This is a genomic window from Delftia deserti, assembly GCF_042653485.1.
GTDB lineage: Bacteria > Pseudomonadota > Gammaproteobacteria > Burkholderiales > Burkholderiaceae_C > Comamonas > Comamonas acidovorans.
Genome location: NZ_JBHSIH010000001.1, coordinates 5732574 through 5960649, shown reverse-complemented (window position 1 = coordinate 5960649; position 228076 = coordinate 5732574). Strand labels below are relative to the sequence as shown.

Here is a 228076-nt window from a genome sequence, read left to right as displayed (position 1 = left end):
GCCAATCCCCGCCGGCCAGTCATGTCCCACGCTTTTCGAGGCCCTTGCTTCGCGTATTCTTGCGCCCTCCGTTGCAGAAAGTCCTGTGAGTGAACCAGCCCACCCCTGCCATCGTTGCTCAAAGCGCCGTGCGCCGCCTGCCCCGCTGGTCGCTGTTGCTGCTGTGCCTGGCCTATGTCGTGCCCGGATATGTGGGGCGCAGCCCCTGGCGCATGGCCGACATGGAGGCCTTCGGCTACATGCGGGAGCTGGCCCTGGGCCATACCTCGTGGCTGGCACCGCGCATGGCGGGCCTGCTGCCCGAATCCGAGGGCCTGCTGTCGTACTGGCTCGGTGCGCTGGCCATGCAGGGAGCGCCTTCCTGGCTGCATCCGGAGATGGCGGCACGCCTGCCCTTCATCGCCATGCTGGTGCTCACGCTGACGGCCACCTGGTGGGGCGTGTACTACCTGGCGCGCACGCCGGGCGCGCGCCCCGTGGCCTTTGCCTTTGGCGGCGAGGCACAGCCCACCGACTACGCACGCGCCATGGCCGATGGCGGCCTGCTGGCCCTGGTGGCCTGCCTGGGCCTGGCCCAGCTTTCCCATGAGACCACCAGCTACATGACCCAGCTCGGCTGCGCGGCCCTGCTGTTCTTTGCCGCCGCAGCCATGCCCTACCACGGCCGCACCGCGATGCTGGCGCTGCTGCTGGGCCTGCCCGGCCTGGCGCTGAGCGGCGCGCCGACCGTGGCCACGCTGTTCGGCCTGGGCGGTGCGGCCATGGCGTTTTTCTCGCGTACCTGGGGTGACGAGCCCTCGCCCGCGCCGCGCGAGGCACGCATCTGGACCGCGCTGTGGCTGGGCGTCACGCTGCTGGCGGCTGCACTGTCCTTGTGGCTGGACCAATGGGCCTGGCGCCTTGTGGACAGCGGCACCGCCAAGGAGTGGCAAAGCCTGGTTCGGCTGCTGCTGTGGTTCAGCTGGCCGGCCTGGCCGCTGGCCATGTGGACCCTGTGGGTCTGGCGCCGCCAGATCGCCACGCCTCGCCGCTATCCCCATCTGGCGCTGCCGCTATGGTTTGCCATCATTCCGGTGATCGCCTCGCTGAGCACGCTGCCTGCGGACCGCGCCCTGCTGCTGGGCCTGCCCGCCATCGCCACGCTGGCAGCCTTTGCCCTGCCGACGCTGCGCCGCAGCATCAGCGCCTTGATCGACTGGTTCACCCTGCTGTTCTTCAGTGCTGCCGCCATTGCCATCTGGGTGATCTGGCTCTCGCTGCAGACCGGCATTCCCGCAAAGCCGGCCGCCAATGTGGCCAGGCTGGCCCCGCAGTTCACGCCCGAATTCTCGGTGTTCTCCTTCGCCGTGGCGGTTGCCGCCACCTTGGCCTGGTGCGTACTCGTCGCCTGGCGCACATCGCGCAACCGCGCCGCCATCTGGAAGAGCCTGGTGCTGCCGGCCAGCGGCGCCACGCTGGGCTGGCTGCTGCTGATGACGCTGTGGCTGCCGCTGCTGGACCATGCGCGCAGCTTCGAGCCGCAGATACGCCAGGTGCTGACCGAACTGCCCAGGGATGGCAGCTGCGTGCAAACCTATGGCCTGCCCCGCGCGCACATTGCGGCGCTGCGCTTTTACGGCGACATCGACACCCAACGCCTGAGCATGGCCGGCGCCGCCCGCTGCGACTGGATGGTGGCCGAGGAAGAAACCTGGCTGGATCCGCACAGTGCACGCCTGCAGGGCACCTGGGAAACCGTGGCCCGCGTGGTGCGCCCCACCGATCGCAAGGACTTCCTGCTGGTCTTGAAGCGCAGGCCCGAGGCAAGCCCCGCCCAGGCCAGGCCATGAGCCAGCCCGCGCGCGCACCACTGGGCACCGAACGGCGCACCATCGCCCAGCACGCGCTGACCGTGCTGGCGGGCCAGCTGGCGGTGATGGCCTTCGGCGTGACCGACACCATCGTGGCGGGCCGCTACGCCGAAGAGGCGCTGGCAGCGCTGTCCGTGGGCTCGGCCATCTTCGTGAGCGTCTATGTCTCGCTGATGGGCATCTTCCAGGCCCTGCTGCCGCTGTGGGCCGAACATCGCGGCGCCGGACAGCCGCAGGCCATAGGCCGCACGCTGCGCCAGGCCATGTACATGCTGCTGGCCGCCTGCGCCCTGGGCATGGGCGTGCTGCTGTTTCCCGATGCGCTGCTGCGCTGGGCCGATGTGCCGCCACCGCTGCAGGTGGAGGTGCGGGCCTATCTATCGGTGCTGGCCTGGAGCCTTCCGGCCGCCTTGCTGTTTCGCATCTACAGCACGCTGAACCAGGCGCTGGGCCACCCCCTGCTGGTGACCTGGCTGCAGCTGCTGTCGCTGCTGCTGAAAATCCCCCTGTCGATCTGGCTGGCCTTTGGCGGCGCCGGCCTGCCTGCGCTGGGCGCCGAGGGCTGTGCCTGGGCCACGCTGGTGGTGAACTACGCCATGGTTGCCCTCGCATTCGTGCTGATGCGCAGCCAGGGCCTGTATGCGCCCTTGGCGCTGTGGCGGCGCATGGAGCCCCCGGACTGGCCGCAACTGGTGCAGTTCGCTCGACTGGGCGTTCCAGCAGGGCTGGCAATTTTGGTGGAGGTGACCTCGTTCACGCTGATGGCCTTGTTCGTGGCGCGCCAGGGCACGCTGGCCTCGGCCAGCCACCAGATTGCTGCCAATCTTGCGGCGCTGTGCTACATGGTGCCCCTGTCGCTGGCGATTGCCACCAGCGCGCGGATCAGCTACTGGCGCGGCGCGGGGGACGAGGCCATGGCGCGCCGCCTTGTCACCATGGGCTGGCGGCTTGCGGCAACGGGTGGACTGGTGCTGGCCTCGGCACTGTTCCTGTCCCGCGAGGGCCTGGCCCGCATCTACAGCAGCAACCCCGAGGTGGTGGCCACTACCGCCAGCCTGCTGGCCTGGGTGGCTGCCTACCATGTGGCCGACGCCGTGCAGACCTTCTGCCTCTTCGTGCTGCGCTGCTACCGCATCACCGTGGCGCCGCTGGTCATCTACTGCCTGCTGCTGTGGGGCGGCGGACTGGCCGGCGGATACTGGCTGGCCTACGGCACGGACAGCGCCCTGCCCGCCTGGCTGCACCATGGCACGCCCGCCCCGTTCTGGGCCAGCAGTGCCTGTGCGCTGCTGGTGACGGCCCTGGTGTTCAGCACCATCGTGCGCAAAGCCACAAGCCGCTGAACGGCCTTGGCCGTTCACACGGGGCCACCCCTATGCTGCGCGGCTTTCGCGGGCCTCGCCGACTTCGCGCGTGCCTGGGGCCGCAACGCGGACACGGCTGGCCGGAAAGGTCACGGAAAATTCCGACCCCTGGCCCGGCGCGCTGGTGATGCCCAGCTTGGCGCCATGGCGCTGCAGCACGTGCTTGACGATGGCCAGGCCCAGGCCCGTGCCGCCGGTGTCGCGCGAACGGCTGCGGTCCACACGGTAAAAGCGTTCTGTCAGGCGTGCCAGGTGCTTGGGTTCGATGCCAGGCCCGGAGTCGTGCACGGCAAAGCGTGCCGATCCATCAGGCAAGGTCTCCCAGGCCACCTCGATGCGCCCGCCTGCCGGCGTGTAGCGCATGGCGTTGGCCAGCAGGTTGGAGAAAGCGCTTTGCAGCTCGGCGCTGGCGCCGGCCACCTCACCGGCCTGCGCCAGCACCTCGGCCGACGGAAAGCTCAGCGCATGCGGCAGGGATTGCTTGCGCGTGAGCATGGAAGACAGGCCGCGCGCCTCGTTCTCGCAGCGCTGCATCAGCTGGGCCACGGGCACCCATTCGTTGCTGCTGGGCAAGGGGCTGCCCTCCAGGCGCGACAGCGCCAGCAGGTCTTCCACCAGATGCTGCATGCGCTCGGCCTGCTGGGCCATCAGTCCCAGGTAGCGGTTGCGCTCCTCGGGCTCCAGCGGCAGGTTCTGCAGCGTCTCCACAAAGCCCACGAGCACGGTCAGCGGCGTGCGGATTTCATGCGAGACATTGGCCACGAAGTCGCGGCGCATGGCCTCGGCCTGCTCCACAGCGGTGACATCGCGCGCCAGCAGCAGCTTGCGCCCTTCGCCATAGCCATACAGCTGTACCGACAGCTTGACGGGCCGCGAGGCCGTGCTTTCGCGGCCCTGCATGACCAGGTCGCGTGAGAAGTCCTGGGTGGCGAAATAGGCGCTGAACTCGGGGTCGCGCACCAGGTTGCCAATGCTTTGCAGCAGGTCGCGTTCGGCATCGAAGCCGAACTGCCGCGCCGCGATCTGGTTGCACCATTCGATGCGCCCATCGGCGTCCAGCAGGACCACGCCATTGGGGCTGGCCTGCAGGGCCGAAAGAATGTCGTTGAGGCGCTGATCGCCCTGCTGCACCTGCTGCACGCTCTGGCGCAGCCACCGGCGCATGCGCACGCTGGCCTCGCCCCAGATGCCGCTGAGTTCGGGCGCCTCCCGCAGCTCGGACTGGCGCAGCCAGGACAGCAGGCGCATGGCATTCCAGCTGTCCACCAGCCACCAGATCCAGCCCGCGCACAGCGCCCCCGTCAGGGCCGCCACGGCCTGGGCGGCCATGCCGGGGCTGGAGGCGGACATGACGCCCCAGAGCCACCAGCCCAGCAATGCGCCCGCGATCTGGGACGCCAACAAGCGAAAACCTCGCCAACCCATACTTGCGCCTTCTTTGCGTTGTATTCGCTGCCCTGGGCAGCGGCGCCCTGGCATGGCCCGCGAAGGCCATGCGTGGATTCATGCGGAAAAAACGACCTCAGGCCAGCGCCTGCGCGCTGAGCCGGTAGCCGGCGCCGCGTACCGTCTCGATCAATGCACCGGCCATGCCCAGCGCCTCGCGCAGCCGCTTGACGTGCACGTCCACCGTGCGCTCCTCGATGAAGACGTGATCGCCCCAGACCTTGTCCAGCAACTGGGCACGGCTGTGCACGCGCTCGGGGTGCTTCATCAGGTAGTGCAGCAGCTTGAACTCGGTGGGCCCCACCTTGATCATGTCGCCCTGCCAGCTCACGCGGTGCGCGGCGGCATCGAGCACCAGCTCGCCGATATTGACCTTGTCCTGAATCTGCTCGGGCGCACGGCGCCGCAGCACGGCACGGATGCGCGCGAGCAGCTCCTGGGTCGAGAAGGGCTTGGTGATGTAGTCATCGGCGCCCGCATCGAGCCCCGCCACCTTGTCGGGTTCATCGCCGCGCGCCGTGAGCATCAGAATGGGCACGGCCTTGGTGCGGCTGTCCGCGCGCCATTTGCGCGCCAGGGACAGGCCGCTGGCGCCGGGCAGCATCCAGTCAAGCAGGATCACGTCGGGCAGCACGGCATCGAGCTCGCGCTGCGCCGTCACGCCGTCCTCGGCCCAGACCGGCTGGAAGCCGTTGTGCCGCAGGTTGACAGCGATCAGCTCCGCGATGGCGGGCTCGTCCTCGACGATGAGGACCATGGGCATCTTCTTCATCCGTTGTTCGCCTCCGGCACTTACAGCACTGCCGACTCGATGGCATCCATGGTCTGGTGACGGACATCCTTGCCCTCCACCAGATAGATGATCAGCTCGGCCACATTCTTGGAATGGTCGCCGATGCGCTCGATCGCCTTGGCCAGGAACAGCAGGTCCAGGCTGGCCGAGATGGTGCGCGGGTCTTCCATCATGTAGGTGATGAGCTTGCGCACGAAGCCGTCGAACTCCTGGTCGATCAGATCATCTTCCTTGAGGATGGCCACGGCAGCCTTGGTATCCAGGCGAGCAAAGGCGTCCAGCGTCTTGCGCAGCAGGCCCGAGGCCATCTCGGCCGCCGTGCGCAGGTCGCCCGTGGGCAGGGAGCGCGCAGCACCGCTTTCGATGATGGACTTGACCATGCGCGCCATCTTGTGCGCTTCGTCACCCATGCGCTCCAGATTGGCCGTGGCCTTGGAGAAGGCGATCAGCAGGCGCAGGTCGCGCGCCGTGGGCTGGCGCCGGGCGATGATGGACGAGAGTTCGTGGTCGATCTCCACTTCCATGGCGTTGACGCGCTTTTCCGCGGCATCGACCTGCTCCACGGCCTCGATGCTGAAGCGCGACAGCGCATAGACCGCCTGGCGGATCTGGGACTCGACCAGACCGCCGAGCTCCATGACGCGCGCAGAGACGCGGTTGAGTTCGCTGTCGAACTGGCTGGAAAGGTGTTTTTCGTTCATCGATTGCTCCTGCTCAGCCGAAGCGGCCTGTGATGTAGTCTTCCGTTTCCTTGCGCTGGGGCTTGAAGAACATCTGTTCGGTGTCTCCGAATTCCACCAGGTCGCCCAGGTACATGTAGGCCGTGTAGTCGCTGCAGCGCGCTGCCTGCTGCATGTTGTGCGTCACGATGACGACGGTGTAGTCGTTCTTCAGCTCGGCAATCAGCTCCTCGATCTTGGCCGTGGAGATCGGGTCCAGGGCCGAGCAGGGCTCGTCGAGCAACAGTACTTCAGGCTTGATGGCAATGCCGCGTGCAATGCACAGGCGCTGCTGCTGGCCGCCGGACAGGCCCGAGCCGCTTTGCTGCAGCTTGTCCTTGACCTCGCCCCACAGCGCGGCCTTGCGCAGCGCCCATTCGACACGGTCGTCCATGTCGGACGAGCTCAGGTTCTCGAACAGCTTCACGCCGAAGGCAATGTTGTCGTAGATGGACATGGGAAACGGCGTGGGCTTCTGGAAGACCATGCCCACCTTGGCGCGGATCAGCGCCACGTCCTGCTTGCTGGTCAGCAGGTTCTCGCCGTCCAGCATGATCTGGCCTTCGGCGCGCTGCTCCGGGTACAGCTCGAACATGCGGTTGAAGGTACGCAGCAGCGTGGACTTGCCGCAGCCCGAAGGACCGATGAAGGCCGTGACCTTCTTTTCGGGGATGTCCAGGTTGATGCCCTTCAAGGCGTGGAACTTGCCGTAGTAGAAGTTCAGGTCGCGAACCGTCAGCTTGGAGGAGTTCAGCGCGGTGGAAGAGGTCGCAGTCATTGCGTGATCCTTGTCCTTGTTGATTGCTTGTTGCTGCATTACTTCTGGCGGGTCAGGAACCGCGCCAGGATATTGAGGCCGAGCACCGCCACGGTGATCAGGAACACGCCGGCCCAGGCCAGCTGCTGCCAATTCTCGTAGGGGCTCATCGCGAACTTGAAGATCGTCACCGGCAGGCTGGCCATGGGCTTGGACAGGTCGGCATTCCAGAACTGGTTGTTCAGCGCCGTGAACAGCAGCGGAGCGGTTTCCCCGGCAATGCGGGCCACGGCCAGCAGCACGCCGGTGATCACGCCGGCACGCGCTGCACGCAGCGTCACCATGATGATGACCTTCCACTTGGGCGTGCCCAGCGCGTAGGCGGCTTCGCGCAGGCTGGCGGGCACCAGCACCAGCATGTTCTCGGTGGTGCGGATGACCACCGGAATCACGATCAGCGCCAGCGCCACCACGCCGGCATAGCCGGAAAAGCTCTTGAAGCGCGCCACGACCACGGTGTAGACGAACAGGCCGATCACGATGGAAGGCGCCGACAGCAGGATGTCGTTGACGAAGCGCGTGGTATTGGCAAGCCAGCCGCGCGCATCGTATTCGGCCAGGTAGACACCGGCCATCACGCCGATGGGCGTGCCGACGAAGGTGGCCAGCGCCACCATGATCAGCGAGCCGAAGATGGCATTGGCAATGCCGCCCGCCTCGTTGGGCGGAGGCGTCATTTCGCTGAACAGCGCCAGGCTCAGGCCGCCTATGCCCAGCGTGATGGTTTCCCACAGGATCCAGATCAGCCAGAACACGCCGAAGGCCATGGCCGCCAGCGACAGGGTCAGCGCGACCTGGTTCACGCGCTTGCGCTTGGCGTATTTGGCCTGGCGCACGCGCGTCAGCTCGGCGGCATTGATCATCTTGGTGGAGGTGCTGCTCACGAGCGGGCTCCTTCATTCTTCTGCAGACGGTTGAGCAGCACCTTGGAGCAGGCCAGCACCACGAAGGTGATGAAGAACAGCACCAGGCCCAGATAGATCAGCGAAGCCTGGTGCAGGCCTTCGCCCGCTTCGGCAAACTCGTTGGCCAGCGCCGAGGTGATGCTGTTGGCAGCCTCGAAGACCGACAGCGAGTTGAGCTGGTTCATGTTGCCGATCACGAAGGTGACGGCCATGGTCTCGCCCAGCGCACGGCCCAGACCCAGCATCACGCCACCGAGCACGCCGGTCTTGGTGTAGGGCAGCACGACCTTCCAGACCACTTCCCAGGTCGTGGAGCCCAGGCCGTAGGCCGACTCCTTGAGCAGGGCCGGCGTGACCTCGAACACGTCGCGCATCACCGAGGCGATGAAGGGGATGATCATGATGGCCAGGATGATGCCGGCCGACAGGATGCCGATGCCCACGGGAGGGCCGGACACGAAGGCTTCCAGATAAGGGACGCCCTGAAACAGCTTTTGCAGCGGCTGCTGCACATAGGTGGAGAGCACGGGACCGAAGACCATCAGCCCCCACATGCCGTAGACGATGGAAGGCACGGCGGCCAGCAGCTCGACGGCGGTGCCCAGCGGGCGCTTGAGCCAGGCCGGCGACAGCTCGGTGAGGAACAGGGCGATGCCAAAGCTCACGGGCACCGCAATCAGCAACGCGATGGCCGAAGTGGCCAGCGTGCCGTAAATCATGACCAGGCCGCCGAATTCGTTGCGAACGGGGTCCCAGACACTGCGGCCCAGGAAACTCAGGCCGTATTCATAGATGGCGGGCCAGGCACCGACCAGCAGCGAGGCCAGGATGGCCAGCAGCAGGCCCAGCGTCAGCAGCGCGGCCAGACGCGCGAGAGCGCCAAACAAGCGATCCGCCACGCGCCCCGAGAGCATCGGGGGGCGTAGCGGAGAAGGGGTGCGTCGCTGGGAAGCCTGTGCAGAGGCGGCCAGCGAGTTCGAGGGCGACGTTGTGGACACGTGAGGCGCCTTTATTCGCGGTTTGTGGGGAGATCAGGGGGGCCATGATGCACCTGCCGGCGGTGCGCCAAGGCCCCTTTTCAGGGTTTACTTCAGGGAGATCGCGGTGCCCGAGGTGTCCTTGACTTGACCCCAGGATTGGAAGATCACGTTCTTGACGGCGTCAGGCATGGGCACGTAGTCCAGGTCGGCGGCGGTCTTGTCGCCGGACTTGTAGGCCCACTCGAAGAACTTCAGCGAGGCAGCGGCCTGTGCGGGCTTGTCCTGGGCCTTGTGCATGATGATGAACGTGGCCGAGGTGATGGGCCATGCATCCTTGCCGGGCTGGTTGGTCAGGATCTGGTAGAAGCTCTTGGCCCAGTCGGCACCGGCGGCAGCGGCCTTGAAGGTGGCGTCGTCGGGCGACACGAAGGCGCCGCCAGCGGTCTGCAGCTGCGTGTAAGTCAGCTTGTTTTGCTTGACATAGGCGTACTCGACGTAGCCGATGGAGTTGGGCAGGCGGCCCACGAAGGCGGCCACGCCTTCATTGCCCTTGCCACCGGCACCCGTGGGCCAGTTCACGGCCTTGCCTTCGCCAACCTTTTCCTTCCACTCGGCATTGACCTTGGACAGGTAGTTCGTGAAGCCGAAGGTGGTGCCCGAGCCGTCAGCACGGCGCACGGGAGCGATGGTGGCGTCAGGCAGGGCCACGCCGGGGTTCAGGGCCTTGATGGCCTCGTCGCTCCACTTGGTGATCTTGCCCAGGTAGATGTCGCCCAGCACCTGGCCGGTCAGCTTGAGCTGGCCGGGCTGGATGCCCTTGATGTTGACCACGGGCACGATGCCGCCGATCACGGTGGGGAATTGCACCAGGCCCTTCTTGGCCAGTTCGTCGTCCTTGAGCGGCTCGTCCGAGGCACCGAAGTCCACGGTCTTGGCTTCGATCTGCTTGATGCCTGCGCTGGAGCCCACGGACTGGTAGTTGATCTTCACGCCGGTGGCCTTGTGGTAATCGGCGGCCCACTTCGAGTACAGCGGCGCAGGGAAGCTGGCGCCGGCGCCGGTGGCTTCCTGCTGGGCCAGGGCCTGCCCCATGCCGCCCGCAGACAGAGCACCAGCCACCAGAATGTGAATCACAGACAACTTCATGTACAGACCTCTTAGGGGTTGAAAGATGCGATGGCTGGACTGTAAGAAGGCTTTGTGACATTGATATGACATGAAGAAAAGGCGTCACAAATACCGGGCCATGCCCTGTAAGACCGAGGTCATCGCGGTGTCACAATTCCGTCTTAGTCTTGTGCCTCGCACGAGCTGGCACCAGACAAGCGCAGCCCTGCCACCCGGCACCGCTGCGCATTCCTGCTCGACGAATCTTGATTGGCGTTTCTCCCATGGCACCAGAATCCCTGCTCGCCGCCGTTGACCTCGGATCCAACAGCTTTCGCCTAGAAATAGGCCGCGTCGGCAGCCACCAGCGCATAGAGCGCGTGGAATATCTCAAGGAGACCGTACGCCAGGGCAATGGGCTCAACGAGCACCATGAGCTGACCGACGAGGCCATGCAACGCGGCTGGGACTGCCTGGCGCGCTTTGGCGAGCGCCTGGCCGGCTTTCCTGCCGACCAGGTCCGTGCCGTGGCCACGCAAACCCTGCGGGAGGCCCGCAACCGCGATGTCTTCATCGCACGCGGCAGCGCCCTGCTGGGCTTTCCCATCGAGGTCATCTCGGGCGAGGAAGAAGCCAGGCTGATCTATCGCGGCGTCTCCAGCCTGTTGCCGCCCTCGCAGCAGCGGCGCCTGGTGGTGGACATCGGCGGCCGCTCGACCGAAGTCATCATCGGCCAGCACGGCGAGGCGCGCCAGGTGGCCTCCTACCCCATAGGCAGCGTCGCCTGGAGCACGCAGTTCTTTGGCGAAGGCACGCTGTCGCGCGCACATTTCTCGGCCGCCATCAAGGCCGCACAGGCGGCCCTCACCCAGACCGTCTCGGCCTACCCGGCCACTGCATGGGACTGCGCCTATGCCTCGTCGGGCACGGCCAACGCCGTAGGCGACATCCTGGCTGCCAACGGGTACTCCGGCGGGCTGATCACGCCCGACAGCCTGCGCTGGCTGCATGAGCAGTTGATGGAAGCCGGCCATGTGGACCGCATCCGGCTGGCCGGACTCAAGGAAGACCGCCGCGCCGTCATCGCCGGAGGCCTGAGCATCCTGATTGCGGCCCTGGGCCTGCTGGGCATCACCGAACTGGAAGTCGCCCAGGGCGCGCTGCGCCAGGGCGTTTTGCACGACCTGCTGGAGCACGAGCCCCCCGCCGACCGCGAGGCAGCCGAAATTGCCGCGCTGCAGCAGGACTTCGGCATTGACGCCCCGCATGCGCTGCGCGTGCGCAAGGTGGCACGCTGGGCCTGGCAATCGCTGCAGGCACAACAGCCGTCCGATGTCCTGTCCACGCATGCACTGGACACGGCCGCCAGCCTGCACGAGATCGGCATGCGCATCTCCCTGAGCGCCTACCACCGGCACGGCGCCTACATCACCGAGCACTGCGGTGCCGCGACATGGCCTGTGGAGCTGCGCGCGCGCATCACCCAGCTCGTGCTCGGCCACCAGGGCAAGCTGCGCAAGCTCGACGCAGCCATCGAGGACCAGGCCGTGGCCTGGCCCTTGCTGGCACTGCGGCTGGCCGTGCAGCTGTGCCATGCCCGGCGTGACCCCGATCTGCAGGGCATGCGCCTGCACCGCTCGGACAGCGTCTTTCACCTGACCGCGCCGGAAGGCTGGGCCAGAAGCTACCCCCAGTCCGCACAGTTGCTGCGCACCGAGGCCGTGGCCTGGCAAAAGACGCCCTGGACCTTGCAACTGCATCTGCACTGAGCACGCCCCCTCTTCGGCGGCAAGGCAAAAGGCCCCGCCAGCGAATCTGCTGGCAGGGCCTTTTGCTTGCGCCTGGCTGGCGCAGGGGCAGCAGTGACGCAGTTCAGACCTGGGGCCCGTAGCGCTCCATCAGGGCGCGCTGCGCACCCAGGCCCGTGGTCGGATAGGGTGCACGCTGGTAGGCACCATTGGCCTCCAGGGTCCAGGCATCGCGGTTGTCGTACAGGCTGGCGACCAGACATTCATCTATCACCTGCTGGCGCAGCACGGGGTCGCGCACGGGCCAGGCCAGCTCCACCCGGCGCATCATGTTGCGGTTCATCCAGTCGGCGCTGGACAGCAGCAGTTCCTGCTGCTTGCCCCAGGCAAAGTAGAAGACGCGCGAGTGCTCCAGGAAACGGCCGATGATGGAGCGCACGCGGATGTTGTCCGTCCAGCCCTTGCGCTGCGGCGGCAGCATGCAGGCGCTGCGCACGATGAGATCGATGCGCGCGCCCTGCTGGCCGGCACGCACCAGGGCCTGCATGAGCAGCTCGTCCGTCAGCGCATTCATCTTGAGCACGATGCGCGCCTCTTCGCCGCGCTGCGCCGCCTCGCCCACCTGGGCGATCAACGCCAGCATGCGATCGTGCAGCTGGAACGGTGCAATCACCAGCTGGCGCAGCTTGGGCAAACGGTTGTGGCTGGACAGGTGGCTGAACACGGCATCCATGTCCGCCGTGATCTGCGCATCACAGGTCAACTGGCTGATGTCCGTGTACAGGCGCGCCGTGCGCACGTTGTAGTTGCCGGTGGACAGGTGGCCGTAGCGCTTGAGCTGTCCGCTGCGCTTTTCGCGCCGCGTGATCAGCAGCATCTTGGCGTGCGTCTTCAGGCCCAGCACGCCGTACACCACCTGGGCGCCCAGCGCCTCCAGCTTCTCGGCGGAGTTGATGTTGGCCTCTTCGTCAAAGCGGGCCTTGAGCTCCAGCACAGCCAGCACCTCCTTGCCGCGGCGCACCGCCTCGGCCAGCAACTGCATGATTTCGGAGTCGGACCCGGTGCGGTAGATGGTCTGCTTGATGGCCAGCACCTCGGGGTCGTTGACGGCCTCGCGCAGCAGCTCCAGCACGCCGTCGAAGCTCTCGAAAGGCTGGTGGATCAGCACGTCACGCTTGCGGATCTGGGCCATCACCGAGCGGCCCGGCTGCAGCTGGCGCGGCCATGCCGGCCGCCACGGCGGGAACAGCAGCGCGGGGTCATCGACCAGATCGACCAGCTGCGACTGGCGCACCAGGTTCACGGGCCCCTTGACGCGGAAAAGTGCCTCGGTCGGCAGGCCGAACTGGCCCAGCAGCAGGTCGGACAACATGGGCGAGCAGGCAAAGGACACCTCCAGCCGCACGGCCTGGCCGTAGTGGCGGTGGTGCAGCCCCTGGCGCAACGCCATGCGCAGGTCGCTGACGTCGTCCTCGTCCACCGCCAGGTCCGAATGGCGGGTGACACGGAATTGCGCGAACTCCGCCACCTCACGCCCCGGGAACAGCTCGACCAGATGGGCACGCACGATGCTGGAGATGCTCACGAACAGGCGCTGCTTGCCCGCGATCTTCTCCGGCAGGCGCACCAGGCGCGGCAAGGCGCGCGGGACCTTGACGATCGCCACCTCGTTGGCGCGACCAAAGGCATCGACACCCTTGAGGCGCACGATGAAATTCAGCGCCTTGTTGGCCACCTGGGGAAATGGATGGGATGGGTCCAGGCCCACGGGCATGAGCAGGGGCTGGACTTCACGCAGAAAATACTCGCGCACCCATTTGCGCTGGGCGCTGCTGCGCTCGCCATGGGAGACCACGCGTATGCCCTGCCCCGCAAAAGCAGGAATCAGCGACTGGTTGTACAGCGTGTACTGGCGCAATACCAGCTCATGCGCCTTGTCCATCAGCGAGCGAAAGCTCTGCAGCGTATACAGGCCCTTGGTGTCGCCGGCCTTGGCCGCCGTCACATGGGGGGCGCAGCGCACCTCGAACCACTCGTCGAGATTGGACGAGACGATGCACAGGTAGCGCAGCCGCTCCAGCAGCGGCACATCCTCGCGCACAGCCCAGTCCAGCACGCGCTCGTTGAACGCCAGGATGCAATGGTCGCGGTCCAGAAACTGTTGTTGCTGTTGCTGTTGCTGCACTTCACCGCTTTCGGCTGTGGCGTACGGGCCAGTGTATGCCGCGGCGGCCAGCCCCGCAGCAGAGACCGGGGCAGACGCTGGCGTCGCCTGGCCCCGCAATTGCAGCAGGGCGGTGGAAAGGCTTTCGGCCAGGGGCATCATCGGGACATTCAAGGGTGCAGAGACGGGTATGGGCGCTGTCTCGCGGGCCATGCCCAGCGAGGCGGGCCCGGCCGGCATGGTGCGCAGCCCCTGTTCATGTTCTGGTTCGGCAGGCGCGGCAGAGGCGCTGGCGGGAATCGGCGTGAATGTCTGGGGCATGGAGGCGGGGGCCCGGCCTTTGCCGGACCCGTTAATCACCCCGTGGACCGGGGATTCGGGCAGTCTGCCCCGGGTTTGTGACACGTTCATGACACAAATCCCGTCCATGCATGACACCTGTCATACAAGCGACTTGCAGCATGGGATGGCTGCGCTGGCGCTGTCATGCAAAGGTCATGACCAGGTCACGCAGCCACGAGGGCCGCGCTGTATCGCCAGGGTGCTAAGCTCGCTGCCATCCCCTGGATGGCGTTGGCTGCTGCACACCTGCCGCAGCCGTGTCGCGTCGTCCACCTTTCGCGCATGCCCTCTTCCAATCCCCCCGAAAGCCGCCTGGCTGCCATCGACATTGGCTCCAACAGCTGCCTGCTGGCCATGGCCCGCAGCGACGGCGCAAAGGTACAGCTGTTCAGCCACCGCAAGGAAGCCATACGACTGGGCAGCGCCCTGGACGCACAGGGCGCCCTGAGCCTGGAGGCCATGCAGCGTGGCTGGGCCTGCCTGGAGCGCTATGCGCAGGTGCTGGGCGACCTGCCCCGCCATCGCGTTCGTGCCGTGGCCACGCAGACGCTGAGAGAGGCATCGAATCGCCAGGTCTTCCTGGACGAGGGCCAGCGCATCCTGGGCTGCGCCATCGAAGTCATCGACGGCGAGGAAGAAGCACGCCTGATCTATCGCGGCGTCGCCCAGTTGCTGCCGCCCGGTCCCCAGCGGCGGCTGGTGGTGGATATCGGCGGCCGATCGACCGAGCTGTGCCTTGGTCAGCAGCGGCAGGTGCTGCAGGCACGCTCCTTCGCCTTCGGCAGCGTGACCTGGGCATTGCGCCACTTTCCCGATGGAGAGTTGTCGGCCCAGGCACTGTCCCAGGCCGAAGCAGCGGTGGCCGACGTCATTGCGCCCGAAGCCGCGCGGTTTGCCGCCGGGCAGTGGAGCCATGCCTATGGGTCCTCGGGCACGGCCGGTGCCATCGTCAAGGTGCTGGCCCATGCGCCCGATGGCACGGCCGGCTGGATCACGCGGCAGGGACTGGACTGGCTGCAGGCGCAGTTGCTGCGTGCAGGGCATGTCAGCCGCGTGAACATGGACGGGCTCAAGGAAGAGCTGCGCCCCATGATCGGCGGCGGCATGAGCGTGATGCGGGCGATCTTCTCCAGCCTGGGCATCGAGCGCATGCGCGTGACGCATGGCGCCCTGCGACATGGCGTGCTGTATGAGCTGGCCGATAGGCTGGATGCCGAAGCCTCCGGAAAACACAGGCGCAGGCCGGATTCACCCGGCCCATGACTGCCCAGGCCCTGCTTGCGTCAGGTAAGGCCGATAGAGTGTTTTTCGCACAAGTGCTACACTTTGTAAGCCTCCCAACCTCCCTCCATCACCGCCCCACCGCTTCGCCATGTCCGCGCCGACGATTGCGTACGACCCTGTACTCGAACGTCCGTCTTCGATGATGGCGGCGTCCCTTCAACGCAGCCTGCGCGAACAGCAGGCCCTGCTCGACAATGCCGGCGTCGGCATCGTCTTCATTCGCCAACGCGTCATCGTCCGCTGCAACCAGTGCTACGCAGACATCTTCGGCTACGCGGGCGAGCATGCGCTGGTGGGCATCAACAGCGAACACCTGCATCCCAGCCGCGATGAGCTGCGCAGCCTGGGACGCGAGGCCTACCGCACGCTGAGTGCCGGCCTGTCCTTTCGCACGCAGCGCCGCCTGCGCCGCAAGGACGGCAGCCTGTTCTGGGGAGAGCTCACGGGGCGGCTCATCAATCCGGGCGATGCGCGCGAGGGATCGATCTGGATCGTGAGCGATATCGACGACCGCCTGCGTGCCCAGCAGGCCCTGAGCCAGGCCCACGAGCTGCTGGAGCAGCAGGTACGCGACCGCACACGCGAACTCAGCGCCACGGTGGAGAACCTGCACCGGGAGATCGCCGACCGCAAGCTGGACCAGGAACGCATCTACTGGATGGCGCACTACGACGCGCTCACCGGCCTGCCCAACCGCACGCTGCTGGCCGAACGCAGTGCCCGCGCCATCGAGCTGGCCAAGGCCAACGACACGCCGCTGGCCGTGATGTTCCTGGACCTGGACCACTTCAAGCATGTCAATGATTCGCTGGGCCACCGCGTGGGCGATGCCCTGCTGGTGGAGATTGCCCGCCGCCTGCGTGCCGTCGTGCGCGACCGCGATACGGTGGCGCGCATCGGCGGCGACGAATTCGTGCTGCTGCTGCCAGGCGCCAATGCCCAGGGCGCGGCCCGCGTGGCCGGCAAGCTGCAGGAGGCGTCGCGCCAGGCCTACCAGATCGACCGCCATGAACTGACCATCGCACCGTCCATGGGCATTGCGCTGTACCCGCGCGACGGCCACGACATCGACTCGCTCACCCAGGCAGCCGATGCGGCCATGTACCACGCCAAGCAGGCCGGCCGCAACACCTACCGCTTCTTCACGCCGCAGATGCAGGCCCAGTCCCTGCGCGCCCTGCAGCTGGAGAACGCGCTGCGCCGGGCGCTGGAGCGCAATCAGCTGTATCTGCACTATCAGCCGCAGATCACGCTGAGCACGGGCCGCGTGCGCAGCGTGGAGGCGCTGCTGCGCTGGGAGCACCCGGAACTGGGCTCGGTCTCACCGGCCGAGTTCATTCCCGTGGCCGAGGACAGCGGCCAGATCCTGCAGATAGGCGAATGGGTGCTGCGCAGCGCCATGCAGCAATTGCAGGCCTGGCGCAATGCGGGCCTGTGCGACCTGAAGGTGGCAGTGAATCTTTCGGCCATCCAGTTCCATCAGCAGCAACTGCCCGAGATCATCAACCGCATCCTGCTCGACAGCGACCTGCCGGCCGATTCTCTGGAGCTGGAGCTGACCGAGGGCGTGGCCATCCATGATCCGCGCCAGGCGACAGCCACCATGGACCGGCTGCGCGAGCACGGCGTACGCCTGGCCATGGACGACTTCGGCACCGGCTATTCATCCCTGAGCCAGCTCAAGCGCTTTCAGATCTACAAGCTCAAGATCGACCAGTCCTTCATCCAGGATCTGGACCACGACAGCAACGACCGCGCCATTGTCAGCGCCATCATCCGCATGGCCCAGGCCCTGGGCATGCAGACCACGGCCGAGGGCGTGGAGACAGAGGCACAGCTGGAGTTCCTGCGCGAGCAGGGCTGCGATGAGGCCCAGGGCTACCATTTCAGCCGCCCACTGGCACCAGAGGCGCTGGAGTCCTTCTTGCGCAGCCAGGGCTGACCGGGTCGCATCACCGCGCGCATCGCATCACCTCGCGCACCGCAATCCAGACGAAAAAAAGCCGGGGCATGAAGCCTCGGCCTTCCATGCGCAGGAGCGCGCAACCGCTCAGGCAACCGGCGAATTCTTGGCCACGCTGGCCAGGCGCTCGGCACAGCGGCTGGCCTGATCGCCATCGCGCGCCTCCACCATCACGCGCAGCAAAGGCTCGGTACCGCTGGCGCGGATGAGCACGCGCCCCGTATCTCCCAGTTCGGCCTTGACAGCCTCGGTGGCCTCTTCCAATTGGGTGTTGCGCTTCCAGTCCTGGCCCGGCTGCAGCCGCACGTTGAGCAGCACCTGGGGAAACAGTTGCACGGACGACAGCCACTGCGACAGGCTCTTGCCCGAGCGCACGCAGGCCTGCAGCACCTGCAATGCGCTGACCAGGCCGTCGCCCGTGGTGTGCTTGTCCAGCGCCAGCAAATGGCCCGAGCCCTCACCACCCAGGGTCCAGCCCTGGCGGTGCAGCTCTTCCAGCACATAGCGGTCGCCCACCTTGGCACGCACAAAGCCCACGCCCTGGGACTTCAGCGCCACCTCCACGGCCATATTGGTCATCAGCGTGCCCACGGCGCCCGGCACGGCCTCGCCGCGCGCCAGCCGGTCGGCTGCCAGCAGATACAGCAGTTCGTCGCCGTTGTAGAGCCGCCCGGCCGCATCGACCAGCAGCAGGCGGTCGGCGTCGCCGTCCAGCGCCACACCGAAGTCGGCCTTGTTGGCACGCACGGCCAGAACCAGCGCCTCGGGATGGGTGGCACCCACGCCTTCGTTGATGTTCAGTCCGTCGGGTGCGACGCCTATGGCAACCACATCGGCACCCAGCTCATGGAAGACCTTGGGCGCAATCTGATAGGCCGCACCATGAGCCGCATCGACGACGATCTTCACGCCCTTGAGCGTGAGCGCATGGTCGAAAGTGCTCTTGCAGAACTCGATGTAGCGGCCCGCCGCGTCCTCCAGGCGCCGTGCCTTGCCCAGCGCAGCGGAGTCGGCCCAGACAGGCTCCTCGGCCAGGGCCTGCTCGACCTCTTCCTCCCAGGCATCGGGCAGCTTGGTGCCCTGGGCGCTGAAGAACTTGATGCCGTTGTCGTAATAAGGGTTGTGGCTGGCACTGATGACCACGCCCAGGCTGGCGCGCTGGGCGCGCGTCAGATAGGCCACGCCCGGCGTGGGCAGGGGCCCCAGCAGCATCACGTCCACGCCGGCAGAGTTGAACCCGGACTCCAGCGCGCTCTCCAGCATGTAGCCCGAGATCCGCGTGTCCTTGCCGATCAGCACCATCGGACGGGCTTCCTTGCGCCGCAGCACACGGCCCACGGCATGCGCCAGACGCAGCGCGAAGTCGGGGGTGATGGGCGAGCGGCCGACCAGGCCGCGAATTCCGTCGGTACCAAAATATGTGCGTGCCATAGTGCTCCTTTGTTGTTCAGTTGTTGTCGTGCATGGTCTGCCAGACCGTCAATGCCGCCACCGTATCGGCCACGTCGTGCACGCGCACCACGCGCGCGCCACGCTCCACCGCCAGCAGTGCCGCAGCCACGCTGGGCACCATGCGCCGGCCTTGCGCAAGGCCACTGACCTGCCCGAGCGAGCCCTTGCGTGACCAGCCGGCCAGCAGCGGGAAGTCTAGGCCCAGCAATTCGTGCTGGCGTGCAAGCAGGGAAAAATTCTGTGCCACGCTTTTGCCGAAGCCGATGCCATAGTCCCAGACGATGCGCTCCCGTGCCACGCCCCGGGCCAGCAGGGCATCGGTGTGCGCCTGCAGGAACGCGCGCACGGCAGGTACGGCATCTCCTTGCATGGGAGTGGTCTGCATGTCCTGCGGCGTGCCATGCATGTGCATGAGGCAGATGCCGCAGCTCGGGTGGGCGGCCACCACCTGCTGCGCGCCCGGCTGGCGCAGCGCCCAGATGTCGTTGACGATGTCGGCCCCCTGATCGAGCACAGCCTGCATGACCTCGGGCTTGTAGGTATCGACGGAGACAGGCACGCCCAGTTGCACCGCGCCCTGCACCACGGGCAGCACGCGCCGCAACTCCTCATCCAGCGGCACGGCCGGTGAGCCGGGCCTGGTGGACTCGCCGCCGATATCGAGGATGTGCGCACCTTCGCTGACCAACTGCTCTGCATGCCGCAAGGCCTGCTCCACCGTGTTGTGCCGCCCGCCGTCGGAAAACGAGTCGGGCGTCACATTGACGATGCCCATGACCAGTGGACGCTGAAGGTCTAGAACGAAGCGCGAAGTCTGCCATTGATGCGGCATGGGATTTCCTGAAGGTAGGCGCTCGCTCGAGCGTGGGTTCATCACTGGCCGGTGCAGGTGCTTGAACACATCCGGCAAGCAAAGCAAAAGGGCCCCTCAGGGCCCTTTGCATGGGATTGGCCGATTCTGCGGCAAGCAGCTCAGGCCGTGGTGGGCGACGGGTCGGCATCCACTGCGGGCGTGCCGCCGGACGAGTTGCCACCGTCGGACGAGGGCGGGTTGCGAGGCACCCAGTCCTTGGGAGGACGCGGCTCACGACCTGCCATGATGTCATCGAGTTGCTCGGCATCGATGGTTTCCCAGTCGAGCATGGCCTTGGCCATGGCGTGCATCTTGTCGGAGTTGTCCTCGATCAGCTTGCGCGCCAGTCCGTACTGCTCGTCGATGATGCGGCGCACCTCCTGGTCCACCTTCTGCATCGTCTGCTCGCTGACGTTGTTGGTCTTGCTCATCGAGCGGCCCAGGAAAGGCTCGCCTTCCTGTTCCGCATAGACCATGGGGCCCAGCGCATCGGTCATGCCATAGCGGGTGACCATGTCGCGTGCGATCTGCGTGGCCCGCTCGAAGTCGTTGCTTGCGCCCGTGGTCATCTGGTTCATGAACACTTCTTCGGCAATGCGCCCACCGAACAGCATGGCGATCTGGTTGAGCATGTACTCCTTGTCGAAGGAGTAGCGATCCTTCTCGGGCAGGCTCATGGTCACGCCCAGCGCACGGCCGCGCGGAATGATGGTGACCTTGTGCACGGGATCGCACTTGGGCAGCAGCTTGCCGATCAGCGCGTGGCCTGCCTCGTGGTAGGCAGTGTTGCGGCGCTCTTCCTCGGGCATGACCATGCTCTTGCGCTCGGGGCCCATGATGATCTTGTCCTTGGCCTTCTCGAAGTCCTGCATCTCGACGGTGCGCGCATTGCGGCGCGCGGCCATCAGGGCTGCTTCGTTGCAGAGGTTGGCCAGATCGGCACCCGACATGCCCGGCGTGCCGCGCGCGATCACGCCCGGGTTCACGTCCTGACCGACAGGGATCTTGCGCATGTGGACATTGAGGATCTGCTCACGGCCGCGGATATCGGGCAGCGTCACGTACACCTGGCGGTCGAAACGGCCGGGGCGCAGCAGCGCCGCATCCAGGATGTCGGGACGGTTGGTCGCAGCCACCACGATCACGCCGAGGTTGGTCTCGAAGCCATCCATCTCGACCAGCATCTGGTTCAGTGTCTGCTCACGCTCGTCATTGCCGCCGCCCAGGCCTGCGCCACGCTGGCGACCCACGGCATCGATTTCATCGATGAAGATGATGCAAGGGGCATTCTTCTTGGCGTTCTCGAACATGTCGCGCACGCGGGCCGCACCCACGCCGACAAACATTTCCACGAAGTCGGAACCAGAGATGCTGAAGAACGGAACCTTGGCCTCACCAGCGATGGACTTGGCCAGCAAGGTCTTGCCGGTACCCGGAGGCCCGACCAGCAGCAGGCCGCGCGGAATGCGGCCGCCGAGCTTCTGGAACTTGTTGGGGTCCTTGAGGAAGTCCACGACTTCCTTGACCTCTTCCTTGGCTTCGTCGCAGCCTGCGACGTCGGCAAAGGTCACGGTGTTGTTGTTCTCGTCCAGCATGCGGGCCTTGCTCTTGCCGAAGCTGAAGGCACCGCCCTTGCCGCCGCCCTGCATCTGGCGCATGAAGTACACCCACACGCCGATCAACAGCAGCATGGGGCCCCAGCTGACGAGCAAGGTCATCAGGACCGAGCCTTCCTCGCGGGGCTTGACGTCGAACTTGACGTTGTTGTTGATCAGATCACCCACGAGCCCGCGATCCAGGTAGGTGGCTGTCGTGCGCACCTTGCGATCATCGTTGGTCGTGGCCACGATCTCGGTGCCACCGGGGCTTTCCTGGATGGTGGCGCTCTTGATGCGGTTGCTTCGCACCTCTTCCAGGAACTCGGAGTAACCGACATGGGACGCGCCAGCGCCGCCACGGGTGTCAAATTGTTTGAACACCGTAAACAGCACCATGGCGATGACCAGCCAGACGGCAATTTTTGAAAACCACTGATTGTTCAAGCGGGGCTCCAATGGGGATACAGATAAAACGACTTCCAGCGTGCTCGAAGCGTATTTGCGGTCCATTTTAGGTGTTTCAAGCTGGCTGGTCGCCTATATCCCTCTATAGCAGCCATAGCTTGAATGCGGTCTTGACCCGCGTCAGGGCAGCGCCGGGCGCTGGACAGGGCTACTTGAGCCCCATGCCCACCAGAAACGTCTCCGAAGACTTGTCGCGCGAGGACTTGGGCTTGATCGGCTTGACCACCTTGAAGGTCTGCCGGAACAGCGCTACCAGGTCATCGTAGGCCCCGCCGTGGAAGAGCTTCACGACCAAAGCCCCTTCAGGTTTCATATGGTGGATGGAAAAATCAACCGCCAGTTCGACCAGCAGCGCAATGCGCGCCGCATCCGTCGTGCCGTTGCCCGACAGGTTGGGAGCCATGTCGGAGACCACCACATCGGCCTTGCCCCCGCCCAGAGCCTCCTGCAGCTGCGCCAGCACCGGCTCCTCGCGGAAGTCGCCCAGAATGAACTGCACGCCCTCGATGGGCTCCATGGGCAGCAGATCCAGCGAGATGATGCGGCCATTGAGCGCGCCCACCGCCGCGCCTTCTGGCGACAGGCAGCGGCGCACGTACTGGCTCCACGCCCCTGGCGTAGAGCCCAGGTCCACCACCGTGGCCCCCGGCCGGATGAGCTTGAGCTGCTCGTCGATCTCCTTGAGTTTGTAGGCCGCGCGAGCGCGGTAGCCGTCCTTCTGGGCGGCCTTGACGTAAGGATCGTTGACGTGGCTGTTGAGCCAAGCCTTGTTGACCTTCTTGCTTTTTGTTTGGACTTTCATGCTGGATTCTTTCAGCCTCGATAATACGGCCATGCCCCAAATTCAATTGACTCCCGCCGAGCGCCGGGAACACCGCGCCAACGCACACCACCTGGACCCCGTGGTCCTCATCGGAGGTGACGGCCTGACGGCTGCCGTGCAAAAGGAGGTCAACGCCGGCCTTAACGCACATGGCCTGATCAAGGTCCGTGTCTTCAACGACGACCGCGCCGCACGCGAGCAGATGTATCTGCAACTGTGCGACGAACTTGGCGCTGCACCCATTCAACACATCGGCAAGCTGCTGGTGCTCTGGCGCCCCATGCCGGAAAAGGAAAAAGCCATCGACGAGAACCGCATGCCCGGTCCTCGCGATGTCAAGCTGCTCAAGTTCAGCAAGCGCTCCGGCCAGAAGCCCGAGGTCAAGCAGATCCGCGTGCTGGGCAACCAGCGCCTGACGGCAGGTGGCCAGGTCAAGCGCGCCAAGCCCAAGCAAAAGTCGGTCAAGAAGCGTCAGGCAGACTGAGTCCGCCGTATCCATGACCGTAGCATCCCATGCCGCCAGCGTGGCCCAGGCCGCGCAACCGCCCTCCGCCTCCCCCTCTGCGCAGCAGCGCTTCGTGATCTGCATGAAGTGGGGCAAGAAGTACGGTCCGGAGTATGTCAACAGGCTCTACGCCATGGTGCGTCGGCATCTGCAGGGCGATTTTCGCCTTGTCTGCCTGACCGATGACGGCGTGGGGATTCGTGACGAGGTCGAATGCCTGCCGATTCCTCCGCTGAACCTGCCTGCAGGCATTCCGGAGCGCGGCTGGAACAAGTTGGCCACGTTCAGTGCCGACCTGCATGGCCTGCGTGGCACGGCGCTGTTTCTTGACGTGGACGTGGTCATCACCGGGCCGCTGGACGATTTTTTCACCGAACCCGGTGAATTCCTCATCATCCACGACTACAAGCGTCCGTGGCGCATCACCGGCAATTCCTCGGTGTACCGCTTCGAGCTCGGTGCTCACCCCGAGGTGCTGGACTATTTCCGCACGCATTTCGAAGAGATACGCCGCAACTTTCGCAACGAGCAAGCCTATCTGTCCGACATGCTGCACAAGCAGGGCAAGCTGAAATACTGGCCCCAGGCCTGGTGCCCCAGCTTCAAGTACCACTGCATCCCCGCATGGCCGACAAACTACTGGAAGCCGCCCTTCGTGCCGGATGGTGCACGCGTCGTGATCTTCCACGGAGAATGCAATCCGCCCGACGCGTTGGCCGGCCGGCGCAATCGGCGCTTTCGCTATATCCGGCCTGCCGGCTGGGTGGCAGAGCACTGGCACGAGTGAGCAAGCTCGAGCCCCGCAAAAAACGCCCGCGCTTGCGGGCGTTTTCGTTTGCCAGGGCGCCGAACCGGCAGGACCGGGGTCAGGCCGTGGCCTCGTTGTTCGCTTGAGACGGACTGCCTATGCGCCACAGCACGACGAGCGCGCACAGCCACTGCAGCGCATACATCACGGTGCCCACGCTGTGCCACAACTTGAGGTTGTCGCGTGCAACGATGCGCGGCGACACGCCGTACTGGACGACAAATGCCAGCAGCATGCCTGCGATCACAAAGCCCAGGCAGGCTTTGGCCCAGGGCTGCAGGACCTGCTCCTTGTTGCGCCGGGACAGGACCAGCAGCAGGGCCGTGCAGGCGATCGACACCCAGGTCTGCGCGGCAAACAGCTTGGCAGCCATGAAGCCCGCGACAGCCGGCGTGGGCAAGTGGGCGAACAGCATGGGCACCGCCATGAAGCCTATGGCCGACAGGCTGCCCCACCACAGGGCAGCAGCCAGCAGGGGAATGCGCTCGTACAGGTTGCTCATGGGCTTAGGCCTTCCTCAATGATCGAGGCACAGGCACTGACGCATCAGAGGTAGCGCACCGACACCACTTCATAGCGGCGCTCGCCGCCTGGTGCCTGCACGACGGCGGTATCGCCCTCTTCCTTGCCGATCAGCGCGCGCGCGATGGGGCTGGAGACGTTGATCAGGCCCAGCTTGAGGTCGGCCTCGTCCTCGCCGACGATCTGGTACTTGACCGTGTCGCCGCTGTCTTCATCCTCGAGTTCAACCGTTGCACCGAAGACCACGCGGCCACCAGCATCCACGGCAGAGGGATCGATGATCTGGGCAGCCGACAGCTTGCTCTCGACTTCGGCAATGCGGCCTTCGATGAAGCCCTGGCGGTCCTTGGCGGCCTCGTATTCGGCGTTTTCGCTCAGGTCGCCCTGGGCACGGGCCTCGGCGATGGCCTGGATGATGGAGGGACGCTCCACGGTTTTCAGGCGGTGCAGTTCGTCCTTGAGCTTCTCGGCTCCGCGCTTGGTGATGGGAATGGTGGCCATTGAAAAGTCTCCATGTTCAGCGAACGCCGCGCGCTGCGCGGCTTCTTCGGTACAGGCGTGCCGGCGACTTTGCGGCTGGGCCTGCACCCCAAAAGCAAACCGCCGCACGTTGCCGCGCGGCGGTTTCATCGAATGATTCGTTCCATTATGCCGCGTTTACCCACCCGGAATGGTGGGAAAACCCGGCGGCACTGTCGGACAGTGCCGCTCGCTGCGCGCCATCAAAAAAACAGGCGCAGCGGCAATGGAAAGACCTCAGGCAGCCTGCAGTTGGGCGTGCAATTCCTGGACCGAGTGCACGTCCATGTTGCCCATGGACTTCATGCCTTCGACGGCAGCTTCTGCACCGAAGATGGTCGTGAAGGTGGTCACGCGGGCCAGCAGCGCGCTGGTGCGGATGGCCCGCGAGTCGGCGATGGCGTTGCGGCGCTCCTCCACCGTGTTGATGACCATGGCGATCTCGCCATTCTTGATCATGTCCACGATGTGGGGGCGGCCTTCGGTCACCTTGTTGACGAGTTGCACCTCGATGCCCGCCTCGGAGATGGCCGCTGCCGTGCCGCGCGTGGCGCACAGCACGAAGCCCATCGCAGCCAGCTCCCTGGCCACGGCCACGGCACGCGGCTTGTCGGCATTCTTCACGGTCAGGAAGACCTTGCCCTGGGTCGGCAGCGTGACGCCGGCGCCCAGCTGGCTCTTGACGAAGGCTTCGCCAAAGGTCTTGCCCACGCCCATGACTTCGCCGGTGGACTTCATCTCGGGGCCGAGGATGGTATCCACGCCAGGGAACTTCACGAACGGGAAGACGGCTTCCTTGACACTGAAGTACGGCGGCGTGACTTCCTTGGTGATGCCTTGCTGGGCCAGCGTGTCACCGGCCATGCAGCGCGCAGCCACCTTGGCCAGCTGGATGCCGGTGGCCTTGGAGACGAAGGGCACGGTGCGCGAGGCACGCGGGTTGACTTCCAGCACGTAGATCACGTCGCCTTCGGCCGTTTCCTTGATGGCGAACTGCACGTTCATCAGGCCTACCACGCTCAGCGCGTTGGCCATGGCGGCAGTCTGGCGCTTGATCTCGGCCACGGTCTCGGGCTTGAGGTAGTAAGGCGGCAGCGAGCAGGCGGAATCGCCCGAATGCACGCCAGCCTGCTCGATGTGCTCCATCACGCCGCCGATGAAGACGGCGCCTTCGCGGTCGCGCACGCAGTCCACATCGCACTCGATGGCATTGGACAGGAAGTGGTCCAGCAGCACGGGTGAGTCATTGCTGACCTTGACCGCTTCGCGCATGTAGCGCTCCAGGTCGCGCTGCTCGTGCACGATTTCCATGGCACGGCCACCCAGCACGTAGCTGGGACGCACGACCAGGGGGTAACCCAGGCCGGCCGCCTTTTCCAGCGCCTCGGGCTCGGTACGGGCCGTGGCATTGGGCGGCTGGCGCAGGCCCAGCTCATGCAGCAGCTTCTGGAAGCGCTCGCGGTCTTCGGCCGCGTCGATCATGTCGGGCGTGGTGCCGATGATGGGCACGCCTTCTTTTTCAAGACCCAGGGCGAGCTTCAGGGGCGTCTGGCCACCGTACTGCACGATGACGCCAACAGGCTTTTCGACAGCCACGACTTCGAGCACGTCTTCCAGCGTCAGCGGCTCGAAATACAGGCGGTCCGACGTGTCGTAGTCGGTGGACACGGTCTCGGGGTTGCAGTTGACCATGATGGTTTCATAGCCGTCCTCGCGCATGGCGAGCGCAGCATGCACGCAGCAGTAGTCGAACTCGATGCCCTGGCCGATGCGGTTCGGGCCACCGCCCAGCACCATGATCTTTTTCTTGTCCGTCGGCTCGGCTTCGCACTCCTCGTCATAGGTGGAGTACATGTAGGCCGTGTCGGTGGCGAACTCGGCAGCGCAGGTGTCCACGCGCTTGAACACGGGGCGCACGCCCAGTGCCTTGCGTGCCTCGCGCACGGCCTTCTCATTGCTGTGCAGCAGCTTGGCCAGGCGACGGTCGGAGAAGCCCTTTTGCTTGAGCGTGCGCAGCGTGGTGGCGTCCAGTGCGGCCAGCGCGGCATCGCCCTTTTCCTCGTAGACCTGGTCCAGCTCGAGTTCGATCTTCACGATCTCTTCGATCTGCACGAGGAACCACTTGTCGATCTTGGTGATGTTGTGCACCTCGTCCAGCGTCCAGCCGGCAGCGAAGGCATCGCCCACATACCAGATGCGGTCCGGACCGGGCTCGCCGAGTTCCTTTTCGAGGATTTCGCGGTCCTGGGTCTTTTCGTTCATGCCGTCCACGCCCACTTCCAGGCCGCGCAGCGCCTTCTGGAAGGACTCCTGGAAGGTACGGCCAATGGCCATGACCTCGCCCACGGACTTCATCTGCGTGGTCAGGCGGTTGTCGGCAGCGGGGAACTTCTCGAACGCGAAACGCGGGATCTTGGTGACCACGTAGTCGATCGAGGGCTCGAACGAAGCGGGCGTCTTGCCGCCCGTGATGTCGTTCTTGAGCTCGTCCAGCGTGTAGCCCACGGCCAGCTTGGCAGCGACCTTGGCGATGGGGAAGCCCGTGGCCTTGGAGGCCAGCGCCGAGGAACGCGACACGCGCGGGTTCATCTCGATGACGATCATGCGGCCGTCCTTCGGATTCACCGAGAACTGCACGTTGGAGCCGCCCGTGTCCACGCCGATCTCGCGCAGCACCGCCAGCGAGGCGTTGCGCATGATCTGGTATTCCTTGTCGGTCAGCGTCTGCGCGGGTGCCACGGTGATCGAGTCGCCGGTGTGCACGCCCATCGGGTCCAGGTTCTCGATGGAGCAGATGATGATGCAGTTGTCCGCCTTGTCGCGGACGACTTCCATCTCGTACTCCTTCCAGCCGAGCAGCGATTCCTCGATCAGCAGCTCATTGGTCGGGGACGCTTCCAGCCCGCGCTTGCAGATGGTCTCGAACTCTTCGGGGTTGTAGGCAATGCCGCCGCCCGTGCCGCCCAGCGTGAAGCTGGGGCGGATGACGGTGGGAAAGCCCATTTCCTTTTGCACGGCCCAGGCTTCGTCCATCGAATGGGCGATGCCCGAGCGTGCCGAACCCAGGCCGATGCGCGTCATCGCATCCTTGAACTTGAGGCGGTCCTCGGCCTTGTCGATGGCCTCGGGAGTTGCGCCGATCAGCTCGACCTTGTACTTGTGCAGCACGCCGTTGCGCCACAGGTCCAGCGCGCAGTTCAGCGCGGTCTGGCCGCCCATGGTCGGCAGGATGGCGTCGGGACGCTCCTTGGCGATGATCTTCTCGACCGTCTGCCAGGTGATGGGCTCGATGTAGGTGACGTCGGCCGTGGCCGGGTCGGTCATGATCGTGGCAGGGTTGCTGTTGATCAGGATGACCTTGTAGCCCTCTTCGCGCAACGCCTTGCAGGCCTGCACGCCGGAGTAGTCAAACTCGCAGGCCTGGCCGATGACGATGGGACCGGCGCCAATGATCAGAATGCTTTTGAGGTCGGTGCGCTTAGGCATTTTTGTGTTTCTCCATCAGCGCCGTGAAGCGGTCAAACAGGTAGGCGATATCGTGCGGGCCGGGCGAAGCCTCGGGGTGGCCCTGGAAGCAGAACGCAGGCTTGTCCTTGTGCTCAAGGCCTTGCAGCGTGCCGTCGAACAGGCTGATGTGCGTGGCGCGCAGCGTGTCGGGCAGGGACTCCATCTCCACGGCAAAACCGTGGTTCTGGCTGGTGATGCTGACCCGGCCGTTGTCCAGGTCCTTGACGGGGTGGTTGGCGCCGTGGTGGCTGTTGGCCATCTTGAAGGTCTTGGCGCCAGCGGCCAGGGCCATGATCTGGTGACCCAGGCAGATGCCGAAGACGGGCTTGCCGGACTCCACCAGCTCCTTGGTGGCGGCAATGGCGTAGTCGCAGGGCTCCGGGTCGCCAGGGCCGTTGGACAGGAAAACGCCGTCGGGGTTGAGTGCCAGCACATCCTTGGCGGGCGTCTTGGCCGGCACCACGGTCAGCTTGCAGCCGCGCTCGGCCAGCATGCGCAGGATGTTGAACTTCACGCCGAAGTCATAGGCCACCACATGGAAACGCGGGGCCTGCTGCTGGCCGTAGCCTTCGCCCAGCTTCCACTCGGTTTCCGTCCATTCGTACTGCTGGGCGGCGCTCACCACCTGGGCCAGATCCAGGCCCTTCATGCTGGGAGCCGCCTTGGCCGCAGCCAGTGCCTCGTCGATGCGCGCCTGGGTCACTTCTTCGCCAGCAGCCAAACCGACGATGGCGCCGTTTTGCGCGCCCTTGTCGCGCAGCAGCCGTGTGAGCTTGCGCGTGTCGATGTTGGCAATCGCCACCGTGCCGCTGCGCGTGAGGTAGTCGGGCAGGGTCTCGGACTTGCGGAAGTTGCTGGCCAGCAGCGGAAGGTTCTTGATGATCAGGCCCGCCGCATGGACCTTGCCAGCCTCGACATCCTCTGCGTTGACGCCGTAGTTGCCGATGTGCGGATACGTGAGCGTCACGATCTGCTGGCAGTAGCTGGGGTCGGTGAGGATTTCCTGGTAGCCGGTGATTGCCGTGTTGAAAACGACTTCACCAACCGTGGTGCCTTGCGCACCGATCGAGTTGCCAACAAAGACCGTGCCGTCTGCGAGCGCCAGGATGGCGGATGGGAATGCTCCCTTGAGAGACAAAAGCACTGGGTTCTCCGGTTCTAATTACGGTTACGCCCAGCGTGCCGCACGGACGGATCCGGGCGGGTTATAGCTTGTCTGCAGGGGGTGGCGAGGAAGCGTCGCTAGGCGTAGTGTGGAATGCTTGAAAGCCGCCCATTATAGGCTGGTCGTGCTTCAGCCTCCTGACAGGAGCCGGGATTACCCTTGACGTAAGCCGGCACTCACGCTGCTTGCGTGCAGGCATATCGCCGCTGCAGCAGCCACGTTCAGCGACTCCTCACCGCCCGGTTGGCCGATGCGCACATGCTGCGCTGCGCGCTGCATCAGCGCCTCGCCAACACCCTGCCCTTCATGGCCCATGGCCCAGGCACAAGGCCAGGGCAGCGCGGCATTGTGGATCAGTTCGCCCTGATGGGAGCTGGTCACGATCAGGGGCAAGCCAAGCGCATCCAGGTCCTCGGGCGAGGCCGACTCAAGCAATTGCAGACCGAAATGCGCCCCCATGCCAGCGCGCAGCACCTTCTGACTCCACAGCGCAGCCGTGCCCTTCAGGGCCACGACCTGGCTGAAACCGAAGGCAGCGGCACTGCGCAGGATGGAGCCCACGTTGCCTGCGTCCTGCACGCGGTCCAACACCACCGTGGCCACGCCGGCACGGATGACCGCCGATGCCTGCCAGTCCATCAGAAAACCGATGCGCGCCGGGGACTCCAGACCGCTGACTTCGGCAAACAGGGCATCTGCCAGCACCACGCACTTGCCTGCGCCCTGCACCCATTCCAGCGGCACCAGCGGCCAGAAGGATTCGGCCACCACGGCCACGGAGGGCTGCATGCCACGCGCCAGCGCGGCACGGCACAGATGGTCCCCCTCCAGCCAGACGCGCCCTTGCTTGCGGTAGGCCCCACTGTCCTGGACAAGCCTGCGCAAATCCTTGACCAGGACGTTGTCACGGGACTGGATCAATGTGGCGGCGGGTTGTCGGCTCATGGTGAGGCTTTCGGGCAAAGGGAACAGCGCGCCACGGGCGCAGAAAGAAACGGCAAAGGCGCTCAGGCAGACAGCAGCAAGGCTTGCGCACCCTGCGCCGCAGCTGCCACGCGGGCAGCGGCCAGGGGCTCGGCCATGCGGGCAATGCTCACGACATGGGCCACCGGCGCGAAGGTTCGCCGGTGCTCCTCGCAGGCACCGTGCAGGCGCAGCGCCGCAAGGTGGGCCGCCGTGCCGTAGCCCTTGTGGCCGTCGAAGCCGTATTCCGGATATTGCTCATGCAGCCGTTCGCACCAGCGGTCGCGCGTGACCTTGGCCAGTATGGAGGCGGCCGAGATGGCCTGCACCAGGGAGTCCCCCTTGACGATGGCCTCGGCCTGCACATCCAGCACGGGCAGCTGGTTGCCATCCACCAGCACGAGCACCGGCTTCAGGCGCAGGCCCAGCACCGCGCGGCGCATGGCCAGCAGCGTGGCCTGCAGGATGTTCAGGCGATCGATCTCTTCGACCGAGGCCTCGGCAATGCTGCAGCACAGCGCCTTGGCACGGATCTCGTCATAGAGTGCCTCGCGGCGCGCAGCCGTGAGTTTCTTGGAATCGTTCAGGCCCTCGATGGGATTGAGATCGTCAAGAATGACAGCAGCGGCCACGACAGGGCCAGCCAACGGGCCGCGGCCCGCTTCGTCCACGCCCGCAACCAGCCCCGGCGGATGCCAGGGCAGGCACGCCTGTTCAGGCGGCAGTGGGGGCAATGATTTTCTCGATCGCATGGGCGGCCAGTTCGGCAGTATCGCGCCGCAATTCATGGTGCAGCGCTGTGAAGCGCTGTACCAGCGCCTCGACGGTTGAAGGGGAATGTTCGCACGCCTGCAGCCATTGCAGCACAGCCGCGCTCAACGCCTGGGGCGTTGCCGCATCCTGGATCAGCTCGGGCACGACGAAATCGCCGCACAGGATGTTGGGCAGGCCCACCCAGGGCTGCAACTGCTTGCCACGCATCAGGCGCCAGCTCCAGGGGTGCATGTTGTAGCCGATCACCATGGGACGCTTGTACAACGCGGCTTCCAGCGTGGCCGTGCCGCTGGCGATCAACGTCACGTCGCAGGCTGCCAATGCATCATGGGACTGGCCGCGCACGATGTGCAGCGACGAGGCCATGCCGGACTCCTGGGCAATGCGCCGCAACTCGTCCAGTTGCGAAGGCACGGCAGGCACTACTATTTTAATAGCTGGCAGCGCCTTCCGGACCAAAGCTGCAGCCTGAAAGAAACGGGCTGCAAGATAGCGGATTTCGGAGCGTCGGCTGCCGGGCAGCACGGCCAGCACCAGACCATCTTCCGGCAGACCCAGCCGACGGCGCGCGGTGGCACGGTCGGGCTGCAGCGGAATCACGCTGGCCAGGGGATGGCCCACGTAGGTCGCGTCTATGCCGTGACGGGCCAGCAACTCGGGCTCGAAGGGAAAGATGCACAGCACATGGTCGGCCGCACGCCGGATTTTCTCGACGCGATCTGCACGCCAGGCCCAGATCGAGGGGCAGACGAAATGCACGGTCTTGATGCCCGCAGCCCGCAGATCGGTCTCCAGGCCCAAATTGAAGTCGGGCGCATCGATGCCGACAAAAACGGCTGGCGGCTGCTTGAGCAGGCGCTGGCGCAACTGCCGGCGGATGTTCAGAATCTCGGCCAGCCGGCGAAACACTTCCCAGCTGTAGCCATGCACGGCCAGCCGCTCGCAGGACCACCATGCCTCAAAACCGCGCTGCTGCATTTGGGGCCCGCCGATGCCAAAGGCCGAAGCCTCGGGCCAGCGAGCCTGCAGCCCACCCAGGAGCAAGGACGCCAGCAGGTCGCCCGAGGTTTCCCCGGCGACCATGGCAATCGATGGACTCAGGCGCGCCAATGGCGCCGCGCTCTCTGTCATGCCGTCCTTTCGCGCGCCGGATCAGCGCGCAATGCCCCGGGTCGAAGCGGCCAGAAAATCCAGCATCAGCGATACATCGGCAGCAGCCTCGGGCTGCTCGCCAGCCAGCGATCCAATGGCGTCGCGCGCGGCCTCCAGGGTCAGCCCCTGGCGATACAGCAGGCGGTGCATCTGCTTGATGGCCTGGATACGCTGCGGCCCGAATCCGCGCCGGCGCAGGCCTTCGATATTGAAGCCACGCACGGCCAGGGGATTGCCATCCACCATCATGAAGGGCGGCACATCCTGCGAGATATGGCTGGCAAAGCCTGCCATGGCATGGGCGCCCACCTTGGTGAACTGGTGCACGCCCGTCAGGCCGCCCAGGATCACATGGTCGCCCACATGCACGTGGCCGGCCAGGGTGGCGTTGTTGGCCAGGATGGTGTGGCTGCCCACGACGCAGTCGTGCGCCACATGCACATAGGCCATGATCCAGTTGTCATGGCCTATGACCGTGACGCCCTGGTCCTGCACGGTACCCGCATTGAAGGTGCAGAACTCGCGCACCGTGTTGCGGTCCCCGATGACAAGCCGCGTGGGCTCGCCTGCGTACTTCTTGTCCTGGGGCTGTGCGCCCAGGGACGCGAACTGGAAAATCCGGTTGTCGCAACCAATGCGGGTATGGCCTTCGACAACGCAATGCGCGCCAATCGTGGTGCCGGCGCCGATTTCCACATGCGGCCCGATGACGGCATAGGGGCCGACCGACACAGACGAATCCAGCTGTGCAGCGGAATCTATCAGTGCCGTGGGATGGATGCGTTCAATGCCAGCCATGCGTCCGTCAGCCCACGTTGCGCATGGTGCACATCAGCTCGGCTTCGCAGGCCACTTCGTCCTCGACGCGGGCCACGCCCTTGAACTTCCAGATGCCGCCGCGAACGCGATCGATGGTGATCTCCAGCACCAGCTGGTCGCCCGGCTCCACGGGGCGCTTGAAGCGCGCACCGTCGATGCCCACGAAGTAGTAGATGTTGTTCTCGTCGGGAACCTGGCCCATGGCATCGAAGGCCAGCAGGCCGGCAGCCTGCGCCAACGCCTCCAGGATGAGCACGCCCGGCATGACGGGACGGCCCGGGAAATGGCCCATGAAATAGGGCTCGTTGAACGTGACGTTCTTGATCGCCTTGATGCGTGTATTGCGCTCAAGCTCCGTGACCTTGTCCACCAGCAGGAAGGGGTAGCGGTGGGGCAGTTGCTTGAGAATTGCGTGAATATCCATCATTGCGTTCCGTTATGGCCTTGATCCGCCGATTGCTGCAGTTGCCGCTCCAGGGCCTTGATGCGATCGCGCATGGAGTGCAACTGCTTCAGCGTCGCAGCATTTTTTTCCCATTTGGCGTTTTCATCCACGGGAAACATGCCCGTGTAAACACCTGATTGTGTCAGCGAACGAGTCACTACCGTCGCTGCCGAAATATGCACCCCGTCGGCCAGCCGCAGATGGCCCAGCACGATGGCGCCGCCTCCCACGGTGCAATGTGCGCCAATGCGCGCGCTGCCGGCCACCCCCACACAGCCGGCCATGGCCGTATGCCGTCCAACGTGCACGTTGTGACCAATCTGGATCAGGTTATCGAGCTTGACCCCGTCCTCGATCACCGTGTCGTCCAGCGCTCCGCGGTCTATGCAGGTATTGGCGCCGATCTCCACATCGTCGCCGATCCGCACGCCACCGAGCTGCTCGATCTTCACCCATGCCCCGTTCTCGGGCGCAAACCCGAAGCCGTCCGCTCCCAGCACCACGCCGGAATGCAGCAGGCAGCGCGCGCCCACATGGCAGTTCTCACCGATGGTGACGCGCGACTTGAGCACGGTGTGGGCACCGATGGTGGCACCCTCTTCAACCACGCAGAGCGGGCCGATCGTGGCAGAGACATCAACGATGGCACTCTCGTGCACCACCGCGCTTGGATGGATACCGGCCGGCGCCACGGACCTGCAGTTTCGCTTCCACCACTGCGTGGCCCTGGCGAAGTAGGCATACGGGTCAGGGACCACGATGCAGGCTCCCCGCTGCTGCGCCAGCTCACGCATGGCGGGCGCCACAATAACGCAGGCCGCCTCGGAGGCGGCCAGTTGCTGGCGGTAGCGGGGGTTGCTCAGAAAACTGAGATCCCCTGCCCCGGCGGAATCCAGCGGCGCGATGCGGGAGATGGGCATCTCCCTTTCGCCACCGACCAGTTCGCCACCGAGTGCATCGAGGATCTGACCCAACAATACGCTCACGGCATGCAGCCCTGGACGCTGGCTTACTTGCCGCCGCCGTTCAGCGCCTTGATCACTTTGTCAGTGATGTCGTACTTGGGGTTGATGTAGACGGCTTCCTGGAGGATGACGTCGTACTTCTCGGTTTCCGCCACTTGCTTGACCACCTTGTTGGCGCGCTCCAGGACCTGGGCCAGTTCCTCGTTCTTGCGGGAGTTCAGGTCTTCCTGGAACTCACGGCGCTTGCGCTGGAACTCGCGGTCCTGGTCCACCAGCTGACGCTGGCGGGAGACACGCTGGCTTTCGGCCATGGTGGGCGCTTCACGCTCGAACTTCTCCGAAGCGCTCTTGAGCGAGTTGCCCTGGTCGACCAGTTCCTTCTCACGCTTGGAGAATTCCTGCTCCAGCTTGGACTGCGCAGCCTTGGCCGTCGACGCTTCACGGAAGATGCGGTCCGTGTTCACAAAGCCGGCCTTGAACTCTTGAGCGTGCGCAGAAACAGCCATGGCGCCAAGCAGCACAGCCAGGGAAAAATGGCTAGATAGAGATTTCATTAGAAAGAGGTTCCGATTTGGAATTGCAGTCGCTGGATTTTATCCCCGGTCTGCTTGCGGATGGGTTGAGCAAAGGCGAGACGCAGGGGGCCCAGCGGGGAAATCCAGCTGATGCCAAGGCCCGTGGAAGCCCGCAGCTCCCCGAGATCGAAGTTCTGGTTGGCGCCGTAGACATTACCCACATCGAGGAATGTAAAAAGACGCAAAGTCCTGTCATTGCCGGCACCGGGGAAGGGAATCATGAACTCGGCGTTCAAAGTCACCTTCTTGGAGCCGCCCAGGGCAATGTTCTCTGCAGAGTCGCGCGGACCCAGCGAGCCCTGCTCGAAGCCACGCACCGAGCCCAGACCACCCGAGAAGAAGTTCTTGAACAACGGGAACGGACGGCCATTGAGGCCCTTGCCATAACCGAGTTCACCGTTCAAGGCCAACGTGTACTTCTTGCTCAGCGGGATGTACTGCTGGATCTGGTAGTTGGCTCGCACATAGCGGGCCTCGCCACCCACCGACCACTCGGTGTTCAGGCGCTGGTAGAGACCCGAGTTGGGCGCCAGCGCGCTGTCACGGCTGTCACGCGACCAGCCCAAAGTCAGCGGAATGCCGGTGTTGGCATAGCCGTACTTGTCGGCATAGTCCTTGTACGCCTGGGGCAGGTAGGTGCCGGGCTTGATTTCCGAGCGCTCCACGCCACCGCCGAAATACACGGTGTCGATCTCGCTGAACGGCACGCCAAAGCGAACGCTGCCGCCCGAGGTGACGATCTTGTAGGCAGCATCGTCGTAGTAGGGACGATCGGTGCGGTAGTACAGGTCGTAGGTGCGCGAAATACCGGTGTCCGTGAAGTACGGATCCGTGGTGGACAGCACCATGGTGCGGCGGTACTTGCTGGTATTCACGTCCACGCCCAGGTAGTTGCCCGAGCCGAACACGTTTTCCTGCTTGATGCCGAACGACAGCGAAACCTTTTCGGCACTGGAGAAGCCCGCACCCAGTTGCAGCGAACCCGTGGGCTTTTCAGCCACCGAGATGACCAGATCCACCTGGTCGGGCGAGCCCGCCACTTCCTGGGTCTCGACATTGACTTCGGTGAAGAAGCCCAGGCGGTCCACGCGGTCGCGCGACAGGCGGATCTTGTCGCCGTCATACCAGGAGGCTTCGTACTGGCGGAATTCGCGGCGGATCACTTCGTCACGCGTGCGATTGTTGCCGCTGACGTTGATACGGCGCACATAGGCGCGGCGCGACGGCTCGGCATGCAGCACCAGGGCCACGCGGTTGGTCGCACGGTCGATGTCCGGCACGGCCTCGACGCGTGCAAAGGCAAAGCCGAAGTTGCCGAAGTGCTCGGTGAAGGCCTTGGTCGTCGCCGTGACCTGGTCGGCGTTGTAGGGCTCGCCGGGCTTGATCTTGACCAGGGACTTGAACTCGTCGTCGCGGTCGAGGTAGTTGCCCTCCAGCTTCACGCCGGAGACGACGAAGCGCTCGCCTTCATGGACGTTGAGCGTGAGCGAAATGGTCTGCTTGTCGGGCGAGATGGCCACCTGGGTGGAGTCCACGCGGAACTCCAGGTAGCCACGCTGCAGGTAGTACGAGCGCAGCGTTTCCAGGTCGGCGTTGAGCTTGTTGCGCGCATAGCGGTCCGACTTGGTGTACCAGCTCATCCAGTTGCCGGTGTCCTGATCGAACAGGTCCTTGAGCGTGGATTCGCTGAAGGCCTTGTTGCCGACGATGTGGATCTCGTTGATGCGGGCCGGATCGCCCTCGGTCACCGTGAAGGTCAGGTTGACGCGGTTGCGCTCGATGGGCGTGACCGTGGTGACGACTTCCGCGCCATAAAGGCTGCGGTTGATGTACTGGCGCTTGAGCTCCTGCTCGGCACGGTCGGCCAGGGCCTTGTCGAAGGGACGCCCTTCTGCCAGGCCCACATCGCGCATGGCCTTTTGCAGGGTTTCCTTGTCGAACTCCTTGGTGCCGGCGAAATTCACCTCGGCGATGGTCGGGCGTTCCTCGACGACGACAACGAGCACGTTGCCATTGGCCTCGAGACGGATGTCCTTGAACAACCCCAGCGCGAACAGCGAGCGGATCGCAGCTGCGCCCTTGTCATCGTCATACTGGTCGCCCACGCGCAGCGGGATGGAAGCGAAGACCGTGCCCGGCTCCACGCGCTGCAGGCCTTCGATGCGGATGTCCTGTACCCGGAAGGGCTCCAGCGCCCAGGCTGCATTGGCAGCCAAAACCATGGCAGCCAGGGTCGATGCAGCGCGCACGCCCAGGCGATTGATACGTTTAGTCATGAATGGATTTGCCGCCGCTGCGGCTTGCCGAAAACGGCTGAAAAGTTAGCCCCAAAGCCGGTTGATATCGTTGAAAAAGGCGACGGACATCATCATCATCAAAACCGCCACGCCTGCACGCTGCAAGCGTCCGGCCCAGACTTCCGACACGCTTCGGCCAGTCACGCCCTCCCAAAGATAATACATCAGGTGCCCGCCATCGAGCACCGGCAGGGGGAGCAAGTTGAGAACCCCCAGGCTGATGCTTATCAGCGCCAGGAACGAGAGATATTGAACCAGGCCCATGCTGGCCGAGCGCCCCGCATAGTCGGCAATGGTCAAGGGTCCGCTGATGTTCTTGAGCGATGCCTCGCCTATCACCATGCGGCCCATCATGCGCAGCGTCAGCGACGACAGCTCCCAGGTGCGCTGCACGCCTGCCCACAGGCCCTCCAGCGGACCGCGCTGCACCAGAGCCATCTCGGGGGCACTGCCGATGTAGGCGCTGATGCGGGCGATGCTCTCCTTGCCATCTTCCGAGCGGCCCAGATCGGGCAGCACGGGGATCTGCAGCTGCCTGCCATCGCGCTGCACCAGCCACAGTTGCTGCTGGACCTGGCCCGATGCGCCCATCTTGCGGATGAGATTGCGCAGCTGGGTGCCATCATCCACCGGGGTGCTGCCCACGCGCAGCACCAGGTCGCCCTCGCGCAAGCCGGCCTTTTCGGCGGCACCACCGGCGATCACCTTGTCCAGCACGGGCTGCGTCCAGGGCCCCAGCAGACCCAGGCGCTCGAAGAAAGCGGCATCCGGCTCGCCCTGCACCTGGCCGGCCAGCGCCAGCCGCAGCTCGGACGGGGCAGTGCGCCGGCCCTGAAGCACTTCCATGCGCACCGACTCATCGTCGAGCGCGGCGCGGGTCAGTGTCCAGCGCAGATCATTGATGGAGCGAACCTCTTCCCAGTCCTGGTCGCCCAAGGCGATGCGCAGCACGCGATCACCGCCCTGCACGCCCGCCATCTGCAGCACCGTGCCCGCCGGCGGCGTGGCCAATCGCGCCACGGGCTCCTGCATGCCCATCCAATTGACGATGGCCAGCAGCGCGATGGCCAGCACGAGATTGGCCACCGGGCCTGCCGCCACGATGGCCGCACGCGCGCGCAGCGGCTGGGTGTTGAATGCCAGATGGCGCTGGTCGGGCGGGACCTCGCCCTCACGCTCGTCGAGCATGCGCACATAGCCGCCAAGCGGCAGTGCACCGATGACGAATTCCGTGTCCGAACCTTTGCGCTTCCAGCGCAGGATGGGACGACCGAAGCCGACGGAAAACCGAAGCACCTTCACCCCGCAAGCCACGGCGACGCGGTAGTGGCCCCACTCGTGCACGGCAATCAGCACGCCCAGCGCGACCACGAATGCAACTACGGTCAGCAACAATTGATACTCCTTTGAATCCAATGCGCGCCTGGATGCCGCTGCGCGCCCGCCGAGGAACCCGGTCTGGCCCGCGAAGCCGTTATTGCAGCTGCCACTGCCGCGCCATGGTGTGCGCGATTTCGCGGGCCTGGGCGTCCAGGGCAAGCAGATCGTCCAGGCTGCCCAGTGTAGGCGGCAGCAAGGTTTCGAGAGTGCGCAAATTCACAGCGTGAATACGGTCAAATGCCAGCCGTCGCTCCAGGAAGGCGGCAACGGCGACTTCGTTGGAAGCATTGAGAACCGCCGTAGTTCCCTCGCTGGCGCGCAGCGCCTGCCAGGAAAGATGCAGGCCAGGAAAACGCACGGCATCCGCTTCCTCGAAGGTCAGGGCCGACAGCTTGGCGAAATCCAAGGGCGCCGCGCCGCTGGCGATGCGCCGCGGCCAGGCCAGGCCGCAGGCGATGGGCACGCGCATGTCGGGCGTGCCCAGTTGCGCCAGCACCGAGGCATCCTTGAACTGCACCATGGAGTGCACGATCTGCTGCGGATGGATGACGACCTTGATCTTGTCGGGAGCCATGTCGAACAGCCAGCGTGCCTCGATGACCTCCAGCGCCTTGTTCATCATGGTCGCAGAGTCCACGGAGATCTTGCGCCCCATGGAGAAGTTCGGATGCGCGCAGGCCTGCTCCGGCGTGATCTCGGACAAGGTGGCCGGATCGCGCAGGCGAAAGGGTCCGCCCGAAGCCGTGAGCAGCAGGCTGTCCACCCGATCGGGCCAGCTGGCTCGGTCTTCCGGCAGGCACTGGAAAATGGCCGAATGCTCGCTGTCTATGGGCAGCAGGGTCGCGCCGTGGCGCTTGACCGTGTCCATGAACAGTGCGCCGCCAACGACCAGGGCCTCCTTGTTGGCCAGCAGCAGGCGCTTGCCCGCGCGCGCGGCAGCCAGACAAGGCGCAAGGCCCGCTGCACCGACGATGGCCGCCATGACGGCATCGACTTCGGGATGCGAGGCGATCTGCTCCAGCGCGTCTGGCGACTGCAGCACCTCGGTCGCCAGCCCATTGCTGCGCAACTGTTCAGCCAGCAGCTTCGCGTGTGGCGCGCTGGCCATGACGGCATAGGCAGGCTTGAATTCAGCGCACTGGCGCAGCATCAGGTCCACTTGCGTGGCTGCGCTGAGCGCGAAGACCTCGTAGTGCTCGCGGTGGCGCGCCACCACATCCAGCGTATTGGTACCGATGGAGCCCGTGGAGCCCAGGACGGTGATTTTCTGCTTCATGAATGCGCGAAAGAGGAGAGCATCATGGCCAGTGGCAGGGTCGGCAGCAGGGCATCGACACGGTCAAGCACGCCGCCATGGCCGGGCAGCAGACCACTGCTGTCCTTGACGCCCACGCTGCGCTTGACCAGGGATTCGACCAGGTCGCCGACCACGCTCATCGCGGCCATGAACACAACCGCCAGCAGCAGGAACCAGGCCCCGCGCGCCAACAGCAACGAATAGAAACTGGGCACGGCCACCGCGTAGTGGCGATCCGCCCAGACCCAGGCCAAGGCCAGCACCAGCACGCCGGCCATGCCGCCCCACACGCCTTCCCAGCTCTTGCCAGGACTGATGGAGGGCGCGAGCTTGGACTTGGTGAATTTCAGGCCCAGGGCCCGGCCGGCGAAATATGCAAAGACATCGGCCACCCAGACCAGCACCAGCACCGACAGCAGGAAGTTGATGCCCATCATGCGCGCCTGCACCACGGCCACCCAGGCCAGCCACAGGGCCAGCACTCCGCCGACCAGACGCACAGGCCCCGCAATGCGCGGCCAGCCGGCCACGCCTGCACGCAGCAGTGCCGCGCCGCCCAGCACCCAGGCGGAGCCAGCGACCACCCAGACAGCGGCCAGGGGACGCTCAAGCCAGCCCGCAGCCCAGGTTCCCACGCACATCGCCGTGCAGATGGCACCTATGCCAATGGCACCAGCGGAGCCAAAGCCGTTGAGACGGCCCCATTCCCAGGCACCCGCCGCCATGAGCACGAGTACCACCACGGCGAACGGAACGCCCGTCGGATAGAACAGCGCAGGCAGCAAGATGGCCAGCAGGATCAGGGCGGTGATGACTCGCTGCTTGAGCATGGCTCCCCCTTGTTCAGGTCGTCTGTTGATGGGACGACTTCGATTGTGATTGGTGTACTTGCGCGGAGGTCTGGCCAAAGCGCCGCTCCCGCGAAGTGAAGGCGGCAATGGCCTCGTCCAGGCAGGCCTCGTCGAAATCAGGCCACAGGCTGGCACTGAAGAAGAGTTCTGAATACGCGGCCTGCCACAACAGGAAGTTGCTGATGCGCATCTCCCCGCCGGTGCGGATCAGCAGGTCCGGATCGGGCACATGGGCCAGCGCGAGCGCGCGGTCCAGGCTCTGCGGGGTAATGGGCTCGCCCTGCTCTGCCAGCCGGGCTGCTGCCTGGGCAATGTCCCAGCGCCCGCCGTAGTTGAAGCAGACATTGAGCACCAGGCGGTCGTTGTGCGCCGTGACCTGCTCGGCCTGGGCCAGGCCCGCGCACACTTTCTCGCTCAGGCCACTGCGGTCGCCGATGAAGTGCAGGCGCACGCCATCGCGGCTCAGTTGCTGCACTTCCTTGGCAAGGGCATTGGCCAGCAGGCCCATGAGACCGGAAACCTCCTCTTCGGGGCGGTTCCAGTTCTCGGAAGAGAAAGCGAAGACGGTCAGAACCTGCACGCCGCGCTGGACGCAGGCGCGGGCGCAGCGGCGCAGCGATTCCACGCCCTGCTTGTGGCCGGCCAGTCGCGGCAGAAAGCGGCGATTGGCCCAGCGTCCATTGCCATCCATGATGACGGCAATATGGCGCGGCACCGCGCCGGAGTCTTGGTTTGTCAAAGGTACAGGCCCTGAGGCAAGCGAGGCAGAACGCCTCAGACCGCCATGATGTCTTGTTCCTTGGCAGCCACCAGCACGTCGATCTCGGTGATGTGCTTGTCGGTCATCTTCTGGACATCGGCTTCGCAACGCTTTTGGTCGTCTTCCGAGGCCTCCTTGTCCTTGACCAGCTTCTTGACGGCTTCGTTGGCGTCGCGGCGCAGGTTGCGCACGGCGATCTTGGAGGCTTCGCCTTCGTTGCGGGCCAGCTTGGTCATTTCCTTGCGGCGTTCCTCGCTCATGGGAGGCATGGGCACGCGGATCAGATCACCCAGCGAGGCAGGGTTCAGGCCCAGATCGCTCTCGCGAATGGCCTTCTCCACCTTGGCGGACATGCTCTTTTCCCAGGGCTGCACGCTGATGGTGCGCGCATCGAGCAGGTTCACGTTGGCCACCTGGGACAGCGGCACCATGGAGCCGTAGTAATCCACATGGATGGAGTCCAGCAGCGAGGGGTTGGCACGGCCGGTACGCACGCGCGCAAGATTGTTCTTGAGCGCTTCGATGGACTGGCCCATCTTGGACTCGGTGGTCTTCTTGATGTCTGCAATCGTCATGTTCTTGTTCCTTGAAGAGCTGTGAAACGCGGGATCAAAACGCTCAAGCGTACACCAGCGTGCCCTCATCCTCGCCCATGACCACGCGCTTGAGCGCGCCGGGCTTGTTGATGGAGAACACCCGGATCGGCAGCTTCTGATCGCGGCACAGCGCAAAGGCAGTGGCGTCCATGATGCCCAGGTTGCGCGAAATGGCCTCGTCGAAAGCCAGCTTGTGATAGCGGGTCGCGTCGGGATTCTTCATCGGGTCGTCGGTGTAGACACCATCGACCTTGGTGGCCTTGAGCACCACTTCGGCGCCGATCTCCGCGCCGCGCAGTGCGGCGGCCGTATCGGTAGTGAAGAACGGGTTGCCGGTGCCGGCGGCGAACACCACCACCTTGCCCTCCTCGAGATACTGCAGGGCCTTGGGGCGCACATAGGGCTCCACGACCTGCTCGATGGCAATGGCCGACATGACGCGGGCGATGAGGCCCTGCTTGTCCATGGCATCGGCCAGGGCAAGGGCATTCATCACGGTGGCCAGCATGCCCATGTAGTCGGCAGTGGCGCGGTCCATTCCGACCGAACCACCAGCCACGCCACGGAAAATATTCCCTCCACCGATCACCACGGCCACCTGGACACCCACGCGGGTGACTTCGGCGATTTCGGAGACCATGCGCTCGATGGTGGCACGGTTGATGCCGAACGAGTCGTCGCCCATGAGCGCCTCACCGGACAGCTTGAGCAGGATGCGCTTGTGGGCCGGTGCGGCGTTGGACATGGTGTTTCTCCGAAAGGTGGATGGTGGTGGATGGTGAAGGGAACGGTTCAGGCGCTCGGACGAATCAGGCGCCGGCCTTGGCAGCGGCCACTTGGGCAGCCACTTCGGCAGCGAAGTCGTCAACCTTCTTTTCGATGCCTTCGCCGACCACGTACAGGGTGAAGCCCTTGACGTTGGTGTTGGCGGCCTTGAGCATCTGGGCCACGGTCTGCTTGCCGTCGGCAGCCTTCACGAAGACCTGGTCGGCCAGCGAGACTTCCTTCAGGTACTTCTGCACCGAGCCTTCGACCATCTTGGCGACGATCTCGGCAGGCTTGCCGGATTCGGCAGCCTTGGCGGCAGCGACGGTGCGCTCCTTTTCGATCAGCTCGGCAGGCACGTCAGCGCTGGTCACGGACACGGGCTTCATGGCGGCCACGTGCATGGCGACGTCCTTGGCAGCGGTTGCATCGCCTTCGAACTCGACGATCACGCCGATGCGCGAACCGTGCAGGTAGGAAGCCAGGCTGGAGCCTTCGAAGCGCTTGAAGCGGCGGAAGGACATGTTCTCGCCGATCTTGCCGATCAGGCCCTTGCGCACGTCTTCCAGGGTGGGGCCGAAACCGTCCTGCTCATAGGCCAGGGCGCTCAGCGCGGCCACGTCAGCGGGGTTTTGCTCGGCGACCAGCTTGGCGGCGGCATTGGCCATCGCGATGAAGCTGTCGTTCTTGGACACGAAGTCGGTTTCGCTGTTGACTTCGATCATGGCACCCTTGTTGCCATCGATGAAGGCGGTGATCACGCCTTCAGCGGTCACGCGCGAGGCAGCCTTGCCGGCCTTGGTGCCCAGCTTGACGCGCAGCAGCTCTTCGGCCTTGACCAGATCGCCCTCGGCTTCGGTCAGGGCCTTCTTGCATTCCATCATGGGCGCGTCAGTCTTTGCGCGCAGTTCAGCCACCATGCTTGCGGTAATTGCAGCCATCGTATTTCTCCAATGTCAGTTCGATTCGTTACAGGATTTCGGCTAAAAAAACGGGGCTACCCTGAGCCCCGCTTTTCATTCAGCGACGAGGTCGCTCAGCCGGACAAGCTCAATCAGGCAGCGGATTCTTCCACTTCCACGAACTCGTCACCGCTCTCGCCGGATGCAGCCTTGACCACGTCGGTCAGTGCAGCAGCGCGGCCTTCCAGGATCGCGTCGGCGATGCCTTGGGCGTACAGTTGCACAGCCTTGGCAGAGTCGTCGTTACCGGGGATGACATAGTCGATGCCTTCGGGGTTGTGGTTGGAGTCAACCACGCCAACCAGGGGGATGCCCAGCTTCTTGGCTTCGGCCACGGCGATCTTGTGGAAGCCCACGTCGATCACGAAGATGGCGTCGGGCAGGCTGTTCATGTCCTGGATGCCGCCGATGTCCTTTTCCAGCTTTTCCAGTTCGCGGACGAACATCAGCTGTTCCTTCTTGCTCATGGCTTCCAGGCCGGCTTCTTGCTGGGCCTTCATTTCCTTCAGACGCTTGATGGACGTCTTGACGGTCTTGAAGTTGGTCAGCATGCCGCCCAGCCAACGCTGGTCAACGAAGGGCACGCCTGCGCGCTGGGCTTCTGCCGCCACCATCTCGCGGGCCTGGCGCTTGGTGCCGACCATCAGGATGGTGCCGCCGTTGGACGCCAGTTGCTTGACGAACTTCTGGGCGTCCTGGAACATCGGCAGCGACTTTTCCAGGTTGATGATGTGGATCTTGTTGCGGTGACCGAAGATGAAGGGGGCCATCTTGGGGTTCCAGAAACGGGTCTGGTGACCGAAGTGGACGCCTGCTTCCAGCATCTCGCGCATAGTGACGGACATATGAATACCTCAAAGGTTAGGTCTAAAATCCAGCCCGACAATTGCCCCCTGAAACACAGGGAGCAACACCTTGAAGGGACTGGTTTGCGATTGACTTTGCGCGGGGACCGCAAGCATGGGCAGGCATTCTTGACGAACACCGCTCACCCAAAAGCTTTCGCCTGACACCCGGCAATCCCGGAGAAAATCAGGGTGAACCCCTAGCAAAGCCGCAAGATTCTAGCACACGGCATCCCTCAGCCGAGGCTTCGCGCTCAAAGCACGCTCGCCTCCTCAAGGCCACGGCAGTTGCACAAGATGCACACACTCCTGTAGTGATAGCTGCATCCGCTTGATAATCCGGGCACTTCAGCAGATTCCACCCCAAAATGAACATCGCGATTGTGGGCGCCGGCAGCATTGGCGTTGCGACAGCCCACGCACTGGCACAGGCCGGCCACGAGGTCACCGTCTACGAGCGTCACGGCACCGCAGCGCAAGAAGCCAGCTTCGGACATGCCGGCTGGCTGGGCCCCAGCCTGTTCCAGCCCTGGAGCGTCCCCGGCCTTTCGACCGCCGAACGCTCCCCCACCCTTCCCGGCCGGCAGGCCCTGCCGCGCCTGGGCCCCGGAAACCTCGCAGCCCAGCTGCGCTGGCTATGGCAATGGCGCCAGGCCGGACGACAACTGCGCAAAGGCAACGCGCCCACAGCCGCCATGGAGGCGCTGGAGGCGCTCACGCAACGCAGCCAGCAGCTCCAGCAATCGCTGTGGCGGCAGTGGGAGCTTGACCCGGAATATGTCGCCGGAAGCCTGGTGCTGCTGGGCAGCGAGGCCGAGCACGAACAACTGAAGCCTGCACTGGATGCACTGGCCGAGGCCGGCACACGCTGCGAGGCGCTGGATGCCACCCAGGCCCGGCTGCGCGAACCCGCTTTGGGCGAGGAAACCACGCTCGCAGGCGCCCTGTACTTCCCGCAGGCAGGCGCCGCCAACGGCCGCCTTGCCACGCTGATGCAACGCCAGGCGGCGCAGACGGCGGGAGCACGCTTCGAGACGCAGCGCCTGGTGCAGGGATTGCAGCCCGGCGGCGCCGGGCGCACCGCACGCCTGCAGTTGCTGGGCGAAGACACTCCCCGTTCGCACGACGCCATCGTCGTCTGCGCTGGCGCCGAGGCCGCGAACCTGCTCACGCCGCTGGGCCTGCGCCCACCCATGATCGCCTTGCACGGCTATGGCATCAGCGCCCCTTTGCGCGAACAAGGTTATGCACCCCGCCACGCCATCGTGGACTGGAGTGAGCAGATGACCCTGGTGCGCCTGGGCCAGCGCATGCGCATCGTGGCCGGCGCGGAACTGGGCCGCCGCAGCCCCATGCATGAGGCCACGCTGCAGCGCATGTACCACCGCCTCAACATGGTTTTTCCCGGCAGCGCCGTGCTGGCCTCGGGCGTTCAGATCTGGCATGGCACGCGCATGTGCACAGCGGATGGACTGCCGCTGGTGGGTGCCAGCGGACTGCCCGGCATCTGGCTCAACCTGGGCCACGGCAGTTGCGGCGCTGCCATCGCGCAGGGGTGCGCAAGCCTGCTGAGCGACCTGATGGACAACCGCGCCAGCTTCCTGGACAGCACACTGCTCGACCCGCGCCGCTTCGGCTGACCGGCGCCCCCTCCTCCGCCACCCGGCGGCGGACCGCTATGCTCGGTCCATGCTGCGCATTCCCACATCCACCGCCTTGCCGCTGTTTGATACGGCGGCCACTCGCACCCTGGAACAGCAGGCGGCAGCCAGACTGCCCGCGCACAGCCTCATGCAACGCGCGGGCGCGGGCCTGGCACGCCTGGCACGCGCCATCGCCCCCCATGCACGCTGTATCTGGATAGCCTGCGGTCCCGGCAACAACGGCGGCGATGGCTTGCAGGCAGCCGCCTGGCTGCAACAAAGCCTCAATGCGGCGCCAGAAAAGGCCCGCAGTTGCCGCATTCTGGTCAGCTGCGTGCGCGAACGCGCCCACATGCCCGCCGATGCACGCGCCGCCTGGGACGCCGCCCACGAAGCCGGCGTGCAATGGACCGAGCACATGCCCGCCGACATGGGGCCACAGGACTTGTGCATTGACGCATTGCTTGGTATCGGCCTGCGCCAGCCAGGCGCCGCAAGCCCACACACCGGCACGAATGAGCGCCTGCTCACTGTGCTGCGCGGCCTGCAGTCCAGCACCAGCCCGGTCCTTTGCGCGGACATAGCCTCCGGACTGGATGCCGACACCGGGCAGTACCTGCCTGGATTCGCGCCCCTGAACGCCCCAGCCAGCGCACGGCACACACTGGCCCTGCTGACGCTGCAGCCCGGACTGTTCACAGGAAGTGGCCGCGATGCCTGCGGCCAGATATGGTGGGATGACCTGGACACGGGACTGGCGAAAGGCAGGCCACCCCTCACGCCCCTGCCCTGCGCACAACTGTTTTCACCAGGCGCCAGCGCCCCGCGCCCGCATGCCAGCCACAAGGGAAGCTTTGGCGACGTGGCCATTCTTGGCGGAGAGGGGCTGGGACAGCGCGGCCTTTCCATGACCGGCGCCGCCTGGCTGGCTGCCCTGGCCGCGCTGCACGGCGGCGCGGGGCGCGTGATGCTCGCTCTGCTCGATGCCTCGGCCGGGTCAGGCCAGGCCACCGCGCCCTGGCCCGAAATCATGCTGCGCAGCCCTGAAGCGCAGGACTGGCGCAGCACCACCGTGGCCTGCGGATGCGGGGGCGGCATGGCGGTGCGCTCCTGGCTACCCCGGATACTGGATCAAGCCCCCAGGCTGGTGCTGGACGCAGACGCACTGAATGCCATTGCCGAAGATGAATCGCTGGCCTTGCTCCTGAAAGAGCGCCGCCGGCGCGACCTGCACACGGTGCTGACGCCCCACCCGCTGGAGGCCGCCCGCCTGCTGAAGACGAACACCGCACAGGTCCAGTCACAGCGGCTGCGCGCCGCCAGGCAACTGGCGCAGCGCTTCGACTGCACCGCGCTGCTCAAAGGCTCGGGCACCGTGATCGCAGGCCCCCAGGAAGAGAATGATGCACCGCCCTGCTGGATCAATCCCACGGGAAATGCCCGCCTGTCGACCGGAGGAACCGGCGACGTGCTCGCCGGGCTGATTGCCGCGCTGTGGGCCCAGGGCCTGCAGCCCACGCAGGCAGCAGCCCTGGCGGCCTGGCGCCATGGATTTGCGGCAGACCATTGGCCTGCGCACATCCCGTTCAGCGCCAGCGCACTGGCCCAGCGGCTCGGAGGATAAAAAGCCTCAGGGCTTGCGCCGGGGCTTGGATGTGTTGCCCGTCACCTTGGACTTGACGGCGCCCAAGGCCTTCTTGCCCAAGGCGCGCAGTGCCTGCACCGGCGACGGTGGAGGCAGCTGCGGCAGGCCGTGGGCAGCAGCATCCGTGGCCGCAGGCTTGCGTGCCTCGGACTTGCGTGCCTCGGACGCCCGGCCTCTGCGGGGTCGCGCAGCGGAGCCAGCAGATGATGGCTCCACAACCGCCTCGCCCATGTCGCTCTGCCGCGCCGAGGTAGCCGAGCGCGGCTGGGCATTCGCATATTCAGCTTCCAGCGCGGCCAGGTTCACGCCCTTGACCATGGCCTTTTTAGACGCCTTGCGCCCCTGCTTGCCGGCCGACGCCGCTGCATCAGACTCAGGCCTTGCACCGCCGGAGCCTCCCGAGTTGCGCTGCGCCCGCTTTTCCTTGGCATCGCGGCGGCCCCATTTTTCGCCCTGATGGGCTTCCGTGCGCGCCGGCGTCCTGCCGGGCCGGCCCGAGGCCGGCTGCTCTTCGCCATCGCGCACCAGGCGGAAATCGATGCGCCGGCCATCCAGGTCCACACGGCTGACCTGCACGCGCAGCCGCGTGCCGATGCCATAGCGAATGCCCGAGCGCTCGCCGCGCAGCTCCTGACGCGCCTCGTCAAAGCGGAAATAGTCGCCGCCCAGCTCGGTGATGTGGACCAGCCCCTCCACATACATGGCGTCGAGCGTGACGAAGATGCCGAAGGTGGTCACCGCGGAGACCATGCCGCCGAACTCCTCGCCCAGATGCTCACGCATGTACTTGCACTTGAGCCAGGCTTCGACATCGCGGCTGGCCTCGTCGGCCCGGCGCTCATTGGCGCTGCAGTGCAGGCCAGCGGCTTCCCAGGCCTGGACCTCGGCAGCGGGCGCGCGCTTGCGCGGCTTCTGGCCGGGCGGGCTGACGCGTGAAGCCAGACGCTTGGCCAGCTTGGCCTCGGCCTCTCCGGGCGTGGGCAGCTCGGGCAGGCGATAGTGCGTGCCTTCGAGCTCGGCCTTGATCACGCGGTGCACCAGCAGGTCGGGATAGCGGCGGATCGGACTGGTGAAGTGCGTATAGGCCTCGAAGGCCAGGCCGAAGTGGCCCGAATTCTCGGGCGTGTAGAAGGCCTGCATCATCGAGCGCAGCAGCATGGTGTGGATCTGCTGGGCGTCGGGACGATCCTTGGTGGCGTTGGCAATGGCCTGGAACTCGGACGTGGCCGGGTTCTCGCTCAGCGCCACACCGACCCCCATGGCCTTGAGATAGTTGCGCAGAATGTCCTGCTTTTCCAGCGAGGGCTTGTCGTGCACGCGGAACAGGCCGACGCGACCGCTTTGCTCGATGAAATCCGCACTGCAGACATTGGCGGCCAGCATGGCCTCCTCGATCAGCTTGTGCGCCTCGTTGCGCGTGCGCGGCACGATCTTCTCGATGCGGCCGTTCTCGTCACAGACGATCTGCGTCTCCGTGGTCTCGAAGTCCACGGCGCCGCGCGCCTCGCGCGACTTGAGCAGCGCCTGGTAGACGCCGTGGAGATTCAGCAGGTCACCCACGCGCTCCGAGCGCCGGGCAGCCTCCGGGCCGCGCGTATTGGCGAGGATGGCCGCCACCTCGGTGTAGGTGAAGCGCGCATGGCTGTGCATCACCGCCGGATAGAACTGATAGGCATGGATCTCGCCCTTGGCGGTGATCAGCATGTCGCAGACCATGCACAGGCGGTCCACATCAGGGTTGAGCGAGCACAGGCCATTGCTCAGCTTCTCGGGCAGCATGGGGATCACGCGGCGCGGGAAATAGACGCTGGTGGCGCGGTCATAGGCATCGATGTCGATGGCGCTGCCCGTGGTCACGTAGTGGCTCACATCGGCAATCGCCACCAGCAGGCGCCAGCCCTTGCTGCGCCCGACCTTGGCGGGCTCGCAATAGACGGCATCATCGAAATCGCGCGCATCCTCGCCATCGATGGTCACCAGGGGCACATCGGTCAGATCGATGCGTTTCTTGCAGTCGGCAGGTCGCACCCTGTCCGGCAGCGCCTTGGCCTGCGCCAGGCAGGCATCGGAAAACACATGCGGGACGCCGTACTTGCGCACCGCGATCTCGATCTCCATACCGGGATCATCGACTTCACCGAGCACTTCGATGATGCGTCCCACGGGCTGGCCGAACAGCGCGGGCGCCTCGGTCAGCTCCACCACGACCACCTGGCCGATCTTGGCCGAGCCCGTGGCATTGGCGGGGATCAGGATGTCCTGGCCGTAGCGCTTGTCTTCGGGCGCCACCAGCCACACGCCGCTTTCCTGCAAAAAGCGACCAATGATGTTGTGCGCAGGGCGTTCGATGATCTCGACCACACGGCCTTCGGGCCTGCCGCGGCGGTCCTGGCGCACGATGCGGACCTTCACGCGGTCCTTGTGCAACACGGCACGCATTTCATTGGGGGGAAGGAAGATGTCGCCTTCGCCGTCATCGCGGATGACGAAGCCATGTCCGTCGCGGTGCCCCTGCACACTACCCTCGATTTCGTCGTTCGCGTCGGCGCTTTTGGCGTGAGGGTTCATTTTCTTGGTATACAATCTAAATCTTTCCTGAGATGCCCAGGTGGCGGAATTGGTAGACGCACTAGTTTCAGGTACTAGCGGGTAACTCCGTGGAGGTTCGAGTCCTCTCCTGGGCACCAAGTTTAACGACAACCTGCAGAGGTTGTGGTGAACTAAGGAACTATCTTCAGCAGAAGGCAGTTCCCTGGCTTCATGACTTGGCAGATGACAGTCTCAAGAAAAAATCGAAGATCGGGATGCTTCTGCAAAAAATGCAGTAGAATTTCAGCTTCAGCAAGCCCAGGTGGCGGAATTGGTAGACGCACTAGTTTCAGGTACTAGCGGGTAACTCCGTGGAGGTTCGAGTCCTCTCCTGGGCACCAAACATGAAAAGGCCGTTGCACATGCAACGGCCTTTTTCTTTTCCGATCGCTGCAAGATGCTGGCGACGGCATGCCGCCAAGAAAATTTCAGGAAAATCTTCGCAAACCTGCCCGGCACATCGCTTTCACGCTATATAATTTGCTCACTCTGAAATGCCCAGGTGGCGGAATTGGTAGACGCACTAGTTTCAGGTACTAGCGGGTAACTCCGTGGAGGTTCGAGTCCTCTCCTGGGCACCAAACACGAAAAGGCCGTTGCACACGCAGCGGCCTTTTTCTTTGCCTCGCCGGCACCGTCGCAAGCCCCGCCCCATCCCGCAGAAATTTCTCAAAAACTTGGGAAATCGGCTTCAGACGGAGATTTCGCGCTATATAATTTGCTCACTCTGAAATGCCCAGGTGGCGGAATTGGTAGACGCACTAGTTTCAGGTACTAGCGGGTAACTCCGTGGAGGTTCGAGTCCTCTCCTGGGCACCAAACATGAAAAGGCCGTTGCACATGCAACGGCCTTTTTTCTTGGGCGCTGCAGACGCATCGACCCCAGAAGGTCACATCCATGGCGCAAAAAAGGGAGCCAGCGGCTCCCTTCCTGGATGAGAGGATCACCTCCCGTGCATCACTTGCGCAGCAGTTGCTTGAGCACGTTCTGCAGGCGGCGCGCGCTGGCGTCATCGCGCGGCGATGCCAGCACGCGGGCGGCATCGTTGCCCCAGGTTTCCTGCGGAGCAGGATCGTTGCGGCGCGTCAGCAGCTGCAGCTGCAGGGCACGGCGGGCGCTCAGATGTTCCGCGGGCGTGGGCACATCGGCGGCCATTTCAAGGCGCAGCAGGGCTTCGCCCGCGTCTCCCTTGGGTGCCTGGCCGAGGGCCTGCGACCAGGCACTGCGCACTTGTGCAGACACACGGCCGCCAAGCTGCTGGGCAGCCGGCATCTGGGCAGCGTCACGCGACTCCCACGCCGCCATCAACTGGGTCAGTGCTTCACCATGGGCCTGGGCCGCGAGCTTGCGCAGGGCATCCTGGGCATGCTCCATGGCTTCACGCTGGGCACGGAAGGCGGGGTCCGCCAGGCGCGGTCCGCGCTCTTCGCGCGGCTCGCGGCTGAAGCGGCCACTGTCACGGCTGTCACGACCATCCCGGCCGTCTCGACCACGGCCACCATCGCGGCGATCGCCAGGACGGGCAGCGCGTGCACCGCCCTCTTCCTTCTTCATGCCAGGACGATCGTCGCCGCGCACGGCAACCACGGGGCGCACCGGCACCGGCTTGGCTTCGGATTCTTCCGAACTAGCTGCAGCAGCGGCAGGCTCCTGTGCTGGCTGGGCCGCATTCACGGAAGCATCGGCACGGCCACGCAGCGCTTGCTCCAGAGCCTCCACCGCAGCGCGGATTTGCTGCACATCACCCGAGGTGTTGGCAGCTTCCACGGCCTGCGACGCTTCCAGCACGCGGCGATCATGGTCGCTGAGCGCCACGGCCGCGGCGCGGGGACCACGCTCGCTGCCCTTGCGGTTGAAGGCTTCGTCCAGTGGCTTGCGGAAGGCATCCCAGAGCTTTTGCTCGTGCTTGCGGTCCAGCGGCACGGCCTGCGCCTCGGCCTGCCAGCGCTGCTGCAGGGCCTTGACGGCGTCGATGCGCAGGTTGGGCGCAGCGCCCAGCGCCGTGGCTTCGTCGATCATGGCATGGCGACGCTGCAGGCTGGCCTTTTGCGCGGCATGCAACGGAGCCTCGGCCAGGGCCATGGCCTGCTTGAACTGGGGTTGCAGTTCGGCAAACAGCTTCTCGCCGATATGGCCGCTTTCACGCCAACGTTCAGCGAACTGGCGCAGTGCGCGCGCCGCGCCCTTGAGATCTTCGCTGGCGGACTGCTGCACTGCCCAGGCCTTGATCTCTTCGATCAGCGCCAGGCGCTGTGCCTTGGACTGGGTGGTTTCGGTGCGCAGCTTGTCGTGCCAGGACTCGACCACCTTGTGGGCCGTGTTGCAGGCTTCGTCAAACTTCTTCCACAGTGCGTGGTTGGCTGCGCTGCCCTGGTCGGCCAGCTTCCATTGCTCGCGCAGGCTGCGCAGCGATTCCTGGATCTTGCGGCCACCCAGCGCCTGGCCTTCAGGGCGGTTCAGCAGGGCTTCCGCCTTGGCAACCAGTTCCTCGCGCAGCTTGTCGGCGTTCTGGCGCGGCCAGCCCTCGGACTCGCCAGCCGCCAGAAGGGCCTCATGCACCTTGGTGACCAGTGCATCGTCCACCAGTCGGCCATGGGCCTTGATGGCGGCGCGCACGGCCTGCACGGCGGCGGAACCCGCCTTGCTTTCGCCGGCAGCCGTCTCGGCCTGGAGCTGCTCCAGCGCCTGGGTCAGTGCGCTGCTGGCGGCAGCCACTTGCTCAGGCGATGTCTTCGCCTTGGGCTGCGCTGCGCTGCGGGCAGCGGGAGCGGGCTTGGACGGCTCGGCGGCCGCCGCCTCGGGAGGCAGGCCACGCGCCACGCGCAGCTCATCGGCCCACACGGGCACGGTGGGCAGCGGAGCGGCTTCATCGGCGGCGGCAGCTTCGGTCAGCGCCAGTGCCGACTGGAAGGCATCCCAGACCAGGATCAGCTGTGCGCTGGCGGCTTCCAGCTGGGGCGGGAAACGTCCGTCCACGCTGGCCCAGTTGTCATCGCCAGTCAGTTCGCCGGCCTGCTCCTGCCAACGGGCCACGTCGGCGCGCAGGTTGTCGAGCACAGCCTGGGCATCGCGCCAGGGCTTGGTGGACAGGACCTCGATGCGCTGGGCCAGCAAAACGGCCACTTCGCGCTGGACCTGCACGCGGTGCTGCAGCTCCTCGATGGCCTTGACACGCTCGGCCAGCTGAGCCTTGTGCTGCGACAGAGGTTCACGCGACAGCGGGGCGCCCGCCTTGGCGGCGTCGCGCTGCCAGGCGATGGCGTCGGCGGCATTGAAGGGCGATGCGACCAGCAGCGCCTGGGCCTTTTCAGCCCACTCCACTGCGATCTTTTCCTGGTCCTTGGTGCGGCGGATTTCGTCCAGGCGCTCACGCACGGCACGGGCCGCACCCTTGTCGCGCGCGCTCAGTTCCTTGAGGACGTCCTGCAATTGCTCGACCGAAGGCTGGGTTGCCAGCCAGTCGCGGATGCGCGCGGCGCGATCACCCGAGGTTTCGGCGGAGAAGGCACCGCCCGTGAGCACATCCAAGGGGTGTTGTTCGGGATTCTTGGCAGAAGCAGGGCTCACTTCAGGTGCATCGGACATGGTGCTGCGGGGGGAAAGAGAAGACATGAATCAATCGTTGAATGTCTGGCTGCCGCGGGCCGCCAGACGCGGCCGGCCAGGCCGCATGCGGGCATGCTAGCCGGACCGGGAAAACCATATTCTCGCCGTTATTTGAAGCGGAGCCAAAACCGGGCTACTGCGTAGACAGGCTGAGTTGGGCGCGCGGACTCCATTGCTGGTCGTCGGAGTCCAGTTTTGGAGCCCCCAGAAACAGGCGTTCAAGCGGCAACTGCTGCTGGGCAAGGTAGTCGCGCACGACCACGGCGCGGGCCAGCGCCAGCTCGCGCATGGCATCGTCGGGCACGGTAATCTGCTCCAGCAGCAGGCTGCGCATCTGGTCGGTGGGCAGGTCCTTGGCCATGCCGATGACATTGCGCGGCTTGGCAAAGTCGGCCCGACTGTAAAGCGCCTTCGTCAAGGCCGGTACTTCGGAGGCAGGCAATTCGGTCACGGACTCTGCCGACTTGCCGTCGCGCAGCACCTGGCGGCGTTTCTGGGCGAGCAGCAGGCGATCGAGCTCCGCCTGCTTCCAGGCCTCTTTGTCCTGCGCCTCGCGCGCCTCGCCGATCACGGTGAGCTTGAGGGCCGGGCGATCCTTGAGGGAGGCGACCACCTTGTCCAGGCTTTCGCGGGCCTTGCCGTCGATCTGGGCACGCCCCGGCGCAAAGGCCACCACGCCCGATTCGCTGCTGCCGCCAAAAGCGCCCGACAGCAGCGAGAACGGCGAGGTGATGGCCTTCATGATCAGGTTGCCAATAATCTTGAAGATGACCGGCGCCAGCCTGAATTGCGGGTCGTTGAGCGAGCCGCTGACCGGCAGGTCCAGGTCGATGACTCCGTTGCGGTCAGCCAACAGCGCCACAGCCAGACGCACGGGCAGCGAGGCGGGCGCGCCTTCGACGGCTTCACCGAACGTGAGTTGATGCAGCACCAGCTTGTTGCGCGCCGTGAGCTGGCCATCGGGCTCGATCTTGTAGTTGACGTCCATGCTGAGCTTGCCGCGCTCGATCCCGTGGCCCGCGTACTTGATGGAGTACGGCGACAGAGGGGGCAGTTCCAGGTCGCGCATCTGGGCACGTATGTCCAGGGCCAGCGGCTTGGCCAGCGGATTGACCTGGCCGGTGATCTCCAGCGAAGCCGTGCCCTGGGCGCGGCCGCGCAGTTCCACATCCGCCAGTTGCGGCGCCTGCTGGCTGCCAGGCTGCTCGGACGAGAAGGCGCTCAGGCGGCCCGCCAGCTCGCTGAGGTCGGCCGAGTAGTTGGGCTGGATGAAGTAGTCGGAGAACTGGACCCTGCCGCCCGTCAGCACAATCGGCCCGATCTTGATGACGGGCGCAGGCCCTGAGGCAGCCTGCGGCGGCGCCGGTTCGGCGGAAGCCGTCGTGCCATCCGCGGCCGGCGTGGCGTTTTGCTCCAGGGACTGCTGGGACTTCGCCGATTTGACGATGTCCTGCAGGTTGATGCGCCCGTTGCGCTGCACGATGACGCGCGCAAAGAAGTCGCTGAGCGCCGTCTCGCGCACGCTCAGGCGCAGCGGCTGGGCAGGCTGCATCTGCAGATCCAGCCCGCGCACGGCCAGCGTCTTCCAGGCCACCAGTTCATCGCGCAGGCCGAGTCCCAAGGCAGCCGACTGGGCCTTGGCCCGGTCGGCCGTGGATTCGCTGAGCACGGCAGCCACGGCGCCTGCCGCCGTGCGTGGCGCGCCCTGCGCTGCGGCCTCGCCCGCCGCTTGCACGGGAGAGGCCAGCGCGGAGCGCATGCGCAGGTCCACGAGCTCGACATCCCCCTGCACCGCCAGCTCGGGACCGGCCGGTTGGCTGACAAAGCGCAGTTGTCCGAGGAAATTGCCGTCGGCACGCACCAACTCCACATTGAGCATGTCGGCAAAGTAGGGCTCCAGCGCATGCAGCGGCAGGCTGCGCGCCTGCAACTTGCCCTGAAGCGACAGCGGCGCCAGCCCCAGGTCCCCGCGCAGGCTCAGCGAGCCCGCCTGGACACGCCGGCCCGAGCCGACCTGGGCGGACAGCTCCAGCGGCGTGGGCGCGGATTTGGCGGCCAGCGGCTCGATGGCGCCCATGCGAAGGCGCAGCGAACCCAGGTCCAGCGACACGGTGCGCGCGGAATCCGCGTTGCGCACGGGCGCTTCGTCACGCAGCGCAATGGCGCCGCCATCGACCTCCAGCGCCTGCAGCTTCAGGCCCCAGGGCCGGGACTTGTCCTTGCCGGCGTCCTGCGATGCGGACGCCGAGGAGGCGGGCGGCAGCCATTGCTCGTACATCCACCGGCCCTGGGCATCGCGCAACACGGCCAGCTGCGGCTTTTGCAATGCCAGGCGGCCCACGGAGACCTGCTGGCTGGCCAGATTGACCTGCACCTGCTCCAGCTGCAGGTGCGCGATATCGACGGGCGCGGCCTTGTCCTTGAGGCTCAACTGCTCCACGCCCAGCCCGGCCACCTGAACCACCATGGCAGCACCGTTCCAGCCCAGGCCGGCGTCGGCGCTCAACAGACCCGTCAGCTCGGGTTTGAGATGGGCAGACAGGTACGGTGCCGCCAGTTGCAGCGGCAATTGCCGCGCGGAGAAGGCCAGTTGGCCCTGCTTGTCGGTCAAGGCGCCGCTCAGCTGCAACTCGGCAGGTTTCGCCCCCTCCCCCGCCGACTCCGGCTGCAGCTGCAGCTGCATGCTGGCAGCAAGCTGCAGCGGTTGCTCCAGGGGCCAGCGGATATCGCGCACCTGCAACGACAGCTCGCGGGCCTGCAGCGCAGCGCCGGACTTTCCAGCGTCGGGAGCAGCATCGCGCCAGTGCACCGTGGCATCGGCAACGGACAGCTTGTCCAGGCTGACCTTCCATGGCTGGGGGGCGTCGGAGGCAGGCTTTTCCGCTGCCGGCCTGGCATCCGGGGAGGAAGCCCCCCCCATCGCCATCCAATTGATGCGGCCTTGCGCATCGCGGGCCGCAAAAATCTCGGGGGCGCTCCACTGCACGGACTCCAGCTCCGCAACCGATTGCAGCGGCTGCACGTTCTTGAGCACGGCGGCCAGGCGCTCGAAGCGCAGCAGGGGGGCGCCGTCACGGTCATGCAGCTCGGCGCCGGACAGGCTGACCTCCCCGGTGATGCGGACCACGGCCTGCTCGGCCTGCTCAAAGGAGATATGCAGGTTGGTATCCAGCACGCCGGAGCGCGGCTTGACCGGTGCAGTGGCGGGTATATAGCCCAGATAGGGCGTCAGGTCCACGCCCTGCCAGCTCAGATCGACAGCGGTCTGGCGCTGCTCGGTGAAGGGCGTGCTCTGGGCGCTGGATTCAAACCGGCTGCCGTTGAGCGCAAAGGACAGGTGCGGGAGCACCTTGATCTCGCGCTTGGACTCCAGGTTGCTGATGAAGGGCAGGCGCAGCTGCAACTGCTCGAGCATGTGCTGGCGCTGCTGGACCTCGTCCTGCAACTCCACGCGGCCGTCGCGCAGCGCAATGTTGTACAGCGCAAAGCCCACGGGCCTGGAGGGCGGCGTGTCGCCGGGTTCGGCCAGCCTGGCCAGCACATCGTCCACATCGAAATGCCCCAGGCTCTGCTGGGTCAGGCGCAGCACCGGCGCATCGACCTCGATGGCATCCAGCACCGGCGCCAGCCGAAACAGCGACTGGATACTGGCATTGACATAGATGCGGTCGATCTGAAGCTGGGGGGAAGAAGATGAAGACGGCACGGACTCCGGCGCCGTGCCTTCCGCCTGGCGTCTGGCAATGCTCAGGTCGCGCAGGGTAAGCTCCAGCGACCAGGGCCGGAACTCCACTGCACCCACACGGACCTGACGGCCCAGTTTGGCCGATGCCTGCTTTTCCAGTTGACTCCTGGCCACAACGGGCACCAGCGCCCACAGCAGCAGCCACAGCAAAAGGAAGGCCACAAGGGCGATGGCCAGCCTGCGCAGCCAGCGGTGCTTGAAGAGAGATTGCATGGGGCTCTGGTAACTAGTACAGCCCCATCCAGGGACACAGGACAGGGCAACGGCTGCATTGCACCAGAAATTGGGGCGGCAGCAACGGCTGGGTCCGCACCACGGCACATTTCTTGACGTTGCGGCCATCCTTTAACGACAAAGCCCGGAAGCCGTGAACCGGCTTCCGGGCTTTACGGCGGGCACAAGTCCCGACCGTTTTCCGCAGTCAAGGAGAGGATGGTCCTTGCTGCTTGGAAGCAAGAGATTGCTTCCAGGAAGGCCGCGGAGGAAGACTTGAACCACGGTGTCCGCACTATCGAACACCACTTTTACCTGTCTTCCACCTTGGCGAGACGACTGCAGGAGCAGTCGCCTCCAATATAGAAGGACGCAGGGTCGGCCTGCCAGTGCTTTTGCATTTCATTGCAATTTCATGACGCACTCTGAAAACGGCGGAAGCGGCGTACATCGGTAGCACGCCACCCGCTCTTCAAGACCTCAAAACTGTGTTTGCATCCATGGTTTGTTATTATTCATTGATCTAAAAAGTTGATTTCATAGTGTTGACCGTGTATTTGGTGAACTCCTAGAATCCGCCAGCGCTCGAATAGAGCGTTTTTTGTTTCTGCTGCCTCACGACTGAGCAGATCCCGCAGGCCTACAACGCAATGGTGCACCAAGCGCCAGCCTCCCGGATCCGCAGCACCCAATCCAGGGTGTCAGCCTCACCGGCCTTCGCTTCGGCGAAGGCCGTTTCGGGTTGGTGCCCCTAGAAAGGAAAAAGCTATGCCAGCGTCAGGAAAATTTTTCGCCGCCGCGCGAACGTTCGCCATCGATGTGGCCAACGGTTTTCTTGCCATCATCCACAACAGCTTCGCCCTGCTGGGCCTTGCTGTGGCCTTCATGGCCATCACCCTGTTCGCCCGTCCTGACCTGCGCGACGCCGGAGAGAGCCAGCTGCGCTCCTGGCTGACCGCTCGCCAGATGGCCGAGCTGGGTGTTCCCGTCGAACTCGCTGCCAGCGATCGGGCGACGGCGACCAACCCCAAGAACCTGCCCAAGGAGCAGGCAGCCGTGGCCTTCTGGCTCAGCAAGAAGTACCGCGTGGCGCCCGAGCCGATCGCGGCACTGGTCAGCGAGGCCTATGACCTGGGCAAGGTCAACCGCCTGGACCCGACGCTGATCCTGGCCATCATGGCCATCGAGTCCAGCTTCAATCCGTTTGCGCAAAGCGCTGTCGGCGCGCAGGGCCTGATGCAGGTGATGACCACGGTGCATACCGACAAGTATGAGAACTTCGGTGGCCAGAACGCTGCCTTCGACCCGGTCAGCAATCTGCGCGTGGGCGTGCGCGTGCTCAAGGAATGCATCGAGCGCGCCGGCTCCATCGAAGGAGGCCTGCGCTACTACGTGGGCGCGGCCAACCTGCCCACCGATGGTGGCTACGCTGCCAAGGTGCTGGCCGAGCACCAGCGCCTGCGCATGGCCGCCGGCCTGCGTGCCGTGCCTTTGATGACCGCCAAGGTCGATCAGCCCCGGCAGGCCGTACAGATCGCCTCCACCAAGCCGGCCACCCCCGTGGCCGAGGCCTCGGGCCCGGCAGCATCGGCTGCGCCTGCAGCCGTGCCGGTCAGCTCGAGCAACACCTCTGCCCGCTCCGAGCAGGTGGCCCTTCAGTCCCAGGAGCCGGCGCTGTAGCCTGACTTCCCGGCATAGTGAGTGCACAGCTGGCCGAGGCCAGCTTTTTTCATGCCCGATCCAACTGCAGGTGGCCCACGCAAACGCCTTCTGCAACGCCCTGCCAGGTCTTCGGCGCCACCGGCTCAGCTACACTATCGGGGTACGCAACTGGCGATAGGCGCAGCCGCTTCACGCACCGCTGCCGCTGACGTGGAAACCAGCAGAAGGCCCGAGAAGGACCACCTTCTGTGAACCACCGGGGAGCGTACCGCCCAGCCTCCATGCGCACGCGGGATCTGGAGTGTTCCGCCGTTCGCCTGGGCAGCCCTTGGCCTCAAGGGAATTTCAAGTTCACAGGACTGCCATGTTTCAACGCACCAATACCGTCGAGAAGGTCGACGCCGAAGTCTTTGCCGCCATCCAGGCCGAGAACCTGCGTCAACAAGAACATATCGAGCTGATCGCCAGCGAGAACTATTGCTCGCCTGCCGTCATGGAAGCCCAGGGCTCCCAGCTCACTAACAAGTACGCCGAAGGCTATCCGGGCAAGCGCTACTACGGCGGCTGCGAGAACGTCGATGTGGTCGAGCAGCTCGCCATCGACCGCGTCAAGAAGCTGTTCGGCGCCGAGGCCGCCAACGTGCAGCCCAACTCCGGCTCGCAGGCCAACCAGGCCGTGCTGATGGCCTTTGCCAAGCCCGGCGACACCATCATGGGCATGAGCCTGGCCGAAGGCGGTCACCTGACGCACGGCATGCCGCTGAACATGTCGGGCAAGTGGTTCAACGTGGTCTCCTACGGCCTGAATGCCGAAGAAGCCATCGACTACGACAAGATGGAAGCGCTGGCGCGCGAGCACAAGCCCCGCATCATCGTGGCCGGCGCATCGGCCTACGCCCTGGCCATCGACTTCGAGCGCTTCGCCAAGATCGCCCGGGAAGTCGGCGCCATCTTCTGGGTGGACATGGCCCACTATGCCGGCCTGATCGCCGCAGGCGTGTACCCCAACCCCGTGCCCCACGCCGACGTGGTCACCACCACCACGCACAAGAGCCTGCGCGGCCCGCGCGGCGGCGTGATCCTGATGAAGGCCGAGCATGAGAAGGCCATCAACAGCGCCATCTTCCCCGGCCTGCAAGGCGGCCCGCTGATGCATGTCATCGCCGGCAAGGCCGTGGCCTTCAAGGAAGCGCTGTCGCCCGAGTTCAAGACCTACCAGGAACAGGTCGTGAAGAACGCCAAGGTTGTCGCGGAAACGCTGACGGCACGCGGTCTGCGCATCGTCTCCGGCCGCACGGAAAGCCACGTCATGCTGGTGGACCTGCGCGCCAAGGGCATCACCGGCAAGGCGGCCGAAGCCGCGCTGGGTGCCGCCCACATGACGATCAACAAGAACTCCATCCCCAACGATCCCGAAAAGCCGATGGTGACCAGCGGCATCCGCGTGGGCACGCCCGCCATGACCACGCGCGGCTTCAAGGAAGAGGAAGCCCGCCTGACAGCCAACCTGCTGGCCGACGTGCTGGAGAACCCCGCCGACGAGGCCAACTTGGCCCGCGTGCGCGCCCAGGTGGCCGAGCTGACGGCCCGCTTCCCGGTCTACGGCGCCTGAGTTGCACGCATAGAGGCCTGCCATGAAGTGCCCGTTCTGCAGCCATCCGGACACCCAGGTCGTGGAGACCCGTGAGGCCGAGGATGGGGGCTTCATCCGCCGCCGCCGCCAGTGCGGCGGCTGCGACAAGCGCTTCACCACCTACGAGCGGCCCGAGGTCAGCTTTCCCGCAATCGTCAAGAAGGACGGGCGGCGCATCGAGTACGAGCGCGCCAAGCTGCTGGGCTCGTTCAAGATCGCGCTGCGCAAGCGCCCCGTGAGCACTGAGCAGATCGATGCCGCGATCGAGCGCATCGAGGAGCGGCTGCGCAACCTGGGCGAGCGCGAAGTGCTCTCCAGCCGCCTGGGCGAGATGGTGATGCGCGAGCTCAAGCTGCTCGACAAGGTCGGCTACATCCGCTACGCCAGCGTCTACCGCAGCTTCGAGGATGTGGACGATTTCAAGAACGTCATGGATGAGGTGCGCAATCCCGGCTGATCAGGCCGGCAGGACGCAAGAAAGCCGCCCTTGGGCGGCTTTTTCTTTGGTGGCCTGGCAGTGCTTTCAGGGTGCGGCGGCAGGGATGGGAGCCAGGCCCGAATCCACGTCACCGCACTGTGCGCGGTGGCGCAGCGCATGCTCCATCACCACCAGGGCCAGCAGCGCCTCGGCGATGGGCGCTGCGCGGATGCCGACGCAGGGGTCGTGGCGACCCTTGGTGATGACCTCGGTGCTCTGGCCCTGCACGTCGATGGATTCGCGCGGCGTGATGATGGAACTGGTGGGCTTGATGCCTATGCGCACTTCCAGGTCCTGGCCCGTGCTGATGCCGCCGACGATGCCACCGGCGTTGTTGCTGCGAAAGCCTTCGGGGCTCAGAGAGTCGCCGTGCGTGGTACCGCGCTGGACCACGCTGTCGAAACCGGCACCGATCTCCACGGCCTTGACCGCGTTCAGGCCCATCATGGCGTAGGCAATGTCGGCATCCAGGCGGTCATACAGCGGCTGACCCAGGCCCACCGGCATGCCGGTGGCCTGCACGCGCAGCGCGGCGCCGCAGGAGTCGCCCGACTTGCGCAGCGCGTCCATGTACTCCTCGTAGCGGGTCACATCGGCCACCGGCGCGAAGAACGGGTTGTTGGGGACATGCTCCCAGCCCTCGAAGGGCAGGGACAACTCGCCCACCTGGGTCATGCAGGCGCGGAACTCGGTGCCGAACTTTTCCTTGAGCCACTTCCTGGCCACGGCACCGGCGGCCACCGTGGGGGCCGTCAGCCGTGCCGAGGAACGGCCGCCGCCGCGCGGATCACGGATGCCGTATTTCTGGAAGTAGGCGTAGTCGGCATGGCCGGGACGAAAGCTCTGCGCAATGTTGGAGTAGTCCTTGCTGCGCTGGTCGGTATTGCGGATCAGCAGCGCGATCGGCGTGCCCGTGGTGCGGCCTTCGTAGACGCCCGAGAGGATTTCCACCGCATCGGGCTCGTTGCGCTGCGTCACGAACTTGCTGGTGCCGGGGCGGCGGCGATCCAGGTCTTGCTGGATGTCCGCTTCGCTCAGCGCCATGCCGGGCGGACAGCCATCGATGACGCAGCCTATGGCCGGGCCATGCGATTCGCCGAAGTTGGTGACAGTGAATAGGGTGCCGAAGGTGTTGCCGCTCATAGGCCAACGATTATGCCCGGGCAGCCCGCAAACGCCGCCCCCGCTGCGGCGGTGCATTGCGCAGGCAGCCATCGCCCAGCGAGACGCAATATGGCTATCGGATTGCATGTATTCATAGTTAAAATTGCAAATCACCCTTTTTCCAACCGCCTGCGGATCATCACACAGGCACCAGCCGCAAATTGCGGGAGGTTCGTGAAATGCAGGCCTCTTCCGACTCGACCCAAAGCCAGGACCGCAAGGATTCTGGGAACAAATTACCCTTTCCATCGGCAAGCCTTCAGCAGGATGCCGAGGAGCAGGACCTCAGGCCCGTGCTGCTGAACACGCTGCTGACCTCGTCCAGCCCTGCTGAGTTCAGAACCCGCAACCGGCTTGCCCAGGCCAAGCAATACATGCGAGCCCGACTCGATGATCCTGAGCTCAAGCCCTCGCAGGCAGCTCAGGGTCTGGACATGTCGCTGCGCAGCCTAGCGCGACTGTTTGCCACTGAAGGACTGACCCCGAGCCGTTGGCTCTGGAACGAGCGACTGGCCCAGGCCCATCTGCTGCTTCAAGCAGACAACGCGAGGCGCGTGACCGATGTGGCGCTGGCCTGCGGCTTCACCAGCTTCTCGCACTTCAGCCGTGTCTTCAGGCAGGCCTATGACATGCCGCCCAGCGCCCTGCTGAAACCCCGGCGCTGAACCTCTAGCCATTTCTTGGCCACGGCGCACGCTTGGAAGCCTGGCGGCACCCTATCGCCCGCCGAAAAGACCGGGCTGTCCGATCACAAATTTCCATGGGCAAAAATCCGCCTGCCAGCCTGAGTGGGTCCTGCTGAATACTTCCGAAGGTGCCCGCTCCCTATCCGGGAGGCATTCTCCAATGCAGGTTCATTTCGATTCATCGCGCCACAGCGATCAGGGCAACTTCGCAAGCTACAGTCGCCTGACCGACCTTCTGATGTACCCGGCTCTGCGCAGCAGCCAACCGGCAGCCCTGGACACGCCTTTGCGCCTGGCCAGCCAGGATCTTGGGGGGTTGCTGATGCTGCAATTGACACGCCCGCCAGGAACCAGCGCGCGCAGCATGCGCCACGAGCCGGCGGATGCAATGTTTCTTTCCGTGCTGGAGGCCGGACCGGTGATCCTGGATACGGCCAACCAGTGCCTTGTTCAGAACACGGGCGACATCGTGCTCTGGAATGCCGACCAGCGGCATGAATGGCGCTATGAACAGGGCATGTCCAGTACCTGCGTGCGCCTTCCCCGTTCCTGGCTGAGCCGGATGGTTCCGGACCTTCCGGCCAGCCGCTTGCTGCCCGCAGGTGGCCCAGCGACCGGCCTGCTGGCTTGCATGGTCCGCCAACTCGCCGCCCTGCCCTCACCGCACGGCACCAAGGCGGGTGCGCATCTGCGCTCGTCGCTGCTGCATGTGCTGTTCGCCACGCTCAGCAGTGGGCCTTGTGCCGAGCCAAGCCGGCTAGCCGATGCCAAGCAGTACATGCGGGCGCGCCTTGACGACACGGAGCTGACGCTGCAGCAGGTGGCAAGCAGCCTGGGCATATCCCTGCGCAGCCTGGCACGCCTGTTCGCAGACGAAGGCTCCACACCCAGCCGCTGGCTCTGGAGCGAGCGGGTGGACCAGGCGCACCGCCTGCTCGAGTCAGGCGAGGCACAGCGTGTGACCGATGCGGCGTTGGCCTGCGGCTTCACGAGCTTTTCGCACTTCAGCCGCGCGTTCCGTCAGGCCCATGGCGTGCCGCCCAGCGCGGTGCTCAATCGAGCCGGAGGTTGATGGCCCTGACAATGCCGCCGTACAGCTCCCGGTCGGCACGGATGCGCTGGGCGAAGGCCTGCGGAGTGCTTGCCTTGACGGCAATGCTCAGCTCATCCAGCCGGCTCTTGACCGCAGGGGTCGCCAGAGCAGCCTCCATGGCGCCATGCAGCCTGTCGATGATGGCGGCCGGCGTTCCTGCGGGCGCAAGATAGCCGAACCACACATCTATCTTGATGCCCGGCACGCCGGCCTCGGTCCAGGTGGGCACATCGGGAAAGTGGGGCGAGCGCTCTGCGCCCGCTGTCGCAATGCACCGCATCTTGCCGCCGCGCACATGGGGCATGGCATCGGGACCGGTGAGCATCCCGAAGTCCAGTTCGCCGGACATGATGGCGACGGACATGGGGGCGGCGCCCTTGTAGGGGATATGGCTGAAGTGCGTGCCTGCATCGCGGTTGAGCAGCTCGCCCAGAATATGCGATATGCCGCCGGGCCCCGTGGAGCCGAAGTTGGCGGGCTTGCCGGACTTGCCCATGGCGATCAGGTCGGCCGGTTTCTTCAGCGGCGAGTCCTTGCCCACGCAAAACAATACCGGCACCGTGGCCGCGATCATGATGGGCGCGAAATCCCTTTCCACGTCGTAGGACAGCTTGGAGAAGGCACTGGCCGCGATGGCATTGGGCCCCGGGTTGCCTACCAGCAGCGTGTATCCGTCGGGCCTGGCACGCGCCACCTGGGCAGAACCTATGGTGCCGGCAGCGCCCGGGCGGGCTTCCACCACGATGGGCTGGCCCAGGGAACGGCTCATCTGCTCGCCCAGCAGGCGCGACAGCACGTCGGTGCTGCCGCCGGCGGGGTAGGGATCGATGATGGTGATGCTGCGACGTGGAAAATCATTGGCTTGCGCGTGGGCCAGCAAAGAGGCGAGGGCCAGAATGATGGCGCCGGCGATGTGCTTGTTCATGGGTCTCTCCCTTGCATCGATGCCAGCGGGTACGGTACGGACGATGCGGTGATCGGTGATCGGTGGTCGCATCCGCACTACAAGGCGCGCCAGTCCACGGACTGCTCATAGGCGTGGGCGATGCGGTAGATGACGGGTTCTGCAAAATGCGCAGCCACCAGCATCAAGCCCACCGGCAGTCCGTCGACACGTCCGCAGGGCAGCGACATGGCCGGGTGGCCTGTGACGTTGAATGGCAGGGTATTACCCACCATGCCGGCAGTCGCTTCCACGAAGTCCAGCGTCTCGGCCTGGCCCTCGGGCAGGCGCTGGGCCACTGACGGCGTGGTCGGCATCAGCAGCGCATCGAAGCGCTGCAGCAACGCGTCATAGGCGATGCGCAGCTTCTGGCCGAAGTTGATGGCCCGGGCGTAGTAACGGTGGCCGTTCATGCGCGTCAGGTGCGTGCCCGCGACCAGCGCGGCGCGGATGGTCAGGGGCAACCTGTCCAGCGCCTGGGCATGGCCCTCGCGGAAGCGCACCATGAGATCCTCGGGATAGTGGTCGTGGCGCCCCGTACCGAAGCCGCCGGCACCGAACACCGTGCGCAAGGAACCTTCCAGCAGGATGGGCCGACACACACCCGCAGCGCGCGCATGGACGGGCAGGGAAACAGACTCCACCACCGCGCCCAGCCGAGCCAGCTGCGCCGCCGCCCGGCGCACCTGCTGGTTGACCCCGGAATGGGCTCCCGGCATGGCCAGGCCCTCCTCCAGAACGGCGATGCGCATGCCGGCAATGGGCTGGCCCAGCGCCTCGGTGTAACGCTGCACGCGCACATTGCGCTGGCGCGGATCCACGCCATCATCGCCGGCAATCACCTCCAGCAACAGCGCGTTGTCGGCCACCGAGGCCGTCATGGGCCCCAGGTGGTCGATGGTGGGCTCCATCGGCAGTGCGCCGGTGTAGGGCACCAGGCCGAAGCTCGGCTTCATGCCGTAGATGCCGCACAGCGCGGCCGGCAGCCGGATGGAGCCGCCTTGGTCCCCGCCGATGGCCATGTCCACCAGGCCCGCCCCCACCAGGGCCCCGCAGCCCGATGAGGAGCCGCCCGCCGAATGGCCATGGCGGTGCGGGTTGTGAACGGGCCCGCTGGCGCTGGTGAAGCTGTTGGCCGACAGGCATAGGTTCTCGCAGACCGCCTTGCCCCTGATGCGCGCGCCGGCTGCCAGCAGCCGCGTGACCACCGTGGCATCGAAGGAGGGAACATAGCCATCGATGACAGCGTTACCGTTCATCATGGGCACGCCGGCCAGGAAGATGTTGTCCTTGAGCGCCACACCGCGACCGCCCAGTACACCGGCTTGCGCCAGTGCATCCGTACTGACGATGTCCGTGCAGCGATACCAGGCGTTCAGTGGATCCTCGGCTGCATCGGGCTGCCGGGCTGCACGTATCCCTGTCGACGCGACAGCGTCGACAGGGATGGCATCGAGCAGCCGGTAGCAGGCAACCAGGGGTTGTGCGAGGCGGTCATAGGCATCCAGCGAAGCGCTGTCCACAGGCAGCGCGCACTGCAGGGCCGCTTCGCGCAATTGCAACAGAGAGGGTGGTTCGAGGGACAAGGGCACTCCTGGGTGGATGGACTGTGCCTTCAATGTAGAAGTCCATCGACGGCCGCGCCTGCCCCGGCCTGCCGGCCCGATTGCCTGTGCCTGCCATGCCTGCCATGCCTGCCAAGTGCAGGAAAAGCAAAAGGCCTCCGCCGCCTGCAGCGGCCGAGGCCTTGGTGTGTGGCCTGGATGGCCTGGAGCGCCAGAGGCGCTCTGTCATTCAGTCCGCGCCCTGACGCTCGCCCTCGGGCCAGTCGCGGATATAGGCCTTGAGCATGCGGTTCTCGAAGTTCTGGCTGTCCACCACGGCCTTGGCCACGTCGTACAGACTGATCACGCCCATGAGCATGCGCTTGTCCATCACCGGCATGTAGCGCGCATGGCGGTCCAGCATCATCCGGCGCACCTCATCCATGTCGGTTTCCATGGTGCAGGTCATGGGAGCGTCGTCCATGGCCGAGCGCACCAGCGTCTCGCCAACCCCGCCGTGCTTGACGAAGCCCTGGATCACTTCGCGGAAGGTCAGCATGCCGACCACGTCGCCATGCTCCATGACCACGAGGGAGCCGATATCGCGCTCCGACATCACCTGCACCGCGCTGGCCAGGCTTTCGTCCGGCGACACCGTGTAGAGGGTGTTGCCCTTGACGCGCAGGATGTCACTTACTTTCATGCCGTATCTCCAAAATTGTCTGTGTCGCCGTGGTTGCGGCAAGCCCGTGTCTGACGGGAAATATAGCCCACAATGCCCGCTTGCCTTGACAACCATGGAGACAGGAATGCCCGGCTACTCGGACCCCGGCTTTGACACCCTGGCGCTGCACGCGGGCGCCCAGCCCGACCCCGCCACCGGAGCGCGCGCGACGCCCATCCACCTCACGACCTCGTTCGTGTTCGAGTCCAGCGACCATGCGGCCTCGCTGTTCAACCTGGAGCGCCCCGGCCACGTCTACAGCCGCATCTCCAATCCCACGAACGCTGTGCTGGAGCAGCGGGTCTCGGCCCTGGAAGGCGGCGTGGGCGCCATCGCGGTGGCCAGCGGCCAGGCGGCGCTGCACCTGTCGGTGGCCACGCTCATGGGCGCGGGCAGCCATATCGTGGCCAGCACGGCGCTGTACGGTGGGTCGCAGAACCTGCTGCACTACACGCTGGCGCGCTTCGGCATAGAGACCACCTTCGTCAAGCCCGGCGACATCGACGGCTGGCGTGCCGCGGTGCGCCCCAACACCAAGCTGTTCTTCGGCGAGACGGTGGGCAACCCGGGCCTGGATGTGCTGGACATCCCCACCATCAGCGCCATTGCCCATGAAGCCGGCGTGCCGCTGCTGGTGGACTCCACGCTCACCTCGCCCTGGCTGATGAAGCCGCTGGAGCATGGCGCGGACATCGTCTACCACTCGGCCACCAAGTTCCTGTCGGGCCACGGCACCGTGGTCGGCGGCATCGTGGTGGACGGCGGCAGCTTCGACTGGGAAAAGTCGGGGCGCTTCCCCGAATTGACCCAGCCCTACGACGGCTTCCACAACATGGTGTTCAGCGAGGAAAGCAGCACCGGCGCCTTCCTGCTGCGCGCGCGGCGCGAAGGCCTGCGCGACTTCGGCGCCTGCATGAGCCCGCACACGGCCTGGCTGATCCTGCAGGGCATAGAGACGCTGCCGCTGCGCATGGAGCGCCACATCCGCAATACCGAGAAGGTCGTGCAATTCCTGGCCAGCCATCCGCTGGTGGGCCGCGTGGGCCACCCGCTGCTGGACACCCATCCCTCGCACCAGTTGGCAAAGAAGCTGCTGCCGCGCGGCGCGGGCTCGGTGTTCAGTTTCGACATCAAGGGCAACCGCAACCAGGGGCGCAAGTTCATCGAGACGCTCAAGGTCTTCAGCCACCTGGCCAACGTGGGCGACTGCCGCAGTCTGGTGATCCATCCGGCCAGCACCACGCATTTCCGAATGAGCGACGAAGCACTGGCCCAGGCCGGCATCGGCCAGGGCACGATACGCCTGTCCATCGGACTGGAGGATGCCGACGACCTGATCGATGACCTCAAGCGCGCCCTCAAGGCCGCTGAAAAGGCAGCGTGAGCCGACAAGGGAGATACCAACAATGAAGATCGATGTTCAGGGCCACGCCATCTACGCCTATACGGGCGGCAAGGCCTTCAACCCCGCCCAGCCTACGGCCATCCTCATCCACGGCGTGCTGTGCGACCACAGCGTCTGGGCCCTGCAAAGCCGCTACCTGGCAAACCACGGCTGGAACGTGCTGGCCATAGACCTGCCCGGCCACTGCCGCAGCGCGGGTGACGCGCCCGCCAGCGTGGAGGCGGCGGCGGATTTCATCGGCCAGCTCATGGATGCGGCAGGCATCGGGAAGGCCGCGCTGGTCGGCCACAGCTGGGGCAGCCTGATCGCCATGGAAGCGGCCGCGCGACTGGGCGCGCGCGCCAGCCACCTCGTGCTGGTGGGCACGGCCTATCCGATGAAGGTCTCGCCCGCCCTGCTGGACTCCGCGCTGAGCACGCCGCAGCAGGCCATCCGCATGGTCAATGTGTTCTCGCGCGCCACGCTGGCACCGCCCAATGGCGCGGGCAGCTGGGTGTTCGGCGCCGGCATGGCGCTGGGCCGGCGCGTGCTGGCCAGCAATGCCGGCACGAACTTGCTGCATGCGGGCTTCAAGGCCTGCGACAGCTACGCAGGCGGCGAGGCGGCCATGGCCGCCCTGCAATGCCCGGTGCTGTTCGCATTGGGCGAGCAGGACCAGATGACCCCGCCCAAGGCCGCCAGGGGCCTGATCGATGCGGCCAGGGCGGCAGGCCGGCAGGTGCAGATCGCGCAACTGCCCTCTGGCCACAACCAGATGACGGAAGCGCCCGAGCAGACGCTGTTCGCCATCAGGGACTTTCTGGCGCGCTGAACCGGGCGCCGCCAGCGGCGCGCGAGCCCTCAGACGCGCGCCAGGAAGCGGGCGATGCGCTGGGCAATGCGCTCGGGCTGCTCGCGATGGGGAACGTGGCCGCCACCGGCCACGATCTCCACCTCCACCGGACCGCTGGCACGGTCACGGATGCGCTCGGGGTGGACCAGGGAGCCGAACTCGTCGTGCTCTCCATGGATGGCCAGCACCGGGCAGCGCACGCGCTCCAGCGCCTCGTCCAGCCGGTAGTCGGCAAAAGGCGGTGACAGCCAGGTATCGACCCAGGCAGACAGCACCCAGGCCGCCTTGTCGCCATGGTATTTCGCCAGGCGGTCCAGCTGGCCGGGGCGGGCGAAATCCTGTTGGGCCGCGCGAATGCCCTGCAAGGTGCGATCTTCCACAAAGGCCTGGGCGGACTCCGTGACCACTGCCTTGCACTGCGCGCCATATCGGGCCGCCACCATGGCGGCCATGCCGCCGCCCACGCTGTGGCCCAGCACAATGAAATCCCCAAGACCCAGCCCCTGGTGCACGGCCGGGAACACGGTCTCTGCTTCCTGGGCCACAAAGCCCGGTCCCAGCGTGCCCGGATAGGGGTCGGACTGGCCAAAGCCCAGCCGGTCATAGGCCAGCACATCGCGCCGCGTGGCCTCGGCCAGTTGCTGCGGGAAATCGCGCCACAGCGCCACCGAGCCCAGCGAGTCATGCAGCAGCACGATGGGCGCGGGCGCCAGGCCTTGCTCGCCGGCCACTGGCGCATGCCAGCGCCTGACGTAGATGCTGCCCTGGGGCGTGGGAATGCGGATTTCGTTCAGGGATGCAGGGATGTCGGTCATGCACGAGGAAGGCATCGAAAAACTCCATGCCGGTCGGTGCCGGCCCGGCAGACATCATGCGCCTGCATGCCGCCGGCAGGCGACGCCGGGGTGACGCGCAACGCCAGATGCGGCAGTTTTTGCCTCTCCAGGGGCAGCTTTTGCGAGTCCTGGCGCGCGGGTTCCTCCGATGGTGCAGCCCCGGGGAGCGGCGTATAAGTTGAAGCCATCCCATGCACGCGAAGGCCTGCCATGTCACACGCTTCCGCTCCCCTGCCCGGCACCGCACAGGCCGCCGTGGACCCGCGCCAGTTCAAGAGCTTTGCCGAGTTCTATCCGTTCTATCTTCAGGAGCACAGCAACCGCACCTGCCGGCGCCTGCACTTCGTCGGCTCCACGCTGGCGCTGCTGTGTCTGTTCGCGCTGTTCCTGACCGGCGATTTCTGGTTCCTGCTGGGCGGCCTGCTGTTCGGCTACGGCTTTGCCTGGATAGGACACTTCGGCTTCGAGAAAAACCGGCCCGCCAGCTTCAAGCGCCCGCTCTACAGTTTTCGCGGCGACTGGGTGATGTGGCGCGACATCCTGACGGGCCGCATCCCGCTCTAGACCGGGGCCTGCGCCCTTTGCTCCAGCAGATCGGCCAGCGTCATTGCGGCCAGCCCCGTGCGATCCCACAGCGGCTGCACGGCCGGCGACGGCGCCAGCAGCAGACGCTGCACCAGCGGCTCCAGCGGCGTGCGATGGGGCTCCACCAGCAGCATGTAGCGGGGCTCGGGGCCTTCGCTGGCAGCCACTGCGCCGGGGGCCTGCACCGTGCCCACCCAGTCCAGCACCGACAGCGCCTGCAGCACCGGGTCGATCTGCTGCCAGTCCACACGCAGGCGCCGCGCCAGATCGCTGGCGTACAAGCCCTTGGCGGGCGACTCGCGCTCCTGTGCGAGGTATTGCAGGATCTCCACGGCCATCTCGAACTGCCAGCCCTGCTGGCCCGGCATGCGCTGCACGCCCGCCATCACGATGGGCAGGTAGGCCGTGACCACGGCGCCCAGCAGCACGATCACCCAGGCCATGTAGATCCAGATCAGCAGGATGGGCAGCGTGGCGAATGTTCCATAGATCACCGAATAAGTGGGCACGGACGCCAGGTACAGGCCCAGCGCCTTCTTGGCCAGTTCCATGCAGGTGGCCACGAACAGGCCGCCCACCCAGGCATGGCGCCAGCGCACCGCCGTGTTGGGCACATAGTGATACAGGCCTGCCATGCCTGCGGCCAGCGCCAGGAACTCGATGGAATCGAAGATGAAGCGCAACCCCTCGGGCAGCGCATTGACCAGCCCGCGCGAGGCCGACATCACATAGGACGACAGCACCAGGCTCAGGCCCAGCACCAGGGGGCCCAGCGTGATCGCCGCCCAGTAGATCAGCACGCGCTGGCCCAGCGGCCGCAATTGGCGCACGCGCCAGATGTTGTTGAGCGTGCGGTCAATGGTGAGGATCAGCGCCACCGCCGTGATCACCAGAATGGAAAACCCCGCCATGCCCAGCTGGCTGGCCTTGGAGGCGAACTGCGTCAGATAGCCCAGCACCTGGCGCGCAATGGTCTCCGGAATCAGGCTGTCGATCAGCCAACGCTCCAGCACGATCTGCACGCGCGAGAAGATGGGAAAGGCGGTGAACAGCGCCAGCGCCACCGTGAAGAACGGCACCAGGGCCAGCACCGTGGTGAAGGTCAGGCTGCTGGCGGTCACGCCCAGCCGGTCCTCGCGAAAGCGTTCGCGCAGCGTGTGTGCGGTATTGCGCCATGGAAAGCAGCGCCAGCGTTCGCGCCAAGATCGCGGCACCGCAGGCTCGGGCGGCTCCGCCAGGGAAAGGCTGCGCTCCTGGGCAGGAACGGGCAGCGCCAGGGCGCCGTCCTCCAGGCCATCGACGGGCTCCTTTTCGGGGCCGCCGCTCATCGCCGCATCTCCGCCGCAAGGCGCATGTCTGCAGCGGGCGCGGCCATCCAAGCAATCACATGTTCAAAGGTCAAGACCATGGCCGATATGATGCCACCCCGATGACTGATTCCATTTCTCGCCCCGGCGCCGACGTCGCCGCCACCCGCTGGCTGGCGGTCTCCAGCCTCATGGGCCTGATCGTGCTGAGCCTGGCCTGGGAACTGTGGCTGGCGCCCATGCGGCCCGGGGGCTCCTGGCTGGTGCTCAAGGCCCTGCCGCTGGCGATTCCGCTGATCGGCCTGCTCAAGCACCGCATGTATACCTACCGCTGGGTCAGCCTGCTGGTGTGGATCTACTTCACCGAGGGCGTGGTGCGCGCCTGGAGCGACCCCGCCCCCGGCCGCTGGCTGGCGCTGCTCGAAGTTTTCCTGTGCCTGATGCTGTTCACCGCCTGCGCCCTGCATGTGCGCTGGCGCCAGCGCAGCGCGCGCCGCGCGGCCCAGGCGGCCGGCGGCTGAGTCCCCGTTTTCATGCCTTCACGTCTTTGAAAGAAGTTGCAACATGACTGCACTGCTTGAACGCCTGCGCCAGATCGTCGGCGAAGCCCATGTCCTCACCGAAGGCGACCTCGTCGCCTATGAACAGGACTGGCGCCGCCGCGTGCGCGGCAAGTCCCTGGCCGTGGTGCGCCCGGCGAGCACGGCCGAGGTGGCCGCCGTGGTGCGCGAATGCGCGGCCGCGGGCACCAGCGTCATCCCGCAGGGCGGGAACACCGGCCTGTCGGTGGGCTCCACGCCGGACGACAGCGGCACGCAGGTCGTGCTCAGCCTCACGCGCCTGAATGCCGTGCGCCATATCGATCGCGACAACCTGAGCTTCACTGTCGAGGCCGGCTGCATCCTGCAAAGCCTGCAGGAACTGGCCGAGAAAGAGGGCCTGCTGTTCCCGCTGTCGCTGGCCGCCGAAGGCAGCTGCACCATTGGAGGCAACCTGGGCACGAATGCCGGTGGCACCCAGGTGGTGCGCTACGGCAACACGCGCGAGCTGTGCCTGGGCCTGGAAGTGGTCACGCCGCAGGGCGAGGTCTGGGACGGCCTCAAGGGCCTGCGCAAGGACAACACTGGCTACGACCTGCGCGACCTGTTCATCGGCAGCGAAGGCACGCTGGGCATCATCACCGCCGCCACCATGAAGCTGTTCCCCCAGCCTGCGGCCCAGCTCACGGCCTTTGCCGCCGTGCCCTCCATGGAAGCGGCCGTGCGCCTGCTGGGCATGGCGCACAAGCACCTGGGTGCGGGGCTGACGGGCTTCGAGGTCATGGGCCAGTTCGCGCTGTCCCTGGTGATCAAGCACATGCCCCAGCTGCGCGTGCCCTTTGCGGGCCTGGACGGCGCGCCACCCTATTACGTGCTGGTCGAGAACTCGGACAGCGAGTCCGAGCAGCATGCGCGCGAGCGTTTCGAGGCGCTGCTGGAGCTGGCCTTCGAGGACGGCTGCGTGCTCGACGCCGTGGTGGCCGAAAGCCTGTCGCAGGCCCATGAGCTGTGGCATATCCGCGAAAGCATTCCGCTGGCCCAGGCCGAGGAAGGCCTGAACATCAAGCACGACATCTCCATAGCGGCATCGCGCATCCCTGCCTTCGTCGAACACACCGATGCCGTGCTGCAGCGCGAGATCCCGGGCGTGCGCCTGGTCAACTTCGGCCACCTGGGCGACGGCAACCTGCACTACAACGTGCAGGCGCCCGTGGGCGGCGACGCCAAGGCCTTCCTCAATGAACGCGAGCACCTGGTCAACCACCTGGTCTACGAGGCCGTGGCCGAATTCGGAGGCTCGTTCTCTGCCGAGCACGGCGTGGGCGCGCTCAAGGTGGACAAGCTGGAAAAGTACCAGTCGCCCGTGGCCCTGGGCATGATGCGCGCCATCAAGCAGGCATTGGATCCTCAAGGCCTGATGAATCCCGGCTGCATCCTGGCGCGCGCCTGATCGGGCAGCGCCGGCTTTTCAGGAACGGGCAGGGCTGCAGCGCGGCGCTGCCCGTTCTTGCATCCAAACGCGGTCAGGTGCGGCCAAACTCGGTCAGGTGCGGCCAGGCGCAGATCAGGAAGCCGGCTTGTTGCTCTCGACCACGGCAAAGGACTTCTGCACCTGGCTGGGCCAGGCGATGTCGGCACCGGCCGCGTCGGAGAAGTCGGTCTGCTTGCCATCGGTCAGCAGCCACACGCGCAGTGCGTTGCGCGCGGGGTCGATCACGATGGCGCCCATCTCCTCGCCGCCCTGGTGGGGGCGCAGGCCGACGATGCTCCACACATCGCCCTCCTTGGTCAGCGGGCCCACGGTGCGCATATTGCTCAGCAGGGTCGGGTAGCTGGTGCCCAGCAGCGCCTTGAGCCGCTCGGCCAGCACGCCTTGCTCCAGGTAGTTGGTGCCGTCATAGGGGTACTTGCCCAGGTACTCGGCCAGGCTGTCCAGGCCGGGCTCGCCAGCCTTGGCCGTGGACGGCAGGCGCGTGCGCTCGGGAAAGTTCAGCGTCAATGCGGGCGCGGGCGCGGCCACATCGAGTGCCACGGACTGCACGGCCTTGGGAGTGGGAACGGAGGGAGAGCGCGGATCGCAGGCTGTCAGCGCCAGCATGGCGGCACCCAGCGCGACTCCGGCCTGCCAGGGGGTGAGCATGGAAGACATGCGCAAGCTCCTTGTCAAAGCGGATGCGAAAAACCAGGGCGCCGGTGTGAAAGCCCAGGCAAGACACCGGCGCCCGTCTGCAGCCATTTTCGCACCCGGGGTTGCAAACCTTGTTTCAAGGGGCATGGATACCGTCGGACAAGGCGCCGTATTCATCAAGGGATAATCCCCGCCATGAACATGACTGCCGCGCCCCGCCCTGCCCGCTCACAGTACGAAGATTTCATGCGCCATGTCTACGAACATGGCGTGTCCAAGACCGACCGTACCGGAACGGGTACGCGCAGCGTGTTCGGGCACCAGATGCGCTTCGATCTGTCCGAAGGCTTTCCGCTGGTCACCACCAAGAAGGTGCACCTCAAATCCATCATCCTGGAACTGCTGTGGTTCCTGCGCGGCGACAGCAACGTGCGCTGGCTGCAGGAGCGCGGCTGCACCATCTGGAACGAATGGGCCCGCGAGGACGGCGACCTGGGCCCGGTCTACGGCGTGCAATGGCGCAGCTGGCCGACGCCGGACGGCGGCCACATCGACCAGATCGCCGAAGTGGTCAAGCAGCTCAGGAGCAACCCGGACAGCCGCCGCATCATCGTCAGCGCCTGGAACGTGGCCGACCTGCCGCAGATGGCGCTCATGCCCTGCCACGCCTTCTTCCAGTTCTACGTGGCCGACGGCAAGCTCAGTTGCCAGCTGTACCAGCGCAGCGCGGACATCTTCCTGTTTCCCGGCCAAACTGTTCCTGCTCAATGCATGGCGGACCAAGGCTCTCACCGGGTTCTCCACTGAGCAATTCCTAGGTAGTATCTTGTTCACTTGAACAAAGGAACTGATGCGCCTGGATGTCGATAGTTGGAGCAGCATGGCTGCTTGAAGACCTGGTAAGGAAGCCCAGGCTGGAGGTGTACCGTCAGCGTGCATCTTTCAAAGCTCCGGCAGAAATCTCTGCCTACAACCGGACCGAGCCTGCGTTTGCTGGGCATCACATAGGGTCCCGGGTTCGCCCCCCTCACAACCTGACACAAGCTTTTCCAGCCCGGGCCTGGGAGGACGTGCTTTGAATCTTCATTCTTGGATGGATGGGGATGTGGAGCAGCACACGTTCTTCGATGACCTGGAGCGCGTTGTTGAACTGCCCACCGCGTTTGCAAAGTCGAAGGCAGGTCGGCTAGCACCAGAGTCCCGGCCGCTGTACGCGCGCCGCATTCGAGAACTCTGCCAGTACCTTGAACACCACGCCGTGTATGGGCAAGTGCGGGTAGACGTGGCCATCGGGCAACTGTCGCTGTTCGTGATTGAAGACTTCTACCGCGACCTAGAGCAGCTAGGACTTGGCAGCAGCACGGTACGAGGCTACGAAATCACGGTGCGAGAGTTCTGTAAGTGGTTGGCAAGCAGTCACGCGGGGTACACGCATAAGCAGAACCTCTACGAAGGTCAAACCTTCCTCACGAAGAAACCATCCACCCGGCTACCCAGCCTCACGGACGTTAAGAAGGTCATCAAGCTTTTGAGCGCGATGAACTTTGAGGAACACCGGCTTCTCGGCCACTTCATGTACGACACCGGCCTGCGCATCTCCGAGGTGCCCCGAGTCATGAAGTCGGACATCCCTGACCCAATGCTGTACCCACGGGACACCATGTACTTCCCGTTGTTTGTTTCGGGTTCCAAAGGTCGGGGCGGCCAGTTCAAGCCTAGGGCAACCATCATCACTCGGGCCATGCTTTCCCGCATCCACAAGTACCACAACAGCAAGCAGTACTTGATGCATTACCGAAAACATGCGCGTCGCTCACCCAACAAGCACTCCGACGACTTTCCGGCATTCTTGAACACGGAGGGAAATCCCATCAACAAGGATGCGATAGAGACCTTCATACGAGATGCCGCTATCCGCGCTGATTTGAAGGTTTCGGGCCATATGTTGCGACATGGCACTGCGTACTCAGTGCTTCGCTCGGAACACGGCAAGACGATGGTCGACAACCTCATCGTCGCCCAGAAAATTCTGGGGCACGCAGACCTCAGTACCACGGAAATCTACACCCGCGTGCCGGCAGCTGCCCTCGTTCGCAGTTCTGTGGGAGCGGCAAACGACCCCGTTATCTTCCGCTTCGAAGAAGCTCAAGTCATCTTCGACGATACCTATATGCCAAGCCACGCCCACAGAAGAAAGCGTCGCGGAATCGGAGACCCGCATGTCAAAAACCCCTACCACTGACATCTCGCTTCCAGTTGATATCCGCGAGCACTACAAGCTGCCAGAGCCGACGAAAGAGTCGCCATATGCGCAGGTGGAATGGGTGTTCGACAGGGTCATCTCAACTAAGACCAAGAAGTCCACACGAGGCAACTACGTAGCCGGCAAATTGTTTTTCTTAGACCATCTACGCGCCCTTGGGCTCAAAGACCCGTACCACCTTCAGAAGGAATGGGGCCCCCTGGCTCTGCTGAGATTTCGAGAGCAGCTTTCCCAGCGCGTCGAGGCTGGGGAGGTGACGTATGCCTCGTACACCTTGGTTGGAATCTTCAGCGCGATGCGGTATGTGATGAACTACGCAGCAAAACGCGGACTGGCCGGTTGCGTTCGCATGCTGGACGCCACGTTCGGTTCAGGAACTCCGGAGAGCAATGTCACTGAGGCATATCCGGACAGCGAGTTAAGTGAGCTATTGGATGCAGTCGGCAGCGAGCTGACAATCTCGCGAAAGATACTTTCCGGATATACACCACAGCCTCCAGGGGCTGGGCGAGACCCCCGAGTCTTCTACCGAAAGAGCCCCGAAGAGGGGTTCGGGTTCGGGGTCGAAGCAAATATGCGGTGGTACTTCGAAAACGTTCTCCAGTGCATTCCGGTTATTAACGATGAGGCAGGGAAAGCCCATCACAAGCGCTTTCTTACACATGCCACCAACACTCATGGAGGTTTGAACGACCTCTATCGCAGATGGGGCGTGTCAACCTTCTTCGACTTCGACATGCTCATGCCACATGTCGTCAACTTGGCATACCTCACAGGCTTGAACCCCGGCCCACTTGCCGCGCTCGCACTCGATGCGTATGGAGAATCCCACCCAGCGACGGGGGCGCCTTACCTTCGATATGTAAAAGACAAGGTCAGTAAGGAGCTGGAGCTCTACCTAGAGCTTTTTGACAAGGAAGGCGACACTTCAAGCATTGATGACAGTGTTCTCTTAGAGACCACCGAACGCTTTCTGCCGCGCAAGCAGGCCACACAAATTGCGCGCACCATCGAACTCATCCGCAAGGCCACCGAGCCGCTGCGCAGCAGCCTACCCGAAGGCCACCCGTTGAAGAATCGTTTGCTTATCTACACTTCTCGCGGCCCGCGCACATTTGGTCAGACCCAGGGTGTGAACTCAAAGAAGACGAGCAGTTGGTGCGCTCAAGTAGTAAAGAAATATGGATTGATAGGGGAGGACGGCGAGCCCCTCAAGTTCAACTTGGTCCGGTTTCGCTCAACGAAGCTCACAGAACTTGCGCTGCAAGGTCGAGACATCCTCACGATTCAACTCTTCGCAGGCCACAAGGGGTTGAAGACCACCATTGGGTATCTCTCACGAAAAAAACTTGAGGTTGAGGCCCGCAAGGTGGTCCGAGATGCTCTCGCGACCATCCACGCCAATCGCAAGGAGTTCGACGACCCCGACGCATGCACACGAACGAAGAACTCTACGGCAAGTGAGCAGCCCATTCATTTGTATCGAGGACTGCTTTCTGATTGCAAGAATCCCTTTGACCCACCTAAACGCGTTCGGGCCTCAAAGAGCTACATCCCCGGCAGAGCCTGCAGCAGGTTCAACATGTGCATCTTCTGCAAGAACGTGGTCATCTTCCGGCGCAACTTACCGACGCTTGTCGCATACCTGGACCAGATTAATGCCGCAACAGAGACCAACGTTCAAAACCTGCCGAATGCGGGCTTTTACGAGGACTCCAGAGCAGTCATCGAAAACTTGCTGGACCCGGAGCGTAGTGAATTTTCGGCGGAAGACATACGCTGGGCGCGTGAGGAAGCGGCCAGCCTGAATCCGCTCGTGGACAACGCCGTGTATCGCGGAGTGGCTTGAGATGCAGAAAGCCAAAAGAATAGCATTGTCCGTTGATGACATCGCCAGCCCCAGCCTTCCACCTCAAGACTATCGAGTGTCCAAGCACTCGGTTTATAGCGACGGGAAATGGGACCTCGGCGACGAATCGAACGTCCGGTTGAGGGGTCACGCCGAAGCAAAGCTCTCAATTGATTGGCGCATATATCATTTTGACCGCGAAGCACCCGGCTCTTCACTGAACGACGTCATCGCCAAGAGCCACCTGGACGCTCGTGTAAGCAACGGAATTATCAATGACATACGCTTACTGAGCTTCGTGCAGCTTGAGATGCCCTTTGTGTTTGGTAAGCGTGGCAGGCAAATTGAGCGAAGCAAGCCACCGACTGTCGTCTCTATGGCTCGAGCATTAGTAGTCCTGTTCTCTGTGGTGGATACGGTACGTGCGGAGCGCATTTCTTCTGTCGCACCTGGCCTGCCTTATACCCCACTCCAGTCTGTCATCGAGATTACATTTCAGGACCTTGAGGCAGCACTAAAGAAGTACCCATTTTCGGATGGGAAGACCGTTTATAAAGGCCTGCGAGCGTTCGCATCTCCGGTGCTACGAGGTAAGTTCGCTGGAGCATCTGTTCAGTGGACCGAGGGTGACATTGACAATCTCACATTTCCAAAGCCGACTCCTCGTGATTCTGAAAGCGTAATGCCCGATGCACTGTTTCGGATGCTGAGCAACACCGCAAGCAAGGATGTCGCGTGCTTTCTCTATGCGCTGCAGCTCCATCGATACGACCAAACGGTCCCCGTGCAGTTGTCCGGTCTGCTTCCCCGCGAAATCATCTTGGCCGAGGCTTGGAAAGATTATGTTGCCATTCGCAATGACGACCGGGAATACTCGGCAAAGCTTGGGAGAAGAAGTACAAGGACCGGCGAGCGAAGAAAGGAATTCAAACGGAAACACGGGATTTCCACGGATGACTTCTTTCTTTATATCAGTGACGTGCAGCGGGCATGCATGATGCTAATCGGCCTCTACACCGGTGGCAGATTTTCAGACTTCACCTCGTTTGTTGCCGGGTGCATCGAGGAAGTTCACGGCATGCCGATGCTGGTAGGGACGGCGTCCAAGCACCGGCCTTTGAACGCCCCTGTTGGTGATGATGTTTGGCCGGCAATTCCCATTCTTCGCGATGCCGTGACGTGTCTCGAAGAAATTTCGCGGGTGACTTTCAACCCGTATCTAATCTCGAGCACGTACACCGTTGCCATTGGAGAGGAGCCGCAACCTTTATCGCTGAGCGGATTCAGGGGCGCATTAAACATCTACCTGCAGTCAGCAGATGCGGATGGCCGCTGGCGCGATTGGGTCATCAATCCTCATCAGCTCCGGCACACGCTTGCGCACAAATTGGCCCAAGCGGACGTCGGCATCGTCTACATCTCATATCAGCTCAAGCATCTCTACACAGCCCTTGCGGGTCTGCCGGCTGATGTCACCCTGGGGTACGGAAACATTGGGGAACAGAAGGTGGCCCGAGCAATGGCCGTGAAGGACCTGTCGAGGGAGGCAGCGAACGCGCTGTTTAATCCGGATTCACCAATAGCAGGTGGCGGTGCCGAGGAGTTTCGCCAGCGTCGCAAGCTCTATTTTGATGGGCGCATGGCCCAGGGCTGGACGCGAGACGAAATCATCGACCAGCTGGCAGCGTGTGGGTTGCCATTTGTCAACGTTGGACCGGGATATTGTGGTGGCGTAAGAGAGGAAGAACTGGCCGATGGTACGAAGCGGCCCCCACCGTGCATTGGCCACTTGCAGTGCAACACCGGCGACTGCGACAACGCTGTGGTCACGCAAATTCACGTCTCACAGTGGAAAGACATCGTTGTGAAGAACAAAGAGCTCGCGTCGGACCCACGCCTGGCGCATGCAGCGGACAACTTCAAAGCAGCCATCTCCACGGGAGAGCGGGTGCTCCGAGACCTCGGCATCAACCCGGCCACGTTATGACCGGCAAGTCCCGTCCAGATGCCCTCCTGGCAAAGAACGCAAGGCGCTTTGACGCCATGACGCAGGCTATTGAGGATGCGCTCAAGAAGATTGAGAGTGACCGCCGCCTCAAGACAACCGAAGAGTCGTTAGCCGAGCTTGTCGGATGTTCGCGCGGCACCCTTCGAAACCGGGGATGGCCGCTAACCCAGTTGGGCGACATCAAAACTGCAAGAGAGCAGAAACGGGACGCCGATAAGTCAGAGCAGCCGAAGCCGGCCGCAGCGAAAGCTGAATCGGAAACCGACCGGCTCAAAAACCAACTGCAGCTCAGCCGTACCGAGAACGCTAGGCTACACGCGAAGAATGAGCTGCTCCGCAAGGAACTCCAGCAAACCAAGGACCTGCTGGCAGAAGTGACCCGGCTCACCCGGAATACGCGCCTGGACGCTACGCCATCTCGCTCCAAGGGTTCACCAGCAAAGGTGGTGCCGCTCCGCGAGAGAGCTGCGGCCAAGTCCGATGAGGGCCCATCCAAGCGATAGCGCCAGCCGCGCCACAAGGTGCCAAAGAAAGCGGGCCCCGGTGGGGCCCGTCTCACGAAGGGGTCCTGTTTGGAGGCTCAGACCGCGATGGGAGCCTTAATCCCAGGCTCAGGGTCGTAGCCTTCAATCTGGAAGTCCTCGAAGCGGTAGTCGTAAATGGACTCCGGCTTGCGGATGATGTTCAGTTGAGGCAGCTTCTTTGGCGACCGAGTGAGCTGCAGCTCAATCTGCTCCATGTGGTTGGCATAGGCATGAAGGTCGCCGATGCTGACCACAATCTCGTGTGGAATCAAATCGCACTGCTGAGCCAGCATGTGCGTCAGAAGCGCCAATGAGGCGATGTTGTAGGGTAGTCCCAGGAAGCTGTCCGAGCTTCGGATGTACAGCTGGGAAGATAGCTTGCCGTTGGCCACGTAGAACTGGTACAGAAGGTGGCAAGGAGGCAGGGCCATCAAGCCATTCTCAGCATTCTGAACCGGGCTCTTCGACTCGTCGGGCAGGTACTCGGGGTTCCAACCGTGGAACAAGATTCGCCGGCTGTTGGGGTTGGTCTTGAGCGTGTTGACGACGTAGTCAATCTGGTTGATGGTGCCGCCGCCCTTGGTCGGCCATGCAGTCCATTGCTTTCCGTACACGGGACCGAGCTCCCCATCAGGTGTGGCCCATTCATCCCAGATGGAAACACCGTGCTCGTTGAGCCAGGCGATGTTGGTGTTGCCGCTGAGGAACCAAATCAGCTCGTTTGCGATGCTCTTGAAGTGAAGCTTCTTGGTCGTCAGGAGCGGGAACCCGTTCGCCAAGTTGTGGCGAATCTGTCGACCAAAGACAGAGGTAGTTCCAGTTCCAGTGCGGTCACCCTTGACCTCACCGTTTTGAAGAATGTCTTCAAGCAATTCTAGGTATTGCTTCATGCATGCACCAATCTGAACAAGTTATCGTGTGCTTCGGATGCCTCAGGCGGGGCCGTAGACATGCGAAGTTGAGGCGAGCTAGAAGTAGTCCCTCAAGACCCTCGGGGCGGTGTGATGCCCTGGAGCCAGGAGCGCATTTTGCTGCAGGAGCGCTTGCGCCACGTCCGGAAGGGCATCAGTCAGATGTGTAGGAAGCACTTTTAGTGCCCCACATGAGCCCTTCGGGCTCAATCGTCTACCGAGCAACGGCGGCCTGGGTAGCAAGCGATATCACACTAGAGGAATACAAAAACGTGCAGTTTGTACTACTCTATTGACATGCCAAAGACCGCGAAAGCCATCGAGCAACTACCTCCTTCCACCATCGCTGTTCTTCAAAAGCTTGGGGCAGACCTTGCGGTTGCCCGGCTCCGCCGCAGAGAGTCTCTGCGCACGTGGGCCCAACGACTTGGGGTTACTGTTGCCACGTTGCGGCGGTTGGAGGCTGGAGACCCAACTGTGAGTATGGGCATACTCGCTACGGGTCTGTGGCTCATATCCCGGGATGGGGCACTCGGTCAGCTTGCTGCCCCTGAACATGACCGCGGTGCTTTGGAGATGGACGTGCGCAAAGCCATAGAGCTTGGCCGTGCCCGGGCACAGGCTTCCGCCGAAGCCCAGTTGACGTTATCGGGACGACGCGCATCTCCACCAAAGCCCTGAAGCACCGCGGTGCCGGCGCTCAAGCGTTTCTCAGGCGTGCTCGGGTTGGAGGATGCTCGGCGTCTCGTGCTTCGATGGCCGCCTCTAGCTTCTTTGGATGCTGCATCAGTTTTTCCGCTTCGGCGAACAGAATCGAGGGAGCAATCTCAAGTGCGCCGCACAAGCGCAGTAGGGTCACCAGATTTGGGCTGGTAGCCCCGTACTCAATCCTTTGCATGGTGAGGCGGCCGGTGCCGGCCTTATAGGCGACCTCCTCTTGGGCTAAGTCCGCCTGCTTTCTTGTCTTGCGCAGGACTAGCCCCAGCGCCACGGACCACTTGGCCTCATGCTCGTTCAGTTCGATTCGCATGGCCGCGAGTGTTGAAGAGATGTCACTTTTAAGGAACTTCATAAAAGATACTTCTTCTTTGTGGCATCAAAAAAGATGCATCATTTATGATGCATATCATTTATACGCAAAGCGCACTGCCAGCTCATCAACCTGCCCTGGCAGCTTGCTGCGCAGAGCAAGTACCCGACAGCTATATGGACACCTTCATACACACACAACGTCGTGCTCAGGTCCTGCCGCCAATGAGCAAGAAGGAGCGTGGTCGCCAGGCATGGCGGTTTGCAGAGTTCTCGTCTCGAGTGTTCTTTCTGCTGGAGGCTTGCGTTGACCAGCGGCAGGACATTGAAGTGGTGCAGTACGTGACCACCGATGCGGCAGCGGCATACCAGCTCGAACGCGAACTCACAGGGTGTCGGTGGTCCCGCGTGCACGTGTTCATGCGGTTTCGAGACCATACGAAACAGGACTTGATGTATGAGGAGCTTGAGGCAGCGTACCGCTCCCGGTCCACGGGCACGCATTGGTACCACCTCGTGTCTGGACACCTGATTGCAGAGTCAGGTGTGACTACGAAACAGCTTCAGAACTTGGAGAACGACTTTGAGCTTGTCTATGAGCGGCGTGGTTCTTCTTCGCAGTTGCACTCGCTCCCATGCTGAGACTTCAGCTTGTTTCTGACCTGCACCTTGAACTTCATGAGCAGAACGGCCTGCAAGTGCCCTTCACGGCGCTCCCCGGTGTAGACCTAGTCGTGCTGGCCGGCAACGTTGGTGGTTGCATGCGCGGGATGGAATTTGCCCGCGAGCTCAAGGCTCCAGTGCTCTACGTGCCAGGGACCCGGGAGCATGGAGGGCTCGAAGTCGACCAGACGACGATGGTGATGAAGTTCGAGGCCATCAACTCGAGGGTCAAGGTACTTCAAAACAATTCCGTGGTCATCGGCGGAGTCCGCTTTCTGGGTACCACGCTCTGGCCGGATTTCGGTACTCCAGCACACCCCGGCAGGTTGGCTTTGGCCATGGCACCCTACGAGGGCATCCGGCACAAAGCCCATCCCATCCCGTATGCCGCTCTACTCTGGCATCACAACTGCGCAGTTGCCTGGTTGGCCAAGAGGCTGGCTCAGCCCTTCAAGGGGCCAACGGTTGTGGTGTCTCACCATGCGCCACATCCAAAATCGACGCCTTTGCAGGGACCCATAGACCCCATCGCGCAGCCCAACCAAACTCGGTTGACCGAATTGATGCAGTCCGCGGCCATCTGGCTGCATGGGGGCGTGAGCGCAGCGTGCGACTACCGCATTGGAGCCACGCGGGTTGTCGCCAATCCATTCGGTAGTCCAGCCGACAGAGACTACCCATACTCTGTCGCACAAGGCACCAATCGGTACGACCCTGAGCAAGTCATCGACGTCACTGCGTCATGAGCTCGCGTAACGCCATCGGGGAGGAATGCGAGAAACGCGCCCCCATCCGGAATCCACCCGTTCTCTTCGTTGATTTCGACGACGTCATCGCTCTGGGAACGCCATACGGTGGACGCCATCTGCTGCTGAGACCACAACCCGTGGACCTCCATCTTCATCTGTGGCATCCACCTGCTTTGACCGCCCTACTCTCCGTCGTGGCAGATGCCAAACCGGCCATCGTGCTTACGACGACATGGCTGCGGTTCCTTGACCTTGCGTCGGCCCGAGAACTGTTCCTGCGGACCAATGCAGCGCTTCTCGCGCAGCACCTTCATCCGTTCGGAGAGGCGCCTCAGACAATGGGACAGACGAGGCTACAAGCAATCGACGACTGGCTGCGCACGCATGGCTGGCCCGAGCGCTATGCAATCCTCGACGATGTCGAAAGCGGAACCGGACTAGTTGGCTCACGACATGAAGCAGCCGGCCGATTGTTTCTTTGTGAGCTCGGGAAAGGCTTCACCGCCGAACAAGCGTCTGCTGTTCTGAAGGTTCTAGCAAAGCCATAAATGCCGAGAGCGTCCCCGGCAACCACTGGCAGCCACCATCAACGCAACCGCGCCCAGTTGAGGCTTACCGCTCAGGGCCGCCTCGCATATGCCGATGCTGAGAGAAATGCCCCTGCTGCTGCGCCTCGACCGTGTCCCGATGGCCAGCTAGCGGCCCGAGCACAAAAAAGAGGCCCCGTAGGGCCCCTGCTTTTACTTCTGCGGCGGGAAGATATGACCCGTCGTGTCACCCCCGGAGTACAGCCACGGGTTTGCGGCATCGTCCCTGGAGACCACCACTCCATCGTCTGCCTTGCCTGCCGTCGGGAATTGCCACTGCGTTTCTGAGGAAAGTGCAGCGAGCGCCGCGTCGTCATCGGCAATGGCACTGGCGGCTCGGCCCTGGGTACCCCATCGCATCGACATCTCTTGGTCAGGAGGTCACACGAGAACTGGTCGACGCCCATGGGCCCGAAGCGCATCCCGACCGATGTGTTCGGTTGCGGTGCTCGGAAATCTCATATCTCGTGGAGCTGGCCAAGAGGACGGATGTCGTTTTGCTTGCTGTGCGGGCGGTGGCGCCTGAGCTGGTTTGCCTTCCTGTGTCGCCAGTACAGGGCGTTGCTCGCTTCGGTCTTATCACACTCGCGGACCTTGTGGAAGTCCCGGGCCTGCCACTGCTGCGGGAGGTCATCGCGGAACGGATGTCTGAGCCTGCATAGGGCACCGATGTGCGCCCACGCGGCACGTTCCAGAGAACTGTCCATCGCGGCGCGGACGCAGCCGTTACACTGACGGAAAGAGCCGTTCGCCGGCTCGCCCGTCCACGCCGGCTAAGTCATAAGACAGCGAATTTGTTTCTCGAGTCTTGGTTTGACCAACCGTCACCTTGGCCCGATGTGTGGGCGCGTCGGTTCCGGGTGACCAGGAAGATGAACCATGACTACTCCTCTCACCGCTTTTCAGATTGAACAGCTCAAGCGTGCTGCTAAAAAGCTGGCTCGCGCTGAATCTATCCGCTTGTATGAAGCGCAGCATCGCCTTGCCGTTGAGCATGGCTATGCGAACTGGTCACTACTTCACAAGCACAGCATGAGTGCTGTCAACGGTGCCCCATCAGCTTCACAAGCACCGCGAGCAAAGCTCGTAAACAAGGACGCCGCGGCCATCGTAGTGGGCAGCAGAAGCCGGCAGTACCTGCACGGCGACCAACACGAAGTACATCTGAATCGCTTCTACTGCCGAAGCTGCGACGACTTCGTGGCCGCCGAGCACTTCTTCGAGAAACATGACCGTCGGGAGACGCTCGAGCGGGCGCTTAGCGCGCTGACGCAGTGGTATTTACCTTCGACTGAGAGGGCCTACACACGTCCAGACAATGCTCAAAACATGCTGGAAGATGAGGCCCGTCGGGAGGCTGTAGTCTTTCAGAATTCACGAAGCCCCTTCTACCGTTGGCTCGAACGTCGCATGGCCAAGGACTCGCCGATTGGTGACTTGGCCGTCGACGTCCTGAGAGACAGAAAGTTTCCGGTCGATGTCAGCTCAGCTGATGAAGCCGTCTCCTACCTGAAATCTCGCACCGCATCCGAAGCAGCAGTTAAGACGATGAAGCAGGCTTGGCGGCAGTTTGAGGCCGGGCAGAAGCGAAGCGCCTAATCAGCCTAGGCCGACCGCAGCACAGGCGCCATATCTCGCACATGCAGGACGTGGCGCCCTTGGGTCACCTCAACGGGTCGCGGATGATGACCGGATGGAAGTGCCCCAGGATGCACGATGGCTCAAGTGGCACCCGAATGCTGAACCCATCACCACGCCACTTATCAGGTGCGTAGGTAGGTCCATCCAGCAGTTCCTGAAAAATCGACTCAAGAGCGGTACCCGCGAACTCCGCCACCGTGCCAGGATGGAGGTTCTCCAGGGGCACATCGCACACGAACAGCGTGGGGGCGAATCGTTTCTTCAAGACGCGGCGAGCCGCTGTCATGACATCGTGGAGCATCTTGCGCGAGCGCAGGTGCATACGAACGTCGCCAGATGCGACCAGAGGAATGGCGGTCAGCTCGCTCACCAGACGCATGCGGTACAGCCACATTTCATCGTCAAGTACGCGCTGCATCTCCACAGCGAGCCAGCACCTGCCAAGGAAGCTGTTGAGCAGCCATCGTGCGATGGTCTCTAACTGGGCGTCGGTCGATTCGCGGTCCGGCGAGACGAGGACCACGCAGTCGGCAAGTGCCGATGGCTCGATGGCGTCCCGGACATTCAACTCGCGACGGAAAGAGGCTATGACCTCGTATTCGCAGCGGAGCGAAGCTCCCAGCCGAACGTGAGCGCGCTAAGGGCATGGCTCTTGGAAGAGGTGGGTAAGTTTGAGAAGGGTGGGTAAGTAAAGGACGCTATAGACAGGTTCCCGACAGCACGCTGGTCCCCGCGAGTCCCCTGAGGGAAAGGCTAAGGAAGCACTTCAATGGAAGTCACGGGAAGTTGTGTAGAGTCCGCCTAACAGAGGCGTCAGGTTTTTAAGCTTAAAAGCGACGAGATTCTTCACGTCGTCATCTCGTTGCCAAGGCCCGTAAACCGCGAGCAGCTTTGAGCGGAGCACTTCAGAGCGATGCCGCTCCTTGAGGTGGGGCCCGCCACGATGAGGTTTTGTAATGATGCGATAGACGCGTTGAACGGTGACCCTCGAGAACGCCGAAACCGTCCGAAGGCCATTCATCGAACGTCGTGCAAGTCGGTAGCCGTTGCTGGGCAGGTCGGCAATCTTGTGCCGCAGTTCAGCTGAGCCCTCGCTGTGCAACCCAGTCGTGCACATACGAAGGCGGCGGGCAGTTATCGTGGATTAGTTATAAGTTTTCGAATAGCCTCTGGCCATTTCTTGTTATGCACAATGCGCGCATGATTATGCGCGCCAGTCAATATATCTCGCTTAGTCAGCTGAGAGAAGTGCTCCCACCCATCGAGAAATGCATATGTAGCATTCCCTAGCTTTGGACTCTCGAGAATGAACAAGCCAGTCTTAGTGAATCCTAGCACCACATAGTCCGCGAATCCTCCGCTGCCAACAGCCATAAAGTCTGGACGGAACTCACTTATAGCCTTCAGCCGATACTCAATAACAGGACGCTCGTTATCCTCTAGTAGATTCACAAGCCCAGTCAACTCACTCATTACTCGTTTGAATGGATATTGACCGACAGGGAGGACCTTCCAGTTAACCTTCACAACCTTGGCAGCAGGAGCAACAAGGTCGTTTCCAACAAAATCAAATTTTTGAAAGAGTTCAAGGAAGAGATTTATCAGATGAACGACGGCATCGTCGCTTTCTGCAGCAGCTGTTTCATCGTACAAGAATGACCGAGATGTAATCCAAAGACCATTCGGTCCCTTTGCAACTGTGAGGTACTCGTTGGGAGGCGGCACCAACTCCCTTTGATACACCATCCTTGACCTAGTTTGAAGATTCTGATGAATACCCCCGCCCCAGTCTCTATAAGTCCCGTACATCTGAAAGTGCCGCATCTCTTTAGGCAAGTCCGTTCGTGCAATGAGCCTACCGTTTGCGTTGAATTCGCTGTATTTTCCAATTATCGCCGGGATGGATGAAATCCCCTCAACAACTGGTGAAAAACCCAAACTCTCGGCCAACCCCTCTGGGATGTCTGAGATTGGCACAGCGATTCGAGCGGTGCCCAACGAAAGTAACGTCTTCTTGAACGGCTCACTTAACACACGAATACTCACGGCAGCTCCTCAAAAGTTGTTCATGGGTGGTATCCAACCTTTATAACATTTTTTGGCAAGATTGTAGATTCGCAAAGTGCTTAGCAGGCATCAATTTCACAATAATAGGAATTCATTTTCATTAAACAGCCCAACTGAGAAAACCCTCCCTGCTTTCTAACCTCCAAATCACCAAGTCCCGTGCCTTGACCACTTGGGTGTGGGCTGATACCAACCAGTGGCTTAAAGAAATCGTTCATTTTCCTCTCTATGTGGTTAGCTAGGGAGAGCTGCTGCTCACCCAACATAATGTCCGCACTGGTACCAGCGCTGTGTAGGTTCCTACAATGCGTAGTGTCCCGGCATAGGCCCCACGTTTCGTGCACACGACTGACGTCCAGCTGCAGGTCTTTTCTAGACCTGTTGTTTTGAGCAAGTCCCAAGCACGGACAGAGCCCAAGCCAGACACATCCAAAGTATACGAAGGGTCCATGAAGTTCCACACCTGAAACACCCTCCGAGGGCTGGGAGGCGGTGTCTCACCGCCAAGGGAGAGACGTCTACTGGTCGCCTTGCAGCCGGTAGTTGCCAACGCGGAATGTGTCACGGCGTATGAAACCAGATGTACCGAGTCTCTAAGCCAAGTCAGGGCTGTCTACGCTCCGTAAGGTCCGGCCAGGCTCTGCTGCTTCTCGGCACAAATCGGTACTCCTCGTCGCCTCCCACCAAGGACTGCAAAAAGGAAAGTCGCAACTTAATAGGCAAAAGTGGTTGAAAGCTGTGAACGATGTCACCCAGCGATTCACCACTAACACTGTCAAACCCTGGAGCCTCATTAACAGATGCTCCATGAGCTTTCATTACTTCTCGCTCTTGTTCCCAAAGATTTTTCACATATGACGCAAACTCAAAGTCATGAAAGTACGTACATGATGAGGAGCTATGGATTTGGAGTTTATTGAGCGCCCTAATGTCATTCAGGTCTCGAATATGTACTCGTCCCTTAGGAGCTCCTTTGATACGATAGCAAGCTTGGTCCACCAGCAAGAGGCTCAATTTTGGGCTCAGCGGATAGCTAAGAAGCAGGCCCGGCGATTCGAAGCCCAGCACCCCCCGCCATTTAACACTCTCATAGCAAGCATTGTGAAGCACCACGGGAGAGTCACTAAAGATGAACGGTCGATTGGTCCTATTTTCAAGGAGTAGCGGCTCAAGGTCCGATAGCCGCCCAGATGCGCCGATTGCCAAGTCCATTTCCATTATCTGCGACTGGACCGCATCACTGGAGACTTCTTCGAGCTGGTTAAACCTCTCTGCCTTCTGCTCCTGAGTTAAATATTCGTCATTACCTATTTCAGCCTCAAGGAATAGACGAAGAATCATGTCATTCATCGGCTTGCTGGTTTGACGTGCCGTTTCAGTTCGTGTTCGCTGCAGTGCAAGCCATGGGAGCAATACACCTAGGTGCTCATCTGGCAGGTCAGTAGGGTCCTGTAAACCGGATAGCACACGTAGGGCCAAGCTGCTTTCACCTTCAACTTTTCCCAAAAATTTTTCAACTTCATCAGAACCGTAGAAGCGGTCTCTACTGGCTTGGGCCTTGATAGATGCACAACGAATTGTCTGGCCCGTTTCTCGGGTTAGCACGCAGATGCTACGTTCGTCTAACGAAAATCTACGAAAGTAGAATTGAGGAACAAAGTGATGATTCTTTCGCTGAGCCATGAATTTTCACCTACCACGTTCATGAAAGCTGCACTGTACTGACGTAGCTCGTCTGGTCCCAGTCGTACAGTTGGATGCGACCGACACCGTTCAGCCTGTGACCGAGCGCCGTAGCAAACATCGAAGGGGCTTTAATAAACAGATGCACGCAGGTCAGCTGTCGACGACTACGGAAATCCGCAAGAGCAGCCTTTGCTTCGGCCACTGCAATGTTCAGACTTGCGATATCAGCTACGACTGAGGTCGACTCCAGCACAAGCTTTGGGAAACCGTTCAGACCAAGGCTGGCAAGCTTGGCTTGCACATCGTTGTCGGCATTGCTTGGGAAGCCAACAACAGCCACGCCCTCTAGGCTGGGGCTAGCTGTGTTCTCTTCTCTATTCGTGAAGAATCCGGCAATGCCTTTGTCATGAATGGCGGTATCGAAAACTTGCCCGCGATGGTCCAGTTGCAGCGTGAAACCCTTGGTGGCTGAAAGATAAAATCCCAACATGCACGCAGTCGACATCCGATTTGTGGCCATCAGCCGAATGCCACGACGCCTACGTGTCGCGTGCACGAAAGAGCCAACCTCGTCCAGGTCCCTAGCTGCCTGCGCCCATTGTGATGGTCCCAACGTCACTCTAGAAGGTGCGTTGAACGCAGTGATATCGATGCCAAGTGGCCCTAGTTCGTAGGTTGGTGGGCCCAGCTCAACAACAGTTGGCGTCTTGAGCCAATCTTCGGCTATTGAAGGTGCGCAAGTCACCAATGCCTGCTCAATCGCCAAGCGTGTAACGGGGCCTTTGAAGGATTCAGCAACCAGTGCCCTGCAGCGGTCTCGGAAAGCCGATGTGTCTCTCCTGCTCAGGTCCAACAAAGGAAGGTTGCGTTCCAACTGAGTGCCAAATCCCGCATCAACATTGGTATCGTCATATGCGGTGAAGGTGACACGCTCCAGAACGAAGCGTCCAACTCCCTTGGTCTGTCCCAACTTGACGACCGTGTCGACGATTTCGTTCTCCGCAGCTGAGCGGATAACGGAGTCAGCGTTAAGAGAGCCACCAGGCCCACGCAGACGTTCCAGCCTGTTCAGCAGGGGTTGGAATTCGTTTGCGAAGTCCTTACAGACCAGCACAAACTGCAAATACTCATCAGGAGCCTGTTGGTACACCTGCATGAACCGTTCGACCTCTGCCCAAAACTTCGCCTTAGTGAGTTGCTCCCCTTTGGCTTCATAAAAGACACAGCTTGTGCCTCCTCCCGGCCGGAAGTATCGAACCTCGATGTCGCCGAGCACCTCGCTAACAACCAGTGAGAACGCACCCTGCGACAGAAATAACGGGATGTGCTCAAGGACAAAGGAATCTTGGTACTCAAATCCCTTTCGCGCAATCCCACCACCGGTGGCTTGCCGCTCAAACAAAGGAGTGTTCATTGCTCGCTCTCAAGAATCAGGTGAGAAGCACCGAAAGTGCCATCAGGTAAGTAGGTATGTGCACTGCCCTCAAGCCTTCCCTTATTGGTTAGCTTGAAAATCAACAGCACGACGAAGTTGGCGCCGACCTTGGGGTCCATGACGATGTCCAGCATCGAACAGTGGTCAGTTGAGCTGGGTTGTACCGAAAAGCTGGGATGCGAGTGCCACTCGCCCAAGTAGTTGAACCGGCGATAGTCGTTTGCAGACTGGCGAAAGAACGCGTTAAGTGCCTGAACCGCCGATGTCGCCTCGCGGATAAATGAAGCGAATCGCCCGCCGCCCTGCACCGTCAGTCGTCGCACGGCGAAGGTGTCTGGGCCTAGATGCTCCGCCATCAAGACGCCGCCGCATTCATTGGAGTCGGCGGCCTGGAGTGCCTTACGTAGCGCCTTTTCGATGTCGATGGGAATCAGAACCGTCAACATGAGGAGTCAACCAGAACATTCACCAGCTCCGTCAACTGTTTGACATTTACCGGTCCTGGCTTGGCATCACCTATATCGGCAGCGCGAGGGCAAAGCACCGGGTGAGTATCAAACGGAGCATCAAAGAACCAGGCCTTCTGATACCCAAAAAGGTAGGCAGCAGCAGGAAATCGAGGTCCCGCGGAGCGGGTCAAAGCGTCGATTGCGAACTGCGTCAGCGAGGCAGACAAGGCCCCGACTTCCGCGTCACCACCAGTCACTACCTCATTTTCCTCTTCGACGTCATAGCCCATCGCTCGCTTGAACGGAGCATCAGGTTTGTCGGCAAGGAACAGGTGAATTGCTCTTCGAATTTCCAGAGGGTCTGCATCCCACCCTGGAAGGCTACGAGCCATCATGGCCCCGATACCCCCTGCAAAAACCTCGCCCCAAACCATAGCAACCTGCCGGCGCGCGCATATTGCTGCAAGCGAGGAAAAAACCTTGGCACTAGCCGTCGCGTCGATTACGAGGTCACACGTTGCCACCTGTTCCAAAACTGCAGTATTGAAGGAGGCACTCTCCTGCCCCGCAAAGCGGAACATGCGCGTTGCCACATCTGCATTCGGCTGCACGAGCTCGATGGCATTTCTGACCGCATCAACCTTGTCGTACCCAGCAGACGACCAGTCGAGCTGGTTTCGCACCAAGTTTGATGGAAGAAAAACGTCGTCGTCGATGAGTAAGAAGCGCGAGACGCCAGAACGAGCAAGGGCCACAGCAACCTTACTTCCCACCGAGCCCAAGCCAACGATTGCGACCCGTTTGTCTTGCAACGCGGCATGGCGTTTGGGTTGCCGAAGCTGCGAGGTGTCTACGCAATCGATTAGAAAGTACTCGTAAGCGCCACCACTCGGCGCCAGTGCAATCGGCCGGACCGACATGCACGAGTCCACCAGCAGTAGAAAGCCAGACTGGTCTTCTTCATCAGGCCAAGGCCAACAGCCTTTTTCTTTCAAAAAATCGCGGATGGCTGCCTGGTCACCAGCAGGTTTAGGCAGCGTGCGCCATTCATCGCACCAGACCACCCAGCCCTCTCGAATCCATGAGCCATAACTCTCAGGGTCCGCAAGCTCCTTGGGAGCGCCGAGAAACCCTGTGTGCTCGTCACCACCAAGTTTGGTAGCAAAGGCCACCATCTCCTTGCGGCGGTGCAGAGTGCCTATTGAAATTCGAACTGGAGCGTCGCGAGACAGCCCCTCTAGCCCGGCTCGTAACTGGGCGGTCAAAAGGAACCGCTGCGAGTGGCTTCGCACCCGCTGCCCGACTGTCAGCTCATGCCGAGATGGCGCTTTTGCACTAAACGCCGGCCCCATCGTCTCGAAAGCCAGCAGTTTGAATGTGCTGCGAATGAGGTCTGCCCCAGTGACCCCGGAGTGCCAATTATCCGGTCCCCACTCCAGACAAAGGGTCCCCTCCTTTATGTACTGATGGGTGGACCAGACTTCTTCTGCATCTCGGGGACGAACATAGGCAGGAGCATGAGGAAAAAGCCGCGGATAGAGAAGCCTTGCTCCGTACACGCGGTCGTTAAGCGAGATATCAACGTCTACGCAGATATCCTTGTCGTCGGTGAGACTCCAGCTGACCTTAGTCAACCATGAGACCTCGCCTGCCAGCGCCTGAAGCCCCTGAACTTCAGCAAGCATGCGCTCTGTTTGTTCGAGAAGCAGCTGCATCAAGCAAAGCCAGCAGGCTTGTTTTGAGGAATGACCGCAGTCGCGGGGAAACTGAGACCGAGACCCGCGCCTGCAGTTGCCGTGCGGAGGAGGCTGGCACTCTTTGCGGTTCCAGAAAAACCAGTTCCGAAGATGCGACGCCACAGCGCCAGAGACTTTTCATCGTCTGTCTCGTCTTGAGCGCGCTGAACCAGCTTTGCGTGCATCGTTACCATTTCATAGAAGCGTTTGAATTCTTCAGGCTTCACGCGGGAGAAAACGTTGTTGTCCGGGACGCTAGGGTCCTTAAGGGTTGGCACCATGCCGTAGTCGACGAGCCAGCCGTACTCATCCCGAACTGACTTCAAGAACTTTGCAAACAACTCTTCGTAGCTGTACTCCTCAAAGTCCATATGCTCTGCAACCAACGTCTCAAGAATGAACCCTTTGGGGCGTCGCAGGTTGGGCAAGTTTTCGCGTCGCCACCATTTGACCAACTTCACAAGCGGAACGAAATTCTGGTGAGCCTTCTTGTTGACCCCGGTTGCCCACTCGTTGTGTCCCCTAGGGTTCGTCACAAGCCAGCTCTCTTCACTTTTATCCGCGATAAGCCACCCATCTTCTTGCCATGGGTCCCGGATGACCGGCACAACGTCCATCTCAACCGAACCCAGCGAAACACAGATGGAACGACGATTTGCCGCCACCTCCTTGTAGCCTAGAGACTTGACAGCGGACCGCAGCGTCTTGATGACATCGCTCGGCAGGTCACTCGTGGTGTGATTGGTGACCACGATGATGTCTACATCGGGACGACGTATTACGCCGTCCTTGCGCTGTGGCCGCAGCGCGGTCTTACGAGCATAGGAACCTGAAAGGTACGTATTCAGATGGATGTTCTTGTAGGTATCGTGGTTTCCGAGCTTCTCTCGCAGAGTGGAGTGCGCGCTGCTGCACACCGACTTGGTGGTCTGGCTGGGCTCAATCTCGGACAGGAGGTCAAGGAACTGCTGCTGGGTTGCCACGGTAAGTAGTCCTATAAGTGGGCACTCACGGCATGAGAGTGCAAAACACTATATGTAGGGTTGATAGCATAATCAACACGCTACCTATAGCGTTCAGGTTAGCTATGGCATTTATACCGCACCACCCTTAAACCGCGGACGATGCCGTCGACTTAGCAGTCAAAACCTGTTTGGATGTACAGCATCATGAACCATGCAAGCCGGTTCTCCAACCACCTTCACATGTATCAGCTCAGCTCACGTTTAAGGCCGCCATGGCACTTCCTGCGGTGCACCCAAGGTTCCTCGAGTGGGGGTACCAAAGCAGGTATAGGGCTCGGGTCGGGGCCAATTGAGAGTGCTAAGGCCTTCCTTCAAGGCGTTGCAGCTGGAGCAAAGCCAGGTCTTCGCAGTTCGCAGCAAGGCCGGCCCTCCTTCGTCGAGCGATGTTTGTTCATGCGCGACAATCTCAGCTGTCGCTTTCACGTTGGAGGCTGACAACAATCTTCAGTTTTTCCGGACTAAGGCTAAAGTTAGACAAATGCTCAACGCACAGATGGCTATTACGCCTGTAAATTCGATGGATTGCACAGATTTTGGCCGGCGAACAGGTTTGGGCGTTCCCTTCAACATCGCCAGCTACGCATTGCTGACCCACATGCTGGCCCAGCAATGCGACCTGCAGGTGGGTGACTTCGTCTGGACCGGCGGCGACTGCCATATCTACAACAACCACTTCACCCAGGTCGAGACCCAGCTGGCGCGCCAGCCCTTCGCCTACCCGACGCTGCAGATCAAGCGCCGGCCCGACTCCATCTTCGACTACGAGTACGAGGACTTCGAGGTCGTCGGCTACCAGCACCACGAGCCCATCAAGGCCCCCGTGGCCGTCTGAGGCTGCAGAAAGACCCGCCCGATGGCCATCCATCTCATCTACGCACGCGCCGCCAACGGCGTCATCGGCAAGGACAATGCCATGCCCTGGCACCTGCCCGAAGACCTGGCGCACTTCAAGCAATTGACCCAGGGCTCGGCCGTGGTCATGGGCCGCAAGACCTGGGACTCGCTGCCGGCCCGCTTCAGACCGCTGCCCGGGCGCACCAACATCGTCGTCACGCGACAGGCGGACTGGGCGCCCGAGCCGGCCGCCCCCGACGTGCTGCACGCCACCAGCCTGGAGCAGGCCATGGAACTGGGCTGCCAGGCATCGGCCGACGTGTGGGTCATGGGCGGCGCCCAGATCTACGCCCAGGCCCTGCCGCTGGCCGACGGCATCGAGGTGACCGAGATAGAGCGCGACTACGAAGGCGATGCCTTCGCCCCCACGCTCGGCCCCGAGTGGCAGGAAGCGTCACGCAGCCGCCATGTGGCCGCCAACGGGCTGCCCTACAGCTTTGTGCGCCTGCAACGACGCTGACATACCCCTGTCGCACACGGGGCTGGCGGGCGCGGCGGGTCTGTGCAAATAATGTCGTTTTTCCACGCCTTCGCCGTCTTTCGTGCCTCTTCGCCATGAGCCTCGTCCAGCCCTTGCCCCCCGGTCCGCTCGACATCGTCGGCGACATCCATGGAGAGTCCGAGGCGCTGGACCAGCTGCTGGGGCACCTGGGCTACGACGCGCTGGGCCGCCATCCCCAGGGCAGGCGCCTGGTCTTCGTGGGCGACTTCTGCGACCGGGGGCCCGACAGCCCGGGCGTGCTGGCCCGCGTCGTGCCCATGCTGGAATCGGGCCATGCGCTGGCCGTGCTCGGCAACCATGAAATCAACCTGCTGCGCGAGGATGCCAAGGACGGCTCCGGCTGGTTCTTCGACAGCCGCGTGGCCTCCGATACGCCCAAGTACGCGCCGTTCGCGCGCATGCCGCTGTGCGATATCCCTGGCACCCTGGCCCTGCTGGAACGCCTGCCCATTGCCATGGAGCGCGAGGACCTGCGTGTGGTCCATGCGGCCTGGCGCCCGCAGCAGATCGCCATGGCGCGCGAGCTGCCGCTGGGCAGCGCACGCAGCGCCTACGACCACTACGAGGCCCTGGCCGCCCAGCAGGCCCAGGTCAACAAGGTGGCCGAGCGCATGCGTGCCGAACGCCAGCAATGGCCGCATGACCTGGAAGACCGCAACTGGCTGCCGCCCTTCCTGCCCGCGCACAGCGAGAGCGAATTGGCCAAGGCCATGGTCAATCCGCTGAAGGTGCTGACCTCGGGTGTGGAGCGTGAATGCCGCAATCCCTTCTACGCGGGCGGCAAGTGGCGCTTCGTCGAGCGCGTGGCCTGGTGGAACGAATATGAGGATGCGCAGGCCGTGGTCGTGGGCCACTACTGGCGGCGCCTGAACCGGGGCGGCCCGTCCTTCCATGGCGCGCAGGCCGAGAACCTGTTCGGCCAGACCGGTCCGCTGTCCTGGCATGGCCGGCGCGGCAATGTGTTCTGCGTGGACTATTCGGTCGGCGGCCGCTGGAACGCCCGCCTGGCCGGCGAGGACCCGCAGCAGCGCTTCAAGCTTGCCGCCATGCGCTGGCCCGAGCGCCGCCTGGTGTTCGACGACGGTGCCCAGGCGGACAGCGAGGAGTTCGGCGTTGCGGCGGCCGCTGCCGCATAACACGCGCTAGATCCGCGGCGCGTAGCGCAGCGTCAGCAACAGCGACCTGGGCGCACCGTAGTAGTTGTTGCCCGACACCGTGTTGTAAGAAGGCACGTAGTAGCGCTTGTCCAGCAGGTTGCCGACGTTGAGCGCTACGCTCAGCTCGGGCGAGACCTGGTAGGCCACGCGTGCATTCCACAGCGCAAAGCCTGCCAGGCGGAAGGCTCGGTCGGAGCTGAGGGTGTCGGTCTGCGCATTCACGCCCGTGCCCACAGTCCAGCGGCCCAGCTCGCCCGGCAGGCGGTAGCTGCCCCACAGGCGCAGCATATGCCGGGGCGTCCAGGTGTTGAAGATCTGGCCCTGGTAGTCGGGGTCGGACAGGTAGCGCGTGGTGTTGTAGGTGTAGCCGGCCGCCAGTTCCAGGCCTGTGGCGACCTTGCCGGAGACCTCGGCCTCCAGGCCCTGGCTGCGCACCTTGCCCGAGGAGCGCGAGCAGTACCAGTCATCACATGCAAAGCCGCTGTCGTAGTCGTTGACGGCGCGGTTTTTGTGCTCGTAGCGGAACACGGCCAATGCCATGTTCAGGCGGCCGTCGGCCATCTCGCCCTTGATGCCGGCCTCGTAGTTGCGGCCCTGCACCGGCTTGATGAGGTCGCCCTGCACGGTGCGCGCGGTCTGCGGCTCGAAGACGGTGGAGTAGCTGCTGTACAGCGACCAGTTGTCGTTGAGCGCATAGACGGCACCCGCGTAGGGGATGAAACGCCCCGTGGTCTTGCTGGTGGAAGAATCGCCCGATTGCGCACGGTAGGCGAAGTCATACCAGCCCAGGCGCCCTCCGGCGATCAGCGTGAGCGCCTGCGTGGGCCTGACACGCCAGGTGCCGTACAGGCCCTTTTGCGTGATGTCGTAATTGCTGCGCACATCCGCGCCACGCGCGGCGATGCTTTCCATGTCCTGCCAGGGGCGGTTGTGGTCTATATCGAAGATGTTGCCGCCCGCGGTCCAGGCGCGCACGAAGCGGTCGCTGGTGGTGTAGCCAGCGTAGTTGGCACCCAGCAGCACTTCCTGCTCCATGCCCAGCGCCTTGAAACGGCCCGACAGCGACATGTCCATGCCACGCTGCTGGTTGTTGAAGTCCACGCCGAAATCGCCGTAGCTCATGCCACTGCCATCGGGCTTGATGGGACCCACGGCGCGCTGGTGCACGTTGGTGTTCTTCTCGTTCATGGCCATGCCCACCATCTTGAAGCGCCAGTCCGCATTGAAGCGGTGTTCCAGGTCGGCGAACAGCATGTTCTGGTCATTGCCTGCGCGGTTCCACATGGCGCCTGTGTAGGTGGAGCGCGGCAGGCCGATGTCGCTGCCGTCGGCAAAGCGCGGCAGGCCCACGATCATGGGGCGCGAGCGGCTGTGGCGCTGTCCCACGGCCAGGCCCACCGTGGTGCTGGCGCTGATGTCGTAGTCCAGCGCCGCGTAGATGTTGCGCACGCGGTCGCGCGTGTATTCGGTGAACCCGTGGCTGTAGTCCCCGTCCAGCACCACGCGGCCGCGCAGCGTGCCTTCGGCATTGAGCGGCGTGCTGGCATCCATCTGCAGGCCGTAGTGGTCATGGGAGCCGAGCTTGCCCGTGAAGACCACGGAGCGCTCGCGGCCCGGGCGCTTGCGCACCAGGTTGATCGCGCCGCCGGGGCTGCCCGCACCCTGCAGCAGGCCGGCCGCGCCGCGCAGGATCTCCACGCGGTCATAGAACACCAGCGACTCCTGCTCCCAGTTGCCCAGGCTGTAGGTATTGCGCGTGAACGGCAGGCCGTCGTACTGCAGCGAGTCCACGGCGAAGCCGCGCGCATTGATGGCCAGGCCCGCGCCCACGCCCTGCACGGCCACCATGCCGGTGGCGTTGTGGATGGCGTCGGGCAGGTTGGTCATGCCCTGGTCATCCATGCGCTGGCGCGTGAGCACGCTGACCGATTGCGGAATGTCCTTGAGCGCCTGCGCGGTCTTGCCCAGCGTGACCGTGCCGCTGGTGTAGGAGTCCGAGCCTTCGGTGACGCCGTCACGGATGCGCGTGTCGGTCACCATGACGGCCGGCAGGCCCGCCTCTGCCCCAGCGGCGGCCTGGCCGCGCGATGTGCGCACCTCGGGCAAGGGGCGCAGCGCATAGCCGCCATTGGGCTGCGCATGGGCGGCCAGCCCCGTGCCGGCCAGCAGCGCATCCAGGGCCGCAGGCGCTGCATGGTTTCCACTCAGGCCTGCGCTGCGCCTGCCCGCGATGTCGGCCGCCGTGTACGACAGCATGACGCGGCTTTCCTGGGCGAAGCGGGCCAGCGCGCCCTCCAGCGGGCCTGCCGGTATGGTGTAGCTGCGCACTTCGGAGGGTGACTGGGCCTGGGCCTGCGCGGTTTGCGGCGCAAGGGCTGCGCTGACGGCGCACAGCGCCAGCGTGGTGCTGGCAGCCAGTGCCAGCGAATGGCGCCGGAAGGCCGGTGCCGCAGTGTGAGCAAGTCGTTGGACCATGGAATATCTCTTCCCTGAAAAGTGGCTTCTTCAGGACTTGCCACGCGAGAAAAGAAAACACCTCATGCCAACGGGTCCAGGCATCGATCAAATTGCAACAATTCGCAACAACAACCATCCAGCCTGTCTTGACTCATGTCCGGTTCTGCCGGGCGCGCACGGTCAGCCAGTAGCGGCCAAAGCCGGTCAGCTCGACGGGCTGGGTGCGCACCAGCATGTCGAGCACGCGGTCGGTATCGTCCAGCGGATACATGCCCGAGACGCGCAGCGAGGCGAGCGCGGGATCGCAGGCCAGGCGGCCCCTGCGGTGGCGCGCCAGCTCGGCAATGAAGTCGGTGAGCGGCATGTCCCGCGCGGCCAGCAGGCCTGTGCTCCAGGCGGCGGCCAGTTCGTCGGCGGGCTGGGGTGCGTACACGGCACGGAGGTCAAAGCCGGCCTGCTCGCCCGCGGCCAGAATGCGCACGGCCTGCGGGGCGTCGGCCGGCCGTACCTCGACCGCGCCCTCATAGACGGCCACATGGCTGGCGCCATCGCGCTGGCGCACCGCAAAGCGCGTGCCCAACGCACGCAGCCGCCCTTGCGCGGTTTCAACCAGAAAGGGGCGGGCCTGCGGGTCGCTGGCCGTGGTGACCAGCACCTCGCCGCCCAGCAGCCGCAGCAGGCGCTGGCCGGCGTCAAAGCGCACGTCGATGGCGCTGGCCGTGTTCAGGTGGATGCGCGTGCCATCGGCCAGGGTCAGTGCCTGGCGCTCGCCGGTGGCCGTGCGGTGGTCGGCCGACCATTCGCGCCAATCGCCGCCTTGTATCCACCAGGCGCTGCTGCCCGTGAACGCGGCCAGGGCCAGCAGCTTCATGGCCTGGCGCCGGCCGCGCGCACGGCTGCGGCGCGGCTGCAGCGCCCCATGCGCCAGCGGTGCGGGCAGATCGCGCAGGTGCAGGCCGCAGGCCTCGATGTGCCGCCAGGCGCGCTCATGGTCGGGATGATCGGCACGCCAGCGCCGCCATGAGGCCTGCGTGTCCTCGCCGGCATCGCAGGCCTGCAGGGCCACCAGCCATTGCACGGCCTGCAGGCTCACGGCTTCTGAAACGGGTGGGCCTTCAAAAACGGGCAGGCCGGTGGATGCGTGGCGGAATTCGGTCATGGGCTGGCGCTCAGCCGCCGAAGAAGCAGCAGTGCGCGGCCTTGGCGATATGGCGCTGCACGGTGGCCAGCGACAGCTGCAGCTCGGCCGCGATGTCGGCCTGCTTCATGCCGTCGAGCTGCGACAGCAGGAAGGCACGGCGCACGGGCGGCGCCAGCGTGTCCAGGCGGCGGTCCAGCTCGACCAGCGTCTCCAGCAGGATGGCGCGCGTCTCGGGGCCCGGCACCTGCGGCTCGGGCAAATGCGCCAGCGTGGCCAGGTACGCCTCTTCGATCTGCCTGCGCCGCATGAAATTGGCCACCACGCCCTGCGCCACCGTGGTCAGAAAGGCACGCGGCTCGCGTGCGGCAATGGGCTCGCTGCGCGCGAGCAGGCGCATGAAAGTGTCCTGCGCCAGATCGGCCGCCTCCGTGGAGTTGCCCAATCGCCGCCGCAGCCAGCCCTGGAGCCAGCCATGGTGGACGCGGTACAGCGTATCGACCTCTTGGTGCAAAGCGGCGGGGGCGGCGGGCAAGACAGGCTCCTGGCGCGGCAGCACGTGCAACCGTGCGCCACATGAATGAGAAAGATTCTCATTCTATAAGGATTAGACCTTGATGCCCTCCCCTTCGCAAACCGGCGCGCTCCAGAACCAGAGACACCGAGGAAGAGCCGCCTCGCACCGAGGGTGTCGTCCCCCTTCAGGGGGAAGGCGCGCAGCGCCTCAGGGGGTCTTCAAAAACTACCGCGCAGCGTCAGCATCACGTTGCGTGGCTCGCCATACCAGTTGTTGCCGCCGCTGGTGCCCACTGTGCGGTAGTAGACCTTGTCGAACAGGTTGTTCAGGTTGAGCACGGCCTGCCAGTTGCGGTTGATGCGGTACTGCACGCTGGCATTCCACACGGCATAGCCGCCCTGGCTGAACTTGAAGGGCACGGCCGCGCCGTCGAACTTGCCCGTGTCAGGATTGAAGGCATTGGCCGAGCCGCTGACGAAATGCGCGCTCTGGATATTGGCGCCGCCGCCAATCGTCCATTGCGATAGCTCGCCCGGCAGGCGGTAGGTGCTCCACAGCTTGAACAGATGCTTGGGCGTGACGGAGTGGTAGATGCCTTCGATGCCCGGCGTCTTGTTGTGGTTGCGGTTGAAGGTGTAGCCGGCAAACAGCTGCCAGCCGCGCGCCAGCTCGCCCGAGATCTCGCCTTCCACGCCCTGGCTGACCACCTTGCCCTTGCTCAGCCAGCAGCAGTTCAGGCCCGCGTCGCCGATGTCGGTGTTGGGGTAGGAGGGATCGGCCACGGCCTCGCCATTGCGCTCTATGCGGTACAGGGCCATGGAGGCCAGCAGACGGCCTTCATTGAACTCGCCCTTGGCACCCAGCTCGAAATTGCGGCCCTTGATGGGGTCCAGCGGCGTGCCGGGCAAGGGCCCGCCCAGCTGATTGGCCTGGGACTTGTGGATCTCGGCGACGCTGCCATAGGCCGTCCAGCGGTCGTCGATGTCGTAGACCAGGCCGCCATAGGGCGTGAAGATGCCGCTCTCGCTATAGGACGACACGATGCGGCTGGTGAGATTGCCGGCCTGGTCGAAGCGCAGCCAGGGTGTCTGCGTTGCATAGCTGGCGCGGCGCGCGCCGACGATGGCGGTCAGGCGGTCCGTCAGGCTCAGGTTGAGCCGGCCGTACAGGCCCTTCTGCGTGGCGCCATAGCCCGCGAAGCTGCGCGTCTTCCAGACGAAGCTGGGCAAGGGAATGGCGCCCGGGTCGAAGCCGAACACGTTGATGCCCCCCGGCATATCCACCTCGGACAGAAAGGTGTCCTGCGTGTCACGGATCTTGGCCCAGTCCGCGCCCAGCAGCAGCCGGTGCCTGCGCCCCAGCAGGGAGAACGTTCCGCTGACGTTGGCATCCAGCGCCTTCTTGGTGGAATAGAAGTCGTTGGAGAAGCCGTTGAGCGTGGCTCCCAGGCCCGTCGTCGGATCGACCGCGCCGGTGACGTCGGCCAACCGGCTGTCGCTGTCCACCTTGACATAGTTGGCATGGGCGCGGACGCGCCAGTCGCCCTCCAGCTTCTGTTCCAGCTGGGCGAACAGCTCCTTGTTGGTCCTGTCGTAATGGCCCCAGCCCGCCATGAGTGCCGTATGGCGCGGCAGGTGCAGATCGTCGCCATTGGCCGCGCGCGGCAGGCCACCGCGCCAAGGCAGGCTGGCCGACTTGTCGTAGCTGCCGCCCAGGGTCAGCTTGGTCGCAGGCGTGAGATCGGCTTCCACAATGCCGTAGAGCAAGGTGTTGCGCGCATCGGCGTAGTCATAGAAGAACTCGCGGTCGCTGTGCGCCAGCACGGCGCGGCCGCGCACCCGGCCATCGGCGGCCAGCGGGCCGGCCACATCGACTTCGGCCCGGCGCTGGTTCCAGCTGCCCACCGAGGCCGAGGCCAGCACCTGCGGCTGGGCCGTGGGGCGCTTTCTCACCAGGTTGATGGAGCCGCCGGGCTCGCCATTGCCGCTGTACAGGCCGTCCGCGCCGCGGATCACCTGCACGCTGTCGTACATGGCCATGTTGGGGTCGAAGGTGCCCTGGCTGAAGGCATCCACCGCCGCTCCGTCGATCTGGACATTGCTGATCTGGAAGCCCCGCGCGTAAAAGCTGTTGGCCGTGCCGCCCAGGCCACCCGAGCCCGCGTAGTCCACCGTCACGCCCGTGGTCTGCTGCATCACGTCGCCCACGGAGACCAGCCCCTGGTCCTCGATGCGCTGACGCGTGACCACGGAAATGGACTGCGGCGTCTCGCGCACGCTCTGCCCCTTGCCCAGCGACACGCGCGAGGCCGCGTAGGAGCCCGAACCCTCCGTGGTATCGCCAGCGTGCGCCTGGGCCGTGACCAGCACCGTGCCCAGCGCCGCATCGGCTGCCGGCGACGGCTCCCTGGCCGGCGCCTTCAGCGTGTAGGCACCCGGCACGGCGTCGATCACGGTCACGCCCGTGCCGGCCAGCAGCCGGTCCAGCGCCTGGCGCGGCGTGAAGCGGCCCTGCAAGGCCGGCGAAGTGCGGCCCGCAACGATCTGCGGATCGAACAGCACCTGGTGCTGGGCCTGCTGCGTGAACTGGCGCAGCGCGCCGGCCAGCGGCTGGGGCGCGATACTGAAGGCCAGCTCCCCTGCCTGGCCTGCCTGGCCTGCCTGGCCCGCCTGCCCCGCCTGCACGGACGGTGGCTGCTGCGCCTGCACCGCAGGCTGCGCCATAGCAACCAGGGCTGCGGCCACCAGCGACGGCATCCTTGCCCGCCGCCATGGCCTGCCCCTGTGCTGAAACGCTCCTCCCCAAATGCCCGCGCCCATGGTGGCGCTGCCGTGTTCTTTTCCTGCTTGCATCCCTGCTCCTGCTGCACTGTGTCCATTGCCCGCTGTCGCGGTGTGCGCGGTGCGTGGCGGGCAGACAGCTGACCGTCCGCCCGCCACGCGCATGCGCGGCCGTCGCGGTTGTTGGCTGAGCTGTGCACTGGGCAGCGGCCTGGCTGGCAACCATGGAGGCGAGAAAACCCGCCCTCCATGAAGGTAAAACCCGCTTTCGTGCCAAAGTGGGAACGTGGCGAGGCCAGGAAAACGGATTATTTACATTTATTTACAAACGGGGGAGAGGCGCACTCAGTACGCCGAGATCCGCCAGCCGCCTTGCGCCTCTGCCTGCACCCGAACCGGCAACAAATGGGGCAGCGAGCGCAGAAAGACCTCGGGCTTGCCGGTCAGCGCCACACCGGACACGGACAGCGCGGCCAGCCGCGCATCGCCGTCCACACGCACGGGCTGGCCCAGGTAGCGTGCCAGGTCGGCAGCCACCTGCGTCAACGGCGCCTGCTGGAACACCAAATGGCCGCTGCGCCAGTCACCTACCGTGTCCGCGCCTGCGGCCAGCGGCTGCCGTGTGCCGTCGCGGGCATCGACGGACATGCCTGCGCCCGCGCCCAGCAGCAGGCGCAGGCCGTCCGGCGAATGGCGATCGGGACGCAGTTCCACCTTGCCCTCCAGCACCTTCACCACCAGCGCGGGCGGCCCGGCGCGCACATTGAAGGCCGTGCCCACCACGCGGACCTGGCTGGCGCCGCTGTCCACGGTGAAGGGCCGCGAGCGGTCGGCGGCGACCTGGAAGAAGGCCTCGCCCTGGACCAGCACCGTCTCGCGGCGGCGCGGGTAGTAGCGCACCTGCAGCCTGGAGGAAAAATTCAGCGTGACCTTGGAGCCGTCGGGCAATTCGACCTCGCGCACCTGGCCGGGGCCGGTGGCGATTTCACTCACATGGCCGGGATGGTTGTCCCACCAATTCCAGCCGCCCAGGGCGCCCAGCAGGGCAACGGACAGCAGGGCCGGAACGAAGGCCCGCCGCCCCTGTGCACGCGGCGCCGGGGCCTGCTGCCGCACTCCGGGCGATGCGGACGCGGCGCGGACCGGCATCGGGCTCGCCGCATCGGCCGCCAGCCTGGGCCTGCGCAGTTGCTGCAGGTCCAGGGCCGTGCGGCCCAGGCTGTCGTAGATGCGGCGATGCCGGGCATCGGCGGCCAGCCAGGCATCGAACTCGCGCTCGTCCGCGCCGGTCCAGTCGGCGGCGCGGCGGCGCACGAAATAGGCCGAGGCCCGGGCATGCAGCTCGACGAGTTCGGGGGTCAGCGTCATGCCGGCCCCTCCGATGCCTCGTCGGTCCCGGCCAAGGGTTCCAGCAGCGCCTGCATGAGCCGCATCTCCTGCGCGCTCGCATACTGCACGCGCAGTTCGCAGTAGGCCAGCGCCAGCGTCACATGGTTGTAGACCATGCGCCGCGAGATGCCCATGCGCTGGGCCACCTCGGTCTGCGTCAGGCCTTCGATGCTGTGCAGCATGAAGGCCTCGCGGCGGCGCGCGGGCAACTCCGCCATGGCCTGCTCCAGTCGCTGCAGGCGCTCGCGCTGGTGTGCCGCGTGCGCAGGGTCGGCCTCTTGCGCGGCCGGCAACTGCTCCACGGCCTGCCTGTGCTCGTCGAGCGAGACCATTTCGCGCCGCGCCGCACCGCCCGCACCATGCCAGGCATCGTGCGAGACATGGCGCGCGATCACGCGCAGATAGGGCTCCTGCTCCTCGGGCGGCAGCGCCTTGCCCGAGGCCGCGTAGCGAACGAACACTTCCTGCACCGCATCCTCGGCATCCTCGCGGTTGCGCAACTGCCGCCCCAGCAGGCGCCGCAGCGGCTGATGCCAGCGCGCATAGACGCGGGCCAGCAGCGAGAGCGAAGTCTCATCGCCTGCGCCTGGCGCACGCGTGCTCACGAGCCCGCTCCCGCAGACAGGCGCGCGGCCCGGGTTGCCGACCAGGAGCAGGAAGCGGACAGGATGGAGAGGAAAGGCACGGGTCGCGATTGTACTGAGAACCGTTCTCATTGGACCCCTCGCAGGCCCTGGGTGCGCGGCGGGCAACTGCTCCACGGCCCGCCTGTACTCGTCGTGCGAGACATGGCGCGCGATCACGCGCAGGTCAAACACTGAACGCACGCAAAAAGGCCTGCACCCCATACTCGCACGCCTGGCGGTGCTGCACCGTCGGCGTGGCAGGGTAGTCGGCCACCAGCCGGGCTTCGGCGGCAATGCCCTGAATCTGGTATCCCAGCAGCCGGGCTGCCTGGTGCGGGTCGTCGACGGCCAACTCGCCACGCTGCACCGCCCGGCTCAGGCAGGCCTGCAGCGGCGCGTAGATGCTGTCGTCTGCGGCCGCCATGAGGTCGGCGATGAGTTTCGGCAGGCGCTCGCATTCCGTGGTCAGCAGGCGGTAGAACGCCAGCGAACGAGGGGCCAGCGAGGCTGCCAGCAGGCGCTGGGCCAGCAGCGGCAGGGCGCTGCGCACCGGCCGCGCGTGCGCAGACTGCTCGCCGGGCATGGCTGCGAAGACGATGCCAGCCAGCACATCCAGTTCACGGCACAGCACCTCTGCCAGCAGGCCCTCCTTGCTGCCGAAGAGCTGGTACGCCGTGGCCACGGAGCCCTTGGCCTGCCCGACGATCTGGCCGACGGAAGTGCCCGCGTAGCCATGTTCAAGAAACGACTGCGCGGCGACCTCCAGCAGCCGCTGGCGCCGGGCTTCGCCCTTGCTCGTGCGCGCGCGCCTCGGCGGCGCCTTGGTCAGCGTCTGCGCCAGGTCGGGAAGATCAGACATGCATGGACACCGCGAAAAAGAGTAATGTCCATTACATTATCATCCATCGCATCGCCATTCGCCGTGCCCCCTCCCATGAAAACCTCTACCCCCGGCGCATCTGCGGGCCCGCGCTTCTGGGCCCGGGTTGCGCGCCTGGCCCTGCTGCCGCTGGCCGCCTGGGGCTGTGGCGCTCTGTGGTTCCAGTTTCCCGCAGGCGCCGTCGGCCGCGGCGCCGCAGCTGCGGCCTGGGGCGCGTTCAGTCTGGCCGTGCTGGCGTGGCCGGCCCTGGCCGGGCCCGGGCGTCGCGGCCGCCGCGCCTGGGCTGCGGGTTACGCTTTGGCCGCCATCACCTTGCTGGGGTGGTGGCAAACGCTGCAGCCCTCCAATGACCGCCTTTGGGCCGACGATGTCCAGCGCATGCTGCAAGGCTCGGTGCAAGCAGGTCGGGTCAGGCTGGACAACGTGCGCAACTTCGAGTGGCGCAGCGACACCGACTACACGGCGCGCTGGGAGACCCGGAACTACGATCTGGAGCACCTGCGCTCGGTGGACATGATCCTGTCCACCTGGGGGATGCCCGCCATTGCCCACACCCTGGTGTCCTTCGGATTCGACGACGGCCGCCATCTCGTCTTTTCAGTGGAGATCCGCAAGGAGCGCACGGAGGCGTTCTCGGAACTGGGCGGCCTGTTCAAGCAGTTCGAGCTGAGCGTGGTCGCGGCCGACGAGCGGGACATTGTCTTCGTGCGCACCGGGGTGCGCGGCGAGCGTGTCTTCCTCTACCCCGTGCACATGCCTGTCCCGGCCATGCGCGCACTGTTCCTGTCCTACGTGGACACCGCCAATTCGCTGCACCGGGCGCCGCGCTTCTACCATACGCTCACCGCCAACTGCACCACGCTGGTCTATCGGATGGTACGGGCCATCGTGCCGGGCCTGCCGGCAGACTACCGCATCGTGCTGTCGGGCCTTCTGCCCGAGTACCTGTACGAGCATGGAGGGCTCGATACCAGCCGGCCACTGGCGGCGCTGCGGCGCGATGCCGACATCGGTGAGCGCGCGCGCCAGGCCGGCAACACGCCCAACTTTTCCACAGACATCCGCCAGACCCGGCCGCCCCCGCCATGAACCGCGTTCCCCCAACGGTGGCGCGCTGCGCCATGATGCTGCTGGTCCTCGCGTGCGCGGGCTGCGCGGGAGTGAAGGTGTCGTCGGTCAGCACCCAGGACTACATCGCCCAGCGCCGCGGCGATGTGCTGACCACCGGCGAGCCCAGTGCCGCGGCCAGCGACACCCTGGCCGTGCTGGGCCTGGACGTGAAGGGCTGCCGCACCGCCACCCCCTCGTGCATCAGCGCATTGCGCAACGGTGGCGGCCTGGACAGCGAGCGCAGGCTCGCCACGCTGTCCGAGATATGGCTGCTGCATGCCCTTGCACTACAAGGCCGCGGCCCCATGGACGCACATGGGCGCGACATGCTGCTCGATGCCTATCTGCAAAGCTCGCGCTACGCCTATGCCTATCTGTTCTTCTCGCCGCGCTCCCCGGGCGAGCGTTCCTTCGAGGAGCGCCAGACCCAGGTGCGCGACTACTACAACTACGCCGTGCAGCAGGCCGTCACCGGCCTGTTCGAGCGCGACCGCACCGCACAAGCGCAGGCCGACGACGGCACGCCGCTACAGGTCGGCGACTGGCGTATCGTGCCGGTGATCGACGGCATGCGGCTGCCGGCCGGCACTCCGCTGCCCCAGGAACTGATTCCCGCCTCCACTCTGACCTTCCGGGGGTTGCGCAGCATGTACCGCCGCGACGGCTTTGGCGCCGAACTGGTGGCGGTGATGGCCCGCCGAGCGATCGACGGAGAAAGCCCCGGCAAACCCTATAGCGAGGCACCGTTCCCTGCCCTGACGGCGATCCTGACTTTCCACGGCGCCAGCCTGGAGCAGGTGCTGGCCACGCACGAGGCCCGCCTGACCGTCTATGACCCCTACCGCCGTGACCGCATCAACCTGGGGGGCGCCTCCGTCCCACTGGCGGCCAACTTCACCTCGGGCTATGGCCTGTGGCTGGCGCGCTCGGGTTTCGCCACCCAGGCGATCCGCAATGTACTGGGCCGCGGCGACGCCCTTGCGCATCCGCGCATCTATCTGCTGCAACCCTACGATCCCGACCGCCGCATCGTGGTCATGCTGCACGGCCTGGCCAGCAGCCCGGAAGCCTGGATCAACCTGGCCAACGAGGTGCTGGGCGACGAGATCCTGCGGCGCGGCTACCAGATCTGGCAGGTGTACTACCCCACGAATGCACCCATGGCCTACAACCATGCAGAGATCCGCAAGGCCCTGCAGGACACGCTGGCCCATTTCGATCCGCAGGGCCGGGCCCGGGCTTCACGCGACATGGTCGTCATCGGGCACAGCATGGGTGGCGTGCTGAGCCGGCTGATGGTGTCCTCTTCGGGAGATGTACTGTGGAATGCGCTGCAGGAAAAGCACGACTTGAGCGTCCGACAGATCGAGCAGGTGCAGCAGCAGGCCGGCGATATGCTGAGCTTCGAGCCATTTGCGGGCATAGGCCGGGCGGTCTTCATCGCAGCCCCGCATCGCGGCACGCCGTTCGCCGAGAACCGGCTGTCGCGCTGGCTGTCCAATCTGATCACGCTGCCGGCAACCGTGCTGCACAAATTCTCCCGGCTGCACCTGACGCCCCGAGGCAGCGACCGGCAGGACAGCGGGCCGTTCTACATTCCGAACGGCGTGGACAACCTGAGCCAGAACGATCCCTTCATCCAGCTGAGTGCAGGCATGGCCATCTCGCCGCAGGTGCCCTATCACAGCATCGTTGCCAACGACAGGACCGACGTGCCGCTGCAGGACTCCGACGACGGCCTGGTACCTTACCGCAGCGCCCATCTGCCGGGGGCCGCGTCGGAGCTGGTGATCCCTTTCAAGCACAGCGTGCAGGAAGCTCCCCAGGCCATCGTCGAGATTCGGCGGATCCTGCGCCTGCATCTGCAATCACCATAGTTCCCCCACGCGCCCGTGGCCCGGCGCAGCCCGGCCGCGGGCCAGGGTCGATTGCTGTTAGCCTTCCTTCGCCAGCGCGCGCTGCGCGCGCCTGCATCCCCATCGAGCCAACCCCCAAGAGCGAGCGATCCTTTCATGACCAGTCCCCTGTACACCGCCTCCATCCCCGTCCTGCAGCAGATGCTGCGCGCCCTGTCCGACGTGCTCAGGAAGGCCGAGGAACACGCCACGCAGAAGAACATCGACCCAGACGCCCTGCTGCAGGCCCGCCTGTTCCCCGACATGTTCCCGCTGGTGCGCCAGGTGCAGATCGCCTCGGACTTCGCCAAGGGCATCGCCTCGCGCCTGGCCGGCGCCGAGGTGCCTTCCTGGCCCGACACGCAGACCAGCTTTGCCGACCTGCAGGCGCTGATCACCAAGGCGCTGGACCATGTGGGCTCGTTCGCGCCCGAGCAGTTCGCGCAAAGCGAGTCCCGCGAGATCGTGCTGCGCCCCGGCACGCCCAAGGAAAAGAAGCTGAGCGCCAGCGCCTACCTGCTGCACTACGGCCTGCCGCAGTTCTTCTTCCATGTGACCACCGCCTATGCCCTGCTGCGCCACAACGGTGTCGAGGTCGGCAAGCGCGACTACATGGGCAGCTACTGACAGCGCGGCGGCCGGTGCTGCGGGGTTGATGCATGCAGCCCTGGGGGATGATGACCTTCAAAGGCTTGAGGCAGCCGGCGTTGAGCGGGATGTCACCTGGTACCCCAAGAGCCCGTCGCCCGGCGTCACCGGCACCGCCCAGGTGCTGCGCCGGGTCTGCAAGGGCTACTGCAAGCGGGTGAGCCCGCATCTGGCGCAATACATCGGCTAGGGCGCGGATGCCGGCGGCGGCTCCTGCCCGTGCAACAGCGCCAGAAAGCTGGCAGCCGCCTGGCTCAGCGGCCGGTCGCGGCGCACCAGGCTGCCGTAGGCGTGACCATGGCCGCCATCTCGGCCGTGGACCTGGCCATCTGGGACATCCTGGGCAAGAGCGTGAACAAGCCTGTGTTCAAGCTGCTGGGCGGGCGCACCAAGGAAAAAATCCCCTGCTACTACAGCAAGCTCTACCGCACCGACCTCAAGGCCATGCAGGAAGAGGCGCAGAAATTCCTGGACCAGGGCTTCAAGGCCTTCAAGATGCGCTTCGGCTACGGCCCGGCCCATCTGCAGGAAGGCGTGCGCGAGAACCTGCGCTCGGTCGAGGCCGTGCGCGAGGTCATAGGCTACGACTGCGACCTGATGCTGGAGTGCTACATGGGCTGGAACCTGGAGTACGCCAGGCGCATGCTCCCCAAGCTGGAGAAGTTCGAGCCGCGCTGGCTGGAGGAGCCCGTGATCGCCGACGACATCGACGGCTACGCCGAACTCAGCCGCCTCACCAGCATTCCGATCTCGGGCGGCGAGCACGAGTTCAGCCTCTACGGCTTCAAGCAGCTGCTCGACAAAAAGGCCGTCAGCGTCGTGCAGTACGACACCAACCGCGTGGGCGGCATCACGGCCGCGCACAAGATCAATGCGCTGTGCGAGGCGTTCAGCGTGCCCGTGATCCCGCATGCCGGCCAGATGCACAACTACCACCTGACCATGAGCACGCTGGCCTCGCCCATGGCCGAGTACTTCCCCATCTTCGACGTGGAGGTGGGCAACGAGCTGTTCTGGTACATCTTCGACGGCGAACCCGTGGCCGAGAACGGCTTCCTGCAGCTCAGGGACGATGTGCCGGGCCTGGGCCTCACGCTCAAGACCGAGTACCTGGACCAGTTCCGCATCGTCGAATGAGGGAGCACGCCATGCCCGGAATTTCTCGGCCGCGCTACAGCGGCATCTTCCCCGTGGTACCCACCACCTTCCACGAGGACGGCACGCTGGACCTGGCCAGCCAGAGGCGCTGCCTGGATTTCATGATCGACTCGGGCGTGGATGGCCTGTGCATCCTGGCCAACTTCTCCGAGCAGTTCCTGCTGACCGATGACGAGCGCGAGACCCTCACGCGCACGGCGCTCGAGCATGTGGCGGGCCGCGTGCCCGTGATCGTCACCACCACGCACACCTCATCGCGCGTGTGCGCCGAGCGCAGCCGCCGCGCGCAGGACATGGGCGCGGCCATGGTGATGGTCATGCCGCCCTACCACGGCGCCACCTTCCGCTTCGGCGAGGCCCAGGTCCACGGCTTCTTCCAGGCCGTGTCCGATGCCATCGCCATTCCCATCATGGTCCAGGACGCGCCGGCCGCAGGCACGCCGCTGTCCCCCGCCTTCCTGGCGCGCATGGCCCGCGAGATCGAGCAGGTCTGCTACTTCAAGATGGAAACCGCAGGCGCCGCCGGCAAGCTGCGCGAACTCATCGCCCTGGGCGGCGAGGCCATCGAAGGCCCATGGGACGGCGAGGAAGCCATCACCCTGCTGGCCGACCTGGAGGCCGGCGCCACGGGCTCCATGACAGGCGGCGGCTTTGCCGATGGCATACGCCCCATCATCGAAGCGCACCGCAGCGGCGACAGGGACCGGGCCTTTGCGCTGTACCAGCGCTGGCTGCCCCTGATCAACCACGAAAACCGCCAGGCCGGCTTCCTGGCAGCCAAGGCGCTGATGAAGGCTGGCGGCGTGATCACCTGCGACGCGCCGCGCGCGCCCTGGCCGCCCATGCACCCCGAGGTGCGCCGCCAGTTGCTGGACATTGCACGGCAGCTCGATCCGCTGGTGCTGCGCTGGGGGCGCCGAGGGAGTCGATGGCCCAAGAATCGCGCGCAACCGGCCTCATCCGCGCCGTCCGCGCCGCCCGCCTAGCCAGGCCATGCACAGGACCAGCAAACCGAGTGACCAAGGCGAAAGCAAGGGAATCGGTGCGGCCCCCCCGGGCGCCACAGGTGCGGCCAGGATGGCCAAGCCGCCCGGGTCGGTGATACGGCCGTCCTTCAAGCCGTCGCTATCGCCCTGACCACCGTCAATGAGATCGATTTCCACCCAGGATGAACCGGTGCCAACAATCGGGATTTGGTACCAGTGCAACACCCCCGCAGGGGTGCTGCGGCCATATTTCCAGTAGGTTGCGCCGGCCGGCACGGCAGACGGATAGTCGAGGCGCATGCGCACGGAGTTGCCCGCACCCACGTTCTCAAGCACAAAGCTCACCAGCCCGAAAGGGAAGCTGCGGCCTGCCAGTGGCGGCACGCCGGCGTCGATTGTGGTGTTGAATCCGGCCTGTGAGAAATAGGCATGCGCGGGCAAGGCCTGTGCGGCCGACTGAACCGTGGCCGTCACCGTGCCCGCACCGTTGGGCGAAGGACCACTGACGGACAAGAGCCCGCCACCACCCGCCAACCCACCCGTGCCAACTGGCGCAACCGTATTGCGCAGGGTGAAGCTGGCCGAACCACCTGCTGCCGTGGCAGTCACCGCATAGTCGCCCATCAAGCCGTTGGCAGTGACTACAGTCTCCGCATAGCCGTTGGCATCGGTGCTGACCTGCGTCTGCACCCGCCCGCCGGCAAAGCTTGCCGAAGCACCGGCCCCGGGCGCAGTGAAGCTCACAGGACGTCCCGCGAGTGCCGCGCCACCCGCGCCCAACAAGCGGACACGCAAGCTCTGCCCGAATGCTGTCCCTACAGGCGCCGATTGAGGCGTGCCCGCTGCCGTGCTCAATACGCCTGGCGCAGCGCAGGTCTGGGCGTCGGCAACGGTTTCGGGAAACGGCGTGTTGGAAATTCCCGAGATGACGATGTCGTCAACCTCCCAGCCTTCCTCGCCTCCCCCCATGTCGGTCTGGATGACCCAGGCCAGCCGAACAGTCCGCCCGGCATAGAGGGGACCCAGATTCACGTGTTCGCTTTCCGCCACAGGCCAATGCGGGCTTTGGCCGACATAGGCGGGCTGGCCTTCTGCAGGATTGCCGGAACCCACATAGAGCAAATCCGAATAGCCGGGAGTCATGATGCGAGCCCATGTCGCACCGTCGTCCGCGGAAAGCATCAATTGCCCGCCGTCGTAGTTGTTTTGGCCATCCTGCTCAAAACGATAGCGGTGATTGAACGACACGGTGAAGTTGCCTGTGGTGGCAACCTGCAGCGGTGGCGTCATCAACCAGTGCGAGCCAGCCGCTTCGGGGGAGCCGCCGCCGTAGAGACGGTTGGAGGCGCCATCGGCGCGCACTCTCCAGTTGTCTGCAAACACAGGCAGGCTGCTGCCCATCTGCATGACACTGGGAACAGCCTGCCCATCGTCCGATGCCAGTCGCCCCGGCAACACATCGATATTCAGAGGCAGATCCAATTGCTGCTGCACCGGGCCGTTTTCCTGCTCCGCATGGCTGAGCATGGCCGTGATGCGTGCATTGGCGGGCACCAACAGGCCGTCGAGCTTCAAACTTGCCGTGACCACCAGGCTCTGCCCTGCACCGATGCCAGGCACGGCGACTGCTGCACCGTCAGGAAATGACAGTCCCGGCATGCTGGACGACAACTGCAACTGTGCCCCTGTCACCGGCAAAGCGCCGCGATTGCGCAAGGTAAGGCGAAGCACACCGGTTTCGCCGTTGTCGAGGATGGCGTCGGCATCGCAGCGCTGGCTGCTGGCATCGGCCATGCTCAAGGCCATGGCATCGAGCTCCAAGGCACCACTGAGGCTGAAGCTTTCAACCACGCCCACATTGGTTTCTGAATAGCGATCGGCCATGGACCGGGCCCAGGTGCCTGCTCCGCGCTTGGCAAAGGCCTGGGCAAAGCGCTGGTGATCGGCAGGATCCTCGGCCAAAGCGGCAGCCAGCAGTGCATCGCGCGCCTCGGTCAGCAGCGGATTGACAGGGGTGAGCTTGTAGCCGGAGACCAGGTAGCGCTTCATGCGATCCTGGGCCTCTTGAAATGGATGGACATTGAGCAGGGCCACATAGCATTCCCAAAGCATGGAGGCCCATACCTCCCCCATGTTGTGAACCTCGGCATTGCCAGACACAAAGGCGGGCGCCGGGCTGGGAGGCAGAGAGATGCCATTCTGTATATGCCTGAACGTCAACGGATTCCTGGCCATGTCCGTGGAGTACGGATAGCGGCGCATGCCATACAGTGCCGTATTGCGGATGTCGGCATCTGCAGGGCCCTCGACAGCTCCCAGCGAATACGCGGCGACGCTGTAGGCGCCCTGGAATTGGTGATTGCCGGCCTGGTTGCGGTCCTGGTCGGCAACCATCATCAGCAGGGCATGAAAGTCTCCCCAGCCTTCGCCCAAGCCCGACGCATGGTTGCTCCCGAGGCCATTGGCATTGCCGATAAGGCGGTTGCTGATGAAGTGCCCCCACTCGTGGGCAATGATGCTGCCGTCCAGCGCACTGCTGCGCTCCGCAGCAATGCCCGTGAGACGCAACGGCACAGCCTCACCAGCCGTCAGCCGGGCCCTCCATGCATTGCCGTCGGACTGTGCAACATGAACAGAGGGAATGGTGATATTCAGCGAAGAATCGTTGGCCCCCATCTGGGATGGCACGCCTGCCACGTTGTTGATCACCGCCACACCCACAGCACCTGCGTTCTGCGCCTGAGCCACCTTGGCATCGAAGGAGCAGGAACCACGCTCAACCAGCGCAATCTTGCCAGCCACTTCCGCCGCATTGGTGAGCGCCGAACACGCAATGGCAGGCTGAGCGGACACAAGGTCGGAGGCCACCTCGAACTGCCCCGGGCCGAACGCAGCTCCTGCAACGGACACACCTCCAGCCAACGAAGAAGGAGGCAGTACCGATGCGCTGACGCCCCGGTTGTTGAACCGATACATGCGCATGCGTGACGGCGCGCCATCAGCGCGCGTCAGCATGTTGGCATTGTTCGTCCCACTGAAATCCAGGGCCTGGGCCAGCAGGGCATCGCCACCCAGGCCACCTCGCCCAAAGTTGTCGTTCTGCGCATTGCCCGCCGCTTCGTTGAAGCCAGCGGAATAAAACCAATCGTGCAGCCAGTTGGTCACATAGAACAACTGCACCACGGAGGCTGCAGCCTGGGTCTTGTCTGCCAAGGCCCCCCGAGTCACATCGTAGTAATGGTCAAAAACCCCGGGGGCCGTGACGCAAGCGCGGAAGTCCGCCGCAACAGGACCTCCGGCGCATTCGTTGGCATCCACGGGACCGAGGCCATCTGGCAAGACCAGGTTGGCAAAGGCCTGAACATTGTTGCCGTCGGTCAGCGTAGCCCCTGAAGCCAGCCAGGGGTTGACGCCCCCTCCACCGCTCACCAGGCTGGGCTGCACCAGAGGCAGCGCATAGCCATCGGCCAGACCCGTGGGGTGTGGGGAGCCATTGCGCCCCTGAGGACCGGGATGCGGCACACCCGAGACAGGGTCAGCCCAAACCCGGTAGTCGTGGGCATGGGCAGACTGGTTGTTGCGCAGCAGCAGCCGGCCATCATCGGCAGCCACCACATAGGCGAAGCCGTACTCCTCACCGTGCTCATGCACCAGCAATTCAACGTAGAAAGCAGCACTCAGGCCCTGGGGCAGGCGGAACCAGACAGGCTTGACGCGCACGGGGCCCTCAAGCACGGCACCATCCGCACCCTTCACCCCCTTCGGCAACGCCAGCCACTTGTAGGGACCCACCTCTGATTCGGCGGGAGGAGCCACCTCGTGCAGCGAGGATGCCACCTCGGCCCCAAAACCATAGTCCTGCAACGCCCTCGCCACGGCCTCAGGTGCGCCCAGCTTGGCCGAGCCCGAGGCCGCCGCCAGTGCGGTGCTTCCCAGATATCCCCCAATGGCCGCAGCCCGGGCCTGACCATCGAGCAAGACGGTAGCCTGGTCTCGAAAGACCTCGATGCCATCGCGCTGGTTGCCCAGGCTCACCAAGCGTGCACCTCCCCGCAGAGCCTGCACATGGCCAAGCGGCGCTGCATCCACCTCCTGGGAAGTCAGACCGTAGAGATCCGCCACGGCTTTGAGTTCACGCCGTGCCGCGCCTTCCGCGTCGACTGCCGCAGCCTGGGCCCGTACCTCGCCACTGCGACCCGTGCGATCCGTACGCAACTGAACAAAGGTTGGCAAGCCCAGACGCTCCTCTCGTGAGAGCTTTTGCACTCGCTCAGGCAGAACAGTCGCGCGGGCAGACTGGGCGTGCACAAGCAGCGGCGCGTCCGCCAAGGCATCAATGGAGGCAAGTTCCCGCGCTTGCGCTTGAGGAAAAGCAAACAAAGTCGCGCAGGCAAGCGCACTCAATGAAAAGACTCGAAAGGCTTGGTGCATAAAAAGGGGGAAACGGAAATGAATGGAGAAAATGCCGCAATGGCTATTGAACGCGATGTTGCATGCACCCGTACTTTTTAACAAGTCACCAAAATCAGTTACAGCAGCGGGTTCCGCCACCATCAAACGAAAGCCTGGGCTATGCTGGCAGCCGCCAACGACATGCCCCCTCAACACCAATGACTGCACCCAGCTCTGCGAACTTCGAAATTGACGACGCGCTCTACGCCCGAATCCTGCAGTGGAGCGACGCCCAGGCCCTGGCCCAGCAGACCGTGAGCTTCTTCATGCGCGAAGGCGAGCACACCCTCGGCATCGATATGCAAGTGCTCGGCGCAACGCAGACATCGGCCGATACACCCGGCATGCTGCAGTTCTCCCTGGTGTTTCGCGGTCCGCGCCAGCCGCAGTTGCCGCAGCGCACTTACCGCGTGCGCCATACGCAGCTAGGTGACTACGCCATCTTCATCACGCCCATTGCGCAGTCGGCCGGCCATGTCGATTACGAGGCCTGCTTTTCCCATGCCGTCTGAGCCGTTGGTGCCCGAACTGCCGCCGCTGTATCTGGAGGATGTGCGGCTGCGCCTGGCCGAAGAAGCCGACTACGCTTTTCTCCGGACCCTGTACCGCGAGGTACGCGCTGCCGAACTGGCTCCCGTGCCCTGGAGCGAGGCCCAAAAGCATGCCTTCTGCGATTCGCAGTTCGCTTTGCAGGACCAGCATTACCGCAAGCACTACGCACACAGCGCGTTTTTCGTGATCGAGCAGGCAGGTCTGCCTGTAGGCCGGCTCTACCTCAATCTCGCACCCGGGCCATTGGGGGTGATGGACATCTCGCTCGGAGCCGCTGTCCAGGGCCAGGGACTGGGCACGGCCCTCATGCAATGGCTGGCAGGCTGGGCGGATCAGGACGGGCGCGACATGCAGCTGTTCGTGGAAGCCAACAATCCGGCCCGACGCCTGTACAAGCGCCTGGGCTTTGTCGAGCAGGACCAGGAAGGCATCTACCTGCGCATGCGCAGGACTGCAGCGCTCAGCCGCGGTTGAACACGGCTTCCAGCAGACCGCCTTGCGCGTCGCTGGGACTCAGGAAGACGGCGTGGCTTCCCAGAGCCGGGTGAGCGATTTCCCAGGTGTTCTGTGGCAAGGCACCGGGACGGGACAGCTCAAACAGGGCGCTGAAAGACCGGTCACTTTGCAGCGCGTGCGGCAGCGCACTCAGTGAAACCAAACGTAACTGCGTGCCTTCGCCAGCGACCGAGAAGTTCTGACCGAGCAGCGGCTGAAAGTGGCTTCTGCGCAACTCAGCGCCTGCCGCGCTGCCACCCATCGGAATGCTGGAGGCAGCCACCGCGGCGGGCAACGCGCCCACGACCTGCATGAAAGCGCGGCGTTCTGTCTTCATTGTGGCCTTTCCTGCCAAAGCAACAGCAGCAAATATTCTTGCTGCACAACAGGTTGGCATACTAAACTATTTTGCAATTATTAACGTTTACTAACCTCACCCCACTTTGCCATGGTTCAACCCTACGTTGGGGAAATCCGCATGTTTGCCGGCAACTTCGCGCCGGCAGGCTGGATGTTCTGCGAAGGGCAGCTTCTGCCCATCTCGGAATATGACATCCTTTTCAATTTGATCAACACGACATACGGTGGTGATGGTCAAAGCACTTTTGCCCTGCCAGACATGCGTGGCCGCATCCCCCTGCACGCAGGCAACGAATTCACGCTGGCCGAGGCCGGTGGAGTCGAAGAGGTCACGCTGACCGTCAATCAGATTCCAGCCCACACGCATGCTGTTCCCGCGTCCTCCGGCACCGGTTTTCTGGCATCGCCCGCCGACGCGGTGTTTGCCAAGCACAGGGACCACAAGGCCTTTGCGAACGGCGCGCCCAGCCTGCCCATGTCCTTATCGATGGTGAGCGCAGCCGGTGGCTCGCAGCCGCATACCAATATGCCGCCCTACCTTTGCGTGAACTTCATCATCTCGCTGTTCGGCATCTATCCCTCCCCCACCTGATGTCTACCCCTTTTATCGGAGAGGTTCGCGTCTTCTCCTTCGCTTTCGCACCCAAAGGCTGGGCCCTCTGCAATGGGCAACTGCTGCCCATCAACCAGAACCAGGCACTGTTCTCGCTGCTGGGCACCACCTACGGCGGCGACGGGCAGACCAACTTTGCACTGCCCGACCTGCGCGGCCGCATGCCCATGCACATGGGAGCCGGCCATACGCTGGGAGAGAGAGCAGGCGAGCAAGCCCATGCCCTGAACCTGTCAGAGATGCCGCAGCACAGCCACGCACTGGCCGCTTCCGGCACCACGGGCCAGGCGACATCGGGCAACGGCAACCTGCCTGCAGCGGCGCGCGGCCACTATGCGCAAAGCGGCAATACGGCCATGCCCGCCCTGCTGGCCAATGTGGGCGGCAGCCAGCCACACATCAATATGCCTCCCTACCTGACGCTGAGCTTCTGCATGGCGATGCAAGGCTTCTTTCCTTCCCAGAACTGAAGAACATGTCTGATCCCTTCGTCGCCGAAATCCGCCTTGGCGGGTTCAACTTCGCACCCAAGGGCTGGGCCTTTTGCGATGGTCAGCTCATGCCGCTTTCTCAGAACACGGCGCTGTTTTCGCTGCTGGGAACAACCTATGGTGGCGATGGAAAATCCAATTTTTCCCTTCCCGACCTTCGAGGGCGCATGCCCATGCATCCAGGCCAGGGGCCGGGGCTGTCCTTGCATGACCTGGGCGAAACCGGCGGTACTGAAACCGTGACGCTGCTGGAATCGGAAATTCCCAGGCACACCCATCAGGCGCTGGCTGCTTCGCCGGCCGATCCCGCCGCAGCAAGCCCGGCCGGCGCAACCCTGGGCGCTGCACCCACGCGCCCCTACATTGCGCCAGGCTCCAGCACGTCGGCGGTCAGCATGGCACCTGCGCAGCCTGCGGGCGGGAGCCTGCCGCATAACAATCTTCCGCCCTTCCTGGTCATGAATTTCATCATCGCCTTGCAGGGCGTCTTTCCCTCTCGGAGCTGAGTACACCTATGCGCAGTTCCATTGCGGCCCTGACCCTGTTGGCCTTGACCACGGGGGTCCAGGCCGCCCCCCTGGTCCAACGCGAATTCTCCGGCAGGGACAACCGCTTCATAGAGATACCCGGTGCCGGCTTTCGCGCCATGGCCGCAGGCAAGCGCATCAGTTTCGATGCACAAGGCATGAGCATCGACCTGCCCGGCCAGGCCACCAGCGTGCAAGGCCGGTCGGTGGCCGCATCCGGCATGGCCCGGAGCCTGAGCCTGCACCCGGATTCGCGCCTGCGCTACAGCTTCGAGAACGGGACCATGTCGGCGCCGCAGGGCATGCAGCCTTCGCCCACGCTGTACCACTGGCTGGTCGGCGAAACCGCGCAATGGCGCACGGGCCTGCGCAGCTTCGGTGCGCTGGGCTACCGCAGTGTCTGGCCCGGCATCGATGCCGTCTTCCAGGGTGAGCCCGGTGGCCTCAAGTACCAGTTCGAACTGGCGCCTGGCGCCGACGCCGCGCTGGTCTGGCTGCGCGTGGAAGGTGCCACGGATGCACGCATCCTGCCCTCGGGAGCGCTGCAATGGAGCATTGGCACCGAGCATTTCACCGACGATGCGCCCCTGGTCTACCAGCCCCGGGGCGATGGCCGCGTGAACGTGGCAGCCAGCTACCGCCTGGAGCAGTTGGACGCCACCAGCTGGCGCGTGGGCTTTGTGCTGGGCAGCCATGACAAAGGCCTGCCGCTGGTCATAGATCCCGCCTGGACCGGCTACTCGGGCCTGGTCGGAGGCAACTCGGCCGACCAGGTCAACGCCGTGGTGCGAGACAGCGACGGCAACACCTATGCGTGCGGCGTGACGCAATCGTCCGACCTGCCCCGCGCGGGCAGCAGCAAAGGTGGCGAGGATGCCTTCGTCGTCAGATTCGATGCCAAGGGCATCCCCCTGAGCGTGACCTATGTGGGCGGATCGGGAGACGACGCCTGCAACGGCCTGGCCGTGGACATACAGAACCGCATCCACCTGGCAGGCAGCACGGAATCCACCGGCTTTCCCATGGTCGGCACGGATGACAGCCAGGGCTTTCGGCGCAGCAAGAGCACGACAGACAGGGATGCCTTCGTCATGCGCCTGACACCAGACGGTGCCGGCATTCTGTATTCGGGCCTGATTGGTGGAACAGGTGATGATCAGGCCAATGCCCTGGCCCTGGACAACCTGGGCCGCGCCTATGTGACCGGATTCACGGCAGGCAATGGCTTCCCCGTCCGAGGCGGCCCCAGCGTCAACTACGGCTCCGGCCCGGCGCAGTCCGAAAGGCTGGACGCCTTCGTGGCCCGCGTCGACGCCTCGGGAGGCACGCTGGAGTACGCGGGATACATAGGCGGCGATGGCGGCGCCGACATCGGATATGCCATTGCCGTGGACAACGCTGGCGCAGCCTATGTGGCTGGCGCTACCGACTCTGTCTCGGGACTGCCGGGCGCCACAGGCCTCAGGACACAAATCAATTCGCGCGCCATCGACGGATCAGACGGCTTCGTCGCCAAGATCCTGGCCGACGGCAGCGCCTTCGACTACTTCACACTGCTGACAGGCTCCGGGGCCGGTGCGGACCGTGCACTGGCCCTGAACCTGATGCATGACGGCTCACTGCTCGTGGGCGGGGAGACCGGGTCCGACAACTTTCCCGCCGACAACGGCGGCCTGCGCAAGGGCCTAGGGCCGCAGGCCGTGCGCGGCACCGGCATGGACGGCTTTGTGCTGCGCCTGAATGCATCGGGAGATGGGGTGCTGGACGCCACCTACCTGGGTGGCAATGGCTACGACAGCGTGGAAGGGCTGGCCAGCGACGGCATGAACTGGTTCGCCACGGGCAGCACCAGCAATGGCGCAGGCTTTCCCGTCAAGGCGCAAAGCGGCCTGTCCACCACGCCAGGAGGCAAGCAGGACGGCTTCCTGGTCAGCATCGCAACCAGCAATCCGAACAGCTGGGACTATGCCGGGTTCCTCGGCACCTCGGAAAACGAGGCCATGCGCAGCCTGGCCGCGACCAATGTGCAGGGCAGGACCCTTCTTTCCGTGGGCGGCGCCACCACCACATCGGGCACCAACGGCCTGACGAATCCTGCGGCCGGTGCCCTCAGCGCAAACCCCGGCCTTTCGAATGGCCTGGTGTTTCGCATCGATCCTTTCGGCCCTCCTGCGGCCATGGTTGCGCTCTCCGGCTCTGCACAGTCCACCCGCATCCAGCAGCCCTTTGCCACACCGTTGGCGGTAAAGGTCACCGACATCGACGACCAGCCGCTTGCCGGCATCATGGTGGACTTCACCGCGCCTGCCGCAACGGGGCCATCCACGACCTTTGCCACAAGAACCTCGGTCACGACCAATGCCCAGGGCATCGCATCGCTGAGTGCCACGGCCAACCTGTTCGCCGGCAGCTATACCGTAACGGCACAGGCAGGTGCGGCCAGCACCTCGTTCTCGCTGACCAATGACAAGAGCCCGCAGGCTGCACTGACGGCAAGTGCAGCCCTCCAGGTCCTGCCCTATGCCGGCACCACCATGCTGGGCGCCAACGGCGGCTCTGGCTCAGGCACCATCAGCTATGCGGTAACCGCAGGCGCGGCCTATTGCTCCGTGGCAGGCGACGCGGTCACAGCCACGGCCGTGGGCGATTGCACCGTGACGGCAACCAAGGCTGGAGACGCCAACTACCTGGCCGCCACGGCCACCGTGGACATCTCGGTGGTCAAGGCCCAGCAGCCTGCTCTGACGGCGACGGCAACGCCCAGCACGCTGGAGGCCTTCAGCACGGCCGCGCTGTCAACCAGTGGCGGCACAGGGTCCGGTGCCGTGGGCTTTTCCATCACGGATGGAGCCGCCTTTTGCTCCATCAACGGCAACACGCTCACCGCTGAAGGTACGGGCTCCTGCACAGTGACCGCCATCAAGCTGGGCGATGCCAACTACCAGGACACGCTGGCCACCACGGTGGTGACCGTGACCCCTGCAGCCCAGGCCACCCTGAGCGTGCAGGCCACGCCTTCGACGCTGGCCTTCGGCGCCACGGCAATGCTGGCGACCACGGGAGGGTCGGGCAGCGGCGCCGTCACCTACGCCGTGACGGGTGGTGCCCAGTTCTGCGCGGTGACGGGCAACCAGTTGAGCGCCATTGGCGCAGGCAATTGCACCATCACGGCCACCAAGGCTGGAGACACCAACCACCAGGCCACCAGCGCCAGCACCACCGTCATCGTGACCAAGGCAGGACAGACAGCGCTGTCGGTGCAGGCCAGTCCGGCAGCCATCATCTTTGGTGGCACTGCGCAACTGAGCACCACGGGCGGCTCGGGCGCAGGCGCCATCGGCTTGAGCGTCATCGGCCCCTGCGGCATCACGGGCTCCACGCTCACCGGGCTGGGTGTCGGAACCTGCACGGTCACGGCCACCAAGGCGGCGGATGCCGACCATGAAGATGCCACGGCCAGCACTTCGGTGACGGTGTCCCAGGCAAGCCAGGTGGCCCTTTCCGTGGTGGCATCACCCGCCAGCATTCCCAAAGGCAGCTCCAGCACGGTCACCGTCACTGGCGGCAGCGGCAGCGGTGCGCTCACGCTGGCTCTGACAGCAGGCGCAGACAAATGCTCTCTGTTCGACAACACCGTCACCGGCACGGCCGTAGGCAGCTGCACGGTGACGGCGACCAAGGCGGCCGATGCCAATCATGCACAGGCCATCGGCTCGGCACAGATTGCAGTCGGCAAGGCGATGCAGAACATCACCTTCGATTTCTCGTCCGAGCGCTATCTGAGTCCCCAGGCCCTGTCGCTGGCAAACGCCGCCGGCACCAGCTCCAACCTGCCCATCAGCTTCAGCAGCCTCACCCCTCAGACCTGCGTGGTCAACAGCAACTCTTTGCGGCTGATACGCACGGGCGAGTGCACGCTGCAGGCCAGCCAGGCAGGCGATGCGGAGTACGCCGCAGCAACGCCCGTGAACCAGACCTTCAAGATCACCTTGCCGCCTCACACCGTGAGCTCCCTGACGGGTGCCGCGGGCAGCGCGACAGCCACCGCGCAGATCGCGACAGGAAGCCACTGGGTGTTCACGCCTTTGGGCACGGGGCCGTCGCAAACGCCGGGCTTCATCCCGCTGCAGGGACATATCAGGTCTCCTGCAGAGGCACCACCAGCCCAGCTGCAATTCCCGTTCGGTCTGTTCGATTTCACCGTGATGAATGGCTCGCCGGGGTCCACACTCAGCCTCACGCTGACCTTCCCGAACGATTTGCCTGCCGGCGCCCAATACTGGAAGTACGGCGCCACGTCCGACAATCCCACGCCGCACTGGTACCGCTTCACCGGTGCGCAGTTCTCGGGGAAAACCGTGACACTGACCATCGAGGACGGCAAGCGCGGCGATGACGACATGGATGTGAATGCTTTCATCAGCGACCCAGGCGGCATCGCCGTGGTAACGGCCGCTGCGGGTGGCAGCCCTGCCGCCATTCCCACGCTCTCTCAATGGAGCCAGTGGATGCTGCTGGCACTGATGCTGGCAGCAGCCGCCCTGACAATGCACAGACCCCGGCCACGCAGCAAGTCACACTGATCTGCATGGAGCGGCTGCAGCCCGCAGGCGGCCGCTCCAACACCTCCGCACCGTGATCGCGCCGCAGCCCAGGCCTGCACAGGCCTTGCCCACGGCCCGCACGCCCTAAAATTGCGGCCGATTGGAGACAAGCGGTTTGCAAACGAGTACCCACGAGCCCATGCTCACCCCCGCCGAGCGCGAGGCCATCAATTCCGGCCAGTGGTTCTGCAGCCTTTCGCCCTCGCTGCGCCATGACATCCTGCGCCAGGCCACGGTCAGGCGGCTCAAGGACGGGGCACTGATCTATGCACGCGGCGACGTGCCGCACAGGTGGTATGCCTGCGCGCAGGGCGCCGTGCGCATGAGCTCGACCAGCCTGTCGGGTCGGCAGACCACGCTGGCCTATGTGGAGCCCGGCGCCTGGTTCGGCGCCATGTCCACCTTCCTGGACGAGCCGCGCACGCGCGATGCCTATGCCCACGGCGACACCACGCTGCTGTGCGTGGACAAGGAGAGCTTCCACGCCATCCTGGCAACGCATGTGGAGTTCTACGACGCCCTGCTGCGCCTGCAGGCCCACCGCATTCGCCAGACCTACGGGCTGGTGGAGGACCTCAACACCCTGCCCCTGCGCGCACGCCTGGCCAAGCAGTTGCTGCACCTGTCGCGCAGCTACGGCACGCAGGCACTGGACGATCCGCGCGAACTGCGCATAGGCCTGCAACTGGTGCAGGAGGAGCTGGCCCAGTTGCTGGGCGCCTCGCGCCAGCGCGTGAACCAGGAGCTCAAGCGCATGGAGCGCGACAACTGCATCCGCGTGCAAGCCCAGGGCCTGGTGGTCAGGGATCTGGTGGCCCTGCAGACCATCGTGCGCGAGGCCAGCCTGGCCGGCGCCTGAGGCCGGCGCCGGTTCAGCGGCGCCAGTCGATTCTTGCCGGGCGCCCCGGCAGATGCAGCGCAGCCGTGGCAGCAGGCGCCTCGGCCAGCAACCGGCCCTTGCGGAACACCTTCAGGCGCGTGGCGCGCAGCCGTATCGCCTCGGCCGCATCGCGCGCCTGCAGCAGCACGAAGCTGGCATCGCAGCCGGGCTCGATGCCATAGCCGTCCAGGTGCATCACACGCGCCGCGCGCGTGGTCACGGTATCGAAGCAGTCGCGCATGCCGTCCTGGCTGGTCATCTGCGCCACATGCAGGCCCATGTGGGCCACCTCCAGCATGTCGCCCGAGCCCATGCCGTACCAGGGGTCCATCACGCAGTCATGGCCGAAGGCCACGTTGACGCCTGCGGCCAGCAGCTCTGGCACACGCGCCATGCCGCGGCGCTTGGGGTAGCTGTCCTGGCGGCCCTGCAGCGTGATGTTGATCAGCGGATTGGCAATCACGGCCACGCCGCTTTCGGCGATCAGCGGCAGCAGCTTGCTCACGTAGTAGTTGTCCATGCTGTGCATGGAGGTGCAGTGCGATCCCGTGACGCGGCCCTGCAATCCCAGGCGCTGCGCCTCGAAGGCCAGGGTTTCGATATGGCGCGACAGCGGGTCGTCGGACTCGTCGCAGTGCATGTCCACCAGCAGGCCGCGCTCGGCCGCCAGCTCGCACAGCAGCCTGACGCTGTCTGCACCCTCGGCCATGGTGCGCTCGAAGTGCGGAATGCCTCCGACCACGTCCATCCCCTTGTCCAGCGCACGCCGAAGATGGGCGACACCGCCCGCAGAGCGCAGCACGCCATCCTGCGGAAATGCCACCAGTTGCAGGTCGATATAGGGCGCCACCTGGCGCTTGACCTCCAGCAGCGCATCGACGGCCAGCAGGCGGGCATCGCTGGTATCCACATGGCTGCGTATGGCCTGCAGCCCCTTGGCCGCCGCCCAGTCGCAATACTCCAGCGCGCGCGAGATCAGCGCCTCGGCCGTGAGCTGCGGCTTGAGCTCGCCCCACAGCGCAATGCCCTCCAGCAGCGTACCGCTGCGGTTGACGCGCGGCAGGCCGTGGCTCAGCGTGGCATCCATGTGGAAATGCGGATCGACGAAGGGAGGCGACACCAGTTGGTGCTGCGCATCGATGACCTGATGGGCAGGCGCCGAAAAACCGGCCGCGACCTCGACGATGCGCTCGCCCTGCACGGCGATGGACATGTCCTGGCGGCCGTCGGGCAGCGTGGCGTGAACGACGAGTAGATCAAGCATTTGCGTATTCTGCGGGCTGGGCCTGGTACTTGCCGTTGCAGCGGGGCATCGAAGAATGCGAACGGCAGCGGTTTCGGAACCAGCACCGCCGACAAGGCTTTGCAGATTGATAGGATCACCGCCAGAAATACCCGCTGCGGAGTGGCCCATCGAGAGCCTCTCACCCGCAAGCCATTGAATCAAAAGGACTCCCTTCAAAATGAAAATCGCCACCTGCGAGTTTCACTGCTGTATCAAGATGCTCCAGCGTGTTCCAAAAACTGCTGCAATCCATTGATCCATATGGAAATCCTGGGTCATACTGTCTCACCCTGTCGCAGCGTGACGCGATGAATTTGGGTAGCTAGATGGGTAGCCAGGCCCCTAGCTACCCAAACCACACCAGATGCCGAAAAAATCCAACCTCCTCAATGACTTACAGATACGGCGCTGGATTGCCGCAAGCACTCCAGTTAGCAAATCCGATGGCGATGGACTGACCTTCACGCTGTCTGCCAGTGGCACAGCCGCGTGGGTTCTGAGGTACCGTCTGGCGGGTGGACGCCGGAGGGAAGTGACCATTGGAAACTATCCTGACATCGGGTTGGCGGGCGCGAGAGAAAAGGCGCGTGCCCTGCGAGCGCAGATTGACGCCGGGATTGACCCTGCTGCAAAAAAACAGGAAGAGAAAAGCCGATACGCGAGCGATTGGACCGTGAGCGAGTTGGTGGATCACTATCGAAAGCATGTGCTGACTCCAGGCGTCTACTCCCCAACGACGATTCAATACCGCGAATACGACTTGAACCAAGTCTTATTGCCGAGGTTGGGAGCATGGAAAGTTCGATCAGTCACATCGATTGACATTGTGTCCATGCTCACGGACTGCAAGCGGACCTGGACCATCAGCAAGCGCATCTTGACGACCGCAACAAAGGTGTTCGATACGGCCTGTGGTTTGATGCTGATTCCTGCAAATCCCTGCACCGGCATCAAGATGGACGCACTGTTCGGCAGACGGCCCCCCGTCAAATCCAGAACGATGCTCACGACCCAAGACCTACGCACCCTACTGCGAGGTGGCGTGGATTTCATCGGTCGAGAGAACGCCCTGGCACTGCTGATTTTGCTTGCCACCTGTGTGCGCGGCGTTGAACTCGTGAAGGCCCGAAAGGAGCATCTGGATCTTGACGCTGCGACATGGTGGGTGCCCGACGAGAACGTGAAGACTCGATCCGGTTTCCTTGTTCCCCTTGCACCGCCTGTGGTGGATTGGTTCAAGGAGCTTCTGGTGCTGTCGGGCGAGTCAGCCTTCGTGTTGCCAGCAAGGCGAAAAAACCGTGTCGCCCTACATGGGGACACCCATGTAGGTAGAACGACTCTCTGGGCGGCTATCACCCGTGCCTTTGAACGCGGTGAGCTGGATGTCACCCGCTTCACAGTCCACGATACCCGCAGTACGGCGAAGGGGCACTTGCGGAATATGGGGATCTCTCGGGAAATATCTGAAATCGCGCTGAACCACAAGCTCAAGGGCATGGAGGGCGTCTATGACGTGCGCGAGGACATCCCAGAACGCCGCCTCGCGCTGCACCAGTGGGCCAAGTTCCTTATGGAGTGCGCGAACGAGACGCCACCAGGTCCGAAAAAGCTGCCCCGCTTGCGCTTGGTTGCATGATCACGATTCGATCTTCAGTGAGGCCAGCTGCTCGGCCGGCAGAAGCGCCTCCTCCTCCGGCTTCTCCGCGCCCGATCTGAGCACGCCCAGTGGCGGAAGCTGGATCAGCGCATCGGCCTGGGCGGCCGTGCCATGCAGCCATGCATCCCAGTCGCCGGGCTCAAGCATCACCACGCCGCGCTTTTCTTTTTCCGGCCTGTGCATCAGCGACAGCACCGGGTGCCCATCCGCTGGCTGGGTGATCATGGTGTAGTTGGGCACCAGCTCTCCCGTCGCGGGATCCACCCACTCCGAATACAGACCGGCCAGCGCCGCCGGCTCTCCGTCCGCGCGCCGAAACGACCACCACACGTTGCGTGAGCCCAGGCCCCAATAAGGCTCCACCCAGGACTCGACGGGGATCAGGCAGCGTTGGCCGGCACGCCAAGCCGGCGCATATGTCCAAGATTTCGCCAGGGTCTCGCGCCTCGCATTGTTCGTGCTCATCGGCTTGCCGTCGGCGGTCATTGGCCGCCGCGTCTTCGAGCTGCGCGGGATCATCCCCCACTGCCCCACCTCCATCACGCCGCCTGCAGCAATGTACGGCCCCAGGGCCAGCGGCGTGACGCGCGGCTTCCACCACCTGTTCGGCGATTGGCGCCCCAGCGCGAAGGCGCGTTCAATCTCGATCTCTTCCGGCGGGGTGTAGCGATTACACATAGGGCCATCTCTTTCCAGGCCGCTCGATCGCAGCCTTGGCCGCAGCGTACTGCCGATTGAGCCAGCTATGCATAAGCTGAAGCGCCGGATCTATGCCAGCGCGGTCAGGGCAGCACAGCCAGGTTTGCGGCCACTGTCTCAGATCGCCCTCATCCCACTCTTGCCCCTGCAGCAGCATCGACCCATCAGGGCGTGCCCTCAGCATCTCCACGCGGATCATGCCCCGCGTGAGCTGATTGCCCGAGCCGCCAGGATCAATGATGTCCACCCTATCGTCGCCGAATTCATTCGTCGTAAGCAGCAGCCCGGTTACTCGGTCTACCTTGTGGAGCTTGTGTGGCGGCATGTAGACGCCGCAGAAGCGGAGGCGCAGCATTGTCACCGGCCAACCTGCGACAAGGTGGCCCTCACGCTCACGCAGGCTGCCGGGGGAACAGCCGTCGCGCTTGTATCGACCCGGAAGGTCGGGCAACCCTGATTGATCGTGGGGCATGACATTTTCACTGTATGAATATACAGTTATTATGCAAACCCGATCGCCAGGAGGTCCAGATGATCACCCCTCAAGCAACCCAGAAATTCGCCCTGCTTCGCATGCCGGAATGGTTCGGTGTGCCTGAGATTGAGCCGCTGCCAGCCCCGCCAGAGGCCTATCGGATCGTGGAAGCGCAACCCGGCTGGTTCGAGGTGCGCGGGCCTGGCGGCGCGCTTGTGTACAGCGGCCTGGGGCCTGTCCAGATCATCCGCTCGCCGGCACCTTTCTGACCCGCGGGCACAATGCCGGCCATGATCGACCCCACACACCCCAAGCACACAGTCCACCAGCGAGTCGTCGCCGGCTTCATGGGACATTGGAAGGCCCACGGCAGCGACAAGTACCCCCAGCGCTTCCGCCTCCCGCCCGAGGAGCTATATCACCTCGATCACGTCATGCACAAGGGTGAGCACCCCGGGACGATGTGGGGCGTGCCGCTGGATGCAGACCCCACAACCAGGGGCGAGATGGTGGCCATCGACGGCACGGTCGTGTCGATAGCGCCGGCTGACCCGGCGCCCACGGCTTAGGCGCCTGCCGCCAGCTTGTCGCGCAGCCGGAAGCCCAGGAGAGGCCAGATCTTTTGCACAGCGTTCTCGCGCGCGATGCGGCGGCCGATGGCGGCGTCGAAGTTTTCGGGGGACGCGCAGGCCGACTCGCCGGTCACGGTGAAGCCGTTGCGCAGGCGCAGCACGCAGAAGGTCAGCAGGCCCAGGTTCTCAGGGATGTCGCCGAAGTCCAGCGGGTTCTTCGCATCGGGATGGCGCGCGCCCTGCTCGGCTGTGAAGTAGTGCTCGCCGACAATCTCCCGCTGGATGTCATCCGGCGTCACGCGTGCGGCAGTCTTTCCCTTGGCCTGGATCTCGTCTTCGATGGATTGCTCAGCCGGCGAGGCCTCGGGCAGCGGGCCTGGGCCGGTGGCCATGGTGCCGTCCGGGTAGGTCTTGGATTCGATGGCCGCGCCCACATCGCCCACGATCACCCAGTCCTCCGCCAGGCAATCGCTCACGCTGGGCACCCAGGTGCTGACTGTTTCGTCCACGTTCTTGATGGCCAAGTAGGCGTTGTAGGGAACCATGGCGCCCGCGCCGAAGTGCGCCTTGGCCGCGCCGGTCTGCACGGGGTAGCTGGCGGCCGGCACCAGGTAGATGAACATGCCCCGGCCATTCCAGCCTGTGCGCGCCAGCCGGGCGCCCTCCTTCAACAGCTGGATGGCATCGCCGAAATTGAGTCGAGTGTCTGCGGTCATGGATTGCTTTCTGTGGTGGTTCCGGCAGCCGGCCGGCTCGGGTTGATGGGGCGGCGGCAGTTGTCCAGGGCTGTGGCCAGCCGAATCTCGTAGGCCTCGCGCCGCTCGATTTCGGCCTGGGCGGCCTGGGTGAACTGGTCCACCGTGGCGCCGGGCCGCAACTGCTCGGTGGGCATGGCAGGGCGCTCGGGCACCGGCTCGTCGCACACCACGGGCACAGGGACGTTGACGCGCTGCAGCTCGACGCGGGCCGGTGCGGCCTGGCAGCCCAGCAGGCTCAGCAACACCAGCACATGGGGCACCCAGGTCGTGCGCTCGCAGAAGCGCTGCAGCGCGCTGCCCTCGAATTGCCGAATTGCGAAAAATCGAAATTTCATGGCTTCGCCCTCCCCTGCAGCCAGATGTCCACCCGGTGCTGGGCGCTCGCGCAGGCATTGCCGGGCACGGCCGGCGGCGCGGCCAGGATCTCGTCGGCGCGCCGCTCATGGGTGCGGGCCTGGGCCGCGGCGCTGGCCCGGGCGGCTTCGCCTTCGCGTTTGCGCTTGTCGGCCAGCTCGCGCAGGTCGTCCACGGCATCGCTGCACGCGGCGGCCAGGTCGCGGGCGCCGTCACGCTGCTGCGCCATCTCGCCCACGCTGGCACGCGCGATCGTGGCGGCGTCGCGCTGACCCAGGTAGGCCCGGGTCAGCAGCACGTTGCCCAGCAGACTGGCCAGCAGCGCGAGGACGGCAGCGGTGAGGAGCTTCGAGGTCATCGGCCGCCCCTCCACCAGTACCACCACATGGCAATCCAGATCGGGCTCATGGCTGGGCCTCCATACACGCGGCATGCCGCGCCTGTTGACGGGTCCAGACGCCGCGGCAAACCTTGTTGCCTGGGGTGCTGCAGTCGTAGCGCCAGCGCTTCGGGTTGCCTGCTGCATCCCACTGGTAAGGCTCCCAGCCCAGGCCCTCGCGCTTGGGGCTGGTCATGAAGCGATAGCCCAGCAGCGCCTGGCAGGCGGGCGCGAACTGCCCGACCAGCAGCCGAGTGCGCATGGGGCTGCTCCGCCAGGCGCCGATGCCGTACTGGTAGGTGAAGTCCAGATAGAGGTCGTATTCCGTTTGGTACAGGGCCACGCCCGGCAGGCTGGCTCGGAACATGGCCTCATCCTTGGACGTGTGGCTGCGCACCAGCTGCAGCGCGCGCTCGCGGGTGATGGGCGGATCGGTCATGCGCACGGGCGTGCCGTCCTCGTAGACCGTCGAGCCGTGGCCGATGGTGGGCCTGTCGCCCTGGGTTGGCACATGGGGATCTGGCCGGAAGCCCTCCACGCCCATGGTGGCCAGCAGGCCGGCAGCCGAAACCGTCAGCGCCGCAACGGTAGTGCGCGCGGCCCGGCTCATAGCGGCCCCAGGTCGGTTTCCGGTTCCGGCTGCAGCCGAGCAAGGCCAGCCAGCCGTTCGCGGTCGGCGCGCCGCTGCTGGTCCCGCTGGTAGTCTCGGCGCCACTTCCAGACCAGATAGCCGGCCTGCAGGATCACGAAAGCCAGGGACGCCACGACGAGCCAGTCGCTCAATGGGAGGCCTGCAATCTTGAACACCCCGCCTGCGGCAGCGCCGGGCGTGGCATGCATGACGGCGCCGACAATGTCCTGCCGCTGCTCGGCGCTCAAGTGCTGGTGGATGCCCATCAGCGCGAGCAGGGATACGAGGTATTTCTTCATGGCCCCGATGATTCCGGGGCCGGGCCGCGCTGGCGAACCCTACACGGGGGCACTGCCAACCTCGTCATCCTATGAGCGCACAATACGCGCCTGCGGAGGGTTCATGCAGAAACTATCTCATCTACAGACCATGCGAGCCATGGCGGCCATCTTGGTGGTCTGGGCACACGCGATAGACATAGTTGTCGCCCGTGGCGAAACGGCGGCCCAGATTAATTTTGGCTTCGCGGAGAACTTCGGCGCCGTCGGCGTCGATATATTTTTTGTCATCAGCGGCTTTATCGTCTCAATATCCGCAGGTCGAACCACACCCCTCCAGTTCACCATCAATCGGACCCTCCGTATTTGGCCGATGTACATCATCGCCACAATGTTGATGTTCCTGGTATCAACTGACACCGGAGGCCAAACAACCAAGCTGATCTACTCGCTGCTCTTTCTGCAGCCTCCAGGCAATGCAGCCAGCATGCCGATCCATCCTCTTGGCTGGAGTCTCATGTACGAAGCTGCCTTCTACGCGGTGATCTGTGCGGCCATGCTCTGGAAATCACCGAGGCCGCTTTCGGATCGCATACTTTTCATCCTGGCTGGTTTGATCGCTGTCGGCAGCATGCAGCAGTTCGCCCAGCCACTGAATATCATTGGTAATCCGATACTACTGGAATTTGTCTTCGGCGTCCTGATCGGAATGGTGTGGCAACGGACACCATTGCTGCCCAGCTGGGCCACCTTGGGCATGTTCATTCTCGGCAGCTGTCTGTTGATCGACACACTGGCCACTGGCTACGGGAATATCTCCGAGGCACCATTCACTTTGGACGCCAGCTCCAGTTGGGATCGAGTGCGCACATGGGGCATCCCATCCGCGCTCCTAGTTGCCTCTGCTGTCTTCAGAGAAAATACCAAGAAGGCAACTATTTTCGAGTTCATCGGAGATGCTTCCTATTCGATTTACCTTTTCTCTCTACCGATGCTGCACTTCATGGATGCATTTTGGCCAGAAAATATGGCTGAGCATAATGACGTCTTGATACTGCTTGCGACCCTTTCAACCACAATAGGTGGTTGTCTTGTCTATCTCATATTGGAAAAGCCTGTGATGCGCTTGTTGCGAGGCCAAAGACGGGCATCGACTTTCATGCCCGGCGCAGCGTGACTTGGGTTGATGGCATCAACCCTAGCCGGGGGGGGCGGATCAAGCCCCCTGGTCTTCCGCCTTCACAAGAGTATTCATCCCCGCCATCGCAGAGCCCGCCATCTGCGCATAGGACTGCCCCGCTGACAGGGCGACGCTGGCAGCGTTTGACATGGACTGCACCAGCAGGCGCGCCTCCTCTATTACCACCTGGGTCTTTGTGCTGAACAGCCCCAGGGCTACCTGGGCCTGCGCCCTGTACTGCTCGGCCTGCACGTTGGCCTGAGCGATCTGCGCCTGGCTGGCGACCTGGTAGGCGTTCACCAGGGATCCCTGGGCCGCCAACTGCGACTGCACCCGAACGGCATCCGCACGCACGATCTCCCCAAACGCCTGGGTGTCGGCCGTGTAGATGCCCAGCTGTGCCCTGATGGCTTCAGCCTGGGCCTGCACCTTTGTTTGCTGGGCTGACAGGTTCGCGCGCACGCCGTCAATTTGCGCTTGATAGATTTGGGTCTGCACCAGGCCGGCACGCACCCGTGCCTCCTCGCCGCCCCAGGCGGCTGCATAGGCTCGCCACTCCTCGCCTTTTGCTTGGGTCTCGGCCTGGAATGCGTCCACCTGGGAGCGGAAGGTCTCCAGCTTGAGCTTTTCCAGTCCGGCCACGGCCACGATGCCGTCCACGCGCTTGGCCCATGCCGTCACCGCGCTGGTCTGCGCGTCGATCTGGGCCTGGTACAGCCTGACCTTGGATTCGTCGATCTGCAGCTTGGATCGCTCGGCCTCGATCTCGGCTTTGTACAGTTCCACGTCCGCCAGGCTGGCGCGGATCAGCGTCTCGAAGACCGACACATCGGCGCGGTACAGGTCCAGCCGGGCGCGGTAGGCCTCCACCGCCATGTTGTACAGGCGCGCCAGCGTGTCTGTGAGCGAGCGCGCATAGTCAAGCGCTTGGCCGTTGATCTGGATGAGGTTGCCGTGGTAGCCGATGGCCATGCCCAGCACGCTCTTGCGCAGGTCCGCAGACAGGCCCAGGGCGAACTGGATGTTGCGCTGCTCCAGTTCGGCCTGCATGACGACGATTTCTCGGCTGGCCGTGGCATTCGTGTCGGCGGCAGCCTGGCGGGCGTTTTGCTGGGCCGCCAGCAGCGCCCCCGGCGGCATGGTGTGGCCGTTGCGCGCGGCCGCAGACCAGGCCTCGCCCTGCACGCGACGCGACTCGGCCTTTGCGCGCGAGCGCGAGCGCTCGTAGATGGCGTTTTCCACGGCCGGCGCATACATCGCCTGCTGGCCGCCCGAGACCAGTTCGGCCAGCCGCATCTCAAGCCGCGCCATCTGCGGCGCGTACTCGGGGTTGTGCTGCTCCAGGAAGGCATCGATCTGCCCCTGCAGCGCCGACTGCATCAGCTGGCTCGCGCCACGGTAGGCGGCGTCGAAGCTGCCCGCCGCATCGGGCGCCACCGGCACCTCACCCGGGCGCTGGCCCTCGAACACCGGCCGCGCGATGTTCGGGCGGGCCGGCATCACCACATCGGCCGAGAGCACCGGCGCGGCCACATGCATCATGTCGGGTGCCGTCGGCAGTTGGGCATCGATGTGGATGGCGGGCGCGACAAGGTCGAACCCGCGGCCCTGCGAAGGCTTGGCCGGCTCGCGCACCTCTACGCTGATCTGTGGCGCGTTGGGCATGGCCGGCAGCTCTACGGCGTCAATGCCCCCTACCTGGGGTCGCTCCGGACGCGCCGGGATGTCGCCGAGCCTCACCTCGCTGATCGGAGGTGCTGGCGGCAGCGTTACCGCGGGCAGCGTCGGCAGGCTGATGGCGGGCAGCGTGCCTACGCTTGTCAGCACGCCCATGCTCGACAACGCAGACCTCAGCGCATCGCTGCCTTGGCTCGCCATGGCGTCGGCGCGGCCCTGCGCCGCATCAATGAGATAGCTCACATCCATATCAGATCCTCCGGGTCATGGCGACCACTTCAAACTCCACTTCGTCCACGGCCAGCGGCCCAGCGCCCGACAGCCCGAAGCCCAGGTAACGGGCCTTGCGCCCACGGCCAAACTTCTGGCGGTGGTTACGCAGCGCCAGTTCGTATTCGTCGTGCTGGTAATCCATCTTGTGGGAGTCGCCGGCCGTGACGCGGTAGCGGCTGTGCAGCGGCACCACGCCGCCGATGTAGGCCGACACCATGGTCTTCTTCTGCGGGGCATCGAAGTCGGTCAGCGCCGTGTCCCAGTCCCAGCTCACCGCCGCGCCAGCGTCGTCGCTGCCGCCCATGCGGTATGTCGCCTCAGGCGATGTGACCCAGGTGCTGCCCGCAAACCGCGCCATGGCGTGGCCCCGGTAGTCGGGCCAGCGCGTGAGCGCACCGCCCATGCGGCCCTCGTCGTCCACCTTGGGGGTGAAGCACCACACCCCCCTGGCGGCTGCCGTGTCCACCAGGGGCGCGCCGCTGCCGCTGACCACGGGCATGGGCTGGGCCAGCGCCACGATGACGGCCGGCACCAGGCGCGCGCGCGGCTGCACCAGGGCGCCGTAGCCCATGGCCCAGCCGTGGCCGCTGGCCGAGATGGCTGGCATGGGCTGCGCCAGGACGCCGTGCCCCACGGCCCCGGTCGTGCCCGAACCATGCACTGCGGCCTGCGTCGCGACCAGGTGCCCAAGCCCTGCGCCGCGAGCATCCAGCACGGCCTGCGGCTGGGCCAGGACACCGTGCCCGATTGCACCCGTCGCGCCGCTGCCCCGCACCGCGCTGCGCGGCTGCCGCAGCTGCGCATGGGCTGCACCCACCGTCGTGCCGCTGGCCGAGATCACCGGCATGGGCTGCTGCTGAGCCGCACGCCCAGCGCCCTGGCCTGCCAAGATCGGGCGCGGCTGCGCCATGGCCGCGCCCTGCTGCACAGCCGGCCCACCCGAGGCCGTCACCACGCCGCTCGGCTGCTCAAGCACGGCAACGCCAGCCCCGCGAGCAGAGATCGCAGCCATCGGCTGATGCAGCCGGCCCTCTCCACGCTGCTCGATAAAACCAAAACCATCAACCACGGCTGCGGGCGCGACCAAAGCGGCCGTGCCAACCTCGTATGCAGGCGGGAATGCGGCCGTGGGCACGGGCTCGCTGGCACGCGAGGCACCCCGGGTGATGCGCAGCCCGCCGATGGCGCCCAGGTAACGCTCGCTGCCAGACAGGTTCGCGCCTACCGCCAGATCGGTGGCACTGAATGCATCGGTGCTGGCGATAGGGCCTGACACGATCGATCCCCCGACCCGCAGGTAGATCTGCCCTGCCTGCCGATAGAACCGCAAATAGGACCATGCGCCATTCGGGATAGCGGTCGGGGTTTCTGCCAGCGCCGTGCCATCGCTGCGATGCAGCCGCACGCGCGCGGGGTTCTGGCTCTCCAGGCAGACGATATTCCAGCCTCCCAGCGCGCCGATGGCCTTGGTCTCCACGATCCGCGAATAGGCATCGCCGTGGCCTCCATTGGCGGGATTGATCCACAACTCAATGCAGAAATCTTCGGACGCGCCAAAGACGCCGACACCAGCGCCGAGCAGGCGCAGCGGACCGGTGTAGCCGCCAGCGGATGGATTGAAGGTGACGCACGATGCTGCAAATGGGCCGGATGCAGAATAGTTCGGCGTGGTGCCGGCAGCGGCAGGCGTCAGTACGCGTTTTGCGCGATCAACACCAACAAGCGTGGAATCAAAATTCCATACAGCAGTCGTGTTGAGCGGCAGATTGTCCTGTGGCAGTGCCATTATGTGGCCCCAATAATTAATGGATTTTGTGGCACGGTGCCCACGACTCCAACACTTGCGCCAAAGTTCTTCCCAATGACAGCGACCTGTCCCATTGCGCTTGCCAGGGTTCCGAATGTTTCCGGCGCTATATCTTCGTCAAACCACCAGACTGCGGGGGACAGTTGCCAATCTTCCTGCGTCGCAGATACACCCTCGCAACGCGTGACAATCAAACTGATTGAGTCGTTCTTTTTCTCTTCAGTCTTCGCTGGCACGGGCACGCCAGGCCCACCACTGCCATCGTCCTGCATGAGGCCTTGCAAATACTGGATGTGGTCAACGCCAACGATGGTCGATCCACCGTCGATCCGAAATGCAAATGTGCTCACTCGCGCGTAGTTGCTTGAAGACCTGAACCCTCGCACATATGCGGCATCAACTTTCACCTCCGATGATGTGCCTTGTACATACACCGCCTCGGCATCGTTTCTGGCCACGCCGATGACAACTCGCCCGGGATAGTTCCTGGTAAATGCGAACTGATTCACCTGATATTCAAATTGAATTCTGTTAAAGAAAGGCCACCCCGCGATGTTCTCATTGCCATTTCGGCGGCGTTCGTAGTAGCTGTAGGGTGGATATCCTTCGAAATATGACTCAATTGTGAGTCCTGCAGACCATGCACCGTGCCCGGTCCAATCCACAGGCAGAATCACGGGCGACGGCTCGGATTCCGATTTTCCGGGAATTTCAAACAACCGTCCTCTTTCCATTCGACCGGGATTCATCGAAAAGCTCTGACCAGCAACCGTTACGGTGTAGCGCCAATACTTTGCGATTTTCTGGGTAATCTCCGCATAGCCGCCGTTTACACCAACGGTTCGACCTCGAAACCATCCATACATTTCGCCCGCGTCATTGATTGAAAAATCTTCGAAGTCAGGCGGATCGCACTTGCCGACCGGACCAGTCTCGGGGACCTCGGCGAGGGAAACACTGGCTGAAAGCAAGGCGTCGCCCCGGTACCAGACATAGAACACCGCATCGCGATAAGCGAACAACTCGGTGTAGCGCGGTGTCGTCTTCCAGGAGCCGCCCTCCTCCCCCCAGTACGGCTCCAGGATCACGCACAGCCCACGCTCCACGGCCCAGTCGTAGGGACCGGCCACGGTGGCAACCACAGCGGACCATCGACCGCCATCGCCCATCGCCATGGACAGTTGCTGATGTGTGCTGCGCATCGCCCAGTTGTCTTCGCCGGGTTGGCCTGACGGCCCCTTCCGGAACTGATCGTTGATAACGCGATCCGCGCGCAGTCCGGTGCGGCTCCAGTGCCAGCCGTAGCCCATGGCATCGGCCGAGTGCATCACGCCGGGCACTGCCAAGGCCTGCCATGTCTCCTGCACCGGCAGGCTGTAGGCCAGGATGTACATCTCGATCAGCTCCCGGTCTGCCGCCGACAGCTTGCGCGCCCAGTCCGGCGCATCGGGCGTCAGCGCCTTGCGCAGCAGCTCGCCGCAGGCGTTGCTGCGCAGCTGGTACACATCCACGGTGTCGCTGGCCATGCCCGGCAGGAACAACCAGTGGCGGCCCTGGATATCGCGGTGCACCCCGCTGGAGGTGGTGATGCGCGCCGGCGGCGTGGCCGCCCGGGCCCGACCCTCGGCATGGAACGCTGCGGTCAGCGCAGGCGGTGCGCCAGACTGCAGGGACAGGGTCAGCGGAGCGACCAGCGTGCTGGAGTTGTGCCAGTCCGTATACAGAAATCGGCCCATCACAGCCTGAACCCAGTCCCTGCAGCGCCCCGTGAAAATGGAGGGTGGGCAGTACATGCCCGTGAGCTTCTTGCTGAGCAGGTTCTCGTCCTGGGCAGCGAACTTCCAGGGAGCATCCGCTGCCGGCGAACTGCGAGCGACCGCAGGCATGAAGGACCGAGCCACATCCCCGGGCCGCGTGACAGCACCGCGGATGCTCGAGCCACCCCACACTACCCGGCCAGCGATGCCAGGCCCGGCCAGCAGATCCCGCCTGCTTTCATCGAGGACCGCGCCGGCAATGGCCCGTGTCATCTGCGCCTCGTTGCGCTGCGTCACCACCGTGGGCACGCGCAGTCCCGGCAGCCTGAACTCCGGGAACCAGGGGATGCTGCTGCGCAGATCTATCACCCCCGAGTCCATGCCCAGGGCGCAACCGCCTTCGACATGGATGTACTCATGCCCCGGCGTCAGCTTCACACGGATCAGCCAGTCCCCGATCTCGTAGGACTGGCTCACATAGGCCAGGCCCAGCGTGCGCAGGTGGGCGATGCGGCCGCGCCCGAAGGCGACGGCATGCCCTGCGCCCTCTCCGATGACGATCAGATGTTCCATGCCGCGCGCCTGCCCCGGATCACTGCGCCGGGATGGCGTAGGTGAAGGTGTCGATGGTCGTCACCGACCCGATGCCGATGCTCAGCGACGTGAGATTGATCTCCCCGCCCGACGTGGCAACGGCGCCATCGATGCGTGGCAGCGTCGTGCTGGCCAGCCCGTTGTCGGCAGCATTGCCCATCAGGCGGAACCACCCTGCAGTTCCCGCCGCCGCGCCCGTCAGGCGCCAGTTGTCGGAGTTCTTGCTGATGACGCCCCCCGCCGCCGCGCCCCAGTTCAGGCCGTTGGTCGGGCTGCCGGGCACAAAGGCCGCGCCATCCTTTGTGATGTAGCCCAGCAGCGTGCCTGTGGCGGCATCATCGGCCGTGGCCGGCTGCGCGCCCGTATACACCGCAATGACCCCTGCAGCGAAGATCTGGGCAAAGCCCTGGCTGTTCAGCTGCGCGTTGCGAAAGCCGGTGGAAAGTTTCTCGGTCATGACACGATTCCTCCTATGGGTGATCGAGGGTTGAATGCGCCCGCCACCGCGTCAGCGGCTGTGGACACGATGAAATGGGACTGGCCGGCGTGCTGGCACCAGTGCGCGTGCACGTCGGTGCCGGGCGGCACGCTGACCGTGGTGCTGGTGAGGTTGGCGAAAGGCAACGCAGTGCAGATCCCGCGCTGGCTCCAGATCCAGATGCGCCCGTCTTCGTCGCGCGCCCAGGGCAGGCCCGCCGGCACACCGTAGGGTGCGAGCTGCTTCAGCGGTCCATCGCTGTACGCCCACAGGCCCTTGCTGGTGCCGACCACCAGACCCGCGTCATGGGGCGCGAGCATGCGCACCTCGCCCGGCACCATGAAGAAGTCGGCAGCCGTGTCGAACAGGTGGAAGGCCAGCGGCTTGGAGAACCAGATCGCCGAATTGCCATCAGCCAGCGCCTGGCCCGCGAACAGCCGGCCCTGCCAGTGCTGGATCACCGTGGCTGCGGCAGGCAGAGGCCACAGGCCGGCGCCCAGGCAGTCCTGGCCCAGGTCATCGGGCGAGAGATCCCAGAGCACCGGCCCCGTGGGCGCGCCCAGCAGCTGGAACACCTCGCTGTCGGCCGGGGCCAGATAGACCAGTTGCTGGCCCTGGCCAGCTTGCAAGCCCTGGGGCTCCACGCGCAGGGTCGAGCCGGCCGGCAGCACGATCTCGGCCGCCGGGCTCGCGCCGGTCTCACGGCCGTCAGGCAGCAGCAGCGTCGAGACAGCGCGATACAGGCCGCCCGGCAGCGAGCCACCGGCCTGCACCGACAGAGCCGGCGCCGCCGGCATGCTCCAGCGCAGCGGGATCACCGACAGATCGGCACGCACGATGCCCGCGTCGGGCCCGTTGCAGTAGGTGATCTCGCCATTGATCTCGGACCATGACACGCGTGCCGCGCTGCTCAAGGGCGCCAGGGGCTGCAACTCGCCGCTGTCGTGCAGGGCCTGCACGAAGCCGCCGGCCGCCACCAGCATCCGGTCGCCCTGCTGTGTGGCAAACGGGAACTGCGCGCCAGGCGCAGCCGGTTGCAGGCCCGGGCGCTGCTCCAGCGCTCCGCTGTTCGTGATGACCACGCCATCGGCCCGGCGAAGCCACGCCGCACCAAGCCGCACAGGATCGGTGACGTTGTTCAGGCCTCGGAACTGGTTGATGGATGGCATGCCCTGCACTGTGCCGAGGGCGGTGCCATTGGACGAACCCTAGCCGGGGACTACCGTGCATCGGCGGCAATCTCCCGCATCTGCTGTCGAAGGGCCTTGGGCGAGTTGTCCGCGATACGGTCGATGCGGTCCTTACCCATCTCGCGCACTTTCTTCCACACGTCGGGCATCTTGACGACGATGGGCTGCTCTGGATTGTTCTGGTTCCAATCGGCCAACCGTTCGCGCACGCGTGCCAGGGCGCCCTCATCCTTTCGGAACAGTGCATCGGCCCACTGCGCCTTGATTTCAGAAGAGGTCAGGCTGTAGAAGCTCTTGGACCGCTGCATGAAACTGTTGGCTTCCTGGATCTCTGCCACGCTTTTGGGCTGAAAGCCGATGGCCTTGGCCACGGCCTCGGCCAGCGTGGTATCGATCACCTTGTAGCCCTTGGTGTCCTTGTACATGCCGCTGGCAGCCATGTCCGCACCCTTGAATGCATTGCGCACGGCCGTGGGCGACACCTCCAACGCAGCGCCGCCAAAATCGCCCGTGAGCGCCTTGCCGCCAGCCTTGAAGCCCCGCATCACCAGATCGCCTGCGGGCCCCACCACCTCCAGCAGATCCCGCTCGCGGCTCTGCTTGGTCAGCAGCAGGCCGGTGCCGGGCAGCAGGTTGCCCATGCCAAGGCGCCCGGAAACATCGATGGGCGCACCTGGCAGGCCAGAGACGCCCTGCTCCAGGAACTCGGCCAGCTCCTTGCCCACGATGCCCGCGAGCGCCTCCTTGCGCCACTGCTTGGAACTGAGGTTGTAGCCCATCATCTGGCCCACCCCGTCGATCAGATCCTCTGCATCCTCCATGAAGGGCACGCCGCCGGCGCCGCCCATCAGCAGCAGCATGGCCAGGGCCCAGCCCACAGCGCGCTTCCCCTCTGGCCCACCCTGCTTCCACATCCGCTGCATCAGCTCCAGGTAGGAGACGCTATACGTTTTAAACGTAAACAGAGTGCCGGCTACCGCGCCGCGCGCCCACTGGGGCTTGTTGGCCTTGGAATAGACGAACTGCGTTTCCAGCACCGCCTTGCGCGCAAAGGCGCCCGGATCATCCATGCCCTGGGCCTTGGCGATGCGGAAGGCCGCGATGAAAGTGGAGCGCCGGTTGAACTGCTCGGCCAGGGCGAAAGGCTGGCCCCAGGCCACCTTGGCGCGCTCCCAGGCATTGCCGGCCGCGGCGCGCGCATCGCCGGACTTGGTGCCATCGCCCGAGCGCAGGCCGCCCGCGCCGCGCGCCTGGGCCATGAGCTGATGCACTTCCTGCGGCGAGACCACGCCGTCGTCCTCGGCGGACTTCAATGCGTGGGCCAGGTCTGGCTCGTATTTCATGCCGCGCGTGCCCATGTCCTTCAGCGCCCGGGCCATCTGGCCGCCGGCCGCACGGATGCCCCCGAACTGGCTGAGCCACGGAAGTGTCACAGCGAAGGGCTGGGTCATGTTGACAGCAGCTGAAGCGAGCGAGCCGCCCAGGTACTGCGCGAAGAGCATGCCGCGCACGGCCTGGCCCTCTTCCTGCGGATCGCGGATGTAGCTGCGCAGACCCATGGCCAGGTCCTTCAGCTCGCCCTGCTCCTTCGGAATGTCGTTGATCGCCCGGTCCATGGTGCCGGCGTTCAGGCCCGCCGCGCCCTGCCGCGCATTGCTGTAGATGAAGTTGGCCACCACGCGGCCCACGTCCTGGCTGAACCCCTCGATGCCCTTTCGCTGGATCAGGCGCTTCAAGGCGCTGTGGTTGTTCTTGGTCAGCTTCAGGTATTCGTCGTAGACCTTGCGCGTGGCCGCGTCGGCCTCCTTGCCCACCACCATGTCCTTGAAGATCTCAAGCGTCTCAGGCGTGATGCCCGCGAACAGCTTGAAGGACTGCTGGCTCATCGTGCCCTGGGTGACCTTGGCGCCAGGGAAGGCCTGGGCCATCTGGATCTTGGCCAGGTTGGCGTCCTTCATGGTCTCGTACATGCCGAAGTACTGCCGGTTGCCATCCTGGTCAACCACGTCCAGCGTGTACCGGCCGAAGCGCGACAGGGGCGCATACCCGGCGTCCTGCAGATCCTTGGCCGTGGCCGCGCGGTCCACCACCAGGTTGTTCAACTGCAACAGACGGTCGGCCAGTTCCGGCTTGGCCTTGGCATCGTGCTGCAGCGTGGTGGTCAGCAGCTCAAGGGCGTCCGAGAGCTTGGGTGCGTCCAGCACCATGTCGCGCATCCCGGCGTACTCGTCGCCCAGGGCGCGCATCATGTCGGCCCGCGCGGTCATGTCGATGGAGCGGTCGATGGCCGCGCGCGCCTCGCGGTACAGCGCGATCTGGTTGGGCGTCGCGCCGAACATCGTCTGCAGTTCGGCATCCGTCCAGACCGCGCCAGCCTTCAGCATCTTGCTCTCGAAGCGAGAATTCACCAGCGCTTCGTACTGGGCCAGCGGCAGACCGCGCCAGTCGCGCAGCACGCGGTCGTCCAGGCGACCGGCGCGCAGCAGCAGCTGGGCCTTGTCGTCGGCGGGCAAGTTGCCGTATTTCTTGGTCAGCTCGTCCACCAGCACGGCCTTGCCGTCCACGTCCCGGCCCCACAGCAGCGTGCCCTCGAAGAGAGGCTTGGCCACGGCCTTGTTGTCGGCCGCCGAGACAGGGGTCTTGCGATTCTTGCCCACGAGGTCGCTGATGGTGTCCACGCGCGGGAGCAGGCGCGGCGCCCGGTCGGCCGCGTCGTTTGCCAGCATGGACACGTCATCGATGTTGCGCTGGGCGGTCTCGTAGACCGGCTTGAAGGCTGGCGCGCGTTCGGCCAGGTGGCGCATGGTGCCGATGGTCTTGTCCCAAACAGAGATCTTGCCCGGGTGGGACATCGTCTTCTGGAGCTGGTCCAGAGCGCTGTCCTTGATCTCCGAAAGCCGCGAGCGGCTGAAGCTCAGCTCGTCGTCTGCATCGCCTTGGCGAGGATTGCCTTGATCTGCGCGCTCGCTTCCGCGTCGTCCTTCTTCAGCGATTCGATCTCGGAGTCGCTCAGCCGGTTCGTAGCGTGCGAGGTAGCGGGCCTCCGACTCGGTGAGGGCGTCGAAGCCGTAGCCTGTGGCTGCACGGAATTGGTCTTCGAGATCGCCATGTTTTTGCCGGAGAGAGGTCAGAATTTCGGGAGAGGGCTGGATTTTTGCACTGTACTGCTTGCCGGTCAATGCAACCACGCCCGCCACGGTGCCGCCGCCCTCACGGATATGGCTGGCCAGCGCCGCGAATGTGCCGCCCTGAGTCAAGGTGTCATCCACCAGCAGGTAGTCGCCCGGCTCCACGGCGCCCGCGAAATCGACGGGTGCAAAGATGCGGTCCAGCCCATCCAGGCCGGTGCGACGCGCGCGGTTCGCCTGCACGATGCCTGTCGCCGTTTCCAGGCCCAGGCGTGCAGCCAGGACTTCGGCCACGGCGCGCGGGATCTTGTTGCGCCCAGCAGACTCTTCAGCGGCCACCGGAAGCACGCGCGGGCGTGCGCCCTCCAGTGCAGCCGCCACCTTCGCCACCATCTCAGGCGTCACGAGGTCCACGGCCAGCCGCGTGGCCGCCGCAACATCCCCGGCCTTTGCCGCAGCGTAGTCGGGATGCTTCGATGCGCTACCGAGCGTGCTGCCGATGATGGCGTCCGGCGTGGCGGCTGGCGAGTCCGACCGGCTGAACACAGGCTCGATGCGGTCGGTAGCGGCACGCTGCCCGCGCTCCACGAAATCGCGCGCCGGCAGGATGTAGCCCTGGATGATGTCCGCGTCAGAGAGTTTCAGGCCCGAGAACCCGGGCACGTTGGCCCGCAGCCAGTTGCGGATGGCGGCCACGGCGCGGCGCACGAAATGCAGCTGCGGCGTCTTCTCGGCCATCTCGGCCAGCACTTCCTCGGCCGCGTGGCGCCGGCTCAGGTCCGTGACGCCGCGCAGACCGTATTCCTTGATCTTGGCCGCCACCTCCGCCTGGCGCATGGTGGCCACCTGGTTGAGGATCTTGTTCAGCTCCGGGCCGAACATGCCGCGCAGGCCATGGTGGCCCAGCACCTCGTGGTGCAGCACGCGGGCCGCGTCGGCGGGCGTGTTCAGCTTGCTGGCCAGCAGGTAGGCTTTGCCGCGCCAGTAGAAGCCCTCGGGAGCGCCACTGGCGCCGCCACTGCGCTGACGCAAATCCGCGCGCCGCGCTGCCTCGGGCACCGCCGGGTCGGACATATCGAAGGCCACCACCACCTCGGGGCCGTTGCTCCAGCCCTTGCGGATGGCATCCACCGTCGCGCGCACCTGCCCCACGGCCTGGGCGCGTGCGGCGGCGGAAAACGCCGCCGGCTCCGGCCGCATGATGCGCAGCAGATTCGCCATCTGATCATCGGTCAGGCCCTGGCCATCGGCTTCGCCGCGCCGGAATGGCAGATCCTCGGTGCGCTCCACAGGTCCGGCCTTCAGCTCGCGCGCGCTGGGCGGCGTGGCATGGGTGCGCTCGCGCACGCCCGGCACATCCTCCCAGCCAGAGCCCTGCTTCTCCACCTGGCGCACCGTCACACTCCACACACCATCGACGTTGGCCGGCGTGTACGAGACCACGCGGACATGGGTATCCCCGTAGCCCTTCACGATGTTGCCTGGGGTGAAGTAGTCGGCGCGGGCGGCCTCCTCGGCTTTGGCCTTCTTGGCCAGGACGCCGCGCGGCTTGGGCTTGGTTGCTGGAGCAGAGGCCGGAGCCGCAGCCTGGGCAGCACCCTCGCTCGTCGTGGAGCTGGGGAACTCTCGCGCGGCGTCCAGCAGTTCGCGGATGGGCGCATCCAGTCGGATCACCTTCACATCCTCGCCGGCTTCGCGCGCAGCCAGCCACTGGTGGTGGCCGTCGAGCACATGCCCGTCACGCGAAACGAGGATAGACCGATTCCCGCCCTCGAAACCCTTTGCCCGCGCCACGCGCTCGCGGCTGAACTCCGCCTGCGTAGGCTTGAGGCCAGAGGCCGGCACGCTTTCCTCTTGATGGGCGATTCCGCGCGCGTTCATGAAATTGACCATGGCGCCACGGTGCTCGGCCCGGATCTGCGGCATCTCCGCACGCGGCACGCCGATGGAGCCCGAGTCCGGAGAGAACTCGGCCCAGCCGTCGCCCAGGTCGCGGCCTTCCACGGAACGTGCTGGCGCGCGGGCAGCAGGTGCTGCAGGTGCTGCAGGTGCAGCAGGTGCTGCAGGTGCTGCAGGTGCTGCAGGTGCTGCAGCAGCATCGGGCATGGCGGCCGCCAACTTTTCGCGCACCTTGGGCGCCAAGTCAGCCCATGCCCGCGTGTGGGAGGATGCGCGCGCCAGAGCGTTCAGCCCCTTGGCGGCCTTCGCCACCGCCTGGCGCTCGTCCGCCGGCATGGTGGTCCAGCGCTCGCTCGCGGCCAGCAGCTGCGCGCGCCGCGCGTCGTTCCCTTCCTTGGCGATGGCCACGGCCTGCTGCTGGCCCGCCGTGGGCGCTGGTGCAGCAGCAGGAGCTACACCGGCAGCCTGTTCGCTGGCGCCACTTCGGCCAGGTACAGCAGATTGCACGCCGGCAGCAGGCTGTCCGGCACTGCTACCTCCCGGCCCAGCAGGCTGCGCATCTGGCGCGCGTCCTGCCGGCTGACCGCCCCCAGCCTCCGCAGTAGCCGAAGGGCCTGCCGGGCGTTCATCTGCCATCCGTATTGCAGGTGCGGTTGAATCATTGGTTGCTCCTTGCACTTGGATGGCGTCAGCAAGACGGAGCTGCAGCTCCGCATTCAGGTTCTCCCAACGCGCGCCGTGAAGATTGTTCTTCAGGGCGGCATTTGCGCCGCCCACACGCTTGGCCAGGGCCTTGCGCTCTGCGGTGGGCATGCTGGCCCAGGCCGCGCGCCCGGCGTCGATGCGCTGGGCAGGGGTTTGGACTGGCGCTTGAGTTTGCGGGCTTGGCGCTGCACCTGCTTGCGCGCCATCGTGCTGAGACGAGGTGGTGCCATCGGTCAGCTCCTGCGCAGCTGCAGGACCTGCAACCGGCGCTCCCTGCGCTCCTGCTGCCTGCGAAGATTCCGCGCGCGGCGGCTGGGCTTGATCGGCTTGTGTGCCATCGATGCTTCCTTGCTGGAGGGTGGTGGATGCGGGGGCTGGCGCGGCGGCACGGGCTTGCTGCTCACGCTCAGCGCGGCGCCGCTGCAGCTCGTTGGCCAGTGGAATGCGGACTTCCTTGGCCTGGGCCGAGCGGAAGGCGTTCGACAAGTCCTCATCCGTCCAGGTGGCCAGGGCCCCGCCCTGGATCTCGCCGGTGGCAGGGTCTGCAGTTACCTGGCGCTCCGAGGCCTTCTTCTTGGAAGGCGCGCGTGCCGCCACCTCGGCGGCCTGAGCCAGGGCATCGGCCTGCTGGGCCTGAGCTGCCGCGCCGGAATCCACTGCCAGGGCAGCAGCGGCGGACAGCGAGCCGGCTGCAGGGTCCAGGCCCATAGCCTCAGACGGGCGGAGCGCGCCAACGGCGGCATCAATGCGCGCGGTGTCCAGCTGCGGCGCAGGCGTGATGCCCTGCTCGCGCAGCCGGGCCTCATCGATGACCGGCTCTTGCTGCGCGGCCAGCTGCCGCTTGAATTCGTCGCGCACCTTGGCCAGGCCGGACGGCACTTCGCCATCAGCCTGGCTCTCGCCGGCCTGCTGGAACAGATCTGGGCTGAAAGCCTGGTGCAGCGAGTCCGCCGCGGCCTTCCGGTCCTCGGGAGGCAGGGTCTCGTCCTGAGCGCGCGCCAGCGCATCCCGGTATTGCTGCTGGCTCTCCGGCCGCACCATCTGGTCGATGGCGGGGCCATAGGTTGCAACATCGGGCAGGCCCGCAGGCTCTGCTTCGGCACCCGGCGGCTGGGCCGCTGCGTCGCCCGGCTGACCAGCAGGCACCCGCGGCTCGCGCGCCGCCCGATACCCCGCCGCGCCGCCGCCCATGGCCGCGCCCGACAGCGTGCCCAGCACCACCGACGTATCCACGTCCTGGGACCAGTCCTTGCCCAAGGCCAAGTTCTGGAAGATCTGTTCGGCAACCGACTGCGGCAGCTCCTCCAGGAAGCCCTCGGAGATCGCGCCCTGGATTACCTGAGTCGGAATGCTCTTGACCGCGCGCTGCTGCAGCAGTGGATTCGTGGCAGCCGTGGCCGCGTCGTCAGCGAATTGCTTGGCGATGCCCTTGTTGCCCTGGGCCAGCATGGTCTCGGCATCACCGATGCCCAGGCGCTGCGCCACGCGCCCGCCCGCATACCCCAGCCCGGCCGTGGCCGCGCCCGTGGCAGCCGCTGCAGCTGTCTGGCCTGGGGAAAGCAGGCCGTCATCCGTCTCCTGCCGGATCTGCTCGGCCGCCGAGCCCGCGCCCACGAGTCCCTCACCCAGCGCACCAGCGGCAGCAGCACCCTTGGCACCAGCCTGGCCCAGCCGCGTCGCCGCGCCAAGCCCGCGCGCCACCACGCCGCCCGCACCCATGGCAGGCAGCGATTCAACGACCGCGCCGACGATGTTGGAAGGGTTCTCGATGGCGGCCTTGAACTTGCCGCCCAGGCCCTCGGCCTCCTGGAATTTGCGCTGGGCTTCCTTGGTGGCGTCCGAGTGCCATTCATTGATGGCCTCGCGCGCCTGCTTGGGCCGGAAGCCGACTGCACCACCCTCGTTTTCCAGGAGCTTGCCCGCGCGCCCGCCTGTGACGATGTCGGCCAAGCCGACAGCAGCTTCAGGGACGGCCACGGCGCCCTTGGCTGCCCAGGCCGCCGCGTCTCGAGCGTAGTCGGTGGCTGAGCGACTGGGCGACTCTGGTTCGACAGGCTTCGCGCCCGCCTTCCACCAATCGCCGCCTGGTGAGGACGACTCAACCGGGCTCGCGCCCTGCTTCCACCATTCGTTGTCGTTTGCCATCCCCCCACTCTCCCGGAGCAGGTGCGGGGCGTCGAACCCTAGGCGGGGGCGGCTGCAAAGAGGCGGCTAATTTTGATCGCCTGCGGCTTGTGCCTTCAAGAAAAACTGCAGAGTTTCTGTCGCCTCTTGCAACGAAGCAACTAAATGTTTTTGCTCCATTTCTGTTGCAGCCATCCACCTTCGCTCTTCGCTGATCTGTGCCTCGATTCGAGCTGCGTCATCGGCGTCCCCGCGTTGTAGAGACGCATCCAGAAGAAATTCAAGGTGCTCAACCAAGCGGGCTTCTTTGTCTAGACGGTGCCGCACCATTTTCAATTGAGTTTCATAACTTCGGATCATCAGCTCCTGCCTAGCGATGCTGGTGGAAGCCTCGGACTCTCTGCGCATCGCTGCGGCCATCTCTTGCATGAAGGCCTCGTTACGCACGGCAAAAGACTCCTCCAGCCTGGCAACGATCTCTGCGTTCATGGTTCTGTTGGAAGCTTTCGCCGCAACTTTGATCCGATCGCGCATCCCGTCGGGCATGCGGACAAGAACCTTGTCAGCCTTGTCGGACGGGTAGCCAGGTTCTTCTTCAGACATAACGCTATTGCTTCAGATAATTGATATAAAAATTCAATATATCGACTCGCTATCAATCGCTTGCCCGCCTGATAGCGAGTCGATATAGTTTGCCACATAGCAAGTCGCTATTCTACGAAAGGCAAGCATGACCTCTGAAGATCCCGCTGTCCAGCCCCGTGCTGACCAGTATGTCCTCCGCTTTGAAAAGCCTGGCCAGCGCCAGCGTCTCAAAGACCAAGCCAAGCAGCAAAAGCGCAGCCTCAACAACTACCTCCTCCTGTTGATCGAAGCAGGCGAAACAGCCATTTCTCAGAAAGTCAAAGGAGCAGCAGCATGAGCAACATCTCCCAGCTTCACCCAACCAAGCGCGTCACGATCACGGCGCACCGGGTGGCGTTCGATCTTGTGCCGCGCGACGTGTTGGAGCAGGTTTTCCACGCGGCAATTGCTGTCGCCTGGGCCGCTGACGAGGAGGCATACGTCGCGGAGGACTGTGAAGCCAACGAGCGCCTGGAGTCTCTGCAGAAGGCCGTCAGTGCCGCTTCCCAGTACACGGTTCCCGTGGAACATGAAGTTGATGAGCCCATTACCCCGAGCCGCCCCTGAAAGGATCAGCACCATGAACGAACTCATCCCCGTAGCGCCGCGCCAGATCGGCGGCGTCACCGTGTTGTCGGTAGATGCTCGCGACCTGTACAAGCACCTGAATCCAGGCACGGAGTTCAAAGATTGGATGCCTCGCCGCATCGAGGATTACGACTTTGAGGAGGGCAAGGACTTTTGCTCATTTTTGGGCGAAAGTACCGGCGGCCGCCCTCCGAAGGAATACATCGTCAGCATCGACATGGCCAAAGAGCTGGCGATGGTCGAGCGCACGCCCCAGGGCAAGGGGGCCCGGCAGTATTTCATCGAGTGCGAGCGCCGCGTGCTGGCCGGCGAGGGGGAAGCGCTGCCAGCGCCAGTTGAGACAAAACCAGCCCGTGTCCGTGGCCGCACTCCCCTGGATCAGGTGAAGGTCATCAACTTCGTCGGTGACGCATTGAAGGACGTCCCCGGCATCCGCCTCGATGTGGTTGCAGCCGCCAAGCTCCAGGCCTTCGAGCAGCACACCGGCATCGACTTCAGCGAGTTCCGCCGCGCTCTGCCGCCCGTGACACTGGAGCGCATGGTCCATCTCAACCCCACGCAAATCGGCGCTCGCATCGCGGAGCAGACAGGCCGCGCCAAAGTCAGCAGCCAGCTCGTCAACAAGGTGCTTCTGCAGCTTGGCCTTCAACGCAAGGTCGAGGACGGCTACGTGCTGACTGAAGCCGGAACCAAGTACGGCGAGGTGCTGCCCTTCAAGGCCAAGAACGCGCACCACGGAAATCAGATCGATTGGTGGGAATCTGTCGTTGATGTGGTGCGCGAGAACATGCCTACGGCGGATGGCAAGCGCGGCAGGGAGAGCAGTGTGATCCCGCTGAAACCGAGGCAAGCCCCCGATGAACCGCAGGCAGCCCTGCTGTGAGCCCCGGGGAAAATGACCCCAAAGACGAAAGCCCCGCCGGGTGGAGCCGGCAGGGCCTTCAAGGCGAATCAATCGAGCGATCAAAGGATTCAGGCATGAATGCTACAGCAAAGACCCGCGCGCGCAAAGCTCCTGCAGCCGCGCGGCCAACCTTCGAGCAGATGATGGCGCTGGCCCTGGCCAAGGCGGAAGACGACCTGGGTCGCCTCGTCCGCACGCGCTGCGCCGACGAGTACTGGAAGGATGTCGATTCAGACGTTGACTACGCAGTTGAACTGGCTCTTGGGCACATCCGCAGCATGAAGGCCCGCCACTTCGGAGATGCCGCCGAGTTCTGCCTCACCTGGGGCCATGCTGGCGCGGCCATCAACCTGGCAGCGAAGGCCTTCAGCCGCACGGACTGCGCCTACAGCCGGTTCCTTCGCGGCACGGTGCACATGTTTGCCCAGGTTGCCGAGCTGGTCGAGTTCTCCGGCTGAGCACGCCCCCGCCTCGACGCGGCCCAAATCTGCGAATTCGCAGATTTAAAAATCCCGCCCGGCGTTGCCGGCATACCGAGCGCGTCAAATGCGTAAATTTCCGCATTTGACGAGCACCCGCCTCGCCGCGACCTGTGCAAACCGGCTCAGCCACATGGCCGGGAACCTCCCAGCGCCTCGCAACGCCTGAGGCACTCCCCCCCCCCACTCTCAAGGAGAGGTGCGGGGGCGGTCGAACCCTAGCCGGGGGCGAGAGCAGATCAGGCAGTGGACGCCGGGTCGAATTTGGACCGCTCCGACAGCGGCCCGCTCAGCAAGCCAGTGATACAGCCACCCACATCTTCTGGCCCTGATGGTGGTGCCGCGCGCTCCAACAAATCCATGGCGACGTCGATAGCTGCCCGCGCCCTGGAGAAATCGACGGTCCAGCTGGTGTCTGGCGACAGGGGCAAGTCCGGCCGGTCGGTGGCCACGCATCCGCCGTGGAAGTCGAACTCGCGGCGCGCGAGCAGCAGCACGTCGCGCACATAGGCCAGGTCGGTGTCGGAAGGCCGCGCGCCCGATTCAGCCCGCCGCGCCTCAGCCCTCGCACGATGCGCCGCGCCCAGGGCTACGCAGGCCAAGACAAGCGCCAGGACCAGCGCACCAGAGAGGATGAGGATAGGGAGATATGCCATCGCCCGAGTGTTCTGCGGCGTAGCTCGCCGCGCGAACCCTGCAAGAGCCCGCCGCTGAAAGCGCGCGTAGACTGATCAAGGGCAGGCTACAAAGCTCAGCAATAGGCAACGACCCTCGGAGCAGCCTCGACTATGACAGGTATACCCAAGAACTCGGCAGGGACTTCAGGAACGAAGCCGTTCCAGTTCACCCAGACACGAAGCACCAGCCCCGCACCGCCATTCGCCTCCGCGAAGACGGACACAGCTCCCCTCGGCGCGTTGATGCGCGCAAGGAGGTTTCTGGCAATGTCCGAAGGCGTCATGACTGGCTAACAATTGTGTTGGGACACAAGTGTCACATTAAACCTATCCAAGATGGGGCGCAAGGGCAATACTAGGCTCCTCTTCCCGCCTGGCGCACTACTGTCTGTGCATCCAGCTACCACAATCCCTATGGCGTGCCTCTGTCCATTAGCGTCCAAATGTGTTACCAAGCTACCTGAGTCACCGCCTTCCGAGAAAACATCCCCAACCCCATGAACAATAAATAAGTTTTCAAAAAAGGCATTTCCATTAAAGCCGTACTGTGCGGCCTGATAGTAAACGGGAGATGGTCCAATAAGTTCTGCTGTTACATAACCAATCGTATGCCCAGTCGTTCTTCCCAATTTTTCAACTTGCATCCCAGGCTGTATGTCAACCACCGATGCAGGCGTGTCATACAAATTTCTTTGCATTGAAGAAATTGAACCTGGGGCCGCGATTCTAAACAATGCCGCATCAGAGTTCAAACTGTGATCAACGCTGCTAGGATCTCCAAAGTTCATAGGCAGGTGATGAGTGTGATATCCAACCGTAAAGGGTGCCGGATTCCACGGGCTTACATCCATGATCCCTGGCGCCACAACCGGTAGACCTATTGGTGCATAGCTACATGCTCCAGAGACATGATTGTTCGATAGCCCGAAAATCTGCCCAGCAGCATCCTTAACCAAGGCTCCAATGGTGCCCGCCTCCCTGTTATTCCCCACCGATATAGAGCTGCCACAAGTATAAAAGTCAAGGCCTCCATGCACATGAACAGCACAGCTATTAGTGCTCGCCGCCAAGTTTGCAGGGGCCACCAATTCCGAATTACCCTGATGATACTCAATATCGTATCCGTTGCAACTCTTCGGCAAAATCTTTAATTCCCTCATTGTCGGCGCGGCCTTTCTGAAGAAAATAGAAATCTTATCAGCCAGATCGTTTACCGCAACAAATCTTATTTGCCTATTACGAAACACGCTCACAACACCAGAATCCAGAATCATCGGCTCAAACAATGGGTGTTGAGTAACATTCTTCGGCTGAAATGCATCATCAGCAAGCAATCCGTTGTCTCTTGCCCAAGCCAATATCTGCAAAGCAGTGGTGCGAATATCATCGGTAATTGTTGGCAGCGGTGGCGCTGATAGATTTACAGTGTTCACGGCAAAAGTAGTAATTGGTTACGACTTCCATCCTACATGATCTTTGACACCCCGCCTATTGCATGAAAGGTGATGCTCGCAAGTACCATTGACTGCCTTGCCTCTCCACAAGGCACATCCCTGCTAGAGTTGGTCCCTATTAGGAGATCGAATTGGCGCAGCCAAAGGGATGGGGCAAGGCGCATTCCTAGTTCCGTCCACTCTGCCGCACTGGCCGCTGACTACGCGACATGCCTCAAGGACAAGCACCCTGACGTCAGCCTCCGCGCCAGCTCCGCCCCTACCTCCTGAGTAACCCAGCACGGCGGTGCACGTCACCCCTCATACAGGTAGCCTACTGGTACATTGCCAGCAGGAGGTTCTACCTATGAGCGCCCCAGACATCAGAGCGATGGAAGACATGCTGGACCACCTTCGAGCGAAGAAGGCCTTTGCAGAGGCTCAACTGCAGGCATCCGAAGCCGAGGACCCTGAACTCGAATGGGACTTGCGCCGTATCGAAGGCCGCATCGATGTGCTCAAGGAGATGCTGCGGGAAGCTCGTGAGTGAGCACTGCAGGCCCTGACGCGGGGCCTGCTACATTCCGCCCCCTGCGCCACACCCTCTTTCTCCCCGCCCTCCTCTTCTGTTGCCCGCCCTGGCCATGGCCCCGGCCACCCAGATTTTGGGTAGTTGAGACGTGGCGACGGGGTGATCCCCAAGTTCTGGGTATCACTTGGGGTGTCGGATAAATTTCTGGCATCCTTCGCTCAGTGGAATAACGGAAGCGAAGGCTGGATCTCAGCCTCCAGGCGCTGGTGCTCCGACTCGAAGTGCGGGATGTCGCGCTTGCGGTCGAGCATGAGCCGGGAACCGAAGGATGCGCGGACCTTGGACTCCACCTCCTGTGCGATGAGGACCTGCATCTGCTGCCACAGGCCCTTGGCCTGCTGGCTCAAGGCCGCACGCATGCGGTAGAACTCCTCGACCAGCCGAACCTTGCACTCGATCACGATGGGGCTGTTGCGCAGCATGGAGATGAGGAGGGTCGCCTGCTGTTCGTTCAGCAGCGCGATCTCGGTGGCCTTGGCGAAGCCGCCCTGAGGGAGTGCGACACCCTTTCGGATTTCAAATCTGAGTGGGCCGAAGATCTCCAGGCTGGCCCTGTGCTTGCGCACGAGCTTGATGACGCTGGCATGCGGAAGAACGACACCTGCCGCCAGTGCGTCGGAGGCCGCGAGCGGCTCCTTGTCGAGCAGGGCAACGATGGGGGTGGGCATTGCTTTCGAGTTCATCGCTCAGCCCTCCACGCCCATGAGGCGCTTGATCTCGGGCACAGGCCAGGCCAGCCGGCCATTCACGCGCAGGGGCTTGATGGGGCCCTTGCCCGTGCAGGACCACCAGTTCAGGGTTCCTGGGCTGCGGTTCAGGTGGCGCGCGGCCTCGGCTGTTGGGAGTGCACTGCGCATCTCCTGATCCAGCGGGGTTAGGGAAATCTTGGCGGTCATGTTGACCTCGCAGGTTCGTTGAACATGACAAGGCATTCTTTGCATACGCCGCGCTTTGCCAAACCCTAGACGGGGGACGCCTGCTAAAGTCCCGCCAACAGGAGGAGCTATGGGAGCAGTGAAGAGGTTGATGGTTGCCGCCGCGCTGGCCGCGCTCGGGACGCCTGCCCTGGCGGCGGACTACGCCACATGCTTGCTGGACAACCTGCCCGGGGTGAAGAACGGTCCTGCACACGCTGCGGCGCTAAACCTTTGCGGCTCTAAATACCCTGATCGCTTCTTCGAGGTCCGCCGCGGCTCGGGCCGTGGGCTGCTGGGGCCGAAGTCTCCAGAACAATGCACGCTGGACAAGGCGCGCGACACGTCCTGGCAGCCGGCGGCGGGGATGATCATGCGGGCGTGCGGCTGCCTGTACACGCCGAGCGCTGGCCCGACGGACATGTGCGAGCGGTATCCGCTGTCTGCGGAGATTCGCGCGCAGCACCCGGCCGTCAAGACCGATGCGGACCTGCTGCGCCTGGAGACGCACTACCGGAAGATCTACGCCGCGCACCCAGATGCCGATGCGCTGTTCGCGCGCAAGGACTTCTGGGCCTGGGTGACGCAAGACAAGGGCCGGGAGCAGACCCTGACCAAAGGCTCCACCGCCGATGTGGTCAGGGTGCTGGAGGAATTCAAGGGACAGCTCGACTGGTGGAAGCGCGACGCCGTCCCTTTGAATTAAGCCTTCCGATACTGCTTGCCATCGGGGCCGACATATACCGACCCTGAGGGGAGCGCCGCGAGGGCACGGCGACCCGCGTCATCGTTCGTGATGGTCTTCGGCCCGGCCGCCATGCCGCCATCCACCTGCTGCACCTCGCCCGTAACTCCGTTGTGCCGGATGATGCTGCCCTGGGTTGTTGACCCATCAGCATTCTTGATCGCGGGCGTGACCGTGACCTTCCAGGGCGATTGCTCTGTCTCACCGTTGATCGCACGCAGGGACTGCTGGGCCTGCTGACGCTGCTGGGGAGTGGCGTTCGGATCGAGGAAGGTGTTGCGCAGCTGTTCTTCCTGGCGCTGGGCCCGCGTCTTGAGGCCGCGCGCCGTGATTTCCGAATCGGCCAGGCGGCGCTCGGTGTCCAGGCGCTGCTGATCCACATTGAAGCCGCGTGCTGTGCGGAAGGTGTCGGCCGCGATGCGGTCGCGCTCCAGCTGCTGCTGGCCGGCGGCGAAGCCCAGGCGGGTGTCGTAGCGCTGGGCTTCCTGCAGGCGGGCCAGGTCGCCGCGATCTGCTGCGCGCAGGTGGCTTGCACGGCGGAAGCCGCGCGCGTCCCCGGAGCCCATGATGGCCACGCGCTGGATGGGCGATGTGGGTGGCGGCGCCATGGCGGCCTGCACACGCTGCATGGATTCGGTCTGCTGCTGGCCTGCCAGGTTGTTGGCCGCGTTCTGGTTCTGCCAGGACGGAAGGCCGCGCGGCTGGTCGCCCAGGGCCGCGGCCTGTGCGCTGTCGGCGTAGCTGTTCCCGCGGCGGTATACGCCCGGCATCACCTCGGACGGTGCGGCCGCATCCGGCGGGCCCATGGTTGAACCAGTCTCACTCGTGCTGTTGGAGACAGCGCTTGCCTGAGTGGGCGCCGGAGCGGCCTGTGCGGACGGGGTCACGGGAGATGCCGAAACCGGGGTCGATAGGGCTGCCGCGCCGCCTGCCAGGCCAGCGCCGGATGCCCATCCACGCGCAGCATTTGAGCCGGAGTTGATGGCGCCACTGATCGCCCCGCCTGTGCGCCCCACAACCGACAGAGAACCACCCAGGGCGCCAGGCATGGCGTTGGCCAAGTTCGACACATTGCGCCCAACGTCGGTATTCATGACGCTGTCCTGGGAGCCGTCAGGCAACGGTGCCTTAGGGTAGCCATCCGTGGGAATTTGGTCTTCAGGCCGGCCGCCGTTGGCAAAGAACACCTTGGGCTTGAAGCCGCGCGGCACCCATGCTTCTTCTGCAGCAGGTGTGTGGGTGGCATCGACGGCCGCCTGCAGCGCGCCTGCGCCGCCCATGGCGTGCACGGTATCGGGTGGCAGGACAAACTCGCCGGGCTTCACCATGGCGGGGATGGAGTCGGGCGCTTGGTTCTGGGCCTGTGCCAGCGCCGCGCTTTGCTGCTGACCGCGCGGACGGAAGCCCAGCTTGGGCTGCGGTGCCGGCGGCGCCTTCTTGTCGGGATGAAAGCCGAACATGGCGGACCTTTCAGAGAATGATGGATTCGGTGACGTGCGGCACGTCTTCGCGCGTCTCCCGGCGCATGTCGGAATCGGGGCGCCGGCCGAAATACTTGGTGAACTCCCGCTCGGACAGCTCGGCACGGGTCGGGTCGAAGGCCTCGGAGTCTGGCTGGGAATAGCCGCGATGCAGCGCCCAGAGCACCAGCTTGTCGTGGCTGAAGGCGTGGATCTCGGGCACGTCGGCCCCAGAGCGCATCTCGGTCAATGGCAGCCGGTAGCCTTCCAGCATGATCTGGCCGTCGCGCGGCGGGGCCGGCACCAGACGGATTGAGCCTTCGGTCTGCACGGCCCAGCGGACACGGTCCAGGCGCTTGTGGCGCCACCCCGGTTGGTTGCGGTCCAGCCATTCCGTGGAGACCAGGTCCAGCTGCTGCGGCTCGCTCGCGCCGTCGCATGAATAGGACAGGTGCGTGATCTCGTACAGCGCCGGATGCAACTGGTATGTGCTCTGCCCTTCCATCGCGGCAATGCGGCAAATGCTTGGCAGACTGGATTCCAACAGGAGCCGCCCGCGCACCGCGGCCTCGGCCACCGCATCGTTCAGCCACATGGTGATCTTCTCGTCAGTCCACCGATAGGTCTCGACCTCATCATCGGCCGCGACCCGAAACCGCGCGATCAGGTCTTTGAGGTTCATGTCAGCGCGCCCCGAACTGCTCGATCAAGGTGGCCACCTCAGCACGCATCTTGGCCTCGCCCTTGCGCGCGTCCAGCTTGACCTCGTACTTCGCCGCGTACTCGACCAGGGCGCCCTTGTCCATGCCCTCGATGGTCAGCAGCATGGCCTCGGTGGCCGCGCGCTCTTGCTGCTGCAGCTGCTCTGCCTGCTGCTGGGCGGCCTGCGCCTGCTGGAGCGCTGCGTCATCCTGCGCCTGCGTGGTGTCAGGCTGTTGCGCCTGCTCGCCCTGCTGGTCGGCAGGCTGCAGCTGCTCTGCCTGCTGCTGATCGACGGGCGCGCGGCGGAACTCCACGAAGCGCAGCAGCTTACGTGCGACGGCCTCGGGCACCAGCTTGGTATCGCCAGGCTGCCAGTGGGTAGCAGCGTGACGGTCGTGATAGGGCTTCTTGCCCGTGTATTCCAGCTTGTCGAACTTCATGATTCGCTCCGTTCATGTGAAACAAGCCGGACAGGCCGGCTTGCTGCATGGTTCATCGCCGCGAGCGCGGCTTCGATCAGGCCACGCCTTCGGGGACGCCCAGGACCACCACGTCCAGCGCGCTGGCCTTGGCGTTGTCCGCGCCGCCCACGGTCAGGATCAGGTAGGCATCCTTGGTCAGCGTGATGACCGGGTTGGCAGTGGCATTGCGCAGGCGCGCCGTGGCGGCCAGGTTCACGGCTGCGCCGAAGTAGTCGTCGTCCTGGGGCACGGCCGGCACATCCACGCCGTCGGCATACTCGAAGCCGATCTTGGCGGTGACGGATGCCGTCATGCCTACGGAAACGACGACCAGGCTGTCGATCAGCTTGAAGCCAGCGGGCAGCAGGCCCAGGCGGATCTTTGTGCCCTGGATGGCGGGCGTCAGGATGTCCCCGCCCAGGGCCGCGCCGGCCGCATTGGTGGCCAGGGTGTAATGCAGGGCGCTCAGGTTGCCCCACGGCGTCGCGCCCAGGCGATTGCTGGCGGACTGCACTTTGGTGATGGTTGCCATGTTGGCCTCCGGTGAAATGGTGAAGAACTCAGCGGAGGACAGGCGATCAGCAGACCGCCCGCCCTGGGGCGCGTCAGTTGCGCTCGCCGATGATGCGCACGGCTGTGTCGATGGCCGTGACGCCGTGATCGGTGTAGTGCTTCTTGCCGTTGCCCTGCGACACCAACCAGCGGATCTTGAAAACGCCCATGATGGCGCCGATCAGCAGTTCCATCTTGTCGCCGTGGTCGAAGTCCTTCTCGCTCCAGAAGAACGGCATGCCGCCGTGCTTGGACTTGCCGAAGGCCTGGGCCAGCGACTGGCCGCCCAGCAGGATCGCGCGGTCCACCGCATGGGTGGTGCCGAACGAGGCGGGGACGGCGCAGGTGCTTTCCGTCTCGGTCTCGTAGGAGGCGCAGTAGCGAACAGTGTCACCAGCATAGAAGCGGATGGGCTTGGGCATCTTGCAGATCAAGATGCCGTTCCACAGGCCCACTTCACCCAGGAACAGGGGGTGGTTGTTGGCCTTGGACGCGCGCGCAAGGGCGTTCGCCTGGAACTGGCGGAAGCCAGGGTCCTGGGCGAATGCGTGGTACTGCGCGGGCGAAACCAGCAGAACACGCAGCGGCGAATCCTCGGCCACCTTGTCCTCGGGGATCTTGATGGCGGGCGGCGGCAGCGCGATGGACTCCATCACCGTGCGGATGCTGTCCACCACGTCCATGCCGAGCACGTCAGTGGAGGCAATGTCCAGCTCTCCAGCGTTCACCGACACAGTCTTGATGGAGTCGCCATCGGCGATGTAGTGGCGGTTGCGCGTGGGTGCCTTCACTTCGTTGATGGCGAACTCCGCGAAGTCCGGATGGGCGCTGGTCGGCAGACGCCACTCCATGCCGTCCTGAAAGCCGCGCGCGCCCGCCAGGTGGGTCAGCATCAGCTGGTCTTGGTAGCTGTTCATCAGCGACAGCGCGATGGGCCGGCCGATGCGACGGAATTCCACGGGGGAATTCATATCGGTCATCGTGTTTCCCAGGTCCACCGGGAAGCGAACTTGGTTCACGCGCACGCGGCCGTTGTCCAGCTCGATGCCCGTGCCCTTACCTTCGGCCATGCGGTTGCCCATGATGGGATAGGCGTTGGTGGGCTGCACGAAATGGAACTCCACCTCGGAGCCGTGGCCGCGCGTCAGGTCCACCGTGCGCACGATGGGCATGTCGGTGGCGGTCTGCTTGCTCAGCACGGCGCTGACGTGCGCCTCGCCCTGGGGGACGGTGCCCACCATACGGTTCAGCGTCGAATTGCGCTGCATGGACTGAGCGAACAGCCCGGCAGCCTGGACGAATTGGGCATTCGGCGAACCGGTTGCCACATTGGTTTTTCCGGACATATGTCCTCCGTCTTGGGGAGAGGGCTGCCTCATCACGAGGTGGCCCGGGTTTCAAAAAATAATCAGCGGTTCACGCCAAGCTGTTCATCAAGGCATCGATCTTTGCCGGCGACATACCGCTCATCACGTTGAGCAGCGCCGCGGGGTTGTTGGCCAGTGCCTGCGCGCGCTCCGCTTCGCTGGCACCAGCAGCCGCGCCCGTCAGTTCGGAAAGACTCACCGGCACGGCCTGCTCGGCATCAGCTTTCGCCTTTGCCACGGCCGCGTCCACGGCATTGGCAGGAGCGGCCGGGCTGGCAGCGGGAGCAGTTGCGGACCGGGCACCCTTGAAGGTGCTGAAGACTTCCACGATCTCGGCAGCGGAACCGTTCTGCAGGACGTTGGCCACGGCCGCGCGCGTGAAAGCAGGCTGGGCATCCACCCACTGCTTGAACTCGGCAGAGTCGGCAATTTCGTCCGCGTCGGCATGCGCTGCATAGATCGCGTTGTCGTGCGCCTGCTGGGCGCTGACCTGTTCACGCTGCTGCAGGGGCTGCATGGCCTGCGCCAGTCGTGCGTCCACCAGTGCTGCAGCACGCTGGTCCACCAGCGCAGCCACGCCCTTGGCGATCCCCTCCTCCGAGAAGTCGCCGAACAGGGCCATGTCCACGCCTTGGGTGGCAGCTGCCTGGGCAATGGCCAGGTTCTTGTCGGCCGAGGTTGGCGCCGCGCCAGCTTGCTCGCGGGCCGCGGCATCCGCCTGGGCCTGAGCGAGGTTGCTTTGCTGGCTGCGGGTCAACTGGTCGATCTGAGCCTTCAAGGTGGCGTTCTCGCTCTCCAGCGAATCGCCGCGCGCCTTGAACTGGTCACGCTCGGTACGGGCCTGGGCCAGCTTTTCAAAGGGGATCGTGTAGCTGCCCGACTTGCTGGCAATGGGCGCGCCGGCCGGCTCGTCATCCTGAGCGGGCACCGCGCCTGCAGCAGGTGCAGGAGCCGGGGTTGCTGCAACAGCGGGTGCAGCGGCAGGAGCGGGAGAAGGCGCTGCAGCAGTTTGCTCAGCGCCAGGGGTGACGGTTGCGGGAGTGGCAGTGCTCGCGGCGTTACTGGCTTCTGCGGTCTGGGCCGCGTCCGCGTCCAGATCCAGTTGTCCTGCAAAGGCGGATTCGAGCAGTTGCTCAGGTGACATCGGCATGTAGGTGCTCCACATCCCCGGCTATCCGGCCGGGCCTGTTTGAAGGGGCACGCAGATTCGAGGATCAGGCCGGGGCCGAAGCCCCGACCATCACGCTCTCCAGCTGCGGGAGGTGCCGACCCATCACGGGCAGGCTTCTCGTCTCTGGCTTTCGCCTTCAACGTGGAACACAGTGTCGGGCGCCGCCCGCGCCGCAGCCAACTCTGGACGGAGTGAATCGCTACAGGTTGTCGGCTGGGGTGGCGGTTTCGATCCCCTGCATGCCGCGCGACGGCTCCTGCGGGATGGGTGGGAATGCTGGGCTGGTGTTCTCGCGCACCTGGGCGATGTCGCCCGCCGCGCCCGGCCCGCCCGACTGTGGAGTGGGTCCACCGACAGCCACGCCAGGCACCGGGAAGTCTGGATCGTCGCCACCCGGATTGGGCTTCTGGTAGCCCGCGCCCTGCATGATGGCATCGGCGATGGGCGCGATGGCCGGGTTGGTGGCGACCTGGGCCCCGCCCTGCATCGCCGAGAAGGCAGCCTGCACGCCCACCTGCACAGCGTCAGCCATCACCTTCTTGATCTGGGCATCCGTCAGGCGCTCCTTCATTTCCAGCTCGCGCGCCTTCAGCTCGTGGCCGGCCTTGAGCAGCGCGGCCTGCACCTCCTGCTGCACACGCTGCTCGATCTGCTCCGGCGTCTGCTGGCCGGTCGCCGCACGGATGGCCTCCACCACCTGCTTCTTGCGCGGCAGATCCATCAGGTCGATCAGGAATGGCAGCGCGACCACCTGGATATGCTCCGGCAAGGACTTCACGGCCTCGGACAGTGAGCTGAGCTGCTGGCCCCGGAAACTGCTGGTGCTCGGCACGTCCTCCAGAGCGACCTTCATGCGCGTGCGCAACACGTCATTGGACCGATAGGCCAGGCCTGTGTCGGGGTCCTCTTCGGCCTTGTTCAGCACCACGGTGCGCGGCGGGTTGAGCACGTCGCCCTCGATCACGATGGTCTGCTCCTCGTCGCCCATGTCCTCGATGATCAGCGACATCAGCAATTCGCCGACCATCGTGCGCCCATCCTTGGTGTTGTCCATCATGTCGGCCATGCCGATCTGGGACTGCTCCACCTGGGTGGTTTCCTGCAGGCCGCTGCGAGCGGTGCCGGCCTGGCCCTGCATGGCCGGCGTGACGGGGCTGACCCGGCCCAGCGCGCGCCGGCTGTCTTCCATCAGCTGCAGGTGCTGTGCGTTGAGCTGGAAATCGCGGGCCACCTCGAAAATACCACCCTCCTTCATGTGCTCGGCGTCCAGCACGATGTCGGCGTCTGGGCGCGCCAGCTGCTGGCGGATCTGCGCGCTGGTCATTTCCGTTGCGCCCTTGGTGCGCCGCACCCGCGTCGATGCCATGCCCCAGCGCAGCTTTGCCATGGTGCTGTTCAGGTTGTCCTGCGGGAACAGCATGTCGCGCACCAGGCCGAACGGCATGCCGGTCTGGTCTTCGCGGTAGCCCCAGAAGGGCACATACGGGAAATGCTGGTGCGGGTATGGCGTGGGGCCGTCGTGCAGGCAGATCGGCCCAATCCAGTAGGACCGACGCAGCCGCGTGACCGTTTCGCGCGACAGCGTGCCCGCGCCCGAGGCCACGGCCAGACGGTGCTGCTGGTTGGATTCATCGAACTCGACCACACGGCCGCCGCGCAGGCGCAGCACCAGCGCCGACACCCAGCGCCGATACCAGAGTTCGCACAGGCTGAGCTCGTCGGTCTCCGAGCGGTACCAGGCATGCTCGCGCGGAGTCCAGGCCCGGGAAACATCCAGGCCCGGCACCAGGCCAGTGGAATAGCCGCCCTCTCCCAGATAGCCACCGTATCCGCCTGGGCCGGATGCGGAGTCCGCGCGCATGATCAGGTCCCGATGCTTGGGGAATGCAGCCGCGACCCGGTCCTTGCGGATGAATCGCTCCCGGAGCAGCCAGTGGGCGTCGGACAGGTCAGCCTCCTGCGCCCGGATGTCCCACCAGATTTCATTGCGGTGCACATACCGGCAACGGTAGGGGTAGGCGAAGGGATCGCTGGCCCGCGCGACCTCTACCCAGCCCAGGCCCACGCTCACCTGCGGCTTGAAGGCATCGCTGATCGCGCGATCTGCACGGCTGTGGCGTTCGGCTTGGTTCAGCCGGAAGTTGAGCGCATCAGCCACGTCCTGGCCGCCCGGATCTCCGTCCGGCGTCACGCGCCAGTCCGTCCGCGTCTTGGCCTCGTAGCCGCACACGGCCGCAATCGCCGGGCCGATGATGTTCTCCTTGGCCGGCGGGATGCCGAAGCGCTTCATGCGCGCGAGCAGTTCGCTGCCCAGTTGGTTGCCGTCGGCATAGTCGGCTTCCATGTCGGCCTGGCGGCGCCACGGTGGCTGCTCCAGGATGTCATCGATGATGCGGGCATATTCGTGCGGCGTCAGGGCCGCGCCCAGGTCTGCAGTGCTTGGGGGTTTTGCATAGTTCATGGCAGTGCCTCACGCGCGCCAGTCCGGCGCATCCTCTTCCTCTTCGGGCTCAGCGCGCGCGCTGTACCCATCGTCATTAGGGTTGAACAGCCCGCTCTCCTTGGCCTGGGCCCACTGCCGAAGCGCGTCCGCGCCTTCCGTGCAGCCGTTGGACTTGTCGGGCTCATCGATGAACTTGTTCAGCGCCCGGCTGAATTTCTTGCTGTAGCCGCGCAGGCGCTCCAGTCCGAAGGCACAGGCCTCCTTGTCGAACCAGGCGCCGCGCAGGTGCTTGCGCACAGCAGAGATGCCGGTTTGGAGCTGCGTGATCTTTGGAACCACCAGAAAGCGCTGGCCAGGCATCAGCGCTTGCAAATGCTGCTTCGTGGACCGGTTGGTGTCGCTCTGGCGCTTGTGATTCGCATCGTGCGGCAGGAAGTGCGCGCCGAACACGTAGCCGAGGCCCTGCAGATGGCGTACGTAGTGCCGCAGGTCTTCCTCGTGCTCCTCGTAGTAGTTGATGAAGCGGTCCTCGCCGCGCAGGGACTGCATGAACCAGATGGCCGTCCCGTCCGCGCGCCCGATGTCCCAGAAGGTGTAGACGGGCAGATCCAGCTCTGGCACCGAAGTGATGCCGCCGCGCTTCGTGAGCGCAACCATGGCCTTGGCGTAGTACCGGCCCGCGCTCGACTGCTGGAATGCCTCGGCCGGCGTGGAGGGGTACTCCTGCCACATTCGCTCAGGCGCGCCGGGGAAGTCCGCTTCCTGGGTGGCCACATACCAGGCCCGCTGCTCCAGATCGATGGTGCACTGCATCTCGACCTCGACCTGGTCGAAATAGTCGTGCTGCTCGCGCGTCACATGGACCAGGCCCGAGTCCATGCGGTAGTTGGGCTCCTGCCACCATGCGTAGAAGTGGAAGCGGTAGTCGCGCGGGCTCAGCTTCTTGTGCGTGTAGTGCAGGGCCTCTGCCCGCTGGGACAGGTGATAGAACTCGCCATTGGCGCCCTCGGCCGTGCTCTCGATCACCAGAATGCCCGTGGTGGGCACGGCTGGGATAGAGCCGGTCATCACCTCCTTGGCCTTGTGCGGGAAGCGCGCCGAGATCTTGCCCAGCTCGGAGACGTGCAGCCGGTGGATGGTGCCCGAGCGCATCGACGTTGCCACGCGCACGCTGCTGTTGTTGTGGGCGAAAAGCAGTTCCACAGCGCTGTCGCGCGCCAGGGGGAAGCGGTCGCGGATCTCCTCGGGCAGGTTCTCGTAGGCGTACTTCACCTTGTCCCGGAAGATGGCCTCGGCCGCCTCGCGGTCGTGCGCGATGATGCCGCAGCGCTGGTCCGCATTGAACAGCGCATGGTCTAGCCACAGGATGGCGATCAGGGTGGTGAAGCCCAGCTGCCGCGCCTTCAGAATGATGTTGCGGTGCCAGAGCCGGCTAATGAAACGCTTCTGCGCGCGATTGGGCCGGAAGGGCATGGTGAAGGTGTCAGCCTCTTCCCCATTCTTGGAATCGCCCTTGACCATGATCTTGTACAGGCAGCCGGAGAACAGGCGCCATTCGGGATCACGCAAGCACCGCTCCAGCTCCTCGGGCGTGTCGGGGAGCCGGTTCAGGGGAGCACTGTGGACGCGCGCGGCCACAGCCTCAATCCTCCTCGTCCGTCGGGTCTTGCTTCACCTGCAGCGTGGAGCCCGCGCGGGGGCCTGTGCGCTCCGGGTCATCTGCAATGGGCGCGAAGCCGTTGCCGTTCTCCTTGGAGATGCGATGCAGCAGCGCGGCCAGCGGGTCTGACTTCTGCTGGTTGTCCCTCTCGTACATGCCCAGGTACTTCCAGATTTTTTCTGCGAAGGCCTCCTTGCTGTGCGTCAGGACCTGCAGGCCTTCCTTCGTGCGCTTCACGCCGGCATACAGCTGGGCAGCGGCTGGGCTCAGGTAGCGGGTGTCCTTGATGACCTCGCGTGCATATCCATCCCCAACGCATGCAGTGCAGTCCGGGTGCGGCGGCCGGTGGGGGTTGAACCCGATGCCGCCTTCTTCATCGAAGTCCTCGGGCGCCTTGCCTTCCGCGCGCCATGACTCGCGCGCATGGTTCATTTCGCTGACAGTGCGCTGGTAGCGGAAGTTCTCGCCCCAGCAATGGCGGCAGCATGCGACCTTGGTCTCGATCAGCTCACGCGCATCGGCTGTGGCTATCAGCCAAGCCTGCTGGAGCATGGCATCGGCAGTGATCTGCGTGCGCTCCTGCTGCTGCCTGCGGGCTTCAGCAATGGCGGCCTGGATGTGAGGTTTTGACAGGTTCTCCGAGGCGATCTGCCGGGCAGTCTTGGCGCTGTAGCCGGCCCGGATCGCCGCCTTCGTTCCATTCAGGTCAACCAGGAATTCATCGATGAACTTCGATTCCCTCGCGGTCAGCGCTTGCGCGTCCGTGCGCTTGACGGCTGCCCTTTTGGCCGGAGCCTTCTTCAATGCCGGTTTCGTGGTGGCGCTCGGAGGCTTCTTGACCGCTGGGCGCTTCGCAGGCACGGCAGAGCCTGCGGCCTTCTTCACGGCTGCAGGCTTCTTGGGGACTGGTTTCTTTGGAGGCTCGGACTTGCCGGCAGGACGTTGGGCCATGGCCGGAAGTGTTCCGGCATGGCCTAGGGCCGTCGAACCCTAGCCGGGGCGATCTCAGGCTAGGACCCTTGCAAAGATCGTGGCTCCGGGCTATAGTGTCAACCGTGGTTCACACCACACCTTACCAACCACAGGAGAGACAGATGTCGTACATCGTTTACATCAAATACTTAATTTTCAACTTATCAACTTATGGACACGAACCTTGAATTAAAAACAACCCCAAATTTTGACGACTACATCCGCAAACTAAAAGACCCCCTCGGACGAGCAAAAATTATTGCTCGATTGAAGAGGTTAGAGCGCGGAAATTGGGGGGACGCATCCCCTGTCGGAGGCGGAGTTACTGAACTACGCATCCATTTCGGTCCGGGATATCGCATTTATTGCAAGTCCATCGGAAATACAGTAGTAATAATACTCGGTGCAGGAACAAAGGATCAGCAACAGTCTGATATAGATACTGCAATTGAATATGCAAAAACGATTCAATAAGAATAGCGGGCCTCGGCCCGTTGTTCGGCTTGATCTCAAGGAGTGAAAATGCAATCCCAAGCAGAGAAAGGGAGCGAGCTTCGTAAGTTTGACGCTTCGGAGTTCCTCAATTCTCCAGAGGAGTGCGCGGCATACCTTCAGGAATTTCTTGAGGACGACGATAACGCACTACTTCTGAGTGCGATTGGAGACGTTCTGAAGGCACAACGAAAAATGAGCCACGCCTCTAGAGAAGTTGGCGTTAGTAGAGAAGGCCTCTATAAGGCCCTGCGCAGCGATGGAAACCCTAGCTTCCATACGGTCGCACATTTAATTAAAATACTTGGACTGAAGCTTTCAGTTATACCGGCCGATCTTGAAAAAGAAATAGCGTAATATATTCGCATGAATATTTCTTACCATTGCCATCGACCAAAGTGCATCGTATGCACTAGTACACCAAAAATCAAGTGCCAGCAGACTTGCTCCCTGCTTCAGGCGCTTTTTTTTTACACAGGGAGCGGCCATCATTCATGACGTCGCTTCCATTCGCCTCTATACGGTCTGAGGCTCATCCAGCGCCACAAGTAAATCACCCTGCCTTTCGTCAATCTTCCGATTTGCTTCCAGTGCCCTCACCTTGCGCTCCAGGGCCATGCGCTTGGAAACCTCATCCATAAGCTTGTCCTGCAGTTCCTGGATTCTCCCCAGCGCAGTGTGCTCCAGAGCCACGCCGGCAAGTCCCTGCCCCAACCGCGCCGCCTCTGGCCGGACCAAGTGCAGCACATGCTCCCCAATCTCGACAAGGGTCCGGCCATCGTTGAGGTGCACGATGACCACATCCCGCGCCGGCCCGTGCTGGTGCACAGGTCGATAGCACTGCTTCACGGCCGCAATCATCCCCTCGCCGCGCAGCACTTTGATGCGGTCGTCCACGGTGGTGAGGTTCAGTCCCGTCATCTTGTGGATGCGGTCGCGCGTGGGCTCCTCGCCGGCCTCATGCAACTGGCGGATCGCCTCATAGACCTGCGTCAGCGTGGGCACGGCCTCGACCGCGCCAGTGTCCGGATTGCCGCCGGCTGTCTTGTGGATGGTGCTGGTGGTGGCTTGGTTCATGCGGTTTCACTCCAGAGGGGCAGGCGTTGTGGCCATTGGCCGGATTCGAGAATCGTGTGGCGGGTGATGCGGCCCCATTCGAGGCCGTAGGCGCGGTGCCCTTCCCTGCCGCCTTCGACCAGGCGGTAGTTGTCATATCGGCAGTGACATCCCTCGATGCCCGGCCGTGTGCAGCACAGCGGGAAGCCGGTGCGGTCGTCGGTCTTGAGCGCGAAGCCCTTGCCGAGGTTGAGGTGGGCGTGCTGAGAGAAATCGCAGATGCCGCACCAGATGCACGGCAGCGCGGCGACGGCTCGGCGGTAGGCTTCGCATTCGAGGATCTCGGCCTTTGGCAGGACCAAGCCTGTACTGGCGGCGCCCATCACCACGATGCTGGTGCACGCCATGCCGGCCGTGGCGCGGGCACTGTCCATGGCCCGGGCCGCGCGCTGCGCCAGGCGCTCCTCTCGGTCTTGCGCGGGTGCGACGGCCGGCCGGCGGCCGAAGCCGCGGCTGGGCCAGGTGCTCCCGTTCTGGATCATCGGATGTCACCCTCCAGCCCCACATCCACGAGGAAGCCGTGATCGCCCATGACGCACACGCGCGTGGGGCCGTACTGCTCCATGCGGCAGCAGCGGTTTTCCGACCAGACGGAGAAGCGGTAGCGCCCCAGGGCATCGGGGCCATCAATGCGCTCGCGCGTCGTGGCACCGCGCCACAGGGGCGGGTGCTGGGGCGTAGCGCGCACTGGGCCACGCATGGCGCGCCGGGGTAGGTCTGGACGGAAATCACGCATGGACACCGCCCTCCCCTGCGCTGACATCGAAGTCCCGCACCTCCATGCCCAGATCCAGGGCCAGGCCGTGCTCCACGCGCGCGCCCTTGGAGCCGCGCCAGCCGGGCAGCATGTAGACCGCGTCGCAGGTGCACAGCTGCGGCAGCGCCAGGCGCATGTAGCCGGCCCAGCTGCCGCACGCTGGCGCGGGGTTCTCGGCAGGGTTCTCGACGTAGTGGCCCTGGGCGCGCAGCACGGCGGCCGCGCGGTTGAAGGCCGGGTAGTTGAACTCGGGCAGGCCTGTCATCGGGCCAGCGATGTAGATGCGCTTCATGGCCGGGCCCTCCGGAAGGACCACGCGATCATTGCAGCGTCACGCTGGTGCTGATTGCTGCGGCCGGCCCAGCCGGTCAGGCGGTTGAAGGTCGCGGCGTCGATCTTGGCGCCGTGGGCGCGGCCGGCCTTCGCGCTGGGCGCCATGCCGAAGCAGGCGATGCCCTGACGCTTGCAGGCCGCCTCGATCTGCTTGCACCACGCATCGACCTCACCCACGTTGCGGTCCATCTTGGCGCGCTTGGCCTGGCTGCCGCGTGCGGTCCATGAGCCACCCTTGCGGCTGTCCTCGAAGATCACCAGGGCGGGCTTTTCCTCCAGCAGTCGAAACACCATGTCCTCGGGAGCGATCTCCTCCAGCGCCCGCAGGGCGCCGTCATCGAACCAGGCCAGGCCGGTGTGGGTGCCAGGGTCAATGCCCAGCACCGTGATCGGACCCTGATGCCCAGCCGGCACCGTCACGCGCGGGGCGGCGGGCGCCAGGCGAGCGCCTGCAGCTGCTGCACCACCTGCTGCTCGATGTCCACGTACAGCCGGGACTCGTCCCTGTCCAGCTCCCTGGCCCTGGCCTTGACGTAGCCCCACCACCCGGGTTGCTGGGCCAGCTTGACGAGGTGCGCCACGGCTGCCGCGCTGAGATTGTTTGGTTGTTGCTGCCATTGGTGTTCAGACGACGATGAATTCATGGGAGTCGCTGCCGTGGCTGTTGACCAGCAGCTCGCGCAGACGGCGTTCGGTGGCGCGGTGCGCGCGGATGAAGGTGCGGGCCGGGATCACCTCCAGCACCTGGCCGTAGGCATCGCCGAACTCGACCAGGTGGCCCAGTTGCACAGCGTTGAGCCGCATCTCCTGTCCGTGGCCGTGCTTGCGGCCAAGGTCCACGACTGCCGCGACGGCATCGGCAAACAGGCTCTGGGCCTCGGGCTCGGTGAAGACGCCCATGCCCAGCAGCGTTTCGGACAGGTTCGCGGCGTCGGCCAGGTCGCGCCAGTGCTGCACCGTGGGAGCGCCGTAGCCCACGGCATGCACGGCGGCCAGGACTGCAGCAGCCAGGGGTTCGCGCTTGCGCTGGTGCAGCGGCTGCCGTTCGCTGGCCGACAACTCCTGTGCGAGCGTGTAGGCGTAGGGCAACGACAGGTAGGCGCGGGTCGCGGCCGGATGGATGGCGGTCATGCGCACCTCCCGCGATAGCTTTCCCACTGGAACGGCAGCACGTCGCCCCCGTCTTCGCGCAGGCGGTCCATGACACGCTCTCCAAGGAAGGCGGCCACTTCGCCGATGGGCAGGTTCGACAGGAACAGCGTGGGCCTGCGACGTTCGTAGCGCTCGTTGAGCACGTCGAACAGCAGGTTCTTCTCGAAGTCGCTGCCGAACTGCACGCCCACCTCATCCAGGATCAGCAGATCCGGGAACACCATTGCGGCGATGGCCTCGCCCTCGGACTCGCCGCTACGCTTGGACCAGGTGTCCTTGATGCGGCGGACAGCGCGCGCCACGGTCGTGAAGAGCACCGATGCGCCATGCGTGTGCATGACCTGCATGCCGATGCCGATGGCAAGGTGCGTCTTCCCCGTGCCGACGTTGCCAACGAAGATGGCGCCGCTGCCCTTGCGCTGCACGTCATCGAAGCGGGCCGCGTAGTCCTTGGCGAACTGCAGCGCGGCCTGCTGCTCCGGGGTTTCCGCGATGTAGGTCCGCAGGCGGCAGCTCTGGAAGCGCTCGGGAATGGCGGCCGTGCCCAGGCGCTTCTCCCACTCTTCGCGCGCCTGGCGCTTCTGCTCGTCCTGGGCCTGGGCCAGCTCTTTGGCCTTGGCCTCCTCGGCGCACAGGTTGCACTTCGTCCAGATGTCGCCAAGATGGCAGCTGCTCAGGAACAGGCCGTGCGTGGGGCAGGTGCTCTCGCGCGTCAGCGGCGGGCGGTGGATTCGGGATGCGAGGCGGTCCATCAGATCTTCCTCGCCTGGCCGTAGTCCACGCCGCCGAAGTTGTCGGGGGGCGGCGTCTTCGCGCCCTTCACGGTCCGGCCAGCAAAGTCCGAAGGCTTGAGCCAATCGGCCTGCAGGCCCTGCGTGCCGCGAAAGCACCAGATCTGCAGGAAGTCCTCCAGCGACAGCTGGGCCTTGTCCGCCTCGTTGACCGCCATGCGCAGGACCGTTTCCGACACCGGCGCGTTCTTGCCGTTTCGCAGCGTCAGCCAATCGGACCAGGTCTGCTCGGTCACACCATCAGGCCGAGTGATGGCGTTCGCAGCCGTGCGCGCGCCTTTCCCTTTTCCTTGTTTATTCTTTGTAGGTTCTTTGTAGGTTATGGCGGCAGGATTTGCCGGGGTCCCCGGCAAATCCTGCCGGGGGGTGTTGCAGATATTGCCGGGGTCCCCGGCAGAATCTGCCGGGGTTTGAGGGGGCGGCAAATCCTGCCGGGGTGCAGAATCTGCCGGGGTTTCAGGTGCGCAGGAGCGCATGATCATCTGGTCGTATTCGGTCAGGCGCGGGCGCTTGGACAAGCACTCGTAGACCGCCGTGCGCAGGACCCTCAGATTGATCTGGTACTCGGAACTCCAGCCAGTGCGCTGAAGGCGCTGAACCAGCCCCTGCTCTTCCATCGCAGCCACATGGCCACGCACGGCGCGGACCGACAGCCCGCACTTGTCTGCCAAGGTCTGGATGGATGGGAAGCAGTTGCCTGCGTCGTTGGCGTTGTCGCACAGGGCCAGAAACACCAGGCGCGGGCCTGACTGCAGTTCCGTACGCCATGCGAGGGTCGTGTAATCGGAACTCATTGCTGCGCACCCTCCTGCGCCAGGCGGGCTTGGTGCTGGCCCCACAGGCCGGCCACCCAATTCACGCCCTTGGGGGTGAACTTCGTGGCGTTGAAGGCGTGATCGTTGACATGGGCCACGCCCGTCTTCACGACAAAGCGGCCAGCTTCGATATGGCACTGGTGCGCAGTCCATTCGCCGCCCAGTCGGTACATGATCTTTTCGTCCTGCAGCCACGCGCGGAACTCGTGCTCGTTCGCGCCCAGCAGCTTGGCCACCTGACGGAAGCCCTTTGCCCCGTTGGCGGCCACGTAGCGGTCCACATACTCGGCCTTGGGCGCGGCCAGGGCCAGGGCGGCCTGCTGCTGCTCCAGTTGCTCGGCCTGCTCAGCAGCAAGGCGAAGCGCCTGGGCCATGGTCTGAGGAACGGCTGTCGCGGCCGCCTGCGCTTCCAAAGCGGTCATGCGGTCGAAAACCTTGGCCTGCGTCTCATAGCTATAGCTCATTGCCATCAGGCAGGCCTCCCGCTTGGGGAAGCGATACCCTCGACGTGGACGACCATAGCTATCGGGGAGATCAGCGGAAAATTCCGCCGATGTCTGGGGCAGAACGTAGGGCACCTTTTCCAGGAAGTCCTTGTGCTCCAGCTTCGCGAAGCCCTTGGACGGGAAAGGCTCACCCGCTGCTTCAGCCTTCGCCTTGCGCTCATCGTTGATGAAATCCACCAGCTCGATGCTGGTCATGGTCAGCACGGCGGCAGAAATTGCAGTGATCGCGTTCATCGGGCAGGCCCTCCGAATTCGGGGCTACCAAAAGGCCCTATGAGCTTGGCCAGCGCCTCGGTACGCTGCGCGTCATGGTTCACTTTTTCAACCACCATCTGCCGATAGGTCTTGCCGTAGACCAGGGCGTACACGCAGTCGCGCAGCACCATCGAGGTGTCCGTGGCCTGCTGCCCGCAGTGGCGCAGGAACAGGTCGGCCGTGGCCTCATCAACCTTGGTGCGCAGCGGGATGTCCAGCTTGCCCAGGGGGCCGGCAACGCCGCGCGCGAACATGGGCGCGCCAGCGTCTTCATCCAGTTGGTCCTGGACACGCGCCAGCACGCGCTCGGCCTGCTCAGCGTCGAGGTCGGCAAGAGCTGTCTGGATCGCCCGGAAGGCAGCCGCTTCAGCCCGGCTCAGCTTTTCATGGGTGTCACGCATGCGGGACTACTCCTGGGGTCGGTTCGTGGAAAGGGTGCCCACCGCTCCCTGGGCTATGCTGAAAGCTGTCACACCACCAGCAATTGCCATCAGGAGGGCAGGCATGAAAACGGAACACATCGGACCAACGGCGACGCTCGCCGCCGCGATCCTTTCGAAGCTCGAGCCGGAACACCACCACTTCACGCGGGAGATCCTGGCCAGCGCCTTCGAGGACGCATACCTCGCACTCATGGATGGGATCCAGAGGGTGGACAGACTTCAGGACGAGGCAAAGGCTCAGCAGATGGCCCGCATTCGCGAAGAGTCGAATCAGCGATAGCTGCGTCCCGGCGCCGCTTCTTCAGGTTCACGAAAAACTCGGAGTCGCGGTACCTGCGTCGGTCGCTCAGGCGCCGCACTGCTGGCGGGGGCACGTCGCCCCAGCGATACGGCTTATGCATGGCCTTGCTCCTGGGCGGTGGGCTGCGCAAGCTCGGGCCAGATGTCCTGCCAGTCGTTGGGGCGCAGGTCTCGGCGGGAGACCGAGCCGCAGGACAGCGCTTCGATCCTTGGGCTGAGCGCCTTAGGGACCGGGCGGCGCCTCTTGATCCACTGGTTCACAGTGGGCGCGGAAACCTGGAGCGCGCGAGCCAGGGCAGCCTGGCTGCCAACAAGATCGACAACTGCCTGAACCGCAAGTCCGGGGTGTGAGTACGTCATACCCCATGATAAGGCTCTGCCTAATTTTGATCAATAGGCATTGCCTACGCACACTCACACATGGAACATTAGGCAATGCTTACTGGTGAAAAATTAGGCCAAGCCATCGCTGAAGCCATCGAACTGAAGGGCGTCTCCAAGAAGGAGGTGGCCGAGCACTTTGAGGTGAGGCCTCCATCCATCCAAGACTGGGTGAATCGCGGGACCATCAGCAAGGACAAGCTCCCAAAGCTCTGGAGCTACTTCGCAGACGTGGTCCAGCCTGCGCACTGGGGGCTGCCCGATTACCCGCCAGGGACTACCGCCGAGACGTCCAAACAAGGGGAAAACGTGATCCAGGTCATCGATGACACCCCGCCGCCCGGGTACGTACGCCTGCAGCATCTCTCGGTCCGGCCGTCAATGGGTCCTGGCTCGCACATGGACGAGGCCGTGCAGATCGTCCGGCATCTCGATGTCTTGGAAAGTTGGGTTCGCAAGAAGATCGGGACCGTCAACCCCGAGCGCATCAAAATCATGACGGGCAACGGCCACAGCATGAAACCAACGATTCAAGATGAAGACCTGGTGTTTGTGGATATGGGGCAGCGGACCATTGACGCGCAGGGTATTTACGTCATCGATGTTTACAACCGCCTCTTGTTAAAGAAAGCGCTAATACTGTCTGACGGCACACTGGTCCTTCGCAGCGACAACATCGTGGACTATCCCGACGAAGAGCGAATTGATCTTCGCAAGGCATCTGAGTGCATCAACATTGCCGGCAAAGTGTTGGCGTGGTGGACCATGAAGCATTGAATGCCTGCGCCTCAGCCCAAGACCCGAGCCCGCCATGAGCGGGCTTTTTCATGGACGCTGGCTGGCGAGGTCCGCGCCATGTAACAAATTACTGTACACACATACAGTTGTCGTGCATACTTGAACTGTGTTTTTAACCAGCACCAAGGATGCACATGACCACTTCCGCCCTCACCTCGCTCCGAGTCACCCTTCAAGACTGCGTCGGCATTGAGCACGACATCAAGGCCAAGGCTGAAGCCCGCTTCGCCAAGGTGATTGAACGAAGCTTCCCAAACCAAGAGGCCATGACCCGGGCCTACAAGCTCTTCAACGATGCGGCCGAGGGCGGCGTAATCGGGAAGGCGAACGAGGCGGTGGCGCTTTCCTGGCAAAAGGCCTATGAGTCGGCCCAACAAGCTGGACTCCAGGGGATAGCCGTGGAGGAGGCCTACTTCGAAGTCCGTCTGCACTGAACGCGCCAACAGTGCGCCAAAATAATAAGGCAACGCCTATTGCAAGAAATTAGGCATCGCCTTATCATCACCCTCAACGTACCCAGCCACCGCACATGCGGACCGGCCGGGAAGTTGGGCACCACGGCATCGACCGGGCAAGCCCCGGTCTTTCAAAAGTTGCACGCCGATGTTGCTTGCCCCACCCGAGGGGCATTCGTCCGGCGCAATGGCGCTCCTGGGCATGGGCCAGGTCAGCGTGCCGCGTCTCCGCGCGGTTGCCAGTCCGTCAAAGCACGGTACACGGCATAGGGAAGGAACTGCGGGCGGGGCGCCCTGTAGAGAGTAGGCGGGAGGCTGTGAAGGGTGCGCGCCAGCGCATCTGGAGCCGACGATGGAACACCGCCCTGGCATTCCGGTGACGAACGCAGCGAGATGACACCACGGAGCAAATAAACGGTGCGGCATGTTGATGCCGCGCGCCATCTACCAGACGTTGGCCGCCGACCCGGAGCGACATCCGGGGGCAACCCCAAGGCAGTGCTCTCTCCCGAGAGGTCTTGGGCTTGCCTTTACGGAGGAACCGATGATCACTGATCCTTTAATTGTTCGCGGACGGCCGACAGGTCCACAAACCCAAGTTGGTTGGTATGGCTCGTCACTTCAAGTATGGATGCAACGATGTCGTGACGAATCAGAACTTTCCGCGTTCCCTTGCTTTCCCAGTCCATGGCCTGAAAAGACAAGTAGGGGTGCCAGCTCAGATCGAGATGCCGCCCAAGGATCAACGCCTGATTCTCTTTGTCACGGCTCCCAGGATGCAGGAAGCGGCCCAGGTGCGCCCACGCAGGATCGGTAAGAACAGCTGGAGAAAGATAGAGAAAGTTAACCGCGAAAGATTGCACGTCCGCCCTCCATGGTGATGGTTGCTTGAGAACCACCATCGTAGCCGTGGCAGTGGCGGACACCACTCACACCAAATCCGGACCAGATCCGGACCAGATCCGGGAAAAAAACGCAGCGTCTTGTCACCAGGGCGCTGCGTTTTTTTATGGCGATTCGGGGCGCCTTCTCCCCGCTCTCAAAGGAAAACCATGTCCGAGACCCAAGCGCAACTGGCCAAGCTGTCCGAGTTCGATTTCATCGTCGTTGTGGATGCCAGCGGCTCCATGACCACGGATGACGTGAAGGGCCGCACTCGCTGGCAGGCCGTGCAGGAAACCGCAGAGCAGTTCACCCGTGATCTGGCCAAGCTGGACAGCGATGGCATCGGCCTGGTGGTGTTCAACGGCCAGGCCGTCGATTCGTTCGATGGCGTGGACGCAGGCAAGCTGACCGAAGTGTTCGCGGCGCGCTCGCCCCGCAGCTCCACCCCGCTGGCCGAGGCTCTGACCGCCGCGCTCAAGCTGGCCGGCAAGTCCGACAAAAAGGACTTCGTGATCGTCTTCACGGACGGCGAGCCCGATGACAAGGCCGCCGCCGCGAAGGTAATTGTGGATGCCTCCAACAAGCTGCAGAGCGACGACGAACTGACCATCCTGTTCGTGCAGGTGGGCCACGACCGCGCCGCAACCGACTACCTGCGCGAGTTGGACGACAACCTCAAGGGCGCCAAGTTCGACATCGTGGACGCCAAGACCGTGGCCGAAGCCGAAGCCTTCGCCAGCACCGCCGACCTGGTGCTGGCCGCCATCGACGGCTGACCCATGGTCGATCTCATCCTGCTGACGTTCTGCGTTGGCATGTTCGCCGCCGGCTTCTGGGCTGGTGCCAGGTACAAGCGGCCCTCTGAAATGCTCAAGGCCGCGAAGGACTGGCTCAAGTAGAGCTGTACCACCGCCCGCCCCGAGCGTCATCGGGGCAAACAAAAGAGGCTTCTCGATGAGGGAGGCCTTTTCTGTTTCCGCCACCACCACAGGAGAGACCACCGTGAACCATTCCAACTCCCTCGCCCATATCGGCGCCGGCCCGGTGCCCCATGCCTATGACCTGCAGCGGGTCGCCGAAGCGGCTGCGCAAAAGGCACGCAGCGAAAGCGTCCAGATCGCCCCGGCCCCGCAGAGCCAGGTCGAAGCCGCCATCAGCCAGGTCGACGCAGGCATGCAGGACCTGCAGAACACCATCAAGCGCATCACGGCCCGCCTGGAGCCTGCGCTGTCGGCGGCCGGAATCTCGGCCGAAGGCAGCGCGCAGCAGGCAGAGCCGGCATCCTCCACGCCCCTGGTGCGCCGGATCAACGCCCTGGCCGCCCAGCTGCGCCATGACTGCGCTGCCCTGCAGGACCTGGAGCGGCGCCTGGCGCTGTGATGGGGATGGCGAACACCGTCGGGGCGCGTCTGATCCGCGCCTGGATCGAGAAGGGGGGCGACCTGACCCACCTGTCCGAAATCGCCGGTTGTGCGCTCGAGCAAATTCCGCAACTCGCGTTCGACGAGAGCCGACCTTCTATGTTGTGCAGTGCGCGCAATATAGCTACCGCGCTCTCCGTCGATCCAGGGTGGCTGATATACGGCGATGAGTACCACTCCGCCGAGATGCTGAAGCAGATGCGCGAGCAGACCGGGCTGCTGCGCGAGTTGGTGGAGCTGGCGCGCGACGCTGCCAATCCCGATTGAGCGGATTGACAGCGGGATCGAAACGTCCCGGCCAAGTGCCGGGGCCATCAAGAGTGCTGACTGGTGGGCACGCGCCTTGGAGTGGCCCGCCCCGAAAGTACGCTGCAGATGGTATCTGCAGGGGCCAGCCAGCACCCTTGATGGCCAATCGTGACGGGTAGTTGCCCACCCGCAAGCAGTGAGAGTCTTGCCAAACCGTTTGAGGGAAAGCCGGGGCGAATACGGCGGCCATCTTCACTTCTGGCTGCGATACGATGCCCGCCATATCGATCACAACAAGAGAGGGCATCCAATGCTGAGACTCATCGTTTACGTGCTGCTCGCGGCGGCGGCGTGGAAGGCGTACACGTCGCATCAAGCCAAGACTGGTGGGCCGACCCCGGATCTGCTTCTCAATGAGCCACGCCCTCGCGACATTGATGTCGGCAGCAGCACTTCAAGTGCTCCCAAATATTCCTGCGACGGTCGCATGCACTGCTCGCAGATGACCTCCTGTGAGGAGGCGAAGTTCTTCCTGCGCAACTGCCCCAACACCAAGATGGATGGTGATGGCGATGGCATTCCTTGCGAGCATCAACTCTGCAACTGATGCCAACGTTCTTTTACCTCCCGTACATGTTTTCGTGATCATGTCCGGGCCATACTGAGTCCAACAGTTTTACGCCGAGCCTGGGTTTCCTCCTCCCTCCCTCTCTAATTCCCAGGCACGCCTTCAAGGCATCGGCACTTTCCACCAAGGCCCTGCAGCTTCACCAGTTGCAGGGCCTTTTTGTTTCGTGGGGTCGCCTTGTGCGGCATTTGGCCCGCCCTGCAGCAATGTGGGGCGGGCTCTTTTTTGGAATCCACCATGAGATCCAGATTCAACCGCCTGCGCGGCGAACGCGGCCGCGTCGCATATGAGCCGCAGACCTATGCGGACTGGCGTGAAGAAGAACGCCTCATCGCCGAGCAGGAGGCCCAGCGCCTGCAGCGGCAAGCAGCAACCCCACCGAATCCGCCACCTGGCGGATTTGTCGTTTCAGGAGAGCCCAAATGCAACGAGTGATCCCCGCCGAACCCTTCAATCCCGACCCCGATGCGCGCTTCCTCCGTGAGGCCTCGCGCCCTGGCCCGGTGACCGAGCCGGGCCCGGCGCCCACGCCCGGCGGCTGGCTGCTGCTGCTGATCGCGGCCCTGCTCACGGTCCTGGTGCTCAGCGCCTGCGCGGATGCTGGTGCTGCCCAGGAGCCCGCGGCCAGCGCAGCGGACGTGCAGCGAGCGCACAGCGCCACCCAGGCGTGCCCGCCCGGCCATGCAGTCGTATGGACCGGCCCGCAATCCATGGAATGCCTGCGCGAGCTGCCATGACCCACCTCCTCGGCTTTTTCCTCTGGTCGGCCGTCTCGGCCTTCTGCATCGCCGCTGCGGTCGCCATGTCCGGAGCACCCCTTTTCTGACCTGGAGCACCAGCTCGTGAGCCAATCTACAGACCCTATCGAATGCGTGCGCGTCGAGAACGAAGTCACGCCCAACCACCACGCGCATGCCATGGCGCATGTGGCTGAGCCGATCATCGAAATCCTGAGCGCCTACGGCCAGCGCAACGGCAACACGTTTGCCCTGTACGGCGGCCTGTATGCCATGGGCTGCGCCCTGGCCAGCGTCGGCGCGAACCTGGAGCCTGGGGTGAATCTGCGTCAGCAGCTCGAACCGATGCTCGCCGGCTACCAGGCGATGCGCGAGTCCCAGCTCAAGGCACAGGCCCACTGATCGCAATGCCGAATCCCGAGAAGCTCAACCTCACGCAGATCTGCGCCAAGTTCTCGCCCTGGCTGCAGCTCAACGCGGCGAATCTGGCGGCCCTGGGCGTGCCTATCGAGAAGGTCCAAAGCGCGGTGCTGATGAATGCCCGCGACCTGCCACGCCTGGCGGACGCCCTGATCGACCAGCTCTACCAGAAGCGCGAGGAATTCCTGGCTGGGCCCGCGCCGCGCGCGCCAGCCATCCCTGTGCCCGCCATCCAGCACCTGCCGGCCGACGACACCGAAGGCGGCGCCCTGTAACCCACCGGCCCACGTTGGCCAACCGTTTGGAGAAGCCCCATGTCGCAAACACCGGCAGATCTCTACGCGCAAGAAATGATCATGCGTGCCAAGGCCAAGGCCAAGGCCACCGAGGCCGCCGCGCTGCGCCTCGAAGCAAAGGGCGAGAAGCGCGCCGTCGAAGCCTACAACCTGAGGGCACGCGCGAAAGCGCTTTCGGGCGAGGCGGCGCAGCTGCGCAACGAGGCCAAGCTCGTTCACAGGGAAGCCGTGAAGGGCATCGGGGTCCAGGCCGAGGAAATGGTGAAGCGCATGCCGCCCGAGTTCGGCGGCTGGGGGATTCTCAAGACCCGCGCCTATACCAAGCTGCTGGACCTGCTCGTGTCCCAGGCAAAGCGCGTGCAGCCCAACCTGGCCCTGGCCACCCAGGCCCACACCCTGCTGCTGGGCCACGCGGCCTGGACCGATGCAGAAGCCAACCGCCTGGGCTGCTTGCCCAAGCATCCCAAATCCCTGGCCTGAAACACCATGCTCACAAATCTGATCATTTACCGAATCGCCGAGTCCTGGGCTCCTGACCTGCAGGCTGTCGAGGCCGCCCTGGGCAAGAGCCCGTTTGCCGAGTGCGGCGCCACGCAGGAGCGCAGCGCCGGCTGGGTGCCGCCGCGCGGCGAACCCCATGGCCCGCTGGCCGAGTCCGTGGCCAACCAGTGGGTGATGCGCTTCATGACCGAGGCCAAGATGCTGCCGGCCAGCGTGCTCAACCGCCGCGTCAACGAAAAGGCTGCCCACATCGAGGCCACCGAAGGCCGCAAGCCGGGCAAGAAGGAAAAGAAGGAACTCAAGGACGAGGCCAAGCTGGACCTGCTGCCCATGGCCTTCACCAAGCAGGGCGCCATGTGGGTCTGGCTGGACCCGCAGGCCCGCACCCTGGTGCTGGACACGGGCAGCCAGGCGCGCGCCGACGAGGTGGTCAGTTCGCTGGTGGAGGGCCTGACGGGCTTTGCGCTGGCCTTGGTCGACACGCAGACCAGCCCGCAGGCCGCGATGGCGCACTGGCTGACGACGCAGGAGCCGCCCTCCGGCTTCTCGATCGACCGCGAATGCGAGCTCAAGGCAGCGGACGAAAGCAAGGCCGTCGTGCGCTATGGCCGCCACCCGCTGGACATCGACGAGGTGCGCCAGCATATCGAGCACGGCAAGCTGCCCACGCGCCTGGCGCTGACCTGGGATGACCGCGTGAGCTTCGTGCTGACCGAGGGTCTGCAGATCCGCAAGATCGCGCTGCTCGATGCCGCGATGGAAGGCCAGTCGCAGGACGACGGCGGCTTCGATGCCGATGTGGCGATTGCCACGGGCGAGCTGTCCAGGCTCATCCCCGATCTGATCGAGGCGCTGGGTGGAGAGGGTAGCACTGCCATGGGCCAGGCCGTGCCCGCCCCGCTGACCACGACAGGGCCGGCCTGCGCCCCGCCAGATCTGAAACCAGGCGATGTGCCGCTCTGACATGGCCACCGCCTCCGAAAAGGTCTGCACCACCTGCGGCGAGCCCTGGCCCGCCGACGTGGGCTTCTTTCGCGCCCTGGTCAAAAGCCCCGACGGGTTGGCAGACCAGTGCAATGCCTGCGTTTGTGACAAGTACCGCCGCTATCGCATCCGCAATCCCTCCCGCCCGCGCGCCACCGACATGCTCGCCAGCATCTGGATGCGGCCGGCGGCCCCAGCCTCAACTGCATGAACCAAGACACCGAACACCAGCCCACGCGCGCCGAGCGCGATCTTCCGGCCGCGCGCCGCGCCGCAGAACGTGCCCGCTCCCTGTGGTGGGATGAGCAAAAGCCTACCCATTGCTTCGGCTGCGGCGCCGAGCTGCCCGAAGACCACCACCGCGGCGATGCCCTGCCCTGCGGCCACTGATCACCCATCCCAGAAAGGAAAAATCCGAAATGTCCGAATACAAGACCCTGCTGGCCCAGCGGGCCGAACTCGACGCCCAGATCGCCCAGGCCCAGGCCGAAGCCAAGGCACAAGCCGTCGCCCAGGCCCGCGCGCTGATCGCAGAGCACGGCCTGACCGCCGCCGATGTCTTCCCCGCCGCGAAGATCAAGGGCAGCGTGGGCACCCCGAAGTACCGCGACCCGGCCTCCGGCGCCACCTGGACCGGCCGGGGCAAGCCGCCGAACTGGATCAACGGCAAGGACCGCGCGCCTTTCTTGATTGTCCAAGCGGCTTGAGGCAGATTCAAATGCAGGGCCGAGTTGGCCCTGCTGCGTCATAGCGGCCACTCCCAATCAGCCCAACTGAAATCGGACCACAGGTCGCTTGACGGTGTTTCACTTTGCTCATGATCCTTGGTTCTAAACCAATCAACCATACGATTAATTCGCACTGTGACCCGAAGCAGGATGCGCCCCCACTTGAAATCACTAGATCGACTATTAGCACCGCCTTCAACACTTTCGTTTGCATTGTTTATCTCGTTGTTTTTGTCGGATGTCTTTTTCATTCTTATTCCTTTTTCTTATTGTTTATGTAAACCAGCGGAACGCTGACGAAAAAAGCCGCTCACGATTTCTCGCAAACGGCTTTAGATTTAATTAAACCATGGCTGTCAAGTCCCCCTCAATCCATGGAGGGGAACGCATCCAATCAACACCCCAGAAGCCACCCGGCCCCGTGCCGCGAGTGGCTTTTTTTTGGCCCAAAGGAACCCCATGCAAGCTGTTGACCTCTTCGCCGGAGCTGGCGGATTCAGCACTGGCGCTGCGCTGGCCGGTGTGCCCGTCATCTGGGCTGCCAACCACTGGCCACTGGCCGTCCAGTACCACGCCGCGAACCATCCCGACGCACAGCACCTGTGCCAGGACCTGCACCAGGCTGATTGGAGCCGCGTCCCCGCGCACGACCTGCTGCTCGCCTCTCCCTGCTGCCAGGGACACAGCAAAGCCCGGGGAAAAGCCAGCGGCAATCCTCAACACGACGCCAGCCGCAGCACCGCCTGGGCCGTGGTCAGCGCAGCTGAGTTCCACCGACCGCGCGCCGTCGTGGTGGAGAACGTGCCCGAGTTCTTGGACTGGTCCCTGTATCCCGCCTGGCGCACGGCCATGGAGGCACTGGGCTACACGCTGTCGCCACACATCGTGGACGCCGCCGACCACGGCGTGCCCCAGCACCGCGTGCGCATGTTCATCGTGGCCACGCGCAGCCGCGCGCCACTGGTACTGGCCCTGCCGAAGCGCGAGCACATGCCGGCCAGCAGCTTCCTGGACTTCGAGGCAGGGAGATGGAGCCCGATCCACAAGCCAGGCCGCTCCTGCGCGACCCTGGCGCGCGTGGCCGCTGGCCGTGCCGCACACGGCGACCGCTTCCTGGCGCCCTACTACGGCAGCGGCTCGGGCACCACTGGCCGCAGCCTGCACCGTCCCCTCGGCACCGTGACCACAAAGGCGCGTTGGGCCCTGATCAACGGCGACCGCATGCGCATGTTGACCGTCTCCGAAAACTGCGCGGCCATGGGATTCCCTCGGGACTACCAACTGCCCGCGCAGACCCACCAAGCCATCCACCTGCTTGGAAACGCCGTGTGCCCGCCCGTCGCCCGCGACGTAATCAGCGCACTGGCCGCCCAGTTCTGACCACCCCATGACCCCGACCCCACCCCAGGCCGCGTGCCCGCTGCTGCAGCGCGCAGGCCACGTCATCCAAACCACTGCAGCGCATTGGCAGCTGCTCCCCGAAAGGCAATCATGAAGATCATCAAGACCTCCGAGGCTCTCCCGAAATCTGGCCGCTACGTCCTCGCTTGGCTGGAGGGCGCGAAGATCCCAATGCGAGCCATGTGGGCAGCCCAGCACACCCTACCGCTTGGGGATGACGCCGATCCCGAATGGGGTGAATACAGCGAGGAGAAAGACGAATACTTCTGCCCCGCTGGCTGGTACGAGATGAACCAGCACGAGGAGCAGCATTGGGGCGTCGATGGCAACGTGGTGGCGTGGTGCGAGCTGCCGCGCCTGGCCCAGATCGTGGAGCCGGCAGGGGCAGCTCCTGCCGCTGTGGCGCCCCAGGGCGAGTACCCGTATCTTCCGCAGTCTGTCGGCGATGTCACTGACTTCGGCGACGGGAAGGTGGACATTGACTGGGGGCACCCAGCGCCCGTTTGCGGCGCGAGCCTCTACTCGGCCGAGCAGATGCGCGCCTATGTGGATGCGGATCGCGCAGCCCGCGCCGCGCAGCCGACCGCTGTGGCTGGGCCGGCCATCAAGGTGCCCGAGGACTGGATGGAGCATCTTGGCTTCGAGCTTGATGCACCTGCAGATGGCGTATGGATGGTGATCGATGACACTGGCGCGCGCCGCGAGGCGAATCTTACGGAGCGCATCCTGTGGAAAGAGTTGATCGCCATCCGCGCAGCTATTCAAGATGCCGCGCTCGCTCCTGCAGCGCCCGCCCTGGAAGCGCCTGTCGTGGACCTCGGCGACCTGGTGGCCGTGCCGCGTGATCTCATCGGCTCAGCATGCGCCGCCATCGTCCAGCGGCGCGCGGCACCGAAGACGCTGGCAGAGCTGCGCCGGTACACCACAGGCGACCTAAGCCGACACGCGCGGGCAGCGGCGCCCCAGGCTCTAGCAACTGACTTGACGGACGCATACACAGGCGCACGAGAAGACCTGACGATCTGGAAGCGGCGCGCACTGGAAGCAGAGCGCGACCTGCGTGCCGAAAGGGAAGCGAACGCGCGCCTGGTTGCCGAGATCAATGCTGCAAGCGGCCCAACACACATGGGGGAGGCGGCGCCCCAGGCACCTGCTGCGCCCGTGGACGATCTGGCCCAACTGGTGAAGCAACTTGTCCGCGCCCTGCGGAAAGCCGCGCCAGGCAACGATCTTGCAGACAAGGCGCTGGACTACCTCAAGCGCCAGGGGCTGCAGGGATCGCCGTTGCGTACGGCACATGAAGCTCCCCCGACGCATGTCGGACTGCTGGCCGCCGCTGCGCACATCCAGGCTAAGGCCCAGGCGCATCTTGACGAGCGCGGCAGCTACGACCCAGACACCGGCGCCGTCGAGATGAGCGAGTCGAATCAGGAGCACTTCAACACCCTTGATGAGCTGGCAGAGGAAATTCGCCTGATGGCCGACAAGGCCGCGCCCGCACCCTGCGGCAAGCCGCCCCAGGCACCTGCTGCGCCTGCAGTGGATGCACTGGCGCCCGTGCAGGCCCTGCTGGACGTGCACGCCGAATTGCTGGATGCCAACCCCTACGCCTACTTCGAGCTGGCGTACACGCGGCAGACAGGCTGGATGGCGTGGATCACGGACAAGCCCTTCCACGGACCCGTCATCAACCCGGATCGCAAGGTGCTGGCACGCGGCCAGGGCGACACGGCCTCCGAAGCATGCGCAGCCGCAGCCCAGGCCAAGGAAGGCGGTGCGTGATGTTCGTCTGGACCATAAACGACGCCATCGGTCTGGCCCTGTTCTTCCTGTTCGTAGTCGCAAGCGCCATCTTCTTCTGCGTGCAGGCGCTGCGCCAACGCCGGTGCAAGCACAGGCAGTTCTTCGAAACCCGCGCCTGCGATGCAGTCTGCAGCAGGTGCGGAAAGAACCTGGGGTTCATCGGCGCGGTCCGCAAACAACGGGCCGCAGCCCAGGCAGCAGCCAAGGGGGCGAGCCATGGCTGAGAAATGCCGCAAAGCAAAGGGCGCGACCCTGGAGCGCTGCGAGGCGGCGCAATACGCCATAACCGCCGGACTCATCCACCTGCAGTGCCTGCGCAACATGGAAACCGGGGCCCAGCGCGAGCGGCTGGCCCTGAAGAAGGGCAAGGAGTGGGCCCGCTCCACTTCTGCCCCTGGTGCCGCGCCAACATCGACACGCGCCCCACTGGGCACAAGGAGAGCACATGACCCAAGCCAGCGAACGCGAGGGCATCACAGGCGAGTGCGTGGACCGCTTCTACATGGGGCACGGACCATGCTGCGCCGGATGCGACCACTGGGCCTATCACGGCCCGGTGACTGGCGACTGCCTGCGCTCGCCGCCTGTCTCAGGCACGGAACGCATGGGGATGCTGGGTCTCTCGTATGTCTCCCTCCCGCTCAGGGCGGGGCATGTCATCACGAAGCGAGAGCACCTGTGCGGCGAGTTCAAGGACTCGTTCGATTGGACAACCCTGCCGCTGGCATACCTGCGGCGCATCGGATACCAGCAGCGCGCCCAGGCGCACAAGGAGAGCTGACACATGGCAATCAAGATCATCGAAGACCAAGAAGACGTGTACCTGATCAGGGATGAGCTGATGCGTCTGCGCGAGGAATACGAGCGCGGCGTGAGCTTCATGGTCAACCCGCCCAGCTTTGAGGCGTGGGTTTCGCAGCGCGCCCAGGCGCAGCAGAAAGGACCACATGAAAGTTGAGCGTTCAAACGCAGTCGTGCACCTCACGATCAGCGACATCATGCAATCCCATCGGCTGGACCCGATCCGGGTCACGCTGGACGACATCGAGTCGGGGCGCGGCCGGATCACGGTCGAATGCTACGGCCGGGCCTGGGCGTCGTACTGGGGCGCCATGGGCGATCAGGGCATCGCGCAGTTCTTCGCCAGCTGCGACAACCACTACCTGATCAAGAACCTCTCGCCGGGCCTGAATTCCTCGCGGTTCAGCGGGGAGGCCCTGGCGAAGTTCGCGCGCAAGACGATCTGCCTGCGCCGCCGGTTCCGGGACCACCGCACGCAGATGAATTACGGGAGCCTCGACAAAGAACAGGCGCGCGAGCTGTTTGACGAAGCCGACGACCTCAGTGACTGCGAAACACAGGACTCCTGCTGGAGCCATTCCAAGCTCCTCGAAGAAGTTTTCCACCAGGAGTGGTGGTACGTGCTGGGTCCTGAATCTGAGGAGCCGAACCCAGAGTACGGCTACCTGGAGCGCATCTGCAATGCCGTGCGCGAGGCTCTGAAGCAGATCGCGCCGGCAGCCGAGAAAGGACAGACCCCGTGACCGACAAATGCAAAAAGCTGCGCGGCGGCGAGTTGCTGCTGTGCAAGGAAGCTGAGTTCGCCTGGAGCCAGGGGTTCATCGACCACCAAACCCTGCGCGACCATGAAACCCGCCGAACCCGCGAACGTCTCGCGTTGCGCAAGGGAAAGAAAAGCATGGCCCTGCCTTGCTGCCCGTTCTGTCGCGCAAACGTGGACACCGCGCCAAAGGAGACCCCGTGACCACAGCACCAACACCCTCCGACGTGGAGCGCTTGGCCCGAGGCCTTGAGGAAGGCTTCTGCGGCCACGCGGCATGGCTCCAGCCGGCAGCCGCCGAGCTGCGCCGCCTGCAGGCCGACAACGAGGCCATGCGCGAGACGCTGGAGTTCGTCGAGCGCTGGGCCGTGCATCACGCCAGCAAGCCGCACATGACAGCGGAACTGGCCCTGGGCAGCATCCAGCACCACCCCGAAATCCGCGCCATCACCGAGCGCTACGCAGACGGCAAGCGGCCGGAGACCTTCGACCCATACGCCCGCATCGCAGAGCTGGAGGCGCGCAAGCCGCTGCCGCTGAGCGATGCCGAAATCATCGCGGCCCAAGACGCCCTCGCGCTCTCTCGCTCCCGGATTGGCCTGCGCTGCTCCCGATGCGAAACCGGCAAATACCGTGCTGACTGCAATGCATACCACGACTTCCACCGCTGCGACAGCTGCATGCATGTGCCCATGTGGGGTGAGGACGGCAAGGAGATCGGCCCGCCAACGTGCGCAGGAGAATCGTCATGAAGATGGCCAAGCCCAGCGAACGCGACATCGATGCAGCCGGGGAACTGCTCTCCTTGATGAACGACCTCTCCAGCGGGTACTGCCCATGGGATGGGGACGACGACGCAACCTACTTCGATCCTGATGACCGCCAGCACCTGCGCCGCCTCTACGATGCGCTCGACAGCCTCCTGGATCGCGCGCCAGGCTTCACCAACCGCGTGATCGGCGGCATGTGCTACGTGATCTGCTGGGACCGCAATGAGATCCTGGACCCGGCGGACGATTGCCTGTCTCTGCACCCTGACCTACTGGCCGGGCTGCGCCTGCTGCAGGCCCAGCGCGCGGACTTCCTCCCGCGCTTGGAACGCGAGGCGCGCGCGGCCGTGGCCAGCACCATCGATGCGGCGGCCGCGCGGCACCTGGCCGAAATGCGGCTGTGCTCCGACATTGCGGCGATCCAGCGCACCACGCCCAACTGCCGGCTGCCATAGCGCCGCCGCAAACACCCGTCACCAAGCCCCGCCCTAGAGCGGGGTTTGTTCTTTCTGGAGACCCCAATGACCGAGATGAGCCAATGCGCGAAATGTGGCGCCATCAAAGATCGAGAAGAGTTCCCGCACCGCATGGGGGCGGCCTGCCACAGCTCTGTGTGCAACGAGTGCGCACGGTCCGCCACCGCATCACGGAACCGCGAGTACCGCAAGCGGAACGGCGAAGCGATCAATGCTCGATTGCAAGCTCGACGCCTCGCTGCAAAAACCAGACGCCCTGCGCCATGACCGCGCCTGTCAATGCCTGGGAGGCCGCTGACAAGGCCTACCAGGCACATCACTTCCACTGCCCTCACTGCATCTCGGCCGGCATCAGCCGCTCACAGGAACGCTGCCCCGATGGGCAGACGCTCTGGACCCAATACCTCAATGCCGGCGATCCACCGCACTTCACATGGCTGCGCCAGCGCCAAAGGAAACCAACATGAGAACGCAACCCAGCAATACCGCCGCCGCCGATTTACCCTCCGCTCACAAGATCAGCACAGCGTGCGCCAAACTGGATATTTCCCGCGCCACAATCTATCGAATGGCAAAGGCTGGACAACTGGAGCTTATTCGCGTCAGCAAGGGTGCCACGCGGGTCACCGATGAAAGCCTGCGCAGAGTGCTCAACGCGAGGCAACCGACCTCAGCGCCGTGCCCGCGAGGTTGACAGAGTGACTCGTATTTTTTGGGTAGCTAGATGGGTAGCTAGAACCAGAATAAAAATTTAGTCACCTGCAATACGTTGAATTTAAAAGGATATTTTAAAAATGAAAATCGCCACCTGGAACGTGAATTCCCTGTCAGTGCGCCTGCCGCAGGTGCTGGCCTGGCTGCAGGCCAATCCTGTCGATGCGCTGGCGCTGCAGGAACTCAAGCTCACCGACGACAAGTTTCCGCTGCAGGCGCTGCAGGAGGCCGGCTACCACGCGGTCAGCCATGGGCAAAAGACCTACAACGGCGTGGCCTGGCTGACGCGCACGCCCGTGCGCGACGTGGTGCGCAATATCCCGGGCCTGGATGACGAGCAGGCCCGCATCATTGCGGCCACCGTCGATGCCGAAGGCGGTCCGGTGCGCCTGATCAACGGCTACTTCGTCAATGGGCAGGCGCCGGGCACCGACAAGTTCGCCTACAAGATGCGCTGGCTGCAGGCGCTGCAGGACTGGGTGAAAAGCGAGATGGCGGCGCACCCGCGCCTGGTGCTGGTGGGCGACTTCAACGTGGCGCCCGAAGACCGCGACTCCTACGATCCCATCGGCCTGAAGGACACGATCCACCACACGGTGGAAGAGCGCACGCATTTCCAGGCGCTGCTGCAGCTGGGCCTGACCGATGCCTTCCGCATGTTCGACCAGCCCGAGAAGAGCTATTCGTGGTGGGACTACCGAATGCTGGGTTTCCAGAAGAACCGGGGCCTGCGCATCGACCACATCCTGGTCAGCGAGGCATTGCGTCCCAGCGTCACCGCCTGCAGCGTGGACCGTGCGCCGCGCAAGAACCCGCAGCCCAGCGACCACGCACCCGTGGTCGTGACCTTGGGCTGAATTCCAGCCAGCCGGCTACAGCATGTACCGGCGCAGCCAGTGGATGGCCTCGATCTGCCCGCGCAGCATCAGGGACTGGCGATGCAGCACTTCGCTGAGCGGCCCAGGCAGACTGGACTGCTCGGCGGCTTCATAGGCGCTCAGCCATTGCTGCTGGCAGGACTCTGCCTGGTCCAGCATGTAGTCTGACCCCTCTTCCCTGCCCAGCAGCCCGTCCCAGAAAGCGTTGCGACGCAGTGCGGCACGGCTGTCCCGCACGGGCAGGACTACGCCGCCGCTGGAGCCGATGGCACGCTCCAGGTCCTCGACCAGGATCTGGCTGGCATTGAAGTGCCGCGCCAGAACCTGCCCGATCAGCCCCTGGGGCATGGGATTCATGCATTCCCCCAGCCGTGCGTGGGCCTGGCGACCCAGGGCCAGCACGGCATTGAGCAGGGCCGTGCTCTGCAACTCCAGCTTGGCAACTACTGGCTGTGCGGGCGTACGCTGGCGCGCCTGCAGCCATGAGGCCTCGACGGCATCGCGCACCTGGCTCCAGTGCAGCAGGCTGCTGCCCCGCACCTGCTCCCAGCGCTGTTCGAGCTCGAATTCGACATCGTCGAAATCCTGCTGCGCGTGCTCGGGTTCGAGTGATGCTTTCCAGCCCAGCGCGTAGGCGGGACGGTATTGGTCGTAGCCGCGCCCCGCAACGAAGTAAGGCTCCAGGAAGTATCGGTCATGCCAGTACGCATCGACCGGCTCGCCAAGCGTGCGTGGTGTCGATCGGTACATCAGCCCCGGACGAGCGGGCTTGGCTTTTTGCCAGAGGTTGGAGAGGACTGTGGGCACGATAGGTCGGGACGTAGGCCGTTCCAGCGAAGAGGACTCCATTGTCCCAAGCCCGGGCGGCCCGGCCCGTCAGCACCCCGGGCGCCGGCCTGTAGGAGCCGGACCCTTGCCAAGGCAAGGGCCGGCCACCCGCCAGCTTTCCTTACTCGAAGGCGTCCTCGTCCATGCCCAGCTCCTGCAGCTTTCGGGTGATGGTGTTGCGGCCGATGCCCAGGCGCTGGGCTGCCTCGACCCGGCGGCCGTGGGTGACGGCCAAGGCCGAGCGGATCAGCTGCGCCTCGAAGCGGCGGGACAGCTGGTCCCAGACTTCACCATGACCCTGGGCATGGGTGTGCTCCAGCAGCTGGCGCGCCTGTTGTCCCAGCAGATGGACCCAGTCCAGGTCGGAGGTGGCCAGGGCGGCGTCATTCGGCGGGGCCAGCGCGGATACGGGCACGGCCAGTCGGCCAAGGCCCTCTTCCGCCAACACCGGTGCCGCCCCATGAGGCAGCGCGGCCGGCACGGGCGCGCTGCCACCGCCCACGGGCGGCGCGGCTTCGCCCAGCACCTCGGGGGGCAGATCCTTGACCGAGATGACCTGGGCAGGGGCCATGACGGTAAGCCAGTGGCAGATGTTCTCCAGCTGTCGCACATTGCCGGGAAAGGCGAAGGTCTGCAGCCGCTGCATGGCATCGACCCCCATGCGCTTGGGCTCCACGCCCAGTTGCCGCGCGCTTTGCTGCAGGAAGTGGCGTGCCAGCATGGGCACGTCTTCATTGCGCTCGCGCAGCGCGGGCAGACGCAGGCGGATGACGTTGAGGCGGTGGAACAGATCCTCACGGAAGGCGCCGTTGCGCACGCGCTGCTCCAAGTCCTGGTGGGTGGCGGCGATGACGCGCACATGGGCCTTGACGGCCTGGTGGCCGCCCACGCGGTAGAAGTGCCCGTCCGACAGCACGCGCAGCAGGCGTGTCTGCAGGTCGAAGGGCATGTCGCCGATTTCGTCAAGAAAGAGCGTGCCGCCCTCGGCCTGCTCGAAGCGGCCGCGCCGTTGCGTCTGGGCGCCCGTGAAGGCGCCGCGCTCGTGGCCGAACAGTTCGGACTCCAGCAGGTCCTTGGGGATGGCGGCGGTGTTGATGGCCACGAAGGGGCCACCCGCCACGGGCGAGTGCTTGTGCAGCGCGCGCGCCACCAGTTCCTTGCCCGAGCCCGACTCGCCCGTGATCAGCACCGTGACCTGGCTCTGGCTGAGCCGGCCGATGGCGCGGAACACGTCCTGCATGGCAGGCGCCTGGCCCAGCATCTCGGCCTGCAGCGGGGCCTGGGCCTCGGCCACGTCCTCGCGCAGGCTTTCCTCGACGGCGCGCCGGATCAGTTCCACGGCCTTGGGCAGGTCGAAGGGTTTCGGCAGGTATTCGAAGGCGCCGCGCTGGAAGGCCGAGACGGCACTGTCCAGGTCGGAGTACGCGGTCATGATGATGACGGGCAGGCCCGGCTGCTGGGCGCGGATCTGTTCGAGCAGCTCCAACCCCGAGCCGCCGGGCATGCGGATGTCGCTGACCAGCACCTGGGGTGGCTGGCGCGCCGGGTCGCCGGCATCGACATCGGACAGTGCCGTGAGCACATCGCGCGCCTGGATGAAGCTGCGCGTTGCCCAGCCTTCCCGGCCCAGTGCCTTTTCCAGCACGAAGCGGATGGAAGGGTCATCATCCACGATCCAGATCGGTTTCATTGGTGGTGCTTCCTTCCCTTGTTGCAGTGTTGACTTCCGTGGGCCTCAAGGCAGGGGAATGAGGATGCGGAAATCCGTGCGGCCCGGCTGGCTTTCACATTCGATCAGCCCCTGGTGGCGCTGCACGAAGGTCTGCGCCAGCGTCAGCCCCAGTCCCGAACCGCCATCCCTTCCCGATACCAGCGGATAGAAGATCCGCTCCTTGATGGCATCGGGAACGCCTGGCCCGTTGTCGATCACATGCAATTCCAATGCCAACCGATAGCGCTGGCGACCAAAAGTTACCTGCCGGGCCACGCGCGTTCGCAAAATGATCTCGGCATCACCGGCGGCGATGCGCTCCTGCAGCGCCTGCGCGGCGTTCTGGACGATGTTGAGCACGGCCTGGATCAGCTGGGCGCTGTCTCCCCGGAACTCCGGGATGGAGATGTCGTAGTCGCGCGTGATGGTCAGCCCGGCAGGATGCTCGACCAGCACCAGCGAGCGCACGCGCTCGCAGACTTCGTGGATGTTGACGTCGCCCACTTCATGCGGATGGCGGTGCGGCGCCAGCAGCCGGTCCACCAGCGCCTGCAGCCGGTCGGCCTCGTGGATGATGACTTCGGTGTACTCGCGCAGCTCGGGGGCGTCCAGATCCATCTGCAGCAGCTGGGCTGCGCCACGGATGCCGCCCAGCGGGTTCTTGATCTCGTGGGCCAGGTTGCGGATCAGCTCCTTGTGTGCCTGGGCCTGCTCGCGCAGCCGCTCCTCGCGGTCCTGGCGGGCCTGCTGCTCCAGCGGCCAGAACTCGACCAGCACATGGCCGGGCCGCTCGGCCAGCGAGACCGTGACGTGCACGGGCAGCGCATCGCCGCCCACGCGGTGCAGGCTGGCCTCGAAGCGCAGGGCCGCGAAGTCGTTGTCCTGGGCGCCGCGCAAGGCCTTGTCCAGCAAGGCCGGCTCGGTGAAGCAGGCCGCCAGCTCGCTGCCTTCGAGCATGCGGCGCGACAGACCCAGCGCGTTCTCAAGGGCTGCGTTGGCGAAAAGCACGGCACCCTGCTCGTCGAGCACGGTCATCAGCGTGCACAGCAGATCAAGGGCCTGATAGGAAGCCGGGGGCGCCGGCCGGTCGTCCTGGATCATGGCCGGGCTCCGGTGGACCGCGCGGGCCCGTCAGTTCTTGGGAAGTCGATCCAGCTCACGGCGGATGCCGGCGACATCGCCTTCCTGCCGCGAGATGCTGCTCTTGAGCTGCTCGACACGTTCCAGATAGCCCTGGGGATTGCGCAACTCCAATGCGGTGCGCTGGGGATTGCCATCGTTGTACTCCTGACGCAGCTGTGTCAGCTTCTCCTGGGCGCGGGCCAGCTCGCTTTCCAGAATGGTCCGCGCGTCGGAGTCGCGGGCCTTCTGGGCGCTGCTGTTGACCTTGGCCGGAGCGGGCGAGCCTGCAGCCGGAGCGGCGGAGGTGCGCGGTGCCTGCTGGCTGCCGCCCGAGGCCGCCGGCTTGCTGCCGCCATGGATCACCGTCACATGCCCGCCGTCCACCGGCTTGCAGTCCTTGGACTTGGCCTGGCTGACGTTGTTGGTGTACTCGTTGCCGCAGCGGTAGATCACGTCCTGGGACCAGGCTCCCACCGACAGCAGGGGCAGCAGCAGTGACACAAACAGTTTCTTCATTCCATTCCCTCGGGTAGCCAGATCGGAAGGGCCCGGCTTATCCGGGCAAGTATCGCTCCATCTTCCGGGCTGGACGTCATTTCTTGAGCGGGCCAACCCCTTTTGGTTCCGCGCCCAGCATACCCAGGTCCTGGCCGAAAGCAAAAAAGGCGGCTTGCGCCGCCTTTTTTGCCGACTCGCCTTACAGCGAGAAGTACATGTCGTACTCGACCGGATGCACGGCCTGGCGGTAACGGGTCACTTCGCCCATCTTCAGCTCGATGTAGGCATCGAGCATGCTGTCCGAGAACACGCCGCCCTTGGTCAGGAACGAGCGGTCCGCGTCCAGGGCGTCCAGGGCCTGGTCCAGGCTGTGGCAGACCGTGGGCACCAGCTTGTCCTCTTCCGGAGGCAGGTGATACAGATCCTTGGTCGCGGCTTCGCCGGGATGGATCTTGTTTTCCACGCCGTCCAGACCTGCCATCAGCAGGGCCGAGAAGCCCAGGTAGGGGTTCATCAGCGGATCGGGGAAGCGTGCCTCGACGCGGCGGCCCTTGGGGTTGGCCACGTAGGGGATGCGGATCGATGCCGAACGGTTCTTGGCCGAGTAGGCCAGCTTGACCGGAGCCTCGAAGCCGGGCACCAGGCGCTTGTAGCTGTTGGTGCCGGGGTTGGTGATGGCGTTCAGGGCACGGGCGTGCTTGATGATGCCGCCGATGTAGTACAGCGCGAAGTCGGACAGGCCTGCATAGCCGTCACCTGCGAACAGGTTCTTGCCATCCTTCCAGACGGACTGGTGCACGTGCATGCCCGAGCCGTTGTCGCCCGGATAGGGCTTGGGCATGAAGGTGGCAGTCTTGCCGTAGGTGTTGGCCACGTTCCAGATCACGTACTTCATGACCTGGGTCCAGTCGGCGCGCTCCACCAGGGTGCTGAAGCGGGTGCCGATCTCGTTCTGGCCGGCGCCTGCCACTTCGTGGTGGAACACTTCGACGGGAATGCCCAGCTGCTCGAGCAGCAGCACCATTTCGGCGCGCAGATCCTGGGTGCTGTCCACGGGGGGCACGGGGAAGTAGCCGCCCTTGTTGCGCGGACGGTGGCCGCGGTTGCCGGATTCGAACTTGGCGCCCGAATTCCAGGGGGCCTCGTACTCTTCGATTTCGTAGAAGGTGCTGCCGGGTTCGGTGTTCCAGCGCACGCCGTCGAAGATGAAGAATTCGGGTTCGGGTCCGAAGTAGGCGGTGTCGCCCAGGCCCGATGCCTTCAGATAGGCTTCGGCGCGCTTGGCCACCGAGCGGGGATCGCGGTCGTAGGCCTTGCCATCACCGGGTTCGATCACATCGCACTGCAGGAACAGCGTGGTCTCTTCAAAGAAGGGGTCGATGTTCGCGGTAGCGGGATCGGGCATCAGCTGCATGTCGGATGCTTCAATGCCCTTCCAGCCTGCCACCGACGAGCCGTCGAAGGCGTGGCCCGAGGTGAACTTGTCTTCGTCGAAGTGCGACACCGGCACCGTGACGTGCTGCTCCTTGCCACGGGTGTCCGTAAAACGAAGGTCCACGAATTTGACCTCGTTCTCCTTCACCATGTTCAACACGTCTGCAACGGTCTTTGCCATCAGATCTCTCCTGCCAATCTGGCTGATCAAAAAAGATAAATACTCTTAAGCAGTTTGCGTGCCAGGCTGCATTCATTGAGTGCATGCCTGCAGTCTGGCACCTGCTTGGCGCGCCAGCCCCGTGATTCTGCCGCCTTGGGAAGGGCTTGTGGATGACATTGAGGCCTCTGCCCGCATTCGATCCACCGCCCGGCATCTTCACCAAATCGGTGCAGATTCAGGGACCGGCCCGTAAATCAGATATTGCGCACCAATTCAGGGCCAAGACTTGCACCAAATGAGTGCAAACCTTCCAGCAGGGTGGGCCATGCCTTGGTGACGGCACCAGCTTCGCCCTTGACACCAAGTTCTATGTGCCGGCCGTGCTTGGAATCATCCACGCTGGGCAGGCTGAACACCTTGACGCCCGGGTGGTCGCGCTCTATGGCCACCATCAGCGGCGTCAGCGTGGCCTCCATGCCGCCGTAGACGATGACCGAATGCTCGCGCTGCACCGTGCTGTGGAAATGCTTGGCGTAGCGCTGCTCCAGCACCCACTCGACCATGGGCCAGGCCATGACCGGGAAGCCGGGCACGAAGTGCACGGTGCCCGCTGCGCCCGTTTTGCCCGCTGTGCCCGAGCAGGAAAAGCCGGGGATCTTGTTGTAGACGTTGGGGATGATGCGCGCGCCTTCGGGGAAGTTGCCCATCTGCAGCCGGTGCAGGTTGTCGGCGCGCTGGGGTTCGTAGGGCTTGCCTTCTTCGGCGGCCACGTCGCGCATGCGCTCGCGGATCAGGGCCACGGCTTCCGGGTGCAGCGCCAGCGGCACGCCCAGGGCTTCGGCTGCGCATTGGCGCGTGTGGTCGTCGGGGGTGGCGCCTATGCCGCCAAAGCTGAAGACCACGGCCTGCGATGCGAAGGCGCGGCGCAGGGCATCGGTGATGCGCGCCCTGTCGTCGCCCACGTACTCGGCATGGGCCAGGGACAGGCCACGCGCGCCCAGCAGTTCGATCAGCTTGGGAAGGTGCTTGTCGGCACGCTTGCCCGACAGGATTTCGTCTCCGATGATGAGTGCGCCTACTTGAAGGGTCATGAGGTCTTTTCTTGCGGGATGGAGGGAGGAGAGGCCGCGCCGGCTCCGAGCGGAGCGTCGGGAGCATAGGGCACGATGGGGGCGACGGGCAGCGCGGGTTCCTCCTCGCGCATGCGCTGCAGCGCGGCCAGGCAGAAGTGGGCAAACCACAGCGAGGAGAAAGCGAAGATCAGCGCATAGATCCAGATGGCCACCGGAATCAGTATCCAGAAGGCCGCGATGAAGACCACGCCGGAGGCCCAGACAATGGCCGGCGCCGCACCCAGATAACCGCAGACCACGCCCATGAGCATCAGCGCCAGGCGGTGGCGCAGGAACAGGCTGCGGCGCTCGGGCTTGCTGGCATGGGCAGAAAGCGCGTCAAAGGCCATGACGCGGTAGGTCAGCCAGCCCCAGATCAGCGGCGGGATCACCACCACCAGGGGCGGCACGAACCACAGCGGCACCGACACCAGCAGCGCGATCAAGGCAATCAGCGAAGAGCCTGCGGACCACATCAGGCTGCCGACCATGGTGGCGCCCTGCCTGCGCTCCAGCGACGGAAATCGCCGCTGGGCCACCAGTTCGACCAGGGCCGGCGTCATGAACAGTGCCACCAGCAGCAGCGAGACCACGACCAGCACCGGCGTGACCGAGAGCACGACCAGCACCGGCGCCACCAGCTCGGGCAGCGACTGCACGCCCATCCAGGACCAGACGCTGTGCAGCCAGCCCACGCCTTGCAGGACCCCTTCCGTCCAGACGACGGCATCGGCCCAGAAGAAGTAGCCCAGCAGCCAGGCCGTGATGGCCATGAACAGCAAGGGAAAAAGCGACCATGCAATCACCCGCTTATGCAGGCAATACGCCGTCGCACGCCAGAAGGAATCGAGTAGCAAGCCCATGCCGGCAAGCATACCCCGAGCCCAGCCTCAAGCGCGACCCATCAACCTTAGGAGCCCACGCCATTGCTGGGCCCAGAAGCCCTGGCCGTAGTCGCGCAACTGGCCCTGGGCATTGGGCTGGACCTGATCGCGCACGCCGGTGGGATCGAAGCGCAGCTCGAAGTTGGCGGTGCCGAACAGCATGTCCCACCAGGGCAGCAGCACGCCGAAGTTGTTGCCATGCGCCTTCTTGTTGCGCACGGGCGCCATGGGCTCGTGGCCGATGCCGATGGCGTGGTGGCGGCGGTGAAAGCGCGGGCTGATCCACAGCCGCTCGCCAATGGAGCCGAACCAGACGCGCAGGTTGGCGTGCTGGAAGCTCTCGCTGAGCTGGGTGAAGGCCACGATGGCCACGAACTGGCCCGGAGCCACGCCGATGAGCTGCGCCACGAGCACGATGATGGTGTCGCGGATGACGTCGTCGAGCAGGTGGTTGCGGTTGTCGCTCCACACCGTCATCTGGCGCTGCGAGTGGTGCAGCGCATGCAGCTTCCACCACCAGCCGATGCTGTGCTGGCCGCGGTGTATCCAGTAGTCCAGGAAGTCGAAGGCCAGCAGGTAGATGATCAGGCTGACCCAGGCCAGGTCGGTGACGCCGGGCCACACGCCGTCGAGGTGAAAGCTCGGCAGCCCCCAGACATGCAGGCGGCCCATGAGCTCGTCCCACAGCGGGTCCAGTGTGAAGAACAGCGCCAGCCGGAACAGGCCCAGCCGGTGGACCACGGTGTAGATGATGTCCACGTGGATGGCGCGCCGGTCGGTGACGGGCTCGACGGGCCGCCAGTACTGCAGCGGCGCGATCACCGCCACCATGATGAAGATCTGCAGCAGGCCCACCAGCAGCCAGCCCGTGGCGCCATAGGCATCCTCCAGCAGGCTGGCCTGTCCCAGGCCGAACAGCAGGGGCTGGACAACGCCCTCGAACAGGCGCTGCTGCGCATTACCGAACCACTGAATCCACCAGTCCACACCACGCTCCCATCGCCCGTCGCGCTGCGCGCGCGGACACTATGCGAATTTTGCTACCCAATCCCGATAGTCGGGATGCTCCCGCAGCGTGCGGAAGCAGAACCCCTGCTTGAGCAGGCCCGTGATCAAAGGTTCCAGCACGGCAGGTGCCCAGGGATCCTTGCGTGACCAGATGCCCAGATGGGCCAGCAGGATGTCTCCGTTGCGGATGTTCTTGAGCGCCTGGGCCAGCAGCTGCGCATTCGGGTAGCGGTCGCTGGGCAGCTCATCGCCCAGAAACCCCGCGCTGGCCCAGCCCACATGCATGTAGCCGCCCTGCCGCGCGGCATCCAGCAGCGCGGGCGAAGTCTTGCCGCCGGGCGCACGGAACAGCGGCAGGGGCTTGCGCCCCGTGATCTGCTGCAGCCGCCGTGCGGATCGGCGGATCTCGTCGCAATAGCCTGCCGCATCGACCGTGAAGTTCTCATTGGCGCGCGGCCCTGCCGAGGGGCGCACGCGAAAACCCGTGACCGGCCCGTTCTTCGAGGCGCGCAGATCACCGCGCCAGTACATGTGGTCGTAGGTGTGCGAGGCGAATTCATGGCCTTCGGCAGCGCGTGCGCGCCACCAGGGCGCCCAGGTCTCGCCCAGGCTGCCATCGCCTTGCTGGGTGGGCTCGTTGGCTGCGAAAAACGTCACTGGCACCGCATGGCGCTTGAGCACATCGGCCACCAGGTCGGCAATGCCCATGTGGCCCGTGTCGAAGGTCAGATACACGGTCTTGGCACAGCCTGTGCCCTGCCCTGCCGCCAGCGCGGGGCGCAGCAGGCCGAAAGCCGCCGCACCGGCCAGCGATTGCGCAAAGAGTCTGCGGTCCATCAGCGTTGCGCGTGGGCCAGCGTCCACACGCCGTGCGGCGACTTGCCGACCTTGACCTGCTGGACCACCTTCTTTTCCACGGTGTCGATCACCGACAGCTTGCGCGCCCAGCGCGAGCTGACCAGCAGGTAGCGGCCGTCGGCGGAGACGTCCATGCAGTCGGGGCCGCCCGGTGCCGGGTAGTTGGCCACGACCTGGTTGGTCTGCATGTCGATCTTGCTGATGGTGTTGGCCACGCGGTTGCTCACATACAGGTGGCGGCCGTCGCCGGCGGCGCGCATGGCGTGGGCGCCAGCGGCTGTCTTGATGCGGGCCACGCTGCGCGGCTCGGAGCCGGTGATGTCGAACACTTCCACGCCATCGCTGCCGGTCAGGCCGATGAACAGCTTGGTGCCGTCCGGGCTGCCATAGAGATCGGCCGGCATGGGGCCGGTGGGCACGCGGGCCTTGATGGTCTGGGTGGCGATGTCGATGGCCACCAGGGCATCGCTGTCCTGCATGGTGGAATAGATGGTCGTGCTCTTGGCATCGATCCAGAGATGGCTGGGCGTCTTGCCCGTGGGCACGCGCTTGACCAGCTGCGGGTTCTGGCCGTCCCAACGGTAGATGTCGATGTGGTTGAGGCGGTTGGCCGCCGTGACGAACCACTTCATGTCCGGGCTGAAGCGCAGGTGATAGGGGTCGATGATGTCGCGGATCACGCGCTGCACTTCACCCGTGCGCGGATCGACCAGGGTCAGGGTGTCGCCCAGCGCATTCGCCACGACCAGCGACTTCTCGTCCGGCGTGAGGTAGAGGTGATGCGGCTCCTTGCCCGTGGGAATGCGTGCCGTCTCCTGCCAGGTGACCGGGTCCACGATGCTGATATTGGCATCAAGCGAGTTGAGCACAAAGATGGGCGTGGGGCCCTGGGTCTGCGGTGGCGGCGTGACACGCGCGACCGGGGCCGCGGGAGCCGCCGCAGCCGAGGGAACGGAAGGCGCGGCAGGAACGGCGGCCGCCTGGGCCGATGCGGCTTGCGCCTGCACGGCAGCAGACGTGGCCGAGGCCGCGCGGGCCGATTTGGATCCGGGCAGGGATGCCACGGCCAGCCAGGCCAGCGCACCGCCGCCCACAACCAAAGCCACAGCCGCGCTCAAGCGCCCGACGGAAAGACGTTTCACAAAGCACCACCTTCTGAGAATCTGCGCAGTGTAGCTGCGCCAATCAGCCCCTCGGACGCTCTGGGGCATCGGCTTTTGCTGCTGTGCAAAAAACCGACATTTGCGCGACGTTGGCCCGAGATATCGCGGCAAGCGCGCCAATCCATGACTTGCATCAAGGCATGACGACGGCGCATGGAAATACCCGCCACAACGAAAAAGGGAGCCGACAGGCTCCCTTCGCTGGCATGCGCCCAAAGGCGCAGTGGCGATCAGATCTTCCACTTCTCCATGAGCTTTTCGGGACGCAAGGTGTCGTAGTGCTCGAAGGGCTGGTGGATCCAGGGGTTGGTCGGCAGGTAGTCCACCGAGTAGTCGGGCGTGAAGGCCGACAGGCCCTTGGTCCAGATCACGGCGCTGCGCAGCTCGGTGATCGGCGGGTAGTTGGTCTTGAGCATGGCGATCACGGCGTTCAGCGTGTGGCCCGAATCGGCCAGGTCATCGACCAGCAGCACGCGGCCGGCGATCTCGCCCTTGGGCGTGGTGATGAAGCGCGCGATGTCCAGATGGCCCTGCACCGTGCCGGCTTCGGCGCGGTAGGAGCTGGTGGACATGATGGCCAGCGGCTTGTCGAAGATGCGGCTGAGCATGTCACCGGGACGCAGGCCGCCACGGGCCAGGCAGAGAATGGTGTCGAATTCCCAGCCGGACTGGTGCACTTTGATCGCGAGCTTTTCGATCAGTCCGTGGTATTCGTCGTAGCTCACATACAGGTGTTGACCGTCTTCCGTCAGCATGGAATGGCTCCTGGTTCAATCTTGGGGTTCAGCCGCCAGCAGTTCACTGGGCAGCGTAGGGGTTTTGCATCAGGATGGTGTGATCCCGGTCGGGGCTGGTCGAAACCATGGCGATGGGCACGCCCGTCACTTCCTCGATGCGCTCCAGATAACGGCGGGCATTGGCCGGCAGCTTGTCGTAGTCGGTCACGCCCACGGTGGAATCGGTCCAGCCGGGGATGGACTCGTAGATGGGCTTGCAGCGGGCGATCTCGTCGGCGCCCATGGGCAGCAGGTCGATCTTCTCGCCATCGAGCTCGTAGCCCACGCACAGCAGCAGTTCCTGCAGGCCGTCGAGCACGTCGAGCTTGGTGATGCACAGGCCCGACAGGCCGTTGACCTGGGCGCTGCGCTTGAGCAGCGCGGCATCGAACCAGCCGCAGCGGCGCGAGCGGCCGGTGGTCACGCCCTTTTCGGCGCCCACGGTGCTCATGTGCCAGCCCGGCGTGCCTTCCTTTTCCCAATCCAGTTCGGTGGGGAAAGGACCGCCGCCCACGCGGGTGCAGTAGGCCTTGGTGATGCCCAGGATGTAGTGCAGCATGCCGGGGCCCACGCCCGAGCCTGCAGCCGCATTGCCGGCGACGCAATTGGACGAGGTGACGTAGGGATAGGTGCCGTGGTCCACGTCCAGCAGCGTGCCCTGCGCGCCTTCGAACAGCAGGTTGGCGCCTTCGGCGTGCGCGGCGTTCAGCTCGCGGGAGACATCGGCCATCATGGGCTTGAGCAGCTCGGCATGGCGCATGGCCTCTTCGTACACCGCGTCGAATTGCACTTCGCCATCCTTGATGTACGGCTTGAGCGCGTCACCGAAGGTGAAGTTCTTCGAACCCAGCACGTTGACCAGGATGTGGTTGTGCAGGGCCAGCAGTTCGCGCAGCTTGGTGGCGAAGCGCTCGGGGTACTTGAGGTCCTGCACGCGCAGTGCGCGGCGGGCAATCTTGTCTTCGTAGGCGGGGCCGATGCCACGGCCGGTGGTGCCGATCTTCTCGGTGCCTCCCTGCTCGCGCGCAGCTTCGCGCGCCACGTCCAGCGCCGAGTGGAAAGGCAGGATCAGCGGGCAGGCCTCGGACACGCGCAGGCGGTCACGCACCTGCACGCCAGCCTTCTCCAGGCCTTCGATTTCCTCGAACAGCTTGGCGGCCGACAGCACCACGCCGTTGCCGATATAGCACTTCACGCCGGGGCGCATGATGCCGCTGGGGATCAGGTGCAGTGCGGTCTTCACGCCGTTGATGACCAGCGTGTGGCCAGCGTTGTGGCCACCCTGGAAGCGGACCACGCCCTGGGCGCTTTCGGTCAGCCAGTCCACCAGCTTGCCCTTGCCTTCGTCACCCCACTGGGTGCCGACCACGACCACGTTGCGACCTTTGGTAGCTTTCATATTCAAATCCGATGAAATCCGAAGAAATTGACAAATGCGTCAGATGGCTTGCACGGCCCACTGCCCGGCAACCTGCACGAGCTCGCGGTCGCAGTGGAATTCGTCCACTTCGCTTTCATGCCCTGGCAGCACGCAGACCACGGTCTCGCCCTGCCGGCGCAATGCAGCAATGGCAGCCGCAACCTGGGGATCGTCGCCCCAGGGCGCGCGGATGGCAGCCTTGAGCGGGCGCTCGGGCACGACAGCGACGAGCTGCTTGATGTCCAGGCTGAAGCCGGCGGCGGGCCGGTTGCGGCCAAAGACCGCACCCACCTCGTCATAGCGACCGCCGCGCACCAGCGCATCGCTGGCACCCGGCACATAGATGGCGAAGCGCGTGCCGCTGTAGTAGGCATAGCCGCGCAGATCGGCCAGATCGAAGCTCACGCTCACGCCCTCCAGGCGCTGGGCCAGCCAGCGCAGCTGATCGAGCAGCGGCTGCACGCCTGCGGTGCGCGCCAGCAGCTTCTCAGCACGGTCCAGCACCTCGATGCCGCCGTACAGCTGCAGCAGGGCCATCAGGCCTTCGCGCGAAGCGGCGGGGAAGCCGCGGGTGAGACGCTCGAGCTCGCTTGCATCCTTGGCAGCCAGCGCGGCGTGCACGCCGCGCAGCACCTGCATGTCCACCATCACGCCAGCCAGCAGGCTGCGCACGATGCGCACATCGGCCAGATCGACGTTGATATTGGTGACGCCTGCGCTGCGCAGGCAGTCCAGCGCCAGGTGCAGCGCCTCCAGGTCGGCTTCCATGCCCTGGTGACCGTAGATCTCGGCACCGAACTGCAGCGGCTCGCGCGTGGCGCGGGGGCGGTCAGGGCGGGCATGGACGACGGGGCCGCAGTAGCACAGGCGCGTGAGGCCCTTGCGGTTGAGAAGATGGGCGTCGATGCGGGCCACCTGCTGCGTGGTGTCTGCACGCAGACCCATGGTGCGGCCCGTCAGCTGGTCGATGAGCTTGCAGGTCTGCAGGTCCAGCGCCTCCCCTGTGCCGGTGAGCAGGGATTCGAGGTACTCCAGCATGGGAGGCATGACCAGTTCATAGCCATAGCCACGCGCTGTATCGAGCAGGCCTCGACGCAATTCTTCGATGTGCCGGGCCTCGGAAGGCAAGACATCGGCGATGTGATCCGGCAGGACCCAAGCAGACATGGAAAAAGGGGGAGGCTGTTAAAAACGTGATTCTACCGGCTGTTGCGGGCCAGCCCAAATTGGGGGTGTCCCAAGGCCCGCGGAGGGCGTTCGGTATTCCGAATCGATTCGGTGCCCAGGCGGCAGCGGCGGCCCAAGAAAAACGGCGCCCCAACAGGGGCGCCGTGCAGGGGCCGGGCGGCATTGCCGCTCAGGCGCGCTTACTTTCCAGAGCTTCCACCACTGCGGTAGGCCTTGAAGAAATCGGTCTGCGAAGGATCGAGCACGAGCACATCGCTCTTCTTGGCAAAGCTGGCCTTGTAGGCCTCCAGGCTGCGGTAGAACTGCGCGAACTGCGGGTCCTTGCCAAAGGCTTCGGCGTAGGTCCGGGCGGCTTCCGCATCGCCCTCGCCCTTGACCTTCTGGGCGTCACGGTAGGCATTGGCGATGGTGATCTCGCGCTGGCGATCGGCCTCGGCGCGAATCTTCTCGCCTTCGGCGGCGCCGGTGGAGCGCAGCTCGTTGGCCACGCGCTTGCGCTCGGCTTCCATGCGGCGGTAGACCGATTCCGTGATGGTCTCGGCATAGTCCACGCGCGTGATGCGCACGTCGACCACGTCCACGCCCCAGGGCTTGGCGCCGCGCACGGTCTCCAGCACTTCGCGCTTGACGTCGTTCATCAGCGCGTCGCGCTTGCTGGACAGCAGTTCGCGCACGGTGCGGCGGTTGATTTCCTCCTGGAAGGCATTGCGCACCACGCGGTTGAGCTGCATGGCGCCAGCCGACTCGTCCAGGCCCACATTGCGGATGTACTCCGACGGATCGGAGATGCGCCAGCGCACGTACCAGTCGATGACCACGCGCTGCTTTTCGGCAGTGAGCATGGGCTCGGTGTCGGTGCTGTCCAGCGTGAGCAGGCGCTTGTCGATGTAGCGCACGTTCTGGAACGGCGGCGGCATCTTGATGTTCAGGCCCGGCTCGGTGATCACTTCCTTGATCTGACCCAGGGCATAGACCACGCCGAACTGGCGCTGATCGACGACGAACAGCATGGAGCTGAGCAGCGCGAGCGCCAGAAGAATGCTGGTGATGAAAAATCCAACTCGGTTCACTTGGGCTGCTCCTCAGCGTGCTTCGCGGTCACGGCTGCGACTGCTGTCGCGGCTGCGCGCATCGTTCGAAAGGCCGGGAATGGCGGCAGGCGCAGGCGCCTGGGTGCTGGGGGCCGCCGAGCTGTCGGCTGCCGGCACATTGCCGCTCACGCCTTGCATGATCTTGTCCAGCGGCAGGTACAGCAGGTTGGAGCCCTGGCGCGACTCCACCAGCACCTTGGTCACGTTGCCGTAGATCTGCTGCATGGTTTCCAGGTACATGCGGTCGCGCGTGACCTGGGGAGCCTTCTGGTACTCGGTGAACACCGAGCTGAAGCGCTGCGCATCACCCTGTGCCTGGGCCACGATGCGGGCCTTGTAGCCGTTGGACTCTTCCAGCAGGCGCGCTGCCGAGCCGGCTGCGCGCGGCACCACGTCGTTGGCGTAGGCCTGGGCCTCGTTCTTGGCACGCTCACGCTCCTGGCCGGCACGCAGCACGTCGTCGAAGGCCGCCTGCACCTGCTCGGGCGGACGCACGCCGCCCTGCTGCAGGTTGATGCCCACGACTTCCACGCCCACCTTGTAGCGGTCCAGGATGGTCTGCATCAGGTCGCGCACGCGCGGGGCGATCTGGTCGCGCTCCTCGGCCAGCGCAGTGTCCATCTTCATCTTGCCGACGACTTCGCGCACTGCCGTCTCTGCGGCCTGGACCACGGCCTCGGACGGGTTCTTGCTCTCGAACAGCCAGGCGCGCGCGTCGCTCAGGCGGTACTGGACGGCGAACTTGATCTCGACGATGTTCTCGTCCTCGGTGAGCATGGCCGACTCGCGCAGGCCCGTGCTCTTGATGATGGTGTCGCGCCCCACGTCGGCCGAGCGGATCTGCGTCACGAACACCAGTTCATGGCGCTGGATCGGGTACGGCAGCCGCCAGTTGATGCCGGCGCCCACGGTGCTCTTGTACTTGCCGAACTGGGTGATGACGGCCTGCTGGCCTTCCTGGACGATGAAGATGCCCGTGCCCATCCAGATGATGAAGGCAATGCCGGCGATCAGGCCCACGCCCATGCCGGCGCTGCGCATGTCCGGCGGCTGGCTGCCACCGCCATTGCGGATGGGCGGCTGGCCACGGCCGCCGCCCGGCTTGCCGCCGAACAGGCCCGAGAGCTTTCGGTTGAGGTCGCGCCACAGCTCATCCAGATCAGGCGGCTGGCCGCCGCCCGACGAGGGACGGTTGTCACGGCTGTCGCGGTTGTCGCGTGCGGGTTCCGAAGGCGGGGGCGGCGGCGCGGGACGGTCGGCATTGGGGCGCGAAGCATCGTCGTTCTTGTCGTCGCCACGTCCCCATCGCGGATCATTCAGGTTGAACATCCCGCGAAGGCGCTGCGGCAGCATCGCCCAGCGATGGGCGCGTTGTGAAAGATTCATGCGAGAAGTCTCGGTTTCTTCAGTAAAGACAGGGACCCAATCGGCATTTTGCCCAATCAGGGCGCTAGCCCCTAGTATTCGGCGTCCTGCCCAGGGGGCATCGCGCCATCCACCTCCTCCTGATCCCGCTCATCATCGCCGTGCGCTTCGGCGTGTTCCGCCTCCGCGCGCAGCGCATGCTCGGCCAGCAACTGCCGCAGCTGCGGCAGCCCCTCGCCGGAGCGGGCACTGACGAACACCCGTGAAACAGGCAGCCCGTCAAGCTCGTACTGGTCCTGCAACTGTGCTGGACGCCGCTCCGGATCGACGGCGTCCAATTTGTTGAAAACCAGTACCAGAGGCACCTCCTGGGCACCGATTTCCTTCAGAACTTTCTGGACTTGTTGGATTTGTTCCGGGAAATTCGGATTGGAGGCGTCGACCACATGCAGCAGAAGATCGGCATCGATCGCCTCCTGCAACGTGGCCTGGAATGCATCGACCAGGCCGTGCGGCAGGTCGCGGATGAAGCCCACGGTATCCGACAGGGACACTGATTGCTGGGCTTCATTCAGGTACAGCTGGCGCGTGGTCGTGTCCAGCGTGGCGAACAACTGGTCGGCCGCATAGGCACGCGCCTTCACCAGCGCATTGAACAGCGTGGACTTGCCGGCGTTGGTGTAGCCAACCAGCGAGATATTGAAGATGCCATGGCGCTCGCGCCGCCGACGCTGCGTGGCGCGCTGCTTCTTGACCTTCTGCAGCCGCTCCTTGGTGCGCTTGATCGACTCGTCGATCATGCGGCGGTCCAGCTCGATCTGCTTCTCGCCAGGGCCGCCACGGCCGCCGATGCCGCCCATCTGCCGCTCCAGGTGGGTCCAGCGCCGCACGAGGCGCGTGGCCACGTATTGCAGGCGCGCCAGTTCCACCTGCAGCTTGCCTTCATGGCTGCGCGCGCGCTGGGCGAAGATCTCCAGGATCAGCAAAGTGCGGTCGTTGACCGGCATCTGCAGATGGCGTTCCAGGTTGCGCTGCTGGGCCGGGCTCAGGGCCTGGTCGAACAGCACTTCCTGGGCGCCATGCATCTGGGCCAGCATGCGGATTTCGTCGGCCTTGCCGCTGCCCACGAACAGCGCCGCATCGGGCACCTTGCGCTTGCAGGTCAGGCGCGCGACGGGGCGCAGGCCGGCCGTGCCGGCCAGCAGGCCCAGCTCTTCCAACTCGCCATCGAAATGGGGAAAGCCGAAATCCACGCCCACCAGCAGCACTGGCGTTGGCGTGGACCGGTCAAAAGATTCAGAACTCAAGAAAAACCTCTCCCGAAGGGTGAGGAAACTCCCCGGCTGTACGGGGAGGCATCAGGGCGCCGCGAGCTCAAGCGCTGGCGTCGCTGCCGGCAGCTTCGGCCGTGGAGAAGTTCACGGCGCGGCCGGGAACAATGGTGGAGATGGCGTGCTTGTAAACCATCTGCGTGACGGTGTTGCGAAGCAGGACCACGTACTGGTCGAAGGATTCGATCTGGCCTTGCAGCTTGATACCGTTGACGAGGTAGATGGACACCGGCACATGTTCGCGGCGCAGCGCGTTCAGGAACGGGTCTTGGAGGAGTTGGCCTTTGTTGCTCACGATATTCTCCGTGTTCGAAGAGTGTTGTTGTAAACCGACACCTTACCACAGTGTTTTGGGGCCCTTGCTCGCACAAGGGTTTTCCCGAAATCCCATGGCTTGTTACTTGTCCTTGTCGGCAAAAGGATTATGAGAGGTTTTCAACTCGATCCGCAACGGCGTGCCAACCAAATTGAACTCCTTCCGGAATCGCCCTTCGAGGAAGCGCTTGTAGGCTTCCGTCACATGCTCGAGCGAATTGCCGTGTATGACGATGACCGGAGGGTTCATGCCACCCTGGTGCGCATAGCGCATCTTGGGGCGGTAGATGCCCGTCTTCTTGGGCGTCTGGAACTGCACGGCCTCCATCAGCAGGCGCGTGAGCACCGGCGTGGGCATCTTGCAGGTGGCAGCCTTGTGCGCCTGGATGATGGAGTTCCACAGCGGACCCAGGCCCTGGCGCTTTTCCGCCGAGATGAAATGCATGGGGGCGAACTTGAGGAAGGACAGGCGCGTCTCGATCGAGCGCTCCAGCATCTGGCGCTGGTAGTCGTCCACCGCATCCCATTTGTTCACGGCAAGCACCACGGCACGGCCGCTTTCCAGCACGTAGCCGGCAATGTGCGCATCCTGATCGGTCACGCCCTGCGTGGCATCGATGAGCAGCAGCACGACGTTGGCGCTTTCGATGGCCTGCAGCGTCTTGACCACGGAGAACTTCTCGATGGCCTCGAACACCCGCCCCTTGCGGCGCAGGCCCGCCGTGTCGATCAGCTCGAACTTCTGGCCAGCCCGCTCGAAGGGCACCGAGATGGCATCGCGCGTGGTGCCCGGCATGTCGAAGGCGACCAGTCGCTCCTCACCCAGCCAGGTGTTGATCAGCGTGGATTTGCCGACATTGGGGCGCCCTGCCACGGTGAGGCGGATGGGCTTCTGGGCCACATCGTCGAACGGATCATCTTCCTCGGGCTCGGGCAGGTTGAGCTGGCCCAGGGCCAGGTCGAGCAGGTCGCGCACGCCCTGCCCGTGTGCCGCGGAAACCGGCAGCACATCGCCCAGGCCCAGTTCGTAGAACTCGGTCAGCTGCACGCCTTCCTTCATGCCTTCGGCCTTGTTGGCCACGAGCACGCAGGGCTTGCCAAGGCGGCGCAGGTACTTGGCGATGTCGTGGTCCTGGGCGGACATGCCCAGGCGCGCATCGACAACGAAGACCACGACGTCCGCCTCGGCCACAGCCTGCTGCGTCTGGCGCGCCATCTCCTTGAAGATGCCGCTGGATGCATCAGGCTCAAAACCGCCGGTATCGATCACGATGTACTCGTGCTTACCCTGGCGGCCCTGTCCATAGTGGCGGTCACGCGTGAGGCCCGCGAAATCCGCGACGATTGCATCCCTCGACTTGGTCAGCCGATTGAACAGCGTCGATTTGCCCACATTGGGTCGCCCTACCAGGGCAATAACTGGCTTCATTCCCGAAAATACCTATCAATCCGGCCTGAAGCCGTACACAGTTCCGCTGCGGCTTACCACCACCAGCGTATTGGCAGCCGATACCGGGGGCGAGGCCACGCCGGAGTCGTCCGTCTTCAATCGTGCCAGCGCCTGTCCGTCCGTCTTGGACAGCAGATGCACCACGCCATAGTCATCACCAAACACCACCGAGCGGCCCAGCATCAACGGCGCCGTCAGGCGGCGATGCTGCAGCTGGTCGATGGACCATACGCGCGAGCCGTCGCCGCGGCGCCAAGCCTGGACGGTGCCATTGCTCTCGGCGCCGAACACGGAATCACCATCGCCGTCGATGCCATCGGCGCCCTTGGACGGCTGGGTCCAGCGCACCGATGCGTTTTGCGTATCCACACAGCCCACGGCCGCCTGGAAGGCACGCGCGCAGACGCTGTCACCGACACGGCTGACGCGGCCCACGAGGTCCACCAGGCGCTCCACGTCGTTGGTGCCACGCGGGCTGGCCAGCGGAGCCTCCCAGCGCACGGCGCCGGTGTCGGGATCGATACCCACCATGCGGCCCGACAGGCCGGCCACCAGCGTGTTGCCCACGGCGATCAGCACGCCGGGCTGGCGCAGCACCAGGGGCTCGCCCGGGCGCTGCGCGGTCCACAGCTTGCGGCCGTTGGCGGCATCGAATGCGGCCAGCGAACGGTCGGCTGCCAGCACGAAGACGCGGCCTCCCGCCACCAGAGGCGGCGTGTAGGCCGCTGCGGACAGCGGCTGCTTCCACAGCTGCTTGCCTTGCGAGTAGACGATGATCTGGTTGCTGCGCGTGACCACGGCCTGGCGCTCGGCATCACTGCCCACGCCCGCGGTCAGCGGCTCGCCCACGGTGAAGCGCGACAGCTGGCTGCCGTTGCGTGCGTCCAGGGCCGTGACGCTGCCATCCTTGGCAGCGATCAGCAGCGTATCGCCCTGCACATGGATGTCGGTGGCCAGTGGCACTTCGGCACCGAGCCTGGCCGTCCAGGCCTGGTGCACGGCCAGCAGGCCGGGGTTGGCACCCAACTCCTGGGGCTTGGGCTTGGTGTCGCTGCTGAACCACGAGGACACCGTGGAGCATCCACCCAGGGCACCGGCCAGCAGGCCCAGAGCCATCCAGCGCGCCACGCCGCGCGGGCGCGAAATCGCCATCAATTGATCAGCCGAAGTTTTCAAGGTTGCTTCTCCGAAGTCGACGTCTTGGCCTGTGCCAGCACGGTGGGCTCGGCGCCCAGGGCGTTGAGCTTGAATTCGATCAGGCGTCCGTAGTCCATACCCTTGTCCAGGGCGGCATGGGCGCGCTGGTAGGCATCGATGGCCTCGGCCTGCTTGCCCTGGGCCGCGAGAATGTCGCCACGGCGGTCGGCCACGATGCCGGCAAAGGATTCGGGCATGCTGCCTTCCAGCGCCTTGAGGGCTTCGTCGTATTGCTTTTGCTGCTCCAGCACGGCGCTCAGGCGCAGCTTGGCCAGGGCCTTGTAGCCTTCGTCGCCCTTGTCGGCCACCCAGCTCAGGGCTGCCTTGGCGTCATCGAGCTTGCCTTCGTCCACTGCAGCCTTGGCCAGCAGCAGGCCGGCCTGGGCCGCCTGCGTGGTGCCTGCGTACTTGTCCTTGAGATCGGCGAAGGCCTGGCCGGCGCGCGCCGCGTCCTTGCCGGCCAGCGCCACGTCAACGGCATGCGCCAGCGCGGCGGCCTGCGTGGCCTGGCGCTTTTCCCAGTACTGGTAGCCATTCCAGCCGGCAAAGCCGACGAAGATGACCACGAGCACGCCGGTGATCAACGTGCCCCAGGTATTCCAGAAATGCTTGAGCTGCTCTATCTGCTCTTGTTCTTCGAGATCGAAATGGTTTGCCATGGATCGCCTGTGTCGCTTTATGTATGGAGGTCGCCGCTGGAGCGGTCGCTTGAAAAGCTGCGGATGCTGGTCAAACCGCCGATTGTAGGGTGGCAGCCCATTGGGCCGCATCAGCCAGGGCTTGCTGCACCTGCTGGCCTGCGCCGTCGCGCAGCGACTTGACGGTGACCAGGCCCTGCTGCAGCTCATCGGAGCCGAAGATCAGCGCGAAATGCGCGCCGCTGGCATCGGCCTTCTTGAACTGCGACTTCATGCTGCCCATGCCTTCGGCACTGGCTGCGTGCATCTGCACGCGCACACCGGCCTCGCGCAGCTGCTGCAGGGTGCGCAGCGCCACGGGCATGGCGGCCACGTCGGGGACGATGGCGTAGGCATGCAGCGTGGGTGCGGGAATGTCGGTGCCGAGCTCCTTGACGAGTTCCAGCACGCGCTCCACGCCCAACGCCCAGCCCACGGCAGGCGCGCTCTTGCCGCCCACCTGTTCGATCAGGTAGTCGTAGCGGCCTCCGGCGCAGATGGTGCCCTGCGAGCCCAGCATGTCGGTGATGAACTCGAACACCGTCAGGTTGTAGTAGTCCAGGCCGCGCACCAGGCGTGGGTTCACGGTCCATGGCACGCCGTTGGCGTCCAGGATGGCCTTGAGTCCTTCGAAGTGGGCCAGCGAGCCCTCGCCCAGGAAGTCCAGCAGGCGCGGCGCGCCGTTGACCATTTCCTGCATGGCGGGGTTCTTGGTGTCCAGCACGCGCAGCGGATTGCTGTACATGCGGCGCTTGGCCTCTTCGTCCATCACGTCCTGGTGCTGCTCCAGGTAGGCGATCAGGGCCTGGCGATGCGCCTGGCGCTCCTCAGGCTGGCCCAGGCTGTTGATTTCCAGGCGCCACTGGGTCAGGCCCAGCTGCTTCCACAGGGAAACGGCCAGCATGATGAGCTCGGCATCGACATCGGGGCCGGCAAAACCCAGGGCCTCGGCGCCGATCTGGTGGAACTGGCGGTAACGGCCGCGCTGCGGGCGCTCGTGGCGGAACATGGGGCCCATGTACCACATGCGCTTGCCGCCGTCGTACAGCAGATTGTTCTCGATGGTGGCGCGCACCAGACTGGCCGTACCTTCAGGGCGCAGCGTCAGGCGCTCGCCGTTGAGCTTGTCCTCGAAGGAGTACATCTCCTTCTCGACAATGTCCGTCACCTCGCCTATGCCACGAACGAACAGCTGCGTATGCTCGACGATGGGCGTGCGCACGTTGCGGTAGGCAAAGCGCGCCATCAATTCACGCACCTGCGCTTCCAGCCATTCCCAGCGAGCGGACTCGGCGGGAAGAATGTCGTTCATGCCTTTGACGGCGGAGAGTTTTTCGGGTTTGGCCACGTTGTTCTCGTTCGATGAATGCTCGGAAACAGGCGCTGACCCCGCTTTTTTCGCCCCATGCCCTCAACGTCTGTTCCGCGTGAGAGCCAATGAGGAAAAGCGTGGTGCGCTATCTATTTTGCAATAACTGCAATGCTCGATGCAGCCGCTCAGGCGGGTGCAGCGGCGGTGGCGCCATAGGTGCGCGCCACATAATTTTCGACCAGTGCCTGGAATTCCTCGGCAATCCGCTCGCCGCGCAGCGTGAGCGCCTTTTCACCGTCGATGTAGACGGGGGCGGCGGGTGCCTCGCCCGTGCCGGGAAGGCTGATGCCGATGTTGGCGTGCTTGCTCTCGCCGGGACCGTTGACGATGCAGCCCATCACGGCCACCTTCATCGCCTCGACACCGGGATACTTCATGCGCCACAGCGGCATCTGGCCACGCAGATAGTCATCGATCTGCTTGGCCAGCTCCTGGAAGGTGGTGCTGGTGGTGCGGCCGCAGCCAGGGCAGGCCGTGACGCTGGGCACGAAGATGCGCAGGCCCAGGGACTGCAGGATTTCGGAGGCGACCACAACTTCCTGGGTGCGGGCCTCGCCGGGCTGGGGCGTGAGCGAGACGCGGATGGTGTCGCCAATGCCTTCCTGCAGCAGCACGGACAGCGCGGCGGCCGAGGCCACCGTGCCCTTGGTACCCATGCCGGCCTCGGTCAGGCCCAGGTGCAGCGCATAGTCGCAGCGCTGCGCAAGGGCCCGGTAGACCGAGATCAGGTCCTGCACGCCGCTGACCTTGCACGACAGGATGATGTTGTCGCCGTTCAGCCCCATGGACTCGGCCAGGCGCGCGGAATCGACGGCCGAGGAGATCAGCGCCTCGAACATGACCTGGCGCGTATCCCAGGGCTGGGCGCGGCGCGAGTTCTCGTCCATCAGGCGCGCCATGAGCTCCTGATCCAGCGAACCCCAGTTGACGCCGATGCGCACGGCCTTGTCGTAGCGGGCCGCCGCCTCGATCATCTGGCCGAACTGCTTGTCCTTCTTCTCGCCCTTGCCGACGTTGCCGGGGTTGATGCGGTACTTGGACAGTGCCTCGGCGCAGGCAGGATATTCGGTGAGCAGGCGGTGGCCGTTGTAGTGGAAGTCACCCACCAGCGGCACGTACTCGCCCATGCGGTCGAGCTGCTCGCGGATATAGGGCACGGCGGCGGCCGCCTCGGGCGTGTTGACGGTGATGCGCACCATCTCCGAGCCGGCCTGGGCCAGCTGGCGCACCTGGATGGCCGTCTCGACCGCGTCCACCGTATCGGTGTTGGTCATGGACTGCACGCGCACAGGCGCGTCGCCGCCCACGGTGACGACGTTGTTGCGCCAGACCACACGGGCCTGGCGGGACTTGCGCGGCAGCGGCGAGGCAATCGCTATCGGCTGCTGCGTGATGGGGAGATCTTGCACGGTCACTTCACCTCAAAGCGGGCCACATTGTCGCGGGTGGTCTTGGCGACTTCCAGCAATTCGCCACGCACACGCACCTCGGTGCCGCTGGCATTGCCGATGATGACCGACAGCGGCAGCGCGCCCTCGGCACCAATGGATTCACCGGCCGCCAGCGTCTTTTGCAGCACCACGCGGCCACCGGAATCCTTCACCTGTACCCACGATTGTGCGTTGGCCTTCATGACCAGCACGCCACCAGGCGTTTGCGCCGCGGTGGCTGCCGATGTCGCTGCTGCGCCATCGGCAGGCGCATCGGCGGCAGGGACTGTCGCAGCAGCAGGGGCAGCAGGCGTTGTGGTGGACGCAGGAGCCGGAACGGCTGCCGCGGCAGGAGCTGAAGTTGCCGGTACAGATGCAGATGCATCAGGCACATCGGCCGGCGCCGGCGCAGCAGGCGCAACGGACTCCTGGACCGCCACGGGCTCGGACCCAGCCCCTGCAGGCTGCACCAGGGCTGCGGCATCGGAAGCGCCGGCCTGCGGCTCTTCGGCGTCGCCTTCGTGCCTGGGCAGGAAGTACACGGCAGCGGCAGCGGCCAGCAGCAGCAGCACGATGATGGCCACCTTGCGCGAACCGTTTTCGCGACCCAGCGGTGTTCCTGTGACCTTGAAGGAGCGTTCCTTGAACGTGGCATTGATGCTGCCGCGATCGTCGGCCAGGCTCTTGAGCTGGGTGCGCGGCAACAGGGCCAGCACCGAGGCCGAGTCCACGCGCAGCGTGCGGCAGACGCTTTGCGCCAGGGCCCGCATGAAGACATGGTCCTGGAATGCGGCATAGTCATCCGCCTCCAGGGCCTCCAGCTTGGGGGCCGGCACCTTGAGCGCCGCCGCCAGCCCGGCCAGCGACAGGCCTGCCGCCTCGCGCGCCTGGCGCAGCAGCGTGCCCGCCGTCATGGAAGTTTGGGCATTCTCGCCTTGCGTACCTGCTTCGTCATGCACCGCCAACACCTCACTCATTGAATGCTCCACGCTCGTAGGCCAGCCATTGGCGGGACTCGGGGAAGCGCTGGTGCAGCTGGTCAGCCAGCTGCCGCATCGCTGCAGATTGCTGCAGCGCCCTCTCTATCTTGACGCCCAGCCACAGGCTTTCCGCATTGGACTGGGGACTGCTGTTCAGGCGCCGGATGTAGAACTGCGCCCTCTTGGCGTCCCCGCCCTGCAGCATCACGTTGCTCAGGTGGTAGGCGATCACCGGGTTGGCGGGATCGAGTTCATAGCCTTTGAGCAGCGCCTGCTGGGCCTCGACCAGAAGGCCGGCCTGCTGCAGGCACAGGCCCTTGGCCATCCAGGTCTTGGGGCGCTCCAGGTAGCCGGGCTGGGCCAGGGCCTTGTCCAGCCATTCCTGGGCTTGCACGTATTGCTTGCGCTGGCACAGCAGCCAGCCGTAGTTGTGCTGCAGGTCGCCGTCCTGGGGTCGCAGCGACATCGCCTTGCGCAGGCTGGCATCGGCCTGGTCCCAGTCCTGGTTGCGCATGTAGATCAGGGCCAGCAGGCCGTAGCCATCGGCGGAAGCGGGGTCGGAGACCAGCGCCTGGTTCACCTCCTCCAGGGCCACATCGATGCGGCCAGCCTGGAAATAGGAAGCCGCCAGCTCCAGGCGGATGCTCGCGCGGCGGCGAGGATCGACCTCGGCGGCAGAAGCCATCGAGGCATTGGAGACGGAGGAAGCGTTGCCGGAGCCAGAATTCGCCGGAGGCACCAAGGGCTGCTTGCCCGCGCAGCCCGCCAAGACAAGAACCAGCGCGGGCACCGCCCAGCGCATGCCTGTACCGATTTCCCCCGTTCGCAGCCGCCGAGCCACTGACTTCATGAACTGTCCTTTGTTCCGTCGGGGCATGCCAGGCATGCCCCAGGTCTTCTCAAGGCACCTGCTTGAGAACAATGGTGCGCTGCCTGGCCATGCGCTCGGCAGCGCGCGTGCGGTCCTTGACATCGCCAGCCAGCTGTCCGCAGGCTGCATCGATGTCGTCGCCACGAGTCTTGCGCACCGTGGTCACGATGCCGGCATTGCTCAGCAGGCTGGCGAACTCCGTCACCCGCGCTGCGGGTGAACGCAGCAGCCCCGAGGCCGGGAACGGATTGAACGGAATCAGGTTGAACTTGCACCAGCTGCGGCCATCGCCACGCGCGCGGACCAACTCTATCAGTTGGCGCGCATGCTCAGGCTGGTCATTGACGCCATCGAGCATGCAGTACTCGAACGTGATGAAGTCACGGGGCGCGAATTCCAGGTAGCGCTCGCAGGCATCGAGCAGCTCGTGGATGGGGTACTTGCGGTTCAACGGCACCAGCGGGTCGCGCAGCTCGTCATTGGGCGCATGCAGCGACACGGCCATGGCCACGGCGCAGTCCTGGGACAGCCGGTCGATCATCGGCACCACGCCCGATGTGGACACGGTCACGCGGCGGCGCGAGAGGCCGTAGCCATGGTCATCGAGCATGGCGCGCAGCGCCGGCACCAGGGCCGTGTAGTTCTGCAGCGGCTCGCCCATGCCCATCATCACCACGTTGGAGATGACGCGCTCGCCGCCCGTGCCCAGGCGCTTGCGCAGCGCATGCTCGGCATACCACAGCTGGGCCAGGATCTCGCCCGTGCTGAGGTTGCGGCTGAAGCCCTGGTGACCCGTGGAGCAGAAGCGGCAGCCCACGGCGCAGCCCGCCTGGGACGACACGCACAGCGTGCCCCGGTCATCTTCGGGAATGAAAACGGCTTCGACGGCATCGCCGCCTCCCACGTCGAACAGCCACTTGACTGTTCCATCGGCAGACACATGCTCGGTCAGAACCGGCAGGGCCGTGATGTGGGCACACGCCTTGAGCTTTTCGCGCAGGGACTTGGCCAGATCGCTCATCTGGTCGAAGTCGCTGGCGCCTCGCTGGTGGATCCAGCGGAACAGCTGCGTCGCGCGGAAACGCTTCTCGCCGAGTTGCTCGCAGTAAGCGGCAAGTCCGTCGAGATCAAAATCTAGCAAATTGGTATTCATGTCGGCAGGCCGGTGCCACGCCGCTCTCGGCTCTTCCGCGGCAGGCACGGCCTGCACCGGACAGACCATGACGGCCGCGGAAGACGCGGGGATTAGCGCGAGTAGACGTTCATGCCGGGGAAGAAGAAAGCCACTTCCACGGCTGCAGTTTCAGCGGCGTCAGAGCCGTGCACGGCGTTGGCGTCGATGCTGTCGGCGAAGTCGGCGCGGATCGTGCCCTTCTCAGCCTTCTTGGGGTCGGTGGCGCCCATCAGTTCGCGGTTCTTCAGGATGGCGTTCTCGCCTTCCAGAGCCTGGATCATCACGGGGCCGGAGATCATGAAGTCCACCAGGTCCTTGAAGAAAGGACGCTCCTTGTGGACGCCGTAGAACTGCTCGGCTTCGCCGCGCGACAGGTGCACCATCTTGGCAGCGATGACCTTCAGGCCAGCGCCTTCGAAGCGTGCGTAGATCTGGCCGATCACGTTCTTGGCAACGGCGTCGGGCTTGATGATGGAAAGAGTGCGTTCGATGGCCATTTGAATGGTTCCTAATCAGGGTTACTATGGATTTTTGTCAATTGGACAAAACCGTTGATTCTAGCTGTGCCATCAAAGTCCTTGATGACATGGTGCTGCCAAATGGCAGGCTTACAGGGCGGGCCGACCACCTCCGGATGAACCAGAAGGCGGACGGCCCGGCCGCCTTTCAGCGGCGTCCTCCCGGCTTGCGCTTGGCGTTCTGGCGTGCACGCGACAGGCTGTCGGAGCCGATGTAGCCCACCGATGTACGCATCGGATCGGGCTGCTGGCTGCCGCCGCCCTTGCCCCGACCGCCTGCACCGCCCTGCCCCTTGCCCTGTCCCTGGCCGCCGTCAGCCTTGCCGCCCTTGGCGGCAGGCTTGGCACGCGGGCCGTCGAGCATGGCGTTGGGCGCCGGGCGATTGCCGTCGAAGTAGCGGCCGCCGCCTTCGCGGCGAACGGTATTGCGGTCGGCCGGGCCACCACGGCGGCCTCCGGCCGGGGGCTTGGGTGCAGCGGGCGCACGCGCCTGCATGCCGGCTGCCGAAGCCAGGGACTGGATATCGGCCTGGTCCAGCTCCACCCAGGCGCCGCGCTTGAGGCCGCGCGGCAGCACCATGGCGCCGTAGCGGATGCGGATCAGCCGGCTCACGGCATGGCCCACCGCCTCGAACATGCGGCGCACTTCGCGGTTGCGGCCTTCGGAAATGGTCACGCGGTACCAGCAGTTGGCGCCTTCACCACCGCCGTCCTCGATGGAGCCGAAGGCGGCCACGCCGTCTTCCAGCTGCACGCCGTCGGTCAGGCGCTGCTTTTCTTCCTTGCTGAGCGCGCCCAGCACGCGGGCTGCGTATTCGCGCTCCAGGCCGAAGCGCGGGTGCATCAGGGAGTTGGCCAGCTCGCCCGAGCTGGTGAACAGCAGCAGGCCTTCGGTGTTCAGGTCCAGGCGGCCCACCGATTGCCATTTGCCATGCTGCAGGCGAGGCAGCTTGCGGAACACCGTGGGACGGTTTTGCGGATCGTCATGCGTGACGACCTCGCCCACGGGCTTGTGATAGGCGATGACACGCGCCGGCGGCGGGTCGATGCGAAAACGGATGGGTTGGCCATTGACCTTGATCTGGTCGCCGAACTGGATGCGCTGGCCCACGTGGGCAGGCTCGTTGTTGACCGAGATGCGGCCTTCCAGAATGAGCTGCTCCATTTCGAGGCGCGATCCCAGCCCGGCCTGGGCCAGCACCTTGTGCAGCTTGGGCGAATCGACCTGGGGCAGCAGCACGCGCTTGGCAGGCGCAGCATCGTCGCGCTCTTCGGCCGCGTCGAGCTCGCCCGAGATGACGTCCGCAAAACCGTAACCTTCGACAGACCCTGAGTCGGTCGACTCTGGTGCATCAGCAGGCGCCAGCTCTTGCACGGTGTCTTCGGCATGCACCGCCTCGGCGGCCGGACGCGGCTTGCGCACAGGCTTGGCGCCGGGCCGCGACCCGGCCTTGGGAGCGCGCGAGCGCGCGGGGCGGGCCTTGCGCTGCGCGCCGGCCTCATCGGACGCCGGCTGGGCGTCCTGGTCTTTGGAGATATCACTACCCGTCATGGCTTTCCTTCTTCGGCCTGCTTTGCAGCGCCGTCCGTATCCGTTGTATCCGCTGTATCCGTTGTATCTGTTGTCTCTGCCGCGTCCGCCAGGTCTGCTGTATCAGCTTGAGCCGTATCTGCTGCCATTGCGGCATCTGCCCCGTCCGATCCCGTGGCATCTGTCTCGCCCGGGGGCTCTTCGGGCAGAGGAGCGTCACCGGCTGGCGCGGCCTCGTCCGCTACCAATTCCTGCGCACCCGACTCTTCCAGCGCCTTGAACAGGCTTTGCTGGGATTCGGGCTCCTCGAGCATGGGCAACTGGTCCAGCGACTGCAGGCCCAGGTCGTCCAGAAACTGGCGCGTGGTGGCAAACAGCGACGGCCGGCCCACGGTCTCCCGGTGGCCGATCACCTCGATCCAGCCCCGGTCTTCCAGTTGCTTGATCAGCAGGCTGTTGACCGTCACGCCGCGTATGTCCTCGATGTCGCCACGCGTCACTGGCTGGCGGTAGGCGATGATCGCCAGCGTCTCCAGGGTCGCGCGGGTGTAGCGTGGCGGCTTTTCGGGATGCAGCCGGTCCAGATAGACCCGCATCTCGGGCCGGCTCTGGAAGCGCCATCCAGACGCCACCTGCACCAGCTCCACACCCTTTTGCGCCCAGTCTTTCTGCAGGTCCAGCAGCAGGTCCTTCAGCGTGTCGGAGCCCAGCACGTCATCGAACAGCGAGCGCAGCTCACGCAGCGTGACAGGCTGCGGCGCACAGATCAATGCAGTTTCCAGGACCCGCTTGGCATCTACCGTATTCATGGCTCAGCGTCTCGGGAACAAAGGCGCGCGTGCCACCAGAGGTGGCAGCCAGGGTGCGCCGAATCAAAGAAGAGGAAGCAAGCGCTCCACGGATGCCATGCGAGAGATGGTCAGAGGCTTTCGGCGGGATTGTAGCTCAGCCCCCAATTTTCCAGCGCCTGTGCCATATCGGGCGGCAGCGGCGCGCGCAGCACCAGGGCCTGGCCTGTCATGGGATGGGTGAAGGCCAGCCGGAAGGCGTGCAGCGCCTGGCGCGCCATGCCGCCAGCCTCCTTGCCGCCGTAGACGGCATCGGCCACCAGCGGGTGGCCCAGCGATGCCATGTGCACGCGGATCTGGTGAGTGCGGCCCGTGTGCAGCGTGCAGCGCACCAGGCTGACTTCCTCGTTGCCGGCAAGCAGGTCGATGTCGGTGCGCGCGGTCTTGCCCGCATGCTGTGCCAGGTCGACAACGGCCATGCGCAGTCGGTTGCGCGGGTCACGGCCGATGGGCGCATCGACCTCGCGGCGCTTGCGCGGGCCCCAGGCCTTGTGGGCCAGTGCCAGGTACTGGCGGCTGACATCGCGCGCGGCGATCATGGACACCAGCGCGTCCATGGCGGCGCGGCTGCGCGCCACCACCATGAGCCCGCTGGTGTCCTTGTCCAGGCGGTGGACGATGCCGGCGCGCGGCACCTCGCGCGCCTTGGGGTCGCGCCCCAGCAGGCCGTTGAGCAGGGTTCCCGTCCAATTGCCCGGGGCCGGGTGCACGACCAGGCCAGCCGGCTTGTTGACGACCAGCAGGTGCTCGTCCTCATACACCACGTCCAGCGCCATGTCTTCGGGCTGGAAGGCCATGCTCTGCTGCGTGGGCCGCATCTCCAGCACCATCCGGTCGCCGGCAGCCACCTTGGTGGCCGGCTTGACCAGCACACGCCCGTTGAGCGTGACCGCGCCCTGCGCCAGCAGTTGCTGCAGATAGCTGCGGGAGAACTCGGCCACGCATTCGGCCAGCACCTTGTCGGCGCGCAGGCCGTGCTGGGCCGGGGGCACGGTGATCTCGCGCAGCTCGGCTGCGGCGGCCTCGACCTCGCCGCCTTCGGCCTCGTCCTCGACCGGCTCCCACGGCGATTCGCCGGGCGCAGAAGAAACAAGCCCCTGCGGGGCAGGGGCTTGTCCGGTTTGCCTGGTGCTGCGGCTCATCAGCGCGAAGGCAGGTAGCGCGAAGGATCGACAGGCTTGCCCTGGCGACGCACCTCGAAGTGCAGCTTCACGCGGTCCGCGTCGGTGCTGCCCATCTCGGCGATCTTCTGGCCCTTGCGCACGGTCTGGTCTTCCTTGACCAGCAGCGTCTGGTTGTGCGCGTAGGCCGTGAGGTAGGTGTTGTTGTGCTTGAGGATGATCAGGTTGCCATAGCCACGCAGGCCGGCGCCGGCATAGACCACGCGACCATCGGCAGCGGCCATCACGGGATCGCCGGCCTTGCCTGCGATGTCGTAACCCTTGTTGCGCGCCTCGTCAAAGCCGGCGATCAGGCTGCCCGATGCAGGCCAGATGAAGTCCACATCGTCGGCGCCCTTGCCGGCTGCGGGTGCAGGGGCGGGTGCCGGGGTCGGTGCGGGTGCAGGCGTTGCAGTGGAGCCGCCCGACGATGCCACGGGCGGCAGCGGCGTCGCCACCACGGGCGAGCCGCTGGGCGTGGAGGAGGCAGTGGACGAGGGGCGCGTGCCGACGCTGTCCGAGCTGGTCGGCGGCACGACGCGCACCACCTGACCGACTTCGATCAGGTTGGGGTTCTCCAGATTGTTCCAGCGCGCGATGTCCTTCCAGCTCTGGCCGGTTTCCAGGCCGATGCGGATCAGCGTGTCACCGGGCTTGATCGTGTAGTAGCCGGGCTTGCCGGCGTTTTCGACGCCGGGCAGCGGCTTGACGGCTGCCGATGGCGAGGAAGAGGTGGAGGAGGTGGTGGTCGTTCCACGGTCCTCCACGGGAGCCCTGTTCACTTGGGATGTGCAGCCTGCCAGAACCATGCCGGCCAGCACCACCGTTCCCCAAGCCCCAAGACTTCGCGATACCAACATAAGTTATTCCCTTCTAGGCGATGCCCGATTTTAGGGGGACAAAGTTCACGGCCTCCAAAATCGACTGCGTAAACCCGTGTGAACTCTTGTCAATCACCAGCAGTGCCTGCTTACCACCCGTAACCACCATGGGGGCGACAAGCCGCCCGCCCACGGCCAGCTGGTCGCACCAGGCCGAGGGCATGCTCTCGCCGCCAGCGGCCGAGATGATGCCCGCATACGGCGCGCCGCTGCCATAGCCTTCCATGCCATCTCCAAAGATCAGATGGACATTGGTCAGCCGCCAGGGACGCAGATTGCTGCGCGCTTTCTCGTGCAGGCCGCGCAGGCGCTCGATCGAATAGACCTCGCGTGCCACGCGCGCCAGCACCGCCGCCTGGTAGCCGCAGCCCGTGCCGATTTCCAGCACGCGGCCCAGCCCCGACTTCGCGGCCTCCGAGCCCAGCAGCAGCTCGGTCATGCGGGCGACCACGCTGGGCTTGGAGATCGTCTGGCCCAGGCCGATCGGCAGGCTGGTGTCTTCATAGGCCTGATTGACCAGGGCACTGTCCACAAAGCGGTGGCGCTCCACCGATCCCATGGCGGCCAGCACGGCCGGCGACTGTATGCCGGTGGCAGCCAGCCGCTGCACCATGCGGGCGCGGACGGCGGCCGAGTCCAGGCCGATGCCCGAAGGCTGTTGCGGGGCACGGGCACCGGCCGGCGCCAGCGCAGAGCGCGCAGGCGCCGCGCGCGAGGTCGGCGCAGGGGTTTGCACCGAGCGCGCCACCCACGAGGGAACTCCGGGACGGCGCTCGCTCACGGCTGCACCGCCCCGCCCTGGGCTGCCTGCACGCCCTGGCCGGCCGACGCCAGCCTGGCCGCCGTCTGTGCCCAGTAGCCCAGGTTGTCGTGGTCGGTCAGGTCCACCTTCAGCGGCGTGACGGACACATGGCCGTGCGCCGTGGCGTGGAAGTCCGTGCCCTCCGAGTCATCCTTGGCCGCGCCTGCGCTGCCTATCCAGTACATCATTTCGCCGCGCGGGCTCTCCTGGGTGATGACGCGTTCGGCCGCATGGCGGCGGCCCAGCCGGCACAGCTTGAGGGGCTTGAGCGCGGACAAGGGCATGTTGGGAATGTTCACGTTGAGCAGCCAGGGCGACAGGCCGATCAGTTCCTGCGATTGCATGTCCATGACCAGCTGGCGCGCGGCGGCGGCAGCGGCCTCGATCTCGGACCAGCCCTTGTCCACCTGGGAGAAGGCAATGGCGGGAATGCCGAACAGAAAGCCCTCCATGGCGGCGCCCACGGTGCCGGAATAGATGGTGTCGTCGCCCATGTTGGCGCCGTTGTTGATGCCCGAGACCACCAGGTCGGGCCGGTAGCCCAGCAGGCCGGTCAGGGCGATGTGCACGCAGTCCGCCGGCGTGCCATTGACATAGCGAAAGCCGTTGTGGGCCTGGTGCACATACAGCGGCGCGTTCAGCGTCAGGGCGTTGGACTTGGCACTGTTGTTGTGCTCCGGTGCCACCACCTCGACGTCTGCCACCGTGCGCAGCGCCTCGTACAGGGCCTGGATGCCGGGCGCCTGGTAGCCGTCGTCGTTACAAATGAGAATCTTCATGGATACAGCGGGGATTGCGGGCGATTGTAGGCGTGCGTCTCGTCGCCCGAGGGACAGGAGGCATTCCCACCACACTCCTATCATCGGCCAGGCATTCAATCACAGGAGACAACCACCATGCACGCTTGGCTTTGCACCACGCCCACAGGCGTCGATCAACTGCAGTGGACGCAGCTGCCCACGCCCACGCCGGGCCCGGGGCAGGTACTGCTCGAAGTGAAGGCGGCCAGCCTGAACTTTCCCGATCTGCTGATCGTGCAGAACAAGTACCAGATGAAGCCTGAGTTGCCGTTCGTGCCGGGCTCGGAATACGCGGGCGTGGTCCAGGCCGTGGGCGAAGGCGTGAGCCACCTGAGCGTGGGCCAGCGCGTGGCCTGCCTGTCGGGCACCGGGGGCTTCGGCACCCATACGCTGGCGCCGGCCGCGCTTTGCATGCCGCTGCCAGACGGTTTCAGCTTCGTCGATGCTGCGGCCTTCATCATGACCTATGCCACCTCGCACCATGCGCTGATCGACCGCGGCCAGCTGCGCGCGGGCGAGACCGTGCTGGTGCTGGGCGCGGCGGGCGGCGTGGGCACGGCCGCCATCCAGATCGCCAAGGCAGCGGGTGCGCGTGTGATCGCGGCGGCCTCCACCGACGAGAAATGCGCGCTGTGCAAGGCACAGGGCGCCGACGCCACCATCAACTACAGCCAGGGCGACCTGCGCGCCGCCATCAAGCAAGCCACCGACGGCAAGGGCCCCGACGTGGTCTACGACCCCGTGGGCGGCGACTTCGCCGAGCCGGCCTTCCGCTCCATCGCCTGGCGCGGCCGCTATCTGATCGTGGGCTTTGCCGCAGGCCCGATTCCTGCCCTGCCGCTGAACCTGCCGCTGCTCAAGGGCGCATCGCTGGTGGGCGTCTTCTGGGGCGAGTTCTCCCGGCGCGAGCCCAAGGCCAACGCGGCCATGATGCAGGAGCTGGCGCAGTGGTACGGCCAGGGAAAGATCAAGCCCGTGATCGACCGCACCATGCCCATGGCCGAGCTGCACGCCGCCTATACGCGCATGGGATCGCGCCAGGTGCAGGGCAAGCTGGTGATGGTCAACGAGCAGTGAACCGGGCGCTGGCCATGCCACACTGGAGGGCATTGCATTCTGAAACAACTGCCCACCCATGGCCGAGCGCTCCGCTTCCGAACTGGCACGCGAAACCCTGCGGCAGCTGGCGCTGAACCGCCTGCCGCCCACCCCGGAAAACTACACCCGCCTTTATGAACAGGCGGCCGGCGAGCCCGGCCCCGCCAGCTTTCCCCAGGGCCCGCTGCGCCATGTCCACGCGCTGCTGCCTGCGCAGACGCCCGGGCAAAAGCGGTTGCGCGACCAGCTGGGTGCCGCCATAGAGCGCAGCGACTGGCAAGGGCTGCAGCAGGTCATCACCGCCTATGCCAACGCAGCCCTGCAGCCGCCCACCCATGAGGCCAGGCCCGTGGAACTGCCCGTGCCGCCGCCCGTCCAGGCCCTGCCCGACGACCTGACCCAGCAGTTGGCGCGGCGCTTCGAGGCCTTGTCCACGCTGCTGGACACCCAG

The 228076-nt window shown here is 64.6% G+C and carries 217 protein-coding genes, 4 tRNA genes, 3 pseudogenes and 1 riboswitch (1 of these 225 running past the window's edge); of the genes and pseudogenes, 89 read left to right on the top strand and 135 right to left on the bottom strand.

Annotated elements, in window-relative coordinates:
- Positions 1-89 precede the first annotated feature (89 nt).
- Positions 90-1829, top strand: coding sequence for a hypothetical protein (locus tag ACFPFG_RS28165; RefSeq protein ID WP_380109227.1), 1740 nt, complete (start codon positions 90-92; stop codon positions 1827-1829).
- A complete protein-coding gene (locus ACFPFG_RS28160; RefSeq protein WP_380109225.1) occupies positions 1826-3193 on the top strand; it encodes an MATE family efflux transporter in 1368 nt (455 codons plus the stop codon). Before ACFPFG_RS28165 ends, ACFPFG_RS28160 begins: the two co-directional genes overlap by 4 nt.
- A 30-nt stretch (positions 3194-3223) precedes the next feature.
- On the opposite strand, the gene phoR is transcribed toward ACFPFG_RS28160, so the two are convergent.
- The 7 genes from phoR to pstS all read right to left on the bottom strand — a co-directional run bounded on the left by phoR (position 3224) and on the right by pstS (position 10020).
- Positions 3224-4618: a phosphate regulon sensor histidine kinase PhoR gene (gene phoR, locus ACFPFG_RS28155; protein WP_183021534.1), complete on the bottom strand. Its 1395-nt coding sequence runs from the start codon at positions 4616-4618 to the stop codon at positions 3224-3226.
- Positions 4619-4736: 118 nt separating this feature from the next.
- Positions 4737-5432, bottom strand: coding sequence for a phosphate regulon transcriptional regulator PhoB (phoB, locus tag ACFPFG_RS28150; protein WP_012206712.1), 696 nt, complete (start codon positions 5430-5432; stop codon positions 4737-4739).
- Between the two features lie 20 nt (positions 5433-5452).
- On the bottom strand, positions 5453-6154 hold the full coding sequence (phoU, locus tag ACFPFG_RS28145; RefSeq protein ID WP_012206713.1) for a phosphate signaling complex protein PhoU: 702 nt from the start codon (positions 6152-6154) through the stop codon (positions 5453-5455).
- Positions 6155-6167: 13 nt separating this feature from the next.
- Positions 6168-6950: a phosphate ABC transporter ATP-binding protein PstB gene (gene pstB / locus ACFPFG_RS28140; RefSeq protein ID WP_012206714.1), complete on the bottom strand. Its 783-nt coding sequence runs from the start codon at positions 6948-6950 to the stop codon at positions 6168-6170.
- Between the two features lie 38 nt (positions 6951-6988).
- On the bottom strand, positions 6989-7852 hold the full coding sequence (gene pstA / locus ACFPFG_RS28135; protein ID WP_183021633.1) for a phosphate ABC transporter permease PstA: 864 nt from the start codon (positions 7850-7852) through the stop codon (positions 6989-6991).
- 17 nt (positions 7853-7869) lie between these two features.
- The gene (gene pstC / locus ACFPFG_RS28130; protein ID WP_016447461.1) at positions 7870-8808 is read right to left on the bottom strand and encodes a phosphate ABC transporter permease subunit PstC; all 939 of its coding nucleotides are present in this window, start codon (positions 8806-8808) and stop codon (positions 7870-7872) included.
- 171 nt (positions 8809-8979) lie between these two features.
- Complete coding sequence (gene pstS, locus ACFPFG_RS28125; protein WP_183021535.1) at positions 8980-10020, bottom strand: phosphate ABC transporter substrate-binding protein PstS; 1041 nt, start codon at positions 10018-10020, stop codon at positions 8980-8982.
- Positions 10021-10265: 245 nt separating this feature from the next.
- On the opposite strand from pstS, the gene ACFPFG_RS28120 reads away from it, so the two are divergent.
- Complete coding sequence (locus ACFPFG_RS28120; protein WP_380109221.1) at positions 10266-11750, top strand: Ppx/GppA phosphatase family protein; 1485 nt, start codon at positions 10266-10268, stop codon at positions 11748-11750.
- Between the two features lie 103 nt (positions 11751-11853).
- Here the strand turns inward: ACFPFG_RS28120 and ppk1 are convergent, their stop codons facing one another.
- Positions 11854-14304 carry a polyphosphate kinase 1 gene (gene ppk1 / locus ACFPFG_RS28115; protein WP_380109219.1) on the bottom strand — a complete coding sequence of 817 codons (2451 nt, stop codon included), beginning with the start codon at positions 14302-14304 and terminating at the stop codon, positions 11854-11856.
- A 213-nt stretch (positions 14305-14517) separates the two neighbouring features.
- On the opposite strand from ppk1, the gene ACFPFG_RS28110 reads away from it, so the two are divergent.
- On the top strand, positions 14518-15498 hold the full coding sequence (locus ACFPFG_RS28110) for a Ppx/GppA family phosphatase (RefSeq protein ID WP_183021538.1): 981 nt from the start codon (positions 14518-14520) through the stop codon (positions 15496-15498).
- A 109-nt stretch (positions 15499-15607) separates the two neighbouring features.
- Positions 15608-17461 carry an EAL domain-containing protein gene (locus tag ACFPFG_RS28105; protein ID WP_183021539.1) on the top strand — a complete coding sequence of 618 codons (1854 nt, stop codon included), beginning with the start codon at positions 15608-15610 and terminating at the stop codon, positions 17459-17461.
- A 108-nt stretch (positions 17462-17569) separates the two neighbouring features.
- Here ACFPFG_RS28105 and glmM read toward each other — a convergent pair whose 3' ends face one another.
- The 4 genes from glmM to ACFPFG_RS28085 form a co-directional block, all read right to left on the bottom strand.
- Positions 17570-18913, bottom strand: coding sequence for a phosphoglucosamine mutase (glmM, locus tag ACFPFG_RS28100; RefSeq protein WP_183021540.1), 1344 nt, complete (start codon positions 18911-18913; stop codon positions 17570-17572).
- 16 nt (positions 18914-18929) lie between these two features.
- Positions 18930-19766: a dihydropteroate synthase gene (gene folP / locus ACFPFG_RS28095; protein WP_380109216.1), complete on the bottom strand. Its 837-nt coding sequence runs from the start codon at positions 19764-19766 to the stop codon at positions 18930-18932.
- Positions 19767-19906: 140 nt separating this feature from the next.
- The gene (ftsH, locus tag ACFPFG_RS28090; protein ID WP_183021542.1) at positions 19907-21829 is read right to left on the bottom strand and encodes an ATP-dependent zinc metalloprotease FtsH; all 1923 of its coding nucleotides are present in this window, start codon (positions 21827-21829) and stop codon (positions 19907-19909) included.
- A gap of 169 nt (positions 21830-21998) precedes the next feature.
- Positions 21999-22652 carry an RlmE family RNA methyltransferase gene (locus ACFPFG_RS28085; RefSeq protein WP_043819011.1) on the bottom strand — a complete coding sequence of 218 codons (654 nt, stop codon included), beginning with the start codon at positions 22650-22652 and terminating at the stop codon, positions 21999-22001.
- A gap of 31 nt (positions 22653-22683) precedes the next feature.
- On the opposite strand from ACFPFG_RS28085, the gene ACFPFG_RS28080 reads away from it, so the two are divergent.
- Positions 22684-23157: a YhbY family RNA-binding protein gene (locus ACFPFG_RS28080; RefSeq protein WP_012206726.1), complete on the top strand. Its 474-nt coding sequence runs from the start codon at positions 22684-22686 to the stop codon at positions 23155-23157.
- Between the two features lie 13 nt (positions 23158-23170).
- On the top strand, positions 23171-23965 hold the full coding sequence (locus ACFPFG_RS28075) for a glycosyltransferase (protein ID WP_183021544.1): 795 nt from the start codon (positions 23171-23173) through the stop codon (positions 23963-23965).
- A gap of 79 nt (positions 23966-24044) precedes the next feature.
- On the opposite strand, the gene ACFPFG_RS28070 is transcribed toward ACFPFG_RS28075, so the two are convergent.
- The 20 genes from ACFPFG_RS28070 to rpsB form a co-directional block, all read right to left on the bottom strand.
- Complete coding sequence (locus ACFPFG_RS28070) at positions 24045-24488, bottom strand: DUF4149 domain-containing protein (RefSeq protein WP_183021545.1); 444 nt, start codon at positions 24486-24488, stop codon at positions 24045-24047.
- A gap of 44 nt (positions 24489-24532) precedes the next feature.
- Positions 24533-25009: a transcription elongation factor GreA gene (gene greA / locus ACFPFG_RS28065; RefSeq protein WP_016447473.1), complete on the bottom strand. Its 477-nt coding sequence runs from the start codon at positions 25007-25009 to the stop codon at positions 24533-24535.
- 255 nt (positions 25010-25264) lie between these two features.
- The gene (gene carB, locus ACFPFG_RS28060; RefSeq protein WP_197955661.1) at positions 25265-28513 is read right to left on the bottom strand and encodes a carbamoyl-phosphate synthase large subunit; all 3249 of its coding nucleotides are present in this window, start codon (positions 28511-28513) and stop codon (positions 25265-25267) included.
- Positions 28506-29678, bottom strand: a complete 1173-nt coding sequence (carA, locus tag ACFPFG_RS28055) for a glutamine-hydrolyzing carbamoyl-phosphate synthase small subunit (RefSeq protein ID WP_016447475.1) — start codon at positions 29676-29678, stop codon at positions 28506-28508. Before carA ends, carB begins: the two co-directional genes overlap by 8 nt.
- A 174-nt stretch (positions 29679-29852) precedes the next feature.
- The gene (locus tag ACFPFG_RS28050; protein ID WP_380109211.1) at positions 29853-30644 is read right to left on the bottom strand and encodes a TrmH family RNA methyltransferase; all 792 of its coding nucleotides are present in this window, start codon (positions 30642-30644) and stop codon (positions 29853-29855) included.
- Positions 30645-30706: 62 nt separating this feature from the next.
- Complete coding sequence (gene rnhB / locus ACFPFG_RS28045; protein ID WP_012206733.1) at positions 30707-31414, bottom strand: ribonuclease HII; 708 nt, start codon at positions 31412-31414, stop codon at positions 30707-30709.
- Positions 31377-32567, bottom strand: a complete 1191-nt coding sequence (gene lpxB / locus ACFPFG_RS28040; protein WP_380109209.1) for a lipid-A-disaccharide synthase — start codon at positions 32565-32567, stop codon at positions 31377-31379. Before lpxB ends, rnhB begins: the two co-directional genes overlap by 38 nt.
- 21 nt (positions 32568-32588) lie before the next feature.
- On the bottom strand, positions 32589-33386 hold the full coding sequence (gene lpxA, locus ACFPFG_RS28035) for an acyl-ACP--UDP-N-acetylglucosamine O-acyltransferase (protein WP_183021549.1): 798 nt from the start codon (positions 33384-33386) through the stop codon (positions 32589-32591).
- Positions 33387-33393: 7 nt separating this feature from the next.
- Positions 33394-33834: a 3-hydroxyacyl-ACP dehydratase FabZ gene (fabZ, locus tag ACFPFG_RS28030; protein ID WP_012206736.1), complete on the bottom strand. Its 441-nt coding sequence runs from the start codon at positions 33832-33834 to the stop codon at positions 33394-33396.
- Positions 33831-34838: a UDP-3-O-(3-hydroxymyristoyl)glucosamine N-acyltransferase gene (gene lpxD / locus ACFPFG_RS28025; RefSeq protein ID WP_183021550.1), complete on the bottom strand. Its 1008-nt coding sequence runs from the start codon at positions 34836-34838 to the stop codon at positions 33831-33833. Before lpxD ends, fabZ begins: the two co-directional genes overlap by 4 nt.
- A gap of 23 nt (positions 34839-34861) precedes the next feature.
- Positions 34862-35371: an OmpH/Skp family outer membrane protein gene (locus ACFPFG_RS28020; protein ID WP_183021551.1), complete on the bottom strand. Its 510-nt coding sequence runs from the start codon at positions 35369-35371 to the stop codon at positions 34862-34864.
- Positions 35371-37668, bottom strand: a complete 2298-nt coding sequence (gene bamA / locus ACFPFG_RS28015; protein ID WP_183021552.1) for an outer membrane protein assembly factor BamA — start codon at positions 37666-37668, stop codon at positions 35371-35373. The genes ACFPFG_RS28020 and bamA overlap by 1 nt, the downstream gene beginning before the upstream one ends.
- A gap of 45 nt (positions 37669-37713) precedes the next feature.
- Entirely contained in the window at positions 37714-39084 is a 1371-nt protein-coding gene (gene rseP, locus ACFPFG_RS28010; RefSeq protein ID WP_312376121.1) for an RIP metalloprotease RseP, read from the bottom strand.
- Positions 39085-39163: 79 nt separating this feature from the next.
- Entirely contained in the window at positions 39164-40345 is a 1182-nt protein-coding gene (gene ispC / locus ACFPFG_RS28005) for a 1-deoxy-D-xylulose-5-phosphate reductoisomerase (protein ID WP_183021554.1), read from the bottom strand.
- On the bottom strand, positions 40342-41196 hold the full coding sequence (locus tag ACFPFG_RS28000; RefSeq protein WP_183021555.1) for a phosphatidate cytidylyltransferase: 855 nt from the start codon (positions 41194-41196) through the stop codon (positions 40342-40344). Before ACFPFG_RS28000 ends, ispC begins: the two co-directional genes overlap by 4 nt.
- Before the next feature lie 13 nt (positions 41197-41209).
- The gene (uppS, locus tag ACFPFG_RS27995; RefSeq protein ID WP_197955658.1) at positions 41210-41956 is read right to left on the bottom strand and encodes a polyprenyl diphosphate synthase; all 747 of its coding nucleotides are present in this window, start codon (positions 41954-41956) and stop codon (positions 41210-41212) included.
- A 35-nt stretch (positions 41957-41991) separates the two neighbouring features.
- Positions 41992-42552 (bottom strand): ribosome recycling factor, encoded by a 561-nt coding sequence (gene frr, locus ACFPFG_RS27990; RefSeq protein ID WP_088164102.1) that lies wholly within the window; start codon positions 42550-42552, stop codon positions 41992-41994.
- A gap of 43 nt (positions 42553-42595) precedes the next feature.
- Positions 42596-43318: a UMP kinase gene (gene pyrH / locus ACFPFG_RS27985; RefSeq protein ID WP_183021557.1), complete on the bottom strand. Its 723-nt coding sequence runs from the start codon at positions 43316-43318 to the stop codon at positions 42596-42598.
- Between the two features lie 64 nt (positions 43319-43382).
- The gene (gene tsf / locus ACFPFG_RS27980; RefSeq protein WP_183021558.1) at positions 43383-44279 is read right to left on the bottom strand and encodes a translation elongation factor Ts; all 897 of its coding nucleotides are present in this window, start codon (positions 44277-44279) and stop codon (positions 43383-43385) included.
- A gap of 113 nt (positions 44280-44392) precedes the next feature.
- Positions 44393-45145, bottom strand: coding sequence for a 30S ribosomal protein S2 (gene rpsB, locus ACFPFG_RS27975; RefSeq protein WP_012206747.1), 753 nt, complete (start codon positions 45143-45145; stop codon positions 44393-44395).
- 368 nt (positions 45146-45513) lie between these two features.
- Here rpsB and ACFPFG_RS27970 point away from each other — a divergent pair, with 368 nt between their 5' ends.
- Together ACFPFG_RS27970 and ACFPFG_RS27965 are read left to right on the top strand one after the other, a co-directional pair.
- A complete protein-coding gene (locus tag ACFPFG_RS27970) occupies positions 45514-46785 on the top strand; it encodes an FAD-dependent oxidoreductase (protein WP_197955656.1) in 1272 nt (423 codons plus the stop codon).
- Positions 46786-46834: 49 nt separating this feature from the next.
- On the top strand, positions 46835-48412 hold the full coding sequence (locus ACFPFG_RS27965; protein WP_380109202.1) for an NAD(P)H-hydrate dehydratase: 1578 nt from the start codon (positions 46835-46837) through the stop codon (positions 48410-48412).
- Positions 48413-48418: 6 nt separating this feature from the next.
- Here the strand turns inward: ACFPFG_RS27965 and rnr are convergent, their stop codons facing one another.
- Positions 48419-51001, bottom strand: a complete 2583-nt coding sequence (gene rnr / locus ACFPFG_RS27960; RefSeq protein ID WP_380109200.1) for a ribonuclease R — start codon at positions 50999-51001, stop codon at positions 48419-48421.
- Between the two features lie 34 nt (positions 51002-51035).
- Between rnr and ACFPFG_RS27955 the strand changes: the two genes are divergently transcribed.
- The 4 genes from ACFPFG_RS27955 to ACFPFG_RS27940 all read left to right on the top strand — a co-directional run bounded on the left by ACFPFG_RS27955 (position 51036) and on the right by ACFPFG_RS27940 (position 51841).
- Positions 51036-51120 (top strand) — tRNA-Leu (locus ACFPFG_RS27955).
- A gap of 158 nt (positions 51121-51278) precedes the next feature.
- A tRNA-Leu gene (locus ACFPFG_RS27950) sits at positions 51279-51363 on the top strand.
- Positions 51364-51518: 155 nt separating this feature from the next.
- Positions 51519-51603, top strand: a tRNA-Leu gene (locus ACFPFG_RS27945).
- Between the two features lie 153 nt (positions 51604-51756).
- Positions 51757-51841, top strand: a tRNA-Leu gene (locus ACFPFG_RS27940).
- Between the two features lie 139 nt (positions 51842-51980).
- Here the strand turns inward: ACFPFG_RS27940 and ACFPFG_RS27935 are convergent.
- Together ACFPFG_RS27935 and ACFPFG_RS27930 are read right to left on the bottom strand one after the other, a co-directional pair.
- A complete protein-coding gene (locus ACFPFG_RS27935; protein WP_380110347.1) occupies positions 51981-54608 on the bottom strand; it encodes a DUF349 domain-containing protein in 2628 nt (875 codons plus the stop codon).
- A 154-nt stretch (positions 54609-54762) separates the two neighbouring features.
- Positions 54763-58587, bottom strand: a complete 3825-nt coding sequence (locus tag ACFPFG_RS27930; protein WP_380109198.1) for a DUF748 domain-containing protein — start codon at positions 58585-58587, stop codon at positions 54763-54765.
- A gap of 768 nt (positions 58588-59355) precedes the next feature.
- Here ACFPFG_RS27930 and ACFPFG_RS27925 point away from each other — a divergent pair.
- The 3 genes from ACFPFG_RS27925 to nrdR all read left to right on the top strand — a co-directional run bounded on the left by ACFPFG_RS27925 (position 59356) and on the right by nrdR (position 62339).
- Positions 59356-60267 (top strand): lytic transglycosylase domain-containing protein, encoded by a 912-nt coding sequence (locus ACFPFG_RS27925; protein ID WP_088164096.1) that lies wholly within the window; start codon positions 59356-59358, stop codon positions 60265-60267.
- A 136-nt stretch (positions 60268-60403) separates the two neighbouring features.
- Positions 60404-60579, top strand: a riboswitch (ZMP/ZTP riboswitch).
- Positions 60580-60613: 34 nt separating this feature from the next.
- On the top strand, positions 60614-61861 hold the full coding sequence (glyA, locus tag ACFPFG_RS27920) for a serine hydroxymethyltransferase (RefSeq protein ID WP_034396192.1): 1248 nt from the start codon (positions 60614-60616) through the stop codon (positions 61859-61861).
- A 22-nt stretch (positions 61862-61883) separates the two neighbouring features.
- Complete coding sequence (nrdR, locus tag ACFPFG_RS27915) at positions 61884-62339, top strand: transcriptional regulator NrdR (RefSeq protein ID WP_012206755.1); 456 nt, start codon at positions 61884-61886, stop codon at positions 62337-62339.
- 66 nt (positions 62340-62405) lie between these two features.
- Here nrdR and aroC read toward each other — a convergent pair whose 3' ends face one another.
- A complete protein-coding gene (gene aroC, locus ACFPFG_RS27910) occupies positions 62406-63503 on the bottom strand; it encodes a chorismate synthase (protein ID WP_380109195.1) in 1098 nt (365 codons plus the stop codon).
- Positions 63504-63703: 200 nt separating this feature from the next.
- On the opposite strand from aroC, the gene ACFPFG_RS27905 reads away from it, so the two are divergent.
- Both ACFPFG_RS27905 and ACFPFG_RS27900 read left to right on the top strand, forming a co-directional pair.
- Positions 63704-64189, top strand: coding sequence for a helix-turn-helix domain-containing protein (locus ACFPFG_RS27905; RefSeq protein WP_380109194.1), 486 nt, complete (start codon positions 63704-63706; stop codon positions 64187-64189).
- A 181-nt stretch (positions 64190-64370) separates the two neighbouring features.
- Positions 64371-65282 carry an AraC family transcriptional regulator gene (locus tag ACFPFG_RS27900; RefSeq protein ID WP_220808906.1) on the top strand — a complete coding sequence of 304 codons (912 nt, stop codon included), beginning with the start codon at positions 64371-64373 and terminating at the stop codon, positions 65280-65282.
- Here ACFPFG_RS27900 and ACFPFG_RS27895 read toward each other — a convergent pair.
- The 3 genes from ACFPFG_RS27895 to ACFPFG_RS27885 all read right to left on the bottom strand — a co-directional run bounded on the left by ACFPFG_RS27895 (position 65263) and on the right by ACFPFG_RS27885 (position 68493).
- Positions 65263-66228: a Bug family tripartite tricarboxylate transporter substrate binding protein gene (locus ACFPFG_RS27895; protein ID WP_197955642.1), complete on the bottom strand. Its 966-nt coding sequence runs from the start codon at positions 66226-66228 to the stop codon at positions 65263-65265. The genes ACFPFG_RS27900 and ACFPFG_RS27895 overlap by 20 nt on opposite strands.
- 77 nt (positions 66229-66305) lie before the next feature.
- The gene (locus ACFPFG_RS27890; RefSeq protein WP_380109191.1) at positions 66306-67832 is read right to left on the bottom strand and encodes an amidase; all 1527 of its coding nucleotides are present in this window, start codon (positions 67830-67832) and stop codon (positions 66306-66308) included.
- Positions 67833-68040: 208 nt separating this feature from the next.
- The gene (locus ACFPFG_RS27885; protein WP_012206758.1) at positions 68041-68493 is read right to left on the bottom strand and encodes a CBS domain-containing protein; all 453 of its coding nucleotides are present in this window, start codon (positions 68491-68493) and stop codon (positions 68041-68043) included.
- A gap of 106 nt (positions 68494-68599) precedes the next feature.
- On the opposite strand from ACFPFG_RS27885, the gene ACFPFG_RS27880 reads away from it, so the two are divergent.
- Both ACFPFG_RS27880 and ACFPFG_RS27875 read left to right on the top strand, forming a co-directional pair.
- The gene (locus tag ACFPFG_RS27880; RefSeq protein ID WP_183021567.1) at positions 68600-69898 is read left to right on the top strand and encodes an O-acetylhomoserine aminocarboxypropyltransferase; all 1299 of its coding nucleotides are present in this window, start codon (positions 68600-68602) and stop codon (positions 69896-69898) included.
- A gap of 22 nt (positions 69899-69920) precedes the next feature.
- The gene (locus tag ACFPFG_RS27875; RefSeq protein ID WP_380109187.1) at positions 69921-70730 is read left to right on the top strand and encodes an alpha/beta fold hydrolase; all 810 of its coding nucleotides are present in this window, start codon (positions 69921-69923) and stop codon (positions 70728-70730) included.
- Positions 70731-70759: 29 nt separating this feature from the next.
- Here ACFPFG_RS27875 and ACFPFG_RS27870 read toward each other — a convergent pair whose 3' ends face one another.
- On the bottom strand, positions 70760-71581 hold the full coding sequence (locus ACFPFG_RS27870; RefSeq protein ID WP_380109185.1) for an alpha/beta fold hydrolase: 822 nt from the start codon (positions 71579-71581) through the stop codon (positions 70760-70762).
- A gap of 216 nt (positions 71582-71797) precedes the next feature.
- Between ACFPFG_RS27870 and ACFPFG_RS27865 the strand changes: the two genes are divergently transcribed.
- On the top strand, positions 71798-72151 hold the full coding sequence (locus tag ACFPFG_RS27865; RefSeq protein WP_183021570.1) for an Mpo1-like protein: 354 nt from the start codon (positions 71798-71800) through the stop codon (positions 72149-72151).
- Here the strand turns inward: ACFPFG_RS27865 and ACFPFG_RS27860 are convergent.
- Positions 72148-73500 carry a YihY family inner membrane protein gene (locus ACFPFG_RS27860; RefSeq protein WP_183021571.1) on the bottom strand — a complete coding sequence of 451 codons (1353 nt, stop codon included), beginning with the start codon at positions 73498-73500 and terminating at the stop codon, positions 72148-72150. The genes ACFPFG_RS27865 and ACFPFG_RS27860 overlap by 4 nt on opposite strands.
- Before the next feature lie 101 nt (positions 73501-73601).
- On the opposite strand from ACFPFG_RS27860, the gene ACFPFG_RS27855 reads away from it, so the two are divergent.
- A complete protein-coding gene (locus ACFPFG_RS27855) occupies positions 73602-74000 on the top strand; it encodes a DUF2069 domain-containing protein (RefSeq protein WP_016451330.1) in 399 nt (132 codons plus the stop codon).
- Between the two features lie 43 nt (positions 74001-74043).
- Entirely contained in the window at positions 74044-75468 is a 1425-nt protein-coding gene (locus ACFPFG_RS27850; RefSeq protein WP_183021572.1) for an FAD-binding oxidoreductase, read from the top strand.
- A 114-nt stretch (positions 75469-75582) separates the two neighbouring features.
- Here ACFPFG_RS27850 and ACFPFG_RS27845 read toward each other — a convergent pair whose 3' ends face one another.
- Positions 75583-76167: a hypothetical protein gene (locus ACFPFG_RS27845; RefSeq protein WP_183021573.1), complete on the bottom strand. Its 585-nt coding sequence runs from the start codon at positions 76165-76167 to the stop codon at positions 75583-75585.
- A 174-nt stretch (positions 76168-76341) separates the two neighbouring features.
- Here ACFPFG_RS27845 and ACFPFG_RS27840 point away from each other — a divergent pair.
- From ACFPFG_RS27840 to ACFPFG_RS27820, 5 genes and pseudogenes are all read left to right on the top strand, one after another.
- Positions 76342-76887 (top strand): annotated as a pseudogene (locus tag ACFPFG_RS27840) (thymidylate synthase); the annotation flags it as partial.
- A gap of 364 nt (positions 76888-77251) precedes the next feature.
- Positions 77252-78388: a tyrosine-type recombinase/integrase gene (locus tag ACFPFG_RS27835; RefSeq protein WP_380109180.1), complete on the top strand. Its 1137-nt coding sequence runs from the start codon at positions 77252-77254 to the stop codon at positions 78386-78388.
- Positions 78366-80258, top strand: a complete 1893-nt coding sequence (locus tag ACFPFG_RS27830) for a site-specific integrase (RefSeq protein ID WP_380109178.1) — start codon at positions 78366-78368, stop codon at positions 80256-80258. The genes ACFPFG_RS27835 and ACFPFG_RS27830 overlap by 23 nt, the downstream gene beginning before the upstream one ends.
- 1 nt (position 80259) lies before the next feature.
- A complete protein-coding gene (locus ACFPFG_RS27825; RefSeq protein WP_380109176.1) occupies positions 80260-82245 on the top strand; it encodes a hypothetical protein in 1986 nt (661 codons plus the stop codon).
- A complete protein-coding gene (locus ACFPFG_RS27820; protein ID WP_160851876.1) occupies positions 82242-82769 on the top strand; it encodes a hypothetical protein in 528 nt (175 codons plus the stop codon). The genes ACFPFG_RS27825 and ACFPFG_RS27820 overlap by 4 nt, the downstream gene beginning before the upstream one ends.
- Positions 82770-82846: 77 nt before the next feature.
- Here ACFPFG_RS27820 and ACFPFG_RS27815 read toward each other — a convergent pair whose 3' ends face one another.
- Entirely contained in the window at positions 82847-83680 is an 834-nt protein-coding gene (locus ACFPFG_RS27815; RefSeq protein ID WP_160851874.1) for a thymidylate synthase, read from the bottom strand.
- Between the two features lie 721 nt (positions 83681-84401).
- Complete coding sequence (locus ACFPFG_RS27810; RefSeq protein ID WP_199140307.1) at positions 84402-84773, bottom strand: helix-turn-helix domain-containing protein; 372 nt, start codon at positions 84771-84773, stop codon at positions 84402-84404.
- A 44-nt stretch (positions 84774-84817) separates the two neighbouring features.
- Between ACFPFG_RS27810 and ACFPFG_RS27805 the strand changes: the two genes are divergently transcribed.
- The 4 genes from ACFPFG_RS27805 (at position 84818) to ACFPFG_RS27790 (ending at position 88328) form a co-directional block, all read left to right on the top strand.
- The gene (locus tag ACFPFG_RS27805; protein WP_343739472.1) at positions 84818-85372 is read left to right on the top strand and encodes a hypothetical protein; all 555 of its coding nucleotides are present in this window, start codon (positions 84818-84820) and stop codon (positions 85370-85372) included.
- Complete coding sequence (locus ACFPFG_RS27800) at positions 85366-86139, top strand: metallophosphoesterase family protein (RefSeq protein WP_343739471.1); 774 nt, start codon at positions 85366-85368, stop codon at positions 86137-86139. The genes ACFPFG_RS27805 and ACFPFG_RS27800 overlap by 7 nt, the downstream gene beginning before the upstream one ends.
- Positions 86136-86690 (top strand): HAD domain-containing protein, encoded by a 555-nt coding sequence (locus ACFPFG_RS27795; RefSeq protein ID WP_380109172.1) that lies wholly within the window; start codon positions 86136-86138, stop codon positions 86688-86690. Before ACFPFG_RS27800 ends, ACFPFG_RS27795 begins: the two co-directional genes overlap by 4 nt.
- 918 nt (positions 86691-87608) lie before the next feature.
- A complete protein-coding gene (locus ACFPFG_RS27790; protein WP_380109170.1) occupies positions 87609-88328 on the top strand; it encodes a YozE family protein in 720 nt (239 codons plus the stop codon).
- Between the two features lie 64 nt (positions 88329-88392).
- On the opposite strand, the gene ACFPFG_RS27785 is transcribed toward ACFPFG_RS27790, so the two are convergent.
- From ACFPFG_RS27785 to ACFPFG_RS27750, 8 genes are all read right to left on the bottom strand, one after another.
- Positions 88393-88938 (bottom strand): PHP domain-containing protein, encoded by a 546-nt coding sequence (locus ACFPFG_RS27785; RefSeq protein ID WP_380109168.1) that lies wholly within the window; start codon positions 88936-88938, stop codon positions 88393-88395.
- A 566-nt stretch (positions 88939-89504) separates the two neighbouring features.
- Positions 89505-90416 carry a hypothetical protein gene (locus tag ACFPFG_RS27780; protein WP_380109166.1) on the bottom strand — a complete coding sequence of 304 codons (912 nt, stop codon included), beginning with the start codon at positions 90414-90416 and terminating at the stop codon, positions 89505-89507.
- 80 nt (positions 90417-90496) lie between these two features.
- Positions 90497-90655: a hypothetical protein gene (locus tag ACFPFG_RS27775; protein WP_380109164.1), complete on the bottom strand. Its 159-nt coding sequence runs from the start codon at positions 90653-90655 to the stop codon at positions 90497-90499.
- Between the two features lie 385 nt (positions 90656-91040).
- Complete coding sequence (locus tag ACFPFG_RS27770; RefSeq protein WP_380109162.1) at positions 91041-92120, bottom strand: DUF4238 domain-containing protein; 1080 nt, start codon at positions 92118-92120, stop codon at positions 91041-91043.
- Positions 92121-92139: 19 nt separating this feature from the next.
- The gene (gene cap4 / locus ACFPFG_RS27765; protein WP_380109161.1) at positions 92140-93537 is read right to left on the bottom strand and encodes a CD-NTase-associated endodeoxyribonuclease Cap4; all 1398 of its coding nucleotides are present in this window, start codon (positions 93535-93537) and stop codon (positions 92140-92142) included.
- Entirely contained in the window at positions 93534-94004 is a 471-nt protein-coding gene (locus ACFPFG_RS27760) for a M67 family metallopeptidase (RefSeq protein WP_380109159.1), read from the bottom strand. The genes cap4 and ACFPFG_RS27760 overlap by 4 nt, the downstream gene beginning before the upstream one ends.
- Positions 93998-95722 (bottom strand): ThiF family adenylyltransferase, encoded by a 1725-nt coding sequence (locus ACFPFG_RS27755; RefSeq protein WP_380109157.1) that lies wholly within the window; start codon positions 95720-95722, stop codon positions 93998-94000. The genes ACFPFG_RS27760 and ACFPFG_RS27755 overlap by 7 nt, the downstream gene beginning before the upstream one ends.
- The gene (locus ACFPFG_RS27750) at positions 95722-96726 is read right to left on the bottom strand and encodes an SMODS domain-containing nucleotidyltransferase (RefSeq protein ID WP_380109155.1); all 1005 of its coding nucleotides are present in this window, start codon (positions 96724-96726) and stop codon (positions 95722-95724) included. Before ACFPFG_RS27750 ends, ACFPFG_RS27755 begins: the two co-directional genes overlap by 1 nt.
- 592 nt (positions 96727-97318) lie before the next feature.
- Here ACFPFG_RS27750 and thyA point away from each other — a divergent pair.
- From thyA to ACFPFG_RS27735, 3 genes and pseudogenes are all read left to right on the top strand, one after another.
- Positions 97319-97600: pseudogene (gene thyA, locus ACFPFG_RS27745) on the top strand (thymidylate synthase); the annotation flags it as partial.
- 21 nt (positions 97601-97621) lie between these two features.
- A complete protein-coding gene (locus tag ACFPFG_RS27740) occupies positions 97622-98122 on the top strand; it encodes a dihydrofolate reductase (protein ID WP_312376172.1) in 501 nt (166 codons plus the stop codon).
- A gap of 95 nt (positions 98123-98217) precedes the next feature.
- Positions 98218-99300 carry a metallophosphoesterase gene (locus ACFPFG_RS27735; RefSeq protein WP_183021576.1) on the top strand — a complete coding sequence of 361 codons (1083 nt, stop codon included), beginning with the start codon at positions 98218-98220 and terminating at the stop codon, positions 99298-99300.
- Positions 99301-99306: 6 nt separating this feature from the next.
- Here the strand turns inward: ACFPFG_RS27735 and ACFPFG_RS27730 are convergent, their stop codons facing one another.
- The 7 genes from ACFPFG_RS27730 to ACFPFG_RS27700 all read right to left on the bottom strand — a co-directional run bounded on the left by ACFPFG_RS27730 (position 99307) and on the right by ACFPFG_RS27700 (position 109087).
- On the bottom strand, positions 99307-101796 hold the full coding sequence (locus ACFPFG_RS27730) for a TonB-dependent siderophore receptor (RefSeq protein WP_380109153.1): 2490 nt from the start codon (positions 101794-101796) through the stop codon (positions 99307-99309).
- Between the two features lie 133 nt (positions 101797-101929).
- Positions 101930-102937 carry a FecR domain-containing protein gene (locus tag ACFPFG_RS27725; RefSeq protein ID WP_380109151.1) on the bottom strand — a complete coding sequence of 336 codons (1008 nt, stop codon included), beginning with the start codon at positions 102935-102937 and terminating at the stop codon, positions 101930-101932.
- Between the two features lie 10 nt (positions 102938-102947).
- Positions 102948-103451: a sigma-70 family RNA polymerase sigma factor gene (locus ACFPFG_RS27720; RefSeq protein ID WP_183021579.1), complete on the bottom strand. Its 504-nt coding sequence runs from the start codon at positions 103449-103451 to the stop codon at positions 102948-102950.
- Positions 103452-103651: 200 nt separating this feature from the next.
- Positions 103652-106285: a TonB-dependent siderophore receptor gene (locus tag ACFPFG_RS27715; protein WP_380109149.1), complete on the bottom strand. Its 2634-nt coding sequence runs from the start codon at positions 106283-106285 to the stop codon at positions 103652-103654.
- A 273-nt stretch (positions 106286-106558) separates the two neighbouring features.
- On the bottom strand, positions 106559-107581 hold the full coding sequence (locus ACFPFG_RS27710) for a FecR family protein (RefSeq protein ID WP_380109147.1): 1023 nt from the start codon (positions 107579-107581) through the stop codon (positions 106559-106561).
- A complete protein-coding gene (locus ACFPFG_RS27705; protein WP_183021582.1) occupies positions 107578-108207 on the bottom strand; it encodes an RNA polymerase sigma factor in 630 nt (209 codons plus the stop codon). Before ACFPFG_RS27705 ends, ACFPFG_RS27710 begins: the two co-directional genes overlap by 4 nt.
- Before the next feature lie 205 nt (positions 108208-108412).
- Complete coding sequence (locus ACFPFG_RS27700; RefSeq protein ID WP_183021583.1) at positions 108413-109087, bottom strand: TetR/AcrR family transcriptional regulator; 675 nt, start codon at positions 109085-109087, stop codon at positions 108413-108415.
- A gap of 75 nt (positions 109088-109162) precedes the next feature.
- Between ACFPFG_RS27700 and ACFPFG_RS27695 the strand changes: the two genes are divergently transcribed.
- The 6 genes and pseudogenes from ACFPFG_RS27695 to ACFPFG_RS27670 form a co-directional block, all read left to right on the top strand.
- A complete protein-coding gene (locus tag ACFPFG_RS27695) occupies positions 109163-110197 on the top strand; it encodes an Lnb N-terminal periplasmic domain-containing protein (protein WP_197955625.1) in 1035 nt (344 codons plus the stop codon).
- Positions 110194-112095 carry an esterase/lipase family protein gene (locus ACFPFG_RS27690; RefSeq protein WP_183021585.1) on the top strand — a complete coding sequence of 634 codons (1902 nt, stop codon included), beginning with the start codon at positions 110194-110196 and terminating at the stop codon, positions 112093-112095. The genes ACFPFG_RS27695 and ACFPFG_RS27690 overlap by 4 nt, the downstream gene beginning before the upstream one ends.
- Before the next feature lie 135 nt (positions 112096-112230).
- The gene (locus tag ACFPFG_RS27685; RefSeq protein ID WP_183021586.1) at positions 112231-112740 is read left to right on the top strand and encodes a DUF1993 domain-containing protein; all 510 of its coding nucleotides are present in this window, start codon (positions 112231-112233) and stop codon (positions 112738-112740) included.
- 28 nt (positions 112741-112768) lie between these two features.
- Positions 112769-112951 carry a hypothetical protein gene (locus tag ACFPFG_RS27680; RefSeq protein WP_232245744.1) on the top strand — a complete coding sequence of 61 codons (183 nt, stop codon included), beginning with the start codon at positions 112769-112771 and terminating at the stop codon, positions 112949-112951.
- A 59-nt stretch (positions 112952-113010) separates the two neighbouring features.
- Positions 113011-113898, top strand: a complete 888-nt coding sequence (locus ACFPFG_RS27675; RefSeq protein WP_380110345.1) for an enolase C-terminal domain-like protein — start codon at positions 113011-113013, stop codon at positions 113896-113898.
- Positions 113899-113909: 11 nt separating this feature from the next.
- A pseudogene (locus tag ACFPFG_RS27670) lies at positions 113910-114836 on the top strand (dihydrodipicolinate synthase family protein); the annotation flags it as partial.
- A gap of 39 nt (positions 114837-114875) precedes the next feature.
- Here the strand turns inward: ACFPFG_RS27670 and ACFPFG_RS27665 are convergent.
- Positions 114876-119336, bottom strand: coding sequence for an XrtH-dependent M36 family metallopeptidase (locus tag ACFPFG_RS27665; protein WP_380110343.1), 4461 nt, complete (start codon positions 119334-119336; stop codon positions 114876-114878).
- A 179-nt stretch (positions 119337-119515) separates the two neighbouring features.
- Here ACFPFG_RS27665 and ACFPFG_RS27660 point away from each other — a divergent pair, with 179 nt between their 5' ends.
- On the top strand, positions 119516-119869 hold the full coding sequence (locus ACFPFG_RS27660; protein ID WP_183021587.1) for a DUF6916 family protein: 354 nt from the start codon (positions 119516-119518) through the stop codon (positions 119867-119869).
- A complete protein-coding gene (locus ACFPFG_RS27655) occupies positions 119859-120383 on the top strand; it encodes a GNAT family N-acetyltransferase (RefSeq protein ID WP_183021588.1) in 525 nt (174 codons plus the stop codon). Before ACFPFG_RS27660 ends, ACFPFG_RS27655 begins: the two co-directional genes overlap by 11 nt.
- Here ACFPFG_RS27655 and ACFPFG_RS27650 read toward each other — a convergent pair.
- Positions 120370-120741: a DUF6916 family protein gene (locus ACFPFG_RS27650; protein WP_183021589.1), complete on the bottom strand. Its 372-nt coding sequence runs from the start codon at positions 120739-120741 to the stop codon at positions 120370-120372. The two genes, ACFPFG_RS27655 and ACFPFG_RS27650, sit on opposite strands and share 14 nt — an antisense overlap.
- Positions 120742-120882: 141 nt before the next feature.
- Between ACFPFG_RS27650 and ACFPFG_RS27645 the strand changes: the two genes are divergently transcribed.
- The 5 genes from ACFPFG_RS27645 to ACFPFG_RS27625 all read left to right on the top strand — a co-directional run bounded on the left by ACFPFG_RS27645 (position 120883) and on the right by ACFPFG_RS27625 (position 127858).
- Positions 120883-121356 (top strand): phage tail protein, encoded by a 474-nt coding sequence (locus tag ACFPFG_RS27645; protein WP_183021637.1) that lies wholly within the window; start codon positions 120883-120885, stop codon positions 121354-121356.
- Positions 121356-121847 (top strand): phage tail protein, encoded by a 492-nt coding sequence (locus ACFPFG_RS27640; protein ID WP_380109140.1) that lies wholly within the window; start codon positions 121356-121358, stop codon positions 121845-121847. Before ACFPFG_RS27645 ends, ACFPFG_RS27640 begins: the two co-directional genes overlap by 1 nt.
- A 5-nt stretch (positions 121848-121852) precedes the next feature.
- Positions 121853-122374, top strand: coding sequence for a phage tail protein (locus tag ACFPFG_RS27635; protein WP_183021591.1), 522 nt, complete (start codon positions 121853-121855; stop codon positions 122372-122374).
- A gap of 8 nt (positions 122375-122382) precedes the next feature.
- Positions 122383-126978: a beta strand repeat-containing protein gene (locus ACFPFG_RS27630; protein ID WP_380109137.1), complete on the top strand. Its 4596-nt coding sequence runs from the start codon at positions 122383-122385 to the stop codon at positions 126976-126978.
- A 160-nt stretch (positions 126979-127138) separates the two neighbouring features.
- Positions 127139-127858: a Crp/Fnr family transcriptional regulator gene (locus ACFPFG_RS27625; RefSeq protein ID WP_183021638.1), complete on the top strand. Its 720-nt coding sequence runs from the start codon at positions 127139-127141 to the stop codon at positions 127856-127858.
- Positions 127859-127871: 13 nt separating this feature from the next.
- Here the strand turns inward: ACFPFG_RS27625 and ACFPFG_RS27620 are convergent, their stop codons facing one another.
- A complete protein-coding gene (locus ACFPFG_RS27620; protein ID WP_380109134.1) occupies positions 127872-129143 on the bottom strand; it encodes an amidohydrolase family protein in 1272 nt (423 codons plus the stop codon).
- Between the two features lie 385 nt (positions 129144-129528).
- On the opposite strand from ACFPFG_RS27620, the gene ACFPFG_RS27615 reads away from it, so the two are divergent.
- Positions 129529-130800, top strand: a complete 1272-nt coding sequence (locus ACFPFG_RS27615) for a tyrosine-type recombinase/integrase (protein WP_374623519.1) — start codon at positions 129529-129531, stop codon at positions 130798-130800.
- On the opposite strand, the gene ACFPFG_RS27610 is transcribed toward ACFPFG_RS27615, so the two are convergent.
- Positions 130801-131499: an SOS response-associated peptidase gene (locus ACFPFG_RS27610; RefSeq protein WP_374623522.1), complete on the bottom strand. Its 699-nt coding sequence runs from the start codon at positions 131497-131499 to the stop codon at positions 130801-130803.
- Positions 131492-131992, bottom strand: coding sequence for a hypothetical protein (locus tag ACFPFG_RS27605; RefSeq protein WP_374623525.1), 501 nt, complete (start codon positions 131990-131992; stop codon positions 131492-131494). Before ACFPFG_RS27605 ends, ACFPFG_RS27610 begins: the two co-directional genes overlap by 8 nt.
- Positions 131993-132051: 59 nt before the next feature.
- Between ACFPFG_RS27605 and ACFPFG_RS27600 the strand changes: the two genes are divergently transcribed.
- Together ACFPFG_RS27600 and ACFPFG_RS27595 are read left to right on the top strand one after the other, a co-directional pair.
- Positions 132052-132264: a hypothetical protein gene (locus ACFPFG_RS27600; protein WP_380109131.1), complete on the top strand. Its 213-nt coding sequence runs from the start codon at positions 132052-132054 to the stop codon at positions 132262-132264.
- A gap of 21 nt (positions 132265-132285) precedes the next feature.
- Positions 132286-132564 carry a hypothetical protein gene (locus ACFPFG_RS27595; protein WP_374623531.1) on the top strand — a complete coding sequence of 93 codons (279 nt, stop codon included), beginning with the start codon at positions 132286-132288 and terminating at the stop codon, positions 132562-132564.
- On the opposite strand, the gene ACFPFG_RS27590 is transcribed toward ACFPFG_RS27595, so the two are convergent.
- The 5 genes from ACFPFG_RS27590 to ACFPFG_RS27570 are packed head-to-tail and all read right to left on the bottom strand — an operon-like array spanning position 132561 to position 134988.
- A complete protein-coding gene (locus ACFPFG_RS27590; RefSeq protein WP_374623534.1) occupies positions 132561-133283 on the bottom strand; it encodes a Gp49 family protein in 723 nt (240 codons plus the stop codon). The genes ACFPFG_RS27595 and ACFPFG_RS27590 overlap by 4 nt on opposite strands.
- Positions 133280-133660 carry a hypothetical protein gene (locus tag ACFPFG_RS27585; RefSeq protein ID WP_374623537.1) on the bottom strand — a complete coding sequence of 127 codons (381 nt, stop codon included), beginning with the start codon at positions 133658-133660 and terminating at the stop codon, positions 133280-133282. The genes ACFPFG_RS27590 and ACFPFG_RS27585 overlap by 4 nt, the downstream gene beginning before the upstream one ends.
- Complete coding sequence (locus ACFPFG_RS27580) at positions 133657-134037, bottom strand: hypothetical protein (RefSeq protein ID WP_374623540.1); 381 nt, start codon at positions 134035-134037, stop codon at positions 133657-133659. Before ACFPFG_RS27580 ends, ACFPFG_RS27585 begins: the two co-directional genes overlap by 4 nt.
- 46 nt (positions 134038-134083) lie before the next feature.
- The gene (locus ACFPFG_RS27575; RefSeq protein WP_374623543.1) at positions 134084-134668 is read right to left on the bottom strand and encodes a glycoside hydrolase family protein; all 585 of its coding nucleotides are present in this window, start codon (positions 134666-134668) and stop codon (positions 134084-134086) included.
- Positions 134665-134988, bottom strand: coding sequence for a phage holin family protein (locus ACFPFG_RS27570; protein ID WP_374623546.1), 324 nt, complete (start codon positions 134986-134988; stop codon positions 134665-134667). Before ACFPFG_RS27570 ends, ACFPFG_RS27575 begins: the two co-directional genes overlap by 4 nt.
- 103 nt (positions 134989-135091) lie before the next feature.
- Here ACFPFG_RS27570 and ACFPFG_RS27565 point away from each other — a divergent pair, with 103 nt between their 5' ends.
- A complete protein-coding gene (locus tag ACFPFG_RS27565) occupies positions 135092-136144 on the top strand; it encodes an acyltransferase family protein (RefSeq protein WP_380109126.1) in 1053 nt (350 codons plus the stop codon).
- A 39-nt stretch (positions 136145-136183) separates the two neighbouring features.
- Here the strand turns inward: ACFPFG_RS27565 and ACFPFG_RS27560 are convergent, their stop codons facing one another.
- From ACFPFG_RS27560 to ACFPFG_RS27530, 7 genes are all read right to left on the bottom strand, one after another.
- Entirely contained in the window at positions 136184-138067 is a 1884-nt protein-coding gene (locus tag ACFPFG_RS27560) for a coiled-coil domain-containing protein (protein WP_380109125.1), read from the bottom strand.
- 7 nt (positions 138068-138074) lie between these two features.
- Complete coding sequence (locus ACFPFG_RS27555; protein WP_380109123.1) at positions 138075-139883, bottom strand: LamG-like jellyroll fold domain-containing protein; 1809 nt, start codon at positions 139881-139883, stop codon at positions 138075-138077.
- On the bottom strand, positions 139883-142234 hold the full coding sequence (locus tag ACFPFG_RS27550; protein ID WP_380109121.1) for a hypothetical protein: 2352 nt from the start codon (positions 142232-142234) through the stop codon (positions 139883-139885). Before ACFPFG_RS27550 ends, ACFPFG_RS27555 begins: the two co-directional genes overlap by 1 nt.
- A gap of 19 nt (positions 142235-142253) precedes the next feature.
- The gene (locus ACFPFG_RS27545; protein ID WP_380109119.1) at positions 142254-142712 is read right to left on the bottom strand and encodes a hypothetical protein; all 459 of its coding nucleotides are present in this window, start codon (positions 142710-142712) and stop codon (positions 142254-142256) included.
- Complete coding sequence (locus ACFPFG_RS27540; protein WP_380109117.1) at positions 142709-143902, bottom strand: hypothetical protein; 1194 nt, start codon at positions 143900-143902, stop codon at positions 142709-142711. The genes ACFPFG_RS27545 and ACFPFG_RS27540 overlap by 4 nt, the downstream gene beginning before the upstream one ends.
- A 50-nt stretch (positions 143903-143952) precedes the next feature.
- Complete coding sequence (locus ACFPFG_RS27535; protein ID WP_380109115.1) at positions 143953-151800, bottom strand: PLxRFG domain-containing protein; 7848 nt, start codon at positions 151798-151800, stop codon at positions 143953-143955.
- Positions 151801-151866: 66 nt separating this feature from the next.
- Entirely contained in the window at positions 151867-152382 is a 516-nt protein-coding gene (locus ACFPFG_RS27530; protein ID WP_380109113.1) for an Arc family DNA-binding protein, read from the bottom strand.
- A gap of 127 nt (positions 152383-152509) precedes the next feature.
- On the opposite strand from ACFPFG_RS27530, the gene ACFPFG_RS27525 reads away from it, so the two are divergent.
- The 4 genes from ACFPFG_RS27525 to ACFPFG_RS27510 all read left to right on the top strand — a co-directional run bounded on the left by ACFPFG_RS27525 (position 152510) and on the right by ACFPFG_RS27510 (position 154353).
- Positions 152510-152701, top strand: a complete 192-nt coding sequence (locus tag ACFPFG_RS27525; protein WP_380109111.1) for a hypothetical protein — start codon at positions 152510-152512, stop codon at positions 152699-152701.
- Positions 152698-152970: a hypothetical protein gene (locus ACFPFG_RS27520; RefSeq protein WP_380109109.1), complete on the top strand. Its 273-nt coding sequence runs from the start codon at positions 152698-152700 to the stop codon at positions 152968-152970. The genes ACFPFG_RS27525 and ACFPFG_RS27520 overlap by 4 nt, the downstream gene beginning before the upstream one ends.
- Before the next feature lie 13 nt (positions 152971-152983).
- Entirely contained in the window at positions 152984-153874 is an 891-nt protein-coding gene (locus tag ACFPFG_RS27515) for an antA/AntB antirepressor family protein (protein ID WP_380109107.1), read from the top strand.
- A gap of 95 nt (positions 153875-153969) precedes the next feature.
- Positions 153970-154353, top strand: a complete 384-nt coding sequence (locus ACFPFG_RS27510; RefSeq protein ID WP_380109105.1) for a hypothetical protein — start codon at positions 153970-153972, stop codon at positions 154351-154353.
- 260 nt (positions 154354-154613) lie between these two features.
- Here ACFPFG_RS27510 and ACFPFG_RS27505 read toward each other — a convergent pair whose 3' ends face one another.
- Entirely contained in the window at positions 154614-155030 is a 417-nt protein-coding gene (locus tag ACFPFG_RS27505; RefSeq protein ID WP_380109103.1) for a hypothetical protein, read from the bottom strand.
- 311 nt (positions 155031-155341) lie between these two features.
- A complete protein-coding gene (locus ACFPFG_RS27500; RefSeq protein WP_380109101.1) occupies positions 155342-156484 on the bottom strand; it encodes a chymotrypsin family serine protease in 1143 nt (380 codons plus the stop codon).
- A 367-nt stretch (positions 156485-156851) separates the two neighbouring features.
- On the opposite strand from ACFPFG_RS27500, the gene ACFPFG_RS27495 reads away from it, so the two are divergent.
- A complete protein-coding gene (locus ACFPFG_RS27495) occupies positions 156852-157034 on the top strand; it encodes a hypothetical protein (protein WP_047218050.1) in 183 nt (60 codons plus the stop codon).
- A gap of 200 nt (positions 157035-157234) precedes the next feature.
- Here ACFPFG_RS27495 and ACFPFG_RS27490 read toward each other — a convergent pair whose 3' ends face one another.
- Complete coding sequence (locus ACFPFG_RS27490; protein WP_380109098.1) at positions 157235-157744, bottom strand: Rha family transcriptional regulator; 510 nt, start codon at positions 157742-157744, stop codon at positions 157235-157237.
- Positions 157745-157762: 18 nt separating this feature from the next.
- Positions 157763-157972 (bottom strand): DNA-binding protein, encoded by a 210-nt coding sequence (locus ACFPFG_RS27485; protein WP_310637540.1) that lies wholly within the window; start codon positions 157970-157972, stop codon positions 157763-157765.
- 130 nt (positions 157973-158102) lie between these two features.
- Here ACFPFG_RS27485 and ACFPFG_RS27480 point away from each other — a divergent pair, with 130 nt between their 5' ends.
- Entirely contained in the window at positions 158103-158696 is a 594-nt protein-coding gene (locus ACFPFG_RS27480; protein ID WP_380109096.1) for a hypothetical protein, read from the top strand.
- On the opposite strand, the gene ACFPFG_RS27475 is transcribed toward ACFPFG_RS27480, so the two are convergent.
- From ACFPFG_RS27475 to ACFPFG_RS27435, 9 genes are all read right to left on the bottom strand, one after another.
- Positions 158693-160195: a hypothetical protein gene (locus ACFPFG_RS27475; protein ID WP_380109094.1), complete on the bottom strand. Its 1503-nt coding sequence runs from the start codon at positions 160193-160195 to the stop codon at positions 158693-158695. The two genes, ACFPFG_RS27480 and ACFPFG_RS27475, sit on opposite strands and share 4 nt — an antisense overlap.
- 10 nt (positions 160196-160205) lie before the next feature.
- Positions 160206-160877, bottom strand: coding sequence for a phage adaptor protein (locus ACFPFG_RS27470; protein ID WP_380109092.1), 672 nt, complete (start codon positions 160875-160877; stop codon positions 160206-160208).
- A 1-nt stretch (position 160878) separates the two neighbouring features.
- The gene (locus tag ACFPFG_RS27465) at positions 160879-161337 is read right to left on the bottom strand and encodes a hypothetical protein (protein WP_380109090.1); all 459 of its coding nucleotides are present in this window, start codon (positions 161335-161337) and stop codon (positions 160879-160881) included.
- 76 nt (positions 161338-161413) lie between these two features.
- Positions 161414-161890 carry a hypothetical protein gene (locus ACFPFG_RS27460; RefSeq protein ID WP_380109088.1) on the bottom strand — a complete coding sequence of 159 codons (477 nt, stop codon included), beginning with the start codon at positions 161888-161890 and terminating at the stop codon, positions 161414-161416.
- A 73-nt stretch (positions 161891-161963) separates the two neighbouring features.
- Positions 161964-163256, bottom strand: coding sequence for a phage capsid family protein (locus tag ACFPFG_RS27455; protein ID WP_380109086.1), 1293 nt, complete (start codon positions 163254-163256; stop codon positions 161964-161966).
- 70 nt (positions 163257-163326) lie between these two features.
- The gene (locus ACFPFG_RS27450; protein WP_380109084.1) at positions 163327-164427 is read right to left on the bottom strand and encodes a hypothetical protein; all 1101 of its coding nucleotides are present in this window, start codon (positions 164425-164427) and stop codon (positions 163327-163329) included.
- A 220-nt stretch (positions 164428-164647) separates the two neighbouring features.
- Positions 164648-166909, bottom strand: coding sequence for a portal protein (locus tag ACFPFG_RS27445; RefSeq protein WP_380109082.1), 2262 nt, complete (start codon positions 166907-166909; stop codon positions 164648-164650).
- Between the two features lie 9 nt (positions 166910-166918).
- Positions 166919-168529, bottom strand: coding sequence for a terminase (locus ACFPFG_RS27440; RefSeq protein WP_380109080.1), 1611 nt, complete (start codon positions 168527-168529; stop codon positions 166919-166921).
- A gap of 4 nt (positions 168530-168533) precedes the next feature.
- Positions 168534-169436, bottom strand: coding sequence for a terminase small subunit (locus ACFPFG_RS27435; protein WP_380109078.1), 903 nt, complete (start codon positions 169434-169436; stop codon positions 168534-168536).
- Between the two features lie 258 nt (positions 169437-169694).
- Between ACFPFG_RS27435 and ACFPFG_RS27430 the strand changes: the two genes are divergently transcribed.
- Positions 169695-169997: a type II toxin-antitoxin system RelE/ParE family toxin gene (locus tag ACFPFG_RS27430; RefSeq protein WP_380109076.1), complete on the top strand. Its 303-nt coding sequence runs from the start codon at positions 169695-169697 to the stop codon at positions 169995-169997.
- A 48-nt stretch (positions 169998-170045) separates the two neighbouring features.
- The gene (locus ACFPFG_RS27425) at positions 170046-170372 is read left to right on the top strand and encodes an addiction module antidote protein (RefSeq protein ID WP_380109074.1); all 327 of its coding nucleotides are present in this window, start codon (positions 170046-170048) and stop codon (positions 170370-170372) included.
- 159 nt (positions 170373-170531) lie between these two features.
- On the opposite strand, the gene ACFPFG_RS27420 is transcribed toward ACFPFG_RS27425, so the two are convergent.
- Genes ACFPFG_RS27420 through ACFPFG_RS27370 form a run of 11 tightly spaced genes read right to left on the bottom strand, consistent with a single transcriptional unit; the run spans position 170532 to position 176141 of the window.
- Positions 170532-171092, bottom strand: coding sequence for a hypothetical protein (locus tag ACFPFG_RS27420; RefSeq protein WP_380109072.1), 561 nt, complete (start codon positions 171090-171092; stop codon positions 170532-170534).
- Positions 171089-171613 carry a hypothetical protein gene (locus tag ACFPFG_RS27415; RefSeq protein WP_380109070.1) on the bottom strand — a complete coding sequence of 175 codons (525 nt, stop codon included), beginning with the start codon at positions 171611-171613 and terminating at the stop codon, positions 171089-171091. Before ACFPFG_RS27415 ends, ACFPFG_RS27420 begins: the two co-directional genes overlap by 4 nt.
- On the bottom strand, positions 171610-171831 hold the full coding sequence (locus ACFPFG_RS27410) for a hypothetical protein (protein ID WP_380109068.1): 222 nt from the start codon (positions 171829-171831) through the stop codon (positions 171610-171612). Before ACFPFG_RS27410 ends, ACFPFG_RS27415 begins: the two co-directional genes overlap by 4 nt.
- A 28-nt stretch (positions 171832-171859) precedes the next feature.
- Positions 171860-172180, bottom strand: coding sequence for a DUF4406 domain-containing protein (locus tag ACFPFG_RS27405; protein ID WP_380109066.1), 321 nt, complete (start codon positions 172178-172180; stop codon positions 171860-171862).
- The gene (locus tag ACFPFG_RS27400; RefSeq protein ID WP_380109064.1) at positions 172177-172641 is read right to left on the bottom strand and encodes a hypothetical protein; all 465 of its coding nucleotides are present in this window, start codon (positions 172639-172641) and stop codon (positions 172177-172179) included. Before ACFPFG_RS27400 ends, ACFPFG_RS27405 begins: the two co-directional genes overlap by 4 nt.
- The gene (locus tag ACFPFG_RS27395) at positions 172638-172865 is read right to left on the bottom strand and encodes a hypothetical protein (RefSeq protein ID WP_380109062.1); all 228 of its coding nucleotides are present in this window, start codon (positions 172863-172865) and stop codon (positions 172638-172640) included. Before ACFPFG_RS27395 ends, ACFPFG_RS27400 begins: the two co-directional genes overlap by 4 nt.
- A complete protein-coding gene (locus tag ACFPFG_RS27390) occupies positions 172846-173352 on the bottom strand; it encodes a hypothetical protein (protein ID WP_380109060.1) in 507 nt (168 codons plus the stop codon). Before ACFPFG_RS27390 ends, ACFPFG_RS27395 begins: the two co-directional genes overlap by 20 nt.
- Entirely contained in the window at positions 173349-174125 is a 777-nt protein-coding gene (locus tag ACFPFG_RS27385; protein WP_380109058.1) for an ATP-binding protein, read from the bottom strand. Before ACFPFG_RS27385 ends, ACFPFG_RS27390 begins: the two co-directional genes overlap by 4 nt.
- The gene (locus tag ACFPFG_RS27380; protein ID WP_380109056.1) at positions 174125-174958 is read right to left on the bottom strand and encodes a helix-turn-helix domain-containing protein; all 834 of its coding nucleotides are present in this window, start codon (positions 174956-174958) and stop codon (positions 174125-174127) included. The genes ACFPFG_RS27385 and ACFPFG_RS27380 overlap by 1 nt, the downstream gene beginning before the upstream one ends.
- Positions 174955-175719 carry a phage antirepressor KilAC domain-containing protein gene (locus ACFPFG_RS27375; protein WP_380109054.1) on the bottom strand — a complete coding sequence of 255 codons (765 nt, stop codon included), beginning with the start codon at positions 175717-175719 and terminating at the stop codon, positions 174955-174957. Before ACFPFG_RS27375 ends, ACFPFG_RS27380 begins: the two co-directional genes overlap by 4 nt.
- The gene (locus tag ACFPFG_RS27370; RefSeq protein WP_380109052.1) at positions 175716-176141 is read right to left on the bottom strand and encodes a hypothetical protein; all 426 of its coding nucleotides are present in this window, start codon (positions 176139-176141) and stop codon (positions 175716-175718) included. Before ACFPFG_RS27370 ends, ACFPFG_RS27375 begins: the two co-directional genes overlap by 4 nt.
- Positions 176142-176244: 103 nt before the next feature.
- Between ACFPFG_RS27370 and ACFPFG_RS27365 the strand changes: the two genes are divergently transcribed.
- Positions 176245-176463: a hypothetical protein gene (locus ACFPFG_RS27365; RefSeq protein WP_212645707.1), complete on the top strand. Its 219-nt coding sequence runs from the start codon at positions 176245-176247 to the stop codon at positions 176461-176463.
- Positions 176464-176576: 113 nt separating this feature from the next.
- Here the strand turns inward: ACFPFG_RS27365 and ACFPFG_RS27360 are convergent, their stop codons facing one another.
- Complete coding sequence (locus ACFPFG_RS27360) at positions 176577-176843, bottom strand: transcriptional regulator (protein ID WP_380109050.1); 267 nt, start codon at positions 176841-176843, stop codon at positions 176577-176579.
- A 75-nt stretch (positions 176844-176918) separates the two neighbouring features.
- Between ACFPFG_RS27360 and ACFPFG_RS27355 the strand changes: the two genes are divergently transcribed.
- Together ACFPFG_RS27355 and ACFPFG_RS27350 are read left to right on the top strand one after the other, a co-directional pair.
- Positions 176919-177641, top strand: coding sequence for a S24 family peptidase (locus tag ACFPFG_RS27355; RefSeq protein WP_051940901.1), 723 nt, complete (start codon positions 176919-176921; stop codon positions 177639-177641).
- Between the two features lie 155 nt (positions 177642-177796).
- Entirely contained in the window at positions 177797-178096 is a 300-nt protein-coding gene (locus tag ACFPFG_RS27350; RefSeq protein ID WP_310637567.1) for a hypothetical protein, read from the top strand.
- A gap of 569 nt (positions 178097-178665) precedes the next feature.
- Here ACFPFG_RS27350 and ACFPFG_RS27345 read toward each other — a convergent pair.
- Positions 178666-178980 carry a hypothetical protein gene (locus tag ACFPFG_RS27345; RefSeq protein ID WP_380109047.1) on the bottom strand — a complete coding sequence of 105 codons (315 nt, stop codon included), beginning with the start codon at positions 178978-178980 and terminating at the stop codon, positions 178666-178668.
- Positions 178981-179169: 189 nt separating this feature from the next.
- Here ACFPFG_RS27345 and ACFPFG_RS27340 point away from each other — a divergent pair, with 189 nt between their 5' ends.
- The 13 genes from ACFPFG_RS27340 to ACFPFG_RS27280 all read left to right on the top strand — a co-directional run bounded on the left by ACFPFG_RS27340 (position 179170) and on the right by ACFPFG_RS27280 (position 184945).
- A complete protein-coding gene (locus ACFPFG_RS27340) occupies positions 179170-179778 on the top strand; it encodes a VWA domain-containing protein (protein ID WP_380109045.1) in 609 nt (202 codons plus the stop codon).
- 226 nt (positions 179779-180004) lie between these two features.
- A complete protein-coding gene (locus ACFPFG_RS27335; RefSeq protein ID WP_380109043.1) occupies positions 180005-180382 on the top strand; it encodes a hypothetical protein in 378 nt (125 codons plus the stop codon).
- A 5-nt stretch (positions 180383-180387) separates the two neighbouring features.
- Positions 180388-180690: a hypothetical protein gene (locus ACFPFG_RS27330; protein WP_380109041.1), complete on the top strand. Its 303-nt coding sequence runs from the start codon at positions 180388-180390 to the stop codon at positions 180688-180690.
- Positions 180691-180982: 292 nt separating this feature from the next.
- Complete coding sequence (locus tag ACFPFG_RS27325) at positions 180983-181279, top strand: excalibur calcium-binding domain-containing protein (RefSeq protein WP_183020508.1); 297 nt, start codon at positions 180983-180985, stop codon at positions 181277-181279.
- Positions 181280-181537: 258 nt separating this feature from the next.
- A complete protein-coding gene (locus tag ACFPFG_RS27320) occupies positions 181538-181735 on the top strand; it encodes a hypothetical protein (protein ID WP_380109039.1) in 198 nt (65 codons plus the stop codon).
- Positions 181723-182037 (top strand): hypothetical protein, encoded by a 315-nt coding sequence (locus ACFPFG_RS27315; protein WP_380109037.1) that lies wholly within the window; start codon positions 181723-181725, stop codon positions 182035-182037. The genes ACFPFG_RS27320 and ACFPFG_RS27315 overlap by 13 nt, the downstream gene beginning before the upstream one ends.
- 105 nt (positions 182038-182142) lie before the next feature.
- Entirely contained in the window at positions 182143-182439 is a 297-nt protein-coding gene (locus ACFPFG_RS27310) for a hypothetical protein (protein ID WP_380109035.1), read from the top strand.
- A gap of 5 nt (positions 182440-182444) precedes the next feature.
- A complete protein-coding gene (locus ACFPFG_RS27305; RefSeq protein ID WP_183020504.1) occupies positions 182445-182732 on the top strand; it encodes a hypothetical protein in 288 nt (95 codons plus the stop codon).
- 39 nt (positions 182733-182771) lie between these two features.
- Complete coding sequence (locus ACFPFG_RS27300; protein ID WP_183020503.1) at positions 182772-183233, top strand: hypothetical protein; 462 nt, start codon at positions 182772-182774, stop codon at positions 183231-183233.
- A 6-nt stretch (positions 183234-183239) separates the two neighbouring features.
- Positions 183240-184217 carry a recombination-associated protein RdgC gene (locus tag ACFPFG_RS27295; RefSeq protein ID WP_380109032.1) on the top strand — a complete coding sequence of 326 codons (978 nt, stop codon included), beginning with the start codon at positions 183240-183242 and terminating at the stop codon, positions 184215-184217.
- Position 184218: 1 nt separating this feature from the next.
- Positions 184219-184449 carry a hypothetical protein gene (locus ACFPFG_RS27290; protein WP_151021198.1) on the top strand — a complete coding sequence of 77 codons (231 nt, stop codon included), beginning with the start codon at positions 184219-184221 and terminating at the stop codon, positions 184447-184449.
- Positions 184446-184628 carry a hypothetical protein gene (locus tag ACFPFG_RS27285; protein WP_380109029.1) on the top strand — a complete coding sequence of 61 codons (183 nt, stop codon included), beginning with the start codon at positions 184446-184448 and terminating at the stop codon, positions 184626-184628. The genes ACFPFG_RS27290 and ACFPFG_RS27285 overlap by 4 nt, the downstream gene beginning before the upstream one ends.
- Before the next feature lie 29 nt (positions 184629-184657).
- On the top strand, positions 184658-184945 hold the full coding sequence (locus ACFPFG_RS27280) for an H-NS histone family protein (protein WP_380109027.1): 288 nt from the start codon (positions 184658-184660) through the stop codon (positions 184943-184945).
- A 38-nt stretch (positions 184946-184983) separates the two neighbouring features.
- On the opposite strand, the gene ACFPFG_RS27275 is transcribed toward ACFPFG_RS27280, so the two are convergent.
- Positions 184984-185217: a hypothetical protein gene (locus ACFPFG_RS27275; RefSeq protein WP_380109025.1), complete on the bottom strand. Its 234-nt coding sequence runs from the start codon at positions 185215-185217 to the stop codon at positions 184984-184986.
- A gap of 208 nt (positions 185218-185425) precedes the next feature.
- On the opposite strand from ACFPFG_RS27275, the gene ACFPFG_RS27270 reads away from it, so the two are divergent.
- From ACFPFG_RS27270 to xth, 11 genes are all read left to right on the top strand, one after another.
- A complete protein-coding gene (locus ACFPFG_RS27270; RefSeq protein WP_380109023.1) occupies positions 185426-186346 on the top strand; it encodes a DNA cytosine methyltransferase in 921 nt (306 codons plus the stop codon).
- A gap of 192 nt (positions 186347-186538) precedes the next feature.
- Positions 186539-188149 (top strand): hypothetical protein, encoded by a 1611-nt coding sequence (locus tag ACFPFG_RS27265; RefSeq protein WP_380109021.1) that lies wholly within the window; start codon positions 186539-186541, stop codon positions 188147-188149.
- Positions 188149-188394 carry a hypothetical protein gene (locus tag ACFPFG_RS27260; RefSeq protein ID WP_380109019.1) on the top strand — a complete coding sequence of 82 codons (246 nt, stop codon included), beginning with the start codon at positions 188149-188151 and terminating at the stop codon, positions 188392-188394. The genes ACFPFG_RS27265 and ACFPFG_RS27260 overlap by 1 nt, the downstream gene beginning before the upstream one ends.
- Positions 188395-188615: 221 nt before the next feature.
- Positions 188616-188951: a hypothetical protein gene (locus ACFPFG_RS27255; protein WP_380109017.1), complete on the top strand. Its 336-nt coding sequence runs from the start codon at positions 188616-188618 to the stop codon at positions 188949-188951.
- A gap of 3 nt (positions 188952-188954) precedes the next feature.
- Complete coding sequence (locus ACFPFG_RS27250) at positions 188955-189128, top strand: hypothetical protein (RefSeq protein WP_380109015.1); 174 nt, start codon at positions 188955-188957, stop codon at positions 189126-189128.
- Entirely contained in the window at positions 189118-189714 is a 597-nt protein-coding gene (locus tag ACFPFG_RS27245; RefSeq protein ID WP_380109013.1) for a phiTE_072 family protein, read from the top strand. The genes ACFPFG_RS27250 and ACFPFG_RS27245 overlap by 11 nt, the downstream gene beginning before the upstream one ends.
- Positions 189711-189935 carry a hypothetical protein gene (locus ACFPFG_RS27240; RefSeq protein ID WP_380109011.1) on the top strand — a complete coding sequence of 75 codons (225 nt, stop codon included), beginning with the start codon at positions 189711-189713 and terminating at the stop codon, positions 189933-189935. The genes ACFPFG_RS27245 and ACFPFG_RS27240 overlap by 4 nt, the downstream gene beginning before the upstream one ends.
- The gene (locus ACFPFG_RS27235; protein ID WP_380109009.1) at positions 189932-190483 is read left to right on the top strand and encodes a hypothetical protein; all 552 of its coding nucleotides are present in this window, start codon (positions 189932-189934) and stop codon (positions 190481-190483) included. Before ACFPFG_RS27240 ends, ACFPFG_RS27235 begins: the two co-directional genes overlap by 4 nt.
- On the top strand, positions 190480-190956 hold the full coding sequence (locus ACFPFG_RS27230; protein WP_380109007.1) for a hypothetical protein: 477 nt from the start codon (positions 190480-190482) through the stop codon (positions 190954-190956). The genes ACFPFG_RS27235 and ACFPFG_RS27230 overlap by 4 nt, the downstream gene beginning before the upstream one ends.
- A 484-nt stretch (positions 190957-191440) precedes the next feature.
- On the top strand, positions 191441-191671 hold the full coding sequence (locus tag ACFPFG_RS27225; RefSeq protein WP_374623615.1) for a helix-turn-helix domain-containing protein: 231 nt from the start codon (positions 191441-191443) through the stop codon (positions 191669-191671).
- 100 nt (positions 191672-191771) lie between these two features.
- On the top strand, positions 191772-192548 hold the full coding sequence (gene xth / locus ACFPFG_RS27220) for an exodeoxyribonuclease III (protein ID WP_183021594.1): 777 nt from the start codon (positions 191772-191774) through the stop codon (positions 192546-192548).
- Positions 192549-192563: 15 nt separating this feature from the next.
- Here the strand turns inward: xth and ACFPFG_RS27215 are convergent, their stop codons facing one another.
- The 32 genes from ACFPFG_RS27215 to surE all read right to left on the bottom strand — a co-directional run bounded on the left by ACFPFG_RS27215 (position 192564) and on the right by surE (position 226506).
- Positions 192564-193376, bottom strand: a complete 813-nt coding sequence (locus ACFPFG_RS27215) for a hypothetical protein (RefSeq protein ID WP_380109005.1) — start codon at positions 193374-193376, stop codon at positions 192564-192566.
- Between the two features lie 142 nt (positions 193377-193518).
- Positions 193519-195087: a nitrogen regulation protein NR(I) gene (gene ntrC, locus ACFPFG_RS27210; protein ID WP_312376216.1), complete on the bottom strand. Its 1569-nt coding sequence runs from the start codon at positions 195085-195087 to the stop codon at positions 193519-193521.
- Between the two features lie 45 nt (positions 195088-195132).
- The gene (gene glnL / locus ACFPFG_RS27205; protein ID WP_012206799.1) at positions 195133-196209 is read right to left on the bottom strand and encodes a nitrogen regulation protein NR(II); all 1077 of its coding nucleotides are present in this window, start codon (positions 196207-196209) and stop codon (positions 195133-195135) included.
- Between the two features lie 30 nt (positions 196210-196239).
- Positions 196240-196746: a hypothetical protein gene (locus tag ACFPFG_RS27200; RefSeq protein ID WP_183021597.1), complete on the bottom strand. Its 507-nt coding sequence runs from the start codon at positions 196744-196746 to the stop codon at positions 196240-196242.
- 181 nt (positions 196747-196927) lie between these two features.
- Entirely contained in the window at positions 196928-198343 is a 1416-nt protein-coding gene (glnA, locus tag ACFPFG_RS27195; protein ID WP_183021598.1) for a type I glutamate--ammonia ligase, read from the bottom strand.
- Between the two features lie 236 nt (positions 198344-198579).
- The gene (locus tag ACFPFG_RS27190; protein ID WP_183021599.1) at positions 198580-199416 is read right to left on the bottom strand and encodes a competence/damage-inducible protein A; all 837 of its coding nucleotides are present in this window, start codon (positions 199414-199416) and stop codon (positions 198580-198582) included.
- Complete coding sequence (locus ACFPFG_RS27185; protein WP_183021600.1) at positions 199413-200312, bottom strand: EI24 domain-containing protein; 900 nt, start codon at positions 200310-200312, stop codon at positions 199413-199415. Before ACFPFG_RS27185 ends, ACFPFG_RS27190 begins: the two co-directional genes overlap by 4 nt.
- A 15-nt stretch (positions 200313-200327) precedes the next feature.
- The gene (locus ACFPFG_RS27180; protein WP_197955603.1) at positions 200328-201308 is read right to left on the bottom strand and encodes a sterol desaturase family protein; all 981 of its coding nucleotides are present in this window, start codon (positions 201306-201308) and stop codon (positions 200328-200330) included.
- Between the two features lie 39 nt (positions 201309-201347).
- Positions 201348-202166: a polysaccharide deacetylase family protein gene (locus tag ACFPFG_RS27175; protein WP_380109000.1), complete on the bottom strand. Its 819-nt coding sequence runs from the start codon at positions 202164-202166 to the stop codon at positions 201348-201350.
- Positions 202166-203398, bottom strand: a complete 1233-nt coding sequence (locus ACFPFG_RS27170) for a YncE family protein (RefSeq protein WP_465251923.1) — start codon at positions 203396-203398, stop codon at positions 202166-202168. The genes ACFPFG_RS27175 and ACFPFG_RS27170 overlap by 1 nt, the downstream gene beginning before the upstream one ends.
- A 182-nt stretch (positions 203399-203580) precedes the next feature.
- Positions 203581-204105, bottom strand: coding sequence for a phosphoribosyltransferase (locus tag ACFPFG_RS27165; protein WP_012206807.1), 525 nt, complete (start codon positions 204103-204105; stop codon positions 203581-203583).
- A 43-nt stretch (positions 204106-204148) separates the two neighbouring features.
- Positions 204149-205525: an adenylosuccinate synthase gene (locus ACFPFG_RS27160; protein WP_012206808.1), complete on the bottom strand. Its 1377-nt coding sequence runs from the start codon at positions 205523-205525 to the stop codon at positions 204149-204151.
- 39 nt (positions 205526-205564) lie between these two features.
- The gene (locus tag ACFPFG_RS27155) at positions 205565-206713 is read right to left on the bottom strand and encodes an ATP phosphoribosyltransferase regulatory subunit (protein ID WP_180319041.1); all 1149 of its coding nucleotides are present in this window, start codon (positions 206711-206713) and stop codon (positions 205565-205567) included.
- Between the two features lie 200 nt (positions 206714-206913).
- Entirely contained in the window at positions 206914-207804 is an 891-nt protein-coding gene (hflC, locus tag ACFPFG_RS27150; protein ID WP_063325331.1) for a protease modulator HflC, read from the bottom strand.
- A 12-nt stretch (positions 207805-207816) separates the two neighbouring features.
- The gene (hflK, locus tag ACFPFG_RS27145; protein ID WP_183021605.1) at positions 207817-209211 is read right to left on the bottom strand and encodes an FtsH protease activity modulator HflK; all 1395 of its coding nucleotides are present in this window, start codon (positions 209209-209211) and stop codon (positions 207817-207819) included.
- Positions 209212-209282: 71 nt separating this feature from the next.
- On the bottom strand, positions 209283-210497 hold the full coding sequence (hflX, locus tag ACFPFG_RS27140) for a GTPase HflX (RefSeq protein WP_380108994.1): 1215 nt from the start codon (positions 210495-210497) through the stop codon (positions 209283-209285).
- 67 nt (positions 210498-210564) lie between these two features.
- Positions 210565-210816, bottom strand: coding sequence for an RNA chaperone Hfq (gene hfq, locus ACFPFG_RS27135; protein ID WP_012206813.1), 252 nt, complete (start codon positions 210814-210816; stop codon positions 210565-210567).
- A 102-nt stretch (positions 210817-210918) separates the two neighbouring features.
- Positions 210919-212265: a ribosome biogenesis GTPase Der gene (der, locus tag ACFPFG_RS27130; RefSeq protein ID WP_012206814.1), complete on the bottom strand. Its 1347-nt coding sequence runs from the start codon at positions 212263-212265 to the stop codon at positions 210919-210921.
- A 15-nt stretch (positions 212266-212280) separates the two neighbouring features.
- Positions 212281-213438, bottom strand: coding sequence for an outer membrane protein assembly factor BamB (gene bamB / locus ACFPFG_RS27125; protein ID WP_374623630.1), 1158 nt, complete (start codon positions 213436-213438; stop codon positions 212281-212283).
- A 20-nt stretch (positions 213439-213458) separates the two neighbouring features.
- Entirely contained in the window at positions 213459-214142 is a 684-nt protein-coding gene (locus ACFPFG_RS27120) for a YfgM family protein (RefSeq protein WP_183021606.1), read from the bottom strand.
- 70 nt (positions 214143-214212) lie between these two features.
- Positions 214213-215472: a histidine--tRNA ligase gene (hisS, locus tag ACFPFG_RS27115; protein WP_220808920.1), complete on the bottom strand. Its 1260-nt coding sequence runs from the start codon at positions 215470-215472 to the stop codon at positions 214213-214215.
- Positions 215473-215657: 185 nt separating this feature from the next.
- Positions 215658-216941 carry a flavodoxin-dependent (E)-4-hydroxy-3-methylbut-2-enyl-diphosphate synthase gene (ispG, locus tag ACFPFG_RS27110; RefSeq protein ID WP_183021608.1) on the bottom strand — a complete coding sequence of 428 codons (1284 nt, stop codon included), beginning with the start codon at positions 216939-216941 and terminating at the stop codon, positions 215658-215660.
- 2 nt (positions 216942-216943) lie between these two features.
- The gene (locus tag ACFPFG_RS27105; RefSeq protein WP_380108990.1) at positions 216944-217939 is read right to left on the bottom strand and encodes a RodZ domain-containing protein; all 996 of its coding nucleotides are present in this window, start codon (positions 217937-217939) and stop codon (positions 216944-216946) included.
- Positions 217932-218792 carry a type IV pilus biogenesis/stability protein PilW gene (pilW, locus tag ACFPFG_RS27100; RefSeq protein ID WP_183021610.1) on the bottom strand — a complete coding sequence of 287 codons (861 nt, stop codon included), beginning with the start codon at positions 218790-218792 and terminating at the stop codon, positions 217932-217934. Before pilW ends, ACFPFG_RS27105 begins: the two co-directional genes overlap by 8 nt.
- A gap of 49 nt (positions 218793-218841) precedes the next feature.
- Positions 218842-219966, bottom strand: coding sequence for a dual-specificity RNA methyltransferase RlmN (gene rlmN / locus ACFPFG_RS27095; protein ID WP_034396288.1), 1125 nt, complete (start codon positions 219964-219966; stop codon positions 218842-218844).
- Positions 219967-220058: 92 nt separating this feature from the next.
- On the bottom strand, positions 220059-220484 hold the full coding sequence (gene ndk, locus ACFPFG_RS27090) for a nucleoside-diphosphate kinase (RefSeq protein WP_183021611.1): 426 nt from the start codon (positions 220482-220484) through the stop codon (positions 220059-220061).
- A gap of 169 nt (positions 220485-220653) precedes the next feature.
- Positions 220654-222057 carry a pseudouridine synthase gene (locus ACFPFG_RS27085; protein ID WP_197955584.1) on the bottom strand — a complete coding sequence of 468 codons (1404 nt, stop codon included), beginning with the start codon at positions 222055-222057 and terminating at the stop codon, positions 220654-220656.
- Positions 222054-222845, bottom strand: a complete 792-nt coding sequence (gene scpB / locus ACFPFG_RS27080; protein WP_380108988.1) for an SMC-Scp complex subunit ScpB — start codon at positions 222843-222845, stop codon at positions 222054-222056. The genes ACFPFG_RS27085 and scpB overlap by 4 nt, the downstream gene beginning before the upstream one ends.
- 110 nt (positions 222846-222955) lie before the next feature.
- Entirely contained in the window at positions 222956-224026 is a 1071-nt protein-coding gene (locus tag ACFPFG_RS27075) for an RluA family pseudouridine synthase (protein WP_183021614.1), read from the bottom strand.
- Positions 224026-224904, bottom strand: a complete 879-nt coding sequence (locus ACFPFG_RS27070) for a peptidoglycan DD-metalloendopeptidase family protein (RefSeq protein WP_012206826.1) — start codon at positions 224902-224904, stop codon at positions 224026-224028. Before ACFPFG_RS27070 ends, ACFPFG_RS27075 begins: the two co-directional genes overlap by 1 nt.
- A 13-nt stretch (positions 224905-224917) precedes the next feature.
- Entirely contained in the window at positions 224918-225706 is a 789-nt protein-coding gene (locus ACFPFG_RS27065) for a protein-L-isoaspartate(D-aspartate) O-methyltransferase (protein ID WP_380108985.1), read from the bottom strand.
- A complete protein-coding gene (surE, locus tag ACFPFG_RS27060; protein ID WP_380108983.1) occupies positions 225703-226506 on the bottom strand; it encodes a 5'/3'-nucleotidase SurE in 804 nt (267 codons plus the stop codon). The genes ACFPFG_RS27065 and surE overlap by 4 nt, the downstream gene beginning before the upstream one ends.
- A gap of 117 nt (positions 226507-226623) precedes the next feature.
- Between surE and ACFPFG_RS27055 the strand changes: the two genes are divergently transcribed.
- Together ACFPFG_RS27055 and ACFPFG_RS27050 are read left to right on the top strand one after the other, a co-directional pair.
- Entirely contained in the window at positions 226624-227604 is a 981-nt protein-coding gene (locus ACFPFG_RS27055; RefSeq protein ID WP_312376257.1) for an NADPH:quinone oxidoreductase family protein, read from the top strand.
- 58 nt (positions 227605-227662) lie between these two features.
- Positions 227663-228076 carry the 5' portion of a GGDEF domain-containing protein gene (locus ACFPFG_RS27050; protein ID WP_380108981.1) on the top strand. 1185 nt of this gene lie beyond the right edge of the window, so 414 of the gene's 1599 nt are visible here — the first part of the coding sequence; the start codon lies at positions 227663-227665; its stop codon lies beyond the right edge, outside the window.

Coding starts and splice junctions, on each gene's coding strand:
- ACFPFG_RS27760 (WP_380109159.1), bottom strand. CDS start 94,004: ATGTTGACGGTTCTGATTCCCATCGACATCGAAAAGGCGCTACGTAAG.
- der (WP_012206814.1), bottom strand. CDS start 212,265: ATGAAGCCAGTTATTGCCCTGGTAGGGCGACCCAATGTGGGCAAATCG.
- ACFPFG_RS27305 (WP_183020504.1), top strand. CDS start 182,445: ATGCCGAATCCCGAGAAGCTCAACCTCACGCAGATCTGCGCCAAGTTC.
- cap4 (WP_380109161.1), bottom strand. CDS start 93,537: ATGAACACTCCTTTGTTTGAGCGGCAAGCCACCGGTGGTGGGATTGCG.
- ACFPFG_RS27740 (WP_312376172.1), top strand. CDS start 97,622: ATGGCCATCCATCTCATCTACGCACGCGCCGCCAACGGCGTCATCGGC.
- ACFPFG_RS27485 (WP_310637540.1), bottom strand. CDS start 157,972: ATGACCGCCAAGATTTCCCTAACCCCGCTGGATCAGGAGATGCGCAGT.
- ACFPFG_RS27845 (WP_183021573.1), bottom strand. CDS start 76,167: ATGTCTTCCATGCTCACCCCCTGGCAGGCCGGAGTCGCGCTGGGTGCC.
- ACFPFG_RS27755 (WP_380109157.1), bottom strand. CDS start 95,722: ATGCAGCTGCTTCTCGAACAAACAGAGCGCATGCTTGCTGAAGTTCAG.
- ACFPFG_RS27875 (WP_380109187.1), top strand. CDS start 69,921: ATGAAGATCGATGTTCAGGGCCACGCCATCTACGCCTATACGGGCGGC.
- ACFPFG_RS27460 (WP_380109088.1), bottom strand. CDS start 161,890: ATGGCAACCATCACCAAAGTGCAGTCCGCCAGCAATCGCCTGGGCGCG.
- ACFPFG_RS27455 (WP_380109086.1), bottom strand. CDS start 163,256: ATGTCCGGAAAAACCAATGTGGCAACCGGTTCGCCGAATGCCCAATTC.
- ACFPFG_RS27300 (WP_183020503.1), top strand. CDS start 182,772: ATGTCGCAAACACCGGCAGATCTCTACGCGCAAGAAATGATCATGCGT.
- nrdR (WP_012206755.1), top strand. CDS start 61,884: ATGAAGTGCCCGTTCTGCAGCCATCCGGACACCCAGGTCGTGGAGACC.
- ACFPFG_RS27925 (WP_088164096.1), top strand. CDS start 59,356: ATGCCAGCGTCAGGAAAATTTTTCGCCGCCGCGCGAACGTTCGCCATC.
- ACFPFG_RS28120 (WP_380109221.1), top strand. CDS start 10,266: ATGGCACCAGAATCCCTGCTCGCCGCCGTTGACCTCGGATCCAACAGC.
- ACFPFG_RS27810 (WP_199140307.1), bottom strand. CDS start 84,773: ATGAAGTTCCTTAAAAGTGACATCTCTTCAACACTCGCGGCCATGCGA.
- ACFPFG_RS27170 (WP_465251923.1), bottom strand. CDS start 203,398: ATGCCCCAGAGCGTCCGAGGGGCTGATTGGCGCAGCTACACTGCGCAG.
- ACFPFG_RS27545 (WP_380109119.1), bottom strand. CDS start 142,712: ATGACCGAGAAACTTTCCACCGGCTTTCGCAACGCGCAGCTGAACAGC.
- ACFPFG_RS27565 (WP_380109126.1), top strand. CDS start 135,092: ATGCAGAAACTATCTCATCTACAGACCATGCGAGCCATGGCGGCCATC.
- ACFPFG_RS27630 (WP_380109137.1), top strand. CDS start 122,383: ATGCGCAGTTCCATTGCGGCCCTGACCCTGTTGGCCTTGACCACGGGG.
- ACFPFG_RS27520 (WP_380109109.1), top strand. CDS start 152,698: ATGAGCAACATCTCCCAGCTTCACCCAACCAAGCGCGTCACGATCACG.
- ACFPFG_RS27275 (WP_380109025.1), bottom strand. CDS start 185,217: ATGAAAAAGACATCCGACAAAAACAACGAGATAAACAATGCAAACGAA.
- ACFPFG_RS27555 (WP_380109123.1), bottom strand. CDS start 139,883: ATGGCACTGCCACAGGACAATCTGCCGCTCAACACGACTGCTGTATGG.
- ACFPFG_RS27495 (WP_047218050.1), top strand. CDS start 156,852: ATGAGCGCCCCAGACATCAGAGCGATGGAAGACATGCTGGACCACCTT.
- ACFPFG_RS27525 (WP_380109111.1), top strand. CDS start 152,510: ATGACCTCTGAAGATCCCGCTGTCCAGCCCCGTGCTGACCAGTATGTC.
- ACFPFG_RS27365 (WP_212645707.1), top strand. CDS start 176,245: ATGAAAACGGAACACATCGGACCAACGGCGACGCTCGCCGCCGCGATC.
- tsf (WP_183021558.1), bottom strand. CDS start 44,279: ATGGCTGCAATTACCGCAAGCATGGTGGCTGAACTGCGCGCAAAGACT.
- ACFPFG_RS28160 (WP_380109225.1), top strand. CDS start 1,826: ATGAGCCAGCCCGCGCGCGCACCACTGGGCACCGAACGGCGCACCATC.
- ACFPFG_RS27585 (WP_374623537.1), bottom strand. CDS start 133,660: ATGAAATTTCGATTTTTCGCAATTCGGCAATTCGAGGGCAGCGCGCTG.
- ppk1 (WP_380109219.1), bottom strand. CDS start 14,304: ATGAACGTGTCACAAACCCGGGGCAGACTGCCCGAATCCCCGGTCCAC.
- ACFPFG_RS28070 (WP_183021545.1), bottom strand. CDS start 24,488: ATGAGCAACCTGTACGAGCGCATTCCCCTGCTGGCTGCTGCCCTGTGG.
- ACFPFG_RS27715 (WP_380109149.1), bottom strand. CDS start 106,285: ATGCAAGCAGGAAAAGAACACGGCAGCGCCACCATGGGCGCGGGCATT.
- ACFPFG_RS27075 (WP_183021614.1), bottom strand. CDS start 224,026: ATGAGCCGCAGCACCAGGCAAACCGGACAAGCCCCTGCCCCGCAGGGG.
- ACFPFG_RS27860 (WP_183021571.1), bottom strand. CDS start 73,500: ATGAGCGGCGGCCCCGAAAAGGAGCCCGTCGATGGCCTGGAGGACGGC.
- ACFPFG_RS27530 (WP_380109113.1), bottom strand. CDS start 152,382: ATGTCTGAAGAAGAACCTGGCTACCCGTCCGACAAGGCTGACAAGGTT.
- ACFPFG_RS27885 (WP_012206758.1), bottom strand. CDS start 68,493: ATGAAAGTAAGTGACATCCTGCGCGTCAAGGGCAACACCCTCTACACG.
- ACFPFG_RS27735 (WP_183021576.1), top strand. CDS start 98,218: ATGAGCCTCGTCCAGCCCTTGCCCCCCGGTCCGCTCGACATCGTCGGC.
- ACFPFG_RS27250 (WP_380109015.1), top strand. CDS start 188,955: ATGGCAATCAAGATCATCGAAGACCAAGAAGACGTGTACCTGATCAGG.
- ACFPFG_RS27665 (WP_380110343.1), bottom strand. CDS start 119,336: ATGCACCAAGCCTTTCGAGTCTTTTCATTGAGTGCGCTTGCCTGCGCG.
- ACFPFG_RS27340 (WP_380109045.1), top strand. CDS start 179,170: ATGTCCGAGACCCAAGCGCAACTGGCCAAGCTGTCCGAGTTCGATTTC.
- ACFPFG_RS27645 (WP_183021637.1), top strand. CDS start 120,883: ATGTTTGCCGGCAACTTCGCGCCGGCAGGCTGGATGTTCTGCGAAGGG.
- ACFPFG_RS27605 (WP_374623525.1), bottom strand. CDS start 131,992: ATGCCCCACGATCAATCAGGGTTGCCCGACCTTCCGGGTCGATACAAG.
- ACFPFG_RS27390 (WP_380109060.1), bottom strand. CDS start 173,352: ATGACCGCCATCCATCCGGCCGCGACCCGCGCCTACCTGTCGTTGCCC.
- ACFPFG_RS27230 (WP_380109007.1), top strand. CDS start 190,480: ATGAAGATGGCCAAGCCCAGCGAACGCGACATCGATGCAGCCGGGGAA.
- ACFPFG_RS27680 (WP_232245744.1), top strand. CDS start 112,769: ATGCATGCAGCCCTGGGGGATGATGACCTTCAAAGGCTTGAGGCAGCC.
- ACFPFG_RS27905 (WP_380109194.1), top strand. CDS start 63,704: ATGCAGGCCTCTTCCGACTCGACCCAAAGCCAGGACCGCAAGGATTCT.
- ACFPFG_RS28075 (WP_183021544.1), top strand. CDS start 23,171: ATGACCGTAGCATCCCATGCCGCCAGCGTGGCCCAGGCCGCGCAACCG.
- fabZ (WP_012206736.1), bottom strand. CDS start 33,834: ATGATGGATATTCACGCAATTCTCAAGCAACTGCCCCACCGCTACCCC.
- carB (WP_197955661.1), bottom strand. CDS start 28,513: ATGCCTAAGCGCACCGACCTCAAAAGCATTCTGATCATTGGCGCCGGT.
- lpxA (WP_183021549.1), bottom strand. CDS start 33,386: ATGGCTGGCATTGAACGCATCCATCCCACGGCACTGATAGATTCCGCT.
- surE (WP_380108983.1), bottom strand. CDS start 226,506: ATGAAGATTCTCATTTGTAACGACGACGGCTACCAGGCGCCCGGCATC.
- ACFPFG_RS27930 (WP_380109198.1), bottom strand. CDS start 58,587: ATGCAATCTCTCTTCAAGCACCGCTGGCTGCGCAGGCTGGCCATCGCC.
- ACFPFG_RS27540 (WP_380109117.1), bottom strand. CDS start 143,902: ATGCCATCCATCAACCAGTTCCGAGGCCTGAACAACGTCACCGATCCT.
- ACFPFG_RS27480 (WP_380109096.1), top strand. CDS start 158,103: ATGGTTGCCGCCGCGCTGGCCGCGCTCGGGACGCCTGCCCTGGCGGCG.
- ACFPFG_RS27405 (WP_380109066.1), bottom strand. CDS start 172,180: ATGAAGCGCATCTACATCGCTGGCCCGATGACAGGCCTGCCCGAGTTC.
- ACFPFG_RS27575 (WP_374623543.1), bottom strand. CDS start 134,668: ATGAGCCGGGCCGCGCGCACTACCGTTGCGGCGCTGACGGTTTCGGCT.
- ACFPFG_RS27120 (WP_183021606.1), bottom strand. CDS start 214,142: ATGGCAAACCATTTCGATCTCGAAGAACAAGAGCAGATAGAGCAGCTC.
- ACFPFG_RS27880 (WP_183021567.1), top strand. CDS start 68,600: ATGCCCGGCTACTCGGACCCCGGCTTTGACACCCTGGCGCTGCACGCG.
- ACFPFG_RS27615 (WP_374623519.1), top strand. CDS start 129,529: ATGCCGAAAAAATCCAACCTCCTCAATGACTTACAGATACGGCGCTGG.
- hflK (WP_183021605.1), bottom strand. CDS start 209,211: ATGAATCTTTCACAACGCGCCCATCGCTGGGCGATGCTGCCGCAGCGC.
- ACFPFG_RS27355 (WP_051940901.1), top strand. CDS start 176,919: ATGCTTACTGGTGAAAAATTAGGCCAAGCCATCGCTGAAGCCATCGAA.
- ndk (WP_183021611.1), bottom strand. CDS start 220,484: ATGGCCATCGAACGCACTCTTTCCATCATCAAGCCCGACGCCGTTGCC.
- ACFPFG_RS27970 (WP_197955656.1), top strand. CDS start 45,514: ATGAACATCGCGATTGTGGGCGCCGGCAGCATTGGCGTTGCGACAGCC.
- ACFPFG_RS27770 (WP_380109162.1), bottom strand. CDS start 92,120: ATGGCTCAGCGAAAGAATCATCACTTTGTTCCTCAATTCTACTTTCGT.
- ACFPFG_RS27260 (WP_380109019.1), top strand. CDS start 188,149: ATGTTCGTCTGGACCATAAACGACGCCATCGGTCTGGCCCTGTTCTTC.
- ACFPFG_RS27105 (WP_380108990.1), bottom strand. CDS start 217,939: ATGAGTGAGGTGTTGGCGGTGCATGACGAAGCAGGTACGCAAGGCGAG.
- ACFPFG_RS27730 (WP_380109153.1), bottom strand. CDS start 101,796: ATGGTCCAACGACTTGCTCACACTGCGGCACCGGCCTTCCGGCGCCAT.
- glyA (WP_034396192.1), top strand. CDS start 60,614: ATGTTTCAACGCACCAATACCGTCGAGAAGGTCGACGCCGAAGTCTTT.
- ACFPFG_RS27380 (WP_380109056.1), bottom strand. CDS start 174,958: ATGAGTTCCGATTACACGACCCTCGCATGGCGTACGGAACTGCAGTCA.
- glmM (WP_183021540.1), bottom strand. CDS start 18,913: ATGGCACGCACATATTTTGGTACCGACGGAATTCGCGGCCTGGTCGGC.
- rlmN (WP_034396288.1), bottom strand. CDS start 219,966: ATGAATACCAATTTGCTAGATTTTGATCTCGACGGACTTGCCGCTTAC.
- ACFPFG_RS28020 (WP_183021551.1), bottom strand. CDS start 35,371: ATGAAATCTCTATCTAGCCATTTTTCCCTGGCTGTGCTGCTTGGCGCC.
- ACFPFG_RS27450 (WP_380109084.1), bottom strand. CDS start 164,427: ATGCCGATGTCACCTGAGCAACTGCTCGAATCCGCCTTTGCAGGACAA.
- ACFPFG_RS27790 (WP_380109170.1), top strand. CDS start 87,609: ATGACTACTCCTCTCACCGCTTTTCAGATTGAACAGCTCAAGCGTGCT.
- ACFPFG_RS27165 (WP_012206807.1), bottom strand. CDS start 204,105: ATGCTGACGGAAGACGGTCAACACCTGTATGTGAGCTACGACGAATAC.
- ACFPFG_RS27815 (WP_160851874.1), bottom strand. CDS start 83,680: ATGAAGCAATACCTAGAATTGCTTGAAGACATTCTTCAAAACGGTGAG.
- ACFPFG_RS27690 (WP_183021585.1), top strand. CDS start 110,194: ATGAACCGCGTTCCCCCAACGGTGGCGCGCTGCGCCATGATGCTGCTG.
- pstS (WP_183021535.1), bottom strand. CDS start 10,020: ATGAAGTTGTCTGTGATTCACATTCTGGTGGCTGGTGCTCTGTCTGCG.
- ACFPFG_RS27655 (WP_183021588.1), top strand. CDS start 119,859: ATGCCGTCTGAGCCGTTGGTGCCCGAACTGCCGCCGCTGTATCTGGAG.
- aroC (WP_380109195.1), bottom strand. CDS start 63,503: ATGAGCGGCAACACCTTCGGCACCCTATTCACTGTCACCAACTTCGGC.
- pstA (WP_183021633.1), bottom strand. CDS start 7,852: ATGATCAATGCCGCCGAGCTGACGCGCGTGCGCCAGGCCAAATACGCC.
- ACFPFG_RS27580 (WP_374623540.1), bottom strand. CDS start 134,037: ATGACCTCGAAGCTCCTCACCGCTGCCGTCCTCGCGCTGCTGGCCAGT.
- ACFPFG_RS27855 (WP_016451330.1), top strand. CDS start 73,602: ATGACTGATTCCATTTCTCGCCCCGGCGCCGACGTCGCCGCCACCCGC.
- ACFPFG_RS27935 (WP_380110347.1), bottom strand. CDS start 54,608: ATGTCCGATGCACCTGAAGTGAGCCCTGCTTCTGCCAAGAATCCCGAA.
- glnA (WP_183021598.1), bottom strand. CDS start 198,343: ATGGCAAAGACCGTTGCAGACGTGTTGAACATGGTGAAGGAGAACGAG.
- ACFPFG_RS27465 (WP_380109090.1), bottom strand. CDS start 161,337: ATGAAGTTCGACAAGCTGGAATACACGGGCAAGAAGCCCTATCACGAC.
- ACFPFG_RS27515 (WP_380109107.1), top strand. CDS start 152,984: ATGAACGAACTCATCCCCGTAGCGCCGCGCCAGATCGGCGGCGTCACC.
- ACFPFG_RS27535 (WP_380109115.1), bottom strand. CDS start 151,800: ATGGCAAACGACAACGAATGGTGGAAGCAGGGCGCGAGCCCGGTTGAG.
- pilW (WP_183021610.1), bottom strand. CDS start 218,792: ATGAAGTCAGTGGCTCGGCGGCTGCGAACGGGGGAAATCGGTACAGGC.
- ACFPFG_RS27775 (WP_380109164.1), bottom strand. CDS start 90,655: ATGAACGATTTCTTTAAGCCACTGGTTGGTATCAGCCCACACCCAAGT.
- ispC (WP_183021554.1), bottom strand. CDS start 40,345: ATGAAGCAGAAAATCACCGTCCTGGGCTCCACGGGCTCCATCGGTACC.
- ACFPFG_RS27155 (WP_180319041.1), bottom strand. CDS start 206,713: ATGTCTGCTTGGGTCCTGCCGGATCACATCGCCGATGTCTTGCCTTCC.
- ACFPFG_RS27900 (WP_220808906.1), top strand. CDS start 64,371: ATGCAGGTTCATTTCGATTCATCGCGCCACAGCGATCAGGGCAACTTC.
- ACFPFG_RS27395 (WP_380109062.1), bottom strand. CDS start 172,865: ATGAATTCATCGTCGTCTGAACACCAATGGCAGCAACAACCAAACAAT.
- lpxB (WP_380109209.1), bottom strand. CDS start 32,567: ATGACAGAGAGCGCGGCGCCATTGGCGCGCCTGAGTCCATCGATTGCC.
- ACFPFG_RS27175 (WP_380109000.1), bottom strand. CDS start 202,166: ATGGACCGCAGACTCTTTGCGCAATCGCTGGCCGGTGCGGCGGCTTTC.
- ACFPFG_RS27325 (WP_183020508.1), top strand. CDS start 180,983: ATGCTGAGACTCATCGTTTACGTGCTGCTCGCGGCGGCGGCGTGGAAG.
- ACFPFG_RS27650 (WP_183021589.1), bottom strand. CDS start 120,741: ATGAAGACAGAACGCCGCGCTTTCATGCAGGTCGTGGGCGCGTTGCCC.
- ACFPFG_RS27620 (WP_380109134.1), bottom strand. CDS start 129,143: ATGCTTGATCTACTCGTCGTTCACGCCACGCTGCCCGACGGCCGCCAG.
- frr (WP_088164102.1), bottom strand. CDS start 42,552: ATGACGATTGCAGACATCAAGAAGACCACCGAGTCCAAGATGGGCCAG.
- ACFPFG_RS27185 (WP_183021600.1), bottom strand. CDS start 200,312: ATGCTTGCCGGCATGGGCTTGCTACTCGATTCCTTCTGGCGTGCGACG.
- ACFPFG_RS28000 (WP_183021555.1), bottom strand. CDS start 41,196: ATGCTCAAGCAGCGAGTCATCACCGCCCTGATCCTGCTGGCCATCTTG.
- ACFPFG_RS27600 (WP_380109131.1), top strand. CDS start 132,052: ATGATCACCCCTCAAGCAACCCAGAAATTCGCCCTGCTTCGCATGCCG.
- ACFPFG_RS27160 (WP_012206808.1), bottom strand. CDS start 205,525: ATGAAAGCTACCAAAGGTCGCAACGTGGTCGTGGTCGGCACCCAGTGG.
- ACFPFG_RS28050 (WP_380109211.1), bottom strand. CDS start 30,644: ATGAGCCGACAACCCGCCGCCACATTGATCCAGTCCCGTGACAACGTC.
- ACFPFG_RS27685 (WP_183021586.1), top strand. CDS start 112,231: ATGACCAGTCCCCTGTACACCGCCTCCATCCCCGTCCTGCAGCAGATG.
- ACFPFG_RS27625 (WP_183021638.1), top strand. CDS start 127,139: ATGCTCACCCCCGCCGAGCGCGAGGCCATCAATTCCGGCCAGTGGTTC.
- ACFPFG_RS27320 (WP_380109039.1), top strand. CDS start 181,538: ATGAGATCCAGATTCAACCGCCTGCGCGGCGAACGCGGCCGCGTCGCA.
- pyrH (WP_183021557.1), bottom strand. CDS start 43,318: ATGTCCAACGCCGCACCGGCCCACAAGCGCATCCTGCTCAAGCTGTCC.
- ACFPFG_RS27245 (WP_380109013.1), top strand. CDS start 189,118: ATGAAAGTTGAGCGTTCAAACGCAGTCGTGCACCTCACGATCAGCGAC.
- ACFPFG_RS28085 (WP_043819011.1), bottom strand. CDS start 22,652: ATGAAAGTCCAAACAAAAAGCAAGAAGGTCAACAAGGCTTGGCTCAAC.
- ACFPFG_RS27640 (WP_380109140.1), top strand. CDS start 121,356: ATGTCTACCCCTTTTATCGGAGAGGTTCGCGTCTTCTCCTTCGCTTTC.
- ACFPFG_RS27200 (WP_183021597.1), bottom strand. CDS start 196,746: ATGAAGAAACTGTTTGTGTCACTGCTGCTGCCCCTGCTGTCGGTGGGA.
- ACFPFG_RS27590 (WP_374623534.1), bottom strand. CDS start 133,283: ATGACCGCAGACACTCGACTCAATTTCGGCGATGCCATCCAGCTGTTG.
- ACFPFG_RS27360 (WP_380109050.1), bottom strand. CDS start 176,843: ATGACGTACTCACACCCCGGACTTGCGGTTCAGGCAGTTGTCGATCTT.
- ACFPFG_RS27870 (WP_380109185.1), bottom strand. CDS start 71,581: ATGCCTTCCTCGTGCATGACCGACATCCCTGCATCCCTGAACGAAATC.
- ACFPFG_RS27420 (WP_380109072.1), bottom strand. CDS start 171,092: ATGAACCAAGCCACCACCAGCACCATCCACAAGACAGCCGGCGGCAAT.
- ACFPFG_RS27550 (WP_380109121.1), bottom strand. CDS start 142,234: ATGGAACATCTGATCGTCATCGGAGAGGGCGCAGGGCATGCCGTCGCC.
- ACFPFG_RS27350 (WP_310637567.1), top strand. CDS start 177,797: ATGACCACTTCCGCCCTCACCTCGCTCCGAGTCACCCTTCAAGACTGC.
- bamA (WP_183021552.1), bottom strand. CDS start 37,668: ATGACTAAACGTATCAATCGCCTGGGCGTGCGCGCTGCATCGACCCTG.
- glnL (WP_012206799.1), bottom strand. CDS start 196,209: ATGATCCAGGACGACCGGCCGGCGCCCCCGGCTTCCTATCAGGCCCTT.
- ACFPFG_RS27595 (WP_374623531.1), top strand. CDS start 132,286: ATGATCGACCCCACACACCCCAAGCACACAGTCCACCAGCGAGTCGTC.
- xth (WP_183021594.1), top strand. CDS start 191,772: ATGAAAATCGCCACCTGGAACGTGAATTCCCTGTCAGTGCGCCTGCCG.
- ACFPFG_RS27510 (WP_380109105.1), top strand. CDS start 153,970: ATGAATGCTACAGCAAAGACCCGCGCGCGCAAAGCTCCTGCAGCCGCG.
- ACFPFG_RS27505 (WP_380109103.1), bottom strand. CDS start 155,030: ATGGCATATCTCCCTATCCTCATCCTCTCTGGTGCGCTGGTCCTGGCG.
- ACFPFG_RS27285 (WP_380109029.1), top strand. CDS start 184,446: ATGAACCAAGACACCGAACACCAGCCCACGCGCGCCGAGCGCGATCTT.
- ACFPFG_RS27255 (WP_380109017.1), top strand. CDS start 188,616: ATGACCCAAGCCAGCGAACGCGAGGGCATCACAGGCGAGTGCGTGGAC.
- ACFPFG_RS27660 (WP_183021587.1), top strand. CDS start 119,516: ATGACTGCACCCAGCTCTGCGAACTTCGAAATTGACGACGCGCTCTAC.
- ACFPFG_RS27370 (WP_380109052.1), bottom strand. CDS start 176,141: ATGCGTGACACCCATGAAAAGCTGAGCCGGGCTGAAGCGGCTGCCTTC.
- ACFPFG_RS27700 (WP_183021583.1), bottom strand. CDS start 109,087: ATGTCTGATCTTCCCGACCTGGCGCAGACGCTGACCAAGGCGCCGCCG.
- ACFPFG_RS27470 (WP_380109092.1), bottom strand. CDS start 160,877: ATGAACCTCAAAGACCTGATCGCGCGGTTTCGGGTCGCGGCCGATGAT.
- ACFPFG_RS27085 (WP_197955584.1), bottom strand. CDS start 222,057: ATGACGGGTAGTGATATCTCCAAAGACCAGGACGCCCAGCCGGCGTCC.
- ACFPFG_RS27490 (WP_380109098.1), bottom strand. CDS start 157,744: ATGCCCACCCCCATCGTTGCCCTGCTCGACAAGGAGCCGCTCGCGGCC.
- ACFPFG_RS27865 (WP_183021570.1), top strand. CDS start 71,798: ATGTCACACGCTTCCGCTCCCCTGCCCGGCACCGCACAGGCCGCCGTG.
- ACFPFG_RS27225 (WP_374623615.1), top strand. CDS start 191,441: ATGAGAACGCAACCCAGCAATACCGCCGCCGCCGATTTACCCTCCGCT.
- ACFPFG_RS27895 (WP_197955642.1), bottom strand. CDS start 66,228: ATGAACAAGCACATCGCCGGCGCCATCATTCTGGCCCTCGCCTCTTTG.
- ACFPFG_RS27415 (WP_380109070.1), bottom strand. CDS start 171,613: ATGATCCAGAACGGGAGCACCTGGCCCAGCCGCGGCTTCGGCCGCCGG.
- rpsB (WP_012206747.1), bottom strand. CDS start 45,145: ATGTCCGTCACTATGCGCGAGATGCTGGAAGCAGGCGTCCACTTCGGT.
- ACFPFG_RS27265 (WP_380109021.1), top strand. CDS start 186,539: ATGCGAGCCATGTGGGCAGCCCAGCACACCCTACCGCTTGGGGATGAC.
- ACFPFG_RS27445 (WP_380109082.1), bottom strand. CDS start 166,909: ATGAACTATGCAAAACCCCCAAGCACTGCAGACCTGGGCGCGGCCCTG.
- phoB (WP_012206712.1), bottom strand. CDS start 5,432: ATGAAGAAGATGCCCATGGTCCTCATCGTCGAGGACGAGCCCGCCATC.
- ACFPFG_RS27070 (WP_012206826.1), bottom strand. CDS start 224,904: ATGTTGGTATCGCGAAGTCTTGGGGCTTGGGGAACGGTGGTGCTGGCC.
- bamB (WP_374623630.1), bottom strand. CDS start 213,438: ATGGCGATTTCGCGCCCGCGCGGCGTGGCGCGCTGGATGGCTCTGGGC.
- ACFPFG_RS27825 (WP_380109176.1), top strand. CDS start 80,260: ATGCAGAAAGCCAAAAGAATAGCATTGTCCGTTGATGACATCGCCAGC.
- ACFPFG_RS27820 (WP_160851876.1), top strand. CDS start 82,242: ATGACCGGCAAGTCCCGTCCAGATGCCCTCCTGGCAAAGAACGCAAGG.
- ACFPFG_RS27055 (WP_312376257.1), top strand. CDS start 226,624: ATGCACGCTTGGCTTTGCACCACGCCCACAGGCGTCGATCAACTGCAG.
- pstC (WP_016447461.1), bottom strand. CDS start 8,808: ATGCTCTCGGGGCGCGTGGCGGATCGCTTGTTTGGCGCTCTCGCGCGT.
- ACFPFG_RS27315 (WP_380109037.1), top strand. CDS start 181,723: ATGCAACGAGTGATCCCCGCCGAACCCTTCAATCCCGACCCCGATGCG.
- ACFPFG_RS27805 (WP_343739472.1), top strand. CDS start 84,818: ATGATGCATATCATTTATACGCAAAGCGCACTGCCAGCTCATCAACCT.
- hisS (WP_220808920.1), bottom strand. CDS start 215,472: ATGAACGACATTCTTCCCGCCGAGTCCGCTCGCTGGGAATGGCTGGAA.
- pstB (WP_012206714.1), bottom strand. CDS start 6,950: ATGACTGCGACCTCTTCCACCGCGCTGAACTCCTCCAAGCTGACGGTT.
- ACFPFG_RS27295 (WP_380109032.1), top strand. CDS start 183,240: ATGCTCACAAATCTGATCATTTACCGAATCGCCGAGTCCTGGGCTCCT.
- ACFPFG_RS27290 (WP_151021198.1), top strand. CDS start 184,219: ATGGCCACCGCCTCCGAAAAGGTCTGCACCACCTGCGGCGAGCCCTGG.
- greA (WP_016447473.1), bottom strand. CDS start 25,009: ATGGCCACCATTCCCATCACCAAGCGCGGAGCCGAGAAGCTCAAGGAC.
- ACFPFG_RS27800 (WP_343739471.1), top strand. CDS start 85,366: ATGCTGAGACTTCAGCTTGTTTCTGACCTGCACCTTGAACTTCATGAG.
- ACFPFG_RS27330 (WP_380109041.1), top strand. CDS start 180,388: ATGGCGAACACCGTCGGGGCGCGTCTGATCCGCGCCTGGATCGAGAAG.
- ACFPFG_RS27850 (WP_183021572.1), top strand. CDS start 74,044: ATGACTGCACTGCTTGAACGCCTGCGCCAGATCGTCGGCGAAGCCCAT.
- phoU (WP_012206713.1), bottom strand. CDS start 6,154: ATGAACGAAAAACACCTTTCCAGCCAGTTCGACAGCGAACTCAACCGC.
- ACFPFG_RS27410 (WP_380109068.1), bottom strand. CDS start 171,831: ATGCGTGGCCCAGTGCGCGCTACGCCCCAGCACCCGCCCCTGTGGCGC.
- ACFPFG_RS27830 (WP_380109178.1), top strand. CDS start 78,366: ATGTCAAAAACCCCTACCACTGACATCTCGCTTCCAGTTGATATCCGC.
- ntrC (WP_312376216.1), bottom strand. CDS start 195,087: ATGAAACCGATCTGGATCGTGGATGATGACCCTTCCATCCGCTTCGTG.
- ACFPFG_RS27570 (WP_374623546.1), bottom strand. CDS start 134,988: ATGAAGAAATACCTCGTATCCCTGCTCGCGCTGATGGGCATCCACCAG.
- ACFPFG_RS27430 (WP_380109076.1), top strand. CDS start 169,695: ATGGACACGAACCTTGAATTAAAAACAACCCCAAATTTTGACGACTAC.
- ACFPFG_RS28080 (WP_012206726.1), top strand. CDS start 22,684: ATGCCCCAAATTCAATTGACTCCCGCCGAGCGCCGGGAACACCGCGCC.
- rnhB (WP_012206733.1), bottom strand. CDS start 31,414: ATGCGATCGAGAAAATCATTGCCCCCACTGCCGCCTGAACAGGCGTGC.
- ACFPFG_RS27280 (WP_380109027.1), top strand. CDS start 184,658: ATGTCCGAATACAAGACCCTGCTGGCCCAGCGGGCCGAACTCGACGCC.
- folP (WP_380109216.1), bottom strand. CDS start 19,766: ATGCCGCATCAATGGCAGACTTCGCGCTTCGTTCTAGACCTTCAGCGT.
- scpB (WP_380108988.1), bottom strand. CDS start 222,845: ATGAATACGGTAGATGCCAAGCGGGTCCTGGAAACTGCATTGATCTGT.
- rnr (WP_380109200.1), bottom strand. CDS start 51,001: ATGAACCCTCACGCCAAAAGCGCCGACGCGAACGACGAAATCGAGGGT.
- ACFPFG_RS27635 (WP_183021591.1), top strand. CDS start 121,853: ATGTCTGATCCCTTCGTCGCCGAAATCCGCCTTGGCGGGTTCAACTTC.
- ACFPFG_RS27710 (WP_380109147.1), bottom strand. CDS start 107,581: ATGACGCTGACCCCCGAACTCGTCGAGCTGCATGCCCGGGCCTCGGCC.
- ACFPFG_RS27475 (WP_380109094.1), bottom strand. CDS start 160,195: ATGTTCGGCTTTCATCCCGACAAGAAGGCGCCGCCGGCACCGCAGCCC.
- ACFPFG_RS28105 (WP_183021539.1), top strand. CDS start 15,608: ATGTCCGCGCCGACGATTGCGTACGACCCTGTACTCGAACGTCCGTCT.
- ACFPFG_RS27425 (WP_380109074.1), top strand. CDS start 170,046: ATGCAATCCCAAGCAGAGAAAGGGAGCGAGCTTCGTAAGTTTGACGCT.
- ACFPFG_RS27795 (WP_380109172.1), top strand. CDS start 86,136: ATGAGCTCGCGTAACGCCATCGGGGAGGAATGCGAGAAACGCGCCCCC.
- ACFPFG_RS27270 (WP_380109023.1), top strand. CDS start 185,426: ATGCAAGCTGTTGACCTCTTCGCCGGAGCTGGCGGATTCAGCACTGGC.
- ACFPFG_RS27610 (WP_374623522.1), bottom strand. CDS start 131,499: ATGTGTAATCGCTACACCCCGCCGGAAGAGATCGAGATTGAACGCGCC.
- ACFPFG_RS27725 (WP_380109151.1), bottom strand. CDS start 102,937: ATGACCGAATTCCGCCACGCATCCACCGGCCTGCCCGTTTTTGAAGGC.
- ACFPFG_RS27385 (WP_380109058.1), bottom strand. CDS start 174,125: ATGGACCGCCTCGCATCCCGAATCCACCGCCCGCCGCTGACGCGCGAG.
- ACFPFG_RS27190 (WP_183021599.1), bottom strand. CDS start 199,416: ATGACCCTTCAAGTAGGCGCACTCATCATCGGAGACGAAATCCTGTCG.
- ACFPFG_RS27695 (WP_197955625.1), top strand. CDS start 109,163: ATGAAAACCTCTACCCCCGGCGCATCTGCGGGCCCGCGCTTCTGGGCC.
- ACFPFG_RS28110 (WP_183021538.1), top strand. CDS start 14,518: ATGCCCTCTTCCAATCCCCCCGAAAGCCGCCTGGCTGCCATCGACATT.
- ACFPFG_RS27965 (WP_380109202.1), top strand. CDS start 46,835: ATGCTGCGCATTCCCACATCCACCGCCTTGCCGCTGTTTGATACGGCG.
- ACFPFG_RS27375 (WP_380109054.1), bottom strand. CDS start 175,719: ATGAACGCGATCACTGCAATTTCTGCCGCCGTGCTGACCATGACCAGC.